This window comes from Oceanobacillus alkalisoli (assembly GCF_021556485.1).
GTDB classification, from domain to species: Bacteria; Bacillota; Bacilli; order Bacillales; family Amphibacillaceae; genus Oceanobacillus; species Oceanobacillus alkalisoli.
In genome coordinates this window covers 228,481-399,008 of the sequence record NZ_JAKGBW010000001.1, presented here as the reverse complement: position 1 = coordinate 399,008, position 170,528 = coordinate 228,481, and the positions used below count along the sequence as shown (strand labels likewise).

The 170,528-nt window shown below is 40.0% G+C and carries 167 protein-coding genes, 2 tRNA genes, 1 other RNA gene, 2 pseudogenes and 6 other annotated features (1 of these 178 running past the window's edge); of the genes and pseudogenes, 152 read left to right on the top strand and 20 right to left on the bottom strand.

Annotation, left to right across the window (positions count from 1 at the left end):
* Window positions 1-224: 224 nt before the first annotated feature.
* On the bottom strand, window positions 225-419 hold the full coding sequence (locus LZD48_RS02165) for a DUF5325 family protein (RefSeq protein WP_235761077.1): 195 nt from the start codon (window positions 417-419) through the stop codon (window positions 225-227).
* Between the two features lie 218 nt (window positions 420-637).
* Window positions 638-771: a sequence feature (ribosomal protein L20 leader region), on the top strand.
* A gap of 69 nt (window positions 772-840) precedes the next feature.
* On the opposite strand from LZD48_RS02165, the gene infC reads away from it, so the two are divergent.
* The 5 genes from infC to LZD48_RS02140 all read left to right on the top strand — a co-directional run bounded on the left by infC (window position 841) and on the right by LZD48_RS02140 (window position 3,587).
* Window positions 841-1,344 carry a translation initiation factor IF-3 gene (gene infC, locus LZD48_RS02160; RefSeq protein ID WP_235761076.1) on the top strand — a complete coding sequence of 168 codons (504 nt, stop codon included), beginning with the start codon at window positions 841-843 and terminating at the stop codon, window positions 1,342-1,344.
* A gap of 146 nt (window positions 1,345-1,490) precedes the next feature.
* Window positions 1,491-1,682 carry a 50S ribosomal protein L35 gene (rpmI, locus tag LZD48_RS02155; protein ID WP_235761075.1) on the top strand — a complete coding sequence of 64 codons (192 nt, stop codon included), beginning with the start codon at window positions 1,491-1,493 and terminating at the stop codon, window positions 1,680-1,682.
* Window positions 1,683-1,738: 56 nt separating this feature from the next.
* Window positions 1,739-2,098, top strand: a complete 360-nt coding sequence (rplT, locus tag LZD48_RS02150; RefSeq protein WP_235761074.1) for a 50S ribosomal protein L20 — start codon at window positions 1,739-1,741, stop codon at window positions 2,096-2,098.
* A gap of 565 nt (window positions 2,099-2,663) precedes the next feature.
* The gene (locus tag LZD48_RS02145; protein WP_235761073.1) at window positions 2,664-2,936 is read left to right on the top strand and encodes a DUF1294 domain-containing protein; all 273 of its coding nucleotides are present in this window, start codon (window positions 2,664-2,666) and stop codon (window positions 2,934-2,936) included.
* A 57-nt stretch (window positions 2,937-2,993) separates the two neighbouring features.
* The gene (locus tag LZD48_RS02140) at window positions 2,994-3,587 is read left to right on the top strand and encodes a TVP38/TMEM64 family protein (RefSeq protein WP_235761072.1); all 594 of its coding nucleotides are present in this window, start codon (window positions 2,994-2,996) and stop codon (window positions 3,585-3,587) included.
* A 20-nt stretch (window positions 3,588-3,607) separates the two neighbouring features.
* On the opposite strand, the gene LZD48_RS02135 is transcribed toward LZD48_RS02140, so the two are convergent.
* Window positions 3,608-4,000: a sigma-w pathway protein ysdB gene (locus LZD48_RS02135; protein ID WP_235761071.1), complete on the bottom strand. Its 393-nt coding sequence runs from the start codon at window positions 3,998-4,000 to the stop codon at window positions 3,608-3,610.
* A 103-nt stretch (window positions 4,001-4,103) separates the two neighbouring features.
* Here LZD48_RS02135 and LZD48_RS02130 point away from each other — a divergent pair, with 103 nt between their 5' ends.
* Both LZD48_RS02130 and LZD48_RS02125 read left to right on the top strand, forming a co-directional pair.
* Window positions 4,104-4,589, top strand: a complete 486-nt coding sequence (locus tag LZD48_RS02130) for a dUTP diphosphatase (RefSeq protein WP_235761070.1) — start codon at window positions 4,104-4,106, stop codon at window positions 4,587-4,589.
* A gap of 204 nt (window positions 4,590-4,793) precedes the next feature.
* Window positions 4,794-5,879, top strand: coding sequence for a M42 family metallopeptidase (locus tag LZD48_RS02125; RefSeq protein ID WP_235761069.1), 1,086 nt, complete (start codon window positions 4,794-4,796; stop codon window positions 5,877-5,879).
* A gap of 45 nt (window positions 5,880-5,924) precedes the next feature.
* On the opposite strand, the gene LZD48_RS02120 is transcribed toward LZD48_RS02125, so the two are convergent.
* From LZD48_RS02120 to sspI, 3 genes are all read right to left on the bottom strand, one after another.
* A complete protein-coding gene (locus LZD48_RS02120) occupies window positions 5,925-6,545 on the bottom strand; it encodes a lytic transglycosylase domain-containing protein (protein WP_235761068.1) in 621 nt (206 codons plus the stop codon).
* Between the two features lie 109 nt (window positions 6,546-6,654).
* Window positions 6,655-7,134: a DinB family protein gene (locus tag LZD48_RS02115; protein WP_235761067.1), complete on the bottom strand. Its 480-nt coding sequence runs from the start codon at window positions 7,132-7,134 to the stop codon at window positions 6,655-6,657.
* 73 nt (window positions 7,135-7,207) lie between these two features.
* Window positions 7,208-7,432 carry a small acid-soluble spore protein SspI gene (gene sspI / locus LZD48_RS02110; protein ID WP_235761066.1) on the bottom strand — a complete coding sequence of 75 codons (225 nt, stop codon included), beginning with the start codon at window positions 7,430-7,432 and terminating at the stop codon, window positions 7,208-7,210.
* A 100-nt stretch (window positions 7,433-7,532) separates the two neighbouring features.
* Here sspI and LZD48_RS02105 point away from each other — a divergent pair, with 100 nt between their 5' ends.
* The 15 genes from LZD48_RS02105 (at window position 7,533) to uvrC (ending at window position 26,015) form a co-directional block, all read left to right on the top strand.
* The gene (locus tag LZD48_RS02105) at window positions 7,533-8,270 is read left to right on the top strand and encodes a TrmH family RNA methyltransferase (protein WP_235761065.1); all 738 of its coding nucleotides are present in this window, start codon (window positions 7,533-7,535) and stop codon (window positions 8,268-8,270) included.
* A 73-nt stretch (window positions 8,271-8,343) separates the two neighbouring features.
* Window positions 8,344-8,583 (top strand) — a binding site (T-box leader).
* A gap of 52 nt (window positions 8,584-8,635) precedes the next feature.
* Complete coding sequence (gene pheS, locus LZD48_RS02100) at window positions 8,636-9,670, top strand: phenylalanine--tRNA ligase subunit alpha (protein ID WP_235761064.1); 1,035 nt, start codon at window positions 8,636-8,638, stop codon at window positions 9,668-9,670.
* Between the two features lie 14 nt (window positions 9,671-9,684).
* The gene (gene pheT, locus LZD48_RS02095) at window positions 9,685-12,114 is read left to right on the top strand and encodes a phenylalanine--tRNA ligase subunit beta (RefSeq protein WP_235761063.1); all 2,430 of its coding nucleotides are present in this window, start codon (window positions 9,685-9,687) and stop codon (window positions 12,112-12,114) included.
* Window positions 12,115-12,826: 712 nt separating this feature from the next.
* Window positions 12,827-13,090, top strand: coding sequence for a cell division protein ZapA (gene zapA / locus LZD48_RS02090; RefSeq protein ID WP_235761062.1), 264 nt, complete (start codon window positions 12,827-12,829; stop codon window positions 13,088-13,090).
* Window positions 13,091-13,093: 3 nt separating this feature from the next.
* Window positions 13,094-13,627: a CvpA family protein gene (locus LZD48_RS02085; RefSeq protein WP_235761061.1), complete on the top strand. Its 534-nt coding sequence runs from the start codon at window positions 13,094-13,096 to the stop codon at window positions 13,625-13,627.
* Between the two features lie 106 nt (window positions 13,628-13,733).
* The gene (gene polX / locus LZD48_RS02080) at window positions 13,734-15,452 is read left to right on the top strand and encodes a DNA polymerase/3'-5' exonuclease PolX (protein WP_235761060.1); all 1,719 of its coding nucleotides are present in this window, start codon (window positions 13,734-13,736) and stop codon (window positions 15,450-15,452) included.
* A gap of 11 nt (window positions 15,453-15,463) precedes the next feature.
* Entirely contained in the window at window positions 15,464-17,806 is a 2,343-nt protein-coding gene (locus LZD48_RS02075; RefSeq protein ID WP_235761059.1) for an endonuclease MutS2, read from the top strand.
* Window positions 17,807-17,824: 18 nt separating this feature from the next.
* Window positions 17,825-18,232 carry a DUF350 domain-containing protein gene (locus tag LZD48_RS02070; RefSeq protein WP_188857044.1) on the top strand — a complete coding sequence of 136 codons (408 nt, stop codon included), beginning with the start codon at window positions 17,825-17,827 and terminating at the stop codon, window positions 18,230-18,232.
* Between the two features lie 191 nt (window positions 18,233-18,423).
* On the top strand, window positions 18,424-20,121 hold the full coding sequence (locus tag LZD48_RS02065; RefSeq protein ID WP_235761058.1) for a long-chain-fatty-acid--CoA ligase: 1,698 nt from the start codon (window positions 18,424-18,426) through the stop codon (window positions 20,119-20,121).
* Between the two features lie 139 nt (window positions 20,122-20,260).
* Window positions 20,261-20,842, top strand: a complete 582-nt coding sequence (fadR, locus tag LZD48_RS02060; RefSeq protein WP_235761057.1) for a fatty acid metabolism transcriptional regulator FadR — start codon at window positions 20,261-20,263, stop codon at window positions 20,840-20,842.
* A 238-nt stretch (window positions 20,843-21,080) separates the two neighbouring features.
* Window positions 21,081-21,854: an enoyl-CoA hydratase gene (locus LZD48_RS02055; RefSeq protein ID WP_235761056.1), complete on the top strand. Its 774-nt coding sequence runs from the start codon at window positions 21,081-21,083 to the stop codon at window positions 21,852-21,854.
* Between the two features lie 23 nt (window positions 21,855-21,877).
* Window positions 21,878-22,651 (top strand): electron transfer flavoprotein subunit beta/FixA family protein, encoded by a 774-nt coding sequence (locus LZD48_RS02050; protein WP_235761055.1) that lies wholly within the window; start codon window positions 21,878-21,880, stop codon window positions 22,649-22,651.
* Between the two features lie 29 nt (window positions 22,652-22,680).
* On the top strand, window positions 22,681-23,652 hold the full coding sequence (locus tag LZD48_RS02045; RefSeq protein ID WP_235761054.1) for an electron transfer flavoprotein subunit alpha/FixB family protein: 972 nt from the start codon (window positions 22,681-22,683) through the stop codon (window positions 23,650-23,652).
* A 146-nt stretch (window positions 23,653-23,798) separates the two neighbouring features.
* Complete coding sequence (gene trxA, locus LZD48_RS02040) at window positions 23,799-24,113, top strand: thioredoxin (protein ID WP_235761053.1); 315 nt, start codon at window positions 23,799-23,801, stop codon at window positions 24,111-24,113.
* Between the two features lie 87 nt (window positions 24,114-24,200).
* A complete protein-coding gene (gene uvrC / locus LZD48_RS02035; RefSeq protein WP_235761052.1) occupies window positions 24,201-26,015 on the top strand; it encodes an excinuclease ABC subunit UvrC in 1,815 nt (604 codons plus the stop codon).
* 203 nt (window positions 26,016-26,218) lie between these two features.
* Here the strand turns inward: uvrC and LZD48_RS02030 are convergent, their stop codons facing one another.
* The gene (locus LZD48_RS02030) at window positions 26,219-26,665 is read right to left on the bottom strand and encodes a YslB family protein (RefSeq protein ID WP_310739763.1); all 447 of its coding nucleotides are present in this window, start codon (window positions 26,663-26,665) and stop codon (window positions 26,219-26,221) included.
* A 422-nt stretch (window positions 26,666-27,087) separates the two neighbouring features.
* On the opposite strand from LZD48_RS02030, the gene LZD48_RS02025 reads away from it, so the two are divergent.
* The 4 genes from LZD48_RS02025 (at window position 27,088) to LZD48_RS02010 (ending at window position 30,819) form a co-directional block, all read left to right on the top strand.
* Window positions 27,088-27,708, top strand: coding sequence for a succinate dehydrogenase cytochrome b558 subunit (locus LZD48_RS02025; RefSeq protein WP_235761050.1), 621 nt, complete (start codon window positions 27,088-27,090; stop codon window positions 27,706-27,708).
* A gap of 31 nt (window positions 27,709-27,739) precedes the next feature.
* Entirely contained in the window at window positions 27,740-29,491 is a 1,752-nt protein-coding gene (sdhA, locus tag LZD48_RS02020; protein WP_235761049.1) for a succinate dehydrogenase flavoprotein subunit, read from the top strand.
* Window positions 29,492-29,506: 15 nt separating this feature from the next.
* Window positions 29,507-30,271, top strand: a complete 765-nt coding sequence (gene sdhB, locus LZD48_RS02015; protein ID WP_235761048.1) for a succinate dehydrogenase iron-sulfur subunit — start codon at window positions 29,507-29,509, stop codon at window positions 30,269-30,271.
* Window positions 30,272-30,363: 92 nt separating this feature from the next.
* Complete coding sequence (locus LZD48_RS02010; protein WP_235761047.1) at window positions 30,364-30,819, top strand: acyl-CoA thioesterase; 456 nt, start codon at window positions 30,364-30,366, stop codon at window positions 30,817-30,819.
* Window positions 30,820-30,902: 83 nt separating this feature from the next.
* On the opposite strand, the gene LZD48_RS02005 is transcribed toward LZD48_RS02010, so the two are convergent.
* Both LZD48_RS02005 and LZD48_RS02000 read right to left on the bottom strand, forming a co-directional pair.
* Window positions 30,903-31,313 carry a carboxymuconolactone decarboxylase family protein gene (locus LZD48_RS02005; RefSeq protein WP_235761046.1) on the bottom strand — a complete coding sequence of 137 codons (411 nt, stop codon included), beginning with the start codon at window positions 31,311-31,313 and terminating at the stop codon, window positions 30,903-30,905.
* Window positions 31,314-31,537: 224 nt separating this feature from the next.
* Complete coding sequence (locus tag LZD48_RS02000; RefSeq protein ID WP_156857869.1) at window positions 31,538-31,762, bottom strand: helix-turn-helix domain-containing protein; 225 nt, start codon at window positions 31,760-31,762, stop codon at window positions 31,538-31,540.
* A gap of 382 nt (window positions 31,763-32,144) precedes the next feature.
* On the opposite strand from LZD48_RS02000, the gene LZD48_RS01995 reads away from it, so the two are divergent.
* The 13 genes from LZD48_RS01995 to yihA all read left to right on the top strand — a co-directional run bounded on the left by LZD48_RS01995 (window position 32,145) and on the right by yihA (window position 44,998).
* The gene (locus LZD48_RS01995) at window positions 32,145-32,600 is read left to right on the top strand and encodes a MarR family winged helix-turn-helix transcriptional regulator (protein WP_235761045.1); all 456 of its coding nucleotides are present in this window, start codon (window positions 32,145-32,147) and stop codon (window positions 32,598-32,600) included.
* 22 nt (window positions 32,601-32,622) lie between these two features.
* Window positions 32,623-33,438 (top strand): glutamate racemase, encoded by an 816-nt coding sequence (racE, locus tag LZD48_RS01990; protein WP_235761096.1) that lies wholly within the window; start codon window positions 32,623-32,625, stop codon window positions 33,436-33,438.
* Window positions 33,439-33,824: 386 nt separating this feature from the next.
* The gene (locus tag LZD48_RS01985) at window positions 33,825-34,907 is read left to right on the top strand and encodes a GerMN domain-containing protein (protein WP_235761044.1); all 1,083 of its coding nucleotides are present in this window, start codon (window positions 33,825-33,827) and stop codon (window positions 34,905-34,907) included.
* 133 nt (window positions 34,908-35,040) lie between these two features.
* Window positions 35,041-35,808: a ribonuclease PH gene (rph, locus tag LZD48_RS01980; protein WP_235761043.1), complete on the top strand. Its 768-nt coding sequence runs from the start codon at window positions 35,041-35,043 to the stop codon at window positions 35,806-35,808.
* A complete protein-coding gene (locus tag LZD48_RS01975) occupies window positions 35,809-36,414 on the top strand; it encodes an XTP/dITP diphosphatase (RefSeq protein WP_235761042.1) in 606 nt (201 codons plus the stop codon).
* Between the two features lie 45 nt (window positions 36,415-36,459).
* Complete coding sequence (locus LZD48_RS01970) at window positions 36,460-36,972, top strand: metallophosphoesterase (RefSeq protein ID WP_235761041.1); 513 nt, start codon at window positions 36,460-36,462, stop codon at window positions 36,970-36,972.
* A gap of 155 nt (window positions 36,973-37,127) precedes the next feature.
* Window positions 37,128-37,201 (top strand) — tRNA-Gly (locus LZD48_RS01965).
* Window position 37,202: 1 nt separating this feature from the next.
* Window positions 37,203-37,276: transfer RNA gene (locus LZD48_RS01960), tRNA-Arg, on the top strand.
* Between the two features lie 543 nt (window positions 37,277-37,819).
* Window positions 37,820-38,788: a tetratricopeptide repeat protein gene (locus tag LZD48_RS01955; protein WP_235761040.1), complete on the top strand. Its 969-nt coding sequence runs from the start codon at window positions 37,820-37,822 to the stop codon at window positions 38,786-38,788.
* 115 nt (window positions 38,789-38,903) lie between these two features.
* Window positions 38,904-40,193, top strand: coding sequence for a trigger factor (tig, locus tag LZD48_RS01950; RefSeq protein WP_235761039.1), 1,290 nt, complete (start codon window positions 38,904-38,906; stop codon window positions 40,191-40,193).
* A gap of 264 nt (window positions 40,194-40,457) precedes the next feature.
* Entirely contained in the window at window positions 40,458-41,735 is a 1,278-nt protein-coding gene (gene clpX / locus LZD48_RS01945) for an ATP-dependent protease ATP-binding subunit ClpX (protein WP_235761038.1), read from the top strand.
* Window positions 41,736-42,092: 357 nt separating this feature from the next.
* Entirely contained in the window at window positions 42,093-44,420 is a 2,328-nt protein-coding gene (lon, locus tag LZD48_RS01940) for an endopeptidase La (RefSeq protein WP_235761037.1), read from the top strand.
* A complete protein-coding gene (gene yihA / locus LZD48_RS01935; protein WP_235761036.1) occupies window positions 44,417-44,998 on the top strand; it encodes a ribosome biogenesis GTP-binding protein YihA/YsxC in 582 nt (193 codons plus the stop codon). The genes lon and yihA overlap by 4 nt, the downstream gene beginning before the upstream one ends.
* Before the next feature lie 69 nt (window positions 44,999-45,067).
* Here yihA and LZD48_RS01930 read toward each other — a convergent pair whose 3' ends face one another.
* On the bottom strand, window positions 45,068-45,550 hold the full coding sequence (locus tag LZD48_RS01930; protein WP_235761035.1) for a LiaI-LiaF-like domain-containing protein: 483 nt from the start codon (window positions 45,548-45,550) through the stop codon (window positions 45,068-45,070).
* 261 nt (window positions 45,551-45,811) lie between these two features.
* Between LZD48_RS01930 and hemA the strand changes: the two genes are divergently transcribed.
* The 7 genes from hemA (at window position 45,812) to LZD48_RS01895 (ending at window position 53,623) form a co-directional block, all read left to right on the top strand.
* On the top strand, window positions 45,812-47,185 hold the full coding sequence (gene hemA / locus LZD48_RS01925; RefSeq protein WP_235761034.1) for a glutamyl-tRNA reductase: 1,374 nt from the start codon (window positions 45,812-45,814) through the stop codon (window positions 47,183-47,185).
* A gap of 40 nt (window positions 47,186-47,225) precedes the next feature.
* The gene (gene hemC, locus LZD48_RS01920) at window positions 47,226-48,152 is read left to right on the top strand and encodes a hydroxymethylbilane synthase (RefSeq protein WP_235761033.1); all 927 of its coding nucleotides are present in this window, start codon (window positions 47,226-47,228) and stop codon (window positions 48,150-48,152) included.
* Window positions 48,152-48,898, top strand: a complete 747-nt coding sequence (locus tag LZD48_RS01915; protein WP_235761032.1) for a uroporphyrinogen-III synthase — start codon at window positions 48,152-48,154, stop codon at window positions 48,896-48,898. The genes hemC and LZD48_RS01915 overlap by 1 nt, the downstream gene beginning before the upstream one ends.
* A gap of 28 nt (window positions 48,899-48,926) precedes the next feature.
* Window positions 48,927-49,904, top strand: a complete 978-nt coding sequence (gene hemB, locus LZD48_RS01910; RefSeq protein ID WP_235761095.1) for a porphobilinogen synthase — start codon at window positions 48,927-48,929, stop codon at window positions 49,902-49,904.
* Between the two features lie 14 nt (window positions 49,905-49,918).
* Window positions 49,919-51,208, top strand: a complete 1,290-nt coding sequence (hemL, locus tag LZD48_RS01905; RefSeq protein ID WP_235761031.1) for a glutamate-1-semialdehyde 2,1-aminomutase — start codon at window positions 49,919-49,921, stop codon at window positions 51,206-51,208.
* Window positions 51,209-51,594: 386 nt separating this feature from the next.
* Window positions 51,595-52,566 (top strand): stage VI sporulation protein D, encoded by a 972-nt coding sequence (gene spoVID / locus LZD48_RS01900; RefSeq protein ID WP_235761030.1) that lies wholly within the window; start codon window positions 51,595-51,597, stop codon window positions 52,564-52,566.
* 64 nt (window positions 52,567-52,630) lie between these two features.
* Window positions 52,631-53,623 carry a YutH/CotS family kinase-like spore coat protein gene (locus LZD48_RS01895; protein ID WP_235761029.1) on the top strand — a complete coding sequence of 331 codons (993 nt, stop codon included), beginning with the start codon at window positions 52,631-52,633 and terminating at the stop codon, window positions 53,621-53,623.
* Here LZD48_RS01895 and LZD48_RS01890 read toward each other — a convergent pair.
* Window positions 53,620-53,808, bottom strand: coding sequence for a YszA family small membrane protein (locus LZD48_RS01890; protein WP_235761028.1), 189 nt, complete (start codon window positions 53,806-53,808; stop codon window positions 53,620-53,622). The genes LZD48_RS01895 and LZD48_RS01890 overlap by 4 nt on opposite strands.
* Window positions 53,809-53,953: 145 nt before the next feature.
* Window positions 53,954-54,178 (top strand) — a binding site (T-box leader).
* A gap of 55 nt (window positions 54,179-54,233) precedes the next feature.
* Here LZD48_RS01890 and LZD48_RS01885 point away from each other — a divergent pair.
* Complete coding sequence (locus tag LZD48_RS01885) at window positions 54,234-56,876, top strand: valine--tRNA ligase (protein WP_235761027.1); 2,643 nt, start codon at window positions 54,234-54,236, stop codon at window positions 56,874-56,876.
* Between the two features lie 36 nt (window positions 56,877-56,912).
* Here the strand turns inward: LZD48_RS01885 and LZD48_RS01880 are convergent, their stop codons facing one another.
* Window positions 56,913-57,803: an ATP-grasp domain-containing protein gene (locus LZD48_RS01880; protein WP_235761026.1), complete on the bottom strand. Its 891-nt coding sequence runs from the start codon at window positions 57,801-57,803 to the stop codon at window positions 56,913-56,915.
* A gap of 59 nt (window positions 57,804-57,862) precedes the next feature.
* Here LZD48_RS01880 and LZD48_RS01875 point away from each other — a divergent pair, with 59 nt between their 5' ends.
* From LZD48_RS01875 to yajC, 28 genes and pseudogenes are all read left to right on the top strand, one after another.
* Complete coding sequence (locus tag LZD48_RS01875) at window positions 57,863-59,083, top strand: bifunctional folylpolyglutamate synthase/dihydrofolate synthase (protein ID WP_235761025.1); 1,221 nt, start codon at window positions 57,863-57,865, stop codon at window positions 59,081-59,083.
* Between the two features lie 93 nt (window positions 59,084-59,176).
* Complete coding sequence (locus LZD48_RS01870; RefSeq protein WP_235761024.1) at window positions 59,177-59,929, top strand: SPOR domain-containing protein; 753 nt, start codon at window positions 59,177-59,179, stop codon at window positions 59,927-59,929.
* Window positions 59,930-60,095: 166 nt separating this feature from the next.
* Entirely contained in the window at window positions 60,096-60,656 is a 561-nt protein-coding gene (gene radC / locus LZD48_RS01865) for a RadC family protein (protein WP_235761023.1), read from the top strand.
* Between the two features lie 551 nt (window positions 60,657-61,207).
* Window positions 61,208-63,087, top strand: a pseudogene (locus tag LZD48_RS01860) (reverse transcriptase/maturase family protein).
* Window positions 63,088-63,166: 79 nt separating this feature from the next.
* Window positions 63,167-63,307: pseudogene (locus LZD48_RS01855) on the top strand (JAB domain-containing protein); the annotation flags it as partial.
* Window positions 63,308-63,509: 202 nt separating this feature from the next.
* A complete protein-coding gene (locus LZD48_RS01850; RefSeq protein WP_235761021.1) occupies window positions 63,510-64,547 on the top strand; it encodes a rod shape-determining protein in 1,038 nt (345 codons plus the stop codon).
* Window positions 64,548-64,559: 12 nt separating this feature from the next.
* Window positions 64,560-65,462: a rod shape-determining protein MreC gene (gene mreC / locus LZD48_RS01845; RefSeq protein ID WP_235761020.1), complete on the top strand. Its 903-nt coding sequence runs from the start codon at window positions 64,560-64,562 to the stop codon at window positions 65,460-65,462.
* Window positions 65,459-65,992: a rod shape-determining protein MreD gene (gene mreD, locus LZD48_RS01840; RefSeq protein WP_235761019.1), complete on the top strand. Its 534-nt coding sequence runs from the start codon at window positions 65,459-65,461 to the stop codon at window positions 65,990-65,992. Before mreC ends, mreD begins: the two co-directional genes overlap by 4 nt.
* Window positions 65,993-66,033: 41 nt before the next feature.
* Window positions 66,034-66,720, top strand: coding sequence for a septum site-determining protein MinC (gene minC / locus LZD48_RS01835; protein ID WP_235761018.1), 687 nt, complete (start codon window positions 66,034-66,036; stop codon window positions 66,718-66,720).
* Complete coding sequence (gene minD / locus LZD48_RS01830) at window positions 66,713-67,513, top strand: septum site-determining protein MinD (RefSeq protein WP_235761017.1); 801 nt, start codon at window positions 66,713-66,715, stop codon at window positions 67,511-67,513. Before minC ends, minD begins: the two co-directional genes overlap by 8 nt.
* 319 nt (window positions 67,514-67,832) lie before the next feature.
* Window positions 67,833-68,594: a M23 family metallopeptidase gene (locus tag LZD48_RS01825; RefSeq protein WP_235761094.1), complete on the top strand. Its 762-nt coding sequence runs from the start codon at window positions 67,833-67,835 to the stop codon at window positions 68,592-68,594.
* Entirely contained in the window at window positions 68,581-69,432 is an 852-nt protein-coding gene (locus LZD48_RS01820; protein WP_235761016.1) for a M50 family metallopeptidase, read from the top strand. The genes LZD48_RS01825 and LZD48_RS01820 overlap by 14 nt, the downstream gene beginning before the upstream one ends.
* A 60-nt stretch (window positions 69,433-69,492) precedes the next feature.
* Window positions 69,493-69,569, top strand: a sequence feature (ribosomal protein L21 leader region).
* 14 nt (window positions 69,570-69,583) lie between these two features.
* Window positions 69,584-69,892 (top strand): 50S ribosomal protein L21, encoded by a 309-nt coding sequence (rplU, locus tag LZD48_RS01815; RefSeq protein WP_235761015.1) that lies wholly within the window; start codon window positions 69,584-69,586, stop codon window positions 69,890-69,892.
* A 12-nt stretch (window positions 69,893-69,904) separates the two neighbouring features.
* On the top strand, window positions 69,905-70,234 hold the full coding sequence (locus LZD48_RS01810; RefSeq protein ID WP_235761014.1) for a ribosomal-processing cysteine protease Prp: 330 nt from the start codon (window positions 69,905-69,907) through the stop codon (window positions 70,232-70,234).
* A 13-nt stretch (window positions 70,235-70,247) separates the two neighbouring features.
* Entirely contained in the window at window positions 70,248-70,538 is a 291-nt protein-coding gene (rpmA, locus tag LZD48_RS01805; RefSeq protein ID WP_235761013.1) for a 50S ribosomal protein L27, read from the top strand.
* Window positions 70,539-70,646: 108 nt separating this feature from the next.
* The gene (locus LZD48_RS01800) at window positions 70,647-71,159 is read left to right on the top strand and encodes a Spo0B domain-containing protein (protein WP_235761012.1); all 513 of its coding nucleotides are present in this window, start codon (window positions 70,647-70,649) and stop codon (window positions 71,157-71,159) included.
* 11 nt (window positions 71,160-71,170) lie between these two features.
* Window positions 71,171-72,451: a GTPase ObgE gene (gene obgE, locus LZD48_RS01795; RefSeq protein ID WP_235761011.1), complete on the top strand. Its 1,281-nt coding sequence runs from the start codon at window positions 71,171-71,173 to the stop codon at window positions 72,449-72,451.
* A 21-nt stretch (window positions 72,452-72,472) separates the two neighbouring features.
* Entirely contained in the window at window positions 72,473-73,324 is an 852-nt protein-coding gene (gene pheA / locus LZD48_RS01790; protein WP_235761010.1) for a prephenate dehydratase, read from the top strand.
* A gap of 140 nt (window positions 73,325-73,464) precedes the next feature.
* Complete coding sequence (locus tag LZD48_RS01785; RefSeq protein ID WP_235761009.1) at window positions 73,465-74,367, top strand: LysM peptidoglycan-binding domain-containing protein; 903 nt, start codon at window positions 73,465-73,467, stop codon at window positions 74,365-74,367.
* A gap of 137 nt (window positions 74,368-74,504) precedes the next feature.
* Complete coding sequence (nadE, locus tag LZD48_RS01780) at window positions 74,505-75,245, top strand: NAD(+) synthase (RefSeq protein WP_235761008.1); 741 nt, start codon at window positions 74,505-74,507, stop codon at window positions 75,243-75,245.
* A gap of 58 nt (window positions 75,246-75,303) precedes the next feature.
* On the top strand, window positions 75,304-75,837 hold the full coding sequence (locus LZD48_RS01775) for a YhcN/YlaJ family sporulation lipoprotein (RefSeq protein ID WP_235761007.1): 534 nt from the start codon (window positions 75,304-75,306) through the stop codon (window positions 75,835-75,837).
* A 170-nt stretch (window positions 75,838-76,007) separates the two neighbouring features.
* Window positions 76,008-76,742 (top strand): YebC/PmpR family DNA-binding transcriptional regulator, encoded by a 735-nt coding sequence (locus LZD48_RS01770; protein WP_235761006.1) that lies wholly within the window; start codon window positions 76,008-76,010, stop codon window positions 76,740-76,742.
* Between the two features lie 102 nt (window positions 76,743-76,844).
* Window positions 76,845-77,444: a Holliday junction branch migration protein RuvA gene (ruvA, locus tag LZD48_RS01765; protein WP_235761005.1), complete on the top strand. Its 600-nt coding sequence runs from the start codon at window positions 76,845-76,847 to the stop codon at window positions 77,442-77,444.
* A gap of 18 nt (window positions 77,445-77,462) precedes the next feature.
* Complete coding sequence (ruvB, locus tag LZD48_RS01760; protein ID WP_235761093.1) at window positions 77,463-78,467, top strand: Holliday junction branch migration DNA helicase RuvB; 1,005 nt, start codon at window positions 77,463-77,465, stop codon at window positions 78,465-78,467.
* Between the two features lie 2 nt (window positions 78,468-78,469).
* Window positions 78,470-78,661 carry a DUF2905 domain-containing protein gene (locus tag LZD48_RS01755; protein WP_235761092.1) on the top strand — a complete coding sequence of 64 codons (192 nt, stop codon included), beginning with the start codon at window positions 78,470-78,472 and terminating at the stop codon, window positions 78,659-78,661.
* 43 nt (window positions 78,662-78,704) lie between these two features.
* Complete coding sequence (queA, locus tag LZD48_RS01750; protein ID WP_235761004.1) at window positions 78,705-79,733, top strand: tRNA preQ1(34) S-adenosylmethionine ribosyltransferase-isomerase QueA; 1,029 nt, start codon at window positions 78,705-78,707, stop codon at window positions 79,731-79,733.
* Between the two features lie 16 nt (window positions 79,734-79,749).
* Window positions 79,750-80,889, top strand: coding sequence for a tRNA guanosine(34) transglycosylase Tgt (gene tgt, locus LZD48_RS01745; protein ID WP_235761003.1), 1,140 nt, complete (start codon window positions 79,750-79,752; stop codon window positions 80,887-80,889).
* A 48-nt stretch (window positions 80,890-80,937) separates the two neighbouring features.
* A complete protein-coding gene (gene yajC / locus LZD48_RS01740; RefSeq protein ID WP_235761002.1) occupies window positions 80,938-81,195 on the top strand; it encodes a preprotein translocase subunit YajC in 258 nt (85 codons plus the stop codon).
* 113 nt (window positions 81,196-81,308) lie between these two features.
* Here yajC and LZD48_RS01735 read toward each other — a convergent pair whose 3' ends face one another.
* Window positions 81,309-81,686, bottom strand: coding sequence for a TIGR04086 family membrane protein (locus LZD48_RS01735; RefSeq protein WP_235761001.1), 378 nt, complete (start codon window positions 81,684-81,686; stop codon window positions 81,309-81,311).
* 99 nt (window positions 81,687-81,785) lie between these two features.
* Complete coding sequence (spoVB, locus tag LZD48_RS01730; protein ID WP_235761000.1) at window positions 81,786-83,339, bottom strand: stage V sporulation protein B; 1,554 nt, start codon at window positions 83,337-83,339, stop codon at window positions 81,786-81,788.
* A gap of 112 nt (window positions 83,340-83,451) precedes the next feature.
* Here spoVB and LZD48_RS01725 point away from each other — a divergent pair, with 112 nt between their 5' ends.
* The 7 genes from LZD48_RS01725 (at window position 83,452) to dtd (ending at window position 92,141) form a co-directional block, all read left to right on the top strand.
* On the top strand, window positions 83,452-83,736 hold the full coding sequence (locus LZD48_RS01725) for a post-transcriptional regulator (protein ID WP_235760999.1): 285 nt from the start codon (window positions 83,452-83,454) through the stop codon (window positions 83,734-83,736).
* A 40-nt stretch (window positions 83,737-83,776) separates the two neighbouring features.
* Window positions 83,777-86,029, top strand: a complete 2,253-nt coding sequence (gene secDF / locus LZD48_RS01720) for a protein translocase subunit SecDF (protein ID WP_235760998.1) — start codon at window positions 83,777-83,779, stop codon at window positions 86,027-86,029.
* A gap of 20 nt (window positions 86,030-86,049) precedes the next feature.
* Window positions 86,050-86,385 (top strand): LapA family protein, encoded by a 336-nt coding sequence (locus LZD48_RS01715; RefSeq protein ID WP_235760997.1) that lies wholly within the window; start codon window positions 86,050-86,052, stop codon window positions 86,383-86,385.
* A 55-nt stretch (window positions 86,386-86,440) separates the two neighbouring features.
* Window positions 86,441-88,753, top strand: a complete 2,313-nt coding sequence (gene recJ, locus LZD48_RS01710) for a single-stranded-DNA-specific exonuclease RecJ (RefSeq protein WP_235760996.1) — start codon at window positions 86,441-86,443, stop codon at window positions 88,751-88,753.
* Window positions 88,743-89,255: an adenine phosphoribosyltransferase gene (locus LZD48_RS01705; protein WP_235760995.1), complete on the top strand. Its 513-nt coding sequence runs from the start codon at window positions 88,743-88,745 to the stop codon at window positions 89,253-89,255. Before recJ ends, LZD48_RS01705 begins: the two co-directional genes overlap by 11 nt.
* Before the next feature lie 209 nt (window positions 89,256-89,464).
* The gene (locus LZD48_RS01700; protein ID WP_235760994.1) at window positions 89,465-91,669 is read left to right on the top strand and encodes a RelA/SpoT family protein; all 2,205 of its coding nucleotides are present in this window, start codon (window positions 89,465-89,467) and stop codon (window positions 91,667-91,669) included.
* Window positions 91,670-91,694: 25 nt separating this feature from the next.
* Window positions 91,695-92,141, top strand: a complete 447-nt coding sequence (dtd, locus tag LZD48_RS01695) for a D-aminoacyl-tRNA deacylase (RefSeq protein ID WP_235760993.1) — start codon at window positions 91,695-91,697, stop codon at window positions 92,139-92,141.
* A gap of 80 nt (window positions 92,142-92,221) precedes the next feature.
* Here dtd and LZD48_RS01690 read toward each other — a convergent pair whose 3' ends face one another.
* Complete coding sequence (locus LZD48_RS01690) at window positions 92,222-93,280, bottom strand: N-acetylmuramoyl-L-alanine amidase family protein (RefSeq protein ID WP_235760992.1); 1,059 nt, start codon at window positions 93,278-93,280, stop codon at window positions 92,222-92,224.
* A 158-nt stretch (window positions 93,281-93,438) separates the two neighbouring features.
* Window positions 93,439-93,656: a binding site (T-box leader), on the top strand.
* Between the two features lie 70 nt (window positions 93,657-93,726).
* Here LZD48_RS01690 and hisS point away from each other — a divergent pair.
* From hisS to ssrS, 3 genes are all read left to right on the top strand, one after another.
* Window positions 93,727-95,007, top strand: coding sequence for a histidine--tRNA ligase (hisS, locus tag LZD48_RS01685; RefSeq protein ID WP_235760991.1), 1,281 nt, complete (start codon window positions 93,727-93,729; stop codon window positions 95,005-95,007).
* Window position 95,008: 1 nt separating this feature from the next.
* Entirely contained in the window at window positions 95,009-96,775 is a 1,767-nt protein-coding gene (gene aspS, locus LZD48_RS01680) for an aspartate--tRNA ligase (protein ID WP_235760990.1), read from the top strand.
* 226 nt (window positions 96,776-97,001) lie between these two features.
* Window positions 97,002-97,180, top strand: a non-coding RNA gene (ssrS, locus tag LZD48_RS01675) — 6S RNA.
* A 45-nt stretch (window positions 97,181-97,225) separates the two neighbouring features.
* Here ssrS and LZD48_RS01670 read toward each other — a convergent pair.
* Window positions 97,226-97,864: an RsfA family transcriptional regulator gene (locus tag LZD48_RS01670; RefSeq protein ID WP_235760989.1), complete on the bottom strand. Its 639-nt coding sequence runs from the start codon at window positions 97,862-97,864 to the stop codon at window positions 97,226-97,228.
* An 84-nt stretch (window positions 97,865-97,948) separates the two neighbouring features.
* Complete coding sequence (locus tag LZD48_RS01665; protein ID WP_235760988.1) at window positions 97,949-99,235, bottom strand: replication-associated recombination protein A; 1,287 nt, start codon at window positions 99,233-99,235, stop codon at window positions 97,949-97,951.
* Between the two features lie 799 nt (window positions 99,236-100,034).
* Here LZD48_RS01665 and cymR point away from each other — a divergent pair.
* The 18 genes from cymR to mtnN all read left to right on the top strand — a co-directional run bounded on the left by cymR (window position 100,035) and on the right by mtnN (window position 117,488).
* Window positions 100,035-100,454, top strand: a complete 420-nt coding sequence (gene cymR, locus LZD48_RS01660) for a cysteine metabolism transcriptional regulator CymR (RefSeq protein WP_235760987.1) — start codon at window positions 100,035-100,037, stop codon at window positions 100,452-100,454.
* Window positions 100,455-100,473: 19 nt separating this feature from the next.
* Window positions 100,474-101,616: a cysteine desulfurase family protein gene (locus LZD48_RS01655; RefSeq protein WP_235760986.1), complete on the top strand. Its 1,143-nt coding sequence runs from the start codon at window positions 100,474-100,476 to the stop codon at window positions 101,614-101,616.
* A 14-nt stretch (window positions 101,617-101,630) separates the two neighbouring features.
* Window positions 101,631-102,743 carry a tRNA 2-thiouridine(34) synthase MnmA gene (gene mnmA / locus LZD48_RS01650; RefSeq protein WP_235760985.1) on the top strand — a complete coding sequence of 371 codons (1,113 nt, stop codon included), beginning with the start codon at window positions 101,631-101,633 and terminating at the stop codon, window positions 102,741-102,743.
* A 15-nt stretch (window positions 102,744-102,758) separates the two neighbouring features.
* Window positions 102,759-103,421 carry a tetratricopeptide repeat protein gene (locus tag LZD48_RS01645; protein ID WP_235760984.1) on the top strand — a complete coding sequence of 221 codons (663 nt, stop codon included), beginning with the start codon at window positions 102,759-102,761 and terminating at the stop codon, window positions 103,419-103,421.
* A gap of 666 nt (window positions 103,422-104,087) precedes the next feature.
* A complete protein-coding gene (gene recD2, locus LZD48_RS01640; protein ID WP_235760983.1) occupies window positions 104,088-106,400 on the top strand; it encodes an SF1B family DNA helicase RecD2 in 2,313 nt (770 codons plus the stop codon).
* Window positions 106,401-106,467: 67 nt separating this feature from the next.
* A complete protein-coding gene (locus tag LZD48_RS01635) occupies window positions 106,468-106,674 on the top strand; it encodes a YrzR-like zinc ribbon domain (RefSeq protein WP_235760982.1) in 207 nt (68 codons plus the stop codon).
* A gap of 30 nt (window positions 106,675-106,704) precedes the next feature.
* Window positions 106,705-107,775 (top strand): AI-2E family transporter, encoded by a 1,071-nt coding sequence (locus LZD48_RS01630; protein ID WP_235760981.1) that lies wholly within the window; start codon window positions 106,705-106,707, stop codon window positions 107,773-107,775.
* A gap of 45 nt (window positions 107,776-107,820) precedes the next feature.
* Window positions 107,821-108,023, top strand: a binding site (T-box leader).
* Window positions 108,024-108,170: 147 nt separating this feature from the next.
* Complete coding sequence (locus tag LZD48_RS18680) at window positions 108,171-108,299, top strand: hypothetical protein (RefSeq protein ID WP_255770270.1); 129 nt, start codon at window positions 108,171-108,173, stop codon at window positions 108,297-108,299.
* Window positions 108,300-108,314: 15 nt separating this feature from the next.
* Window positions 108,315-110,960 (top strand): alanine--tRNA ligase, encoded by a 2,646-nt coding sequence (gene alaS, locus LZD48_RS01625; protein WP_235760980.1) that lies wholly within the window; start codon window positions 108,315-108,317, stop codon window positions 110,958-110,960.
* An 83-nt stretch (window positions 110,961-111,043) separates the two neighbouring features.
* Window positions 111,044-111,310 (top strand): IreB family regulatory phosphoprotein, encoded by a 267-nt coding sequence (locus tag LZD48_RS01620; protein WP_235760979.1) that lies wholly within the window; start codon window positions 111,044-111,046, stop codon window positions 111,308-111,310.
* Window positions 111,311-111,724 (top strand): Holliday junction resolvase RuvX, encoded by a 414-nt coding sequence (ruvX, locus tag LZD48_RS01615; RefSeq protein ID WP_235760978.1) that lies wholly within the window; start codon window positions 111,311-111,313, stop codon window positions 111,722-111,724.
* 13 nt (window positions 111,725-111,737) lie between these two features.
* On the top strand, window positions 111,738-112,025 hold the full coding sequence (locus tag LZD48_RS01610; protein WP_235760977.1) for a DUF1292 domain-containing protein: 288 nt from the start codon (window positions 111,738-111,740) through the stop codon (window positions 112,023-112,025).
* 169 nt (window positions 112,026-112,194) lie between these two features.
* Window positions 112,195-113,313, top strand: coding sequence for an endolytic transglycosylase MltG (mltG, locus tag LZD48_RS01605; RefSeq protein ID WP_235760976.1), 1,119 nt, complete (start codon window positions 112,195-112,197; stop codon window positions 113,311-113,313).
* Window positions 113,314-113,674: 361 nt separating this feature from the next.
* A complete protein-coding gene (locus LZD48_RS01600) occupies window positions 113,675-114,319 on the top strand; it encodes an O-methyltransferase (protein ID WP_235760975.1) in 645 nt (214 codons plus the stop codon).
* Window positions 114,320-114,335: 16 nt separating this feature from the next.
* Entirely contained in the window at window positions 114,336-114,965 is a 630-nt protein-coding gene (gene udk / locus LZD48_RS01595) for a uridine kinase (RefSeq protein ID WP_235760974.1), read from the top strand.
* A gap of 160 nt (window positions 114,966-115,125) precedes the next feature.
* Complete coding sequence (gene greA / locus LZD48_RS01590; RefSeq protein WP_235760973.1) at window positions 115,126-115,602, top strand: transcription elongation factor GreA; 477 nt, start codon at window positions 115,126-115,128, stop codon at window positions 115,600-115,602.
* 479 nt (window positions 115,603-116,081) lie between these two features.
* Window positions 116,082-116,756 (top strand): YrrS family protein, encoded by a 675-nt coding sequence (locus LZD48_RS01585; protein WP_235760972.1) that lies wholly within the window; start codon window positions 116,082-116,084, stop codon window positions 116,754-116,756.
* Between the two features lie 45 nt (window positions 116,757-116,801).
* Window positions 116,802-117,488: a 5'-methylthioadenosine/S-adenosylhomocysteine nucleosidase gene (gene mtnN / locus LZD48_RS01580; RefSeq protein WP_235760971.1), complete on the top strand. Its 687-nt coding sequence runs from the start codon at window positions 116,802-116,804 to the stop codon at window positions 117,486-117,488.
* 63 nt (window positions 117,489-117,551) lie between these two features.
* On the opposite strand, the gene sigK is transcribed toward mtnN, so the two are convergent.
* Both sigK and LZD48_RS01570 read right to left on the bottom strand, forming a co-directional pair.
* Window positions 117,552-118,268 (bottom strand): RNA polymerase sporulation sigma factor SigK, encoded by a 717-nt coding sequence (gene sigK / locus LZD48_RS01575; protein WP_235760970.1) that lies wholly within the window; start codon window positions 118,266-118,268, stop codon window positions 117,552-117,554.
* Between the two features lie 159 nt (window positions 118,269-118,427).
* Window positions 118,428-118,568: a sporulation histidine kinase inhibitor Sda gene (locus tag LZD48_RS01570; RefSeq protein ID WP_235760969.1), complete on the bottom strand. Its 141-nt coding sequence runs from the start codon at window positions 118,566-118,568 to the stop codon at window positions 118,428-118,430.
* Window positions 118,569-119,572: 1,004 nt separating this feature from the next.
* Here LZD48_RS01570 and LZD48_RS01565 point away from each other — a divergent pair.
* The 11 genes from LZD48_RS01565 (at window position 119,573) to LZD48_RS01515 (ending at window position 128,334) form a co-directional block, all read left to right on the top strand.
* Complete coding sequence (locus tag LZD48_RS01565) at window positions 119,573-120,091, top strand: YqeG family HAD IIIA-type phosphatase (RefSeq protein ID WP_235760968.1); 519 nt, start codon at window positions 119,573-119,575, stop codon at window positions 120,089-120,091.
* Window positions 120,092-121,192: a ribosome biogenesis GTPase YqeH gene (gene yqeH, locus LZD48_RS01560; protein ID WP_235760967.1), complete on the top strand. Its 1,101-nt coding sequence runs from the start codon at window positions 120,092-120,094 to the stop codon at window positions 121,190-121,192. It begins immediately after the preceding gene.
* A gap of 12 nt (window positions 121,193-121,204) precedes the next feature.
* On the top strand, window positions 121,205-122,047 hold the full coding sequence (gene aroE, locus LZD48_RS01555; RefSeq protein WP_235760966.1) for a shikimate dehydrogenase: 843 nt from the start codon (window positions 121,205-121,207) through the stop codon (window positions 122,045-122,047).
* A gap of 1 nt (window position 122,048) precedes the next feature.
* Entirely contained in the window at window positions 122,049-122,339 is a 291-nt protein-coding gene (yhbY, locus tag LZD48_RS01550; protein ID WP_235760965.1) for a ribosome assembly RNA-binding protein YhbY, read from the top strand.
* A gap of 16 nt (window positions 122,340-122,355) precedes the next feature.
* On the top strand, window positions 122,356-122,934 hold the full coding sequence (locus LZD48_RS01545; RefSeq protein ID WP_235760964.1) for a nicotinate-nucleotide adenylyltransferase: 579 nt from the start codon (window positions 122,356-122,358) through the stop codon (window positions 122,932-122,934).
* Entirely contained in the window at window positions 122,912-123,535 is a 624-nt protein-coding gene (yqeK, locus tag LZD48_RS01540) for a bis(5'-nucleosyl)-tetraphosphatase (symmetrical) YqeK (RefSeq protein WP_235760963.1), read from the top strand. The genes LZD48_RS01545 and yqeK overlap by 23 nt, the downstream gene beginning before the upstream one ends.
* Window positions 123,489-123,845 (top strand): ribosome silencing factor, encoded by a 357-nt coding sequence (rsfS, locus tag LZD48_RS01535; protein ID WP_235760962.1) that lies wholly within the window; start codon window positions 123,489-123,491, stop codon window positions 123,843-123,845. Before yqeK ends, rsfS begins: the two co-directional genes overlap by 47 nt.
* A 2-nt stretch (window positions 123,846-123,847) precedes the next feature.
* Window positions 123,848-124,600, top strand: a complete 753-nt coding sequence (locus LZD48_RS01530) for a class I SAM-dependent DNA methyltransferase (protein WP_235760961.1) — start codon at window positions 123,848-123,850, stop codon at window positions 124,598-124,600.
* A gap of 122 nt (window positions 124,601-124,722) precedes the next feature.
* The gene (locus LZD48_RS01525) at window positions 124,723-125,328 is read left to right on the top strand and encodes a helix-hairpin-helix domain-containing protein (RefSeq protein WP_235760960.1); all 606 of its coding nucleotides are present in this window, start codon (window positions 124,723-124,725) and stop codon (window positions 125,326-125,328) included.
* A 68-nt stretch (window positions 125,329-125,396) separates the two neighbouring features.
* The gene (locus LZD48_RS01520) at window positions 125,397-125,957 is read left to right on the top strand and encodes a ComE operon protein 2 (protein ID WP_235760959.1); all 561 of its coding nucleotides are present in this window, start codon (window positions 125,397-125,399) and stop codon (window positions 125,955-125,957) included.
* 91 nt (window positions 125,958-126,048) lie between these two features.
* Window positions 126,049-128,334: a DNA internalization-related competence protein ComEC/Rec2 gene (locus tag LZD48_RS01515; protein ID WP_235760958.1), complete on the top strand. Its 2,286-nt coding sequence runs from the start codon at window positions 126,049-126,051 to the stop codon at window positions 128,332-128,334.
* A gap of 46 nt (window positions 128,335-128,380) precedes the next feature.
* Here LZD48_RS01515 and LZD48_RS01510 read toward each other — a convergent pair whose 3' ends face one another.
* Window positions 128,381-128,515 carry a YqzM family protein gene (locus LZD48_RS01510; RefSeq protein ID WP_156856836.1) on the bottom strand — a complete coding sequence of 45 codons (135 nt, stop codon included), beginning with the start codon at window positions 128,513-128,515 and terminating at the stop codon, window positions 128,381-128,383.
* A gap of 768 nt (window positions 128,516-129,283) precedes the next feature.
* Here LZD48_RS01510 and holA point away from each other — a divergent pair.
* Window positions 129,284-130,303, top strand: a complete 1,020-nt coding sequence (gene holA, locus LZD48_RS01505) for a DNA polymerase III subunit delta (RefSeq protein WP_235760957.1) — start codon at window positions 129,284-129,286, stop codon at window positions 130,301-130,303.
* 84 nt (window positions 130,304-130,387) lie between these two features.
* On the opposite strand, the gene rpsT is transcribed toward holA, so the two are convergent.
* Window positions 130,388-130,654 (bottom strand): 30S ribosomal protein S20, encoded by a 267-nt coding sequence (gene rpsT, locus LZD48_RS01500; protein ID WP_235760956.1) that lies wholly within the window; start codon window positions 130,652-130,654, stop codon window positions 130,388-130,390.
* Window positions 130,655-130,870: 216 nt separating this feature from the next.
* On the opposite strand from rpsT, the gene gpr reads away from it, so the two are divergent.
* The 37 genes from gpr to LZD48_RS01315 form a co-directional block, all read left to right on the top strand.
* A complete protein-coding gene (gene gpr, locus LZD48_RS01495) occupies window positions 130,871-131,962 on the top strand; it encodes a GPR endopeptidase (protein ID WP_235760955.1) in 1,092 nt (363 codons plus the stop codon).
* A 680-nt stretch (window positions 131,963-132,642) separates the two neighbouring features.
* Complete coding sequence (gene spoIIP, locus LZD48_RS01490; protein ID WP_235760954.1) at window positions 132,643-133,800, top strand: stage II sporulation protein P; 1,158 nt, start codon at window positions 132,643-132,645, stop codon at window positions 133,798-133,800.
* 14 nt (window positions 133,801-133,814) lie between these two features.
* Window positions 133,815-134,135, top strand: a complete 321-nt coding sequence (locus LZD48_RS01485; RefSeq protein ID WP_235760953.1) for a hypothetical protein — start codon at window positions 133,815-133,817, stop codon at window positions 134,133-134,135.
* A gap of 228 nt (window positions 134,136-134,363) precedes the next feature.
* On the top strand, window positions 134,364-136,172 hold the full coding sequence (gene lepA / locus LZD48_RS01480; protein ID WP_235760952.1) for a translation elongation factor 4: 1,809 nt from the start codon (window positions 134,364-134,366) through the stop codon (window positions 136,170-136,172).
* 84 nt (window positions 136,173-136,256) lie between these two features.
* Window positions 136,257-137,432, top strand: coding sequence for a radical SAM family heme chaperone HemW (gene hemW / locus LZD48_RS01475; RefSeq protein WP_235760951.1), 1,176 nt, complete (start codon window positions 136,257-136,259; stop codon window positions 137,430-137,432).
* Between the two features lie 102 nt (window positions 137,433-137,534).
* Entirely contained in the window at window positions 137,535-138,566 is a 1,032-nt protein-coding gene (hrcA, locus tag LZD48_RS01470; RefSeq protein WP_235761091.1) for a heat-inducible transcriptional repressor HrcA, read from the top strand.
* 101 nt (window positions 138,567-138,667) lie between these two features.
* The gene (gene grpE, locus LZD48_RS01465) at window positions 138,668-139,225 is read left to right on the top strand and encodes a nucleotide exchange factor GrpE (protein ID WP_310739759.1); all 558 of its coding nucleotides are present in this window, start codon (window positions 138,668-138,670) and stop codon (window positions 139,223-139,225) included.
* Window positions 139,226-139,254: 29 nt separating this feature from the next.
* The gene (gene dnaK, locus LZD48_RS01460; RefSeq protein WP_235760950.1) at window positions 139,255-141,090 is read left to right on the top strand and encodes a molecular chaperone DnaK; all 1,836 of its coding nucleotides are present in this window, start codon (window positions 139,255-139,257) and stop codon (window positions 141,088-141,090) included.
* A gap of 722 nt (window positions 141,091-141,812) precedes the next feature.
* Window positions 141,813-142,937, top strand: coding sequence for a molecular chaperone DnaJ (dnaJ, locus tag LZD48_RS01455; RefSeq protein ID WP_235760949.1), 1,125 nt, complete (start codon window positions 141,813-141,815; stop codon window positions 142,935-142,937).
* A gap of 65 nt (window positions 142,938-143,002) precedes the next feature.
* Window positions 143,003-143,941: a 50S ribosomal protein L11 methyltransferase gene (gene prmA, locus LZD48_RS01450; RefSeq protein WP_235760948.1), complete on the top strand. Its 939-nt coding sequence runs from the start codon at window positions 143,003-143,005 to the stop codon at window positions 143,939-143,941.
* 25 nt (window positions 143,942-143,966) lie between these two features.
* Window positions 143,967-144,731, top strand: a complete 765-nt coding sequence (locus LZD48_RS01445) for a 16S rRNA (uracil(1498)-N(3))-methyltransferase (protein WP_235760947.1) — start codon at window positions 143,967-143,969, stop codon at window positions 144,729-144,731.
* A 163-nt stretch (window positions 144,732-144,894) separates the two neighbouring features.
* Window positions 144,895-145,071 carry a 30S ribosomal protein S21 gene (gene rpsU / locus LZD48_RS01440; RefSeq protein ID WP_235760946.1) on the top strand — a complete coding sequence of 59 codons (177 nt, stop codon included), beginning with the start codon at window positions 144,895-144,897 and terminating at the stop codon, window positions 145,069-145,071.
* Between the two features lie 19 nt (window positions 145,072-145,090).
* Entirely contained in the window at window positions 145,091-145,537 is a 447-nt protein-coding gene (locus LZD48_RS01435; RefSeq protein WP_235760945.1) for a GatB/YqeY domain-containing protein, read from the top strand.
* A 376-nt stretch (window positions 145,538-145,913) separates the two neighbouring features.
* Complete coding sequence (locus LZD48_RS01430) at window positions 145,914-147,245, top strand: NfeD family protein (protein WP_235760944.1); 1,332 nt, start codon at window positions 145,914-145,916, stop codon at window positions 147,243-147,245.
* A gap of 23 nt (window positions 147,246-147,268) precedes the next feature.
* Entirely contained in the window at window positions 147,269-148,255 is a 987-nt protein-coding gene (floA, locus tag LZD48_RS01425; protein ID WP_235760943.1) for a flotillin-like protein FloA, read from the top strand.
* Between the two features lie 33 nt (window positions 148,256-148,288).
* The gene (locus tag LZD48_RS01420) at window positions 148,289-148,852 is read left to right on the top strand and encodes a YqfB family membrane protein (protein ID WP_235760942.1); all 564 of its coding nucleotides are present in this window, start codon (window positions 148,289-148,291) and stop codon (window positions 148,850-148,852) included.
* Window positions 148,853-149,092: 240 nt separating this feature from the next.
* Window positions 149,093-149,374 carry a sporulation protein YqfC gene (gene yqfC / locus LZD48_RS01415; protein WP_235760941.1) on the top strand — a complete coding sequence of 94 codons (282 nt, stop codon included), beginning with the start codon at window positions 149,093-149,095 and terminating at the stop codon, window positions 149,372-149,374.
* Between the two features lie 139 nt (window positions 149,375-149,513).
* The gene (yqfD, locus tag LZD48_RS01410) at window positions 149,514-150,743 is read left to right on the top strand and encodes a sporulation protein YqfD (protein ID WP_235760940.1); all 1,230 of its coding nucleotides are present in this window, start codon (window positions 149,514-149,516) and stop codon (window positions 150,741-150,743) included.
* 2 nt (window positions 150,744-150,745) lie between these two features.
* The gene (locus LZD48_RS01405) at window positions 150,746-151,711 is read left to right on the top strand and encodes a PhoH family protein (RefSeq protein ID WP_235760939.1); all 966 of its coding nucleotides are present in this window, start codon (window positions 150,746-150,748) and stop codon (window positions 151,709-151,711) included.
* A 48-nt stretch (window positions 151,712-151,759) separates the two neighbouring features.
* A complete protein-coding gene (locus LZD48_RS01400; RefSeq protein WP_235760938.1) occupies window positions 151,760-153,913 on the top strand; it encodes an HD family phosphohydrolase in 2,154 nt (717 codons plus the stop codon).
* Entirely contained in the window at window positions 153,913-154,377 is a 465-nt protein-coding gene (gene ybeY, locus LZD48_RS01395) for an rRNA maturation RNase YbeY (RefSeq protein ID WP_235760937.1), read from the top strand. The genes LZD48_RS01400 and ybeY overlap by 1 nt, the downstream gene beginning before the upstream one ends.
* Window positions 154,367-154,729, top strand: coding sequence for a diacylglycerol kinase family protein (locus LZD48_RS01390; RefSeq protein WP_235760936.1), 363 nt, complete (start codon window positions 154,367-154,369; stop codon window positions 154,727-154,729). The genes ybeY and LZD48_RS01390 overlap by 11 nt, the downstream gene beginning before the upstream one ends.
* A 624-nt stretch (window positions 154,730-155,353) precedes the next feature.
* A complete protein-coding gene (gene era, locus LZD48_RS01385) occupies window positions 155,354-156,256 on the top strand; it encodes a GTPase Era (protein ID WP_235760935.1) in 903 nt (300 codons plus the stop codon).
* 97 nt (window positions 156,257-156,353) lie between these two features.
* Complete coding sequence (locus LZD48_RS01380) at window positions 156,354-156,503, top strand: YqzL family protein (RefSeq protein ID WP_235760934.1); 150 nt, start codon at window positions 156,354-156,356, stop codon at window positions 156,501-156,503.
* Window positions 156,504-156,537: 34 nt separating this feature from the next.
* A complete protein-coding gene (gene recO / locus LZD48_RS01375; RefSeq protein WP_235760933.1) occupies window positions 156,538-157,284 on the top strand; it encodes a DNA repair protein RecO in 747 nt (248 codons plus the stop codon).
* Between the two features lie 306 nt (window positions 157,285-157,590).
* The gene (gene glyQ, locus LZD48_RS01370) at window positions 157,591-158,478 is read left to right on the top strand and encodes a glycine--tRNA ligase subunit alpha (RefSeq protein WP_235760932.1); all 888 of its coding nucleotides are present in this window, start codon (window positions 157,591-157,593) and stop codon (window positions 158,476-158,478) included.
* Window positions 158,471-160,546, top strand: coding sequence for a glycine--tRNA ligase subunit beta (gene glyS / locus LZD48_RS01365; protein ID WP_235760931.1), 2,076 nt, complete (start codon window positions 158,471-158,473; stop codon window positions 160,544-160,546). Before glyQ ends, glyS begins: the two co-directional genes overlap by 8 nt.
* Before the next feature lie 85 nt (window positions 160,547-160,631).
* Window positions 160,632-161,267: a transcriptional regulator CcpN gene (gene ccpN / locus LZD48_RS01360; protein WP_235760930.1), complete on the top strand. Its 636-nt coding sequence runs from the start codon at window positions 160,632-160,634 to the stop codon at window positions 161,265-161,267.
* Between the two features lie 16 nt (window positions 161,268-161,283).
* Complete coding sequence (locus LZD48_RS01355; RefSeq protein WP_235760929.1) at window positions 161,284-162,099, top strand: pyruvate, water dikinase regulatory protein; 816 nt, start codon at window positions 161,284-161,286, stop codon at window positions 162,097-162,099.
* A gap of 689 nt (window positions 162,100-162,788) precedes the next feature.
* Complete coding sequence (dnaG, locus tag LZD48_RS01350; protein ID WP_235760928.1) at window positions 162,789-164,600, top strand: DNA primase; 1,812 nt, start codon at window positions 162,789-162,791, stop codon at window positions 164,598-164,600.
* Window positions 164,601-164,633: 33 nt separating this feature from the next.
* Window positions 164,634-165,752, top strand: a complete 1,119-nt coding sequence (gene rpoD, locus LZD48_RS01345; protein ID WP_235760927.1) for an RNA polymerase sigma factor RpoD — start codon at window positions 164,634-164,636, stop codon at window positions 165,750-165,752.
* 93 nt (window positions 165,753-165,845) lie between these two features.
* Window positions 165,846-166,391 (top strand): hypothetical protein, encoded by a 546-nt coding sequence (locus LZD48_RS01340; RefSeq protein WP_235760926.1) that lies wholly within the window; start codon window positions 165,846-165,848, stop codon window positions 166,389-166,391.
* A gap of 90 nt (window positions 166,392-166,481) precedes the next feature.
* Complete coding sequence (locus LZD48_RS01335) at window positions 166,482-166,874, top strand: c-type cytochrome (protein ID WP_235760925.1); 393 nt, start codon at window positions 166,482-166,484, stop codon at window positions 166,872-166,874.
* 70 nt (window positions 166,875-166,944) lie between these two features.
* Entirely contained in the window at window positions 166,945-167,661 is a 717-nt protein-coding gene (locus LZD48_RS01330) for a tRNA (adenine(22)-N(1))-methyltransferase (RefSeq protein ID WP_235760924.1), read from the top strand.
* Window positions 167,654-168,769 carry a Nif3-like dinuclear metal center hexameric protein gene (locus LZD48_RS01325; protein WP_235760923.1) on the top strand — a complete coding sequence of 372 codons (1,116 nt, stop codon included), beginning with the start codon at window positions 167,654-167,656 and terminating at the stop codon, window positions 168,767-168,769. Before LZD48_RS01330 ends, LZD48_RS01325 begins: the two co-directional genes overlap by 8 nt.
* A 34-nt stretch (window positions 168,770-168,803) precedes the next feature.
* Entirely contained in the window at window positions 168,804-170,120 is a 1,317-nt protein-coding gene (locus LZD48_RS01320) for a DEAD/DEAH box helicase (protein WP_235760922.1), read from the top strand.
* An 18-nt stretch (window positions 170,121-170,138) separates the two neighbouring features.
* Window positions 170,139-170,528, top strand: partial view of a deoxyribonuclease IV gene (locus LZD48_RS01315; RefSeq protein WP_235760921.1) — the start only. Its footprint extends 501 nt past the window's final position; the window shows 390 of its 891 coding nt (coding positions 1-390); it begins with the start codon at window positions 170,139-170,141; the stop codon falls past the right edge of the window.

Here is a 170,528-nt window from a genome sequence, read left to right as displayed (position 1 = left end):
ACTAAATCGTGAATCGCAAAGGCAATATCATTTTCTTGTAGTTTCATTTCTAAATCTAGCGGCAAAACAACTTGATTCATGTTATAATGTTTAAACATAAGGACACCTCTTTTGTGATGAATTATTGTTGTGGTAACTTTAATTTTATCAAAAGGTGTCCTTTTTGTTGAGTAAAATAAGAGTAAATAGAAAATCGCTTCACGCTTTTTGCGCGAAGCGATTTTCTATTTACTGGGGTTTTGTCCCAGCCTCTTCTGCCTTTTCTTGAGAACAAGTCCATATCCCATCAAACCGAATCCAAGTAAGATGAAGAGAACAATCAACGAAACACTCCGTAATGCAATAGCAAACCCAACTGCTATAAACATAAAGACTACTAATATTGCGAGAATAAAAAATTTCCAATTAAACGCTTCCATATTCACACCTCGCTTTATACTAACCATTTGTAGTATATAGGAAATCTGCGAACAGTTCAAAGTGGTGAAAAAAGATTTGCTTCTATTGTGTAACTGTGCTATTATAGGAAAGCAGTTTTGCTGAGTAACGTATACAAGACTACTGAAAAATAGAAAATGCTTGACGCAAAGAGTCAGGCATGCTATAATTTAATAGTTGAATGAAATTTATATGATCTGAAGACAAGCAGAAGCACCCGCTTCTCACCTGATCGACGCGATTAGAGCAGTTGACTGGTTTCTCTCAAGATATTAATGATTAATTGACAGGGAAACGTGTGGGTGCAGTTCGTACCGACACTTTTTTTATGTGAGTAAATAGATTGTCTAAAAAGATCAGCAACAAAATATTCGGAGGTGGCTTGAGATTAGCAAAGAGAATTTGAATGTAAATGAAAGAATCCGCGCAAGGGAAGTACGTCTAATCGATTCCAATGGTGAACAGCTTGGTGTGAAATCGCATAAGGAAGCTATGCAAATTGCTCAGACGAGAAATTTGGATTTAGTATTAGTGGCACCTAATGCAAAACCGCCAGTTGCTCGTATTATGGATTACGGAAAATACCGCTTTGAAATGCAGAAGAAAGAAAAAGAAGCACGGAAAAAACAGCGAGTTATTAACGTGAAAGAAGTACGGCTTACACCAGGAATTGGCGATCATGACTTTGAAACGAAACTGAAAAATGCTCGGAAATTCTTGGAAAAGGGCGACAAGGTGAAAGTAGCTGTGCGCTTCCGCGGAAGAGCTATTACTCATAAAGGGCTTGGCCGTGATGTCCTTGACCGCTTTGCTGAAGAAGTAAAAGATATTGCAACCATTGAACAGAAGCCTAAGATGGAAGGGCGTAATATGTTTATGATGGTTGCGCCATCAACTGAAAAATAAGATACGTTATTTTCTTATGCAGAAAGATAAGTATAAATCTTTTCTTACTGCATAAGGGCAACTTAGGCGTTCGCCGTAAAGATTTGGCGAATACCAAGGTTTCTAATAAGAAACACTGCTTAATTTTACTTTAGGAGGAAATTCGGATGCCAAAAATGAAAACCCACAGAGGGTCTCAAAAACGTTTTAAAAGAACTGGAACTGGAAAACTGAAAAGATCTCACGCATATACGAGTCACTTATTTGCTAACAAATCACAGAAACAAAAACGTAAACTTCGTAAAGGTGCGACCGTCTCTCGCGGGGACCAAAGACGCATCGATTCCATGATTCCTTAAGTCATGGAGAGACAGAATTAAACTTGGATTAGAATTGTACTAGGAGGGAATTTAAAATGGCACGTGTAAAAGGTGGAACAGTAACACGCAAACGTCGTAAACGCGTCCTTAGATTAGCTAAAGGATATTATGGTTCAAAAAGTAAATTATTTAAAGTAGCAAAACAACAGGTAATGAAATCAGGTCAGTATGCATATCGTGACCGTAGACAGAAGAAACGTGATTTCCGTAAGTTATGGATCGCACGTATTAACGCTGCTGCTCGTATGAACGATCTTTCATATAGCAAGTTAATGCATGGCTTGAAATTAGCTGGTGTTGATATTAACCGTAAGATGCTTTCTGAGCTAGCGGTAAACGATGCACAAGCATTTACACAATTAACGGATAAAGCTAAAGAAGCTTTAAGCAAATAATAAAAAGGTCAAATTCCGATTCAGGCGGAATTTGACCTTTTTATATATGTTGAAATTAAGTCCTTAACTTCTATAACAGTGAAATTTATGTTAGTTTATTCATTTCCTTATAGGGTAGAATTTACCTATTGGATATTTAGGTTCGCTTGTCTGGTAGAACTCTCCAATGAGATAATTTCTTGTATTAAGGCTTGATTTTGTCTAATAGGACTTTCCAATGAGACAGTTTCATAGATTCAAAATTTATTATGTCTCATAGCACGTCCGCCTACCAAATCATAAACGCTAGAACAACCTTTGATAAAATCCATAATACAGCTACAGCTTATATAGTTCAGTATGGAAAATAAAAAAGATCTCACCCGGGGACTTCCAACAGAAATTACCCCAAAGAAGCTAGGTTTATGATAAAATTACAACATGAATGAATTTCATAATTACCAAAGTCGGCTTTTCCATCACCATATGTAGTTGGGAACGAACCAACTCAACTACATATGGTGATGGTGAAGCATTAAATACGTATTATGAAATTCATTAACATAATAGCAAAAGGAGTTTTTTTATGTATGATTCTGTGTTAGTTTATATACTAGTTGTAAATATTTTTACGTTTTTTCTGATGAGGATTGATAAACAGAAGGCGATCAGGGAACAGTTCCGTATTCCCGAAAGGACTTTTTTCTTGTTATCTTTTTTAGGGGGAGCGCTCGGTACATATGCCGGCATGCAGCTGTTTCGCCATAAAACAAAGCATACATCGTTTACCGTCGGAATCCCGGTACTGATCATCTGGAATGCTGCTGCTTTCATCTATCTCTTCTCGAGCATGTCATAATCGACTCATTGTCTTACATATAATAAACAGTAAAGCGAATTATGAAGGAGGAGGAGCATGGAGGCATTAGGAGCGGATCTTCTCACCTATGTTGAGCTTGGCGGCTTGTTTGCACCAGTCCTATTTATTTGTTTTCATTTACTCCGGCCATTATTCTTTATTCCTGTCGTTTTTATCTGTATCTCCGGTGGAATCTTTTTCGGCCCGCTTGCAGGTGGCTTGTATTCTTTAGTGGGTGTCACTTTATCCAGCATCTTATTTTATGGAATTTATACGAAGATGCCGAATGCAATGGATCGAATCCTTCGGGTGAAACAGCGACTGTTTGGAGACAACAAAGAGCTAACAAAGTCTCAGATTCTGTTACTTCGATTAGTCCCCTTTATCCATTTTCATTTAATATCTCTCTGTCTGATTGAAATTTCATCCAGTTTTAGAGACTACACAAAGACCTCAGTTCTTACAAACATTCCACTTGCCTTCATTTACACTTCAATTGGAGGAAGCATTTCTACTTTATCCCCATATACAATCACTGGATTAATGGTCATTCTGCTCATCTTTTTTTATTTATTGCGCAGGAAAGAAATCATCATCAAATGGCAGGATTTTTTCTCCATTGAACAGACGAAGCACACATCAAAAGCTTGATGTGTGCTTCGTTCCATTTTCTATTCTAAGGGCGTTAATACAAGGTCGCTGATCGGGTGTTTCCATTCGATTTTCGCATACGGGTAACGTATTAATAATTCACTTTCTAAAAAGTATAGATCTTCCCGGGTAATACCTTTCAATTCTATTGGTTGGCAGACGCTGATATGGAGATTTGTTACCTCAAAGGAATCCTCTGCAATCCCAACATACTTTTCCCCGACAAATGTACAACCTTTATATACGAAACGTAAATTCTTTTTACTGTTCTTTGGTTCATCAACAAGGTAAAATTGTTTTAGCTCTTTAGCAATCCGTATTTTTCTATCCGAACTTCTTAAGTATTCAATCCAAGTATAAACAAGGAGAATAATTGCAAGCAGAATAAGAATGCGGAATAATAGTACAAGCATGTGTAATCGTCTCCTTACTTGTTATATAATTCAAGTACGAAAGGAAGCGAGGAAAGGTTTCACTTTTTTAAAAAAAACTTAAGATAAAATGAGGTGCAGTGAATTGAATTGGGAAAAGCTTTATAATATGCAGCAGGAATTGGACAGCTATATTGCTAATAATCATGAACTCGAAGGGAAAGATTTATACAATGAACGGCATTTGGCCTTTCTTGTAGAGCTTGGGGAGCTTGCAAATGAAACCCGCTGTTTTAAGTTTTGGAGTAAGAAGAAACCAAGCGAAAGAGACGTTATTCTTGCGGAATATGTGGACGGGATTCATTTCCTTTTATCAATTGGTTTAGAGAAAGGGTATAGGTATAATGGCGAAAAGGCAGCTGGGACAGAAAATCAACAGACGAAACAATTTAATCATGTCTTTATCGTAGCTGCAGGCTTTAATCAGAATCCATCAGAAGAAGGATACATACACCTGTTCAAGGAATTTATACATTTAGGAAAAGTACTTGGATTTAACGAAGAGGATATTTATAATGCCTACCTGGAGAAAAATGAAATTAACTATGAACGACAAGATCAAGGATATTAAAAGACATCTCTTAAGCATAGTTTCTTATCTTTGATATAATAAGTTTATACTTTAACTAGATTAATGAATTTCATAATACGTATTTAATACATCACCATCACCATATGTAGTTGGGTTGGTTCGTTCCCAACTACATATGGTGATGGGAAAGCCAACTTTGGTAATTATGAAATTCATTCAGATGTAAAGGAGAGATATTAAACAATGGCAAAATTAGACGAAACGTTAACAATGTTGAAAGACTTAACAGATGCAAACGGCATTCCGGGAAATGAAAGGGAAGTTAGAGATGTTTTTGAAAAGTATATTTCCCCTTATGCAGATGAAGTGACGACGGATAATCTAGGCAGCTCTATCGCGAAAAAGGTAGGAAACGAAAATGGACCGAAAATTATGGTTGCTGGTCATTTAGATGAAATTGGCTTTATGGTGACACGTATCGATGATAAAGGATTTATTTATTTCCAAACGGTTGGAGGCTGGTGGAACCAGGTCATGCTTGCCCAGCGTGTAACGATTATGGGATCCATTGGGAATGTCACAGGTGTCATCGGTTCCAAACCACCACACGTGCTCTCGGCCGAAGCGCGTAAGAAGCCGTACGAAATCAAAGACATGTTTATCGATATCGGAGCATCAAGTAAAAAAGAAGCAGAGTCATTCGGTGTTCTTCCAGGTCAATCTATTGTTCCATATTTCGAGTTCACCCAATTGAAAAATGAAAAGATGCTGATGGCGAAAGCTTGGGACAACCGTATTGGTCTCGCTATTGCAATTGATGTATTGAAGCAGCTTCAAGGTGTAGATCACCCGAACATCGTTTATGGCGTTGGAACGATTCAAGAAGAAGTTGGTCTTCGTGGGGCAAAAACATCTGCTAACCAAATCGAGCCCGATATCGGCTTTGGTGTAGATGTTGGAATTGCAGGTGACACACCGGGAATCTCTGCTCATGAAGCAGACAGTAAATTAGGGGATGGCCCACAGATCGTTCTTTACGATGCTTCGATGGTATCCCATAAAGGCTTGCGTGATTTAGTTGTGAAAACAGCGGATGAACAAGGAATTCCATATCAGTATACATCGATTGCTGGCGGTGGAACAGATTCCGGTTCTATTCACTTAACAGCAAATGGAGTACCTGCCTTATCTATAACAATTGCAACTCGTTATATTCATTCTCATGCAGCAATATTACATCGGGATGACTTCGAAAATGCAGTGAAATTGATTGTTGAAGTCATTAAACAACTTGATAAGGATAAAGTGAAGGAATTAATTCTTGCTTAATAACAGAAAACACAAGGTGTCTCGAGCACACCTTGTGTTTTTAATTTAAACTAAGTAATTGTTCATCACTTTTGTTACATAATTCCTTGTTTCATGAAATGGAGGAATGCCACCGTGTTTATCGACATTTCCCGGGCCTGCGTTATACGCAGCAAGAGCGAGTTCCATGTTTTCGTTATAACGGTCAAGCATCTGTCTTAGATATTTTGTACCACCTAAAATATTTTCCCTCGGATCAAAGGAGTTAGCGACACCTAGGCCTCTTGCAGTACCGGGCATTAATTGCATAAGACCTTGAGCGCCGGCAGTACTTGTAGCATTAGGGTTAAAGCTCGATTCTGCTTGAATGACACTTCGAATCAGCTGGTTATCGATATTGTATTTTCGGCTCGCTTCCTCAATGTAGCTGTCAAAAGCAGTTGGCTTCGATGAAGAAAGAGTGTCCGCCTGACGAATCAGTTGAGTCAAATTGACCGATTGCTGGTAAGGGGCGGATACTGTACTTGATAAAACGGGAGGTGTCATTTCTCTTGCTTGATTGATCTTTTCCTGCAGTAATTGGTTGAAGGTAAGTTCTGCAAAAGATGAACTGGAGTGTGTATTTGGTGAGGTCATGGTTTGCATAGCTTGCAGCTGTATGAACTGTTGTAAGTCTCTGATTTCCAATATAATCCCTACTTTCTCTATTACTTATCTTACTAGGATTCCGCCAAGAATTCAATGCTTAAAAGGGACATAAGATGCTTGTTTGCACCATTATGCCCCAAATTGTTCATTATTTTTCCAAATCTTCCTTTGTCGGTCCCATGACTCCAGGAACATTAAGTCCAGCTTGGCGGAGGAGTACAGTGATTTGTCCGCGATGATGCGTTTGGTGATCAATTAATGTACGAAGAATCGCACCTCCGGCAGTTGGTCTTCCATGTTGATCCACTTTTTCAGTCAAATGTTTATCAGAGAATTCTTTTGATACTTTTTCAGCTAGTTCCTTGCTTACTGATTGGTATCCTTCCGCGATTTCTTTAGCTGTGCTAGGTAGTTTTCCTGCATCTCCCGCATTGCTCAGCTCCAATCCCAACAGTCCGGCAAAATAAGCAGGGGCGGTTGCCAAATGCCAACCTAACCATCTTAATGTGTTGTGTCCTTCTATAATCGCTTGGTCTAACTTTTCATCTGTCATCGCTTCAAGTACTCGCAATGTCTCTGAACTTGCATCTTGCCAATCTTGGAGAAAATCATCTACTTTCCGATACATCATATAACCCCTTTCAATTTTGAATACTTCAAGTTTAACAAGATTATCGGAAAGATAGTAGGGAAAAGCACCTTTAAGAGCTTGTAGTAGCTTGTTTTACACCAGACTCTAGAGATTCTACCATGTCCTGTTTCATTGTTTGGTCAGATTGTTGCCAGATCAGCTCAAACAGCACACCTAGTCCTGGGAGCATTTTTTCTTCACCATTTTGAATTGCATCTACAATCGTTGCTTCCAGTTGGGATTGATCGTTTGTTGAAATATTACTAAGAATTGCTTTCCGTAAATTTAAATCCATTCTGTTTACCTCCTTCGTTCTTCGATTCATGAAATTAGTTTGACCAAATGGTTCCTAAATATGTATGATAAGAAAAAAGAACACGATAAGGATGAAGACGTTGATTACATCATTAACGAACGGAAAAGTTAAAGCTTGGAGAAAGCTTCATAAACGAAAGGGTAGAAAGGAACAGCAAATGTTTCTCATCGAAGGATCGCATCTTGTCGAAGAAGCTTGGAAGAGTGGTCAGAAAATAGTAGAAATCATTGCAGAGGAAAATGTTTCAATTCCTGCTTGGAGTGCCAATCTTCCTGTAGAACGTGTTTCAAATCAGGTGTTTACCCACATTTCCCAGACAACAACACCACAAGGAGTAGCAGCAATTATTAAAATGCAGCCGGTAACCGTCATAACTGGTAATCAGCTTGTTATGCTTGACGCGATACAGGACCCCGGTAATTTAGGGACGATTATCCGTACGGCAGATGCTGCGGGGATAGACGCTGTCATATTAGGTGAGGGAACAGTTGATTTATACAATGATAAAGTTATCCGAGCGACCCAGGGATCACTCTTCCACATCCCGGTATACGAAGCTGATTTGAAAGAAGAAATACCTTCGTTGAGAGAAAGAGGCTATGAAATATGGGCAACTGCTCTGGAAGATGCGACTTATTACCATGAGGTTAAGACACCCGAGAAGGTTGGACTGATACTGGGAAATGAAGGCGCAGGTGTGCAGCGAGATTTACTTCAGCAAGCAGATAAGCGGGTGAAAATTCCGATTTATGGTAAAGCAGAGTCATTAAATGTAAGTATTGCTGCGGGTATTCTCATGTACCATCTGAAAGAATAGGCTTGCAAGCTCAGAGGAAATTATCTATAATGTATGAAGTGAAGTATAAATGGATTGTATAGATAAATGAAGATGTAATGCGTTGAAAGAGCTAAGTATTATCCATGACAGGAATGCAGGGAGGAAATGTCTGAGACTGAAAACATTTCTATTGCTGGGATAAGACCATTTCACTCTGGAGCAGGCACTTGGACCTTGTTGTATACAAGTAAAGGTGTACCCGGATTTTATAATCCGTTATCAAGATTGAGTTGGACAATATACTTTATTGTCAACAAGGGTGGTACCGCGAAATAATAGCCTCGTCCCTTTATCGGGATGGGGCTTTTTTATTTTGTTTAAATGTATTTTAAGGAGGATTCCGTATGAAGGAGCAATTGGAGACAATACAGCAAGAAGCTTTAGCGAAAATTGAAGATGCTGAAGAAATGAACAGCCTTCAAGATATTCGAGTCGCTTATTTAGGGAAAAAAGGTTCGATTACAAAGGTTCTAAAGGGAATGGGGAAGCTTTCCCCGGAAGAACGTCCGGTTATTGGGGAGATGGCAAATAAAGTACGTAATATCATCACTGGCGCAATCGAAGAGAAATCGGCTGAACTTGAAGAAATCGCACTCCATGAACAGCTAGAGACAGAAGCGATTGATGTGACATTGCCAGGGCGTAAAGTCAATGTCGGTGGGCCACATCTCCTAACAAGTATTGTAGAGGAAATTGAGGACTTATTTATTGGCATGGGTTATGAGATTAAGGAAGGTCCGGAAGTCGAAACAGACTACTATAACTTCGAAGCGCTTAATTTACCGAAAGATCACCCGGCCCGTGATATGCAGGATTCATTTTATATTACAAATGAGCTGTTATTGCGTACGCATACATCTCCAGTCCAGGCACGGACAATGGAAGCTTATAATGGTGAACGGCCATTCAAAATGATCTGCCCAGGAAAAGTATACCGTCGGGACAGCGATGATGCGACACACTCCCATCAATTTACACAGATTGAAGGGCTGCTTGTCGATAAAAATGTGCGGATGAGTGATTTGAAAGGTACATTAGATAAATTTGCTAAGCAGATGTTTGGAGAAGATCGTGAAATTCGTCTGCGCCCGAGTTATTTTCCATTCACAGAACCATCCGTGGAAATGGACATTTCCTGTAAAGTTTGTAATGGCGAAGGGTGCAGCGTATGTAAAGGTACAGGCTGGATTGAAATCTTAGGTGGTGGCATGGTTCATCCGAAAGTACTCGAAATGGGTGGATATGATCCGAAAATATACAGCGGCTTTGCTTTTGGAATGGGGCCGGAACGGATTGCAATGTTGAAATATGGCGTAAACGATATTCGTAGCTTCTATACGAACGATATTCGATTCTTAAAACAGTATCATCACGCATAGGGAGGAAAAAAGCAGTGTACGTATCCTATAACTGGTTAAATAATTATGTTGATTTAGGAGATATTTCTCCAGAAGAACTTGCAGAGCGAATTACAAAATCCGGTATTGAGGTAGAAGGTATTGAATATGTCGGAGAAAAGGTGAACGATGTTGTCGTCGGGCAGGTCCTAACTTGTGAGCAGCATCCGAATGCCGACAAATTAAACCTTTGTCAAGTAGATGTTGGAACGGAAACGTTACAAATCATTTGTGGAGCACCAAATGTGGCTGCAGGTCAAAAAGTTGTCGTAGCGAAGCCCGGGGCAGTATTACCAGGTAATTTTAAAATTAAAAAAGTAAAATTACGCGGTGTGGAATCAAATGGAATGATTTGTTCCTTACAGGAATTAGGAGTAAAAGAAAAATTCATCCCTCAAGAGTTTGTAGACGGAATTTATGTTTTTCAGAATGATGCAGAAATCGGTAAGAATGTTACGGATCTCCTCAATCTAAATGATGCTGTCTTCGAGCTTGATATCCTTGCGAACCGAGCAGATGCATTAAGCATGATCGGGATGGCGAATGAAGTAGCAGCTATTCTTGATGAACAAGTGACCTATCCGGATGAAACAATTGAAAGTAATGAAAGTGAACGAGCAGAAGATTATGTATCGGTAGAAGTAGCTGCTCAAGACTTAAATAAATATTACGGTGCATTCATCATTAAGGATGTCGTAATCAAGCCATCTCCACTTTGGATGCAAAACGCTTTACTGGCAGCTGGTATCCGCCCGATTAATAATGTCGTTGATATTACGAACTATGTCTTGCTCGAATACGGTCAACCGCTCCATGCGTTTGATTATGATCGATTTGCATCTAATAAAGTGTTAATCAGGCGGGCGGATGAAGGGGAAGAAATTATAACTCTTGATGGACAGACTCGCAAATTGACGCCTGAAAATCTTGTTATTACAAATGGGATGGAACCAACTGCGCTTGCTGGCGTAATGGGGGGACTTGATTCGGAAGTAACAGAAGAGACATCGACCATTTTACTTGAAGCTGCTTACTTTGATGGCACAACAGTAAGACGAACGGTCAAGCAAACAGGATTACGCAGTGAATCGAGTACTCGATTTGAAAAAGGGGTCGACCCGAATCGAGTAAGAAAAGCTGGTGAGCGGGCATGTCATTTATTTGAGAAATACGCGAATGGTAATGTTCTGCAAGGCTTAAGTGAATATGACGGGCTTGATTACGCAGAGAAAACAGTTGTGATTGAGACTGGACATGTGAATGAAAGACTTGGTTCAGCTATTAAAGATGAAGAGATTGCTTCTATTTTACGTAGATTACAATTCGAATTTGAACAGGATGGTTCAACATTTACCATTCAAGTACCTACGAGAAGGCAAGATATCACCATTTTTGAAGATATGCTGGAAGAGGTCGCTCGTATTTACGGTTATGATAACTTGCCGTACACATTACCTGAAGGGGATGGCCAAGTCGGTGGGCTAAATCGGGAACAGCAATTAAGGCGTAATATTAAGTCTTTCCTAGAAGGGGTAGGGCTTATGGAAAACAGAACCTATTCCTTGACGGATGAACATAATAGTGAGAGATTATGCAGTCCGGAAATAATGGCAAAGTCACCGGTTCCAGTAGCACTTGCTAGACCGATGAGTGAAGAGCATAAATATCTTCGTCTAAGTTTACTGCCTGGACTGCTTCAATCTTTAACCTATAACCAAGCAAGAAACCAAGCAAATATTGCTTATTACGAAATCGGATCAATCTTTGTATCCACGGAAGAGAAAATTACGAAGCAACCGGAAGAAACACTCCGTGCAGCAGGAGCGTTAACTGGAAACTGGGTGGATCATCCTTGGCAAGGTGAAGTAAAACCTGTAGACTTTTATGTCGTAAAAGGAATTGTTGAAGGTTTATTTGATCAGTTGAAGCTATCTGTACAATTTGAACAGACAAAGCTCCAAGATATGCACCCGGGCCGAACAGCGCTTATTAAACGAAATGACCAGGTCATCGGTTTCCTGGGACAACTCCATCCACTCCTTGCAAAAAGGTTAGATTTGAAGGAAACTTATGTATTTGATATCAATTTAGATGCAGTATTTGCCGATTATGAAAATGAACCGAGCTTTGCAGAAATTCCAAAATACCCGGCAATTGCGCGCGATATCGCCTTTATCTTAGATCAGGATGTATTAGCAGGCAACATCCAAGCAAGAATTGCAGAAATTGGTGCACCTTTAGTGAAGTCTGTTGCTATATTTGATGTTTATGAAGGGGAGCATTTGGAAGCAGGCAAAAAATCAATTGCTTACCATCTCATTTATCAAGATCCTGAGAAAACATTGAAAGACGAAGAAGTGGAAGCATCTTATCAAGAAATTGTAAAAACGATTGCTGATGAATTTAACGGATATGTAAGATCCTAAAAAAATGAAAAGCGTTGTACCTGATACGAATCATCAGCTACAACGCTTTTGCATCTTAACTACTCAACAAATCCCAACGAACGACTTACATTTTCATACAGCGTAAGTGTTTTGCACGTTCTCATGGTTCGCTCTCTAATCGCCGTTCAGTTGCCCGGTGGACGGATGCGCATCCTTAGGCACTGCTAGAGCCTCCTCGGGCAGCACTAAGGGGTCTCCAGGCTCGTGCTGTTCCCGCAGGAGTCACCGTCCACCGAGCAACTGAACTGGTAAGATGGTTATTTTAAATAGAAATTATTCCGCCACGATAAGGAGTATACTTTTTCCAGAACATTAAACAGTGATTCAAATTTGGCCTTTCCTGGTAGCAGTCCAGACACCTCGAGACTCCTGTGGGAGGATAGGCTTGGTGAGCCCCCGCAACAGGCTTGCCTGCAAGGAGGCTCACCAGCCGCTCAGCAGGTGCGAGAGGTGTCTGGACTGCGGACCTCCAGTAGAAAGTTTCTAAGTTTGGCACACTCACGCTGTATGAAGGTGTTAGTTGAGAAGTAGGGGAAGTTTTGAAATTTATGTGGAGTGGAATGTCGGGTTACTAATTGCGCCACAGGACGGCTGAGGGTACAGACTGCAAAAGTTGGATTAATTATAATACTTCTTTTTAGAAACAAAAAATGATATGATAATTGGTAGTGATTTTGGCGGAGGGATCAACATGACGGAACATGAAAAAAGCAAAACTATAGTGGAGATAAATAATAGAAAATATACAATTATAGGTAGTGAACCAGTCAGTCATGTGAAGTTAGTTGCGAGTCTTGTTGATCAGAAAATGAATGAAATCGAGGAACATAATCCACATTTAGATACAACAAGGTTGGCGGTACTCACAGCAGTAAATGCGATGAATGATTATGTGAAATTGAAGGAAGACTACGCAAAATTAGTCGGTTCAATTGCGAGGAAAGAGGAAAAATAGGATATGTTTGATTTTATCTTAATTATATTACTTCTGTTTGGCCTGTTTATTGGCCTGAATAGAGGATTTATCTTACAGCTTTTTCATTTAATAGGTTTCATTACAGCATTTGTCATTGCCGCGATGTATTATGATGATGTAGCAGTCAGGTTAGAACTCTGGATTCCATATCAAGAACTAAGCGATAACATTTGGCCGGAATTTTTGCAGGGATTACCGATTGAAATGGCATTTTATAATATCATTTCGTTTGCAATCCTGTTCTTTGCAGTTAAAATAATCTTGCAAATTATTGCAAACATGCTTGATTTCGTAGCGGCGATACCGTTGATTAAGCCAGTGAATAAAATACTTGGTGCGATTTTAGGCTTTTTGGAAATTTATTTAATTATATTTGTTGTTCTATATGTGCTGGCCCTAACACCAATTGAAAGCGTACAGTCATATATCAACAATTCATCGTTGGCTTTACTCATACTGGAGCAGACTCCATATTTCTCTAACAAACTGTTTGAATTAGTGAAAGTCTATTTATAAGAGCGGTTCATCGTATTAGTATTGCTACTGGATTACATGTACAATAGGTAGTAAACAATACAGAATCGGTCTTTTTTTATTGATTATTATAAAGCAGGTGAATGTTTTGCTCGTAAATAAGAAAGATGTAATTCGTTTATTAGAACAAATTGCTGTTTACTTAGAATTGAAAGGTGACAATCCGTTTAAAATTGCTGCATATCGCAAGGCCGCCGGCGGACTAGAATCCGATGAAAGATCGCTGGAGGAAATTGACGATGTGACGAAAATAAAAGGGATTGGAAAAGGAACGGGTGCCGTCATTAACGAGTTTATAACTGAAGGGAAATCAACGGAGCTTGAAGTATTACAGAAAGAGGTTCCTGCAGGACTGATTCCATTACTCCAATTACCAGGTCTTGGTGGAAAGAAACTCTCAAGGGTTTATAAAGAATTGAATGTTGTTGATGCAGACAGCTTGCGAACTGCATGTGAGAATGGTGAAGTTGAAAAGTTATCTGGTTTTGGAGCTAAAACTGTGAAGAATCTTTTAACAGCATTGGACGAAGCAGGGAAACGACCGGAACGCCTTTCAATTGCCGTGATGTTGCAAGTTGCTGAAAGAATCGAAAACCATTTGGATGAAATAGATTGGATTACCCGTTACTCGATTGCGGGTAGCTTAAGACGTATGCGAGAAACAATCAGAGACATTGATTTTATTATTTCAACAGATGAACCCGAGAAGGTAAGGAAAGAATTATTGTTGCTTCCAACAATCAAAGAAGTGATTGCTAAAGGGGATACGAAAGTGTCTGTCACCTTGGAAGAGGAATATGATATCAATGTTGACTTCCGTTTAGTGAAGGATGAAGAGTTTACGACAACCCTTCATCATTTTACGGGCTCAAAAGAACATAATGTAGCGATGCGGCAATTGGCGAAATCACGCGGAGAGAAAATTAGTGAGTATGGAGTTGAAGTAGATGCGACAAACGAAATACTCACCTTCCCGGATGAAACGTCTTTTTATGAACATTTTGGTCTTCCGTATATTCCGCCTGAAATACGCGAAGGAACGACGGAACTTGAACAATTCAAAGAAAACCAAGAGCTTATTGAACAACAGGATATGCGTGGAGATTTACACATGCATACAACTTGGAGTGATGGGGCGCAAAGCTTAGAAGAAATGGTTCAAAAAGCAATCGAAAAGAACTATGAATATATCGCAATCACCGATCATTCTAAATTCTTGCGGGTAGCGAATGGATTGAATGAGGAACGTCTCCGCAAACAATGGGAGGAAATTATGCTATTAAATGAGAAATATCCAGCTATTCATATTTTCACCGGGGTGGAGATGGATATTTTACCGGATGGAAGTCTTGATTTTGAAGACTCCTATTTAAAGGAACTGGACTTCGTCATTGCGTCCATCCATTCAAGCTTTAACCAAAGTGAGGAAAAAATTATGGAGCGCTTATATCATGCGCTTGAAAATCCTTATGTCGATATGATCGCTCATCCGACCGGTAGATTACTCGGACGCCGGAACGGTTACCGGGTCGGTATGGAAAAGCTGATAGAAAAGGCAAAAGAAACAAATACAGCTCTAGAAATCAATGCCAACCCGAACCGACTCGATCTGTCTGCAACACATGCAAAAATGGCTCAAGAAGCTGGAGTAAAGCTGGTAATTAATACCGATGCCCATAGCTATGAAACACTCGATTTTATGGAATACGGAGTCCGAACTGCTAAGCGCGGTTGGATTCAAAAAAGTACGGTATTGAACACCCTGCCATTGGCAGAGCTCAAGGCTTATTTAGACCGAAATAAATAGAGGTGAAGTAAATGAACGAACGTGTACTTCATGTACTCGAGTTTGATAAAATAATTGAACAATTAATGGAACAAGCAGAAACATCACTTGGTAAGGAGAAGGCTGCACAAATTTCTCCTGAAACGGATTTAGACAAAGTGAATCAGCTTCAAGAAGAAACCGACGAAGCGGCGCAAATTCACCGTCTCAATAAGGTGATTCCATTTGGAGGAATCCGTAATATCCGGGAAAGCTTGAAACGCAGCGTAATTGGTAGTATTTTATCTGCTGCGGAATGTCTTGATACGGCGAATACGATGTATGGTGGAAGGCAGGTGAAGAATTTCCTTGAAGATTTGGAAGAGGAAATTCCGATTCTGAAACAATTCGCTGAAGATATTGATCCGATGCGCGAGATTGAACGGGAAATCCGCCGTGCCATTGATGAAAATGGAGACGTACTTGACAATGCATCAAGTAAATTAAGAGGTATCCGTTCCCAGATACGGACATTTGAAGCGAGTGTCCGAGAAAAGTTGGAAGGTTATACGAGATCACATGCAAAGATGCTTTCGGATGCTATCGTTACGATTCGGAATGATCGCTATGTATTACCAGTAAAACAGGAATACCGGGCGCAAGTCGGAGGGATTGTCCATGATCAATCATCTTCCGGTCAGACTTTGTTTATGGAACCTCGGGCAGTTGTCGATCTGAATAATAAATTGCAACAAGCATTTCTAAATGAAAGACAGGAAATTGAACGAATTTTAACCGAACTTACAAGTCAAATCGCTGAGGTTGAACCAAGGATAGCCATCAATTTGGAAATTCTCGCTACGATTGATTTCATCGCGGCCCGGGCAAAGCTTGCAAGCAGAATGAAAGCAAGTAAACCTAGGATGAATGATAAAGGGATCATTAAGATGAAGCAAGCCCGTCATCCGCTTATTCCAGATGATCAAGTTGTTGCAAATGATATTGAGCTCGGTAAAGATTATACAGCAATCGTTATCACCGGACCGAACACGGGAGGGAAGACCGTTACATTAAAAATGGTCGGCCTTTGTACCTTAATGGCCCAATCGGGCTTACAAGTTCCTGCTTTTGACGATTGCGAGCTTGCCGTATTTCAGACCGTTTTTGCCGATATTGGTGATGAGCAATCGATTGAGCAAAATCTAAGTACGTTCTCTTCTCATATGAAGAATATTGTTACAATCATGGAAGAGGTGGATGACAAGTCACTTGTACTTTTTGATGAATTAGGATCTGGCACAGACCCGAGTGAAGGAGCGGCTCTTGCAATGGCATTGCTTGATGAAGTGATTGCTCGCCGGGCACGAGTCATAGCAACAACACATTATCCGGAACTGAAAGCATATGGCTATAACCGCGATCATGTCATTAATGCATCGGTTGATTTTGATGTAGAATCATTAAAGCCGACATATCGTCTGTTAATTGGAGTCCCAGGCAGGAGTAATGCTTTTGAAATTACCAGACGGCTTGGGTTACAAGACGAATTGATTGATAAGGCGAAAAGCTTAGTTGGCATCGATTCAAAAAGTGTTGAGAATATGATTGCATCACTTGAAAAGTCACAAATTGCTGCGGAAAAGCAATATGAAGAAGCTCACGGAATTTTACTCGAAAGTGAGAAAGTGCGGGACGAGATAGAAAAAGAGTGGCAAACTTTCGAGCGGAAAAAAGAAGAACTTTATAGAAAAGCAGAAGAAAAAGCGGAGAAAGCATTAAAACAAGCCAGGGAAGAAGCGGAAATCATTGTAGAAGAAATCCGTAATATGAAAATGAATGCTGGATTGAAGGAGCATGAGTGGATAGAAGCAAGAAAAATGCTAGAAGAAGCACAACCGCAATTAACCAGTAAATCAAGTTCCTCTAAACAAGAAATATCGGAAGAGAATCGACCGTTGGCACCAGGAGATGATATTAAATTGCTTACGGTCAATCAGCAAGGTGTCGTGCTGGAACAATTAAATGAGCAAGAATATATGGTTCAAGTTGGGATCATGAAAGTAAAGGCAAAAAGAAAAGACTTGCAATATGTTGGGAGACAGAAGCAAGATCCAGAACGGACCGTAGCGACCATCCGAGGTTCCAATGCTCATGTAAAGACCGAACTCGATCTTAGAGGTGAACGGTTTGAAGATGCGCTTCATCGTCTCGAGAAATACGTTGATGATGCTCTCCTTGCCGGTTACGGCAAAGTAACGATTATCCATGGGAAAGGAACCGGCGCACTTCGTTCAGGTGTACAAGATTTTGCTAAACAACATCCAGCAATATCATCTGCGCGTTTCGGCGGCAGTGGTGAAGGTGGCAGCGGGGTCACTGTTTTGGAACTTAAATAAAAAAGGGGGGATATCCGTATGAATGGTTTTTGGGAAAATATTATCGTCATTACAGCAGCAAGATATAGTGTTGTTGTATTATGTACGCTTATATTTCTAACTGTATTTGAACTGGTAACATCCTATAAGAACTGGGAAGAGATTCGTAAGGGAAATCTTGCCGTAGCAATGGCAACAGGCGGGAAAATCTTTGGCATTGCTACGATTTTCCGCTATTCCATCGAGCATAATGATTCCTTGCTGCAGACGATCGGCTGGGGAACATTCGGATTTGTTCTGTTATTAACTGGTTATTTTGTTTTTGAATTTCTTTTACCAACAATCAAAGTAGATGAAGAGATTGGGAAAGGAAATGTGGCAGTCGGATTGTTATCGATGATCTTTTCCATCGGAATTGCGTTTGTCATAGGTGCGAGTATTGGATAGAAAGGGGAAGCGGAATGGTTTTTGAACGGTTAGCAAAGATTTTAATTGGTGTAGCGATTGCATTTTTACTTGTCGGTTTATATTATATTTTTAAGTAAATTAAAAAAATATCCTGATTCAGATAAATAAAATTTCTAAAAATAGAAATTAATCGATATAATGATTATAATAGAGAAAAAGGAGGAGATAAAATGGAAGCAACAAAAAATTGGTATGCTCATTATCCGGAAGAAATACCGCCCAGCATCCAATATGATGAGAAGCCGTTAGATTCCTATCTCGCGGAAAGTGCTTCTCGCTACCCAGAAAAGAAAGCGCTTTATTTCATGGGGAAAGAGTTGACCTATCAAGAGTTGTATACACAAGCAAAGCAATTCGCGAATTATTTACAGTCCCTTAAATTAAAAAAAGGTGATAGAGTTGCAATTATGCTCCCGAATTGCCCGCAGGCTGTCATAAGTTATTATGGCATTCTAATGGCAGGGGGAATTGTGGTACAGACGAACCCGCTTTATACAGAAAGGGAACTGGAATATCAAGTAGCAGATTCTGATGTAAAAGTGATTATTTGTCTAGACATTCTTGTGCCACGAGTAAGCAATGTACAAGAGAAAACTAATGTAGAACATAAAATTGTAACCGGTATCAAAGACTATTTGCCATTTCCGAAAAATTTGTTTTATCCATTTATCCAGAAACGTGAATATAATATGGTCGTAAAGGTAGAACAGAGCGGGGATACGCATGTATGGGAAAATATAATGAAAACGGCACAAGCGGAATATGAAAAAGTTGAAGTCAATCCGAAAGAAGATCTCGCTCTTCTTCAGTATACCGGAGGAACAACGGGTTATCCAAAAGGAGTTATGCTTACCCATTACAATTTAGTAGCTAATTTACAAATGTGTGAAGCTTGGCTTTATAAGACAAAACAAGGCGAAGAAATCGTTCTTGCAGTATTGCCCTTCTTCCATGTGTATGGTATGACAACAGTGATGAACTTTGGAGTGAAGCAAGCATCGAAAATCATTCTAATGCCAAAATTTAATCCAGTAGATGTCTTGAAAGTGATTGATAAGCAAAAGCCCACCTTATTTCCCGGCGCACCAACGATTTATATCGGGTTAATCAATCATCCGGATATCGGAAAGTATGATCTGTCGTCTATTAAAGCATGCCTGAGCGGGTCTGCACCATTGCCGATTGAAGTGCAAGAACAATTTGAAAAGTTAACTGGTGGAAGATTGGTTGAAGGGTATGGATTAACGGAAACATCTCCCGTCACTCACGCTAACCCCATTTGGGGGAACCGAATCAATGGAAGTATCGGTCTGCCGTGGCCTGATACCGATGTTAAAGTTATAAAAACTGGTACAGAGGAAGAAGCAGAAATTGGTGAAGTTGGTGAATTGGCTGTTAAAGGCCCGCAAGTAATGGTTGGTTATTGGAAAAACGAAGAAGAAACGGCTCACTCCCTCCGTGATGGCTGGTTTTATACAGGTGACATGGGGTATGAGGATGAGAGCGGTTACTTTTATATTGTCGACAGGAAAAAGGATATGATTATAGCTGGAGGATATAATATATATCCACGTGAAGTGGAAGAAGTGCTCTATGAACATCCAGCAATCCAGGAATGTGCGGTCGTCGGAATTCCAGATCCGTACCGCGGAGAAACGGTTAAAGCCTTCATTGTTTTTAAAGATGGGAAGCAAGTGACAGAAGAAGAATTGAACACGTTCTGTCGTGATAATCTTGCCGCCTTTAAAGTGCCTCGTAGTTATGAATTCCGCAAAGAACTTCCTAAAACAATTGTCGGTAAAATTCTCAGAAGACAACTAGTTGATGAAGAGGTTAAACAACAAGACGAACAAAGTGAACTAGTATAATTTAAAAGGATCTTTGTAAAATTATTGACAGTTACCAGATAAACGAATAAAATGGAATTATGAATGAATGGTCATTCATAATTCCGTTTTATTTTTTACTCAACAATGTAAAGATATGAAACATGCTAAGGAGAAGAAGATGAAGAGTAATAAGCCAAAATATCAACAGATTATCGAAGCTGCAGTGAAAGTAATTGCAGAAAATGGCTACCATGCATCCCAAGTATCGAAAATAGCAAAGGAAGCAGGAGTAGCTGATGGAACAATTTATTTGTACTTTAAGAATAAAGAAGATGTGCTCGTCTCTGTGTTTGAAGAAAAAATGGGGCAATTCATTGATAAGATTGCGAAGGCAACGAGTGAGCAAGCAGACGCGAATAAGAAGTTAAAAGTTCTTATCGAGATGCACTTTAGTCAATTGGAACAAAATCCTGATCTTGCCATCGTTACGCAGCTGGAGTTAAGGCAATCAAATTATTCGTTAAGATTACAAATTAACAATGTGTTAAAAGCATACTTAAACATTATTGATGAAGTTATTGCGGAGGGGATGAAAGAAAACCAATTCCGTAGTGACATCAATCCAGCACTTATTCGGCAAATGATTTTTGGCACACTTGATGAAGTTGTGACGAATTGGGTGATGAAGGAACGGAAATTTGATTTAGTCGACCAAACCGATGAAGTACACAAATTTTTAACAAATGGTTTAAAGGCGTAATAATCGTTAATTTAAGAAGAATTCTTCAAATAAAAAACCTTATATTAAATTAATAGTTGAGTTAATGAATTTTATAATACGTATTTAATGCTTCACCATTACCACATGTAGTTGGTTCATCCCCAACTACATATGGTGATGGAAAAGCCGACTTTGGTAATTATGAAATTCAATCGAGTTATTATTTTTAAAATAATTGAATTTCGATTAAGATAGAAAGTAAAGAGGGGGGATTATATTGACCACGATTGTAAAAAATGTGGATAAACAAGTGGCATACTTAACAATCCAAAGTCCACCGGCTAATGCATTGTCTAGTCAATTGATCAAGGATTTAAGTACATTCCTCGGAGAAATTGAAGAAGATGACAATGTGAAAGTAATTATCATTCACGGGGAAGGCAGGTTCTTCTCGGCTGGTGCCGACATAAAAGAATTCACTTCTTTGCAAGCGCATTCAGACTATGAAAACCTTGCTAAAAGTGGACAGCAAGTGTTTCAAAGGCTGGAAGACTTCCGGATCCCAGTTATTGCGGCAATTCATGGTGCTGCGTTAGGCGGAGGCCTTGAGCTAGCTATGGCATGTCATATTCGGATTGTGGGGGAAAACGCAAAGCTCGGTCTTCCAGAACTTAATCTAGGAATCATCCCTGGTTTTGCTGGAACCCAGCGCTTACCACGCTACATTGGAACATCTAAAGCATATGAAATGATCTTATCAGGCGAGCCGATTTCCGGCACGGATGCGGCGGCATTTGGACTTGCGAATCGTGCTGTACCAGACGAAAGTGTATTGGAAGAAGCCGCTCAGTTGGCCAAAACAATAGCTGCAAAAAGTAAACCAACCATTCATCATGTTATGAAACTTGTAAACTACACCCGCTCCGATAAATTCGTAGCCGGTATGGAAGCTGAAGCAAAGGCTTTCGGAACAATATTTGGATCCGAAGATGCAACAGAAGGTATTCAAGCATTTGTAGAAAAGAGAAAGCCTGATTTTAAAGATAAATAAAAGATATAAGAGGAGGAAGCAAGATGGATATTTATGTACTATTAAAAAAGACATTTGATACAGAAGAGAAAATTAATCTGGATGATGGAAGGATTGATGAGGATGGTGCAGAATTCATCATTAACCCATACGATGAGTATGCTGTAGAAGAAGCAATCAAGCAGCGTGATGAGCACGGAGGGATAGTAACCGTAATCACAATTGGAGATGAAGACTCTGAAAAGCAATTACGAACTGCTCTTGCAATGGGAGCGGATAAGGCAGTTCTCATCAATACGGAAGATGATCTTGAAGAGGGCGATCAATATACGACAGCCAAAATATTGGAAGCATTTTTTGAAGATAAGGAAGTAGACCTGATTTTAGCGGGGAATGTTGCAATTGATGAGGCGAGTGGCCAGGTAGGTCCGCGTCTTGCCGAAGCACTAGGTATACCGTACGTTACAACGATTACAAATCTATCCATCAATGGGGATAATGTCAGCATCGAAAAAGATGTAGAAGGTGACGTGGAGACTGTTGAAACAAGTCTGCCTATCCTCGTTACTTGCCAGCAGGGGTTGAACGAACCGCGTTATCCGTCCCTTCCAGGAATTATGAAAGCGAAGAAAAAGCCGCTTGAAGAATTAGAATTGGATGATCTTGATTTGGATGAGGATGATGTCGAACCGAAGACGAAAACAATTGAAGTATTCTTACCGCCAGAAAAAGAAGCAGGAAGAGTTTTGGAAGGTGAGATTCAAGATCAGGTAAAAGAACTTGTTACGTTATTGAAAGACGAAAAGAAAGTACTTTAATTGAAAAGGATAGAGAGAGGGGAAGAAGGATGAGTAAATTACTAGTAATTGCAGAGGCAAAAGATGGTACATTACGTAACGTTTCATTTGAGGCAGTAGCTGCAGCGAAAAAAATTCAGGCAGATGCTGAAATTGTCGGCGTTGTTTTAGGGAAAGAAAATTTAGAAGCTCAGGCGCAGGAGCTAATTTACTATGGTGCCGATCGCATTGTTACAATAGTCCATGAAAAGTTAGAAAATTATACATCAGAAGGATACGGCCAAGCAGTTCTGGCTGTAGTGAATGATGAATCGCCTGATGGCATCGTAATGGGACATACATCCATTGGAAAGGATTTGACACCGAAACTAGCAGCCAAGTTGGATACCGGATTGGTTTCTGATGCTGTAGCCATTGAAACAAATGGGGATCGTGTAGAATATGTTCGTCCAATCTATTCAGGTAAGGCTTTCGAAAAGAAAATCATTACAGATGGATTAACATTTGTAACCATCCGTCCAAATAATATAGCACCCCTTGAACGTGATGAAGCAAGAAGTGGTGATATAATAGCGAAAGAAGTCGATGTTGCTGATATTCGTACTATTATCAAAGACGTGGTCCGTAAAGCGAGTGAAGGAGTAGACCTATCCGAAGCAAGCGTTGTTATCGCTGGTGGACGTGGAGTGAAAAGTGCAGAAGGTTTTGACACATTATACGAACTAGCGGATGTTCTTGGTGGTGCAGTAGGAGCATCTCGCGGGGCTTGTGACGCGGAATACTGCGACTACTCCCTCCAAATCGGGCAAACTGGGAAAGTCGTTACCCCGGATCTTTACATCGCAGTTGGTATCTCTGGAGCGATTCAACACTTGGCAGGGATGTCAAACTCAAAAGTCATCGTGGCGATAAACAAAGACCCAGAAGCAAACATCTTTAATATCGCCGACTACGGAATTGTAGGCGACCTATTCGAGGTTATGCCTCTACTTATTGAAGAAATTAAAACGGTTAAAGTCTGATTAAAAAAATCCGGGGCATGCTTTCGTCCTGGATTTTTTCAATTATTTTTTTTGGAACGAATAAGCAAAATGCTAGGAAGTAAATAATAAGGGTGTTATACTTCTATTTAAGTAAGATTGATTTATCAAAAGGAGGAAATTATAGAATGGCAATTGAACATGTAACAGATCAAAATTTTGCTGAAGCAACTTCAGAGGGTTTAGTCCTCGTTGACTTTTGGGCACCATGGTGCGGACCTTGTAAAATGATTGCTCCAGTTTTAGAGGAAATAGACGGTGAGATGTCCGAAGATGTAAAAATTGTTAAATTGGACGTCGATGATAACCAAGAAACAGCAAGTAAATTTGGTGTTATGAGTATCCCAACTTTATTGCTGATGAAAGATGGAGAAGTGGTTGACCAGGTAATTGGCTTCCAACCAAAAGAAGCATTAACCGGAGTAATTAACAAACATCTCTAAATCGTGTAAAATTAGATAATAGAGAACCGAAAAATCCCTTGTTGTTTTCATAACAAGGGATTTTCTAAACTTAAAGGAATGATTACCATGAATAACATCATCAAAAGGAAATTGGAAATACTCCCGGCAAATCCAGGCTGTTACCTCATGAAAGATAAGCATGGAACGATCATCTATGTCGGTAAATCAAAGAAATTACGCAATCGTGTCCGTTCTTATTTTACTGGAGCAAATGACAGGAAAACACAGCGATTAGTTCAAGAAATCGTCGACTTTGAGTATTTTGTCACTTCTTCAGAACTGGAAGCACTCATTTTAGAAATGAATTTAATAAAAAAATATGATCCGAAATATAACGTTATGCTGAAAGACGATAAATCATACCCCTATTTAAAAATCACAGCTGAAAGACATCCCCGTCTATTGATTACAAGAAAAATCAAAAAAGATAAAGGGAAGTATTTCGGGCCGTATCCGAACGTAATCGCAGCACGGGAAACGAAGAAGCTACTTGACCGAATGTACCCTTTACGCAAATGCAATAATCCACCAGGCAGACCGTGTTTATATTATCACTTGAATCAATGTAAAGCATGTAGTAAGAATCCGCCAGCGGCCGAGGAATACGCTGCGATTGTTCAAGAGATAACTTCCTTTTTGCAAGGCGGCTACCAAGATATCAAAGGGAATCTGACAGAGAAAATGTATGAAGCGAGTGAAGCACTTAACTTTGAAAGAGCGAAGGAATTACGGGATCAAATTCAACATATCGACGTTGTTATGGAGAAACAAAAAATGACAATGACTGATAAGACAGATCGCGACATATTTGGATACAGCTATGACAAAGGATGGATGTGTATCCAAGTCTTCTTCATGCGTCAAGGGAAGTTGATTGAACGAAATGTAACGACTTTCCCGTTCTATGATGATCCAGAAGAAGCATTTACTAGCTATATTGGTAGATTCTATTTACATCAAAACCATTTAAAACCAAAAGAAATTCTCCTGCCGATTGGATCAAATAGCGAATTAATCAATGAGTTGCTGGAGGTCCATACACATACACCTTTCCGGGGCAGAAAGAAAGAACTTGTTGAATTAGCGATGAAAAATGCAAAAATCGCACTTAATGAGAAATTCCTCTTGATTGAAAGAGATGAAGAACGGACAATTATCGCGACAGAGAAGCTTGGTGAGATTCTTAACATTGAAACACCGCATCGTATCGAAGCCTTTGACAACTCGAATATCCAAGGAACCGATCCGGTTTCAGCGATGATTGCTTTCGTAGATGGCCGGCCGAGTAAAAAAGATTATCGCAAGTATAAAATCCGCACGGTTGATGGACCTGATGACTATGAAACGATGCGTGAAGTAGTACGGAGAAGGTATACACGTGTGCTTAAAGAGAATCTGCCACTGCCTGATTTGATCATTGTCGATGGTGGGAAGGGCCAAATTAGCGCTGCAACCGATGTACTCGAAAATGAATTAGGACTTGATATTCCGATTGCTGGATTAGTAAAAGATGATAGACATAAGACAAGTGAATTATTGTACGGTTCACCTCCGTCAATTGTTTCACTTGAGCGGCGATCCCAAGAATTTTATCTCGTTCAGCGGATTCAAGATGAGGTGCACCGGTTTGCCATTTCATTTCATAGGAATTTGCGCAGTAAAGGATTATTCCAATCTTCGCTTGATGGTATACCTGGTGTTGGTGAAAAACGGAAAAAGCTATTGCTTAGACATTTTAAATCGATCACAGAGCTGAAAAAAGCTTCTGTAACAGATATTACAAAACTTGGAATTCCGTCTAACACAGCTCACGAGGTGCTTAAGCATTTAAATGAGCTGGAAGAAGAAGCAAATGCGGAAGAGGAAAAAACGAATTCATAAAGAGAAACTAACATTTAGCGGGGAGCTCTTTTCTCCCTGCTGAATGTTAGTTGAACAGAATCAGGGATTTTACGGACTGTTTATCCCCACCTCCACCTTTTAGGTTTCTCACATGTTTAGAGGGCAGGGTGTTACATACTTGTTAATGAGTCATAATACGCACTGTCCCTCGACTAAACAGTACCGAGAGGCGGTGCGTGTTTTTAATTTGTGTAAAACACTGTGAATTGTATTTGGTGGATACGACGATTAATTTCCTCAGTGCATTCGCATTCTATTCCTTCGATCATCTGAATTGCCTCTGCAAGAAACCCTGCTTCTAAACGGAAATCAGCGGCAATTGGGCTTTTTAAACGAAGTACGACCGAGTCGGAAAGCAGATGAAATGTTTTCTCTCGCTTTTTTTCTTTAACAAGTTCCATTTTGCCAATACCTAACGTTTCGAAAATATGAGTGATATCGTCTATCGAATTTATATCAAATTTCCTTGCAAGATTTTTTCCCATATAATAAAGCAATGTAGGTGCTTCGTCTCCTAATAAGTCAGGAAGCGCGAGATAGCGGAGGATGTCAAACCCCGCACCGGATGTATGTAATTCTTCAAGTTGAGAAATCGGGATTGTCGTCAGCTGTTTACTCAATTCTGTCACCCTTTCCATCATAAACTGTCAATATGCTAAACTATCATTAGTAGACTTTTATTTATTATACAACACATAAATACAGTGAACCAGTCATAACTGGAGTTAGGATAATCATGCTTTACTGCGGACCTCCGATAGGACGATGTATAATCCTCTCTGCTGTTCATAATTAATTATCATTGAGTCTCTTATAAACGCTAATTATTAAAAGTTTGCTATAATTAGGCCATGGAAGTTTTTAGGAGGTCCATAGCTGCTTGCTGAATTGTTAGAAATTAAATCGTTTTCTTGACGGTTTATAAACTAAGAAGTACAATAAAAGTGTTATAATTTTGTATCATTTAAAGGTTGATGTAGAAATTAGAAAAAATTTGCAGCCTTGAATGATACCTAAATATGAAACTATTAACCTACAAGGGGGGAAAAACATGGCGGGGCAACGTGATTTTTACTGGAGAAGGTTACATTCTTTACTAGGTGTTGTTCCTATCGGGATATTCTTAGTCCAGCACTTGGTAATTAACCACTTTGCCGTGTACGGAGAAGAAAGCTTCAATAAAGCAGCGGGGTTTATGGCAGGGCTTCCATTTGTAATACTATTGGAGATCTTCATCATCTATCTGCCGATTCTTTATCATGCAGTATTAGGGGTATACATAGCATTTACTGCAAAGAACAACGTAGCAAAATATGGATTTTTCCGCAACTGGATGTTCAAGCTACAGCGCTGGACAGGAATCATTACATTAATATTTATTGCGTGGCACGTTTGGGAAACACGCGTCCAGATTGCACTTGGAAACGCTGAAGTAAACTACAGCTTGATGGAAGGAATTCTTTCCAGTCCATTTATGTTCTGGTTCTACATAATCGGTGTAGTTTCAGCTGTATTCCACTTTGCTAATGGTCTATGGAGCTTCTTTGTGACGTGGGGCATTACGCAATCACCCAAATCACAGCGTGTGTTAACCTACGTAGCTCTCTTCATTTTTATCGCGGTTAGCTATCTTGGTGTAAGAACATTGATTCAGTTTGCGTATGGTGTGTAAAAGTAAGTAATTAGGGGAGTGAGTCAAATAAATGAGTAATCGTAAAGTTGCTGTAATTGGTGGTGGTCTAGCAGGTTTGATGGCTACAATCAAAGCAGCAGAAGCAGGTGTAAAAGTAGATTTATTTTCAATTGTTCCTGTAAAACGTTCTCACTCTGTATGTGCTCAAGGTGGAATTAATGGAGCAGTTAATACGAAAGGTGAGGGAGACTCACCATGGCTTCATTTTGATGACACGATATACGGTGGAGACTTTTTGGCTAACCAGCCGCAAGTAAAGGCGATGTGTGAGGCGGCTCCGGGAATTATACATATGTTTGACCGGATGGGCGTTATGTTTAACCGTACTCCAGAAGGCCTTCTGGATTTTAGACGCTTTGGTGGTACGCAAATGCACCGTACGGCATTTGCAGGAGCGACGACAGGGCAACAGTTATTATATGCACTGGATGAACAAGTCCGCCGTTATGAAGTGGAAGGGCTTGTTACGAAATATGAAGGTTGGGAATTCTTGTCAGCGATCATCGATGACGAAGGTGTTGGTCGAGGCATTGTTGCTCAAGATATAAAATCACATGAAATCCGTGCATTCCGTTCTGATGCTACTATTTTTGCAACAGGCGGCCCTGGTATAATCTTTGGGAAATCAACAAACTCGATGATTAATACAGGTTCGGCTGCAAGTATCCTGTACCAGCAGGGAGTTAAATATGCTAACGGAGAATTTATTCAGATTCATCCGACAGCTATCCCTGGTGATGACAAACTGCGTCTCATGAGTGAATCTGCTCGTGGAGAAGGTGGGCGAATCTGGACATATAAAGATGGGGAGCCTTGGTACTTCCTGGAAGAGAAATATCCAGCATATGGAAACCTTGTACCGCGTGATATTGCGACAAGAGAAATTTTTGATGTTTGTGTGAATCAAAAACTTGGGATCAATGGTGAAAACATGGTTTACCTTGACCTCTCTCATAAAGATGCAAAAGAACTTGATATTAAACTTGGTGGAATTATAGAAATCTATGAAAAGTTTGTTGGAGAAGACCCTCGTAAAGTCCCAATGAAGATATTCCCGGCTGTTCACTATTCAATGGGTGGACTCTGGGTTGATGGAAATCAAATGACGAATATTCCAGGGATATTTGCGGCAGGTGAAGCTGATTATTCCCAGCATGGTGCGAACCGTCTAGGTGCGAACTCGTTATTATCCGCAATTTACGGTGGTTCTGTAGCAGGTCCGAAAGCGATTGAATATATAGAAGGACTTGATAAGCATGCAGAAGACATTGGTGATCAGCTCTTTGACGAGAAAGAACGTGAAGAGCAAACGAAATTCGATGAGCTTCTAGGCATGGATGGAACCGAAAATGCATATGTTCTGCATAAAGAACTTGGCGATTGGATGACAGATAACGTAACCGTTGTACGTGAAAATGAAAAGCTTCTGCAAACAGATGAAAAGATCCAAGAGTTGCAAGAGCGCTGGAAGAATATCAATATTAATGATACTTCTCGTTGGAGTAACCAAGGAGTTATGTTTGCGCGCCAGCTGGATAGCATGTTGCATCTCGCGCGTGTTATTACAATTGGTGCATATAAACGGGATGAGAGCCGTGGGGCGCATTACAAGCCGGCATTCCCTGAGCGTAATGATGACGAATTCCTGAAGACAACAATTGCTGAGTTTGACAGCAAGAATGTGGAACCGATTATTAGCTATGAAGAAGTTGATGTGTCATTAATCGAGCCTCGAAAACGTGACTACACAACGACACACTAAGGGGGAGAATACAAAATGGCTGAAAAAAGTACAGTTACATTTATTATAACTCGTCAAGACAGTCCGGACTCTGAACCCTATGAGGAAACGTTTCATGTTCCATACCGTCAGAATATGAACGTTATTTCCGCGTTAATGGAAATTCAACGGAACCCGGTAAACGCAAATGGGGAAGAAACATCACCGGTCATGTGGGAGATGAGTTGTTTAGAGGAGGTTTGTGGTGCCTGTTCAATGGTAATTAATGGTACCGCGAGACAATCATGTGCAGCATTGGTTGACCAATTGGAGCAGCCGATTCGCTTAGCACCGATGTCGACCTTCCCGATTGTACGTGATTTGATTGTCGATCGTGAGCGTATGTTTGATGCATTGAAACAAGTGAAAGCTTGGGTTCCGCTTGACGGTACCCACGATCTTGGACCTGGTCCCAGAATGCCAGAGAATAAACGTCAATGGGCTTATGAGCTTTCAAAATGTATGACATGTGGTGTTTGTCTGGAAGCTTGTCCAAACGTTAACGATAAATCTGACTTTATCGGTCCGGCAGCTCTTTCACAAGTGCGTTTGTTTAATGCTCATCCTACAGGAGCGATGCATGCAAGTGATCGATTAGAAGGTTTAATGGAAGATGGAGGTATCAGTGGTTGTGGAAACTCACAAAACTGTGTACAAGTATGTCCAAAAGGCATCCCGCTTACTACTTCCATCGCAGCAATGAACCGTGCAACGAACCTGCACGCATTCCGAAGCTTCTTTGGCAGTGACGAGACATTATAAAAACAAAGGCGTAGTTTCTCATGCAGTAAATTAAAACGAGTGGTCCTTACCTTTACAGGTAGGGCCATTTCGTTTCATTTGGGGGTATTGCTATGACAGGAATTGACTATATAAATGATTTGGAGGCATGGCGTTCTGGATTTTCTTTTTCCATTCCGATAAAGGTGCGTTTTTCTGAAACAGATTTATATGGCCATGTCAATAATACATCTGTCTTCATTTATTTTGAAGAGGCACGGATTGAATTTTTGCAATCTTTCGGTCTGTTTAAGGATTTTGATCAAAAGAAACGAGGCTTTGTTGTCGCAGACCTCCAATGCAATTACCTTAAGCAAATGTTTTTCAATGAGACAATCGATTTCTATGTTAAAGTGGAAACAATCGGTACAACATCCATGGACTTACATTATATGGCGGTCAATAATCAAGGTGAAATAACCGCCACTGGAAGAGGGCGTGTTGTTATGATGGATTTTACAACAAATAAAGCCTGGGCGATTCCCGAGGGAATGAAAGCATTGCTTACAGATCAATATCATGTACGCTAAATTGATAAAAACACCGACTTCCTATAAAAAGGAAGTCGGTGTTTTTACCATTATGTATCTTTTAGAACTGATTCAACCATCTATTATATTTCAGGCGTTGTAACAGTTAACCCACGTTCATTGAAGACTTTTTGAGCTACTTTTAGAGCATTTAGAACACTTGGGAATCCTGTGTATGGGATAAGATGCATAATACAACCTACAATCTCCTCTGGTGTTAAACCAACAGATAAGCCGGTCTTGATATGCATTTCGATTTGCGGTTTCCCTTGCGCAACAAGAGCAGTAATGGTGGTCATTACTTTTTGTTTGTTGTCTAAGCCAGGCCGTGCATAAATATCACCAAAAGCAAATTCCACCACATACTTGCTCAGATCAGGGGCAATATCTTTAAATGCTTCACCAATATCCATTTCACCAGTCGGATTGCTGTCATCAGATGCTGTAAGCTCCTGTATTTTATCTATTCCTTTTTGATAACGATCGTTTGCCAATGTAAAGTCCTCCTTGATTTTATTACTTGTTATTTACGGAAATAATTATAATTGTATAAGAAAACTTTATACTCGATAAAATTCCGTTTTTTCATAACAATATTAGTATATAACCTTTTTGAACGACTCGTCAATGGGAGTGTATGGGTTTCATGGAATGAGACCTTCTCCTACAAGTGAAAAATAAGTTAGACCGACTTCCACTGAATGAAAGTCGGTCTAAATTACAGCTTAAGTTCTCCCATACGGAGAAGCTCAACGACTGCCTGTGAACGCCCCTTTACCCCCAGCTTCTGCATCGCGTTTGAAATATGATTTCTCACAGTTTTTTCCGATATAAACAGTTTCTGGGCTATTTCTTTTGTTGTCATGTCTTGTACAAGCAGTTCAAATACTTCCTTTTCTCGCTTCGTTAATAATTGCTTCGGTTTATAGTTGCTGTCCTTCAAATGATAACCCCTCCTTGCTCTTGATAGAGCCGCATTTTGAAGGGAATTATTTATTTAGTCATTATAGCTTATGAACGGAAAAGATTTTAGTGCGTAATAAATGACCTATTTTAAGAGCCTTTACTGTGGGGGGAGCAACATATTTACTATGCTTCTGAAAAAGTGAAACTTCAATCAGTAGGGTTATTTCTTCACCTTCCACTGATTGTTAGTTCAACGAACCTTAGGATGTTAGCTCACGTTTCTGCCCACCTAAACTTTCTTGACAAGAACCGAAATTTTGAGGTGAGAGTTTTATGGACGATTACACCGGGATGAAAATTTGTTATACTAAGCTAAAGCGTTTGTTCAAATTGAAATTAGAATGCAAGGAGGTTGCCGAATGGAGAATGAGATTACCTCAGCTGAATCCATCGTTAAAATTGAAAAAAGATTACGTTATATATCTGGAATGATCAAACAAAACGGCAGGAAGATATTACATAACTACCCCATAACATCTCCGCAGTTTGTAGCCCTGCAGTGGTTGCTCGAGGAAGGAGATTTGACGATTGGGGAGCTTTCAAATAAAATAAGTCTTGCTTTTAGTACAACAACAGACCTCGTCGACCGTATGGAGAAGAATGAATTGGTTGAACGAATCAGGGATGATAAAGATCGCCGGGTAGTAAGAATTCATTTATTGGACAAAGGAAAAGTGATTATTCATGAAGTGATTGAAAAGCGCCAAGAATACTTACAGGAAGTTCTCGACGGCTTCAGCCCGGAAGAAGAAACAATATTAAATGAAATGCTTGATTCATTATATAGTCGGATGAAGCAAGTAAATGAGAAATAATCAGATAAGGAATGAACGGATTGTGGAGAAACCAATAGGAGTAATTGATTCAGGTGTTGGCGGTTTGACCGTGGCACTTGAACTAATGAGGCAGCTGCCAAGAGAAAAGCTAATTTATCTTGGTGACACGAAACGTTGCCCATATGGACCAAGAACGAAAGAAGAAGTTCAACAATTCACTTGGGAAATGGTGGATTTCTTATTAGAAAAGGAAATTAAGCTGCTTGTGATTGCGTGTAATACAGCTACTGCCTATACGATTGATGATCTAAAAGAAAAATTAGACATCCCCGTAATAGGTGTGATTAACCCGGGTGCAAGAGCAGCAATTAAGGCAACAATTAATCAAGAAATTGGCATTATCGGAACAGAGGGAACAGTGAAAAGTGGTGCTTATCCTGATGCCTTAAAACAAATCAACCCAGAACTTCATGTACAGGCGCTAGCTTGTCCATTGTTTGTACCGTTAGTGGAAAAAGGAGTCTTTACAGGGGAAGAGGCAAGAATGGTTGTAGAATCAACGCTAGAACCGTTGGTGGAAGATAATGATATGGATACGTTGATTCTTGGATGCACGCATTATCCTTTATTAAAACCGCTTATCAAAAAAGTAGTTGGGGATCAGGTAGCAGTGATTTCTTCAAGTGAAGAAACAGCAAGAGAAACAAGCGCTGTTCTTGAAATAAAACAATTACAGAATAAATCAGGTCTGCAGCAAGTGCATGAAATTTATTCTACTGGAGACATGGAGATATTTAACCGAATCGCAACTAAAATTTTCCAAAATGCAATTCACCAACAATTTACAATTAAACGAGCAGTCATCGAAAAAGAATAGCGCTATCCTATAGTACGTTTCACCATGGGACCGGTAGATGCGACACTCAGATTCTGTTCCAATTTGCAAATAACTCCGCCCCTAAAGTAATCAAAAATAAAAACACATCACCTTCATAAGGTGTGAGTGTCCGAAACTCACTTCTGGAGGTCTGCAGTCCAGACACCTCTCGCACCTGCTGAACGGCGATTAGAGAGCAACCCATAAGAACGTGCAAAACATTTACGCTGCATGAAAGTGATGGCTAGTTCGTCCTTTATAGTCAACGAACGTCAGGGTGTTATTTTACCTTCCGACTCTATTTAAACATTTTTAAAACAAGCTGGTCTATTTCCACTTGATAGCTCGTATATATTGTAGTACAAACCATCGCAGGGAGGTATTGCATGAAAGCGAGTCGATTATTAATTCCAGGTGTATGTGCTTCACTATTGTTACTAACTGCCTGTTTCCAAGGGGAGCAGTCTTCCGTTGAAATCGATCCACCTGAAAATGCAGAAGCAGTGAATGATACAGCAAGTAATGAACAAACAGAAGCAGATGGGGCCGAAACAGACGAGGAGAACATGGAAGAAGAAGCAAACGAGACAATTGCCCGCCAGCTATTTTTAATTGATGCAAACGGTATGGTCGCATCACAAATGATCGAACTGCCGCTGCTTGAATCAAGAGAGGTTGCAACCCAAGTATTAGAGTATCTAGTTGTTGATGGTCCGGTAATGGATGTATTGCCAAATGGTTTTCGTGCGGTCTTGCCCGCAGGAACGGAAATTCTTGGTTTAAATCTTTTGGAGGACGGGACAATGGTTGTTGACCTTTCGGAGGAATTCGAAGATTATGCTGCTGAAGATGAAGTGAAAATTCTTGAGGCTGTTACACATACCTTAACGCAATTTGAGAGTGTAGACCGTGTTCAGCTTTGGGTTAATGGTCATCAACTAGATGAAATGCCAGTAAATGGTACTCCGATTGGAAAAGGTTACTCTGAAGCAGATGGGATCAACGTCATGCAAAATGACACGATTGATTTCATTAACAGTGAAGCAGTGACGATGTATTACCCAGCAAGCGACCATGAAAACCGGTACTATATACCTGTAACGCAATATGTAGGTGTCGGGGAAGACGAAGAGATGTTTGAAGCGATTGTTACTTCATTAATGGATGGTCCAGGTTTTATGGCGAATGTAACTCATGTATTCAATGAAGAAGCAATGCTTGTCAGCGAACCAGCATTGTCAGAAGGAGTGTTGGAACTCACTTTTAATGAAGAGATATTAAAAGATGCAGAAGAAGCAGTTATTGCAGATGACGTGATGGAGACGATTGTACGAACATTAACGATTCAGGATGAAATTGATGCTGTAGAGATTAAAGTCGAGAATAAGGATGTAATTGCAAATGAGAGCGGGGAGCCGTACAGTGAACCGGTCAGTGCAGACTTCTTTGTTCCAAGTGAGAAACTTTAATAAAAATTCGAAGCTGGGGCCATGTCCTAGCTTCTTTTTGTTTTATGCTACATGCAACTTTTGTAGGGATGATGATTTTTCTTTCGGGAAAAGTATGGTAAGCTTAATTCGACGAGTGAGGAGGATTTTTCACATGAGAAATGATGGTAGAAAAATAAATGAATTAAGACCTATTAAAATGGAAAAAGATTATATTATGCATCCGGAAGGTTCAGTGCTGATTGAAGTGGGGAATACAAAAGTAATCTGTAATGCAAGTGTAGAGGATAGAGTACCCCCCTTTATGAGAGGACAAGGTAAAGGCTGGATTACTGCCGAATACGCGATGCTGCCGCGGGCTACAGAAAAGCGGAATATCCGAGAATCCTCAAAAGGTAAAGTGACAGGACGAACGATGGAAATCCAGCGCCTTATTGGACGGGCTTTACGTTCTGTTGTTGATTTGGAAGGATTTGGTGAGCGCACAGTATGGGTGGACTGTGACGTTATTCAGGCAGACGGTGGGACAAGAACTGCTTCCATTACCGGAGCATTTGTTGCAATGACACTTGCACTTGGAACTTTAGTGGAAAAAAAACAGATTAAATCTTTGCCTGTAAAAGATTATTTAGCAGCGACATCTGTTGGAATATTATCATCAGGTGAAGCGATTCTCGATTTAAACTATGAAGAAGATGCAGAAGCAAATGTAGACATGAATATTGTAATGACCGGGAAAGGTGAATTTGTAGAAATCCAAGGTACTGGAGAAGAGGCTACATTTTCGAAGAATGAGCTTTTCACGATGCTTAGCTTAGCAGATGAAGGCTTGCAACAGCTATTTGAATTACAGAAAGAGATATTGGGTGAACTTGGAGAAGCAATTGAAAGTACCAAAGCACCACAAGGAGAGAGGAATTAAATGAAAGAAATCATTATCGCGACTCGGAATCAAGGGAAAGTCAAAGAGTTTATTGATTTCTTTCAGCCCTATGGTGTAAACGTGCAGTCATTATTGGATATTGCCGAGCAACAACTTCCAGATATTGAAGAGACCGGCAATAGCTTTGCAGAGAATGCGGCACTAAAAGCAGAACAGATTGCAGAAATGCTGAATCGCCCTGTTCTCGCAGATGACTCAGGGCTTGTTGTGGATGCGCTGGACGGTGCACCAGGTATATATTCTGCTCGCTACGCAGGAGAAGATAAGAGTGACGAAGCAAATAATCAAAAGCTGCTACAGAAACTGCAGGATGTTCCGCAAGCTGAACGAACAGCAAGATTTGTCTGTGTACTTGCAATAGCAATTCCCGGGGAAAAAACAAAATTTTATGAAGGTACTTGTGAAGGTGAAATTTCTGTTGCTCCTCATGGGAAAAATGGATTTGGCTATGATCCATTGTTTATCCCTAACGGCTATCAACAAACGATGGCAGAGTTGAGTGCTAGTGAAAAAAATCAAATCAGCCACCGGAGTAACGCGATAAAGCAATTGGAGAACTGGGACAAGCTAGTTGAGCATAAGTAAAACTCTCCTTACATGAAAAAGGATAAGCAGAAAGGGAGATGCAGCATGACGAAAATTTTGATTGTTAGTGATAGTCATGGACTTACAGAGGAACTATCGGAAATAAAGGAAAGACACGAGGTCAATTACCGCATTCATTGCGGAGACTCTGAGCTTGATATCGACTCCGGTCCATTGGATGGGTTTTATAAAGTCGCTGGAAATTGTGATTTTGACAATCGCTATCCGAATGAACAAACATTGGAAATAGATGGATTGAATTTCCTGATTGTCCATGGCCATCTGCATAAGGTGAACTATGGTTTGACCGCTCTTTCCTTGCGGGCAAGAGAAGCAGACGCTGATGTCGTTTGTTTTGGACATACCCATGTAGCTGGCGCTGCTCAGGAAGGGGAACAACTATTTATTAATCCAGGCAGTATCTTCCAGCCAAGAGGTGGGATGCGGGAGAAAACTTATGCTATTTTAGAATGGGATTCCGATAAAGCTATATCTGCTACATTTTACACACTATCTGGTGAGCATTATCCTGCGCTGGATTATCCAGTAAAGGCTTAATCTATCAAGTGCTTGCTGAGAGGATATTTTTTCTCAGCAAGCTTTTTTCAAAAAAATATTGACATTTAATGCAAAACTGCTATAATAAAACTTGTTCGCTTTTAAAACATATATTTTACATAATGACCACTTAAAACTAAATAAAAAAGAAATCTGCGGGTGTAGTTTAGTGGTAAAACCTCAGCCTTCCAAGCTGATGATGAGGGTTCGATTCCCTTCACCCGCTCCATGTCCCAATAGCTCAGCTGGATAGAGCAACAGCCTTCTAAGCTGTAGGCCGTAGGTTCGAATCCTACTTGGGACACTTTCAGACAACAAAAGAGAAACCTAACTTGTTTTAGGTTTCTCTTTTGTATTATGATAGGATATATATACTTTTATCCCGGTGTAAGTATCCGTAAAACTCCCACCTCAAAACTTCCGCTCAATCTAGCAAGTTAAGGTGGGAAGAAACGAGAGCTAACACCTAAGGTTCGTTCAACTAACAATCCGTGGGGATGAAGAAAAACCCCACGGATTGAAGTTTTACTTTATCTATTTGCTTGACGAACGAACCAGATGAAGCAACCCCTCGATTGAATGAACGGAATAAACCGTAGCAGAGGATAGAAAAGGCTGCTTTTTTCTCTTTCTTCATGTTTCATATTTAATAGGAAGGGTAAAACTATTTATTAAGTTAAGCTTAATGAATTTCATAATACGTATTTAATGCTTCACCATCACCATATGTAGTTGAGTTGGTTCGATCCCAACTACATATGGTGATGGAAAAGCCGACTTTGGTAATTATGAAATTCATTCAAGCTCATAAAAAATTGAAACAAAAGGAGGAGGTGACCTGAGGAAAATGAAACCTGGAAATATTATTTTGTTTCCAAAATGGCAAAAAGTACTAGAAGAAGAAAGTGTTGCAGCAATTAAAGAAAAGAAATTCGAGGAAGCTTTGGAGAAATTAGACAACCTATTAAGCTATGATGTAAAAAATCATGAAATTTACACCGGGAAATTAATTTGCTTAATGGAGCTGGAGCGTTACGTGGAAGCACAGGAACTCTGTGAGTCATTAATAGAAGAAAAAGATTCCTATTATTACCAGTACATACATATTTATTTAACTTTATTATTTCAAACGGATCAATATGATGCATTGATTGATGTCGTGGCAGTGGAATTAGAGAGCGGCAATGTACCGAACCAATTGAAAGAACCATTCAAACAACTTTACTCGATGAGTGAAAAAATGCGGCTGAATGTGGAATTAGAACGTTCGAATATTTACTTAGATGCGCTCTTTGATGCTGTGCACCAAGATAACCACATTGAACAATGGAGACTCGTAAATAAGCTTAGTAAAACGACGATCCAGCCAAACGAGAAAGTAATCTCGCTGCTTGTTGATGAACATATCCATCCGTTAGTTAAAACGTCCATCTATCTTTGGATGAAACGAATAGGAATAACAAAGTCGATAGAAGTACATAAGTTTGGCATCAAAATGAAGGCGACACCAAGTGAAACACCGGAAATAAATGAAAGTGCAATCGCTAAAGAAATTGCTTCCCGGATCAAAGAAGCGGAGCAAAGCAATCCGTCATTGTATGAAGTGATGAATACGCTTTTAGGGCACTATCTTTACGCGCTCTATCCAATTGCACCATCACTTGATGAATCACCTTATATCGCAGAGGCATTACTACAGATTGGGAACGACTATTTAAACATTGCCGTTCCTGAGCAAGAACGAGCAGAGGTAGATAAGTATATCCAAGAAATTAAGACAACCGATCTATTATATGCAAGTATTATTGAGGATTAGGTACAAATGCTTGAAAGACCTCTAAGTTATGGTATAATGATTGAGTTGTAAAAAATGAAAATTAACCCTTAAATGTATTATTAAGTTAAACAATAGATGTTGGAGGTAATCAATTATGACAGCGAAATGGGAAAAACAAGAAGGAAATAAAGGAATTTTGACATTTGAAGTTCCTGCTGAAGAATTTGATCAAGCATTAGATCAAGCGTTTAAAAAAGTAGTGAAAGATGTACAATTACCAGGTTTCCGTAAAGGAAGAATTCCACGCGGATTATTTGAACAGCGTTTCGGAGTAGAATCCCTTTATCAGGATGCTGTAGATATTGTACTACCGGAAGCTTATTCGAAAGCGGTGGACGAAGCGGACATTTTTCCAATCGTACAGCCGAGTGTTGATATCGAACAAATCGAAAAAGGTAAAACATTGATCTTCACTGCAGAGGTTGAAGTGAAGCCTGAAGTTACTTTAGGCGAATATAAAGGCCTTGAAGTGGAAGAAGAATCTGTTGAAGTAACAGAGGAAGATCTGGATAATGAGTTGAAAAGCCTTCAAGAGCAGCATGCAGAGCTTGTTGTGAAAGAAGAAGGAGAAATTGCAGATGGCGATACAGTTGTCATCGACTTTGAAGGATTCACAGATGGTGAAGCATTCGAAGGTGGGAAAGGTGAAAACCATAGCCTGGAAATTGGTTCTGGTCAATTCATTCCTGGATTTGAAGAGAAATTAGTCGGTAAGAAACCAGGAGAAGAGACGGAAATTGATGTTACCTTCCCGGAAGAATACCATGCAGAAGACCTAGCTGGTAAAGAAGCAACATTTAAAGTTAAAATTCATGAAGTAAAAGCAAAAGAACTTCCAGAGCTTGATGATGAATTCGCAAAAGACGTTGATGATGAAGTTGAAACATTAGATGAATTCAAAACGAAGAAAAAAGAACAAATGCTGGAAGAAAGAACACAAGCAGCAGACACTGCAAAACGTGAAAGCCTAATTGAAAAAGCATCTGATAATGTAGAGGTTGATATTCCAGATGCAATGGTTGAAAATGAATTGGAACAAATGCTTGCTGAATTCGAACAGCGTCTACAAATGCAAGGAATGACATTAGAAATGTATTCCCAGTTCTCTGGTCAGGATGAAGAGGCATTAAGAGAACAAATGAAAGAAGATGCAGCTAAACGAGTGAAAACGAGCTTGACACTTGAAGCAATTGCAAATGCAGAAAATCTTGAAGCAACTGAAGAAGAAGTGGATGAAGAGATTGATAAGATGGCTGGCATGTATGGTGTTGAAAAAGACCAACTCGTCCAAATTCTTGGCGGAAACACAGAAACAATCCAAAATGATCTCAAAATAAGAAAAGCAATCGACCTATTAGTGGAACACAGCAAAGCAGCTAACTAATCATCACGAGAAAAGACAATCCAACACGAACAAGGTGCGAATTCCCTCGCACCTTGTTTCTATATAACCGAACCGGACAGCGGATTAATTCATATTTCTCTGACTTAACAGTTGCTATCTGACATATAGATAAGTTATATGGTATTATTTAAAGCAGATATTATGTTGCAAGGTTTATCGTTTTGTTTTTTAATTCGTATCTGATATGATTGCTATAATTAAGTCAGGAAATTTAATTTTCTTATGAACTATAGGGGTGAAAATATGTTTAAATTCAATGAAGAAAAAGGACAACTCAAATGCTCCTTTTGTGGAAAGAATCAAGAACAGGTTCGTAAATTAGTTGCTGGACCTGGTGTCTATATATGTGATGAATGTATTGTACTATGTACAGAAATTGTAGAAGAAGAACTCGGTTCGGAAGACGCAATGGAATTTACGGAAATTCCGAAACCTAAAGAAATCTGTGAAATACTTGATGATTATGTCATTGGTCAAGATCAAGCGAAGAAAAGCCTATCTGTAGCGGTTTATAACCACTATAAACGGGTTAACTCGATGAATAAAACCGATGATGTAGAACTTGCGAAAAGTAACATCGCACTAATCGGGCCGACAGGAAGCGGTAAAACATTACTAGCGCAAACATTAGCGCGAATTATTAATGTACCTTTTGCAATGGCTGATGCTACATCACTTACAGAAGCTGGTTATGTAGGGGAAGATGTGGAGAACATCCTCCTTAAATTAATTCAGGCAGCAGATTATGATGTAGAAAAAGCGGAAAAAGGAATTATTTATATCGATGAGATCGATAAAGTCGCAAGAAAATCTGAAAATCCATCGATTACAAGAGATGTCTCCGGTGAAGGAGTGCAGCAGGCCTTACTTAAGATTCTTGAGGGGACGGTTGCAAGTGTACCTCCACAAGGAGGACGGAAGCATCCACATCAAGAGTTCATCCAAATTGATACGACAAACATCCTGTTTATCGTAGGTGGTGCTTTTGACGGGATTGATCAAGTAATTAAACGTCGTCTCGGCAAGAAAGTAATTGGATTTGGTGCAAACGAACAACAAGAGGATCTGGACATGGGGGAGCTGCTTTCCAAAATTTTACCAGAAGACTTGCTTCGTTATGGATTAATCCCAGAGTTCATTGGTCGTATCCCGGTTATTTCCAGTTTAACACCACTGGATGAGGATGCCCTTATCCAAATTCTTACAAAACCAAAAAATGCTCTCGTTAAACAATATGAGAAGCTATTTGAAATGGATGATGTGGAACTGGAGATGGAGGAATCTGCTTTACGTGAAATCGCCCGAAAAGCGATCGAACGGAAGACAGGGGCCCGGGGCTTGCGTTCCATTATTGAAGGGATTGTGCTGGACGTCATGTTCGAGCTCCCATCCCGTGAAGATATCACGAAATGTATCATCACAGAGGATACGGTGAAAGATGAAAATGGCAGTCCTAAGCTTGTTTTCCGTGACGGTACTGTAATTGAAGGAAATGAGAAATTACCGAAAGAAAGTGCATAACATTATTTAGAACATTTTAAGATAATGGAGACCGGCTGCTTAAAAGATGCTCTCGTCTGTTTGAAGAGCCTATTAGCACCGAGTCTCCATTTCTGTTTGTATAAACGGGATAATGGGGAATAGTATTTATTACAACTTGTAAATCACCGATACCAAATATTAATCAACTGAATGAATTTCATAATTACCAGAGTCGGCTTTTCCATCACCATATGTAGTTGGGAACGAATCAACTCAACTACATACGGTGATGGTGAAGCATTAAATATGTATTGTGAAATTCATTAAACTAACTATTAATGTTCATTAGAACAATTTGATATATACATGTACATATTCATTATGGAGGTCGTTATCATGGTAAACCAAATAAAAGAAATCCCCCTCCTGCCATTACGAGGTTTAATCGTGTTTCCATCCATGGTTTTACATTTGGATGTTGGAAGAGACAAGTCGATTGCAGCACTTGAGAAAGCAATGGTTGATGATCAACTTATATTTCTTGCTGCTCAGAAAAAGACGAGCATTGATGATCCAAAAATAGATGAGATTTATCGTATTGGTACCCTTGCAAAAGTAAATCAAATGCTGAAAATGCCAAACGGTACATTGCGTGTATTGGTAGAAGGGCTTGATCGATATGAAATTGTTCGTACAATCGATGAAAAAGATGAATTTATAGTAGAAATTACACAGCTCGAAGAAGTACACGAAGATCAGACGGAAGAAGAAGCACTTATGCGCGCATTGCTTGAGCAATTCGAGCAGTATACGAAGCTTTCCAGAAAAGTATCCAGTGCATCAGCTAAATCAGTTGCAGATATGGAAGATCCAGCGCGGGTTGCTGATATTATTAGTTCTCATTTATCGATTAAACTAAAAGAAAAGCAAGCATTACTGGAAATGTCGAATGTAACCGAGCGCATGCAACAAATTATCCGTTTAATTACGAATGAAAAGAAAGTATTAAGCATTGAAAAGAAAATCGGTGAACGAGTGAAGACATCGATGGAAAAGACCCAGAAAGAATACTATTTGCGAGAACAATTAAAAGCTATCCAGAAAGAGCTCGGTGACCGGGATGGTAAATCAGGCGAAGTTAGTGAGTTAAGAGAAAAAATCGATGAATCCGATATGCCGGAACATGTTTACGAAGTTGCTCTTAAAGAGTTAGCGCGCTATGAGAAAGTACCGCAAAGTTCTGGTGAGAGTTCTGTTATCCGTAATTATTTGGATTGGCTATTAGACTTGCCATGGACGAAGCAAACACAAGATACAATTGATATTAATGAAGCTGAAAGTGTATTAAATGAAGGTCATTACGGACTAGATAAAGTTAAAGAACGTATCTTAGAATATTTAGCTGTTCAAAAGTTAACGAATTCCTTAAAAGGACCAATCCTTTGTCTAGTTGGTCCGCCCGGAGTTGGAAAAACATCACTTGCACGTTCCATTGCCCGTTCTGTAAATCGGAGTTTTGTCCGTGTTTCCCTCGGTGGAGTTCGGGATGAAGCGGAAATTAGAGGCCACAGGAGAACTTATATTGGTGCGATGCCAGGCCGGATTATCCAAGGAATGAAAAAAGCTGGTACAATCAATCCAGTATTTTTACTCGATGAAATTGATAAGATGTCGAATGACTTCCGGGGAGACCCGTCATCTGCAATGCTTGAAGTCTTAGACCCGGAGCAGAACAATAATTATAGTGATCATTTTATTGAAGAAACATATGATTTATCGAAAGTATTATTTGTTGCAACGGCTAATAATGTGAATAGTATTCCAGGTCCATTACTCGATCGAATGGAATTGATTTCGCTTTCTGGTTATACAGAAGTGGAAAAGCTCCATATTGCAAAGGAACATTTATTACCGAAACAAATTAAAGAAAATGGATTAAAGTCGTCTAATTTACAAATCCGAGATGAAGCACTCCTGCAAGTGGTAAGAACCTATACACGGGAAGCAGGTGTCCGTAATTTAGAGAGACAACTTGCTAAAATTTGTCGTAAGGCCGCTAAGGTCATTATTTCTGGTGATAAAAAGCGAGTAGTAGTCACAGTCAAGAATTTGACGGACTTCTTGGAGCAGCCATTATATCGTTACGGTTTAATGGAAGCAGAGGATCAGGTTGGCGCAGCGACTGGTCTTGCTTATACTTCTGCAGGTGGAGATATTTTATCGATTGAAGTGTCCCATTATCCAGGAAAAGGTAAATTAATCCTAACGGGTAAGCTAGGCGAAGTAATGCAGGAGTCTGCTCAAGCTGCCTCGAGTTATGTTCGTTCCCGTGCAGCAGAACTGCAAATCCCAACTGATTTTTATGAGAAGTTTGATATTCATATCCATGTGCCGGAAGGAGCCACACCAAAAGACGGACCATCTGCCGGGATTACAATAGCAACGGCACTTGTCTCATCACTGACAGGTCGAGCTGTACGAAAAGAAGTTGGGATGACTGGTGAGATAACGTTGCGAGGAAGAGTGCTTCCAATCGGCGGTTTAAAAGAGAAGTCATTAAGTGCACACCGAGCTGGTTTAACGACGATTATTATCCCTAAAGAAAATGAGAAGGATATCGCATCCATCCCAGAAAGCGTACAACAGAATTTAACATTTATCCCTGTCAGTCATTTGGATGAAGTGTTAGAAATCGCATTGGTGGAGGAAGAAAAAAGAAAATGAAAATCAATCAAGCGGAAATCGTAATTAGCGCGGTCAGCAAAAAACAATACCCGGAGGAAGGTTTACCTGAAATTGCTTTAGCAGGACGTTCGAATGTCGGAAAATCATCATTTATTAATACATTGATTAACCGAAAAAATCTTGCTCGCACGTCACAAAAACCAGGAAAAACACAAACATTGAATTTTTATAAACTAAATGAAGCTTTTTACTTTGTAGATGTGCCGGGCTACGGCTATGCGAAGGTATCCAAGAAAGAAAGAGAAAAATGGGGCAAGATGATGGATGAGTATTTCCAAGAGAGAGAGAACTTGAAAGCAGTTGTGCTCGTTTGCGATGTCCGTCATGAACCAACAGATGCCGATGTCCAAATGTATGACTATCTAAAGCATTATCAACTTCCCGTCATCATTATCGCGACCAAACTTGATAAAGTGAAAAAATCGAGACAACATCAACATGTGAAGATTGCAAAAGATACGTTTGAAATTGAACCAGAAGATATTGTTATTCCGTTCTCAGCTGAAACAGGAGAAGGGAAGGAACAGGCATGGCAGGCGATTAAACAATTTCTCTAAGGAACTGCCTCCTTTTTTTTACGGGTAGCAACATCCGTGAAAAGAGGAGGCTATTCCTCAATAACAAATTTATTTCCCTTTTCTTAATAAGACAAATCCTAGAACAATCAGTAAAATTGGCCAAAACCTTTCCGCCAGAGCGATTCCATCATATATCCAATAAAAATATGCATGAAACGCGGTTGAATAAATAAATAATACACCAACAGCAAGAAAGGCAATGCCCGGCAGAAAGCCCGATTTCGTTTTAAGATAGCGAATTAAAAAGGCTAAACCAATTATGATCAAATAAACTCCCCAATGGTCGATCCAAAAGTGATAATGCGTTGCTCCATGTAAATGGATGCCGATGCCGAGGATAAGAACACCGGTAAAAATATGTTCATAATTCCGGGACCGGTAACTGTGAATTAAAAAGGCCAGCCCAATAATAATTAAAAATGTTTGCCATGAATAAAAATCGGTAATGATCGGCAGCTTCAATTCACGCAAAAGAAAAAACACGCCAATTCCAATTAATATGTAAGCAAGCAAAGGATTTTGCGTCTTCATTCATCTTCTCCTTTAACGAATAGTAGTTTTTTGACATTCATACATAAAAAGCAACTTTGTGAGTTGCACTTACGATAAGTGAAAGTATATCGCGTTTTGGATTGAGTAAGATTTGTTACTGATAAATGTAACAAAATTGTAATTGTACTAAAGCTGTAAAATTACTGGATAAAGCCTTATGATATAATAATACTATACTTATAATGGAAAATGTAAATTCAATTAAAGGAAAATGATTGATTACTTCTGGAGGTAAGACACGTGCACATTTTAAAAGTTGGATTTAATTACAAGAATGCTCCGGTTGAAATCAGAGAAAAATTAACATTCTCTGAGGAGTCTTTACATGAAGCAATGGTTGAACTAAAAGAGAGAAAAAGCATCTTAGAAAACGTCATATTATCAACTTGTAATCGCACAGAAATTTATGCGGTTGTCGATCAGTTACACACCGGAAGATATTATATCAAAACATTTTTAGCGGATTGGTTTGGTATTGATAAAGTTGAATTTGAAAATTACTTGCAGATTACCGAAAATGATGATGCATTGGAGCATCTATTCCGGGTAACTACCGGTTTAGATTCGATGGTGCTTGGGGAAACGCAGATTCTTGGTCAAATGAAAGATGCATTTTTTGCATCGCAGAAAGCGAAAGCAACAGGAACAATCTTCAATGAACTATTTAAACAAGTCATTACATTCGGGAAGCGGGTTCATCATGAAACAGCAATTGGCGAACATGCGGTATCCATTAGCTATACGGCTGTTGAACTCGTAAAACGTAAAATCGGAGACTTGCAAGACAAAAATATAACGATTCTCGGTGCAGGAGAGATGGCAGAGCTTGCTGCTAAAAATTTACACGGAGCCCACGCAGCAAATATAACAATTGTAAACCGCACCTTTTCTAAGGGAGAAGCAATGGCAAGAAAATTCGGTGCAAAGGCAGCACCGACGGAGAAACTGCTTGATATTCTGCAAACGACAGATATCTTATTTACGACAACAGGAGCAAGTGATATCGTACTAACGAAAGAAATGCTTGAACCAATTCTTGCTAAAAGGGAAGATAAACCATTGTTTTTAGTGGATATCGCTGTCCCCCGGGACATTGATCCTGCAATCGGTGATCTTGATGCGGTCCATTTATTTGATATAGATGATTTGCAGCATATTGTGGATGAGAATTTAGAAGAAAGAAGAAGAGCCGCAAATGAAGTGGAGCAATTGCTTCATGGAGAAATTATCGACTTTAAAGAGTGGCTCCGAACGCTAGGTGTTGTACCGGTAATTTCTGCTCTCCGAAAGAAAGCATTAGGCATACAAGCGGAAACGATGAAAAGTATTGAACGGAAAATGCCGGATTTAACCGAGCGAGAGAAAAAGGTTCTGAGCAAGCATACAAAAAGTATTATTAATCAGTTGCTGAAGGAGCCGATCACCCAGGCGAAAGAGTTAGCTGGCTCGGAAAATGCAGAAGAAAGCTTGCAGCTATTTGTCGACATTTTCGGCATCGAAGCGGAAGTAGTGGAAGAGTTCGATAAACAAATGGAGAAAAATGAAAGTATGAAAGAGTTGAATCGACCAGAAAGCACACCGCTACCTCGTATTAAAGCTATTTCCACCATGTAGAGAGAAAGAATATTGATTGGTAATTAGGAGGTTTTTTTTCATGCGTAAAATTATTGTTGGGTCAAGGAGAAGTAATCTTGCCTTAACACAAACGAAATGGGTCATTGAACAATTAAAACAAGCAGGAGTCAAAAATGAATTTGTCATCGAGGAAATTGTTACAAAGGGAGACCAGATACTTGATGTCATGCTATCAAAAGTCGGAGGAAAAGGCTTGTTTGTAAAGGAAATCGAGCAAGCGTTGTACGATAAGCGCATTGACTTTGCCGTTCATAGTATGAAAGATATGCCCGCGGTGCTCCCAGAAGGATTGGTGATTGGTTCGATTCCAGTTCGGGAAGATTACAGGGATGCTTTCATTTCCAAGAACAATTTGAAATTGAACGAATTACCGGAAGGGGCAATTGTTGGAACGAGCAGTTTGCGTCGTGGCACTCAAATACTTGCCGCTCGCCCGGATCTGGAAATAAAATGGATTCGCGGTAATATTGAAACCCGTCTAAGGAAACTGAAAGAAGAAGATTATGACGCGATTATTCTTGCTGTTTCTGGTATTAAACGCGTTGGAATGGATTTGTCGATCATTACAGAGTATCTTGATCCGGAAGTATGTGTACCAGCAGTTGGACAAGGAGCGCTTGCGATTGAATGCAGGGAAGATGATGAAGAAATGAGAGAAATTCTATCCTTAATAAATGATGCGGAGACAAAGGAAACAGTTACTGCAGAGCGAACATTTTTAGATTTGCTCGAAGGGGGTTGTCAAGTGCCAATCGGCGGACATGCTTATTACAAAGAAGATGAACTCATTATGACCGCGTTAGTTGGAACTCCTGATGGGAAGACAATCTTGAAAGAAGTAGTAACAGGTAAAGACCCGGTTCAAGTTGGAACAGAAGCTGCTGACCTCCTTATTAACCAAGGTGCGAAAGAAATCGTTCAAAAAGCGAAAGAGGAGCTGGAGTAATGTCCAGTGACTTACAGGGGAAACGCATCATTGTCACGAGGGAAGCTGGCCAGGCGAAGAGTTTCTCGGATAAAATAAGGGAACTTGGCGGTGTACCGATTGAAATTCCGCTTCTTCGAATAAATTGTATAAGCCCAAATAATGAACAGGATATTTTTAATCAGTTGCAGAGCTATCATTGGATAATTTTCACGAGTGCAAATGGTGTTAATTGTTTTTTTGCAGCAAGTGATAAGAATCAGGGATGTTTTAGAGAGCAAGTTAAAATCGCTGCGGTTGGTCATAAGACAGATTTAGCATTGCGGCGTTTTGGCTATACGGCGGACCTCGTGCCGGATACATATGATGCAGAGACTTTATCAGCTATTTTCCTGCCAATTCATCAAAACGGCGAACGAATTTTATTAGTACGAGGAAGCCGTTCTCTTGATGTTTTACCGAAACGATTGGGAGAAAAGGGAATTGCTTTTGATTCGATAGAAATATATGAAACAAACATAAATGAAGAGATAAAAGACAGATTGACCCATGTCGTACAACAGGGTGCCTTTGATTACCTTACATTTACAAGTCCTTCAACCGTGAACGGATTTATAGACTTATACGGCAAGGCGGTCTCTGCACCTTGTGTCTGTATCGGTACGACAACAGAAAAGGCAGCAAGCGCGGCAGGGTTCACTCATTTGATTACCGCGAAAACATTCACGATTGAAGGAATGCTCGAAGCAATGATGATTCAAGATTAATGGACGAAAGGAATGTTTCAAGTTGGCAATGAATAACCATTTTAAAAGACATCGCCGTTTACGTAGCAGTGCGTCGGTTAGGGCGATGGTTCGGGAAACACATCTTCATGTAGAGGACTTTATTTATCCGATATTTGTTATTGAAGGAGAGAACATTAAGAATGAAGTCCCATCCATGCCTTCTGTTTATCAATTCTCACTGGACCGCTTAATGGAAGAGGTGACAGAAGCATATGAATTAGGTATACGTGCACTTATGTTCTTCGGTGTCGTGACAGATAAGGATGAAGTCGGTTCGGGGGCGTATGCAGCAGACGGAATCGTCCAGCAAGCTACGAAGCTCGTGAAAGGGAAATACCCTGAGCTGCTTGTTGTTGCCGATGCTTGTCTCTGTGAGTATACGGACCACGGTCATTGCGGCGTCATTCATGGGAATGATGTGGATAATGATGAATCATTAAAACTACTTGCCAAAACAGCCGTATCCCAAGCCGAAGCTGGAGCAGATATTATTGCACCATCCAATATGATGGACGGTTTTGTCGCAGTGATAAGGGAAGCACTTGACGAAGCAGGATTTACTCATATTCCAATTATGTCTTACGCGGTCAAATATGCCTCTGCGTTCTACGGACCATTCCGGGATGCAGCAGATAGCGCACCACAATTCGGTGACCGTAAGACGTACCAGATGGACCCGGCAAATCGTCTGGAGGCAATTAGAGAAGCCCGGTCTGATGTGGAAGAAGGAGCAGACTTCCTTATGGTGAAACCAGCATTATCTTATCTTGACGTTATCCGCGATGTTAGAAATGAATTTGACCTTCCTGTCGTTGCTTATAATGTGAGCGGGGAATATGCGATGGTGAAAGCTGCCGCACAAAATGGCTGGATTGATGAACAACAACTCGTTCTTGAAATGCTGACTTCCATGAAACGTGCTGGAGCAGATATTATTTTAACTTATTTTGCAAAAGATGCAGCAGCAATTTTACGAAAATCATAAGGGAGGAACGAATGATGAAAAACTTTACAAACTCAACCGATGCATATAAAGAAGCAGTTGAACTAATGCCTGGTGGAGTAAATTCACCTGTCCGTGCCTTCAAATCGGTTGGTATGTCACCGATTTTTATGGAAAAAGGGAAAGGTGCGACGATTACAGATATTGATGGAAATGAATATATCGATTATGTATTAAGCTGGGGACCACTAATTTTAGGGCACGCTGATGAACGAGTAACGACAAAGTTAAAAGAGGTAGTTGATAAAGGGACGAGCTTCGGTGCACCGACTGAAATGGAAAATAAACTCGCCGCCCTCGTGAAAGAACGGGTACCTTCTATAGAAATTGTTCGGATGGTGAATTCAGGGACAGAAGCAACGATGAGTGCTATCAGACTTGCCCGTGGATATACTGGCCGTGATCTTGTCATAAAATTCGTAGGAAGCTATCATGGCCACGGAGATTCATTATTAATTAAAGCTGGTTCAGGTGTAGCAACACTTGGTCTACCAGACAGTCCAGGGGTGCCAGCATCAATTGCAAGTAATACGATTACGGTTCCATACAATGACTGGGAAAGTGTTCAGCTTGCATTTGAACAGTACGGCGATCAGATTGCGGCGGTCATTACAGAACCTGTTTGCGGTAATATGGGGGTTGTTCCACCAAGAAATAATTTCCTGCAAAACCTGCGTGATATTACAACGCAACATGGCGCATTACTTATTTTTGATGAAGTCATGACAGGCTTCCGTGTTGGTTATAACTGTGCACAAGGTTATTATGATGTCTTACCGGACCTTACTTGCCTTGGGAAAGTTATTGGTGGAGGTCTGCCTGTTGGAGCGTTCGGCGGAAAACGGGAAGTGATGGAACAAATCGCTCCACAAGGTTCGATCTATCAAGCAGGAACATTATCCGGTAACCCGCTAGCAATGACAGCCGGTTACGAAACATTAAAAGCAATGGACGAAGCGGCATACGAAGAACTTGGAAAATTAGCAGATAAATTAGAAGCAGGTTTCCGTGAAGCTAGCGAGAAGCACGATATTCCTTTACAAATAAACCGTGTCGGTTCCATGGTTGGTGTATTCTTTACACCAGAAGAAGTAATCAACTTTGAAACAGCTCAAACTTCTGATTTAGACCGTTTTGCAGCGTATTACCGTGGTATGATTGAGGAAGGGATTTTCCTGCCACCATCTCAATTTGAAGGACTATTCCTATCTACTGCACATACGATGGAGCATATTGAAACAACCATTCAAGCAGTCAACCGCGTGTTTGCAAATCTCAATAAGTAATAACATTAAGGTATCCGAAGCATAAAACAGCTAAGGATACCTTAATGTCACGTCCTGTGACCAACGCCGGCATTAGAACTTCCTGTTCGGAGGTAACCCTGGCGAGACCCCTTAGTGCTCAGCGCGAGGAGGCCGGCCGCTCAGCAGGTGCGAGGGGTGTCTGGACTGCGGACCTCCAGAAGAGAATTTCGGTTTCGGACACTTACGCTGAATGAAAGTGATTGGGATTTTAGCTTTTTTGAATAATACATTTTGAAGACCTGATACATGAGGATACTCCTCTAGTTGTGTCAGGCTTTTTCATGCATATCTCCTTTTATCCATTCATATAGATAGTGTATACACAGGCTTTAACTGTATAGGCAATGGAGAAGGGAGGAGTTATTTTGTCTTCTGCTAATCAAGGCTTTCAATTTGAATTACAAGAAACATTGTATTTTGACAAAGGTGATGAAGTACTCGAGTTAATCGGTGTTTCACTTAATCCTGAAGTAGAGATTCAATCATATGATACGTATGTGTCTATCCGCGGGGAGATTGAACTACGGGGAGAATACATGCGTGATGAACAACGAATAGACGAAACAGATCATCTTACACTCGATGACTTGGATGCGAAACGATTTGTGCACCAGGTAGAGAGTAAAGAAGATAATATGGCTGAATTTTATCATCGTTTTCCTGTAGATATTTCCATTCCGGAATACCGGATTGAGAACATGGATGATATCAGAATCGAAATTATTAACTTTGATTACGAATTACCGGCCAATTCAAAATTACAGCTTACAGCAGTGGCAGAAATCCAAGGTATCAAAGCGCAAGTTGATTTATGGAAAGAAAAGGAAACAAAAGAAAGGAAAGTAGAGTCTGAGCAGGACGAAACGTCAGATTCATTTACTTTTGAAGTAGAAAGAGAAGAAAATGAAATGGAAGCGGAAAGAGTAGAAGAAATCGAGGAAGCCGGGTCCATGGAAGATGTTGAAACTGCAACTGCAACGGAGAAAGTAGAAGAAGTTGAAGAAATAGAAGAAGGAATAGAAGCAAACACAGAACGAGAAACGGAAGATGTAATGGAAAATGAGTTGACGATTCGCGCGAAGGAAGAAGAGGAAGGCGAAGAAGAGGGCGGACCGGCAGAAGTTGTGAATGATGTTAGTTATTTAACAGATATATTCCGCCATGAAGAATCGGAAAGCTATACAAAGATGCGAATTTGCATTGCCCAAGAGGACGACACGATCGATTCAATTGCGGAGAGATTTCAAGTTAGTGCCTTACAGTTAATTAAACAAAATAAGCTTGATGATGACTTTGACATTAGCGAGGGACAGTTATTATATATCCCGAAGAAATAAAGCAATCCCCTTGTGAATGGAAGCAAGGGGTTTTCTTATGTTAAGCATTCCGGAGGTTATCAGGATGGAAAATCAAACAGAAATTCTTAAAGCTTATCATTTATTTCCCCAAGGAATTGTCCCTGTTACCGATAGGCTTGATAAAGTTAAGGCAGGCGGAAAAGAATATGCATTAAAACGAAGCAGGCTGAATGAACAATCCATACAAACTTGGAAGTCTATCTATACGAGAGCAAATCAACAGAATCTTCATGAAGTCATCCCTGTTTATTTAACAAGGGACCGGAAAATGTATGTCGAATCAGCGGGTGCATTTTATTACCTGACCCCATGGATTGAGACTAATAACAGATTTATAGGTGAAAACCGGATCCAGTCCATATATAAACAAATTGGCCGGATACATGTCCAAACGAAAAGTTTGCACCGTCTAAACAAGCAAGAATTGTCCAGTCGATTTCAAACCTATCAGAAAAGTTGTTCAAAAGATGAAAGTCGGCTTCTTGCATGGATTGAGACAATGGAAGAGAGCCATTATCCTTCTCCTTTCGAACTGCAAGTCTTAACCCACTATCGTGATATTCGTTTCTCCCTCAATCGATCTCAGCAACTCGTTGATGAGATTCTCTCTTATGCTGAAGGGGAATCGGACTGGGGAATCAGTTTAAATCATGGTAATCTACAAGCCGGTCATTTATTTGAACACTATATTATTAATTGGGAGAGGGCTTCTTATAAACATGCTATCTATGATTTATATGACCTTTTCCGCAACGGGGCAGTTCAAGAACCACAATTAAAAAATCATTTCCTGCAAAATTTCGCCATCTACCTGGAAGAAAATCCGTTAACCTCCTTGGAACAAGCTTTACTTTGTCTCTACCTGCTAAATAGCAATAAATATTTACGGATTGTGGAAAATTATCATACAGCTAAAGAAAATTATCCCTCTCATCTTACGTTATCGATTGAATTAGAACAGATTTATCGTCAATTAATCTTCGGGCTGAGTTTCCAAGAAATGCTTGAACAAAAGATTAGAAATGACGATGTTTAAATCCATTCCAAGTAAAAAGCAAGATAGAGAAAGATGAAAATACCTAGTAAAAATACGTCTAATGTTGTCGGGAGTATAATTGTACGGAGAAGCTGGTATACTAATAACGGCATCATTGCTTTTTCTAAACCGAACAGGCATTGTCTCGCCCAAGGAGGCAGACGATACCGGTAATACCGACCCATAAGATCACCTCATAATCATTGATGATATTCCTTGCTATATCGTATGTAATGAAGTTTTATTTGTTCCTTCCGAACATATGATGAAATGAAAGATAAAGTTGACGTATTCAAGCGAAGTGTATACAATATAAGATAAGAAAATATGAAAATGCAAATGATTGGGAAGAGTACAGGATGAACGCCTACAGGAAGGGAAATGATTTGCTGAGAATTTCCTAGGAAGGTTGTGCTGGAAGGTCGCCCATGATGCAGCAGCTTTGAATTATAGTAAAAGCATGCCGGTAAAATGCCGATATCTATCAACGAGTGTACAAATATTAATTTGTAAACAAAGGTGGTACCACGGAAGTTAACTCTTTTCGTCCTTTTTTGGAAGGATGGAAAGGGTTTTTTTAATTGTAAAAAATAAAGGAGGCTGATCGGTAATGTCGGATAAAAAAGTAACATTGCCATCAAAATATAATCCAAATGAAGTAGAGGCAGGTCGTTATCAGTTTTGGCTGGAGGGGAAATTCTTTGAGGCTCCAAACGACCCGAAAAAAGAACCTTATTCTATTGTTATTCCCCCGCCAAACGTAACGGGCAGACTCCACCTCGGGCATGCGTGGGACACGACGATGCAGGATACGATTATTCGGATGAAACGAATGCAAGGGTATGATGTGCTCTGGCTTCCAGGCATGGACCACGCAGGAATTGCAACCCAAGCTAAAGTTGAAGCTAAACTGAAAGAAATGGGAACGAACCGTTATGAACTCGGCCGGGAAAAGTTCCTTGAGAAATCTTGGGAATGGAAGGAAGAATATGCTTCCTTTATCCGGTCACAATGGGAAAAGCTCGGTTTAAGTGTTGATTATTCAAGAGAGCGTTTCACACTCGATGAAGGATTGTCTGATGCGGTTAAAGAGGTTTTCATCAAGCTTTATGAGAAAGGACTCATCTACCGGGGTGAATACATCATCAACTGGGATCCGCAGACGAAAACAGCACTTTCTGATATTGAAGTGATTCATGAAGAAGTGGAAGGCAAGTTTTACCATTTTAAATACCCAATCAAAGATAGTGATGAATATATCGAAATTGCTACAACACGTCCCGAGACAATGCTTGGAGATACGGCGGTAGCTGTTCACCCAGATGATGAACGGTACCAGCATCTCATTGGCAAAACGGTAATTTTACCACTTGTCGGTAGGGAAATTGAAATTGTTTCTGATGATTATGTTGATATGGAACTAGGCTCTGGCGCGGTAAAAATAACGCCTGCTCATGACCCGAATGACTTTGAAATTGGTAATCGCCATAATCTGGAAAGAGTTCTAGTGATGCATGAAGACGGCTCAATGAATGAAAATGCTGGTAAATATGAAGGGATGGACCGGTTTGAATGTCGTGAGCAAATTGTAAAAGATCTAGAGGAAATCGGTGCCCTTCTGAAGATTGAGGAAAGAGTCCATCAGGTTGGCCATTCAGAACGCAGTGGCGCGGTTGTAGAACCATATTTATCAACTCAATGGTTCGTAAAGATGAAGCCACTTGCTGATGCCGCAGTTGCATTACAAGACAGTGACGAAAAAGTCAATTTCTTCCCAGAAAGGTTTGAGCGGACATATCTCCACTGGATGGAAAACATTCGGGACTGGGTAATTTCAAGACAGTTATGGTGGGGACACCGGATACCAGCTTGGTACCATAAGGAAACTGGTGAAATCTACGTAGGTAGAGAAGCTCCTCGTGATCACGAAAATTGGGAACAGGATGAAGATGTACTTGATACATGGTTCTCTTCCGCCCTGTGGCCGTTCTCTACAATGGGTTGGCCGGATACGGAAGCGGCTGATTTCAAACGCTATTTCCCGACCCAGGCACTCGTAACAGGCTATGATATCATCTTTTTCTGGGTAGCACGGATGATTTTCCAATCGAAAGAATTTACAGGGGAAAAGCCGTTTGAAGATGTGCTCATCCATGGATTAATCCGTGATGCAGAAGGAAGGAAAATGAGTAAATCCCTTGGAAATGGTGTTGACCCGATGGATGTCATCGCTAAATACGGAGCAGACTCTCTTCGTTACTTCTTGTTAACAGGTTCAACGCCTGGACAGGATTTACGATTCCACTGGGAGAAGGTTGAATCAACATGGAATTTTGCAAATAAGATTTGGAATGCTTCCCGGTTCGTTTTAATGAACTTAGAGGATTTCAATTATGATGATATTGATTTGTCAGGAGATCTTTCGGTTGCTGATAAATGGATCCTGACAAGATTGAATGAGACGATTGATCAAGTAACGAAGAATACGAATAAATATGAGTTTGGTGAAGCAGGACGTCATTTATATAACTTTATTTGGGATGAATTCTGTGACTGGTATATTGAAATGGCGAAATTACCACTTTATAGTGACGATGCAGCCCAAAAGAAAACAACACAATCCGTTTTAGCCTATGTGCTTGACCAAACGATGCGCTTGCTGCATCCATTCATGCCGTTCATTACGGAAGAAATTTGGCAGCAATTGCCACATGAAGGGAAATCCATTACGATTGCAAGCTGGCCGCAAGTAAAACAAGAATTGCATGATGATGTGGCTGTTAAGGAAATGTCGCGCTTAGTGGCAATCATCAAGTCTGTTCGTAATATCAGGGCAGAAGTTGATACCCCAATGTCCAAGAAGATCAATATGCTGATTGAAGCAGAGAATGAGGAAATCGTCTCTGAACTGGAGCAGAATCGTACGTACCTGGAACGCTTCTGTAACACGGAAAAATTAGCAGTTGCAGCTAAGCTGGAAATTCCAGATAAAGCAATGACAGCTGTCGTAACGGGTGCAGAAATATTCCTGCCGCTGGAAGGGCTGATTGATCTTAACAAAGAGTTGGAAAGACTGGAAAAAGAGTTGGATAAATGGACAAAAGAAGTAGACAGAGTGAAGAAGAAATTATCCAATGAAGGCTTTGTAAGTAAAGCGCCGGAAGCTCTTGTTGAAGCAGAACGCCAGAAAGAAAAAGACTATCTAGAAAGACAGGCAAAAGTAAAAGCAAGACTGGAAGAATTAAAAGGATAATGGAATATAGAAAATGGCTGGGTTTCCAGCCGTTTTTTAATAATCTTTTATCTTGTTTAAAACATATTCCATCATATAATCTGCCGCATTGATTCCTGTGCATTCATATAGATTCCGAATATGTGCATTGGAGTTTATTTCACAGATAATTGGCTGATTTTCCTCACCATACAGTAAATCTACTCCGGCAAAATCTGCTCCAATTGCTTCTGTTGCCAGCACTGCGATCTCTTCTTCTGATTGTGTTGGTGTATAAGCTTCCATCCGACCTCCCGCCGTAATATTGGCTCGGAAATCATTGTCAGACTTTCGCTTCATAGCAGCGACGACCTTATTACCAACTACTTGAAGGCGCAGATCAACTCCATAACTCGTTCGGACAAATTCTTGAAAAACAAATGGTTTATTGCCAATTAACTCGAGTTTCTTATTGAGTTCTTTTTTACTTTCAACAAGATATACTTGCTCACCGAAGGAACCGAACGCTTCCTTCATTATAAGAGGAAAGCCGATTTCCTCGATTGCCATCTCGATAACTCGTTCATCAAAACTTCCTGTGTGAAATATTTTGGGAGCAATTATTGTTTTTGGTATTGGCAGATTTAATTTAGCAAGTGCTTGATAGGTCGCGATCTTATCATCACTTACAGCGATTACCTCGGCCTTATTAAATACAGGAACACCTAGGTATTCCAATTGTTTCGCTAAATAAATATCTTTATCCGTAAATACAACATAATCAGGGAGAGGCATTTCTGATAATACATCAAGTTTTGAAGTTGTAAGCAAACTAAGTAAATCATTATTTTTAATGAGTTTTGCTTTACTATTGAATTTTTCTGCTGCCTTTTGCAGCATCTCTGCGAAATCAAGAAACTTACTTCCAGGCAAGTTGCCGTTATAGATTATCCATCCTGTTCGTTTCAACATTCATTTTCCTTTCTGTTATAATGAATTTACGATTAATTGAGGAAAGCGGTGTTATCATGTTTTCTACTATACAAGAGGTGGAAGTGTTTTTCAATGAACGAAAAAAGTTAGGAATGAAGCCGGGTCTCGAACGGACTCATGAGTTGCTAGCCCGATTAGGTAATCCAGAAAATCATTTTAAAGCAATTCATATTGCTGGCACGAACGGTAAGGGCTCGACACTGCATTTTATTAAAGCAGCTTTGCAGGCAAATGACTATGAGGTCGGGGTTTTTACATCACCGAGCTTCACAGGGGTACGCGGACATATTTTGTTAAACGATCAGGAAATCCCTGAAAAAATAATGGTTGAACAGATGAATCACATTCTGCCGCATGTTATAGAAATGGACGAAGCGGATTTGGCGCCAACAGAGTTTGAAGTACTTACTGCTCTGGCGTTTTGTTTTTTTGCGCAAAATGGGGAATTTGTTCTGATCGAGGCGGGCATGGGCGGTCGATTCGACACGACGAACGCCGTGCAGCCGATTCTGTCGATTATTACATCGATTGCACGCGACCATATGGATTATTTAGGTGAAGGTGAGTCGGAAATAGCCTGGCATAAAGCTGGAATTATTAAGGAAACAATACCAGTCGTTGTCGGAGATTTGGATGAGGAAGCATTTGCTGTAATGAAAGAAGAGTCCCGGAAAAAGCACGCTCCCTGTTTTAAACTTGGAATGGATTTTAACCGCTTGTATTTCAATCTGCAAATGAAAGGAGAGCATCAGCAAGATAATGCTTCAATTGCTTTACAAGCTTTACATATTTTAAAGCAAAGTGGTTTCAAACTGGACTTCGAAAAAGCAATCTGCCAAATAGAGGATACCATGCTGCCTGGTCGATTTGAATGTGTTCAGCACAATCCGGTAGTTATACTCGATGCTGCTCATAATCCGGCCGGGATAAAAGCTTTTATTCAGACTGCTCATGAGCAATATCCTGATGCGAACAAACAAGTCATTGTTGCCATGTTTCGCGATAAAGCAATAGCAGAAATGCTTGATTTATTATCGGAACAATTTGAGCATATTACGCTTACTACCTTTGAACATCCACGTGCATGGAATCTAAATAATTTGCCACGTAACATTCCGGTTGAACAAGTGAACCCTGATTATAAAGCACTTCTCGAATACATACCAGATAATGACAGTGTTTATTTTATTACAGGTTCACTCCACTTTATAACAGAAGTGCGTCACTATTTATTGAATCAACGTAAAATGATGTAGAAAAGTTTTACAATCCAACTGACAAATTTCTTCTACTTTTTCATTCTGATTATGCTAGAGTGATGCAAAGGTATTCTAGCAGGGAGTGAAAAGATGACGAATAATAAATATACAGATGACCGGATTATTGAGGATGGCAGCGCGGTGAAAAAGGAAGTGAAAAGTGACATAACCCCTGTCCACTATCGTCCAAAAAGTGCAAAGAAAAAAAGCTGGCTTGCACCTGTTGTTGTAACCATTCTTTCAGCGGGCGTAATCGGTACAGTATTAGGAATGTTTATAATCCATTTATTTACCGGTATTGAAAATGAACAGTCAGAGGAAGAGGTAAGTCCATCTGCAGCTGTTACGGCTCAAGAAACGGACAGTCAAGTACATTCAGGACAACTGGCAGCACTAGCTGGATACGTTCTTCAAGCCGGGCTGTTTGAGGAGCAGGCGAATGCGGAAGAATGGCGGGACACTTTTACGTCAGCAGGTGAACCAGCATTCATTTGGGAACGAGATGAGCAATATTTTCTATTAATCGGAATCTACCAGACAGAAGACTTGGCTAAACAGCGCGCAATAGAGTTACAAGGTGAGGGATTTGATGTATTTGTTAAACAATGGCAAACAACGGAGAAGGAGCTAGAACTTCACGAAGAAGCTTCTGAATGGATTGAACAGTTTGGCCAAGTGTGGGAAGAAGCATTAACTGCGCAAGAAAACACTCCACTCTTGAACCATTCGGAGCATACACCTCAAGGAGAAAGGTTAGAAAATCTCGTTGAAGTCATAGAGGCACCTACAGAAGATGTTGGAGTTTATCTCCTGCAGGTTATGCAAGCCTATGATAATTTGTAACTTATCCGTTTATGAAACATGAACATAGAAAACCACCTGATAAGGAGAATATCTCCAGGTGGTTTTTCGATTTCTCCCGGTAAAAGAGCCTTTAAAACAGAGAAACAGCAAGTTGAGTTTTATTTTCATAATTCGTAAAGTGAGAACAAGAAAGGAGGTTATAGGGATGCAAATCATGATTAAAGATGTACCAAAAGAAGACAGACCGAGGGAGCGTGCCATCAGGCTTGGAACAAATCATCTGACCAATCAGGAGATTTTAGCCATTTTGCTTGGAAGCGGTACGAAAATAGAATCTGTCATGATGCTCGCCAACCGGGTGCTTATGCATTTTGAAGGCTTAAAACTATTGCATGATGCCACGCTTGAAGAGTTGACAGCGATTAAGGGAATCGGACATGCAAAAGGGGTTCAAATCCTAGCTGCAATTGAACTTGGTAAGAGAATGAGCCAATATAAACCCGATGATAAATACGTAATCCGCTCACCTGATGACGGAGCGAATTACGTTATGGAGGAAATGCGCCTGCTAAAACAGGAACATTTCGTTGTTTTGTTCCTGGATACTAAGAACCACGTTATTCACCGGCAAACGATTTTTGTCGGGAGCCTTAATGCTTCGATCGTTCATCCTCGCGAGGTGTATCGTGAAGCTGTTAAACGCTCAGCTGCATCGATCATCGTTTGCCATAATCATCCATCCGGTGTGCGCCTGCAAGGTGCATAAATTTAGCGATTTCAATGGAAATCTAGAACTTCTTACAACGTTCTATGGTCAGCATCTTACCTTGAGAGGAAACTCATAGAGGGAACATAGCATGATGTGAAAAGGAGAATAGACAGGCAAGCTATCTACGCCTGAGTCAGTTCTTCAGACCAAGTGATGTATGGTAAAAGCTATACTGCCTGAATCCTAGACGAATGAGCGATGGGTGCGCCATTACCTAAGATAGCTAACAGGTAATGAGGATAAAATGGGAGATGTATCGCCTGAGCGTCTGTTGGAAATCGCCGCTTTCCTGTCCATAGTAAGATTTATCCTTCAATCTTCCACTAGAAGAAAACGTCGAAAGGGATACCTAACCATCACATTTCTAAATTTATGTCATAATGCAGGGATTATCTAAGTGCAAGTGCCTTGTAGCTATTAGACAAAGGTCTATGAAAATTGCATATGATAATGGAGTTTTTATAGTACCCAACGTTTGCTTGTAATGAGTTTAGCATGGGGAAGAAAAACAGGTTGATGTTAACGTCAACATGAAAGGAGTCATGAATATGGCAAATAATCCATTTCGACAGTTGGACGTTATAAGGAATGTCTCTTTACATGGTCTTAAAGTAACAGATTGTTATCGTCTAATGTACAACAAAGAGTTATGGATAAAGGCATACGCCAAGTTATATCCGAACGCAGGAAATCTCACAAAGGGAACTACTGAAGAAACAATTGATGGATGTAGCCTACAAAAAATTGATGAAATCATCGAGCAATTGAAGGCTGGTACATTTCGTTTCTCACCAGTAAGAAGAGTCTATATTCCAAAATCCAATGGTAAGAAAAGACCATTAGGGGTGCCAAATTTTCGAGATAAACTTGTCCAAGAAGTTATGAGAATGATTGTAGACAATATTTACGAACCTGTCTTTTCAAGCAATTCACATGGGTTTAGAGAAGGAAGAAGTTGTCACACAGCTCTATCACAAATTAAAAACACTTGGAAGGGATTGACTTGGTGTATTAAGGGGGATATTAAAGGATTTTTCGATAATATCAACCATCAAATTCTAATCAAGTTAATTTCCAAGAAAATTAAGGATAGAAGGTTTCTACTTCTCATACACAACGCATTAACATGTGGCGTAATGGAAAATTGGCAGTTTAATAAGACGTATAGTGGAACGCCACAAGGAGGAATTATCTCTCCATTACTGGCGAACATCTACCTTCATGAGCTTGACTTGTTCGTGGAAGAACAAATCAAGAAATTCGATAAAGGAAAAGTCCGTGTAAGAAGGAAAGAAACAAGAGCTATTAGATCAAAAATTGACTCTACTAAAAGAAAAATAAACAGACTAGACGATAAATACGGACACAAACATTGGGAGGGACGATCAGAACTAATAGAACTGATACGCGACCTAAAAAAGAAAGGTTTAACCGTTCCATCAACAGACCCAATGGATGAAAATTATCGAAGAATGAAGTACGTTCGCTATGCTGATGATTTCGTTATTGGAATTGCAGGGAATAAAGAACACGCAAGGAAGATTAAAGAGTTAGCAGGAAAATTTCTCGAAAATGAATTGGCATTGGAATTAAGCGAAGAAAAGACACTTGTTACACATCTAGAGAATCCAGTTCCATTTTTAGGGTATGAATTCCGAACGTGGCAAGAAGTGAAGGTCAAACGAGTGAAATATAAGAATTACGGACAGCCACTGAAGAAAAGGACCTTATCGGACGCGATTAAACTAGAAATCCCTTCAAGTAAAATAAAAGATTTCGCATTAAAAAATAACTATGGAAATTTAGACGATTTCAAAATAACGCATAGGACAAAACTTATTAATAACTTTGAACTAGAGATTTTAATGACCTACAACGCGGAACTACGTGGCATTGCCAACTATTACAAGCTAGCAAATAACTATCACCACTTGGATAGATTATTCTACCTAGCGGAGAGTAGTTTTATCAAGACGATGGCTAATAAACGACGCAGCACCTCGGCAAAAGTAGCAAATAGTATGAGAAAGCATAAGCAAGGTGTGCTATGTCTTGTACGCTATGACAAAAAGGGCAATGAAATCCTCCATCAATTTGTAAGGATGAAGGATATGCCAAAAACAAAAGGTGCTATAAAAGCAGACTCAACACAATCTGATATTATCTCAAATGTATATAAATATTCGGGTAGAACAGAGTTTGAAAAACGTTTATTAGCAAACCAATGTGAAGCATGTGGAACGACTGAAGGTCAAATGGAAGTCCATCATATAAGGAAACTAAAAGACTTGAAGAAAAAAATCTCAAGCTTTTAGAGCGTATTATGATTGAACGAAACCGAAAAACCTTAGCCCTATGCTATGACTGTCACCATAAACACCATGAAAAGCAAATTCCGATTAATCAACTGGAGAGCCGTATACGCTGAAAGGTGTACGTACGGTTCGGAGGGGGGAATTGTGAAACCTATTATGGAAACATAATAAGGCGCTTGATTCCTACCCTACGATCCTTCGCCATCCCAGGAAGATATCCATGTAACGAGACGATTAGTCGAGGCGGGCAAAATAATGGGAATCGAAGTACTGGATCATCTCATCATTGGAAATCGTAAATTTGTTTCATTGAAGGAAAAAGGTTATCTATAACAATATTAGACTATCTATTTTATCATTTATTTCGTATAATATTATAGGGATTGTTATATCAAGCGCCATTTTTCTGCTAACAATTGAAAGTGGCGCTTCTTAATCTTGAAAATTAGGATAAAATGAATGTTTGCATGAGGTTTCAGAAATAGATATAGTTAAACTACATATAAGAAATTCGTGAACGGAGAGGGAGATTGGATTGGCAAAGTTTAGCTTTTCTCAAGATTTTGGTATCGACCTAGGTACTGCAAATACATTGGTGTTCGTTAAAGGTAAAGGAGTAGTCGTACGTGAGCCGTCTGTTGTTGCCAAAAATTCGGAAACTGGTAATATTGAAGCGGTAGGAAGTCATGCGAGAAATATGATTGGTAGAACGCCGGGAAATATAACGGTTATTCGTCCGATGAAAGACGGCGTCATTGCGGATTATGATACAACAGCAGCAATGATGAATTATTATATTAAGAAGGCAATGCGTGGACGTTCCATATTTGCTAAGAAACCAAATGTCATGATTTGTGTCCCGTCTGGAATTACAATGGTGGAAGAACGAGCGGTAATTGATGCAACGAAACAAGCTGGAGCCCGCGAGGCATTTGCAATCTCAGAACCTTTCGCTGCTGCTATCGGTGCAGGTCTTCCCGTCTGGGAGCCTACAGGCAGTATGATTGTTGATATCGGCGGAGGGACGACAGAGGTTGCAGTAATCTCCCTTGGCGGAGTGGTGACAAGCCGTTCAATCCGTGTTGCCGGTGATAATATGGATGAGGCGATCATTAATTATATCCGCAAAGAATACAGCTTGCTAATCGGTGAACGTTCAGCAGAATCAATTAAATTAGATATTGGAACAGCTGGAGAAGTGACAGAAGATAGTGAATTGGACATTAGAGGAAGAGATTTGCTGACCGGCCTGCCAAAAACAATAACCGTAACCGCAAAAGAGGTGTCTTCTGCTTTAAATGAAACAGTGGAGGCAATTGTTGAAGCGGTGAAGAACACACTTGAAAAAACACCACCGGAACTTGCTGCTGATATTATGGATCGCGGTATTGTACTCACAGGCGGTGGTGCAATGCTTAAAAATATTGATCAAGTCATTAGTGATGAAACGAAAATACCAGTTTTCATTGCGGAAGAGCCACTTGAAAGTGTGGCAATAGGAACAGGGAAATCAATTGATTATATTCACCATTTCCGAAATTCAAATGTATCAACGTTATCTTCAAATAATTAAGTAGGTGTTTTCATGCGCTTTTTTAGAAATAAACGGCTTTTTATCTTTCTGATTGGATTTATCCTGCTCGTCGTGCTTGTCGGTTATACCTTCAGAGACCGGATAAATGTCACCTTTGCAGAAGAATTCATAAATGATGCAGTTGGCTGGGTGCAATATGTCGTCCACACACCAGTCAATTTTACAACAGATGTATTTACAAATATCAAAGACTTCCGCAACACATACGAGGAAAATCAAATATTGAAAGAACAGCTTAGCCAATATCGTTCCCTTATTTATGAAGTGCAGGAAGTCAATAAAGAAAATGAAGAATTACGGGATGTTCTTGATTTGATGGAATCTGATTCCATTCGCAGCCATGAGGCAATTCAGGCAATTGTTATTGCACGCTCTCCTGAAAGATGGCTCGAACAAGTGACAATCAATAAAGGTGAAAAGCATGGTGTTCAAGCAAATATGTTAGTGATGACGGCAGACGGAATGATTGGAAAGGTTCAATCAGCTAATGATGTTACTGCACGAGTGAAGCTGTTAACTGGCTTTGATCAATTTAATCGGATATCTGCAATGGTTTCACGGGATGAAGGACGTAATATATTCGGTATGATCGAAGGGTTTGATGAGGAGACGAATTCTTTACTCTTCCGTATCATTGAGGAATCCGAAAAAGATATTGCAGAAGATGATCTTGTCGTATCTTCCGGGATGGGAGGCGTATTCCCAGCTGGAGTTCCGATTGGTACAGTTAAAGAAGTAACATCTGATCAATACGGTTTAACCCAGATTGCTCTTGTTGAACCGGCATCTGATATGTATGATATTAATCATGTTATCGTACTTGACCGTGCAGTTGACCAGGTTGATGAATCCAGCGAGGCGGCTGATGAGGAAGAGGAGGACAATGAGGAATGAAAAAGGCTTACTTACCACTCATTCTACTTGTTCTTGTTATCGTTGAAGGCTTAGCAATCAATCTCCTGCCAAATGAAATAGTATTGAGTACCAATCTGATCATCGCTCACTGGGTTCTTGTATTCCTTGTTTACATTGCTGTTTATTACGATGTGGAGGATACATATTATTCCATTACTTATGCTTTTATTTTTGGGTTATTAATTGATGTAGTCTATACAGGTATTCTCGGTATTTACATGTTTTCTTATGGGATAGCTATTTATGCCATCCACGGCTTACAGAAATTATTGCACCGGAATTTTTACGTTTTGCTTATTTTAGGTGTCACAGCAATTGCGGTTGCAGATGGTTTAATTTACATGATGTATACCGTAATAGGTGTGACTGATATGATTTGGTCGGATTATTTACTGAGAAGAATGCTTCCGACAATACTTGCTAATCTGTTATTTTTACTGCTTTTATTTCCTTTATTCAAGAAAAGGATTGTTCAGTGGAGTAAGGAACAGTTGGATCGTGGAAATTAAGATGAGGATATTCGGGGCTTTTTTGGAAGAGGTGACGAACTGTGCATGAAAAGAAACCAATAATCACAATAAAAGGGAACAGGGAAGGCCTTACATTAATGATTGACGATGAAGTGCCGTTTGAGGAAGCCCTGGTCGAATTAAAAGATAAATTACAATCGACTCAACAGAACAAGAATGAACCGCTTGTTTCTGTGAAAGTACAATCTGGCAATCGTTTTGTAGATGAAGAAAAGCGGGATAGATTACGAGTTATGATTGAAGAGGATAATCATTTCAAAGTAACTGCTATTGAAACAAATGTTGTTCATCGTGATGAAGCGCTACGTTGGAAGGAAGAAAGTGGAATTAAGAGGACTCACCGGATTATTCGTTCTGGACAAGTTTTAAAAGTGACAGGTGATCTCTTGCTTATTGGTGATGTGAATCCTGGTGGCAAGGTAATGGCTACTGGTAACATTTATGTTTTAGGTAATTTATTCGGAATTGCCCATGCTGGTTATAAAGGTGACCGCAATACGTTTATTGCAGCATCTTATATGAAGCCGACCCAGTTGCGGATTGCTGATTATATTAGCCGCGCACCAGACTACGTGGCAGATGGTGTCTATATGGAGTGTGGCGTTATTGATGATAATGAAGATAAAATCATCATTGATTCGTTGAAGCTTCTTTCACGGAAACGAAATGAAATAAGCGGATTTGAAAGGAGAATGCAAAATGGGTGAAGCTATTGTAATTACTTCTGGTAAAGGTGGCGTTGGCAAAACAACAACAACCGCTAATATAGGTACAGCATTAGCTTTAATGGAGAAAAAAGTCTGTTTAATTGATACGGATATAGGCTTAAGAAATCTTGATGTAATTATGGGGCTTGAAAACCGAATTATCTATGACATTGTGGATGTTGTGGAGGGACGCTGTCGGTTAAATCAAGCATTGATTCGCGATAAGCGCTTCGACTCTTTGACTCTTCTCCCAGCTGCACAAACCAGTGATAAATCTGCAGTCACTACGGAAGGCATGAAAAAAATCGTTGCAGAACTGAAGCAAGAATATGATTATATCATCATTGATTGTCCTGCGGGAATTGAGCAGGGATTCCAAAATGCTATAGCAGGAGCAGACCGGGCAATTGTCGTAACCAACCCTGAGAAGTCAAGTGTGCGTGACGCCGATCGCATAATTGGTCTCTTGGAGCAGGAAGATATGACAGAAGCACCGCGCCTCATTATTAACCGAATCCGAAACCATATGATGCAAAGTGGTGACATCATGGAAGTAGATGAGATTGTTCAGTTACTGGCAATTGATTTAATTGGTATTGTAATCGATGATGAAGAAGTAATTAAAGCTTCTAATAACGGGGAGCCTGTTGCATTAAACCCCAACCCTAAAGCTTCTATTGCTTATCGGAATATCGCAAGAAGAATACTCGGAGAAAACGTTCCACTGCAATCTTTAGAAGAAGAAAAAGGCATCTTCCAACGCTTCAAAAAATTCATCGGTATGCGCTCATAAAATTATATTTTTATTAATAACTCATAAAGCCGATATCACTCAGGTATCGGCTTTTTTATAATATTTTTGCGCTACTCCAGTTCCGCAGCGCCCATACACCCTTTCCACGGGCGCCTGATGAGAGCCTCCACCCTGGCAAACCCGTTGTGGGGTCTCATCGATGCTTTTCTTATCCCGCAGGAGCAGGAGTATAAGGATTGCGGACCTCCAGTAGAGAGTGGTTCATTCCTCTCTCTATATTATACAGAAATATCCATTCATAACACCGGACGAGCTTTCATATATTGGTAAGGAAATAGCAGGAAAGACGGTGAATGGAATGAGCAAGGATATTAGAAAAGTAAGAAAAGCAATAGAACAACGTAAAAAGGAACGTAATGTACCAAATAAAGGAATAGAACAAGACAGCGGGATCTTCCACCAAGCAGAAGAAAAGCACGGATACCCACCAGAAATCAATAACTATGTATTTAAAGAGAAAGCGAGCAAAGATTTCGTAACCGGCCTCATGATGAAAGGCATTCTTGCAGGCATCCTATTCTTTTCAGTCGCCCTATTAATGACTACGAATCATGCCTTACTGGCAAAGCCGCAGGAAGTTGTCCATCAGTTATTGCGTAAAGACTTTCAATTCGCTAAAGTAAATAGCTGGTACAGGGATGTTTTCGGCAGCCCATTAGCATTCTCCCCGCAGCCTGCAGATTTGCCTGATGAACATCAAGAAGTAGTCATGCCTATAAACGGGGACATCATTGAAACCTTTCAAACAAACGGGACAGGTGTGAAAATATCCCCAGGTAAAGAGACGGATATCGTTGCTCATCATGAAGGGGTTGTAGTATTTGCCGGCAGATATCCAGACACAGGTAGAACAATCGTTATCCAACATGCTGACGGAACGAATTCCAGATATGGTCATTTAACAAATATTGATGTCCATCTGTATCAATACGTAACAGCAAACGAGCGAATCGGAACATTTGCGCCAACAGAAAGCAGTGAATCTGTATTTTTTTCCTTAGAGAAAGATAATACATTCCTCGATCCAGTCAAGGTGATTGTGGTTGATGATGGTCCGTAATCTGCTTCCTCCACTGCACATTCACCCCATACTTATTTTATTTATTGGTATCTCTTTATTGACTGGTACTTTCATGGAAATGACAATTATTTTTGCGATTGTGTTTGTCCATGAGATGGGACATTATCTGGCGGCAAAGTTTTTCAGGTGGCGGATCAAGCGGGTAATGCTTTGGGTATTTGGCGGAGTAATGGAAACAGACGAACACAGTAATCGTCCTGTGAAGGAGGAATTAATCGTTACATTGGCAGGGCCGCTTCAGCATATCCCAATCTATGCTGCCCTGGAAGTATTGCTTTCTGTTGGAGCGATTTCAGAATCATTGTTTCAAACAGCGCTATGGTATAATACAGTCATTCTTTTATTTAATTTATTGCCAATCTGGCCACTTGATGGCGGGAAAATTCTTTTCTACTTCTTATCGGTCATCCTCCCTTTTAGAAAAGCATTGGATGGCATTTTTTTATTATCTTTAAGTTTGTGTGCTAGTCTTGCGTTTGGTTATATATTTTTCTATCCGTTTACGTTGACCTATACCGCAATCATGATTTTTCTGTTTCTTGAAAACAGACTGGAATGGAAACGCCGATTTTATGTATTTTTGCGCTTTCTAATGCGGAGATACAGGGGGAATGAAGACGTTAAAAAAATCGAACCATTATATTTAACAGGTAATTCAACATTGATGGATGTATTCAGTCAATTTAAAAGGGAAAGAAGACATTTGATTATTCTCCGTGGTACCGATAGTTCCGTGAAACGAATTGACGAAACGGACTGTTTACATGCTTATTTTCACAAGAAGCAATATGGGAAACGAATGGATGATTTATTTTAGATGGATGCTTGACATAGAAGCTTAAACTATGGTAATATTTATACGTTATTCAACGTAGCACCAGTGCTACAACCGCGCAGAACAGGTTTTAAACTTCTAGGAATAAAAGTACCTGTATGGCGAGTCTTAGTAATTAAGGAGGTGCGCATTCATGTACGCAATTATCGAAACAGGTGGCAAGCAAGTTAAAGTTCAAGAAGGCCAAGAAATTTATGTTGAAAAAATTTCTGCTGAAGCGAATGAAACGGTAACATTTGACAAGGTACTCTTTGTTGGTGGAGATGACGTAAAAGTTGGAGCTCCATATGTTGACGGAGCTAACGTAACTGCTAAAGTTGAGAAACAAGGCCGTCAAAAGAAAATTAGAGTATTCAAATACAAACGTAGAAAGAATTACCATCGTACACAAGGTCATAGACAGCCTTATACGAAACTAGTAATTGAAAAAATCAATGCTTAAAGGTCGACTGAAGTGATTCAAATAACGGTTGAACGCAATAACAACGTTTTGCACTCCATCGAACTTTCTGGACATGCTGAAAGTGGACCATATGGCTATGATCTTGTCTGCGCAGCTGTTTCTGGAGTGTCGATTGGGGCAGTAAACGCAGTCCTGGAATTAACGGATACGAATATTGACATTAAGCAGGGAGGAGAAGGTGGTTACTTAAAAATCACATTCCCATCCCTTTATACTGAAAACGAATTGGAAAAGGCACAACTTCTTCTCGAAGGAATGCTTATTTCCTTAAAATCCATTGAAATGGAATACGGTGAATTTATACGAATTCAGGAAACATAAGGAGGTGCACGACATGCTACGTTTAGATTTGCAATTCTTTGCTCAGAAAAAAGGTGCAGGTAGTACGCGTAACGGACGTGATTCACATTCGAAACGTCTAGGTGCTAAAAGTTCGGATGGCCAATTTGTAACAGGTGGCTCCATTCTTTACCGCCAGCGCGGTACAAAAGTTTACCCAGGTGATAACGTAGGGCTTGGTTCGGATGACACATTATTCGCAAAAGTGGATGGTGTTGTTAAGTTTGAACGCTACGGTCGCGACCGTAAAAAAGTAAGTGTTTATCCGGAAGCCCAAGAAGCATAAGAGTTAAATAACGAACTCCAGCCGAATTTTGGCTGGAGTTTTTTTCGCTATTTGATGAAGTATTTATTCGTTTCTGCTATACTTTCTATATCAATAGGAGGTACACTTATGGAAGCAAAAGAGGTAGTGGACATCATTCAATCGTATCGTCACGATTTACTGAACGATCTGCAGATTATTCAGGGGTATGTTAAATTAGGTAAGATGGAAAAAGTGGATGACAATCTGACTAAGCTCTTCGAATTTTTCCATAAGGAACGGAAATTACTGAATCTGAACATCCCTCATGTTGTTGTCTGGTTTAAGAAATTCAGGATGAAGTACAATCAATTTAAACTTGGTTATTCGATTCACTCAGAGAGTATAAAATTAACAGATGCCGATCTGTATATCAAAGAAAAACTGGATCAAATTATTCAAGATATACAACAAAGATCGGATGATGTAAATGTTTATACGATACATGTCGATTTTATTGAAAATGAAACGGATTGTACAATAAATGTTTCCGTCGATTTAAATGAGAGAAGTGAGGAACAAATAATTTCCCCTTCTGAAGATATTTACATAAAACAAACACCGGAAAATCTGATATACAGTTTTAACGTGTTTGCAAGTTAAGAGGTGATAGTATGTTCGTTGATCAAGCTAAAGTATATGTGAAAGCAGGAGACGGTGGAAATGGTCTTGTAGCTTTCCGCAGGGAAAAATTTGTTCCAATGGGAGGCCCAGCTGGCGGTGATGGCGGTAACGGAGCAGACGTAATTTTTGAAGTCGATGAAGGCTTGAACACCCTTATGGACTTCCGTTACAATCGTCATTTTAAAGCAAAGCGTGGCGAAAACGGGATGAGTAAATCAATGCATGGTAAAAATGCTGAAGCGCTCATCTTAAGTGTGCCTCCCGGAACGGTTGTTATAGATGAAGAAACAGAAGAAGTAATCGCGGATTTAACTGAACATAAGCAACGGGCTGTGATTGTAAAAGGTGGGCGAGGTGGACGAGGAAATGTTCGCTTTGCGAGTCCAAGAAATCCTGCACCAGAAATCGCAGAGAATGGTGAACCTGGGGAAGAGAAGAACATTCGAATTGAACTAAAAGTAATTGCGGATGTCGGACTTGTTGGCTTCCCAAGCGTAGGTAAATCAACGTTATTATCTGTTGTAAGTGCAGCAAAACCGAAAATTGCTGATTATCATTTTACGACCCTAGCTCCGAATCTGGGAGTAGTCGATACTGGGGATGGCCGCAGTTTTGTTATGGCGGATTTGCCAGGGTTAATTGAAGGAGCGAGTGAAGGAGTAGGTCTTGGTTTTCAATTCCTTCGTCATGTGGAACGAACACGGCTCATCGTCCATGTCATTGACATGGCTGCAATTGATGGACGTGATCCATATGAAGATTATGTGACAATTAATGAAGAACTTGCATCCTTCAACGAGCGACTTAAGAACCTACCACAAGTTATCGTGGCAAATAAAATGGAAATGCCGGAAGCGCAAGAAAACCTTGCAAACTTCGAGGACAAGCTGAGTGGAGATGTACGCATTTTTGAAGTATCGGCAATAACAAAACAAGGCTTGAAAGAGCTTGTTTTTGAGATCGCTGATCAACTCGACACAATTCCGAAGCGAGAACCTGATATGACTGAGCGAGAAGAAACCGTTGTATATCGCCATCATAAAAAAGAGGATGGTTTTCAGATTACACGTAATCCGGATGGTTCTTACGTTCTTCACGGGGAAAAATTGGAGAGGTTATTTAAAATGACAGATTTCACCCGCGAAGAGTCGCAGCAACGCTTTGCTCGCCAACTGCGTGGAATGGGTGTGGATGATGCTCTTAGAGAGCGGGGAGCAAAGGATGGAGACACGATTCACTTACTTGATTTGGAATTTGAATTTATAGAATAGATTTGTTTTGGGGGGACTATTTTGACGACGATTGGATACTTGGGACCAAAAGGTACATTTACGAAATTGGCAGTGGATACAACGTTCAATAATGAGGAGAAAGTTAGCTACGCAACGATTCCGGAGTGTATTGATGCAGTAGCGAATGATGAAATTGACATCGCCGTCGTACCGATAGAGAATGCGATTGAAGGGACCGTTCAGTTGACTGTGGATTATCTCATCCATGAAGTCACTTTACCGGTTGTTGCTGAAGTGGTTGTGCCTATTCAACAGCATTTACTCGTAAGGCGGGATTTTGATGGAGACTTGTCACAAATTACGGAAATTCATTCCCATAGTCACGCGATTGCTCAATGTCATCGTTACATTCATAAAAATTTAATGACAGCAAAGATCTCTTATACGACCTCGACTGGTCGGGCTGCGGAAATCGTTGCTGAAAGTGCAGAACCAATTGCTGCAATTGGAAATAGCTTGGCCGCAGAAGAATATGGACTACAAATTTATGCGAATAATATTCATGACTATCCAAACAACCATACACGATTTATCGCACTGACGAAGAATAAGGATTTGTTAGAAATTAAACACCCGATTCAATTGGAAAAAACAACATTAAAAATTATATTACCAAGCGACCAACCAGGTGCATTGCATCAAATTCTTTCTGCCTTTGCCTGGAGAAAGATGAACCTGTCAAAAATTGAATCACGTCCGACAAAAACAGGGTTAGGCAATTACTTTTTCATTATTGACGTCAATCAAGCCTATGATGATGCTCTATTTCCCGGAGTGAAAGGGGAACTGGAAGCACTTGGCTGTGAGGTGAATATATTAGGTACTTATCCTGTATATCACATGAATTTATAGAAAGAAAAAAGAAGCTAGGAAGATAAAATTTATCCCAGCTTCTTTTTTTATGTATCTTCCGGGTTAACTTTTAAGATTACATTGCATATGTTGATATAGAGTAATTAGCCTAGATTGTTAACTAGAAAGGAAGGATCTTTTTGAAAATACACATTGTCCAAAAAGGAGACACGTTATGGGAGATTGCGAAGAAGTATCATGTGGATTTTGAAGAATTAAAAGAACTAAATTCACATTTAGCAAGCCCTGACATGATCATGCCTGGGATGAAAATAAGGATTCCGACTCATTCCAAAAAGATAACGCAAGGCGAAAAAACAAAAACATTGCCAAAAGAAGAGCTGAAGCATGTTCCAGCTCCGAAGAAAGAAGTTCAGGTAGAGAAGAAGCCTGCAGCAGAACTGCCAAAAATGCCGACCTTTCCTTTTGAACCAGAAAAAATGTTGCCAACCCTTGAAGAAAAGCATAAAGAATATCCGATAGAAATTTTACCAGAACTGCCAAAAACAAGTAAAAAGAAAGAAAAACCGAAAGCTAAAGAACAAGTAAAACCGAAACAACAGCCGAAGCAAGAGAAACAAGACATGCCAGAAACACAGCCAATGCAGCCACCAATGCCAATGCATCCTCCCATGCAACAGCCAATGATGCCGCCGGTGGACCAACCATGTTTCGCTCAACCCCCAATGATGCCAATGTTTACTTATCCTTGTCAAGGATATATGCCAATGCCGCATGTACCTAGTAATTGCGGTTTTGGCTGTGGCGGGGGACACGGGTATCACCACCCATTTCATCACGGCTGGCAGGCACCGATATTTATGCCAATGCAATCTCAACCCCAACCTCAAGTCTTTCCGAATATGATGCACCAACAGCAGTTTCAGGCTCCACAAGAAGAGATGTATCAGTCGGTGGATCCAAATATGATGCAGATGTATCCAGAACCAACTGCAGGGTTGAGGAATGAAGAGTTAGAATTATACCCTACCCCTGAGGAAAAGGAAACAGATCATAAACCAATTGAGGTAGAAGAAGAATAGCCCCAAATTACGAGAGACGTTATGTCTCTTTTTTTTCGGGTAAAATAGAAGTAAACCGTATAGTATGTGTAAGTGTTAAAAAACCAATTTTCATGCTAATATGGGACGAGATACTGTTCATAAAGGAGTGGACCAACTTGGAACAACATATTGAATCGATTGTAAAATGGTTAAGGGAACGAACTGAAGCAGCGAGAGCAGACGGTTTGCTTGTCGGTGTCAGTGGCGGACTGGATTCTGCGGTCGTAGCAAATCTGATTAAGCTTGCTTATCCTGATAACTCTTTAGGAGTCATCTTGCCTATCCAAACTAGCGAAAAAAACATTCAAGATGCCCGTGATGTGACGACAGCTTGCGGGATTGAAGAAATGACGATCGACTTAACGGAAACACACAAGATGATGTATCAAACGATTTCTGAAAAAATGATTGAAAATAAAAGCTTTGCACAAGCACAGGACCAACTGGCTGATGCCAATTTACGTGCCCGTTTACGAATGAGCACCTTATACACGATTACAGCGCACCGTAACTATCTAGTCGTTGGTACGGATAATGCGTCCGAATGGCACACCGGCTACTTTACAAAATATGGGGATGGAGGAGTTGACATTCTTCCACTCGTTGATTTTACAAAAACAGAAGTCCGTGAAATGGCTCAAGCTTTAAATGTGCCAGAAGCTGTTATTGAAAAAGTTCCGAGTGCTGACTTGTGGGAAGAGCAAACAGATGAAATCGAAATGGGTATTTCCTATATGATAATCGACGCGTATTTGAAAGGTGAAACGATATCAGAAGCTGACCAAGTTTTGATTGAAAGCATGCATGAACGCACGAAGCATAAGAGGGAAAGCCTGCCAATGTACCGGAGACAATAAAATAGATGTGTAAAACAGCCTTTCTTATACAAACTATGGATAAGGAGGTTGTTTTATTATGATGAAAAAATCAATATTCTTTCTATCGCTTTTGTTTTTGTTTATAACAGGCTGCGTAATGTCTCCGGAAAATAATTCAGAGCAAGATGAAATAGGGAGAACAATCAGCCCTCGGACTACCAGTTATAAACATAGCGGGCATGATGAAGGCAATGTCAATGATTATGGCAGAAAGTTGCAAAAGGAACAGCTCTCGACAAATGAATTTGATTCTTACACGGATCCGACAACTACGGATAAGAGTGAACAAATTTCACAAAAATTAATGGAGAACCGTGATATTATTATGGCAGAGGTACATGAGCTGGATGATCAAATCTATGTTGCGGTTCGGCTGAGGGAAAATGTTTCGGGGCGTTCCCATAAAGAAAATGTCATTCCGGAAATTGAGAAGCAGGTAAGAGAGGTAATTGGAGCCGATGAAAAGCAGCTTATTATCTGGACTGATCATACCGAGTGGAACGAATATAAAAACGAAGAAGCAGAATTTAAGCCGATGAACAGTTTCGATAAGTTTTTTGAAAGGGAATAAAAGCTGTATATGCACTACTGGGGATCCGCAGCACTCACAGAAAGTCTGCGGACTCCCAAAAAATGTATGGCGTTCCTCAATCTGAACATCGTGCTGTGATGGCTATGCTTTTCACTAGGGCCATTTTTTGGTATAGTTATGAAAGATATTGCTAGAGAGGAGAATGTCCAATGGCTGGTCATTCCAAGTGGAAGAATATACAGAGAAGAAAAGGTGCACAAGACGCGAAACGAGGTAAAATCTTCATGCGTCATGCAAAGGATATCTATACCGCAGCGAAACAAGGTGGCGGAGACGAAGCGATGAACCCGGCACTGCGCTTAGCAATTGAGAAAGCTAAAGCAGATAATATGCCGAACGATAACATAGAAAGAAACATTAAAAAGGCAACAGGTACATTAGACGGGAAGAACTTTGAGGAGATTACCTATGAAGGTTATGGACCAGCAGGAGTAGCGATTATTGTCCATGCGCTTACCGACAATAAAAACAGAACAGCGGGGGAAGTAAGACACGCTTTTAGTAAAAACGGCGGAAACCTTGGAGAAAGCGGAAGTGTCGCTTTCATGTTTGACAGAAAAGGTATCGTCATCATCCATAATGATAATGGTGAAATCGATGAAGATGAAATGACGCTTGAAGCTTTAGAAGCAGGAGCAGATGATATCCTGACACATGAGGGTGTATTTGAGATTGTTACGAGTCCGGAAAACTTCTCTGATGTGGTTGCTTACTTTACTGAAAAGGATTTTGACATAGCAGATAGCGAATTAACGTTAATCCCACAAAATTACTCCCCAGTATCTGGAGAAGATGCAGAGAAATTACAGCAATTGATCGATGCATTAGAAGACAATGAAGATGTTCAAGAGGTTTACCACAACATAGATGAATCGAATGAATGATTATCCATAAAACTTCTATTCCAGACTGGGATAGAAGTTTAATCATTTTTACCGTTTTGTGTTAGTATAAAATTATGAGGAATTTAAAGGGGAAGGTCTTTGATGATTGCATATATAAAAGGCAAGCTGATGGCAATACAAGATGAAGCTGTAATTGTCGAAGCAGGTGGGATTGGTTATGAACTGCTTTGTCCGAATCCGTTTTATTACCAGAATCGGCTTAAAGAAGAAGTAACCATACAAACATATCACCACGTTCGCGAAGATGCGCAGCTTTTATATGGTTTTAAAAATGAAGATGAGAAATATTTATTCACGAAGCTAATTTCTGTCTCAGGAATCGGTCCAAAGGGAGCACTAGGTATAATGAGTGCGGTTGATATCCCATCATTTGTTGCAGCAGTGGAAAATGAAGACGAGAAATTCCTGACACAGTTTCCTGGTGTTGGTAAAAAAACTGCCAGACAAATTATTTTAGATTTGAAAGGAAAGCTCACCAGTTCATTCCGTATTACACCAACTGATACAGAAGACATCAGTCATACAGATGAAGTTGCTCTATCAGAAGCGAAAGAAGCACTGAAGGCTTTAGGCTATACAGAAAGAGAACTGACACGTATCATGCCTGCATTACGAAAAGAAAACTTATCGAATTCGGATGAGATTGTACGAAAAGGACTTGCATTATTATTACAGAGCTAAGAGAGGAGGAAGCGTATGATGGAAGAAAGAATGCTAGCCGGGGAAGTCCAGGAAGAAGATATCGGTCTTGAGCAGAGTTTACGTCCGGAAACATTAAAACAATACATAGGGCAAGATAAAGTGAAAGAGAATTTACAAATTTTTATCCAAGCAGCTAAAATGCGTAATGAGCCGCTCGACCATGTTTTACTCTCCGGCCCGCCAGGACTTGGAAAAACGACACTTGCGGCTATTATCGCGAATGAAATGGAAGTTGATTTCCGAACGACTTCAGGTCCAGCGATAGAACGAGCTGGTGATTTGGCTGCGATTCTCTCTTCGCTTGAGGCAGGTGACGTCCTGTTCATTGATGAGGTACATCGATTGCCAAGAGTAGTGGAAGAAGTCCTCTATCCTGCAATGGAGGATTATTTTCTCGATATCGTCATTGGCACCGGGCCGAGTGCCCGTTCCGTCCGGATTGATCTTCCGCCCTTTACTTTAGTTGGAGCGACGACCCGCTCTGGACTGCTTACTGCACCTCTCCGCGACCGATTCGGTGTTTTAAGCAGACTGGAATACTATGAGCAGAAGGATTTGACTTCCATCGTGGAACGGACTGCAGAAATATTTGAAACATCGATCCGGAAAGAAGCTGCAGCAGAAATTGCCTTGCGGGCTAGGGGGACACCAAGAATTGCGAATCGCTTATTCAGACGTATACGTGATATCTCTCAAGTAAAAGGAGAAAAAACGATCAGTTTAGAAATAACAAGACAGGCATTGACGATGCTGCAAGTGGATGACGCTGGGCTTGATCATATTGATCATAAGCTATTAACGACCATCATTGAACGGTTTAATGGAGGCCCTGTGGGATTAGATACGATTGCTGCTACAATTGGCGAGGAATCACAAACGATTGAAGATGTGTATGAACCGTATTTATTGCAGCAAGGATTCATCCAGCGGACGCCACGAGGAAGGATGGCTACTGCCCAAGCTTATGAACATTTTGGAATGAAGAGGCCAGAGAAAAAATGAATATGAGTAAGCTGCTCATCACCGCTGGAGTTGTTTTAATCGTTCTTGGACTCATATGGCGTTTTATCGGCAGACTTCCAGGTGATATTCAATTCAAAACTGGAAACGTGACTTTTTATTTTCCGATTGTCACCTCCATATTAATCAGTATTATTTTAACTCTGTTCTTTTATCTTGTGGGCAGGTTCAAATAATGCGAATAAATTTCCAAACCGAAGCAGAGTGAAGGAGACACCTATGAACATAGAAGAATTTGATTTTCATTTACCAGAGCATCTCATCGCACAAACGCCGCTGAAAGACAGGACCCAATCAAAGCTGCTAGTCTTAAATCGAGCCAATGATAACTTAGAGCACCGGAAATTTAAAGCCATCAAGGATTATTTGAAGCCAGGCGACTGTCTTGTGCTAAACGATACGAAAGTTCTGCCAGCAAGATTATTCGGTATAAAAAAAGATACAGGTGCAAAGATTGAAGTATTACTGCTGCATCAAGAAGAAGAGGACACATGGGAAGTATTGACAAAGCCTGCGAAGAAAGTAAAAATCGGCACAGAGCTGGTATTCGGAAATGATGAGTTACGAGCGGTCTGTACTGGAATCAAGGATCATGGTGGCCGGATGTTTAAGTTTTCTTATGAAGGTATTTTCTATGAAGTGCTTGATAAATTAGGGGAAATGCCCTTACCGCCATATATAAAAGAACAATTACCAGAGAAAGACCGTTACCAGACCGTTTATGCGAAGGAAGAAGGGTCTGCGGCTGCACCTACTGCAGGTTTACATTTCACAACCGAATTGATGGAGGAACTTAAGCAATATGGAGTAAAACTTGCATTCATTACGTTACATGTCGGACTTGGAACTTTCCGTCCAGTCAGTGTAGATAATATTAAACAACATGAAATGCATGCAGAATTTTATCATATGCCCGAGGAGACTGCGGCTACATTGAATGAAGTAAAACAGTCAAATGGCCGGATTATTTCCGTTGGTACAACTTCAACTCGTACGTTAGAAACAATTGCAAGGGATCATAATGGGAAGTTTGTTGCAACAAGCGGTTGGACGGATATTTTTATTTATCCGCCTTACACATTCCAGGCGATTGATGGGCTGATTACGAACTTCCATCTGCCGAAATCAACCCTTATTATGTTAATCAGTGCTCTTGCCGGAAGAGATAAAGTATTAAATGCCTATAAAGAAGCGGTTGAGAAAGAATATCGTTTCTTCAGCTTTGGCGATGCAATGCTAATTATATAGACAAAGGAAGAATAATATGGTACCTATAACATATGAATTAATTAAAACAGATAAACAGACAGGAGCAAGGTTGGGAAGGGTCCATACGCCACATGGTTCTTTCGATACTCCGACATTTATGCCTGTCGGGACACTTGCAACGGTCAAGACGATGAGCCCGGAAGAACTGAAAGAAATGGATGCAAATATTATTCTTTCTAATACGTACCACCTTTGGCTCCGGCCAGGTGAGGATATTATCCGTGAGGCGGGCGGGCTCCATAAATTTATGAATTGGGATGGGGCGATCCTTACTGATTCAGGTGGATTCCAAGTATTCAGTCTGAGTGATATGCGGGAAATTGTGGAAGAGGGCGTCCATTTCCGTAACCATCTAAACGGGGACAAGCTTTTCCTATCTCCAGAGAAAGCGATGCAGATCCAAAACGATCTCGGCGCTGATATTATGATGGCTTTTGATGAATGTCCGCCATACCCAGCGACACATGACTATATGAAGTCTTCCGTTGAAAGGACGTCGCGCTGGGCAGAGAGATGCCTAAAAGCGCATGGTAGGCCGGATGAACAAGGATTATTTGGGATTATTCAGGGCGGTGAGTATGAAGATTTAAGGAAACAGAGTGCCAATGATTTAATCTCCCTTGATTTCCCTGGATATGCAATTGGCGGCCTTTCCGTCGGAGAACCGAAAGATGTGATGAACCGGGTGCTTGATTTCACAACACCTTTACTGCCTACAGATAAACCGAGATATTTAATGGGAGTCGGCTCACCTGATTCCTTAATCGATGGGGCGATGCGTGGAATTGACATGTTTGACTGTGTACTCCCGACTCGGATAGCGAGAAATGGGACATGTATGACATCAACTGGAAGGCTCGTTGTGCGAAATGCGAAATTCGCCCGTGATTTCCGTCCGATTGATGAAAACTGTGATTGCTATGCATGTAAAAATTATTCCCGGGCGTATATCCGTCATCTTGTAAAAAGTAATGAAACGTTCGGATTCAGACTTACCACTTATCATAATCTTCATTTTCTGTTAAAATTAATGGAGCAAGTACGAACTGCAATACGCGAAGATCGTCTTGGTGATTTTAAAGAGGAGTTTTTTGAACAATACGGGTTTAATAAACCAGATGCAAAAAACTTTTAAATTGAAAATCTTCTCTTATGAGAAATAAACACGGAAGGAGGATGAGGTATGGATTTAATGGCGTTGTTGCCTATTATTTTAATGTTTGTTATTTTTTACTTTTTGCTTATCCGTCCACAACAAAAAAGACAGAAGCAAGTAAGGGAAATGCAAAGTGAACTGCAAAAAGGTGATAAAGTTGTTACAATCGGTGGTTTCCATGGAATTATTCATGCGCTTGATGAAGGTACAGTAGTTATTCAAGCAGGAGACGGTACGAAACTTACGTACGACCGATCTGCAATCCGTGAAAAGGTTGCTGAGTAAGCTATCATGTGATTTAATTACATAGAATTGCAAACAAAAAAATGGTCCTGTTAAAGGGCCATTTTTTGTTTGGGAAATTAATGTAATCAAGTGGCTGGGAAAACCGAACTTCATCATTCAGCATCTTTTTGGAATAGGTTAACACCAATCATGCCACCAAAAATGGCAGCGAGAATGAATCCTGAGTGATGGAGCATTTGCTGTATGGAAAAGCCGTTTTGATAGCCAAGGTATTGAACAAGGAAGATAAATAATGTAAACCCAAGCCCCGTTAAACCGCCAACAACCCAGCCTTTTGATTTCCCCTTAATCCCTGTAATCATCCCACCAATAAACAACCCAACCAACCCAACTGAAAATGCTACCCAGGAAAGCATCCATTGACTAATCGTCGTAAACTGTAGAACTAATGCTAATACAAAACTGGAAACTACTATGAACAGAAGAATAAAAACCCAGCCATACAATAATGCGATAAATTGCCGTTGCAACGTTATCTCCCCCTATGGTCGTCCTTTTTATTACTTTATTCATCCCCCCTTCCTAATAGAAGTGATTTTTCATAGACTCCTCAATTTTTCAAGTCGTATTTAGCGTAACCATTTATCAAGTAATGGAATTGCTCGTAATTCTTCCTTTGTAATAAAGCGAAGGAGAAACAATGCACTGACATAAACTGCAATCAAGATAAGAAATACTATTCCGAGTACAATCAAGCTACCAGAACTAAAATAATAAATTTCTTTTAAAGTCCAACCGATGAAGAAAGGCAGGATAAAAAGCACGACCATTTTTAACATATCTATCAACGGGATCCGGTACTTGATTTTTTTATTTAATACAGTAAGGTGTAAAAGCGTAACGAGAATGACGGAGGTTGAAAGCGCAATGGCAACTCCGCTCATTCCAAACTCTGGTTGCTGTGCGAGTACAATGATAATTAATAATTTCATAAAAGCACCGATTAACGTATTCCACATGGATTCTTTTGCAAAATCCAATGCTTGTAGTGCTGCTTGTAATGGGGCCTGGATGTAAAGTAGAATATAGAAAGGCGCCATGAGAACGAGCAGTTGATTGGCACTCGAACTCCCGTACATGAATAATAAAATCTGCTCAGAGAAAAGTAACAGTACAATGGTTGCAATTGCACCTGAGGCAAAGGAAATGCGAATCGCTTGATGGATCCGGTAATGAATAAGTTTTTGATTATTTTTAGCACCGGCTTCTGAAATGGAAGGAATAAGAGCGATTGCCAAGGAATGTGTAATAAAAGTTGGTAAGAATAATAATGGAATCACATAGCCTGTCAGTTCACCATATTGTTTTGTTGCCAATGTTGCAGTGACTCCGGCAATTGCAAGAGACTGGGACACAAGGATTGGTTCAAGGAAATTAGAGATGGAACCTATTAGTCTGCTGCCAGTGCTTGGTAAGGCGATGGAAAATAACGCTTGTATCGTTTCTCGTGTATTTCTAAAATAAGAACGAATCCGGCTGCGGTTTTCTCCTGATTTTCTCATTTTAAACTGATATAGCATGTACATTAAAGAGACGAACTCGCCGAGGATAACACTGAACATTGCCCCTGCTGCAGCAAATTCAACTCCATATGGAAGAAGTAGCTTAATGAAAATATAGACAAATACAATCCGAACAATTTGTTCTAACACTTGGGCGTAACTTTGCGGCTTCATATTATGCTTGCCTTGGAAGTAGCCCCTTAGAACAGAAGAGATTGCGACGATAGGAACAATCGGACTGATTGCGAGCAATGGATAAATCGTGCGTTCGTCTGTGAGCAGTGTAGAGGCGATATATGGTGAGCCAAGAATCATGGCAATTGTTAATACAATGCTTGTAACCGACGTAAGGAGAAGAGAAACAACAAGAATACTCCTAATTTTCTCTTGATTGCCGACTGCATCCGCTTCAGCAACCCGTTTAGCAATAGCAACAGGCAGCCCAATTTGGGTTAAAGTAATGACTAAAAACAAGGTCGGAAGGGCGAGCATGTAGAGACCGACACCTTCTTCACCAATTAAACGCGCAACTACAATTCGGTTGATGAAACCGAGAAAACGCGTAATCATTCCTGCGAGCATGAGAATTAAAGCGCCTTGTAAAAATGTTTGCCTTGTCATTTTATCGTCCTGCCTTCTCAAAAAATACAAATTCATATACAATGATATATATGCAATTGTGTTGGCCAAGCATGACAAGAATCTGTAAATACTCCATTTAGGAGGGGTAAGGATGGAAGCTATTCAAAATGTTAAGACGTGGAAAAGAACTGTTGCACCATTTTTAGACAGTAAAGCAAAGGAATTACATTTAATGGGCTATGAACAGGCAACAAGTGAAGATGTCTGGAAATGTCTCATCGATAAAGTGTGGAAAGGATATCCGGATAAGCGGATTTATGAAATGGTAGCTGATATTATGCAATTAAATTCAGCTACTTATTTAAGTTACCTTACTGTCCATTCATTTCAAAATGATAATCTTGCCGATTCCATTGCTGCTTTATTAGATACATAAAGAAATTTTAACCCGAGAGATCAAGGGAGGAACAAGGAACATGAAAAAAAGAGGCAGACTCGTTGCCTTTTTTCTAATCGTGCTTATATTTGGTGCACTGATTGGAACAACGACAACTGGAGTTACAAAAAACATAAGTTTAGGATTGGATTTACAAGGCGGCTTTGAAGTTCTGTACGAAGTCGACCCGATTGATGAAAATCAGGAAATTACCCGGGGACTCATGGAAGGTACCGTGCAAACATTGAATGATCGTGTGAACCGGTTAGGAATTAGTGAAGCAGTCATTAATATTGAGGGAGAAAATCGAATACGTGTACAGCTTGCTGGTGTGGAGAATCAGCAGGAGGCAAGGGAGATGCTTGCCACGTCCGCACAGCTTTCTTTCCGTGACGTAAATGATGTCGAATTATTAGATGGCTCCGACGTCCGGCCAGGAAGCGCAAAACAGGATTTTGACCAGACAACGAACTCTCCGATAGTTTCTTTAAAATTGAATGACGCAGATAAGTTTGGAGAAGTTACAACGCAGATAAGAGATATGGGACCACCTGATAATTTATTGGTCATCTGGATGGATTTCCAGGAAGGAGACTCTTTTCAAAAAGAAATAACAAAGGAGAATCCTAAATTCGTTTCCGCACCTAGCGTGGATCAGACTTTACATACGACCGATGTCATGATAACCGGTAATTTCACGGTGGAGGAAGCGAAAGCATTAGCTGATATTATTAACTCCGGTTCGCTGCCAGTTCATATGAATGAAATCTTTTCTACCTCTGTTGGGGCACAGTTTGGTGAACAGGCACTGAATGATACAGTCTTTGCAGGTATTATTGGTATTGCTCTTGTCGTTCTATTTTTGCTTGCTGTTTACCGCGTTACTGGATTTATTGCTTCCATCAATCTGATTATCTATACTTACTTCGTTCTGCTTGTCTTCATGGCGATGAATGGAGTACTGACGCTCTCTGGTATTGCCGCGTTGATTCTTGGTGTAGGTATGGCAGTGGATGCGAACGTTATTACGTTTGAACGCTATAAGGAAGAACTCCGCTCAGGCAAGTCGGTGAAAGCTGCCTTCCAAGCAGGAAGCAAGAACTCATTCCGTACGATATTAGATGCGAACATTACGACGATGATTGCGGCTGTTGTCCTTTTCATTTTTGGTACGAGTTCAGTTAAGGGATTCGCAACGATGTTAATCATTAGTATTCTCGTCAGCTTCATTACGGCAGTATTGGGAACCCGTCTACTCCTTAATTTCTGGGTGAAAAGCGGATTCTTGAAAAATAGAAAGACATGGTTCGGTGTCAAGAACAACGAAATTAAAGATATTGCGGAACCGGAGAGAGAACCGAAGCTATGGAACCGGGAAATTAATATTGTCAAACACCGGAAAAAGTTTTTTGTATTTACAGGAATTATTTTAGTTGCAGGATTTGCTGCACTAGCAATCTTTAAGATTAATCCAGGCATTGATTTTACAAGCGGCTCGCGGATTGAAGTAGTAGCGGACGAAGCAATTGATATCGAAGAAGTGGAACAAACATTTGATGAGGTCGGAGTGGAGGCAAGCAGCCTCGTGCTCTCCGGAGAAAATAATGAACTTGCTGTTGCCCGCTTTGATACGGTGCTATCTGATACACAAATTGCTGATATTCAACAAGCTTTTAATGAAAGGTATCACTTTGATCCAGGAATAAGTGTCGTTTCACCAATTGTTGGAGAAGAACTTGTAAAGAATGCCCTCTATGCAGTTGCAATTGCAGCGGTATTCATCATTATTTACGTTGCATTCCGGTTCGAATTGATATTCGGGATAACTGCAGTCCTTGCGCTTTTCCATGATGTATTAATCATGTTGTTTGCCTTCAGTATTACGCAAATTGAATTCGATGTAACGATTGTTTCGGCAATCCTTACGATCATCGGTTACTCCATTAATAATACAATTGTAATCTTTGACCGAGTCCGGGAGAATATTCAATTTGAAAAACGGGTAACGTCTAGTAAAGTACTTGCCAAGGTTATTAATAAGAGTATTATTCAGTCGTTTACTCGTACGATGAATACGACAATTTCGACATTAATTGCAATTCTAGCGTTTCTCGTGCTTGGAGCTTCATCCATCTTTACATTCACACTTGCATTAGTCATTGGGTTAGTTGCAGGTACGTATTCATCGCTCTTCTTGGCAGCCCAAGTGTGGCTCGCTTTACGGGGCAGAAATCTTAAAAAAAAGCCACTCGATTTCAGAAAGAAAAAACGTGTGGAAGGACCACAAGTTTAAATTTGTAGGAGGAGATGCAAATGAAAGGTCAAGGTTACGTTATTCTAGCAATTGTGCTAACGATTTTAATTGCAATATTTGCAGTTATTAATATTGAACCTGTCCAAGTGAATTATTTCTTTTGGAGTGCGATATCTCCTCTCATTCTCGTTATTCTGTTTTCCGTATTAATGGGAGGACTCATTACAGCTGTTGCAGGCATGTTTAAAATCTTTCAAATGAGAAAACAAATGGCAAAGCTGGAGAAAGAGCATAAGCTCTACCGGAAAAGTTTAGAGAATGCAGGAATAACGCCTCCTGTCATCAAAGAGGAAGCAAAGACTAAAAAACTTAAAACCGCTCATGAAAAAGAATAATTAAATTGCTACCCCTGCCGGTCTTTTGTATAATAGATTGGTCAGGGGTGAATTTATGTTACATAGTAAGGCAAACTGGAAAACATTCAAAATAGAATCTGATGCAACATTAATAAATGATACATCTTTTGAAGTTTCTCCTGTCGTTGAAAAGTTATTGCTGCAGCGAGGAATCCGCTCGTCTAAAGAAGCGGAAAAGTTTTTATCTCCCTCGTATGAGGATATTCATTCACCAGAAGAGATACAATGGATGGATAAGGCAGTTGCACGTGTGAGAGAAGCGATGGAACAAAATGAAAAGATTTTAGTATACGGGGATTATGATGCTGATGGCGTCACATCTACAGCGCTTCTCATGAAGGCGTTAGAAGAGATTGGAGCAAATTGTTCTTATTATATACCTAATCGTTTTACGGAAGGGTATGGGCCGAATGAAGCGGCATTTCGTCAGGCCTATGCTAATGGTTTCACGGTGATTATTACGGTGGATAACGGAATTACGGCTGTCCATGAAGCTGACGTGGCAAAATCACTTGGCATTGATTTGATTATTACCGATCACCATGAAGCACAGAATGAAATTCCTGATGCTTATGCAATTATCCATCCCGCACTCTCTGTTGATTATCCATTTAAAGAATTAGCAGGAGTTGGAGTTGCTTTTAAATTTGCGCATTACTTACTTGGTTATTTCCCGAAACATCTTCTTGAACTCGTAGCAATAGGAACGATTGCTGATTTAGTTTCGTTAACAGATGAAAATCGCATCTTTACTTATTACGGATTGAAAGAATTAACGACTAGCAATACACCAGGGATAGCAGCGTTAAAACAGATTTGCAAAATCGAAGGCAATGTGACAGAAGAAGATGTCGGCTTTAAAATAGGACCTCGTTTGAATGCTGTTGGAAGATTGCAGGATGCCGGGCTTGCCGTTGAACTTCTGCTGACAGAGTTTACAGAAGAAGCACAGGAACTCGCTGAAGAGATTAATCAATTGAACCAGGAAAGACAACGGATTGTGGAAGAAATCAGAAAAGAAGCTGAGAAAATGGTCAATCCGAGCAAGTTTGGTGTTATGATTGTTTATAAGGAAAATTGGAATGAAGGTGTACTTGGAATCGTCGCTTCAAGACTTGTAAAGCAATTTGGCAAGCCGGCGATTGTCTTAAACTTTAATCCAGAAACAAACGAATTAAAAGGCTCTGCAAGAAGTATTCCAGCTTTCGATTTATTCGCAAACTGCATGAAAGTCCGTCATTTATTTTCTAAGTTTGGCGGTCATGCCCAAGCTGCGGGGATGACCATTCCACTTGAAAATGTCGGATTGATCCAGGACACGCTTGATGAATATATGAGAGAGCAATTAACAGAAGAAGATTGTAAAGAAGAAATTACAATTAGCGGTGAAATAGCTATTGCTGAAATAAATGAAGGGTTGATTAACGAAATCAATCGATTAGCACCGTATGGTATGGGTAACCCAAAACCTATATTCAAGATTGAGCATATTCCAGCTGAAGGAAGGCAGATTGGGAGCAAAAGGAACCATTTGAAATTGCAATTTCACGAAGATGGAAAGACTTTAGATGGAATCGGCTTTGGTTTCGGTAATTTATATTATGCAGTTTCGCCAAACACCCCTCTGCAAGTAGTGGGGGAGTTAGGAATCAATGAATGGAATGGCAACCGAAAACCACAGATAATGATTCAAGACATGCGCATCGAGGAATGGCAGCTATTTGATTATCGTGGTCGAAGAAATGTCGATTTCAGCTTTTTGGAGACAGAAGAGGCAGTTGCAGTTTCTGAGCAACCCCTTGAAAACCTCTCGATTCCAACCATGAGCTATAAAGCGAAAGACGAAGAATTGCCCAAAGTCCCACATTTGATTTTATATCAATTACCATCCCATATGGAAGAATTAGTTCAACTCATCCAGAAGATACAACCGGTCAATATTTACGCCTGTTTCCAATTAAATGAAAGTGCCTATTTAAAAACATTTCCAACACGGGAAGATTTTGTCTGGTTATATGCACTGTTCCATAAGCGTAAAACTATTGACATGAAACAGGAAATCCAGTCCATTATGAAAATAAAGTCATGGTCAAAAGAGCATATTATCTTTATGCTGCGCGTGTTTTCCGAACTTAAATTTGTTACGATGGATAACGGAGTAGTCCATGTTAATCCGAACCCGGAGAAAAAGGACTTGAAAACTGCCGACGCATATCAAAGCCGCGTTCGTCAGTTGGAAATTGAACAACAATTGTATTATTCCAATTATGAGGAATTTAAAAACTGGTTTACACCATATATGGGTTATTTGAAGAATCCCAAGGAGGAAATGATAAATGGATTATAATAAATACATTGAAATCGTAGATGACTGGCCGAAAGAAGGGATTTCTTTTAAAGACATTACCCCGCTCATGGCCGATGGCGACGCATTTCGTGCAGCGGTAGATGATATTGTAGAATTTGCAAAAGAAAAAGAAGTGGACATCATTGTCGGACCAGAGGCAAGAGGATTTATTATTGGTTGTCCTGTATCGTACGCATTGGGACGCGGATTTGTGCCTGTTCGGAAAAAAGGTAAATTGCCTCGAGAAGTAATTCAAGTGGATTATGGTTTAGAATACGGTGAAAATGTTCTGGCTATGCATAAAGATGCTATTAAACCAGGGCAGCGTGTCCTGATTACAGACGATTTATTAGCAACAGGTGGAACAATTGAGGCTACGATTAAGCTAGTGGAAGAACTTGGCGGAGTAGTAGTAGGATGCGCGTTTCTTATCGAGTTGAGCTATTTAAATGGAATTGATAAATTGGAAGGATACGAAGTTTTATCTTTGATGACGTATTAACATGCACATTAGGTCTGGCTATATTATTGGTCAGACCTCTTCTAATATACCCCTCCAATTCGACCATAGCCCTGCTTTCCTCGCGAAATTATAGACAGTGGAAGAATAAACGCATATAATGGAAGTTATTTAGAAGGATTATTTTCAAGGAAATTTTCTTATCTACGGAAACATTTACACAATTTTAGATAGTTGATAAAGGTGATTAAATGGCAAAAGATGAAATTATAACAATTGAACAATTAATGGACAGGGCAAGTGAATATTTATCTGCAGACGATTTAGCCTTTATTAAACGTGCCTATGAATATGCGAAAATATCCCATGAAGGCCAATTTAGGAAGTCAGGAGAACCGTATATCGTTCACCCTGTCCAAGTTGCTTGGATACTTGTCGATTTGCAAATGGACGCAGAGACGATTGCAGGTGGATTTTTACATGACGTCGTAGAAGATACCGACACAACTCTGGAAGAAATTGAGGAAGAATTTAATGTGGAAGTCGCATTGCTTGTTGATGGTGTGACAAAGCTCGGGAAAATCAAATATGAATCAAAAGAAGAGCTGCAAGCGGAGAACCACAGGAAAATGTTTGTCGCAATGGCTAAAGATATCCGCGTCATTCTCATTAAGCTTGCGGACCGTCTGCATAACATGCGGACACTGAAACATTTACCACCTCATAAACAACGGCAAAAAGCGAATGAAACAATCGAAATATTCGCCCCGCTTGCCCATCGGCTCGGAATTTCAACGATTAAATGGGAGCTCGAAGATACTTCACTACGTTATTTGAACCCGCAGCAGTATTACCGAATCGTACAATTGATGAAGCAGAAGCGGGAACAGCGTGAAACATATATTGAAGAGGTTATCAAGCAATTGTCCTCACAGCTGGATGATGTTCATATTGAAGCGGAAATGTCTGGCCGACCGAAGCATTTGTATAGTATTTACCAAAAAATGGTGAAGCAACATAAACAATTTAATGAAATCTATGATCTACTTGCAGTGCGGATTATTGTGAACAGTATTAAAGATTGTTACGCTGTGCTTGGTATCATCCATACAAACTGGAAACCGATGCCAGGAAGGTTTAAAGATTATATTGCAATGCCGAAGCAGAACCTTTATCAATCGTTGCACACGACCGTTATCGGTCCAAAGGGAGATCCGCTTGAAGTGCAGATCCGAACAAAGGAAATGCATGAAATTGCGGAATACGGGATTGCTGCACACTGGGCGTATAAGGAAGGTAAACAAGCGAAGAGCGGTTCAGGCAGATCATTTGAAGAGAAATTATCACTGTTTCGGGAAATATTGGATTGGCAAAGTGAAACCCATGATGCAGAAGAGTTTATCGAGTCATTAAAAATCGACTTATTCTCTGACATGGTGTATGTGTTCACACCTAAAGGAGATGTTGTCGAATTACCATCCGGATCCGTACCGATTGACTTTGCCTATAAAATCCATACAGAAATAGGTAATAAAACAATAGGTGCTAAAATTAATGGGAAAATGGAGCCACTGGATTATAAACTGAAAAATGGCGATATTATCGAAGTGATGACTTCGAAACATTCCTATGGTCCGTCACAAGATTGGTTAAAGATTGCTAAAACATCACAAGCAAAAAGCCGTATCAAACAATTTTTCAAAAAACAGCGTCGGGAAGAAAACATTATCAAAGGAAAAGAAGCTGTCGATCGGGAAATCCGAGCGATGGATATCCTTCCAAAAGAAGTGTTAACGGAGGAAAATTTAAAACGAGTTTGTGAGAAATTCAGTTTTACGAATGAAGAAGATCTTTATGCAGCTGTTGGTTACCAAGGAATTACGGCGGCACTTGTAGCTACAAGATTAACAGATACAATACGGAAAGATAGAGAAAAAGAAGAAAGTGTTAAAAAAATACTTACCGAAGAATCAGCCGAAAAGACAAAAAGAAGAGCCCATCGTAAAGATTCTGGTGTTCGGGTAGAAGGCGTAGAAAACTTATTAGTTCGTTTAGCGAAATGCTGCAACCCAGTACCAGGTGACGAAATTAAAGGTTATATTACGAAAGGACGGGGAGTGTCCGTTCACCGTGCCGATTGTCCGAATATCGACACAGAAGAAGCAAAAGACCGCTTCATTGACGTATCTTGGGAAGAGCATTATACGGATTCGAAGCATTACTATGTCGATTTACAAATCTCTGGATATGATCGTCAAGGAATGTTGAATGAAGTGCTCCATGCTGTAAGTGAAATGAAGACAAACATTACCCATGTGAATGGCCAGACAGATAAAAATAAAATGGTTGTTATCCAGCTAACCATTCTTATTCAAAATACGAGTCATTTAAGAAAAATTGTTGGCAGATTAAAGAAAATCCCAGATGTTTACTCTGTAACAAGAACGATAAACTAGTTATAAAGTAAGGAGAAATAGCAGAATGAAAGCAGTAATTCAACGCGTAACCAATGCATCTGTAACTGTGGACGGTTCCGTCATAGGTGAAATCGAACACGGCCTCGTCGTTTTGCTTGGGGTGACACATGAAGATACGCAGCAGGATGTTGATTATTTGGTGAATAAGATCATCCATTTGCGTATCTTTGAAGATGAAGATGGAAAGATGAATTTATCTTTAAAAGATACGGTTGGAAGCATTCTTTCCATTTCGCAGTTTACGTTATATGCGGATACGAGAAAGGGAAGAAGACCGAGTTTTGTTCATGCAGCTAAGCCTGATGAAGCTAATCGTTTATACGAACACTTTAATGAAGCCCTACGTGAGGCGGATATCCACGTAGAAACAGGCGAATTCGGTGCTATGATGGACGTGAACCTCACCAACAAGGGCCCGGTCACCATCATCATCGACAGCAAAGATAATTGAACTTCTCATGATTGAAGTTTTGTTGTATTCATAAAAAAGAAGCAAGGATACGTGATCATTGTATCCTTGCTTCTTTTGTATTATTCGATCTCTGCAAAGTACCTTTGGAGACCGTTGATAATACCAGTCACCATTTTCTTTTGATACTCTGTACTATGTAATAGCTCATCGCTGTCTTTATTGGATATAAACCCAAGCTCCAGCAGAACGCCAGGTTTGAACGTTTGCCTGGTGACGTATAAATCTTGATGGGAAATTCCTCTATCCGCTTCATCGGTTTCCCTAATAATTTCGTCATGAACATATCTTGCCAGCGGTTCGTATTGATCATGGTAATAGAACGTCTCGATTCCTGAAACAGTTGGCACTTCCGGAAAACTATTGTAATGTATACTCAAGAATGCATCTGTATTGATAACGTTAGCCAAGCTAGATCGGCTTTCTAAGGGGACGAATTCATCTTCCAAGCGGGTCATTACAACTTCAGCTCCAAGCGCTGTCAGTTCATTTTCCAACGCCCTAGCCGTTAAGTAGGTAATGTCCTTCTCGTATGAATCGCTAATGCCAATTGCACCGACGTCTCTGCCGCCATGTCCAGCATCAATGACAATTGTTTTACCCCGCAGACTAGTATTTCGTTTTCCCTTATTTTCAACATAATCCCGTAAAACAAAGCCTGTCACATCATCATTTGAGATTTCCAGCCAGTTCTCGGTTTCGGATACAACTTCAAATTCTTCATTCTTTTCGGTAAATGCAACAATATCAGACTGAGGAGAGGCTTCTTTTCTTAAGTGTGTCCCATCTTGCTGGATTGACACGGTAGATAGCGATGATTCGTTTGTTTTTTCTTCATCTTCTATTGTTTGCTCATTTGATTCGTCTTGATTAATTGTCACAAATTCTTTTGTTACCCAGCCTTCAGAATCATCATATTGAATTTTTATCCATTCGTCGGTTTCTTCAAGGATTTCATACTCATCACCACTATCAACTCGTCCGATAGGGTCGAAATCTGTACCAGGTCCACTTCTTACATTTAAATTATCTTCATCAATCGTTGCTTCTTTTGCAAAAACGGTTGAAGTAAGTAATAAAATAAATGTGAGAGAGAGAATAACAATCTTTCTAAAAGACAATTTTGTTCCTCCAATCTATCCATACAATCTATAGTAACATTTTAAAGTATAATAAATTTTAATGCTAGTGGCAAAGCTAGAGGTGGAGGAATCGTTCTTGACAATTTTCTTGGAACAGCTTATTATTATAATCATTCAAATAAGATACGAATAAATAGACAATACCGTTGACGGAAAAAGTAATTGGAAACTAGGTAAAGCAGAGAAGAAATGTCACTGGCTGAGAGCATTTCTATACGATAGTCCGATGAAAGACATTCTAGAGGATATAGACCGAAATTGGAGTAGGAATATACGTAGACAGGCGTTAACTGTTGGGAGCGGATGTTTTTACATCAACTAGGGTGGCAACGCGGGCAAAAATCCCGTCCCTTATTTTTATAAGGGACGGGATTTTTATATGATTTTTTAGCAAATGATTTTAGAGAGTGAAGGAGGAGATGGTGTTGAGTATGAATGCACCACGAGGTACAGTTGATATTTTACCGAAAGATGTCAAAGCTTGGCAGTATGTTGAAGAACAAATTAAGGAAGTCTGTAAAAGGTATCATTATAAAGAAATCCGTACACCTGTATTTGAGCATACGGAAGTGTTCCAGCGCGGGGTCGGCGATACGACAGATATTGTCCAGAAAGAAATGTACACGTTCGAGGATCGCGGCGGAAGAAGTTTAACACTAAGACCTGAAGGGACAGCTGGTGTCGCAAGAGCTTATGTGCAAAATAAGCTATATGGAGACGTGAACCAGCCGGTCAAATTGTATTATTTTGCAGAAATGTTCCGTTATGAACGTCCGCAAAAGGGAAGAATGCGTCAATTGAATCAGTTCGGTATTGAAGTGTTAGGCAGTGCGGATCCCGCAGTCGATGCAGAAGTGATTGACCTGGCAATGACGGTATATCAATCATTAGGATTAACTTCCTTGAAACTTGTAATTAATTCTTTAGGCGATAAGGAGAGTAGAGAGAATCACCGTCAAGCATTGATCGATCACTTCACGCCGCATAAAGAAGAATTATGTGCTGATTGTCAGGTCCGTCTTGAGCAAAATCCATTACGGGTTCTTGATTGTAAAAAGGACCGAGACCATCCGGCGATGGGAACAGCACCATCGATTCTTGATTTTTTAAATGAAGAATCGAAAAGCTACTTTGAAGAAGTAAAAGAGTACTTGGATGCAATGGGCATTGCGTATGTTGTAGATCCAACATTAGTTCGCGGACTCGATTATTATAACCATACGGCTTTTGAAATCATGAGTGATGCAAAAGGCTTCGGCGCAATTACAACACTTGCTGGTGGCGGAAGGTATAACGGAATGATTGAGGAGTTCGGTGGACCAACTACACCTGCTATCGGATTCGGGATGGGCTTGGAGCGTCTTCTGATGGCCCTTGAGGCAGAAGGGGTTGAAATACCGGATACAGATAAATTAGATTGTTATGTTGTTGCTGTTGGTAAAGAAGCGGAACAAGCAGCCGTCCGTCTCGTACATGATTTGCGTGCCAATGGTGTAGGGGTCGATAAAGATTACCAACAGCGTAAGATGAAAGGCCAATTGAAAGCGGCGGACCGTTATGAAGCGAAATATGTTTTAATCCTTGGGGAAGATGAGGTACGAAACAATACTATAACAGTAAAAGAAATGGCTACTGGGGAACAACAGGTTCTGCCGATTGAGAATATAGTCGATACGTTAACAGGGAAATTATTAGGAGGTAAGTAAGATGACGAGAATTTATGCCGGAACGATAAATGAAGAACATATCGGTCAAACGATACTTTTAAAAGGTTGGGTGCAAAAGCGCCGTGACCTTGGCGGATTAATTTTCATTGATTTACGTGACCGATCGGGAATTGTCCAAGTTGTGTTCAATCCAGATGAATCAGAAGAAGCGCTGAAGATTGCAGATACGATTCGATCAGAATATGTAGTGGAGATTACAGGGCTCGTTGTCGGACGGGACGCGAGTACGGTCAACCCGCTAATGGAAACAGGTAAAATAGAAGTAGTTGCTTCATCTGTTGAAATTTTAAATAAATCGAAGAACCCGCCGTTTATGATTAAAGATGAAACGGATGTTGCTGAGGATCTAAGGTTGAAATATCGTTATCTTGATTTAAGACGTCCAAGTCTGCAAGAGACCATTAAATTACGTCACCAAACAACCCAGGCGATTCGTAACTTTTTAAATCATGACGGGTTCCTTGAAATGGAGACACCAATCTTAACAAAAAGTACGCCAGAAGGTGCCCGTGACTATCTTGTGCCTAGTCGGGTCCATCCTGGAGAATTCTATGCCCTGCCACAATCTCCGCAACTGTTTAAACAGTTGATCATGATGAGCGGTTTTGAAAAATACTATCAGATTGCCCGTTGTTTCCGTGACGAGGATTTACGGGCCGATCGTCAACCGGAATTCACGCAAATTGACATTGAGACGTCATTCCAGACGAGTGATGACATTATGGAAATGACGGAAAAAATGATGCAATACGTTATGAAAGAAGTAAAAGGCATTGATATTACATTACCGATTCCACGGATGTCTTATGATGACGTCATGAATCGCTTCGGTTCAGATAAGCCAGACACTAGATTTGCTATGGAAATTATTGATGCCACGTCGATTTTCAAAACCTCAGAATTTAAAGTGTTCAAAGGGGCAATTGGAAATGGAGGAAGCGTGAGACTCCTGAATGTGAAAGGCGAAGCAGCTAATTTCTCCAGAAAAGATATTGATAAGCTGGGAGAATATGCTGCTGTGTATGGTGCTAAAGGACTTGCTTGGTTGAAAGCGGAAGAAACGGAATTAAAAGGTCCAATCGCCAAGTTCCTAACGGAAGAGGAAAAAGCACAATTAACAACAGCAGTTGAAGTGACAGACGGTGACTTATTATTATTTGTTGCAGATAAAAATCAAGTCGTTTTTGACAGTTTAGGTGCATTACGTTTAAAGCTTGGGAAAGACTTGAATTTAATCGATCAGTCGAAATACAATTTCCTTTGGGTAACAGACTGGCCATTGCTTGAGTACGACGAAGAACTTGATCGTTACTTTGCTGCGCATCACCCATTCACATCTCCAGTGGAAGGGGAGCTCGATAAATTATTAACAGAACCTGAGAATGTTCGGGCGAATGCGTACGACCTTGTTTTAAACGGATATGAATTAGGTGGAGGTTCCATCCGAATTTATCAAAAAGAAACGCAGGAAAAAATGTTCCAAGCCCTTGGATTTACAAAAGAGGAAGCAGAAGAACAGTTCGGATTTTTAATGGAAGCTCTGGAATATGGTGCACCGCCACACGGAGGAATTGCGTTAGGCCTTGACCGGATTATCATGCTGCTTGCAGGCCGTTCCAACTTGCGTGATACGATCCTGTTTCCAAAAACAGCTTCTGCTTCAGACCTGTTAACGGAAGCGCCAGGTGGAGTATCTCCAGAACAACTGAAAGAGTTATCGATTCAATTAGCAAAACAAAAAGACTAATTATGGTTTGTTTATCCCGGTGTAACCATCCGTAAAATCTTCATCTCAAACCTTCAGGTCATATCGAGAAAGTTTAGGTGGGAAGGAACGTGAGCTAACACCTTGATTCTGTTCAACTACCAATCAGCGAGAGGTAAGGAACCCCCACTGATTGAAGTTTCACTTTATCATTTGATTAATCTAAAAAGCTATGTTAATATAAGTTTACATTCAAAAAAGTAATCAATATATCCTGATGTGTGCGTTCATACGAAGTATTTTGACCGAACACCAAATGATAGGGAGCCTGGAAGTTTCCATTCTGCCATACCGTCTATTGCAGACAATATCAGCAGTTTGGAACAGGGCACCCACCTGCTAAAAGCGGGATCAAAACTTTTACTGGACGGCACGATCGGGATATCGTACATAAAAAAAAGCGCAGAGGCTATAGTCTCTGCGCTTTTATTTTTAATTCGATGAAGGGTTAGCTAGTTGTTCAAGGTTACCATTTTTATCCATCCGGAAGCTCGGGGAGGTGAAAGAGCGTTCGTCTTTCAGAACGGTCATTCGTCTCGCCCTGTCCATAATTTGAATAAATGTTTGGTAATCTTCCTGCATTGTTTCTAGCTGTTTTTCCGTCTGTTTCAATTGTTTTTCGAGTTTAGCAACTTCTTCTTTTAATTGTTCGTTTTCTGTTAATGCTGCTTCTGTTGTAGCTTTTGATTGATTGGAAACATAGTAGTCTTGTTTTATTTCATTCAAGAATGCAAGAACCATATCGAATGTAATCTCATCAGCAGTAGTTTTCACGGCGATTGTTTCTTTGCTCGGAATGGTTTGCTTCGGAACAGGTGTGAAATTTTGTTTTGCTTGTTTTCGTTTCATTTCTTTCCGCTGCCGTTTAGCTAAATCAATTGCATTGATATATTTATTACGGACTTCCGCATTCCACCTGAATCCACAGGCAGCTGAAGTCCGGTTTAATTTATCCCCAACTTCTTCAAATGCATTCAGTTGGGTGCTGCCTTCCCTAATATGACGCAATACGGTTTCTGCCAGCAATAGATCATCCTCATGGGACCAGGCATCTTGTCTCACTTTGGCCATTATTATCCAACTCCTTTTTCTAGGGCAAAACAATAGATTATCATGTTGCTAGTTATTATTGCCTCAAGAAAAAAGATTTATACGTCATCTTTTTGTAACTTTCATTTCTTGTTCGATTTTTTCATAGACCTGTTTCATTGCTTTTTCAAATTTACCGGTATCTTTCGGATTGTAATATTTCATATTTTTAATCCGATCTGGTAAATATTGCTGCGCGACCCATGCTCCGTCATAATTATGCGGATATTTATAGTCGACCCCTCTGCCTAAATCTTTTGCCCCTTTATAATGGCTATCCTTCAGATGTAATGGAATATCGCCGCTCTTTCCGTTACGCACGTCAGCGAGAGCCCCGTCGAGAGCTTTATAGGCTGTGTTCGATTTCGGGGAGAGGGCGAGTTCTACAATTGCAACAGCTAATGGAATTCTTGCTTCCGGGAATCCGATTCTTTCAGCAGCTTGTACAGCTGCAAGAACACGGGGTCCTGCTTGCGGATTAGCTAAGCCGATGTCTTCATAAGCGATAACAAGCATTCTTCTTGCGATACTGTCTAGGTCGCCCGCTTCAATTAATCTAGCTAAATAATGAAGAGAAGCGTTCACATCGCTGCCGCGGATCGATTTTTGGAATGCTGAGAGTACGTCATAATGCGCATCTCCTCCCTTATCATGGGAAAAACTTTTCTTTTGCATGCATTCTTCTGCAGCTTCAAGTTCAATTTTGATGATATCATCTGTGTTTGGTGGTGTTGACATTGCCGCTAGCTCAAGGCCATTTAAAGCAGCTCGCATATCCCCATTTGAGCTATCAGCAAAATGATCGAGTGCTTCTGAAGTGATTTCAATCTTCATTTCACCTAGCCCGCGTTCTTTATCCTCGACTGCTCGAAGTAATGCTGTTTTCACATGTTCTGGCTCTAATGATTCAAGTTCGAATAAATGACATCTGCTCCGGATTGCCGGATTGATGGAATGATATGGATTACTTGTTGTACAGCCAATCATCGTAATGAGATTTGTTTCAAGGTGGGGGAGAAGGAAGTCTTGTTTTGCTTTGTCCAAACGGTGGACCTCATCTAAGATAAGCACGAGATTACCACTTAATTTCGCTTCTTCGACAACGATCTCCATATCTTTCTTTTTATGCGTCACTGCATTCAATAATCTCACCTGAAGGCCTGCTGTCTTGGCAATGGCAAATGCTGTAGAAGTTTTACCAGTTCCTGGCGGCCCAAACAGAATCATTGACGCGAGCATGTTCGCTGTTACCATTCGCTGGATTAGCTTTCCATCTCCAACAAGGTGTTCCTGGCCAATGATTTCATTAATATGAGTTGGCCGCATTCGTAGTGCTAAAGGTTGTTTTTTCATATAAACCGTCCTTTTAAGTTCTTATGATATATTCAACTTTCGCAGTCTAAAACAGTTAGCTACCCCCATGGCCCAGTTGTTTCTTCTATTTACCTAACAACTCTGTCAAAAGTACCGAAAGAAACAATAATCGCTTTCATTCAGCGTAAGTGTTTGCTCGTTCACTTTGTTTGGAACTTTTATCGCCGTTCAGTTGCCCGGCGGACGGATGCTTTCCACGGGCACGGCCTCAGCCTCCTCGGAAGAAAACCGCTTCCTGCGGGGTCTTCGGACACGTGCTATTCTCGTAGGAGTCACCGTCCGCCGGGCAACTGAACTGGTAAGAATTATTATTATGAATGGAAGTCATTCCATCTTTCCTAATAAGAAATAAGGTTCCATATCAGGTATTTCCTCGTAGCAGTCCAGACACCTCGAGACTCCTGTGGGAGGACAGGCCTATGTGAGACCCCGCAGGGCGCCAGCCCGAGGAGGCTCACCAGCCGCCCACGGAAAGCGAGAGGTGTCTGGACTGCGGACCTCCAGAAGGGAGTGGAAGTTGCATTTACGCCTGAATGAAAGTAATAAATAATAAAGACACTGGGCGCTTGATAGGGATAATTTGCTTACCTATTTGTAGGTGTGGAGGTTGAGTTATATATAAAGCTTAGACTTGAAATTAGAGAAATGCAAGAGAGAGACGGTTCATGTTATAATAGCAAATAGAATAATACAACTGAATGATCAGAAGCTAATTGATAGACAATGGAAAATATATTCCGTATAGTAGTGATTTAATTATAAAGAGGTGCAATGTAAAATGAAAGTAACAACAAAAGGAAGATATGGACTAACGATAATGATAGAGCTTGCAAAGGAATACGGGGAAGGTCCTAAATCATTAAAATCAATCGCTCAGGAAAATAATTTATCCGAGCATTATTTGGAGCAGCTGGCTGCACCTCTTCGGAACGCAGGATTAGTTAGAAGTGTAAGAGGAGCCTATGGAGGCTACAAACTTGCAAAGGAACCGACAGAAATTACTGCAGGAGATGTGATACGGGTACTCGAGGGACCGATCACACTAGTTGAAGGATTAGAAGAAGAGAAACCTGCCCAACAAGCATTATGGATTAGAATCCGCGATGCAATCCGCGGAGTGTTAGACCATACAACACTTAAGGATTTAGTCGATTCCAGTGATAATAATAAAGAAGAAGCCTATATGTTCTACATCTGACAAGAAAGGAATTCACATCATGGAAGTAATCTATTTAGACCATGCCGCAACTACCCCAATGGATCAGAAAGTTGCAGAAGCAATGACCGTCATTTTTCAGGAAGTTTATGGCAACCCTTCAAGCGTTCACTCGCAGGGAAGAAAAGCAAGGAAACAATTAGATGAAGCAAGACGACTCATCGCTTCTAGTATCGGTGCCAATGAAAAGGAAATTTACTTTACAAGCGGTGGCACAGAAGCAGATAATCTGGCGTTGATTGGAACAGCCCTTGCGAATAGGGAAAAGGGAAACCATATTATAACAACAGCGCAAGAACATCATGCCGTTCTCCATACAGCAGAATATTTGGAAACCCTCGGGTTTGAGATAACCTATTTACCGACTGATGAATCTGGCCGTATTTCTCCTAGAGCAGTTGAAGCAGCATTACGAGAAGATACGATTCTTATTTCCATTATGTTTGTAAATAATGAAACGGGAGTGATTCAGCCAATTAAGGAAATTGGTGAGGTGTTAAAAGAACATCAGGCTTATTTCCATACGGATGCTGTTCAGGCTTATGGTTTATTAGAACTTAATGTGGATGAATTAGGTGTTGATTTATTAACCACCTCCGCACATAAAATTAATGGGCCGAAAGGGATTGGTTTTCTCTATACACGCGAATCCGTCGTGATGCAAAACTTGGCGTTCGGTGGGGAACAGGAAAGAAAACGCCGTGCAGGTACAGAAAACGTCGCTGCCATCGTTGGTTTTAAAGAAGCCGTTCAACTGATCACCGCAGAACGAGAAGCAAGAAATCTTGCCTACAAGCGGTATAAAGAACTATTTATTGAACAGCTTAAGCGTGAAGGAGTTGAATTCTCCTTGAACGGAGACCAGGAACATGCAATCAATACGATTGTCAATATTAGTTTCCCTGGTACAAACGTGGAACAAGTGTTGACAAATTTAGATTTAGAAGGAATTGCCGCCTCAAGCGGAAGTGCTTGCACAGCCGGAAGCGTCGAACCTTCCCACGTATTGAGTGCAATGTTCGGTGACAGTAATCCTTGCACAACAAACTCCATCCGTTTCAGTTTCGGCAGTGCCAATACAGATGAAAATATAATTGAAGCGGCAAAACGGGTAGCAAAAATTATTAAACGGTTAACAAAATAAGGAAAGTGATTAAAATGAATGAAAATAAAAATACACGAGTTGTAATTGGAATGAGTGGAGGGGTCGATTCATCAGTCGCCGCTTTGCTTTTGAAAGAGCAAGGCTATGACGTTGTCGGCATCTTCATGAAAAACTGGGATGATACCGATGAGTTTGGTGTCTGTACAGCAACGGAAGATTTCGATGATGTTGTCCGCGTATGTAATCAACTGGATATCCCTTATTACTCAGTAAATTTTGAAAAGGAATATTGGGATAAAGTATTCACCTATTTCCTTGATGAATATAAAGCGGGACGTACTCCGAACCCAGACGTCATCTGCAATAAGGAAATTAAATTCAAAGCATTCCTTGATCATGCTGTGTCTCTAGGTGCAGATTATCTTGCAACTGGCCATTACGCTCAAGTAAGGCAAGGTGACGGGAAAGTTGAATTGCTGCGCGGAGTAGATGAAAATAAAGATCAAACGTATTTTTTGAACCAGCTTTCCGGTGACGTCTTAGCAAAAGTCATGTTCCCATTAGGGCATTTGCAGAAGCCGCAAGTGCGTGAAATTGCTCTAAAACATAATCTCGCAACAGCTACGAAGAAGGATTCTACAGGGATTTGCTTTATCGGAGAGCGGAATTTCAAAGAGTTTTTAAGTGAATATTTGCCAGCACAACCAGGTGAAATGCAGACTCTTACTGGTGAAGTGATGGGTGCTCATGATGGATTAATGTACTATACAATTGGACAGCGTCAGGGACTTGGCATTGGCGGACCGGGTGAACCATGGTTTGTTGTCGGCAAGAATTTGGAAGAAAACATTTTATATGTAGAGCAAAGCTACGGAAATGATTATTTATATTCCGATTCATTAATCGCAACGGATCTGAATTGGATCAACCCGGAAGAGGTTCAAGACACATTTACATGTACTGCCAAGTTCAGATATCGTCAAAAAGACAGTAAAGTTAAAGTCACTGTACTAGAGGATGGAAATGTCCATGTCGAATTTGCTGAACCACAGCGGGCAATCACTCCAGGACAGGCTGTCGTATTCTATGATGGCGAAGTTTGCCTAGGTGGCGGCACGATTGATAAAGTAATTAAAAACGAACAACATCTTGATTATGTAGGTTGAGTTAGGGGATTATTCATGGATAAGAATAGAGAAGCAATCCAGATGATGCAGGAAGGAAAATATGAAGAAGCGGCTAAGTTATTTAATGAATTGATTGAGGAGAATCCAAGCGACCCACTAGGCTATATTAATTTTGGGAATCTTTTAGTAGAGCTCCAAGAAGCGGAACGGGCGGAGCGATTCTTTTTAAAAGCGATCAATTTGGATGACACAGCTGCCACTGCTTATTATGGACTTGGCAATCTATATTTTGAACAAGAACAATTCAAAAAAGCGAACGGCTATTTTGAGCAAGCTCTGGATAAAGGGCTCGAGGATGCTCATTTATATTACTTACTGGGCCTTTCTTTACAGTACCAGGAACAATTTAAATTAGCTTTACCTTATTTATTGCGAGCAACGGAACTGGCAGGGGGTGAAATCAATTATCGTTTCCAATATGGACTTTCACTTGCCCAAGCGGAACTTGTCGATGAGGCGAAGACAGTCTTCCAAGAAGTGATTGAAATGGACGAGACTCATAGTGATGCCCATTACAATTTAGGTGTCATCGCCGTCTTCAACGAGGATGCCGAACAAGCCCTCAAACATTTCAGTCAAGCCCTGAAAGAACAACCGGACCATTATTTAGCCGCAAACGGAAAGAAACAAGTGGAACAGTTTTTGGAAAATCAATAATCAACATTTTTCCTAAAAAAAACAAAGCAAAGCAGTTCAATTCTAACAAGCCCCAATAGTCGGAGAAGAAGAGGGTTAGACGTGATTTTAACAGATAGATAAACTACAGTTTTCATTCAGCGTAAGTGTCCGAAACCGAAACTCTCTTCTGAAGGTCCGCAGTCCAGACACCTCTCGCACCTGCTGAGCGGCCGGCAAGCCTCCTCGCGCTATCGCGCTGCGGGGTCTCGCCAGGCCTATCCCCCCGCAGGAGTCTCGAGGTGTCTGGACTGCTACCAGGAAAGACCATATTAGGATCACTGTTTAGTGTACTGGAAAAGTATAATCCTTATCGTGACGGAATAATTTATATTTAAAATAATCATCTCTACCAGTTCAGTTGCCCGGTGGACGGTGACTCATGCGGGAACAGCACGAGTCTGGAGACCCCTTAGTGCTCAGCCCGAGGAGCTCTAGCAGTGCCTAAGGATGCGCATCCGTCCACCGGGAAACTGAACGGAAATTATAACTCCAGTCTAGAGAATGCGCAAATCACTTACGCTGAATGAAAGGAATATGCGGGTTATGGGTCAGTGGATTTCGGGTTTCTTGAGTGGTTCAGGCCTAGTTAACTGTTTCAGGCTGCGAAAGTTGAGTCAATAAAGAACGAAACGAGCGTGTTTAAGTATGGAAGATAAGCAACGAAATGAAAAAGGATATATTCGCGGCACCCTTCTTTATACGATTTTTCAAAATGAAGATGAGAATTTTGCAATCATAAAAGTTAAAATAGAGGATACGAACGAAGAATATGAAGAGAGAGAGATTGTTGCTAAAGGTTATTTCTCTCAGCTGACAGAAGAGCATTCCTATTATTTCTACGGCGTCTTCGAACATCACCAAAAGTTCGGAATCCAGTACCGCGTTGAATCCTATCAAACCTATATCCCAGATACGAAGGAAGGCTTGATTTCCTATTTGTCCAGTGATTTGTTTTATGCGATTGGTGAAAAAACAGCTACTCGCATCGTTGATAAATTAGGAATGAACGCCATCTCCCATATTTTAGAAAACCCGGAATGCCTGGACGGAATTCCGGGTCTTAAAAAACAAACAAGAGAACAATTACATAAGAGTTTGGAAGAACATCAAGGCTTTGAACGGATTGCAATCACCCTTTCAAGCTACCAAATCACTCTTAAAATGGCGCAGCGAATTTATCAGCAATATAAAGAGGAAGCTGTACATAAGTTATATGAAGATCCGTATCAATTCGTTTTTGATATCGAAGGCTTTGGTTTTCAGTCCGCTGACCGGATTGCAAGGATGAACGGCTTATCACCCGATCATCCAAACCGGATTGGTGCAGGCTGTATTTTTGTTTTACAAAAAAGTATGCAAGACGGCCATGTCTATTTACCATATGACCAGTGCGTACAGGAAATGATTCAAGTACTGGGATTTGAATTAACAGAACAAATCATTCAAGATCGATTGGAAGAATTGAATACGCAAAAGAAAGTGATTATAAATGAAGGAAATATATATTTGCCTTCACTGTATTATGCAGAAGATGGTTTTGCATCGCACATTAGCAGAGTGATGAGTAAAGAAATTGAAAACGAGACAACATTAGCAGAGTTAATGAAGATAACGGGAGAAATTGAAGAAGAAGAAATACTGAGCTATGGGAAAGAACAATTTGATGCAATTGAAAAAGCATTACAATCCAGAGTGATGATTCTTACCGGTGGACCAGGTACAGGAAAAACAACCGTAATAAAAGGAATCGTGAAGGCTTACGCAACAATCCATGATCACTCCCTTGATGTTGATGATTATGAAAAAAAGTCGGAATTTCCTTTCGTGCTCACAGCTCCAACAGGTCGGGCTGCTAAGCGATTAAGTGAATCGACTGGACTACCTGCTTCAACCATTCACCGGTTGCTTGGTTGGAATGGAAATGACGGTTTCGAAAAAAATGAACAGGAACGTTTGTCAGGAAAATTTCTGATTGTCGATGAATTTTCAATGGTCGACATTTGGCTTGCTAATCATTTGTTTAAAGCAATCCCGGATGATATGCAAGTATTATTAGTTGGAGATGAAGACCAGCTGCCATCTGTCGGACCTGGTCAAGTACTATCCGATTTACTTTCAAGCGGTAAAATGCCTATCGTGAGGCTGTATGAAGTATACCGCCAAAAAGAAGGTTCTAAAATCATTGAACTCGCTCATGAAATTAAAAATAACGAGATAACAGAGGCGTCACTGCAAAAAGCGAATGATTTCAGTTTTATCCCAGCAAATAACCGGCAAATTGTTGAAGCGATCACGATTATATTTAAACATGCGATCGAAAAAGGAATCGATACAAATGATATTCAAGTTCTTGCTCCAATTTACAAAACAGAAGCAGGAATTAATCGGATTAATGAAGAAATCCAACAACTATTAAACCCGAAAACAGATAAAACACGTGAAATGAAAGTGATGGACGTGAATTACCGGGTCGGCGACAGGGTGATTCAATTAGTCAACCAGCCGGAAGACGGGGTGTTTAATGGAGATATCGGGGAAATTGTCGCCATCTTTTTCGCTAAAGAAAATAAAGAGAAGAAAGAACAAATCGTTATCGCTTTTGAGGAAAAGGAAATTGTATATGAGCGGCAGGATTTCGGGAATTTCATGCACGCTTATTGTATCTCCATTCATAAATCCCAGGGAAGTGAATTTCCAATCATTCTATTACCGGTCATACCTTCGTACTACCGGATGCTTCGGAAGAACTTATTATATACAGCTATAACGAGAAGTAAAGAATCTCTTATTATATGCGGAGATATGTCTGCTTTCTTGCGTGGCGTTACGACGATGGACACGAATCAGCGCTACACCTCTCTAATTGAGCGGCTGGAGAGCAGAATAGAAGAAGTACAAGAATTACCGATTTCAATCTCGGCTGAAGAAAAAGAACTGAATCCCTATGATTTTATGTAAATGGAAGTATATTCGTTTTCTCTTTCGGCTAGGCTATAAATAGAAATTATAGCCAGGAGATGATCACATGATGCAGTGTCCAAATTGTAAAGGGAAAAATCTTGGAAAAATAGGAGTCCAATTGTATTATTGCTGGTCTTGTTATTTGGAGTTAGCAGTTAAAAAGGATAAATTCCATATTCACCAAATCGAAGCAGATGGCAGTTTAAGTCCGCTGAATGACTTGTTTTCAGAGGAAGAGAGAACGGTTGCGGAAGATAAGCTACTGTCATAAGAAATGCAAATATAACACGAGGTGTTGCAGTTGCTTGAGAGGTGGAATGGAAAGAAACTATTATATATACTTTTACTCGGAATCCTTGCTTTAGTCTTTTTATTTTTATTATGGATAACCTATCCTTACTTTAAGGAGGTTTTTTCCTTTTTATGGCAGCTTTTTTTGCCATTTATTATCGCAGGATTCATCGCTTATTTATTGTACCCGATTATTAATTTTCTGGACAGGCAACAGATTCATAAAGGACTCGCCGTTCTGATTATTTATATCCTTTTTTTCGGTGGAGCTGCCTTTTTACTTTACCGTGTCTATCCGCTCGTTATCCAGCAAATGAATGATTTGATTGAAAACATCCCACAGTTTGTAAATATGTATGAATCATCGATTAACTACATTTACAGCTATACTTCATTTCTGCCGGAGACCTTTCACGACAGAATTGATGAATTGATTATCCGCTTGGAAGATACGCTGGATCAGCTCGTGTCACGCCTAGTCAATGGATTCACCCATTTCTTTGATATGATTCTTATAGTTACAGTTATTCCTGTGCTCGTCTTTTATTACATAAAGGACTATCAAGGAATGAAACATTTGATAAAAAGGTTTATCCCAGTCAGGCTGCACACAAGAGTGAAGAGAATGGTACTTGCAATCGATAAAAGTCTAGGTGGGTATTTAAGAGGATTATTTTTTGTCAGCTCGATTGTCGCCCTCATGACGCTTTTAGCTTTCAAGTTTTTACAAGTTCCTTATGCACTCTTACTCGCTATTTTGATTGGCTTAACGAATATTATTCCTTATTTCGGTCCAATTATTGGTGCAGTGCCAGCAGTGATGATTGCTTATACAATATCTCCATTACATGCACTCTATGTAGTCATTGTGCTATTCATCGTTCAGATAATAGAAGGGAATTTCCTTTCACCATTTATTATGGGTAAGAATATACGGATTCATCCGGTAATGATTATTTTTGCATTATTGTTAGGCGGACAATTATTCGGGATCATTGGAATGATCATCGCTGTTCCAGTAGCAGCTATTTTAAAAGTAATTGTCAAACACTTGCCATATCTATTATCCACTGATAACTAATTGACAAGCAGGGAATATTTATCTATACTAACGCTAGATGAATAATTAAAAATGTTGAAAGTGCCGAGTACATGAAGCTCGTGTGACAGAAAGGGATTTTAAAGCTGAGAAAATCCTCACATCGAATCATGGAATGCTACACTAGAGTACGGCTAATCCCCGTCGGTATCAAACCGTTAACATGCACAAGAGGTGAATAGAAGACTATTCACAACTAGGGTGGTACCGCGAACAATCTCGTCCCTGCATCAGCAGAGAGGAGATTTTTTTGTATGAACAAAGGCGGAAGCGCCCTTACAGGCTAAGTACACAATCGTCTTCGCAACGCCTGTACTAGCACATCCAGTAGTCGCAGCAACGTACAAACTGTGTCTCCCAGGATAGGAGGTAGTTCGATGTTGCCCCAGGAAGGGGCGAACTTAATCGAACCTCCTTTTTACCGGAATGGAGATAAAGGAAACTCAGGCGACGACAGTGAGTTGAAAAAAACTGGGACAAGGGGTCAGAGCAACTGTCCCACCTAACCGAGGAGGATAAAAATGAAAAAATTAAATTCAGCTGAAGTAAGACAACTATTTCTCGATTTTTTTAAAGAGAAAGACCATAAAGTTGAGCCAAGCGCGTCACTCGTTCCGAAAGACGACCCGAGCCTTTTATGGATCAACAGTGGGGTCGCTACGTTAAAGAAATACTTTGACGGTAGGGTTATTCCGGATAATCCGCGGATTGTAAACGCACAGAAAGCGATCCGGACAAATGATATTGAAAATGTCGGCTATACCGCTAGGCATCATACGTTCTTTGAAATGCTCGGTAATTTTTCCATCGGTGATTATTTCAAAAAGCAAGCCATCCATTGGGCTTGGGAGTTTTTAACGAGCGATAAATGGCTCGGATTCAATCCGGAGGTGCTATCGGTTACGGTCCATCCGGAAGATGATGAAGCTTATGATATTTGGTTAAAAGAAATTAAATTACCACAGGAACGGATTATCCGGCTCGAGGAAAACTTCTGGGATATCGGTGAAGGCCCAAGTGGACCGAATACGGAAATCTTTTACGATCGTGGCGAACAGTACGGGAATGACCCAAATGATCCGGAACTATTTCCGGGAGGAGAAAACGCCCGTTATCTTGAAATTTGGAACTTGGTATTCTCTCAATTCAATCATAATGCGGACGATACGTACACGCCGCTGCCGAAGAAAAATATTGATACCGGGATGGGACTTGAACGTCTCATGTCTATTATTCAGAATGTGCCGACAAACTTTGAAACGGATCTATTTATGCCGATAATAGAAAAGACAGAGCAAATAGCCCAAGTGAAATATGGTGCAGATGATAAACAGACGATTGCATTTAAAGTAATTGCGGACCATATCCGGACGGTTAGCTTTGCGATTGCTGACGGTGCGCTTCCATCCAATGAAGGCCGTGGTTATGTTTTAAGAAGACTGATTCGTAGAGCAATCCGTTTTTCCAAGGATATAGGTCTCGACAAACCATTTTTATATGAATTGGTCGATATTGTCGGAGGAATTATGAAAGACTTTTACCCGCAAGTAGCAGAACAGAAAGAACATGTCGCCAAAATTATCCGTTCTGAAGAAGAGCGTTTCCACGAAACACTGAACGACGGATTGGAAATATTAACTTTAATTATTAAACGGGAAGAAGAAGCTGGAAATAAAGTATTTCCTGGAGAAGCAGTATTTAAATTATATGATACGTATGGATTTCCAAAAGAACTCACAGCTGAATATGTGGAAGAACATGGATTTACCATTGATGAACAAGGATTCGAAGTTGAAATGGAGAAACAGAAAGAACGGGCAAGGAATGCAAGGCAAAAAGTCGATTCCATGCAGGTGCAAGATACGACATTAAGCGAACTTGATTTGGAAGATCGGTTTATCGGTTACGACACATTGGAAACAACGACAACTATTACAGCCCTTCTTCATGCAGGTGAGGAAAAGCCAGTGGCAAAGGAAAACGATGAAATATTCCTTTTCTTAAAAGAAACACCCTTTTACGCTGAAAGCGGCGGACAAATAGCCGATACAGGCTGGATTTACACGGAACATGCCACCGCTTATGTGGAAGACGTGCAAAAATCACCACAAGGCTTGCATGTCCATAAAGTGACAGTGAAAAGCGGAGAGTTCCATAAAGGGGAGGAAGTTCAAGCAATTGTCGAAAATGCTTTCCGTAATGCAGTTATTAAAAACCATACAGCAACCCACATTCTGCACCAGGCACTGAAGGATGTACTTGGTAAACATGTTAATCAAGCAGGTTCACTTGTTACACCAGATCGTTTACGATTTGACTTCACGCACTTCTCTGCACTTACTGAAGAGGAACTCCAGAATATCGAAGCGATTGTGAACGAGAAGATTTGGGAATCGATTGACCTGGCCATTGACTACCAGGAGTTCGACAAAGCGAAGGAAACAGGGGCAATGGCATTATTTGGTGAGAAATATGGTGATATTGTTCGGGTCGTGCAAATCGGTGATTACAGTGTCGAATTATGTGGTGGTTGCCACGTCCGCAACACTTCCGAAATTGGATTGTTTAAACTCGTATCAGAAGGTGGAATCGGCGCAGGTACAAGAAGGATTGAAGCTGTCACAAGCAAGAAAGCCTATGAATTTTTAAACGGGAAAATGAAAATCTTAAAACAAGTATTCAGTCTCGTAAAAGCAAATGATGATCAGCAAATAACAGAAAAAGTACAATTATTACAACAAGAAGTACGGGACTTGCAAAAAGAAAACGAATCTCTTAGCATGAAAATCGCAAACGTAGAGGCTTCTTCTATATTAGAGCAAGTGGAAGATGTGGCTGGCATCCCTGTGCTTGCAGAACATGTTAATGTAAAGGATATGAATCAACTTCGTAATATGGTAGATGATTTGAAACAAAAACTTGATTCCGCAGTTATTTTACTTGCGACAGAAAATAATGGAAAAGTTCAGCTTGCAGCAGGAGTTTCCAAAGATCTTGTCGAAAAAGGTATACATGCAGGTAAATTAATAAAAGAAGCTGCTACAATATGCGGCGGCGGAGGAGGAGGGCGTCCGGACATGGCCCAGGCAGGGGGGAGTGAGCCGTCCAAGATTCAAGATGCTCTTCTATCCGCACAAGCTTTTGTAAAGAAAGCAATCAATCAGTAAGTAATTTGTAACAATTCATTGAAAAGGTTATAATGATTCTATATAGATGGAGAGTGCGCGAATACTTGGAATGAGGTGTCACAATGAGTTCAATTGATAAGACAATGAAGTTTAATTTTTCAGAGGAGCCGTTTGATCGCGATATAAAAACAATCCTTTTTACCGTGCATGAAGCATTACAGGAAAAAGGATACAATCCGATTAATCAGATTGTAGGTTATTTATTATCCGGTGACCCTGCTTATATCCCAAGGCATAAAGATGCGAGAAATCTAATCCGTAAAGTGGAACGTGATGAAGTGATTGAAGAATTAGTAAAATATTATTTAAAGGAAAATCAAAATAACTAAATGAAAATTATTGGACTGGATGTAGGATCAAAAACAATCGGTGTTGCTGTCAGTGACGTACTTGGCTGGACAGCACAAGGGATAACAACGATTCATTGGAATGAGTCAGATCTCCATTCTGCAGATGATGAATTAAAAAAAATTATAGACGAACACGATATAGGGAAAGCTATCATTGGTTTACCGAAGAACATGAATGGTACAATCGGTGAACGGGGGGAAGCTTCCCAGCGTTTCGCCGCACATTTTGAAAAAAAATTCCAATTGCCTTATGTTCTTTGGGACGAACGCTTAACAACTGCCGCTGCGGAACGGATTTTATTAGAAGCAGATATGAGCAGAAAAAAACGAAAGAAAGTGATTGATAAGATGGCTGCTGTTATTATTTTACAAGGCTATCTGGATCAAAAATAAAAGAGGTGACCTCATGAGCTTAGAAGAAAAAGAGCGAATTATTATCCCGGATGATAACGGAGAGGAACATTTATTCGAAGTATTATTCACATTCGATGTAGATGATACAGATCAATCTTACATTGCAGTCGTTCCTGTTGAGCAAGCAGATGACGATGAAGTGGAGGTATATGCTTTCCGTTACGAAGAAAAAGAAAATGATGAGGAAGATCTCTCCCTATTTCCGATTGAATCGGATGAAGAATGGGAAATTGTTGAAGAGATGCTCGCAACATTGGCAGAGGAAGAAGACGAAAATTAAATCTCTTATCAAAGCTGATGTCTCCAGGAGACATCAGCTTTTCCCTGTAATAAGTGAAGCTTATCACCAGATAATTGGTTATAAAGCCAGTCCGGAATGAATGCTCACTTTATACTTTATTATTTTACATAATATAGTATAATATATCGAATAAGAGGGAGAGGAACACATGGGCAAAGGTAAATTCACCAAACGCTTCAAGGAAAACCGTAATGCTCGCGGAGAAGAAGCGCGCACGGTCCGTAAGATTGTGTTTATTGTTGTACTGCTACTAATTTTGATATTATTTATAGGCGGGCTTGCCGGTTTTTATTATGTGAAATCAGCTCTACAGCCGGTCGAAGAGAACAGTGATGAACAAATAGCTGTTGAAATTCCGATTGGTTCAACGAGTTCAACAATAGCAACGATATTAGAAGAAAATGGCATTATTAAAAATGGTCTTATTTTCCGTTTCTACATAAAATTGAATAATGAGTCAGAATTTCAGGCTGGCGAATATACATTTAGTCCATCGATGTCCATGGATGAAATCATTGAATCTTTAAAAAGTGGAAAAATTGTACTGGAAACTGCGCATCGGGTAACGATTCCAGAAGGACTATCACTCGAACAGATAGCCGAAATCTATGCAAATCAATTTTCATTCACAAGCGAAGAATTTATGGAGACTGTGAATGATGAAGCTTATATCGAACAGTTAATCGAGGAATACCCGCTTATCCTTTCAGAAGCTATATTAAATGAAGAGATACGTTATCCTTTGGAAGGTTACTTATTTGCCATCACGTATGATTTTTATGAAGAGGACCCCTCGATTGAGACAATTGTCGAAATGATGCTTGATCATACCCAGACGGTCATATCCCAACACTTTGAGCAAATCGAAGAACTCGATATGACGATACATGAAGCTATTACATTTGCATCCATTATTGAAAAAGAAACCGGACATTTGGACCAGCGTAACGAAATAGCAGGTGTATTTTATAATCGTTTAGAAGCAGATATGCCGCTGCAAACAGATCCGACCGTACTTTATGCGCATGGAGAGCATAAAGACCGTGTACTATATGAAGATTTAGAAATTGAATCACCCTATAATACGTATTATGTGGACGGGCTTCCAGTTGGACCAATCAGTAATTTTGCCCAGAGTTCATTGGAGGCGGTACTGAACCCAGTAGAAAGTGATTATTATTATTTCCTGCATGACAAAGAGGGAAATATTCACTTTGCAGAGACTTTGGATGAGCATAATCAAAACGTTGATGAATATATGAATTGAAGAGGTTGTGCAAAAGTCCGGTAAAAATGACACTTCGTGAAAGGGAGGTTCTACTAAGACCATCCACGTCCTGTGGACAACGTAGTACTCACCACTTCCTGTGGAAGCTCGTTGGCTCGCTTTTCCGCTCCTCATGTACCTACTAACGTACATTCCGGTGCCGGGATCTTTCGCCGCCTCGAATTTCGACGCACAGGATGTGCTAGTGTCGGCGTTGTAACAGGACGTTGCTTATTTAGCAGACCTCGGTTCTTTTTATCCTCCTTTTGAACACAGACTTGAAGGTAGAAATATGAATATCATTATTCACATTTCTACTTTTCACGAGGGACAACTTATCAGTAAAAAAAGAGGTAGAAAAATGATGAATGAGGATATTCAGTCCTATTTAAAAGAGCTGACCACCCCTGTAACAGAGCAGGTTGAAAAGCTCGAACGATATGCACATTTGCACAATGTGCCAATTATGGAGAGTACGGCAATTGATTATGTTTGTAAGCAAATTATCGTTCATCAGCCGAAAAGAATTCTGGAAGTAGGAACAGCAATCGGCTATTCGGCTCTCCGAATGCTTGAAGCAAGTCCGGACGCTGAAATAATAACGATTGAAAAAGATGAACAGCGTTACAAGGAAGCCATTCAATTTATTAAAGAATGCAAGAAAGCAGAACAGGTGGATGTCCGATTAGGTGAAGCACTTGAGGTATTAGAAGAGCTGCAATCGAATAAGGAATTATTTGATTTCATTTTCATCGATGCAGCAAAAGGCAAGTACCGTAATTTCTTTGATCTTGCTCATCCTCTTCTTCACAAAGGCGGCTGGCTCGTTACGGATAATGTTTTATTTCGAGGCTATGTAAAAGACGAGGAAGCAGCACCGAAAAGGTACCGGAATATGGTAAAGAAAATCCGTGACTATAATCAATTCCTAAGTACGCATCCAGACTATATCACATCGATCTTGCCAATTGGAGACGGTGTGATGATGAGTTATAAAAAAGATTGAAAGGCGGCTTAAAGGAATGTTGGATAAACCAATGGTCATCGGTGTTGCAGGAGGAAGCGGCAGCGGAAAAACATCTGTAACAAGAGCAATCTATGATCGCTTCACCGATAAATCGATTCTTGTACTTGAACAAGATTATTACTATAAAAATCAAGCACACTTATCATTCGAAGAGAGATTGAACACAAATTACGATCACCCTTTAGCATTCGATAATGATTTACTGATTCAGCATGTCAAAGATTTGACGGAAAAGAAAACAATCGAGAAGCCAGTTTATGATTATAAATTGCACACTCGATCTGATCAAGTGATACATGTGGAACCGAAAGACGTTATTATCGTGGAAGGGATTCTTATTCTGGAAGAAGCTGAACTTCGTAATTTGATGGACATTAAAGTCTTTGTCGATACGGACGCTGATTTAAGGATAATTCGTCGGCTAATGCGGGATATCAAAGAAAGAGGCCGGAGTCTTGATTCGGTTATCGATCAATACTTGAACAATGTACGGCCATCCCATCAGCAATTCATCGAACCGACGAAGCGCTATGCGGATATTATTATTCCAGAAGGTGGACAAAATCGTGTAGCAATTGATATCATGGCATCTAAAATCGAAACAATTTTGTCACACAAAAATTAATTTCAATGTAAAAATATATTGATAAATTAGAAGAAGTCTGCGATGATGGTGAATAGCATATTCTCATCCATCTCATAAATGCGATCAAAGCGCATACATTTAAATGCAAGTGAAGGATTTATACTTGATGATAGTGGAAAAATAAAAAGGAGTGTTTTACATGTCTATAGAGAAAAGTTATTATATGACTGCTGAGGGGAAAGAAAAGTTAGAGAAAGAATTACATTTTTTAAAAACGGATAGAAGACAAGAAGTCGTTGAAAGAATTAAGGTAGCTCGTGATTTTGGCGACTTGTCCGAGAACTCGGAGTATGATGCTGCAAAAGAAGAACAAGCTTTTGTCGAACAACGAATTACACAAGTTGAAAAAATGATCCGCAATGCGGTCATCATTGAAAATAATGATACAAACTCAAATATTGTCTCTTTAGGAAAGTCTGTTACATTCCAAGAACTGCCGGATGGGGATGAGGAAACATATACAATTGTTGGCAGTGCAGAAGCTGATCCATTTGAAGGAAAAATTTCCAATGACTCTCCAATTGCAAAAAGTTTGCTCGGTCAGGAAGTTGGTACAGAGGTTACTGTAACAACCCCAGGTGGAGATTTCCAAGTTCGAATTACAAAAGTCGAATAACGGAATACTTGAATGAATTTCATCATTACCAAAGTCGGCTTTTCCACCATATGTAGTTGGGAACGAACCAACTACATATGGTGATGGTGAAGCATTAAATACGTATTATGAAATTCATTAACTTAATATAATATTAAAAAAGCAGCGGGGGAAGACTCTGCTGCTTTTTACATTTTAAAACGAAACAATATAACTGGGATATCCAACTTATTTTCTCTCAATAAATCTTATGGTATGATACTATAAAGTGAAACTTCAATTAGTGAGGTGTCCGACAGACAAGCTGTACGACTGCTGATATTGCGAAGACGAATGCTTCTTAGTCAGCCTTTATCCGAGCTGATTGTTAGTTGAATGAGCCTTAGGTGTCATCTTCCGTTATCTTACTCCTAAACTCTTTGGTACGTTTTGAAGTTGTGGAAAGGGAGTTTTACGGACGATTGCACCGAGATAAATGGGAACGAGGAGGTAAAATCAAGATGACAAACAATAATTCTCGAATGAACAAGTTTGAAAAACGCAGAAGAAATACAAAATTCATTAATTATTTTCTTGCTCTAGCGGCCGTCTTGGCGGTGTTTTTAATCGGCTTCTGGATATTTGGCGGTAACGATGAGGCAGCTGATGATCGTGACACATCTACAAGTGAAGCAGATTCTTTCTTCCTGGAAACGGAAGAAGATGATAACGAAAATAGTACAGATAATGAAACAGTTGATGAACAAGAAGAAAATGATGAAAGTGGTGCCGACTCGGAAGATAACAACCGTGAAGAAGATGAGCCAGCTAGTGAAGAAGCGGAAGAAAATAATGAAAATGACGAAATTGAGACAGTCGAAACAGAACCATCAGATGACGATGTCGAGGAAGCGATTATGGGTAACTGGTCACCAATTGGTACAGAGCAAACTGGTCCGCATACGACTAAATATGAGGATGGATCCCAAGATCGAATTGAGATTAAACGAGCAGCATCCATGGTAACAGGTATACCAGAAGATGAATTAATTGAAATTTGGATTGGGAATGGCGGGCATCAGAAAGTGGTTGCTACTGTTTCCAATCGTGCTCAAACGGAAAATTATCGTGTATTCATGTCTTGGGTTGATGGGGAAGGCTGGCAACCAACGAAACTAGAAACATTAAAGCAGTAAGGATGGAAATAAAAGAAACTTGAACAAAAAGCTGGAGGTAACAATATGATTGGAATCATTGGAGCAATGGATGAAGAAATAGCTTATTTACTGGGAAACATGGATGATCGGATAGAGATCACAGTTGCTGGCTGCCGTTTCATCCAAGGGGAATTATTGGGAAAAGAAATTGTGTTATTGAAATCTGGAATTGGAAAAGTTAATGCAGCAATGGGAACAACAATTATGATGGAACGTTTCCATCCAGATTTTATTATTAATACCGGTTCTGCCGGGGGCTTTTCAGATAATCTCCAAGTAGGAGACCTTGTGATTTCTAATGAAGTCGTGCACCATGATGTGGATGTGACAGCGTTTGACTATTCTTATGGACAAGTACCGGGACTGCCCGCTACATTCCAAGCGGATGAACGTCTTGTACATCTAACAGCAGATACTGTAAAAGGATTAGGAATAAATTTTGAAATCGGCCTAATTGCGACAGGCGATTCATTTATGGAAGATGAAGGTAAAGTAAATACAGCCCGCTCCAATTTTCCAGAAATGATTGCGTCAGAAATGGAGGCAGCTGCCATTGCCCAAGTATGTGCGCAATATGAAGTTCCATTTGTCGTTATTCGGGCGCTCTCCGACATCGCTGGAAAGGATTCGTCCGTTTCCTTTGATGCCTTTCTTAAAACAGCAGCAAAGAACGCTTCTGAGCTAATTATGAGGGTTGTCAAGACGATATAAAGATAATAAATAAAAAGACAGAGGAATTCTCAGTGAAGCGGGAATCTCTCTGTCTTTATTATTTTATTCCTCTCTTTGTTTACTTCTTTCTTGTCGGTAATATTCATGAAAAACTTTCATCAAAGCACGTTTCTCAATGCGGGAAACGTAGCTTCTTGATATGTTTAATTTTTTTGCGATTTCCCGCTGGGTCATTTCATTTTTATCATGTAATCCGTAACGATAGATGATTACCTCTCTCTCTCGTTCATCGAGAACTTGGAAAAAGTTCTGCATCTTATCGATTTCCATGTTCAATTGGATATATTCGATAATATTTTCATTTTCAGCTTCTAAAATATCAATGAGGCTGATTTCATTGCCTTCTTTATCCTGGCCAATGGGATCGTGAAGAGAGACGTCTTTTTTTACTTTTTTCAAAGCGCGAAGATGCATAAGGATTTCATTTTCAATACACCGTGCAGCATACGTTGCTAATTTTGTACCTTTATCCACTGAAAAACTTTCTACACCTTTAATGAGACCTATTGTTCCAATCGAAATTAAATCTTCCGTGTCTTCGCCGGTATTATCGAACTTTTTAACAATATGGGCAACTAAACGCAGATTGTGTTCAATCAATTTGTTTCTCGCTTCACCATCTCCTTCAAGCATTGCTTTAATATATTCCTTTTCCTCTTTAGAGGAAAGCGGTTGCGGAAAGGCATGGTTCTTTATATAAGAAACGAAAAACATTGCTTCTTTCATAATCACGGCAAGAACAGATAAAATTCCAGACAAGGACATACACCCCCACAATAATGTCTTCACTTCCAATTAGGCGGTAGCCTATAGTTAAAATGTATGTCTTGCAGGGGTAAATAGTGTATGTCCATTAAAGTTTTCATGATTTAGGAAAAAATCGACAAAACAGGGGTGGATTAGATGGTTTTTTTTCTATTAACGTTGTTGTTTAATCTTGTTGGTAAGACTTCTCTTATCAATTTCTTTCTTGATCAGTGACAGAAAATCTTGACTAAGATTCAACTTACGTGCTTTTATATATGATTCTACAAGCAATTCATCGGATAAATTTTCCATATTACAATCCCCCAAAATTATCGTCATGAGAATGTTCAACTAATAATTTACCATGTTTCAAAAACGAGGACAAGACACAAGTTATCTACAGGGAAATGTAGATAACTTGTGCATAATTCGTTATTTATTGATAAAGATGTTGTGGTAAAGGGATTTTTTTAGTGAATAAGGTTATCCCCAATTTTTAAATTGTCAGTTTATGTCGAACGATTTTTTAAATAAATCGGTAAAATACAGGTATAAAATGCTGTGGAAATGAATATAATTCTATTTTTCTCATAAAAAAACAGACCCGGCGCAACTTTGAGCCGGGTTTATCTGGCATACTGACTAATTACTGATTTTCAAAAATTAATATTGCGGTGTTAGATATTTTATCTGATCCAAAAGCTCCGCCTTGAAAAACAGAGTTCCTTTAGCTTGATAATGGATAAGTTTTGTTTATCACGCAACCCACACAGCCTGAACCAACAAGCCACAACACTATCACAAGCTACGAATTGCTTTCATCCAGCGTAAGTGTGCCAAATCCCGAAACTTTCTCCTGGGGGCCCGCAGTCCAGACACCGGGCAACTGAACGGCGATTAGAGCTCCAGTCTAGGGAATGCGCAAATCACTTACGCTGTTATGAAAGCAATTATTTGTTCGGTTAGTTTGCTTTAAGTTTCCGGTATGAAGGTTTAGGTAATTATAAAAATCGTATCACAGATTCGAGCAATTAGTCGAGCGTAGGGGGAGTAATTGGAATGAAATAGAAGTTTACACCAGTAGTTAGTTTATCTTTCACCCTAATTACGCTATTATAGGGTAAGATAAAGTGAAACTTCAATCAGTAGGTGTTTTTCTTCATTCCCCACTGATTGTTAGTTGAACGAATCAGGGTGATAGCGTCCGTTATCTCCCACCTAAACTTTCTCGAAGACCCTAAAGTTTTGAGGTGAGAGTTTTACGGATGGTTCCACCGGGATAAAACTATGGAAAGATGAATAATGAGGTGTAAGCGGTGCTTAATAGGTTTTTACCGAATGAACATGTAAAAAGTATCTTTGATATCCAACCGGAAAAGTTAAAAACTCGAGGAATCAAAGGAATCATTACGGACCTTGATAACACATTGGTTGCATGGGATGTAAGAGATGCAACTCCTGAGGTCGTGAAATGGTTTGAACAAATGAAAGAACATGATATTAAAGTTACAATTTTATCTAATAATAATCTCGACCGGGTCAAAGCATTTTCTGATCCGCTCGGTACTCCATATGTTTACAGTGCAAGGAAACCGTTACGGAAAGCTTTTAACAGGGTCGCAAGGGAAATGAATCTTAAAAAAGAAGAAATCGTTGTGATTGGTGACCAGCTATTAACAGATGTACTCGGCGGGAATTCAGCTGGTTTTTATACGATGTTAGTCGTTCCGATTGTCCAGTCTGATGCGAAAATCACACAATTTAATCGGAGAATTGAAAGAATGATATTAAACTATTTCCGTTCTAAAGGAAAAATCAGCTGGGAGGACGAATAAGTGAAAAAAATTTATTGTGAAGGTTGCGGGGCGCAAATTCAAACAGAGGATAAAGAAAAAATCGGTTATGCTCCCGCGGCTGCTCTAGAAAAAGATGTAGTATTATGCCAGCGCTGCTTCCGGTTGAAGCATTATAATGAGACGCAAGATGTACCGATGACAGATGACGACTTTTTAAAAATGGTCAGCTCTATTCGAGAGTCGGAAGGACTAATCGTTCACATGATTGATATATTTGATGTGCATGGCAGCCTCATTGAGAGCTTGCCAAGGATTACCGGTAACAATCCAATTATACTAGTAGGCAATAAATTGGATTTACTGCCTAAATCAACAAATCCGAATAAACTTATCCAATGGTTGAAGAAGGAAGCAAAGGATGCCGGAATTAAAGTTCGGGATGTATTTTTAATTTCTTCTGTTAAAGGGACAGGAATTGACGAATTGAAGGAAGCAATTGAATACGAACGGAATGGTGAAGATGTCTATGTGGTCGGGACGACGAATGTCGGGAAATCAACATTCATCAATACGCTCATTAAACAGTCAACAGGTCATAAAGATGTAATAACGACATCTTATTTTCCGGGAACGACGTTAGGATTTATTCAAATTCCGTTAGACGATACAGCTTCGTTGATTGATACACCTGGTATTGTGAATAAACAACAGATAGCGCATTATCTTGCACCAGAAGATTTAAAGGTTGTTACACCGAGAAAAGAAATTAAGTCGCGGGGTTTTCAGTTAAACGCTGGACAAACGTTGTTCTTTGGCGGTTTGGCAAGACTTGATTTTGTAAAAGGAGAGAGGCAAGCTTTTATTTGTTATTTCGCAAATGAGCTGGAGATTCACCGGACAAAGTTAGAAAAAGCCGATGAATTATATGAATCACATCTCGGCGGTTTATTATCGCCACCAACAGAGGAGAGTATCGAACTCTTACCTTCGTTTACGGAGCATTCTTTTAAAATTTCAGGGGGTAAAAAGGATATTGTATTTCCTGGACTTGGTTGGGTAACAGTGAACGGGGAAGAGACTACAGTTGTTGTTCATAGTCCGAAGGGAGTTTCCGCAGGTGTTAGAAATTCATTAATATAGGGGGAAGGATCATTGTACAAGTTAGGGCTAATCGGGTATCCAATTCAGCATTCCTTATCACCTTGGATACATGAACGATTATTACAGAAAGCGCAGTTACAGGGGGAATACCGTCTATTCGAAATTACTCCAGAAGATGATTTTGAACAGAAGGTAATGGAATTAAAAGAAAAAGAATTAGACGGTTTTAATGTAACAGTACCATATAAAGAGAAAATCATTCCTTTTCTGGATGAGTTGGATGATATTGCAAAAGAAATGCAGGCAGTGAACACGGTCGTACGTGTGGATGAAAGGTGGATCGGTTATAATACAGACGGGATAGGTTATGTGCGGTCCCTTGAGAGTGCTTATCCTACCTTTTTTGAACAATTGGATAGGAAAGTCATGATTCTCGGTGCAGGTGGAGCTTCCCGGGGTATCTATTATGCCCTGACGAAATTTGGGGTTACTCAGATTGATATTGCAAATCGGACGAAGGAAAAAGCGGAAGATATTGCAAAGTTGGGTAAAGATAAAAGTAAGACAAATATTTTTACAATCGAAGAAGCTAGCAAGGTATTGAAAGAATACGATTTAATAATCCAAACGACATCAATGGGGATGAAAAGTGTGGATTTAAAGCCGATTGTCCAATTAAAACAGTTGAAATCAGGCGCCATTATGAGTGATATCGTTTATCAACCGATTAAAACCCAAATTCTGCAAGATGCAGAGCGACTTGGAGCAAGGATACTTTTAGGTCATACGATGCTGCTCTATCAGGCACAATATGCGTTTGAAATTTGGACAGGAAAACGTCCAGAGGTAATAGAAATGGAACACGAATTATTAGCTGTATTGGAAGGAAGATAATATGTTAACAGGAAAACAAAAAAGATTTTTACGCGCGGAAGCCCATCATTTAAAACCAATTTTCCAAGTTGGTAAAACTGGGGTAAATGATAATATGATTGAACAGATTATAGACGTTTTAGAAAAAAGAGAGTTGATTAAGGTCAGTGTACTGCAAAATTGTCTTGAGGACAAAACAACAGTTGCGGATAAATTAGTTCAAGGTGCTGATGCAGAACTCGTGCAAATCATTGGCAATAATATTATCCTTTATAAAGAATCAACAGAAAATAAACAAATCAAGCTGCCTTAAAAGGATGAATTGTAAAATGAAAAGGATAGGTATTCTAGGAGGAACATTCGATCCACCGCATTTGGGCCATTTAATCATAGCGGAAGAGGTGCGGCTAGCACTTGAATTGGATGAGGTATGGTTTATTCCAACCTATACGCCTCCTCATAAAGATAGTGCAAAAACGGGAGTAGATGACCGTATTCGGATGACTGAACTAGCAATCGAAACGAATCCGCATTTTAAAATAAATACAATTGAAATTAAACGATCGGGTAAATCATACACCATTGATACGATGAAGGAATTAGCCACCTTGCATCCGAATCACGAATTTTATTTTATTATCGGAGCTGATATGGTGGAATACCTCCCGAAATGGCAAGATATAGATGAACTTGTTAAACTTGTGCCATTTGTTGGTGTGAAACGTTCCGGTTATGAACTGGAAACCGAATATGATATATTTACTGTAAATATTCCGTTGATTGATATCTCTTCAACAGAGATTCGGAAACGGCTGCAGAATAATCGTTCTGTGAATTATCTCGTACCAGAGCGTGTATATGCGTATATTAGAGGAGAACGGTTATATGGAGATAAAGGAAGCAATTGAATTAGTTAAACACGAATTAAAGACTTCAAGATTTGAACATACGTTACGTGTGATTGAAACGAGTGAAGCATTAGCCGAACGGTTTAAGGAATCCACCGAAAAGGCTAAGCTTGCGGCAGCGCTCCATGATTACGCTAAAAATTGGCCTGTGGAAGATTTGAAAACTTATATTATCCATCATCATTTAACTGCTGATTTATTAACTTACCACTCGGAGCTGTGGCATGGCCCAGTTGCGTCGCACGTAATGGAAAAGAAGTACAGCATCAAGGATCCTGATATTCTCGGAGCCATTCGGCACCATACAACAGGACGAGCTGGAATGACGAACATGGAAAAAATTGTTTATCTGGCAGATTATATTGAGCCTGGAAGAGATATACCAGGCATTGAGGAAGTTCGCGCAGCAAGTGAACAAAATTTAAATTATGCATGTTGGTTTGTAGCAAGAAATACGTTAAATTATCTGATCGAGAAGAGAGTGACAATCCACCCGGATTCGTTTCACGCATATAATGATTTAACGAGAATAATTCAAACGGAGGGATTATGGAATGGATTTGAAAGAAATCGTGCAGATGGTCGCGGAAGCTTGCGATGATAAGCGAGCAGAAAATATTATAGCGCTAGATATGAATCAAGTATCATTAGTCGCTGATTATTTCCTTATTTGCCACGGAAACACAGAGCGCCAAGTACAGGCGATTGCACGGGGGATTAAGGATGCAATGGATGAACAAAATATTGAAGTTAACCGGATGGAAGGGTTTGAGCAGGCGCGCTGGATACTGATTGATCTCGGCGATATTGTCTGCCATGTGTTCCATAAAGATGAGCGTGGCTACTATAATTTAGAACGATTATGGGGAGATGCCACGGAGGTTCCGCTTCATATTGGACAAGAGGGTTAAGAATGGCATATGGACGGATGGCGGAAATATATGACCATTTAATGAATCATGCACCATACGACAAATGGGTGGATTTTACAGAAGAAATCATTCGTTCTTCTGACATCGATGTGAAGCGGATTGCCGATCTCGGCTGTGGGACAGGAGAAATAACGACTCGACTTGCAACGAAAGGCTATGAAATGGTTGGCGTTGACTATTCCGCAGAAATGCTCTCTTATGCTGAGCATAAGTCAAGCACAAATATGATTACGATTGATTGGTTACACCAAGATATCAGGGAGCTTTCAGGGCTAACGGGTTATGATCTAGCAATCAGCTATTGTGATGTCATCAATTATATAACGGAACCAGCGGATATCAGCCAAACGTTTCAACATGTATTTGATATGTTGAAGCGTGGTGGCTTGTTTCTCTTTGATGTTCATCACTTACCTTTTATTATGGACTTCTATGTAAATGAAACATTTGCGGAAGTGACGGATGAAGCATCCTACATTTGGTTTTGTATTCCAGGTGAAGAAGTTGGGGAAATGTATCACGACTTAACTTTTTATTATTTGCAGGATGGAAAATATGAACGATTTGATGAAGAGCATCACCAACGGACATTTTCTATAAAATTTTACAAAGAAATTTTACAGCGAATCGGCTTCGAAAATGTAAAAGTGTATGCCGATTTTGAAGTAAATGATGAAAATATCGATGACGATACAGCGAGAATTTTCTTTTCTGCAACGAAAGGACCGAGATAAATCAATTATCTCGGTTCTTTTCGATGAGCAGGAATTTATCAATCGATGTCGAATCCTATGTAGTAAGTCCCCCAAACTAATTATTCCACCTGAATTTTTCCCCTCTAAGGATGTGACCCACTATGTCAGATGGCAAGAAGAAAATAATATTTCTTGCGGGAATCGGATTAGCTATCCTGTTGTTTTTTATCATAACGGGAAAACCTGTAAAAGAAGAGAGTAATCACAATAATCTTCATGCGGCAATGGAAAATATGGAGGAAACGATTGCGCCGGAAGAGGATCAGGAAGCATCTTTTGAAAATGTAATTGTTGATATTAAAGGAGAAGTGAAGCAACCTGGTGTCTATGAAATAAGTGCGGATTCCCGTGTGAATGATGTCATTGAAATCGCTGGAGGTTTTACAGAAGAAGCAGATATTCAGCTTATTAATCTTGCTCAAAAAGTCCATGATGAAATGTCGATTATTGTATCGAAGCAAGGAGAAGAAGCCGCAGCAAATACTTCAAGTTCCGCAGATGCAGGGACCGATGGGAAAGTTCGCATTAATTATGCTACCCAAGACGAAATTGAATCATTAAATGGGATTGGCCCGGCAAAAGCCCAAGCGATTATTGAATACCGAGAAGAAAATGGCTTATTTCAGCGTGCAGAGGATCTCTTGGACATTTCCGGAATCGGTGAAAAGACGTTAGATAGTTTCATCGATCAAATTCAAGTTCCATGAAGATAGATTGACGGAAAATGGAGTTGACGGTTAAACTAGAGTAAGAGAAATAGTTTGGGGGGTTAACATTGGAAAGAATTTCATGGGATCAATATTTTATGGCGCAAAGCCATTTATTAGCTTTAAGAAGTACATGTGAACGACTTATGGTCGGAGCAACGATTGTACGTGATAAGCGAATTATTGCTGGAGGTTATAATGGCAGTGTATCAGGAAGCGTGCACTGTGCTGATGAGGGTTGTTATGTCATTGACGGGCACTGTGTAAGAACCGTGCATGCGGAAGCGAATGCGCTTTTACAATGTGCGAAATTCGGTGTTCCGACTGAAGGGGCTGATGTTTATGTGACACATTTTCCTTGCTTGCAATGCTGTAAGCAGTTGATTCAAAGCGGTATCCGGACCGTTTATTACGCAGAGGATTATCGAAACCATCCATATGCGATTGAACTATTTAATGAAACGGGTGTAAAGACGGTGAAGGTTGCTTTGGACTATCTTACGTTTGATACGCAGTACAAAGAAAAACAAGAACTCATTGAAAAAATACATGCAAAATTAGCTGAAAATGAAGAAGACAAAGAAGTATACCAGTTCAAAAAAGAAGTAGAACGCTTATTTCTAGGTTAACAGGTCTATACGGTTTTTCCCTTTTATTATGAACGGTCCAAATCCTTAAGCAGAAAAGGAATTTGGGCTGTTTCTAAAAGGAGATAGTAAAATGAAAGGTTACTGGCATATTGTAGCATTATCAGCGTTAGTCGCTGGGATTTCTGTACTGCTTGAGTGGAACTTGTTTATCGTTATTTTTATCTGGTTGGCTTATTTATTTGCAAGTCAACGGCTGAAAATATTACCGTTATTACTATCACTTATTTCCTTCCTTTTCTTCTATCATTATTTTCCTCCGATAGAATCAGAAGTATCTTCAAAGGTATACTCCAATGAGTCATCAATTTTACAAGGGAAAATTATTCAAGCACCCATTATTCAAGAGAACAAAATAGAACTTGTAGTAGAAGATCATATTACAACTGATAAAGTAATGGTCATTTATTTTCCTGACGAGCTAGAAACTAACCCGCATGAGACCATTTCATTGAAGTATGGTGCTAGCTGTGTCGTTCATGGTGAAACGGAATACCCGGAAGGTGCAAGCAATCCCGGTGAATTCGATTACAGACAATTTCTGCTAAAGAAAGATATAGCGAAACAGATCATTGTTAATAACTTAACTGATATCGAATGTGACGGGGCGTCTTTCTTGCACCGATTTATTTATCTGCGCCAGCTTTTAACACAACAGGCTCCGGATAGCATTAGTGATTACACGGCAGCCTGGGTGAATGCACTTGTATTAGGTGATGATTCTTTGCTTGACCAATCCGTCATCCGACTATTCCAAGACTGGGGATTATCCCATATACTCGCTATATCTGGTCTTCACATCGGAATCGTTGTTGGACTTATTTACGTTTTACTTATCAAAACAACAGCAATGACGAAGGAGAAGGCGGGGCTAGTCGTTTTATTATTCCTGCCACTTTATGCAGTGCTTGCTGGTGGTGAACCATCTGTGTTACGTGCGAGTGCAATGGTTGTCCTATTCATTATTTTACGAAGGATGAAGATACTTGTTTCTCCACTTGATGTTATTAGCATTGTCTTTCTACTTTTGCTCCTCTTCGACCGATTTATGATTTATCATATTGGATTTCAATTCTCTTTCCTCGTCACATTTGGGATAATTCTTACGCGAAATTGGTTATCTCGTGTCTCTTCTTCCTTCTATCAAGTATTGATCATCAGTTTTATTTCTCAGATGGTTATCCTACCGATTCAACTTCATTATTTTTCTCTATTTCAACCGCTATCGATTCTATTGAACCTTGTGATTATCCCTTACTTTTCTATTTTTGTCATCCCGTTTATGTTTTTCTTTTTATTATTTTCCTTTCTGCCGGAATCTATATTGCATGCGTTTGATATATTATTTATTGGTATCCATCATAAAGCACTTCTATTTATCGAATGGGTAGATCAGCATTTTAATTATCCGCTCTATGTATCTGAATTGTCTGTTTCATTTTTCATATGTTATTATGCTTGTTTCGTGATTAGCCTCGTTTATATAGAGTGGGGACGATTGAAAAAAGCCTTTCTCGGATTTACCCTGCTTACTCTTTTATTAGTTGGCTATGCAGCACTTCCTTATTATTCTGCGAAAGGAACTGTGACGATGTTGGATATTGGTCAGGGGGATGCTTTTATCATTGAATTGCCATATCGGGAGGGCGTTATTATGGTTGATGCTGGTGCGAAATTCACCTTTGAAGATATGGAGCCTTCCTCGTCCGTATATGAACGAATCATTAAACCTTACATGCGCTCTCGCGGCATTCATGAGATTGATGCATTATTTATTACCCATGAAGATCTCGATCATTTCGGCAGTCTAGAATTTATGGCTTTTGACGGTGTCGTGAAAGAAGTTTATGTTAGTGATTATTATGAGTTTCGAGCAGATTTATCGCGAAAGCTTATGGAAAATCAAGTTCCCGTGCAACGTGTACAAGCTGGAGAGGTCGTTGATATTTACGGGCAGCTTTTTACAGTTCTCTCGCCGGTCAAGGATAAACAACGTGCAAACGAAAACTCATTAGTACTTTATACAAAAATCGGCGGACGGAGCTGGTTGTTTACAGGGGACATAAGCAAGGAAGAAGAATTAGAAATGATGAAAAACTATCAAGTTCAAGCAGATATTATAAAAATTGCCCATCACGGCAGCAATACATCTTCTGCCCCAGTATTTTTACAATCGCTTCAGAGTAAAGATGCCTTTATTTCAGTCGGAAGAAATAATTCATATGGACACCCGACAAAAGAAGTGATTGAAACATTGGAAGAGCTTGGTATCCGGATTTTTCGAACAGACGAGCACGGGGCAGTGCAATTTATTTTCGAAGGGGACGTGGCGTGGTTCGAAACCTTTTTACCCAATTAAAAAAGAGACTGGTGTTATTCAGTCTCTTTTTGAAATACTATTATGTTTAGTTACCAATAACGTTAAATACGACCCCAATCGCAAAAATTAGGAAAAAGAATAAAAATGAAAACACAAAACCAAACCCTGAATCGATGACGTCATTGTTTTTAGATTGCGGATTATTTTCAAATTCGTTCATCATTACCCCTCCTATCATCCATCACTAGTATAAGATATATATAACAAAAAATCCACTTGTAATATAAAGTTGATCAATATTTGCGCCTAAATAATTAAAGCAATTCAACCTTATCAAGCACTGAAATAGGGTGAATTCTACCGTTATAAATAAAATCGACCACAAAAGCTTTCATACAGCGTAAGTGTGCCAAACTTAGAAACTTTCTACTGGAGGTTCGCAGTCCAGACACCTCTCGCACCTGCTGAGCGAACGTCAAGCCTCCTCGCGCTGAGCACGAAGGGGGCTTGCCAGGCCTACCTCCGAACAGGAAGTTCTAATGCCGGCGTTGGTCACAGGACGTGACCGTTTTTAGCCGGCCTCACGCAGGAGTCTCGAGGTGTCTGGACTGCTACCAGGAAAGGCCAAATTTGAATCACTGTTTAATGTTCTGGAAAAAGTATGCTTCTTATCGTGGCGGAATAATTTCTATTTAAAATAACCATCTAACCAGTTCAGTTGCCCAGTGGACGGTGACTCCTGCGGGAATAGCACGAGTCTCGAGACCCCTTAGTGCTCAGCTCTAGGAGCTCTAGCAGTGCCTAAGGATGCGCATCCGTCCACTGGGCAACTGAACGGCGATTAGAGAGCGAACCATGAGAACGTGCAAAACACTTACGCTGTATGAAAGCAATAATTTTATAATGGAAATTTAGTTCTTCGATATATTGTGCTTCATTGTTATGATACAATCAAGATTAGCAACATACATAACTGGAGTGGTTCTGCATGTCATATATGGATGTATTAAAACAAATTAAGAAAAAACAAATCGCACCAATTTACTTTTTGTATGGTTCGGAAAGTTTTTTTCTACAACAATTGAAACAGCAATTAATTGAAAAAGTCGCAGCAAATGATGAGGATAGTTTAGCTGTTTATGATCTAGAAGAAGTACCAATAGAGGCGGCTGTAAGTGATGCGGAAACGTATCCATTTTTCAGTGACCGAAAATTGGTTATCGCCGAGAATCCAGTCTTCTTAAAAGCGAAGCCTGATAAGCTAGCTTTTGAGCATGAACTGCTGGCACTTGAACGTTACTTATCAGCACCTGTTGATTATTCGGTGCTCGTCATTATAGCTCCATATGAAAAAATTGATGAAAGAAAGAAAATAAGTAAACTGCTGAAAAAGCATGCAACCGTTGCGGTTTGTAATCCAATAAAAGATAACGACTTGAGACAATGGGTTAATTCTGTCGCCAAGCAACTACACGTAACAATTAACGATGAAGCCTATGAAATAATGGAGGCTGAACTATCCAACAATCTGCATCAATTAGAAAATGAACTGCAGAAGCTTGCTCTATTTGTCGGACCGAATGGGGAAGTGACGAAAAAAATTGCCGAAGATCTCGTTTCCCATACGACGACAAGTTCGGCTTTACGCTTAGTCGATGCGGTAATTGAAAAGGATTTACAGAAAGCTATTCGGATTTTTAAAGATCTATTAAAGATGAAGGAAGAGCCGATTGCGATGATCGGTTTAATTGCGTTCCAATTCCGTTCGATCCTGCGGGTAAAGCTATTAAAGCAGCAGGGCTATAGCCAGTACCAGATGCAAAAACAACTAGGAGTCCACCCCTATGTCGTAAAAATTGCTCTAAACCGTGAGCGACAATTCTCAGTTGATAAGTTGGAACGCATCATCATCCAGCTCGCAGATACCGATGCGGCGATTAAACAAGGTAAAATGGGAAAAGAATTAGCATTTGAATTAATGTTATATGATTTAATAGAGGCGGCATAAAGTGAAACTTCAATCAGTGGAAGTTTTACAGACGTTTACACCGGGATAAATAAAAAAACGATCCACTAATTGGATCGTTTTTTATTATGCACCTAGATTACTCACTTTTTTGATTAAACGAGTTTTTTGACGCTCCCCGTTATTTTTGTGAATAATGCCTTTTTGAACAACTTTATCAATTTTCTTGATTGTTGTACTAAGTGCTGCTTTAGCATTTTCTACATCATTTGCTTCAACATACTTCTCCACCAGTTTAATGGCAGTGCGCATGTCAGATTTTTTTGCTAGGTTTAACGAACGTTTTTTATCATTTGTTCGTACACGTTTGATAGCAGATTTAATGTTAGCCATGATGTCACCTCCTAGAAAATAATTGGGCGGTTAATAAAAGCATTCTTATTATTTAACCATCTTATCGTATCGCTTTTTCATTAACATAGTAATTTTACCAAACTAGGCTTAAGTTTTCAATAGAATTGTTATATTATCTTTCGTGCATGAATTATAGCTCTTTCGTTCATTCTAAGCACAACAGGAAAAATAATTGCAATCACTGGAGGAATCCTTATGGAAGAAAAGAAAAATTTTCAAGTTCGAACAGACTTAGCTGTAGAAGCGAGGGATATGTATGTTGAACAAGAAAAACCAGCAAGCGAAATTCAAGGAGTTATTGTTAAAGATAGAACCCAAGAAGGCATTAAGATATCTTACGTGGATATAGATGCGGCTGGTGCAAAACAAATCGGCAAAAAAGAAGGAGCTTACATCACAATTTATGCAGACGGCGTAAAATTACAGGATACGAGACGACAGAAGGCCGCAGCAGATATTCTTGCTACAGAGCTTCGTAATTTGCTTAAGAAGAACAATGTACCGCAAGATGCAGAAGGTTTAATCGTTGGCCTCGGGAACTGGAATGTTACTCCAGATGCGCTTGGACCAATGACAGCGGAGAAGGTTTTAGTTACGAGTCATCTTTTTAGGCTTGATTATGAAACGGTGACAAAGGGGTACCGCCCAGTTGCCTCTGTCACTCCAGGTGTTATGGGAATAACGGGAATTGAAACAAGTGATATTGTGCAAGGGATTGTTGAGAAGTTTGAACCGGACTTCGTCATTGCAATCGATGCACTTGCTTCCCGTTCGATTGAAAGAGTAAATGAAACGATTCAATTGTCTGACTCGGGAATCCATCCTGGCTCGGGTGTTGGAAATAAACGAAAGGAATTGAGCCAAAAAACACTAGGAATCCCGGTTATAGCAATTGGAGTACCAACCGTTGTCGATGCAGTTACAATTACGAGTGATACAATCGATTTTTTGTTGAAGCATTTTGGGAGGGAATGGAAGGAAAAAGATTTACCGAGTAAGGCGCTGACACCAGGTGGGCTTGCTTTCGGTGCAAAAGAGTTTACGGAAGATGATCTTCCTGATTCTGACCAGCGAAAAACCGTGTTAGGAATTGTAGGTGGTCTAACGGAAGAAGAGAAGAGACAACTCATCTCCGAAGTTCTGACTCCAATTGGTCATAACTTGATGGTAACGCCGAAAGAAGTAGATGGCTTTATGCTCGATATGGCGCATTTATTAGCAGAAGGAATCAACCATGCGCTACACGATAATATTGATGAGAATGATTCTGCGAGTTTTACAAGATAATGACTCAACTTCCGCATCTTTAAAAATCGAAACAACTCCATTCACCCTTACCAAGCTCTCGTAGTCAGCGAAGTAGATAACTAGACAATACAAACTACTTGCTGCTTTCATACAGCGTAAGTGTGCCTAACTCGAAACTTTCTACTGGAGGTCCGCAGTCCAGACACCTCTCGCACCTGCTGTGCGGCTGGCAAGCCTCCTCGCGCTGAGCACTAAGGGGTATCGCCAGGCCTATCCTCCCGCAGGAGTCTCGAGGTGTCTGGACTGCTACCAGGAAAGGCCAAATTTGAATCACTGTTTAATGTTCTGGAAAAAGTATACTCCTTATCGTGGCGGAATAATTTCTATTTAAAATAACCATCTTACCAGTTCAGTTGCCCGGTGGACGGTGACTCCTGCGGGAACAGCACGAGCCTGGAGACCCCACAGGGCGGCAGCCCGAGGAGGCTCCAGCAGTGCCCGCGGAAAGCATCCGTCCACCGGGCAACTGAACGGCGATTAGAGAGCGAACCATGAGAACGTGCAAAAACACTTACGCTGTATGAAAGCGAATAGCAGCTTCATGGTTATTTCAGGGTGTGGAGACTGAGATAATTACTATACTTACTAGAAAACATGGTTCTACCAACTAGATTTCTGTCATAGAGTTAATTGTACAGGAAAACAGGAGGGGTAGAACCATGTTTCATTCTAAAAACAATCGCTCAATTGGACGATTAAGAAAGCTTATAGCCTTAGCAGCTAGTTTTTTTCTTATTTTTGTTATGGTAGGCTACATGACTTCAGTACCTTCATCTAGTCGATTATCGTCCAATATGATTTCAAAGTGGACAAGTGATATCGACAGTTCTGTTTTTCTTAATTTATTAGGCATGGAAAATAGAACCCTCATGTTGCATTACGATGAACATAACCAACTCCATACACTTTCCAAGAGCTTATTTCAATTAGTGACAAGTATTAAACCATACGATTTCAGGAGTTTACTCGGTAATGAATTACCAGGATTTTCACGATATGACAGGGAAATTCTTATTGCAGGAGAAGGAACGGATTATTCGAACTTGCCGGTTGAATCGACTTTCCCGCTGGAAGATGTATTAGAAGATAGACAAGCGGTCTATGAAGAAAACGATAAAACAGATACTGAGGCCAAGGAACCGGCCCTAAAAGAAACAGAAGACTTGCAGGAATCTGTTTTTATTTATAATACGCATAACCGCGAGGCTTTTTTGCCACACTTACCAGATATAACGGACCCGGATCTTGCTCATCACGGAGAAATAAATATTACAAAAGTTTCTGAACGACTGAAAGAAGAATTAGCTAAAAATGGTATTGGATCAGTGGTGGACGATACAGACATTATTGGTGAAGTGCTAGTGGAAAAAGGATGGGAATATTGGCAATCATACCGAGCTTCACGTGATGTTGTATCAGAGGCGTTTTCCCAGTACGGAGATTTAAAATATGCTTTTGATATCCACCGGGACAGTATGCCGCGTGATGTTACGACAAAAGAAATAAATGGAGAGCCATATGCTCGCATTATGTTCGTTATAGGGGAGGATAATCCTTCTTTTCAAAAGAATTTCGAACTGGCGGAGAGTCTCCATAAAAAGTTAGAAGAAAAATATCCGGGATTAAGCCGGGGTGTTATTCCTCAAGGTGGAGCAGCTAATAATGGGGTGTATAACCAGGATTTGTCTGAAAATCTACTGCTTCTTGAAGTGGGCGGAGTCGATAATACGCTGGAAGAAACATATCGGACGGTTCAAGCACTAGCCGACGTCTTTAGCGATCATTACTGGGATGCAGAAGCGGTACAAGGAAAATAAAGGGGGAGAAGGAAATGCGTGTCATTATAATTCTGTTGTTATTTGCAGTTTTCTTTTTGGGCGGTACGCTATATGGAGTCAATCAAGAAAGAAATACCTACGAGGATCAGCCGAGGGAGAGTGCGAAAGTCGCAGAAGAGGAACCAATTATTGAAACGGAGGAACGGCAGACTGTGGGTGTTGGAAACGAATATGACCCCATTGAAGAAACAACACTTACCCCAACCGACTCCACACCAGCCTATAAAGCTGCCTCGGCCCTGGAAACAATCGTCAGCTTCTTCTATGAAATAGTCGTTGAAGTTCTCTATCAAGTATCAAGATTGTTTTACTAGCTGTCGTTTTACTTTGCAACACTTCCTTCTCAAGCTATCGGGACTCAAGACCTCCAGTAAAGATAATCATGCTCTTAAGTTTTGAAGTGTTTAAAAGGTATGGCATACGTTTGTTCTTGAATATCCCCGTATCAATTGCTATAATCAAGGCTAGCATTTATCACCAAATTTATATATCCGATAAAGAAACAATCAAGCTAAATCGGGTTGTAGGAGTGAACAACAGGAATGGTGAAAGAACAAAGAAACGTACGTAATTTTTCGATCATCGCCCATATCGACCACGGGAAGTCGACTTTGGCTGACCGTATTTTAGAAAATACAAAAGCAATTTCTGAACGGGAAATGAAAGAACAAATCCTTGATGGGATGGACTTGGAGCGTGAACGCGGAATAACGATCAAATTAAATGCCGTTCAGCTTGAATACACAAGTAAAAAAGGTGAGGATTTCACCTTTCATTTAATCGATACACCAGGACACGTCGATTTCACATATGAAGTATCCCGAAGTCTTGCAGCGTGTGAAGGAGCAATTCTTGTCGTGGATGCTGCACAAGGAATCGAAGCACAAACATTGGCAAACGTCTATCTTGCTATGGAAAATGATTTGGAGATCATTCCGGTCATCAACAAGATTGACTTGCCGAATGCGGACCCGGAACGTGTGAAACAGGAATTGGAAGATGTGCTCGGCGTTGATCCGGATGAAGTCATTCTTGCATCGGCTAAATCGAATATTGGAATTGAAGACATTTTAGAGCGGGTGACAGAAGTTATTCCGCCACCGGCTGGAAATCCTAAAGATCCGTTAAAAGCATTGATTTTTGACTCGCTTTATGACCCTTACCGTGGCGTTGTTGCCTACGTTTGTATTAAAGAGGGCTCCATGAAAGTTGGAGATAAAATTAAAATGTTCTCGACAGATAAGGAATTCGAAGTGAATGACGTCGGTGTATTTAAACCGAAGATCACCTCTACAAATGAATTAGTAGTAGGAGATGTCGGTTATTTTACCGCTTCGATGAAAAATGTTGGAGATACGCAAGTCGGTGACACGGTTACCTTAGTCAACCGTCCGGCAGAGGAAGCATTACCAGGCTACCGCCGCCTGAATCCGATGGTGTTCTGTGGACTCTATCCAGTAGATTCCAATAATTATAATGACCTGCGGGAAGCATTGGAACGTTTGGAGTTGAATGATTCTTCCTTGCAATATGAAGCGGAGACTTCTCAAGCTTTAGGATTTGGTTTCCGTTGCGGATTTTTAGGTTTGCTTCATATGGAAATTATCCAAGAGCGGATCGAAAGAGAATTCGGCATCGATTTAATTACAACAGCACCTAGTGTTATTTTTGAAGTCATGAAGACGAATGGAGATAAGCTTGTCGTCGATAATCCAGCAGATATGCCAGACCCGCAAGTTATTGAGACAATTCGCGAACCTTTCGTAGAAGCAACCATCATGGTACCGAATGATTTCGTTGGTGCAGTAATGGAAATCGCCCAAAGAAAACGCGGACAATTCATCAATATGAATTATTTAGATGATATTCGAGTGAATGTAATTTATCATATACCCTTATCCGAAATCGTTTATGATTTCTTTGATCAGCTGAAATCAAGCACAAAAGGGTATGCTTCTTTTGATTATGAATTTATCGGTTACAAGGAATCCGAGCTTGTTAAAATGGATATTCTGCTCAACCACGAAACGATTGACGCGTTATCCTTCATTGTTCATAAGGATTTTGCTTATGAACGCGGGAAACAAATTGTTGAAAAGCTGAAGAAATTAATTCCTCGTCAGCAATTTGAGGTACCTGTTCAAGCTGCAATCGGAAATAAAATAGTTGCCCGTTCGACGATCAAAGCCGTCAGGAAAGATGTTACAGCTAAACTTTACGGTGGAGACGTCAGTCGGAAGCGAAAACTGTTAGAGAAGCAGAAAGAAGGTAAGAAACGGATGAAAATGGTTGGATCCGTGGAAGTGCCTCAAGAAGCATTCATGGCGGTATTAGAAATGAATGATGAATAGATTGACTCTATGAAAAGCTTGAAAGCAAAATGCTCTCAGGCTTTTCCTTTTCATCCGGATTCTTCAAAAGAAAAGAGGTACATCATGACTAGCATACAATCAGCATATATCCATATTCCGTTCTGTAAGCAAATGTGTCATTACTGCAATTTCGTTAAATATTATTACACGGAAAAACGGGCAACAGAGTATTTATATGCGCTTGAAAAAGAAATCGACAGTTACCTACCTAGAAATAATAATGCGCTCGGTACCATCTACATCGGTGGAGGAACACCGACCGCATTAAATAAAGAACAATTAACCCAGATGTTCGAAATGCTGCACTGGAAGTTTGATATAGCGGGACTCGAGGAATTTACCATTGAATTAAATCCTGGGGATATTGACGAAGAGAAGGCAGATATATTAAAAGCGTATGGAATAAACCGGATTTCATTTGGCGTGCAGGTGATGGACGATAATATGCTTATGCAACTAGGCAGGACCCACCGAGTACAAGACGTTTACGAAACCGTAAATCTGCTGTCAAAAAAAGACTTTTCGAATATAAGTCTTGATTTGATTTATGCACTTCCGAATCAAACGGTCGAACAGTTTCAACGATCATTGAAGGAAGCTCTAGCTTTCCAGCTGCCGCATTATTCTACTTACGCGCTGCAAATCGAGCCGCAAACCGTGTTTTACAGACGTCATAAAAAAGGGCAGTTGCATCGCCCTCCTGAAGAAGATGAGGTAACGATGTATCAAATTTTAAAAGAATCAATGGCGGCAAATGGAATCGAGCAATACGAGATCAGTAATTTTGCAATGCCGGGGTTTGAAAGCAGGCATAATTTAACATACTGGAATAATGAGTATTATTATGGATTTGGTGCAGGTGCATCTGGATACTTTCCAGGTAAACGAATTGCTAACCTTCGTCCCTTACCTATCTATGTAGAAAAAGCAGGAAGCGGCGATCGACCGATTCTTGAAATTGATGAGATCGGAATAAGAGAAGAAATTGAAGAAGAATTAATGCTCGGACTGCGAAAAATCGGCGGATATGATGAACGAGTTTTCCAGCGTAAATTTGAATTTCCCTTAAGCTACTTATACAGTGAACAACTAGATAAATTGATGAAACAGGGTCTACTCACCGTGAATCAAGGTGTTTGGAAATTGACGGATGAGGGTTTGCTACTTGCAAATCTTGTTTTTGAAGAATTTATTCTTGATGACCTTCAATTAGAGGAAATAAAGACAAAGATGCTTTGAAAAATGCACAGAGCTAAGTTTATTGACAAAAACCTGTCGATTTGTTAGTTTATAAATAGAATTAGCACTCGGGGAGTTAGAGTGCTAACAGAGGTGAACATCATGCTGACTGAAAGGCAACTATTATTATTGCAGGTTATAATTGATGACTTTATAGACACTGCCCATCCTGTTGGTTCACGGGTGCTAGCTAAAAAAGGAACCATTCCTTTTAGTGCTGCAACAATCCGTAATGAAATGGCGGATTTAGAAGAACTTGGATTTCTTGAAAAGATGCATTCATCTTCTGGACGAATTCCATCTGAAAAAGGGTATCGTTACTATGTCGACCATTTAATTAAACCAGTATCTCATAATATGCATCATGGAATCGTCAGCAAGCTCGTGCAAGAAGGCATCTATGAATTTGAGCAAATTGTTCAGATGTCGGCTGAGATTTTATCAGAGCTGACGAGTTATACAGCAATCATTCTCGGTCCTGAAATTTTTGAAACCCAATTAAAGCAATTGCAGATTGTGCCATTATCTACCGAGACTGCTGTTGCGATATTGATTACAAATACAGGGCATGTCGAACATCGAATGATTTCACTGCCAGAAGCAATTAATGCTTCTGACTTGGAAAAGCTCGTCAATATTATTAATCAGAAACTGGTTGGGATTCCGATTGTGAAGCTCCAGAATATATTTTATACTGAAATGGCGGATATTATGAAACGCTATCTGGATGATTACGAAAAGTCTTTGAGCTACTTAAAAGCAATCTTTTTAACGGATTATCCAGTGAAGGTGTATGTGAGTGGCACATCGAATATGCTGATGCAGCCTGAATTTAATGATATCGACAAAGTACGCTCCTTTTATACATTGATGGATAGGGAAGAGGAGCTCATTAAGCTACTTAAAGATTCAACTCCTGGAATCGAAGTGACGATTGGGAATGAAAATGAAGTGGAAGCAATTAAAGACTTCAGTTTAATCACATCATCCCTCCGTCATGAAGAAGAGCAGGTTGGTACAATTGCACTGCTCGGTCCAAAACGAATGGAGTATCGTAAAGTTATTTCCTTATTAAAAGGATTGTCGAATGAAATGACAAATACCTTATATATGTGGTATAAGGACAAAGAGTAGCAGTATCGATGTGTGGCAAGGGAAGACACCTGTGTCTAAATTTCCCTTCCACCATTTTTGCTGGTTTTTTACAGGAAATATAGTGAGTGGAGGTGTCGCTTGTGGCGGAGAATAAAGAGCAAGCACAAGCAAATGAAGAAGTAAAAGCTGAAGAGGCAGAAGTTGTCGAAGAAGCAGAGCAAGAAGTTATTACAGATGAAAAAACTGTTAATGCAGATGAACTTGCAGCACTTCAAAAGGAAAAAGACGATCTATATGATCGCATACTTAGATTACAAGCAGAATACGACAACTTCAAAAGACGTTCGCAAAAGGAAAAGGAAGCTGAGCGGAAATATAAAGCTCAGGACCTCGTAAATGATCTGCTGCCGGTGCTTGATAACTTTGAACGAGCACTGCAAGTGGAACAGACGGAAGCTACGAGCAATCTGATTGAAGGAATTTCCATGGTTTACCGTCAATTGCAAGATGCCCTGACAAACAATGGTGTGGAAGTCATTGATACAGAAGGGAAAGAATTCGATCCGAACCTGCATCATGCTGTGATGCAAGTTGAAGATGAAAATCATGAATCAAACCACATTGTTGAAGAATTACAAAAAGGGTATATGTTGAAAGATCGTGTCATCCGACCATCTATGGTTAAAGTTAATAAATAAGTGATTTTGTCAAGGAGGAAAAGAGAAGTATGAGTAAAATAATCGGTATTGACTTAGGTACTACAAACTCTTGTGTGTCAGTAATGGAAGGTGGAGAATCAGTTGTAATCCCGAACCCAGAAGGAAATCGGACAACTCCATCAGTCGTTTCATTTAAAAATGGTGAAAGACAAGTAGGGGAGATTGCAAAACGTCAAGCAATCACAAACCCGGATACAATCCAGTCCATTAAGCGCCATATGGGTACAGACTATAAAGTAAAAATTGAAGATAAGGACTATACACCTCAAGAAGTATCTGCAATTATCTTACAGCATATTAAAGCATATGCAGAGGATTATACTGGAGAAAAAATTGATAAAGCAGTAATTACTGTTCCAGCTTACTTCAATGACTCTGAACGTCAAGCTACAAAAGATGCCGGAAGAATCGCTGGTCTTGAAGTAGAACGTATTATTAATGAGCCTACAGCAGCAGCGTTGGCATATGGAATTGATAAAGAAAATGAAGATCAAACAATCCTTGTATTCGACCTTGGTGGAGGTACATTTGACGTATCGATTCTTGATATCGGGGATGGAACGTTCGAAGTACTTGCCACGGCAGGTGACAACCGTCTAGGTGGAGACGATTTCGACCAACTTGTCATTGATTATATGGTGGAAGAATTCCGTAAAGAAAACGGGATTGATCTCTCCCAAGACAAAATGGCTACACAGCGTTTGAAAGATGCTGCTGAAAAAGCGAAGAAAGACTTATCTGGAGTTTCACAAACACAAATTTCATTACCGTTTATTACGGCAGGAGAAGCAGGACCATTACATTTGGAAATGACGTTATCCCGTGCGAAATTTGAAGAACTTTCTTCTGATTTAGTAGAACGTACAATGGTTCCGACACGTAAAGCATTAGCAGATGCTGGTTTCTCTGCAAGTGATATCGATAAAGTTTTACTAGTCGGCGGTTCTACCCGTATTCCTGCAGTTCAGGAAGCAATCAAGAAAGAAATCGGTAAAGAACCTTCAAAAGGAGTAAACCCTGACGAAGTAGTTGCACTTGGAGCAGCTATCCAAGGTGGAGTGTTAGCTGGTGATGTTAAGGACGTACTATTACTGGATGTTACACCATTATCGCTTGGAATTGAAACAATGGGCGGCGTATCAACGAAGCTTATTGAAAGAAATACAACAATCCCAACAAGCCACTCTCAAGTATTCTCTACTGCTGCAGACAATCAGACAGCTGTGGATATCCATGTACTTCAGGGTGAGCGTGAAATGGCTGCTGATAACAAAACACTTGGCCGTTTCCAATTAACGGATATTCCACCAGCACCACGGGGTATTCCGCAAATCGAAGTTACCTTTGATATTGATGCAAACGGAATTGTAAACGTACGTGCAAAAGATAAAGGTACAAATAAAGAGCAATCCATCACCATCCAGTCTTCTTCTGGTCTATCCGATGAAGAAGTAGATAAGATGGTAAGAGAAGCTGAAGAAAATGCTGAAGCAGACAAACAACGCCGTGAAGAGGTAGATCTTCGTAATGAAGCAGATCAACTTATCTTCACAACAGATAAGACAATGACGGATCTCGGTGATAAAGTATCTGAAGAAGATAAAGCTCAAGCAGAGTCAGCTAAAGAAGAGCTTAAGAAAGCTTTAGAAGGAACTGATATGGAAGATATTAAAGCGAAAAAAGAAGCGCTTGAACAGCATGTACAGCAGCTTTCTGTTAAATTATATGAACAAATGCAACAGGAACAGCCAGCCCAAGGTGGCGGCACTGCAGAAGCATCTGGGGATGACGACGTAGTTGACGCAGACTACAAAGAAGTAGACGACGAAGAAGATAAGAAATAAGCTTTAACAATCAAAGGCGGAAGCGCCATTACAGGCTAAGTACGCGATCGTCTTCGCAACGCCTGTACTAGCACATCCAGTAGTCGCAGCAACGTACAAACTGTGCCTCCCAGGATGGGAGGTAGTTCGATGTTGCCCCATACGTAAGCGAACTTAATCGAACCTCCTTTTTACCGGAAGGGAGATAAAGGAAACTCAGGCGACGATAGTGAGTTGATGTTAACTTTCACTACTTGGGTATAAGGGCGACTAAGCCTTACAAAGACCGCTCGGTAAGTCTTCTTTATCGATTGCAGGAGTGTGAAGTTTGGGACTGCGCACTGCTCGCCCCACCAAAAGATCTGCTAGTTGCTGGGCGCAGAGCGGACGAAGCTATAGCTGGAAATCTAAGTTATCCACATTATTTTTATTTTATAGTTTCCTTTGTAAAAAAAGTCAAAGTCAGGATTCTCTTGACTTTGACTTTTTTCAGGATAAAGTGAAACTTCATTCAGGGGGCTCTCTTCCTCACTTGAAAGATAGTTGAACAGAATTGGGGATTTAGGGACTGTTTTTCCCCCACCTTCATGTTTTGAATTTTTTTTGTTTAGAGATGGGGCTTACAGACCGTTAATGCGTGACAAATACAGCGAACTTAATTTTAAGCCCTGAAGTTGCCATTCGTTTAGGGAAAGTGATATGATGAAACGTATGTAAAAGTTCGGCAGGAGAGTGATTAAACTTTGAGTAAGCGAGATTATTATGATGTTCTAGGTATTGATAAAGGAGCATCAAAAGATGAGATAAAGAAAGCGTATCGTAAGTTGGCAAGAAAGTATCATCCGGATGTGAACAAAGAATCGGATGCGGAAGAGAAATTTAAAGAAGCAAAGGAAGCCTACGAGGTATTGAATGATGACACGAAACGGGCACAATATGATCAGTTCGGTCATGCTGGTGCAACTGGTCAAGGTTTTGGCGGATTTGGTAATGCTCAAGACTTTGGTGGTTTCGGTGATATTTTTGATATGTTCTTCGGTGGTGGCGGAAGAAGCCGTGACCCGAATGCCCCAAGGCAAGGTGCTGATCTGCAGTATACCGTAACACTGGAATTTGAAGAAGCTATCTTTGGTAAGGAACTCGACATAACCATTCCGCGGGAAGAAGAGTGCAACACTTGTCATGGAAGTGGTGCTAAGCCAGGGACAACGCCTGAAACCTGTTCCCACTGTCATGGTTCGGGACAGTTGAACCAGGAACAAAACACACCGTTTGGCAGAGTCGTTAACCGCAGAGTTTGTCATTACTGTAACGGCACAGGTAAAATCATCCGCGATAAATGTTCAACTTGTCATGGAGACGGTCGTGTGAAGAAGAGCCGTAAAATCCACATTACCATACCTGCTGGGATTGATGAAGGACAACAGATCCGTGTTGCAGGTAAAGGTGAAGATGGTATTAATGGTGGGCCTCCAGGAGATTTATATGTTGTCGTTCGTGTGAAATCACATGACTATTTCGAACGAGAAGGCGATCATATTTTCTGTGAACTTCCGCTAACCTTCACACAAGCGGCATTAGGCGATGAAGTTGAAGTGCCTACTGTTCATGGTAAGATTAAACTGAAGATCCCTGCTGGTACTCAAACAGGTAAAACTTTCCGATTACGTGGTAAAGGTGTTACAAATGTTCGTGGTCGTGGACAAGGAGACCAGCATATTCAAGTACGTATCGTAACACCAACGAAATTGACTGAGAAACAGAAAGAGCTTTTAAGAGAGTTCAATGAAATCGGTGGTAATGATTCAACAGAGGAGCAAGACACTAATTTTTTTCAGCGTTTTAAAAAAGCTTTTAAAGGTGATTAATAGATGTTGCGATTCTTCGCGACATCTTTATACATATCGAGTCCAATAGGTTAGGAGTGGATAAAATGAACTGGACAGAAATTTGCATTCATACAACGAACGAAGCAATTGAATCCATTTCCTATGTAGTGCAAGAAGCAGGGGCAAGCGGATTAGTGATAGAAGACCCACTTGATTTAGTAAAAGCAAGAGAAGCTCAATTTGGAGAAATCTATGAACTAGATCCGAAAGATTTTCCAGATGAAGGCGTGCGGATCAAAACATATCTACCTGCAAACAGTCATTTGAAAGACGCGATTGATAAAATTAGACAAGAAATCAATGCTCTTGCAGCCTTCCATGATCTTGGGAAAAATGAAATAACGTTCAGTGAAGTCCATGAAGAAGATTGGGCAACGGCATGGAAGAAATATTATAAGCCAGTACAAGTGACGGATAATATAACAATTAAGCCAATTTGGGAAGACTACCATAGAGCGAAAGAAAATGAAATGATTATCGAAATGGATCCTGGAATGGCCTTTGGGACAGGTACTCATCCTACAACCATATTAAGTATCCAAGCGCTTGAAAAATATTTGAAACAGAACGAAAGTGTTATCGATGTCGGTTCTGGTTCAGGTATCTTAACAATCGCTGCGGCTAAATTAGGTGCCGCGAAGATTCACGCATTTGATTTAGATGAAGTTGCAGTGAAGAGCAGTAAAGCGAACATTCAATTAAATGACTTAGCTAGTGAGATTACGGTGAACCAAAATGATTTATTAAAAGGGATAAATTTAGAAGCCGATCTGATTGTCTCCAATATATTAGCCGAAATCATTGTGAAATTTGTTTCGGATGCTTGGAGTAATTTAAAAAATGGCGGTTATTTCATAACTTCAGGAATTATTAATGATAAAAAAGATATGGTTCTTGAAGAATTAAGGAATGCCGGATTTGAAATTGTCGAACAAAACGAATTGGAAGACTGGATTTCTATTATAGCAAGAAAACGACAGTAATCTTGATGTTTAGCAGGTGAATGGCATGCAAAGATATTTTATACTGGAAGATGAACAATGGACAGATGAAACAGTGACTATTATCGGTGAGGACGTTCATCATATTCATAGGGTCATGCGCAGTCAGCCAGGTGATAAGATTATTTGCACTGGCAGTAATGGAACTGCAGCAATTTGTGCAATTGAAGAAATATCTAGTGAACAAGTAAGAACAAGGATTATAGAGTGGAGCAGGCAAAATGTTGAATTGCCGATCAATGTCACGATTGCACAGGGATTGCCAAAAGGAGATAAATTTGAGCTTATCCTCCAGAAAGGAACCGAACTTGGTGCAGCTTCCTTCATCCCTTTTAAAGCAGAACGCTCGATTGTTGTATGGGATGAAAAGAAACTGCGGAAAAAACAGCAGCGGTTTGAAAAAATTGTCAAAGAAGCGAGTGAGCAGAGTCACCGTTCAGTGATCCCTTCCATTCAAGAGTCTGTAACCTTGAAACAGTTGCTTGGACTTGGTAAGCAGTATGATGCCTGTATCTTTGCCTATGAAGAAGAAGCACGGACAGATGAATTTCACTCTTTTGCCTCCGTGTTAAAAAATATGAAGGAAGGGATGCGTCTCCTCATCTGCATCGGTCCAGAAGGCGGATTTTCTGAAAGTGAAGCCAAAGCACTTATAGAGCATGAGTTCCACCCTGTTCGTTTTGGCCCAAGGATTCTGCGCACAGAAACAGCAGCGCTTTATGCTTTATCAAGCATTTCTTATCATTTTGAAGAATTAAGATGGAATACGTAAGCGGGAAATAAGTGGATGATAGAAAAAGAAATCTATTAAATCTTGTCTTTTCTAAACTTTAAGTTGACCAGGAAGTTCGATTATATTATAATTTAAGGAGCATATGACTTGATTTTCATATGTAGAAATTTTTGCTTTTTGCTTCGGAGGGAGGGAAACAAGCATGTCAAATACAACTCGCGTACGTAAAAACGAGTCTCTTGAGGATGCTCTTCGCCGCTTCAAACGTAGTGTATCGAAAAGTGGTACAATGCAAGAATATCGCAAGCGTGAACACTATGAAAAACCTAGCGTAAGACGTAAGAAAAAATCGGAGGCTGCAAGAAAGCGTAGATACTAAAAAGAGGGTGCAGACTAAAATGGCTCTACTTGAAAAGCTGAATCAAGCGATGATTCAAGCTATGAAGAAGAAAGATAAAGATACCCTTAATGTAGTTCGCATGGTAAAAGCTTCGATTCAAAATGAATTGATTAAGCTAGGAAAAGAACATCTTTCAGAAGATGAAGAATTAACAATTTTGTCCAGAGAGCTCAAACAAAGAAAAGAATCCCTCCAGGAATTTACTTCTGCGGGTCGAACAGACCTTGCTGAAAAAGTCCAGTTTGAAATAGAAGTGTTAGAGCAGTATATGCCGAAGCAACTTTCTAAAGAGGAAATGGAGAAAATTGTAGAGCAAGCAATTCGAGAAGCCAATGCAACATCCATGAAAGATATTGGGAAAATAATGGGGAAAGTGATCCCTTTAATTAAAGGTAAAGCGGACGGCTCTCATGTAAAGCAAATTGTTGAAGAAAAATTAAAATAAAAGGCTAGTTAAAGTATTAGCTCGTCTTTTGTACCTTTAAAATGGTCCCAGTCATCATCAGGATGAGAGGGGCCATTTTTTAGTTTATCCCGGTGTAACCATTCGTAAAACTCCCACCTCAAATTTTCAGGTCATGTCGAGAAAGTTCAGGTGGGAGATAACGAACGGTTTCACTCCGATTCAACTAACAATCAGTAGGGGATGAAGAAAAAAACCACTGACTAAAGTTTCACTTTATACAATTCTTTTCATAACAGCAGGATGTGTGGTAGTATTTTAGTAGTAAACAATATGTTTCGTGAAAAATTTTGTTAAAAGTGAAACGTATGATTGTTGTTATCCGTATTGTAAGATAACGACGAAGGGGGTGTTAAAATTGCCTGCCAAAAAGATTCTACACTACATATTAATTACATTTCTGGTGAGCCTGATTATTCTTCCAGTTTTCAGCGAAAAGACTCATGGTGATGGAACTGGAGAGCTGGTTTATGTCATCCCAATTGAACGCGAGGTTGAACGGGGACTTGAAGCGTTTTTAAAGCGAACGACAAGTGAGGCTACTGAAGCAAATGCTGATCATATCATATTTGAAATTAATACACCTGGTGGAAGAGTGGACTCCGCAGGACAAATTGCAGAATTGTTACAAGGTCTGGAAATTCCGAACACTTCATATATCGTAAATGAAGCTTTGTCTGCAGGTTCGTATATTGCTTTAAATACGGACAATATTTATTTCAGACCGCACGCAACAATGGGGGCCAGTGGAGTTATTACCGGTGATGGAAATGCTGCAGATGAAAAAGCTCAATCTGCTTGGCTCGCCGCAATGAGAAGTGCTGCAGAATCAAAGGGAAGGGATCCGTTATATGCTGCTGCGATGGCAGACCCCTCGATTGATTTACCTGAATACGGAGCACCAGAAGGTAAATATCTCACGCTTGGTCCTAATGACGCAGTGGAAGTGGGCTATGCAGAAGGAATTGTGAATCACCGGACAGAGTTATTGGCAGAGCTTGATTTGACAAATGCAACCATCGTTGAAACGGAAACGACAATTGCAGAAGAAATAGCTAGATTTTTAACGCATCCGACTGTGATCCCGATTCTGCTTTCTGTAGCAAGTCTTGGGCTTGTTCTTGAACTTTATTCACCGGGATTTGGTATACCGGGAACGATGGGGATTGTAGCACTTGTTTTATTTTTCTACGGTCATATCGTTGCTGGATTTGCGGGGATGGAAGCAATCATTCTTTTAGTTGTTGGTATTATTCTTATTATCCTGGAGTTCTTTTTACCAGGCGGGATTGCCGGTTTGTTAGGAATCGGTGCAGTACTTGGTTCTTTATTCATGTCAGGGTATGATCTTGGTCATATGGCTCTTAGCATTAGTATTTCATTTATTATTGCAGTTATAGCTGCAATATTCCTGTACCGAAGGATTGGAATGGATAAAGGGTTATTCCGCCATATTATTTTAAAAGATCAGACTGCAACAGAACTAGGCTATGTATCAAGTGTCAACCGCCTTGAGCTAATTGGGATGGAGGGAGTGGCCCTTACACCTTTACGCCCGTCTGGAACTGGATCTTTTGGTGAGGAATATATCGATATCGTCTCGGAAGGGAATTTTATCGATAAAGGGAAAAAGATTAAGATTATAAAGGTAGAAGGTATGCGAGTTGTTGTTCGAGAAATAGAAAAATAAAAAATATATTAGGAGGAATTATTATGGGTATTGATATTTTACCAATTATTATCATTGCCGTGATTATTATTGCACTAGCAATCCTATTCACGTTCATTCCAGTGACACTGTGGATTAGTGCACTTGCGGCAGGAGTTAAAGTAAGCATCTTCACACTTATCGGAATGCGTTTACGTCGGGTTGTGCCGAGCCGGGTAATTAATCCGCTCATAAAAGCCCATAAGGCGGGACTGAATGTCTCCATTAATCAGCTGGAAAGTCACTATCTTGCTGGTGGTAACGTTGATCGCGTTGTAAATGCTCTTATTGCATCACATCGTGCGAATATCGAACTTCCTTTTGAAAGAGGGGCAGCAATTGACCTTGCTGGACGTGATGTATTAGAAGCGGTACAAATGAGTGTTAATCCAAAGGTAATTGAGACTCCGTTTATCGCAGGTATCGCAATGAACGGGATTGAAGTAAAGGCATTAGCACGTATCACGGTACGAGCGAACATTGACCGCTTAGTCGGTGGTGCTGGTGAGGAAACAGTAATTGCCCGTGTTGGTGAAGGGGTTATTAGTACAATTGGTAGTTCTACTACACATGAACAAGTACTTGAAAATCCTGATTCCATTTCTCATACCGTACTAGCAAAAGGATTGGATGCAGGAACAGCTTTTGAAATTCTATCCATTGATATTGCCGATGTAGATATCGGTAAGAACATTGGTGCGACGCTACAAACTGACCAAGCGGAAGCCGATAAGAAAATCGCTCAAGCGAAAGCGGAAGAACGCCGTGCAATGGCTGTTGCTCTGGAACAAGAGATGGTTGCAAGAACTCAAGAAATGCGCGCGAAAGTTGTGGAAGCAGAAGCAGATGTTCCACGTGCCCTAGCAGAAGCGCTCCGTTCAGGAAATATGGGTGTAATGGATTATATGAACTACCGTAATATCGGCGCAGATACAGAAATGCGTGACACCATCGGTAAACTGACAGAAGACAATGATGATAACAATAATTAATTACTTCTTTGCTTCCTATAAAGGAGGGAAATAATGGACGCTATTTTCGAGTTTATATTTGGAAATATGTTCCTGGTCATTTTGATCATTTCGGGAATTATCGGGATGCTGTCAAGCAATAAAGAACAACAGAAAAAACAGCAGCAACAACGTCCAACTCGCCCGCAGCAGGGTCAGCAGCAAAGACAGTCAACGCCAAGACGAAGTGCACCACCTTCTAGGACAGAGGCTAAGCCGAGACCTCAAGAAGTGGTCGTTACAGCCCATACAGAACCAGATGGAACTGTAACGTCCACCACTACTAAATCGATAGAAGAAGCACAAGAGGCTCAAATGGAGCGATTGCAAAGAAGATACACTGCTGCCGATATGAGTATTACAGACGGGAATGTGATTGGTGAAGGTGACTTTTTCAATGAACAACAGTTACAAACGTTAAAACAATTCTCTGAAGAACAAAAAGTATTAAAAAAAGATATCCGAAAAAGTCTGCGGAATAAAGGTCTGATCAATGGAATCATAATGGCTGAAGTATTAGGCAGGCCTCGCTCGCTGAAACCTTATCAGAATGTGACATCGGAACGATATAGGAAATAAAAAACCATCAGCACATCGATTTACTCGGTGTACTGATGGTTTTTTTGGCAATAAGAAAGGATTTGTTCTCTCTTATTGCATAAGTTTAACTAAGGCATTTGCCGTAAAGATTTGGTGAATGTCTTGTTTTCTAATGATTTAATATGGTGATGGTGAAGCATTAAATACCTATTATGAAATTCATTAATGGTATTAATCAATTTTAATGTTCATAGATATAGAGAAGAGGGGGATGTATCCGTGAAAAAATGGCATCTGAGGTTACGCAACTTAATGGTTGATTATTTAGCACTTCCTTCTGATGTTTTACTTGAGTTGCCGCGTCTGACGATGATTGGCAACTTTCATTTGTATATTGAAAATCATAAAGGACTTGAAACATATTCAGATACAGAACTGAAATTAAAAACAACAAACGGATATGTACAAATACTTGGCACTTCTTTTGTTTTGAAACAAATGCTTCCGGAAGAAATTTTATTGGAAGGTGAAATAGAAGAAATAAAATATATACCTGAATAAATTTCATAATTACCAAAGTCGGCTTTTCCATCACCATATGTAGTTGGGAACGAACCAACCCAACTGCATATGGTGATGGTGAAGCGTTAAATATCTATTATGAAATTCATTAACCTAGTTAATTGTTAAAGGAGGACATATGAAATCTGTAAAAAGCTCCTATATTTCAGGATTTGTCGAGATTGAGGTCACCGGTAAGAACCCGGAAAATTTTTTGCAGCAATGTGCAAGGAACGGAATTATGCTTTGGGAAATTAAAAAGCCTCACACGGAACAATGCACCGCAAGAATCCAACTTAAGGATGTAAACAAAGTTCGCAAACTTCGCCGCGGAAGCAAATTTAAAATTCGTTTCTTGGATAAACAGGGAATACCCTTTCTAAAAAAACGAATCAGCAGGAAGAAACCACTGCTTATCGGACTTTTTCTTAGTTTATTCTTATTCTTTATTCTTTCTAATATGGTCTGGCAAGTAACAGTAACCGGGGTTCCAGAAGAATTGGAAAAGAAAATTACAGACCAATTAACAAGTTATGGCGTCTATCCGGGGGCATTATCATTTACGCTTGAATCTCCCAATCAAATCCAACAACTGTTACTTGAAGATGTTCCGGAATTGCTTTGGGTTGGTGTCGATAAAAAAGGGACAAGTTTTTATTTGGAAGGAGTGGAGAAGCTCATTATTGAAAAGGACGAGCCAGCCGCTCCAAGACATTTAATAGCGGATAAAAGCGGTGTTATTCAATCAATGTATGTACGGAAAGGACTAGCCCAAGTTACGGTAAATGAAGTGGTAGAGAAGGGTGAAATTCTTGTTTCTGGAGCAATCGAGAAATTGAACACGAACAGAGAAGAGGGTGAGGATGGTAATGAAGAGAAAGAATATGAATTGGTTGCTGCAGACGGGGAAGTTGTTGCAACCACCTGGTATAGAGCGGAAGTGACCGTACCACTGACAGCGGAGCATGATGAATTAACTGGAAATTCCAAAGAAACCTACCGAATTAAATTTGGTTCCCTCTCTATCCCGATCTGGCCACTAACCCGTTCGGAGAGCTTTGAACATGAACTGGTGGAAACGGATGAACATCAGGTGAACATTTTTGGCTGGCAACCCTCCATTTACTTTTTAACGGAAAAGAGGCAAGAAACCAGTCCTAAGTATCATGAAAGGTCGCAGGAAGAAGCAATCCAAGCGGGAATACGCCAAGTGAAAAATGATTTACTAAGGAGACTTGGGAATGATGCCCAAATTATCACGGAAAAAGTTTTGCATGAAACTACGGAGCATGGTAAAGTAAACTTAAGCTTATACATCACAGTAGAAGAAAATATCGCTGCTCGACAACCGATAAACCAAGGAGATTAAGTATGACAGGAAATTTAACCGATATTGATTTACAATTGCAAGATCCAACCGAGGCTTTAGCTTTATTCGGTAACCATGATAAGTATTTAAAACAGCTGGAGTCTCTTCTGGATATCCGGATTGTTTCCCGCGGAGAGAAGGTACAAGCTTCAGGAAGTGTGGAAGCGGTTGAAGTATTGGAAAAAGTGCTATTTTCCCTGCTTTCTTTAATTAAAAGGGGAATTACGTTTTCGGAAAGAGATATCGTCTATGCGGTAGAAATGGCGAGAGAAGGAACAATCAATCAATTTGAAGCTTTATTTGAAGATGAAATTACAAAGAATGTAAAGGGAAAATCTATCCGAGTTAAAACACTTGGACAAAAAGTTTATGCTGACCGGATTCGGGCAACAGATTTAGTATTCGGCTTTGGCCCTGCGGGTACTGGTAAGACGTATTTAGCTGTTGTCATGGCAGTCGATGCACTTAAAAAAGGGCTTGTGAAAAAGATTATTTTAACAAGGCCAGCAGTTGAAGCGGGGGAGAGTCTCGGATTTCTCCCGGGAGATTTAAAAGAGAAGGTCGACCCTTATTTACGGCCGCTTTATGATGCTTTGCACGACGTTTTAGGTGTCGAACATACGGCAAGATTAATTGAGAGAGAAGTAATTGAAATTGCCCCGCTTGCTTATATGCGTGGAAGAACACTAGATGATGCTTTTGTTATTTTGGATGAAGCGCAGAATACAACACCTGCCCAAATGAAAATGTTTTTAACCCGCCTTGGATTCGGGTCGAAAATGGTGATCACAGGTGACATTACACAGATTGATTTACCTAAAGGAGTGCATTCAGGGCTTCGGATTGCAGAACAAATCCTGAAAAACGTTGAAGGCATTTCCTTTGTATATCTGAAAGAGTCCGACGTTGTTCGTCATCCACTTGTTCAGCGGATTATACATGCATATGAAAATAACGATGCCAATTAGTAAGACCTGCTCTGTAGGTCTTATTTTCACTTAGGGGGTAGGAGGAAAGTGAAAGAGAAGTTATTCCACAAAATCGAGAAATGGCTGGGAAACAGAACAAGTTTATTTTTAATTGTCGTTGCTGTGTTCATACAAAGTATATTCTTCTTTTTCATTTCCTTAAATAATGTCTATACAGAAACGTACGATTTACAACGATTTGCGACAGCGAATACGACAATCCGTTCACCAGTAACGATTGAAAATGAAGCGGAGACGGAGCGGAAGACAAGGGAAGCAGTACAGCAAATAGGTGACAGGTATTCCATATCCGAACAAGTTAATAATGAACGAATCGGCTATAGTGAAGAAATTTTTGATGCCGTACTTGCACTTGATGAAGAGGAAGAAGAAGCGGGTACAGAAGAGGAGACAGAGAATAATGGGGAAGAAGCTGCTAAACTGACAGCAGAAGAGAAAATAGACCGATTAAGGCAAGTCCTCTCTGAAGACATTGTACTAGAAGTGAGCGCAGACGCTTTCCGCACGTTGATTAACCAGCCGACAGAGGAAGTGGAAAAGGCTCAGAAGCTTTTTATCGCTAGCGTAGAAGAAGTAATGGATAATGGGGTTCGAACAGAGAATCTGGAAACAGCTAAAGTTAATGTTCAAGAGGAAATAAAGTATTCAGAATTAGATCCTGTTCTTAAAGATGTTCTCATCGAATTTTCAAATTTCATCGTAACAGAAAACTCATTCTTTGATTTAGAAGCAACGAATGAAGCGCGGAAAATTGCTGCAAGTAATGTCGACCCTGAAATGATAAAAGCAGGAGAAATCATCGTCAGTGAAGGCCAAGTAATTACGAATGAAATATATGAACAGTTGCGGCTGGTCGGTTTACTCGATGGGGAACGTAATTTTTACCCGGTAATTGGATTGATTCTATTGTTAATTATACTTGGCAGTGTTTCGGTTGTTGAAATTAATAAATTAGCAAACCGTGGAACGATGAATAAACGTGTATTAGCTGCATTATTAACGATAAGTATTATTGTTGTCACTTTAATGAAAGTCGTTAGCTTCTATTCCACGGACAGTAATCAATTGTTTTATATTATGCCTATTGCAATGGGAGCACTTCTTCTAAAGCTGTTTATCAGTGAACGACTCGCAATAATCATGGCAGGAGTATATGCAATCATAGGTACTGTCATCTTTAATGGACTTATTCCGGGAGCATTGAATATTGAAGCGGGAATTTACTTTTTCTTCTCTCAGCTAGCAGGGATTATTTTCTTCCCGCAAGTGAAAGACCGTTTAGCTATTTTAAGGGCAGGGTTAGGAATTATATTAGTAAATATCTTGACTGTATTATTATTTCTATTCTTGTCCTTTGAAAAATATACGTTAATCGACTTTGTCTTGAACTCATCATATGGATTAGTTTCTGCATTCCTGGCAGCAGTATTGACTATTGGGCTTTTACCATTTTTTGAGACAGGTTTAGGTATCTTATCTGATACGAAATTATTACAGTTATCGAGTCCGAATCAGCCATTACTTAAAAAATTGCTTGTTGAAGCGCCTGGCACCTATCATCATTCCGTCATGGTGGCGAACATTAGCGAGACAGCGTGTGAGGCAATCGGTGCGAATGGATTGCTAGCAAGAGTAGGTGCTTATTACCATGATATCGGTAAAACAGTCCGGCCTCAGTTCTTTATTGAAAATCAGCTATCTAATCGAAATCCTCATGATCGAATGGATCCGAAAGAAAGTGCCAAGATTATCATTAGCCATCCTTATGATGGGGTAGATATGTTGAAAGAGAACAAATTACCGAAAGAAGTTATTGAAATAGCGAAGTCACATCATGGAACATCATTGCTCAAGTTTTTCTATTATAAAGAGAAGAAGAAGGACCCAGATGTGCAGGAAAAGGAGTTCCGTTACCCAGGTCCAAAACCAAAAACGAAAGAATCTGCGGTGATCAGCATTTGTGATTCAGTTGAAGCTGCCGTTCGTTCGTTATCTGAGCCGACGGAAGAAAAGATTGAGGAAATCGTCTCAGCTATTATGAACGATCGTATAGCGGATGGGCAGCTAGATGAAAGTCCATTAACATTAACGGAACTAAAAGTCATTCAACGAACCATTTGTGATTCGTTGAAAGGTTTTTTCCATTCAAGAATCCAGTATCCAAATAGGGAGGAAAAATAATGCATATCGATTTTCATGATAAAACAAATGCTTTACCTGCCGATCAGGTCGATTTATTAAAGCGTCTCTTGGAATTTGCAGCAAAGCGGGAAGGTGTCTCTAGTGAGGCAGAGATGTCAGTAAACTTTGTCCATGACGGTGAAATCCAAGAATTAAATCGTAATTACCGTCAAAAGAACACCCCGACAGATGTCATTTCCTTTGCGATGCAGGACCGTGTTGACGGTGAGATGCATATCCAGGGGGTCGATATACCTATTATACTTGGAGACATCGTAATTTCTGTCGACCGCGCTAAGGATCAAGCGGAAGAATATGGTCACACATTAGAACGGGAAATTGCTTTCCTAACCATTCATGGCTTCTTGCATTTATTAGGCTATGATCATATGACAGAGGAAGAAGAACAGGAAATGTTTTCAAAACAAAATGAGATACTGAGTGAGTTCGGCATTGAAAGATAAGAAAGGGAAGATTGGTTTCCAGCACGCCCTAGCAGGTCTTAGAGCCGTATTTAAATCGGAGTGGAATTTTCGCTTTCATGTAATTAGCATGATGCTTGTCTTTATTGCAGGCCTTCTATTCGAGCTATCACAGCTCGAATGGGCACTCATTATACTCGTGATTGGGATGGTTCTTCTAACAGAACTTTTAAATACAGCGATAGAGAAAATGATTGATTACTTGCGCCCGGAGGTACATCCTAAAGCACGTTTTATTAAAGATGCAGCTGCAGGTGCTGTGCTTGTCAGTTCCATTGTTGCAGTATTAATCGGTTTAATCATATTTCTCCCTAAACTCCTATCCATCCTCTAAAGCCCCAGCTGAACATTTTTATACAGCGTGAGTGATTAGGCTCGTTCACTCATACAAAGCTTCAATCGCTGTTCAGTTGCCCGGTGGACGGATGCGCATCCTTAGGTGCTGCTAGAGCTCCTCGGGCTGAGCACTAAGGGGTCTGCAGGCTCGTGCTGTTCCCGCAGGAGTCATCGTCCACCGGGCAACTGAACTGGTAAGATGATTGTTATGAATAGAAATTATTCCGTCTACGTAAGGAATATACTCTTCAAGAACATTAAACAGTGATTCAAATTCGACCTTTCCTGGGAGCAGTCCAGACACCTCGAGACTCCTGCGGGAGGCCGGCTAAAAACGGTCACGTCCTGTGACCAACGCCGGCTTAGAACTTCCTGTTCGGAGGTAGGCCTGGCGAGACCCCGCAGCGCGGATAGCGCGAGGAGGCTTGCCGGCCGCGCGAGAAGTGTCTGGACTGCGGACCTCCAGCAGAAAGTTTTGGAGTTAGGCACACTCACGCTGTATGAATGTGATTTATCCCCTGTCAATTCTTCAGAAGTTTTTAGAACCTTTGTCGAAAGTAGAAATGGGGATTCGTTTTATAGTATGATAATAAAAAACAAGACATCTTGGAGGAAAAATTACATGGAATCCAATTATAAATCGGGCTTTATCGCAATCATAGGTAGACCAAATGTAGGAAAGTCTACTTTTCTAAATCACGTAGTAGGTCAGAAAATTGCTATCATGAGCGATAAGCCGCAAACAACAAGAAATAAAATACAAGGTGTGCTGACAACCGATGATTATCAAATGGTATTTATCGATACACCAGGCATTCATAAACCGAAACACCGATTGGGAGATTTCATGATGAAGATTGCCGACAATACATTAAATGAAGTTGATGCCGTATTATTTATGATCAACGCAGATGAAGGATATGGACGAGGAGATCAATTTATCATCGAACGTTTGGAAAATGTAAAAAGCCCTGTCTTTTTAATTATTAACAAAATTGATTTAGTTTCACCTGAAGCGTTACTGGGTATTATTGATGAATATAGGCAGAAAGGTGATTTTCAGGAGATTATTCCAATTTCTGCCCTTCAAGGCAATAATGTTAATCGTTTATTAACTGAGTTGCAGAACTATTTACCGGAAGGGCCGCAATATTATCCGCAAGATCAAATTACGGATCATCCGGAACGCTTTATTATTACGGAATTCATCCGGGAAAAAGCACTGCACCTCACGCGGGAAGAAGTACCACATTCCATCGCTGTCGCCCTTGAAAATATGGAAAAAAGAAAAGACGACACGGTCTTTATTCAAGCGACAATTATAACCGAAAGAAGTAGCCAAAAAGGTATTATTATCGGTAAGCAAGGCAGCATGCTGAAAAAAATTGGTCAAGAAGCACGGGAAGATATTGAACATCTTCTTGGTTCGAAAGTATACTTAGAGCTTTGGGTAAAAGTGAAAAAAGATTGGCGTAACAAACAAAGTCAGCTGCATGAATTAGGATTCAGGCAAGATGAATATTAAACCATGGTAAATTTTAATACTTATTAAATTCAACTTCATGGTCAATCTAAAAATAGAAGCATTTTCAAAAAGAAAAAATAGAAAGGCGGGGTTTCTTGTGCTTGATATTACATGGAAAGTATTTAGTCAGACAGGAAACATTGAAACCTATTTATTGTTCAAAGAACTGGAAAATGTAGACAATGAAACAGATAATGATGCAGATGAAGATGAATCAAATGAGATTGAAACGACACAAAAAATGTAACCTTGGATTATGAAAGGAAAAGAGCTGAATAGCTTTGCTTGAAAAAATTGAAGGGATCATTTTAAAAACGATTGATTATGGAGAAACAAATAAAATTATAACGATATTCAGTAAAAATATAGGGAAATTTACGGCAATGGCCAGAGGTGCAAAAAAGCCTAGAAGCAGGATGGCTGCTGTTACGCAGCCATTCATTGCCGGACAATTTTTTGTTTATATCAATCCTGGATTAAGTACGATCAGGCAGGGTGAAATCCTTGAATCTTTCCGGGCGATCCGGGAAGATATTGAAAAAACGGCCTATACTGCATATCTTGTGGAACTGACGGAGAAATTGCTTGATGATAAAACGCCAGAACCTTATTTATATGACCAGCTTTACCGAACAATGGAATGGATTGCGGAATATGAGGAGTATGATATTCCCATTATGATGTACGAATTAAAGGCATTTCAGAAAGGTGGCTTTGAACCAACTCTTTCCCGATGTATCAATTGCGGAAACAAGGAAGGCCCTTATGCATTTTCATTAGGAGAAGGTGGCCTTTTATGTCGGAGGTGCTTGGCACTTGATGATCAGTCCATCCGACTAACAGAGGTACAAGTGAAATTATTGCAGATGTTTCAAGCGGTTGGAATTGAGCAGGTCGGCGAAATATCGGTAAAATTAGAAAATCGTAAGTTACTCAGGCAAATACTCGATGCCTATTATGACCGATTCGGTGGCTATTTCTTGAAATCGAGAAGATTTTTGAATCAATTAGATCAGTTAAAAGAATGATATTTGACATTATCCGATTTCTGGATTATGATGTTACATATTTATAAAAGAATATTTAACATGTGTTGAAGGAAAAAGTACTTATCAATAAATTTTTTTAAGCGAATCCAGGTTGGTGAGAGCTGGGTAAAGATTGGATAAGGAAGAGGCACTCCGGAGCATGATGATAAAGTGACTCATAAAAATTGAGTAATTAGGGTGGAACCGCGGTATAAAAGCCGTCCCTATGCTTGTGATTGGCTACAAGCATAGGGACGGCTTTTATTGTGATTACAAAATGCAAAAGAATAAATGGAGGTACTGATAATGAATATTCAACAAATGATTCTAGAGTTGCAAAAGCACTGGTCGGAGCAAAATTGTATTCTCGTTCAGGCTTACGATACAGAGAAGGGTGCGGGAACGATGTCGCCGATGACACTACTCCGCAGCCTTGGGCCGGAACCATGGAATGTCGCTTATGTCGAACCATCAAGAAGGCCTGATGATGGAAGGTACGGGGATAACCCAAACCGTTTATACCAGCACCATCAGTTCCAAGTCGTCATGAAACCATCACCAAGTAATATCCAGGAACTTTATTTGGAATCATTGGAGAAGTTAGGAATTGATCCACTTCAGCATGATATTCGATTTGTTGAAGACAACTGGGAAAACCCTACTCTCGGAGCTGCTGGACTAGGTTGGGAAGTATGGCTTGACGGGATGGAAATCACCCAATTTACTTATTTCCAGCAAATCGGCGGACTGGAAGCAAGTCCAGTTTCAGTTGAACTGACATATGGAATAGAACGGTTAGCATCTTATATCCAAGATAAAGAAAATGTCTTTGATTTGGAGTGGACCGATGGCGTGACCGTTCGAGATATTTTTTATCAACCTGAGTTTGAACATTCAACATACACGTTTGAAGAATCTGATACAGCAATGTTATTTGAATTATTCTCTATGTACGAGCATGAAGCGAAGCGGATCATGGAAAAAGGGCTTGTGTTTCCGGCATATGACTATGTCTTGAAATGTTCCCATACTTTCAACTTGTTAGATGCAAGAGGTGTGATCTCCGTAACCGAACGAACAGGTTATATTACGAGAGTAAGGAACCTGGCAAGAAGTATCGCGAAAGCATATGTACAAGAACGGGAAAGATTAGGCTTTCCAATGCTGAAGAAAGGAGAAAAGATAAATGACTAAACATGTTTTATTCGAAATTGGAATGGAAGAACTGCCGGCACGCTTTATTGATGATGCCCAGCAGCAGTTAAAAGAGAAAACAGCCAAATGGTTACAGGATTTAAGAATCGCGTATGACTCGATTACTTCCTTTTCTACACCGCGCCGTTTAGCTGTAAGAATTGAAAATATAGCTGACATGCAAACGACAATTGAAGAAGAGGCAAGAGGACCTGCAGTAGCTATTGCTAAAGATGAGACCGGAGCGTGGACAAAAGCAGCAATTGGTTTTGCGAAAGGTCAGGGAAAAACGGTTGAAGACCTCGTTGAAAAAGAAGTGAACGGCAAGGCTTACGTATTTGTTACAAAACGAATTGAAGGAAGAGCGACAAAGGATCTATTGCCGGAATTTAAAGATATCATCACTTCCATCTCATTCCCTAATAATATGCGATGGGGAACGCACACCTTGCGTTTTGCTAGACCGATTCGCTGGCTTGTCGCTTTATACGGGCAGGAAATTGTGCCGTTTAATATTACAGATGTCGAAACAAGTGATATCACGTATGGGCATCGTTACCTCGGAAAATCGGTAAAATTAGAAGATGCAATGGAATATGAGGGGAAATTAAAGGAAAACTTTGTTATAGCAGATGCCAATGAACGAAGAGCACGTATCCTGGAAGGGATTGAGGAACTGCAAACAGAACAGGCCCACGTAATCGTGGATGAGGATTTATTGGCAGAAGTGACGAATCTTGTCGAATATCCAACTGTTTTTAAAGGTGAGTTTGAAGAAATGTTTCTTGATCTACCAAGTGAAGTCCTCATAATCTCAATGAAAGAGCATCAGCGTTATTTCCCTGTTAAATCGCTAGAAGGGAAGTTGCTGCCATTCTTTATCGGAGTGAGAAATGGTGATGACACCGCTCTTGATACAGTCGTTAAAGGTAATGAAAAAGTGTTACGTGCCCGACTTCAAGATGCTGAATTCTTCTATGAGGAAGATCAGAAGAATACCATTGATCATCACTTAGAGAAATTGACCCGCGTCGTCTTCCAGGAAAAGCTTGGCACCCTCGCAGAAAAAACAGAAAGAGTTACTGCTTTAACAGAACGAATCGCAGAAAACCTGAACTTCTCTAATGGCATGAAAGATGATGCCATTCGAGCAGCGGAAATTAGTAAATTTGATTTAATGACGAATATGGTAAATGAATTTACCGAATTGCAAGGAGTCATCGGTGAAATTTATGCTTTAAATTACAATGAAAAAGAAACAGTAGCAACAGCCGTTCGCGAACAATATCTTCCGACGCATGCGAAAGGAGAACTTCCAGAATCAGAAATCGGTGCTATCCTGAGTGTGGCAGAGAAAATAGACACGATCATCGGAATTATAGCTGTCGGGATGACTCCAACCGGTTCACAAGACCCATATGCATTGCGTAGACAAGCGATTGGTGTATTACGTATTCTGGAAGAAGGAAATTGGGAGATGAACGTAGAAGATCTCTTGCAGATTGCCTACGGAATATATGATGAGTTAGAGATCGAGAAAATCGATGACTATAAAGAGAAAATCCATGAATTTTTTAAACTCCGTGCATCCTATTTGTTAAAAGAAGCTGGGATTGAACAGGATATATTCCAAGCTGTCATGGATAAAGAAATTGGTAATTTCACTTATGCAATGGCTAAAGCTCGTCATTTGTCAGAAAAACGTCATGATGTAGCATTTAAAGAAAAAGAAGAAGCGCTCGTTCGTATCCTTAATCTTGCAGATAAAGCGGAGAGCATGGATATCACCCCTGAAGCGTTTGAAACCGACTCTGAAAAAGCATTATACGAGCAATTTGAGCAGTCGAAAATAGATTTTAAAGCACACGATGAAGCGCACGACGCTATACAAGCATTTGAACAATTGGAAGCACTGGCAAGACCAATCCATGGATTCTTTGACAATAATATGGTCATGACAGATAATAAGGAATTAAGGAATAATCGCTTGGCACTTGTTGCAGCTATTTCTAGCTTAATTTTAGAATATGCTAATCTCGCTCTGATTGAGTGGAAACAACAATTTTAAAATTATATAGTATAACATAATTCCTTTATATCACCAAGTAATGTATAATATATATTAATTAGTATGACCTTTAGGTGGTGAGTTAATGGAATTATCGGATCGTCAAGAACAGATTATCGAAATTGTAAAACCAAATGGCCCGATAACAGGGGAGAAAATCGCAGAAAAATTAGGATTAACTAGAGCAACATTACGACCTGATCTTGCTATTTTAACGATGGCGGGTATTTTAGAAGCTAGACCGCGCGTCGGTTATTTCTTTACAGGTAAGACCGGGTCGGAATTGCTCACGGAAAATATAAAAAAGTTGAAAGTACAAGACTACCAGCAAGTTCCGATTGCAATCAGAGAAGATGATTCTGTATACGATGCAATTACAACAATGTTCTTAGAAGATGTGGGTACTTTGTTTGTTGTTGACGAACAATCATGTTTAACAGGTGTTCTTTCAAGAAAAGATTTACTGCGAGCAAGTCTGGGGCAGCAACATTTAAGTGGGATACCCGCACATATCATTATGACTCGGATGCCGAACATTACAGTCTGCAGGAAAGATGATGCATTAATCGAAGCCGCGCAAAAGTTAATTAACAACCAAATCGATGGGTTACCGGTTGTGAAGGAAACAGAAGCTGGTCTTGAAGTAATTGGGAGAGTTACAAAAACGTCAATGACAAAAGCGTTAGTGGAATTAACTTTAGATGATAAACGTTTTGATTGAAGATAGGGGGAAGGAAATGGGGAAGAAGCCGACCGTATTTATATTATCTGATTCAGTTGGAGAAACAGCGGAACTCGTCGTGAAAGCAGGATTAAGTCAATTTAACGGGGATTATAAAATTATCCGCATCCCTTACGTAGAAGATAAGGGGACGATTCAAGAATACTTACAAATTGCGAAAGAGCAGCAGGCGATGATCGGCTTCACTTTAGTGAACCCGGAACTAAGGGATTATTTAAATGAAGAAGCCAAGCGTATTGGGATTGAAGCGATTGATATCATGGGGCCAGCTATGGATGCGATGGGAAAATATTTTAAAAAAGAGCCACGCTTAGAACCAGGCCTTGTACATAAACTCGATGAAGATTATTTTAAACGAGTGGAAGCAATTGAATTTGCTGTAAAATATGATGACGGCAGGGACCCTCGAGGTATAGCCCGGGCTGATATCGTTTTAGTTGGTGTTTCACGAACTTCAAAGACACCTTTATCTCAGTATCTCGCGAATAAGCGGATCAAAGTGGCAAACGTTCCGATTGTACCGGAAGTCGAACCACCGGAAGAGCTCTTTGAAGTGGCTAGAGAAAAGTGTATTGGTCTCCGGATTAGCCCGGAGAAATTGAATGAAATTAGAAAAGAAAGACTGAAAGCACTTGGTCTAGGAAATCAAGCAACTTATGCAACAATAAAACGAATTAATCAGGAATTGGAATATTTCGATAAAGTAATTGAAAAAATCGATTGTGAAGTAATTGATGTTTCCAATAAAGCAGTAGAAGAAACAGCGAATATTATTTTACAGATGATCAAAAATAAAGCAGAAAATAAATAATTACCAAAAAAGGTTGGGTTCTCCCCAACTTTTTTCTTGGTCTAGGAAACTATAAAGTAAAATCTGCGGAAATTCGAACAACTTTTAAACTTCACACACCTGCACTCGATGAGTCAACATCAACTCAGAACTAATAGAGGTTCGATTAAATTCGCTCACGTATGGGGCGACATCAAACTACCTACCATCCTGGGAGGCACAGTTTGTATATTGTGAAACGGATGCTTACGCCTTTAAACTTGAACTATATTAATAAAATGGAGCAATCTAATAGAATTATTTGTCCAAATGTATTATAATGGCTTTTCGTGTAAACCTATTACTATTGCTTAAAGTAGACGGAGGTATATTCTGAAAAATAAAACATTCATTGAAAAGAAGGAATATGACTTGTGTTTATCGAAATAAAGATATACAGATTAAGACAAAATTAAATTTTGGCTAAAATCGTAAAGAATTCCGGTATATTCATTTTTCCTTATTTAGGAAAGTTGAATATAAAAAGAATGAAATACGGATAAGATGGTTATATTCATTATCATCATAGAGGTGAGCAGATACAGACGAATGATGAACGTTACATTAAATCTGTATAGTTAATGGTTCACTGTTTTTTTACGGCTTTTTGAAGAAAAATGTCGAATTTTAAAGGAGTTTCTTAATTTATCGCGAATAAATAGAATATGGTGATGAGATTGAATCAAATACCAGAAGAGGTAATAGAAGAAGTTAGAAAAGCGAATAATATTGTTGATGTTGTTGGAGAATATGTGCAATTAAAGAAACAAGGAAGGAATTACTTTGGCCTCTGTCCCTTTCACGGAGAAAACACTCCTTCTTTTTCGGTCACACAGGAAAAACAAATATTTCATTGTTTTGGATGTGGAAAAGGCGGAAACGTCGTGACATTTTTAATGGAAATGGAAAGTTTTTCATTTTTTGAAGCGATGGAAACACTAGCGAGTCGATCTGGTATTACTCTGCCTACTACAGGCAATGAAAAAAGAAGTTCCTATTCCGAAGAAAATCAGCGGATACTGGAAGCTTCCGAATGGCTGACAAAGCTTTATAACCATTTGCTTCGCTATACAAAAGACGGAAAAGAGGGATACAACTATTTCCAAGACCGGTCGATTCTCGACGAAACAATTGATGTCTTTCAGCTTGGATTTGCCCCAAATACGAAAGATTTTATTGTGGAATTTCTCGAAAAGAAAGGATTCAATAAGCAGTTACTCATTAAAGCAGGTCTTGTTTCGGAAAGGGATGATGGAACGGTTACCGATCGTTTTCAGGGAAGGGTTATTTTTCCGATACGGAATCATCTCGGTAAGACGGTTGCTTTTGGGGGACGAGCTATTCATGATCAAGGTCCGAAGTATTTAAATAGCCCGGAGAGTGAATTATTCCAAAAAGGAAGGCTGCTTTATAATTTCGATCTGGCAAAAAGACATATTCGGAAAGAAAACGAAGTAATATTGTTTGAAGGGTATATGGATGTAATTGCAGCTTACCAAGCAGGTATAAAAAATGTTGTAGCAACGCTAGGAACTGCATTATCGGAATCTCAAGCCAAATTGCTCAGAAGGTATGTCAATGAAGTCATTATTTGTTACGACGGAGACGATGCCGGTAAGGAAGCAAGCTTTAAGGCAGCTGGAATGTTACGTCAAGCAGGGTGTACAGTCAAAGTTGCTTATCTGAAAGACGGAAATGATCCGGATACTTTTATCAATGAGCATGGCGGGGAAGCATTCCACGACCAGATCATACGAGCAAGTGACACGTATATGACGTTTTTGATGCGTTACTATAAGAAAGATTATAACCTCAGCTTGGAAGCAGATAAGCTGAATTATATACAAAAGGTGCTAAAAGAGCTCTCTACGGTTGAAAGTTCCTTGGAAAGGGAATATTACTTACAGGAGCTCGGCAAAGAGTTCACAATGTCTCTTGACGTTTTGAAAGAAGAATTAGGCACGATTCAAGCAAAATATGGGAATCAGCCGGATAAGACATCTGAGAACAGATATACTAGTAATACCGTTATTTTGTCCAAGAAGCGGAAACTATTACCAGCATATCAAAATGCGGAAAGAAAAATTCTTTATTATATGATGCAAAACGAATGGGTAGCTGATCGTGTTCAAGAAGAGATCGGGGCAAATTTCAGAGTAGATGATCATAAAATAATTGTTACTTATCTTTATGCTTTCTATGAAGATGGAAACTCACCAGATATAAGTAAATTCCTTGAAAGTATAAATGATGATAGATTGAAACAACTCATCTCGGAGATAGCTATGTCGCCTGAGGTGGATGAAATCAGTGAGGAGGCGCTTGGTGATTATATACGAATGGTGAATACTGAATCAAGTGATAAAGGTGTAATCCAATCTTTAAAAGAACAATTAAAGATTGCGGAACAGCAAAGTGATCCAATAAAAGCGGCGCAAATCGCCGAAGAGATTTTACAGATTCAAAGAAAGTTAAAACATTAATGAAATTTTAATTTGTTGGAAGGAGGGGGACTCATGACCGATAAAAAGCCTACTCAAACAAAAGAAACCGAAATGACATTAGAGATGGCCAAGGAGAATTTAGTCGAAATTGGTAAGAAACGCGGTACATTAGCCTATGAAGAGGTGGCTGACCGACTCGCTAATTTCGAAATTGAATCCGACGAAATGGATGAGTTCTATGAATACCTGAATGAGCAAGGGATTGAGGTAATTGGAGAGTCTGAGGACGATCCAAACATGCAAAAAATTGCGAAAGAAGAAGAAGAAGTAGATACCGAAGATTTAAGTGTTCCTTTAGGAATTAAAATAAATGACCCCGTTCGGATGTATCTGAAAGAAATCGGAAGGGTGAACCTTCTGTCTGCTGCTGAAGAAATTGAGCTTGCCTCTCGCATTGAACAAGGTGATGAAGAAGCAAAACGCAGACTATCAGAAGCAAACTTACGTCTTGTCGTTAGTATAGCAAAACGGTATGTTGGCCGTGGGATGCTGTTTTTAGACTTAATCCAGGAAGGGAACATGGGGCTGCTTAAAGCGGTGGAAAAATTTGATTACCGAAAAGGATTTAAGTTTAGTACGTATGCAACATGGTGGATTCGCCAGGCGATTACACGGGCTATTGCTGACCAGGCAAGAACGATTCGGATACCTGTTCATATGGTGGAGACGATTAATAAGCTTATCCGTGTTCAGCGCTCTCTGCTTCAGGACTTGGGAAGAGAGCCAACACCTGAAGAAATTGGAGAAGAGATGGACCTATCTCCAGACAAGGTGAGAGATATCTTGAAAATCGCACAAGAACCCGTTTCATTGGAAACACCAATTGGGGAAGAGGACGATTCCCACTTAGGTGACTTTATTGAAGACCAAGAAGCTGTTTCACCATCTGATCATGCTGCATATGAATTATTGAAAGAGCAGCTGGAAGATGTACTTGATACATTAACAGATCGTGAAGAAAATGTCCTGCGTCTTCGTTTCGGTCTTGATGACGGTCGTACGAGAACGCTTGAAGAGGTAGGGAAAGTGTTTGGAGTGACCCGCGAACGAATTCGTCAAATCGAAGCTAAAGCATTAAGAAAGTTGCGTCACCCGAGCAGAAGCAAGCGTCTGAAAGATTTTTTGGACTAAACTGACACAGTCATTGTTTACGCGCGGCAACCGTGTAAACAATGACTATTTCATGCCTCATTGAACCACCATTTAAAAATGGGGTGATTATAAGTGGACGAGCGTAAGGTTACAATCATCAATGAAATTGAATACTGGAAACAACATAAATTACTGCCTGAACACTATTGTAACTTTTTACTTGCATTATACACAGAGGGGGAAGATGCAAAAGCCAGCAAAGAGCAGGATAAGGCCAGCTTATTCCCGAACATGGTGGAGCGCTTTCAATTGCTGTTGCTCTGCCTCTCGCTCCCCTTCTCATTTATTGTTATCTATTTTACTGAATTTCATGTTAATTTGCAACTGGTTATTTTAATTTTACTGCTTATCCATTCGGCGTCGCTAGCCATCTACTATAAAGATAAGCGACCTGCTTATTTCCATCCAGCATTCATTACTAGTCTGTTTATGTTGCTGATGCTCAGTATTTCAGTCACTAATGTATGGTTTAGCCAACCAATCGCAACAGCTATGGTCATCACAAGTAATTTTCTGTTTTGGATGATTGCAGGTTACAAATTAAAAAGTAAGTATATTATCGTTATTGGTGCTTTAGGCAGCATATTTGTATTTTTGTATTATTTTCTTTGGAATTAATACCATTTCTCTTTAAAACTGTCACATTTTAGAGTAAACTATATATAGTCTTTTATAGATACAAAAGGGAATACATAAGGAGGCGATCAAATGAAGAATGCAGTAGTGCCATATGCAATTATTGCTGTATTAGGAATTGTCGCTGTCGTCATCATTTCAGCTATCGGTTTAAACAACCAAGCAGAAATTGCTGAAGGTGGAGACGAGGGTGAAGAAACAGAACAGGTTGAAAACGGTGGAGAAGAGGGCGGTGAAACAGCTGGCGGTGACGCCGATGCGGTTTTCCAAAATAACTGTGCAATGTGTCATGGTGCAGACCTTACTGGTGGAGGCGGACCAGACTTAACAGCTGTAGGCGCATCTTATTCAGCGGATGAAATAAAAGACATCATTCAGAATGGTAAAGGCTCCATGCCAGCAGTACCAGCAGTGCAAGGCGAAGAACTCGATGCCCTTGCAACTTGGTTAAGCGAAAAACAGTAATATCTATAAAAGGAAATGACGAGCTTTCTGCTAGAACAGAAAGCTTTTCTTTTTCCAAAAGGAGTAAAGAATGGAACAATTAAACTTTAAACTTTCCAAACGTTTAATTGATGTGGCAAACTTTTTACCTGCGGGTGCAACGTTTGCTGATATTGGATCAGACCATGCCTATTTACCCTGTTATGTTTGTGCACAGGACCCTTCAGCGACTGCAATTGCTGGTGAAGTGAATCAAGGGCCATTTGACAGTGCGCGAGCGACCGTTCGAATGCATGGATTGACTGAACGAATTACAGTCCGGCTTGGTGATGGTCTTGACGTACTTGAGCAAGCGGATGATATCAAGCAAATCGTTATTGCAGGGATGGGCGGCGGATTGATCAAACAAATTTTAGCCGACGGAAAAGCTAAGCTTGAAACGGTTTATCGTTTAATATTGCAACCGAATGTGAATGCCAGAAAGCTGCGAATATGGTTACATGAAGAAGGTTTCGTATTAACAGCAGAACAGATTTTGGAAGAAAATGGTCATATTTATGAAATCCTTGTAGCTGATCGGGAAGGGACAGGACCATACGAAGAAGGACTGCTGGAAAGGCAATTTTTATTTGGTCCATACTTGTTAAAAAATAAAACCCCTGTGTTTTATAGAAAGTGGCGCAAAGAAGCGGATAAACTGCGGCATATTATCGGACAAATGGAACAGGCAACTCATCCGGATGCAGAACGAATTGATCAATTCAAACAGGAATTAGCTTGGATGGAGGAGGAATTAAGCCATGAGTAAAATACTCACAACAAAGAAGGTTTTTGAAGCTTTAGAGGAGCTTGCTCCAAAAGAGAAAGCTTATTCATGGGATAATGTAGGTCTGCAAATTGGCTCCGCTAACCAAAAGGCAACTAAGATTATGATTACACTTGATGTGCTTGAGTCAGTCGTGGATGAAGCAATTGAAAAAAATGTCGATGTTATCATTGCACATCACCCCTTATTATTTAAACCGCTGAAACGAATCAATTTCGATACTCCGGAAGGTCGGGTCATCACAAAGCTGATTCGCCATAATATTACGGTCTATGCGTCCCATACGAATTTAGACGTCGTACCAGGTGGAGTCAATGATATGTTGGTTGAACAACTCGATTTGCACAAGGGGAGACCACTTGTTCAAATCGGAACGGAAAAGCTATTTAAATACGCAGTGCATGTTCCTATTAGTCACAAAGAAAAAATAAAGCAGGTTATTGGTGATGCTGGTGGCGGACAACAAGGAAATTATACACATTGCTCTTTTGAAATTGAAGGAACCGGTTCATTTAAACCGGAAACAGGATCTGCGCCATACATCGGTGAAATTGGTGAAATTGCAAAAGTTGAAGAAGTTAAGATTGAAGCACTCATACAAGAGTCCGTACTCAAGCAAGTTATAGCAGCAGTTCAAGAAAATCATCCCTATGAAGAACCAGCTTATGATATTATCGAATTAACGAATTCAGGTGCAAGATTTGGACTTGGCCGAATTGGTGAAGTGGAAAACCAAACCGAGCTTGAGGAATATGTTCAGGACGTAAAAGAAAAGTTAGGACTGCCCCACCTTCGAGTTGTAGGAGATTTAACTAAGAAAATTAAAAAAGCGGCTGTAATCGGAGGAAGTGGGGAAAAATATATACATGAGGCGAAACGTGCGGGTGCAGACGTTTATATTACAGGGGATGTTGGTTTCCACCAGGCACAAATTGCAAGGGAAATGGGACTTGCATTGATAGACGCCGGACATTATATTGAATCAGTAATGAAAGATAGCGTAAAAGATTATTTAAAACAAAAACTAACAGAATATGATGTAAAAATTATTTCTTCGGATCGTAACACGGATCCATTCCAATATTTGTAAAAAGAGAAGCTTAAGGCAAAAAAGGAGTACGACTATGACAAAAACTACATTTCAATCTTTAGGCATGCATCCCGCATTACTGGATGTAGTAAATCGGTTGCAATTTTTCCATCCGACCGAAATACAGGAGAAGGTAATCCCACCAATTTTAAACGGACAGAGTGTCATTGGCCAGTCGCGGACAGGATCCGGAAAGTCGCATGCCTTTCTTCTGCCGCTATTTAATCAGCTGGATACGAGTAAACGGGAAGTCCAATTTGTCATAACAGCTCCAACGAGGGAGCTTGCCATTCAATTGCATGATGAAGTTAAGAAAATCATTCATTATGCCAATAAAGATGGGATCTGGGTAAGCAAATTGCTGATTGGCGGTACGGATAAACAGAAAATGATGGAGAAATTAAAAAACCCACCACATATTATTGTTGGCACTCCGGGGCGAATTCTTGATATGGTGAAATCCGAAAGTTTATCGGTTTATTCAGCAAAGTCGTTTGTTGTGGATGAAGCGGATTTAATGCTTGATTTAGGATTTATTCAAGATGTTGATCAATTACTTATACGGTCTAAGCAGGATATTCAGTTACTTGTGTTTTCTGCAACAATTCCAGAAAGATTACGACATTTCTTCCAGAAGTATTTGGATCAGCCAGTCCACGTTAAAATAGATGAACATTTTTCACCTGAAGCGATGGAGCATCAATTCATCGCAGTAAGACATCGTGATAAGGGTGAGGTTATCCGTGATATTTCAGAGGCAATCCAACCATATCTTGCTCTAGTCTTTACGAATGGAAAGGCGGAAGCTGATGCGTTATTGGATAGCTTATTAAATCATGGCTTAAATGCTGGTATTATTCACGGTGGTTTATCACCGCGCGAGAGGAAGCGTGTTTTAAAGGAAATCCAAAATTTGCGTTATGAATATGTCGTTGCAACAGACCTTGCTTCAAGAGGAATTGACATTAAAGGGGTAAGTCATGTTATCAATGCTGATTTACCGAAAGAAGAAGCATTTTATATCCACCGGGTTGGTCGTACTGCGCGGGCAGGTCTGGAAGGAACGGCAATCAGTTTATATACGGAAGAGGATCTTGGATTGATTGAAAACCTCGAGCGGAAAGGATTGCAAATCACGTATATAGATGTAAGGGATAAAGAGTTTGTTACAGCTAAACCGTGGAATACTCGAAACTTAAGAAAAAAGCGTGCGTCAACGATTGAAAAAGAAGCGTGGAAGCGTGTCAGGAAAACTAAAAAAGTTAAACCGGGTTATAAAAAGAAACAGAAACAAGAACAAGAAAAGATAAAAAGAAAATTAGCTGCAAAAAAAGACAATAAAAGAAAATAAGCAGGAGAGGTGTACGTTTTGTTGAAGATTGGTTCGCATGTATCAATGAGTGGCAAAAAAATGCTATTAGGCTCGAGTGAAGAAGCTGCATCATACGGAGCAAATACGTTTATGATTTATACAGGAGCCCCTCAGAATACGAGAAGAAAGCCACTGGAAGAGTTAAATATTGCAGAAGGAAAAGCGCATATGGAAGAGCATGGTATTTCCGATATTATTGTCCATGCCCCGTATATTATTAATATCGCAAATACACAAAAACCAGCAACTTTTGAACTTGGAGTAAACTTCCTGCGAAGTGAGATGGAGCGTACGGAAGTAATTGGCGCAAAGCAAATCGTATTACATCCTGGTGCTCATGTCGGATCAGGGGAAGAAGCAGGGATAAAAAGAATTATTGAAGGCCTG

Coding starts and splice junctions, on each gene's coding strand:
- hemC (WP_235761033.1), top strand. CDS start 47,226: ATGCGTAAAATTATTGTTGGGTCAAGGAGAAGTAATCTTGCCTTAACA.
- ccpN (WP_235760930.1), top strand. CDS start 160,632: ATGGAATTATCGGATCGTCAAGAACAGATTATCGAAATTGTAAAACCA.
- prmA (WP_235760948.1), top strand. CDS start 143,003: ATGAACTGGACAGAAATTTGCATTCATACAACGAACGAAGCAATTGAA.
- rph (WP_235761043.1), top strand. CDS start 35,041: ATGAGAAATGATGGTAGAAAAATAAATGAATTAAGACCTATTAAAATG.
- sdhB (WP_235761048.1), top strand. CDS start 29,507: ATGGCTGAAAAAAGTACAGTTACATTTATTATAACTCGTCAAGACAGT.
- floA (WP_235760943.1), top strand. CDS start 147,269: ATGGGTATTGATATTTTACCAATTATTATCATTGCCGTGATTATTATT.
- LZD48_RS02140 (WP_235761072.1), top strand. CDS start 2,994: ATGGAGGCATTAGGAGCGGATCTTCTCACCTATGTTGAGCTTGGCGGC.
- clpX (WP_235761038.1), top strand. CDS start 40,458: ATGTTTAAATTCAATGAAGAAAAAGGACAACTCAAATGCTCCTTTTGT.
- tgt (WP_235761003.1), top strand. CDS start 79,750: ATGGTACCTATAACATATGAATTAATTAAAACAGATAAACAGACAGGA.
- fadR (WP_235761057.1), top strand. CDS start 20,261: ATGAAGAGTAATAAGCCAAAATATCAACAGATTATCGAAGCTGCAGTG.
- yhbY (WP_235760965.1), top strand. CDS start 122,049: ATGTTAACAGGAAAACAAAAAAGATTTTTACGCGCGGAAGCCCATCAT.
- LZD48_RS01445 (WP_235760947.1), top strand. CDS start 143,967: ATGCAAAGATATTTTATACTGGAAGATGAACAATGGACAGATGAAACA.
- queA (WP_235761004.1), top strand. CDS start 78,705: ATGAACATAGAAGAATTTGATTTTCATTTACCAGAGCATCTCATCGCA.
- LZD48_RS01600 (WP_235760975.1), top strand. CDS start 113,675: ATGATGAATGAGGATATTCAGTCCTATTTAAAAGAGCTGACCACCCCT.
- LZD48_RS01405 (WP_235760939.1), top strand. CDS start 150,746: ATGACAGGAAATTTAACCGATATTGATTTACAATTGCAAGATCCAACC.
- LZD48_RS01585 (WP_235760972.1), top strand. CDS start 116,082: ATGACAAACAATAATTCTCGAATGAACAAGTTTGAAAAACGCAGAAGA.
- LZD48_RS01530 (WP_235760961.1), top strand. CDS start 123,848: ATGGCATATGGACGGATGGCGGAAATATATGACCATTTAATGAATCAT.
- LZD48_RS01665 (WP_235760988.1), bottom strand. CDS start 99,235: ATGAAAAAACAACCTTTAGCACTACGAATGCGGCCAACTCATATTAAT.
- aspS (WP_235760990.1), top strand. CDS start 95,009: ATGACGAGAATTTATGCCGGAACGATAAATGAAGAACATATCGGTCAA.
- recD2 (WP_235760983.1), top strand. CDS start 104,088: ATGGAAGATAAGCAACGAAATGAAAAAGGATATATTCGCGGCACCCTT.
- dtd (WP_235760993.1), top strand. CDS start 91,695: ATGAAAGCAGTAATTCAACGCGTAACCAATGCATCTGTAACTGTGGAC.
- LZD48_RS02065 (WP_235761058.1), top strand. CDS start 18,424: ATGGAAGCAACAAAAAATTGGTATGCTCATTATCCGGAAGAAATACCG.
- minD (WP_235761017.1), top strand. CDS start 66,713: ATGGGTGAAGCTATTGTAATTACTTCTGGTAAAGGTGGCGTTGGCAAA.
- LZD48_RS02115 (WP_235761067.1), bottom strand. CDS start 7,134: ATGTATCGGAAAGTAGATGATTTTCTCCAAGATTGGCAAGATGCAAGT.
- LZD48_RS01330 (WP_235760924.1), top strand. CDS start 166,945: ATGGAACAATTAAACTTTAAACTTTCCAAACGTTTAATTGATGTGGCA.
- LZD48_RS02145 (WP_235761073.1), top strand. CDS start 2,664: ATGTATGATTCTGTGTTAGTTTATATACTAGTTGTAAATATTTTTACG.
- mreD (WP_235761019.1), top strand. CDS start 65,459: ATGAAAAAGGCTTACTTACCACTCATTCTACTTGTTCTTGTTATCGTT.
- lepA (WP_235760952.1), top strand. CDS start 134,364: ATGGTGAAAGAACAAAGAAACGTACGTAATTTTTCGATCATCGCCCAT.
- rpsU (WP_235760946.1), top strand. CDS start 144,895: ATGTCAAATACAACTCGCGTACGTAAAAACGAGTCTCTTGAGGATGCT.
- LZD48_RS01975 (WP_235761042.1), top strand. CDS start 35,809: ATGAAAGAAATCATTATCGCGACTCGGAATCAAGGGAAAGTCAAAGAG.
- LZD48_RS01485 (WP_235760953.1), top strand. CDS start 133,815: ATGCGTGTCATTATAATTCTGTTGTTATTTGCAGTTTTCTTTTTGGGC.
- ruvX (WP_235760978.1), top strand. CDS start 111,311: ATGAAAATTATTGGACTGGATGTAGGATCAAAAACAATCGGTGTTGCT.
- LZD48_RS01825 (WP_235761094.1), top strand. CDS start 67,833: ATGAGCAAGGATATTAGAAAAGTAAGAAAAGCAATAGAACAACGTAAA.
- recJ (WP_235760996.1), top strand. CDS start 86,441: ATGTTACATAGTAAGGCAAACTGGAAAACATTCAAAATAGAATCTGAT.
- hemB (WP_235761095.1), top strand. CDS start 48,927: ATGAATAACCATTTTAAAAGACATCGCCGTTTACGTAGCAGTGCGTCG.
- LZD48_RS02085 (WP_235761061.1), top strand. CDS start 13,094: ATGTTTGATTTTATCTTAATTATATTACTTCTGTTTGGCCTGTTTATT.
- spoIIP (WP_235760954.1), top strand. CDS start 132,643: ATGTTTCATTCTAAAAACAATCGCTCAATTGGACGATTAAGAAAGCTT.
- LZD48_RS01515 (WP_235760958.1), top strand. CDS start 126,049: ATGAAAGGTTACTGGCATATTGTAGCATTATCAGCGTTAGTCGCTGGG.
- alaS (WP_235760980.1), top strand. CDS start 108,315: ATGAAAAAATTAAATTCAGCTGAAGTAAGACAACTATTTCTCGATTTT.
- LZD48_RS01800 (WP_235761012.1), top strand. CDS start 70,647: ATGGAAGCAAAAGAGGTAGTGGACATCATTCAATCGTATCGTCACGAT.
- rpsT (WP_235760956.1), bottom strand. CDS start 130,654: ATGGCTAACATTAAATCTGCTATCAAACGTGTACGAACAAATGATAAA.
- yqfD (WP_235760940.1), top strand. CDS start 149,514: ATGAAATCTGTAAAAAGCTCCTATATTTCAGGATTTGTCGAGATTGAG.
- lon (WP_235761037.1), top strand. CDS start 42,093: ATGGTAAACCAAATAAAAGAAATCCCCCTCCTGCCATTACGAGGTTTA.
- rpmI (WP_235761075.1), top strand. CDS start 1,491: ATGCCAAAAATGAAAACCCACAGAGGGTCTCAAAAACGTTTTAAAAGA.
- LZD48_RS01995 (WP_235761045.1), top strand. CDS start 32,145: ATGGAGAATGAGATTACCTCAGCTGAATCCATCGTTAAAATTGAAAAA.
- LZD48_RS01770 (WP_235761006.1), top strand. CDS start 76,008: ATGGCTGGTCATTCCAAGTGGAAGAATATACAGAGAAGAAAAGGTGCA.
- LZD48_RS01320 (WP_235760922.1), top strand. CDS start 168,804: ATGACAAAAACTACATTTCAATCTTTAGGCATGCATCCCGCATTACTG.
- LZD48_RS01635 (WP_235760982.1), top strand. CDS start 106,468: ATGATGCAGTGTCCAAATTGTAAAGGGAAAAATCTTGGAAAAATAGGA.
- dnaG (WP_235760928.1), top strand. CDS start 162,789: ATGAGATTGAATCAAATACCAGAAGAGGTAATAGAAGAAGTTAGAAAA.
- mltG (WP_235760976.1), top strand. CDS start 112,195: ATGGGCAAAGGTAAATTCACCAAACGCTTCAAGGAAAACCGTAATGCT.
- LZD48_RS02165 (WP_235761077.1), bottom strand. CDS start 419: ATGGAAGCGTTTAATTGGAAATTTTTTATTCTCGCAATATTAGTAGTC.
- ybeY (WP_235760937.1), top strand. CDS start 153,913: ATGCATATCGATTTTCATGATAAAACAAATGCTTTACCTGCCGATCAG.
- LZD48_RS01335 (WP_235760925.1), top strand. CDS start 166,482: ATGAAGAATGCAGTAGTGCCATATGCAATTATTGCTGTATTAGGAATT.
- rplT (WP_235761074.1), top strand. CDS start 1,739: ATGGCACGTGTAAAAGGTGGAACAGTAACACGCAAACGTCGTAAACGC.
- udk (WP_235760974.1), top strand. CDS start 114,336: ATGTTGGATAAACCAATGGTCATCGGTGTTGCAGGAGGAAGCGGCAGC.
- LZD48_RS01915 (WP_235761032.1), top strand. CDS start 48,152: ATGTCCAGTGACTTACAGGGGAAACGCATCATTGTCACGAGGGAAGCT.
- pheS (WP_235761064.1), top strand. CDS start 8,636: ATGAAGGAGCAATTGGAGACAATACAGCAAGAAGCTTTAGCGAAAATT.
- LZD48_RS01985 (WP_235761044.1), top strand. CDS start 33,825: ATGAAAGCGAGTCGATTATTAATTCCAGGTGTATGTGCTTCACTATTG.
- LZD48_RS01620 (WP_235760979.1), top strand. CDS start 111,044: ATGAGTTCAATTGATAAGACAATGAAGTTTAATTTTTCAGAGGAGCCG.
- mtnN (WP_235760971.1), top strand. CDS start 116,802: ATGATTGGAATCATTGGAGCAATGGATGAAGAAATAGCTTATTTACTG.
- yqeK (WP_235760963.1), top strand. CDS start 122,912: ATGGAGATAAAGGAAGCAATTGAATTAGTTAAACACGAATTAAAGACT.
- LZD48_RS02050 (WP_235761055.1), top strand. CDS start 21,878: ATGGATATTTATGTACTATTAAAAAAGACATTTGATACAGAAGAGAAA.
- tig (WP_235761039.1), top strand. CDS start 38,904: ATGACAGCGAAATGGGAAAAACAAGAAGGAAATAAAGGAATTTTGACA.
- sspI (WP_235761066.1), bottom strand. CDS start 7,432: ATGGATTTAAATTTACGGAAAGCAATTCTTAGTAATATTTCAACAAAC.
- LZD48_RS02075 (WP_235761059.1), top strand. CDS start 15,464: ATGAACGAACGTGTACTTCATGTACTCGAGTTTGATAAAATAATTGAA.
- LZD48_RS01715 (WP_235760997.1), top strand. CDS start 86,050: ATGAAAGGTCAAGGTTACGTTATTCTAGCAATTGTGCTAACGATTTTA.
- ruvB (WP_235761093.1), top strand. CDS start 77,463: ATGGAAGAAAGAATGCTAGCCGGGGAAGTCCAGGAAGAAGATATCGGT.
- sdhA (WP_235761049.1), top strand. CDS start 27,740: ATGAGTAATCGTAAAGTTGCTGTAATTGGTGGTGGTCTAGCAGGTTTG.
- glyQ (WP_235760932.1), top strand. CDS start 157,591: ATGAATATTCAACAAATGATTCTAGAGTTGCAAAAGCACTGGTCGGAG.
- era (WP_235760935.1), top strand. CDS start 155,354: ATGGAATCCAATTATAAATCGGGCTTTATCGCAATCATAGGTAGACCA.
- LZD48_RS01545 (WP_235760964.1), top strand. CDS start 122,356: ATGAAAAGGATAGGTATTCTAGGAGGAACATTCGATCCACCGCATTTG.
- cymR (WP_235760987.1), top strand. CDS start 100,035: ATGAAAGTAACAACAAAAGGAAGATATGGACTAACGATAATGATAGAG.
- LZD48_RS01525 (WP_235760960.1), top strand. CDS start 124,723: ATGTCAGATGGCAAGAAGAAAATAATATTTCTTGCGGGAATCGGATTA.
- mreC (WP_235761020.1), top strand. CDS start 64,560: ATGCGCTTTTTTAGAAATAAACGGCTTTTTATCTTTCTGATTGGATTT.
- LZD48_RS02125 (WP_235761069.1), top strand. CDS start 4,794: ATGGCAAAATTAGACGAAACGTTAACAATGTTGAAAGACTTAACAGAT.
- LZD48_RS18680 (WP_255770270.1), top strand. CDS start 108,171: ATGTTGCCCCAGGAAGGGGCGAACTTAATCGAACCTCCTTTTTACCGG.
- mnmA (WP_235760985.1), top strand. CDS start 101,631: ATGAATGAAAATAAAAATACACGAGTTGTAATTGGAATGAGTGGAGGG.
- LZD48_RS01930 (WP_235761035.1), bottom strand. CDS start 45,550: ATGAAGACGCAAAATCCTTTGCTTGCTTACATATTAATTGGAATTGGC.
- obgE (WP_235761011.1), top strand. CDS start 71,171: ATGTTCGTTGATCAAGCTAAAGTATATGTGAAAGCAGGAGACGGTGGA.
- radC (WP_235761023.1), top strand. CDS start 60,096: ATGCAAATCATGATTAAAGATGTACCAAAAGAAGACAGACCGAGGGAG.
- LZD48_RS01420 (WP_235760942.1), top strand. CDS start 148,289: ATGGACGCTATTTTCGAGTTTATATTTGGAAATATGTTCCTGGTCATT.
- LZD48_RS01820 (WP_235761016.1), top strand. CDS start 68,581: ATGATGGTCCGTAATCTGCTTCCTCCACTGCACATTCACCCCATACTT.
- rplU (WP_235761015.1), top strand. CDS start 69,584: ATGTACGCAATTATCGAAACAGGTGGCAAGCAAGTTAAAGTTCAAGAA.
- LZD48_RS01970 (WP_235761041.1), top strand. CDS start 36,460: ATGACGAAAATTTTGATTGTTAGTGATAGTCATGGACTTACAGAGGAA.
- dnaK (WP_235760950.1), top strand. CDS start 139,255: ATGAGTAAAATAATCGGTATTGACTTAGGTACTACAAACTCTTGTGTG.
- LZD48_RS01655 (WP_235760986.1), top strand. CDS start 100,474: ATGGAAGTAATCTATTTAGACCATGCCGCAACTACCCCAATGGATCAG.
- spoVB (WP_235761000.1), bottom strand. CDS start 83,339: ATGACAAGGCAAACATTTTTACAAGGCGCTTTAATTCTCATGCTCGCA.
- rpoD (WP_235760927.1), top strand. CDS start 164,634: ATGACCGATAAAAAGCCTACTCAAACAAAAGAAACCGAAATGACATTA.
- uvrC (WP_235761052.1), top strand. CDS start 24,201: ATGAATAACATCATCAAAAGGAAATTGGAAATACTCCCGGCAAATCCA.
- LZD48_RS01510 (WP_156856836.1), bottom strand. CDS start 128,515: ATGAACGAATTTGAAAATAATCCGCAATCTAAAAACAATGACGTCATC.
- trxA (WP_235761053.1), top strand. CDS start 23,799: ATGGCAATTGAACATGTAACAGATCAAAATTTTGCTGAAGCAACTTCA.
- LZD48_RS01355 (WP_235760929.1), top strand. CDS start 161,284: ATGGGGAAGAAGCCGACCGTATTTATATTATCTGATTCAGTTGGAGAA.
- LZD48_RS02025 (WP_235761050.1), top strand. CDS start 27,088: ATGGCGGGGCAACGTGATTTTTACTGGAGAAGGTTACATTCTTTACTA.
- hrcA (WP_235761091.1), top strand. CDS start 137,535: ATGCTGACTGAAAGGCAACTATTATTATTGCAGGTTATAATTGATGAC.
- hemL (WP_235761031.1), top strand. CDS start 49,919: ATGAAAAACTTTACAAACTCAACCGATGCATATAAAGAAGCAGTTGAA.
- LZD48_RS01610 (WP_235760977.1), top strand. CDS start 111,738: ATGAGCTTAGAAGAAAAAGAGCGAATTATTATCCCGGATGATAACGGA.
- LZD48_RS01870 (WP_235761024.1), top strand. CDS start 59,177: ATGACGAATAATAAATATACAGATGACCGGATTATTGAGGATGGCAGC.
- zapA (WP_235761062.1), top strand. CDS start 12,827: ATGACGGAACATGAAAAAAGCAAAACTATAGTGGAGATAAATAATAGA.
- yihA (WP_235761036.1), top strand. CDS start 44,417: ATGAAAATCAATCAAGCGGAAATCGTAATTAGCGCGGTCAGCAAAAAA.
- LZD48_RS01895 (WP_235761029.1), top strand. CDS start 52,631: ATGGAAAATCAAACAGAAATTCTTAAAGCTTATCATTTATTTCCCCAA.
- LZD48_RS01885 (WP_235761027.1), top strand. CDS start 54,234: ATGTCGGATAAAAAAGTAACATTGCCATCAAAATATAATCCAAATGAA.
- LZD48_RS01645 (WP_235760984.1), top strand. CDS start 102,759: ATGGATAAGAATAGAGAAGCAATCCAGATGATGCAGGAAGGAAAATAT.
- holA (WP_235760957.1), top strand. CDS start 129,284: ATGTCATATATGGATGTATTAAAACAAATTAAGAAAAAACAAATCGCA.
- rpmA (WP_235761013.1), top strand. CDS start 70,248: ATGCTACGTTTAGATTTGCAATTCTTTGCTCAGAAAAAAGGTGCAGGT.
- gpr (WP_235760955.1), top strand. CDS start 130,871: ATGGAAGAAAAGAAAAATTTTCAAGTTCGAACAGACTTAGCTGTAGAA.
- LZD48_RS01325 (WP_235760923.1), top strand. CDS start 167,654: ATGAGTAAAATACTCACAACAAAGAAGGTTTTTGAAGCTTTAGAGGAG.
- yajC (WP_235761002.1), top strand. CDS start 80,938: ATGGATTTAATGGCGTTGTTGCCTATTATTTTAATGTTTGTTATTTTT.
- secDF (WP_235760998.1), top strand. CDS start 83,777: ATGAAAAAAAGAGGCAGACTCGTTGCCTTTTTTCTAATCGTGCTTATA.
- hemW (WP_235760951.1), top strand. CDS start 136,257: ATGACTAGCATACAATCAGCATATATCCATATTCCGTTCTGTAAGCAA.
- LZD48_RS01435 (WP_235760945.1), top strand. CDS start 145,091: ATGGCTCTACTTGAAAAGCTGAATCAAGCGATGATTCAAGCTATGAAG.
- LZD48_RS01775 (WP_235761007.1), top strand. CDS start 75,304: ATGATGAAAAAATCAATATTCTTTCTATCGCTTTTGTTTTTGTTTATA.
- glyS (WP_235760931.1), top strand. CDS start 158,471: ATGACTAAACATGTTTTATTCGAAATTGGAATGGAAGAACTGCCGGCA.
- LZD48_RS01570 (WP_235760969.1), bottom strand. CDS start 118,568: ATGGAAAATTTATCCGATGAATTGCTTGTAGAATCATATATAAAAGCA.
- LZD48_RS01705 (WP_235760995.1), top strand. CDS start 88,743: ATGGATTATAATAAATACATTGAAATCGTAGATGACTGGCCGAAAGAA.
- LZD48_RS02135 (WP_235761071.1), bottom strand. CDS start 4,000: ATGCTTGTACTATTATTCCGCATTCTTATTCTGCTTGCAATTATTCTC.
- LZD48_RS01875 (WP_235761025.1), top strand. CDS start 57,863: ATGTTTTCTACTATACAAGAGGTGGAAGTGTTTTTCAATGAACGAAAA.
- LZD48_RS01890 (WP_235761028.1), bottom strand. CDS start 53,808: ATGGGTCGGTATTACCGGTATCGTCTGCCTCCTTGGGCGAGACAATGC.
- LZD48_RS02070 (WP_188857044.1), top strand. CDS start 17,825: ATGAATGGTTTTTGGGAAAATATTATCGTCATTACAGCAGCAAGATAT.
- LZD48_RS01725 (WP_235760999.1), top strand. CDS start 83,452: ATGGAAGCTATTCAAAATGTTAAGACGTGGAAAAGAACTGTTGCACCA.
- LZD48_RS01955 (WP_235761040.1), top strand. CDS start 37,820: ATGAAACCTGGAAATATTATTTTGTTTCCAAAATGGCAAAAAGTACTA.
- LZD48_RS02045 (WP_235761054.1), top strand. CDS start 22,681: ATGAGTAAATTACTAGTAATTGCAGAGGCAAAAGATGGTACATTACGT.
- LZD48_RS02010 (WP_235761047.1), top strand. CDS start 30,364: ATGACAGGAATTGACTATATAAATGATTTGGAGGCATGGCGTTCTGGA.
- ruvA (WP_235761005.1), top strand. CDS start 76,845: ATGATTGCATATATAAAAGGCAAGCTGATGGCAATACAAGATGAAGCT.
- LZD48_RS01670 (WP_235760989.1), bottom strand. CDS start 97,864: ATGGCCAAAGTGAGACAAGATGCCTGGTCCCATGAGGATGATCTATTG.
- LZD48_RS01700 (WP_235760994.1), top strand. CDS start 89,465: ATGGCAAAAGATGAAATTATAACAATTGAACAATTAATGGACAGGGCA.
- LZD48_RS01755 (WP_235761092.1), top strand. CDS start 78,470: ATGAGTAAGCTGCTCATCACCGCTGGAGTTGTTTTAATCGTTCTTGGA.
- rsfS (WP_235760962.1), top strand. CDS start 123,489: ATGGATTTGAAAGAAATCGTGCAGATGGTCGCGGAAGCTTGCGATGAT.
- greA (WP_235760973.1), top strand. CDS start 115,126: ATGTCTATAGAGAAAAGTTATTATATGACTGCTGAGGGGAAAGAAAAG.